This window comes from Bradyrhizobium sp. McL0616, from assembly GCF_049993385.1.
In the GTDB taxonomy this organism is placed as follows: Bacteria; Pseudomonadota; Alphaproteobacteria; order Rhizobiales; family Xanthobacteraceae; genus Bradyrhizobium.
Map to the genome: position 1 here is coordinate 4,388,713 of NZ_CP188255.1, position 221,237 is coordinate 4,609,949.

220 protein-coding genes, 3 tRNA genes and 1 pseudogene (1 of these 224 running past the window's edge) are annotated in these 221,237 nt (G+C 63.1%); 120 read left to right on the forward strand and 104 right to left on the reverse strand.

The window, feature by feature from the left end; translation table 11 throughout:
- Positions 1 to 38 precede the first annotated feature (38 nt).
- A complete protein-coding gene (locus ACPPVR_RS21280; protein ID WP_426608547.1) occupies positions 39 to 863 on the reverse strand; it encodes a lytic murein transglycosylase in 825 nt (274 codons plus the stop codon).
- Positions 864 to 998: 135 nt separating this feature from the next.
- Entirely contained in the window at positions 999 to 1,907 is a 909-nt protein-coding gene (locus ACPPVR_RS21285) for a DUF2189 domain-containing protein (protein WP_426608548.1), read from the reverse strand.
- Positions 1,908 to 2,240: 333 nt separating this feature from the next.
- Here ACPPVR_RS21285 and ACPPVR_RS21290 point away from each other — a divergent pair, with 333 nt between their 5' ends.
- The gene (locus ACPPVR_RS21290; RefSeq protein WP_426608549.1) at positions 2,241 to 2,666 is read left to right on the forward strand and encodes a DUF3597 domain-containing protein; all 426 of its coding nucleotides are present in this window, start codon (positions 2,241 to 2,243) and stop codon (positions 2,664 to 2,666) included.
- A gap of 51 nt (positions 2,667 to 2,717) precedes the next feature.
- Here the strand turns inward: ACPPVR_RS21290 and ACPPVR_RS21295 are convergent, their stop codons facing one another.
- Positions 2,718 to 2,993: a GNAT family N-acetyltransferase gene (locus tag ACPPVR_RS21295; RefSeq protein WP_426608550.1), complete on the reverse strand. Its 276-nt coding sequence runs from the start codon at positions 2,991 to 2,993 to the stop codon at positions 2,718 to 2,720.
- A 104-nt stretch (positions 2,994 to 3,097) separates the two neighbouring features.
- Between ACPPVR_RS21295 and ACPPVR_RS21300 the strand changes: the two genes are divergently transcribed.
- Both ACPPVR_RS21300 and ACPPVR_RS21305 read left to right on the forward strand, forming a co-directional pair.
- The gene (locus tag ACPPVR_RS21300; RefSeq protein WP_426608551.1) at positions 3,098 to 4,033 is read left to right on the forward strand and encodes a tetratricopeptide repeat protein; all 936 of its coding nucleotides are present in this window, start codon (positions 3,098 to 3,100) and stop codon (positions 4,031 to 4,033) included.
- Positions 4,034 to 4,233: 200 nt separating this feature from the next.
- Positions 4,234 to 4,632, forward strand: a complete 399-nt coding sequence (locus ACPPVR_RS21305) for an SPW repeat protein (RefSeq protein ID WP_426608552.1) — start codon at positions 4,234 to 4,236, stop codon at positions 4,630 to 4,632.
- Positions 4,633 to 4,677: 45 nt separating this feature from the next.
- Here ACPPVR_RS21305 and ACPPVR_RS21310 read toward each other — a convergent pair whose 3' ends face one another.
- From ACPPVR_RS21310 to ACPPVR_RS21330, 5 genes are all read right to left on the reverse strand, one after another.
- Positions 4,678 to 4,953, reverse strand: coding sequence for a GNAT family N-acetyltransferase (locus ACPPVR_RS21310; RefSeq protein WP_426608553.1), 276 nt, complete (start codon positions 4,951 to 4,953; stop codon positions 4,678 to 4,680).
- An 11-nt stretch (positions 4,954 to 4,964) separates the two neighbouring features.
- Positions 4,965 to 5,480, reverse strand: a complete 516-nt coding sequence (locus ACPPVR_RS21315) for a DUF3828 domain-containing protein (RefSeq protein ID WP_426608554.1) — start codon at positions 5,478 to 5,480, stop codon at positions 4,965 to 4,967.
- A 170-nt stretch (positions 5,481 to 5,650) separates the two neighbouring features.
- Complete coding sequence (locus tag ACPPVR_RS21320; protein WP_426608555.1) at positions 5,651 to 6,502, reverse strand: outer membrane protein; 852 nt, start codon at positions 6,500 to 6,502, stop codon at positions 5,651 to 5,653.
- Between the two features lie 121 nt (positions 6,503 to 6,623).
- Positions 6,624 to 12,209, reverse strand: a complete 5,586-nt coding sequence (locus ACPPVR_RS21325) for a tail fiber protein (protein WP_426608556.1) — start codon at positions 12,207 to 12,209, stop codon at positions 6,624 to 6,626.
- A 359-nt stretch (positions 12,210 to 12,568) separates the two neighbouring features.
- Positions 12,569 to 13,123, reverse strand: a complete 555-nt coding sequence (locus ACPPVR_RS21330; protein ID WP_426608557.1) for a hypothetical protein — start codon at positions 13,121 to 13,123, stop codon at positions 12,569 to 12,571.
- Positions 13,124 to 13,292: 169 nt separating this feature from the next.
- Between ACPPVR_RS21330 and ACPPVR_RS21335 the strand changes: the two genes are divergently transcribed.
- The 3 genes from ACPPVR_RS21335 to ACPPVR_RS21345 are packed head-to-tail and all read left to right on the forward strand — an operon-like array spanning position 13,293 to position 15,988.
- Positions 13,293 to 13,493 (forward strand): hypothetical protein, encoded by a 201-nt coding sequence (locus tag ACPPVR_RS21335; protein WP_426608558.1) that lies wholly within the window; start codon positions 13,293 to 13,295, stop codon positions 13,491 to 13,493.
- Positions 13,490 to 15,121 carry an acyl-CoA synthetase gene (locus ACPPVR_RS21340; protein ID WP_426608559.1) on the forward strand — a complete coding sequence of 544 codons (1,632 nt, stop codon included), beginning with the start codon at positions 13,490 to 13,492 and terminating at the stop codon, positions 15,119 to 15,121. The genes ACPPVR_RS21335 and ACPPVR_RS21340 overlap by 4 nt, the downstream gene beginning before the upstream one ends.
- Positions 15,122 to 15,127: 6 nt before the next feature.
- The gene (locus tag ACPPVR_RS21345) at positions 15,128 to 15,988 is read left to right on the forward strand and encodes a PCC domain-containing protein (RefSeq protein ID WP_426608560.1); all 861 of its coding nucleotides are present in this window, start codon (positions 15,128 to 15,130) and stop codon (positions 15,986 to 15,988) included.
- Positions 15,989 to 16,003: 15 nt separating this feature from the next.
- Here ACPPVR_RS21345 and ACPPVR_RS21350 read toward each other — a convergent pair whose 3' ends face one another.
- The gene (locus tag ACPPVR_RS21350) at positions 16,004 to 18,070 is read right to left on the reverse strand and encodes a DUF1217 domain-containing protein (protein WP_426608561.1); all 2,067 of its coding nucleotides are present in this window, start codon (positions 18,068 to 18,070) and stop codon (positions 16,004 to 16,006) included.
- Between the two features lie 272 nt (positions 18,071 to 18,342).
- On the opposite strand from ACPPVR_RS21350, the gene ACPPVR_RS21355 reads away from it, so the two are divergent.
- The 3 genes from ACPPVR_RS21355 (at position 18,343) to ACPPVR_RS21365 (ending at position 20,903) form a co-directional block, all read left to right on the forward strand.
- On the forward strand, positions 18,343 to 19,140 hold the full coding sequence (locus tag ACPPVR_RS21355) for an AAA family ATPase (RefSeq protein ID WP_426608562.1): 798 nt from the start codon (positions 18,343 to 18,345) through the stop codon (positions 19,138 to 19,140).
- 255 nt (positions 19,141 to 19,395) lie between these two features.
- Positions 19,396 to 19,962: an SRPBCC family protein gene (locus ACPPVR_RS21360; RefSeq protein WP_426608563.1), complete on the forward strand. Its 567-nt coding sequence runs from the start codon at positions 19,396 to 19,398 to the stop codon at positions 19,960 to 19,962.
- Positions 19,963 to 19,964: 2 nt separating this feature from the next.
- Complete coding sequence (locus ACPPVR_RS21365; protein ID WP_426608564.1) at positions 19,965 to 20,903, forward strand: cytochrome D1 domain-containing protein; 939 nt, start codon at positions 19,965 to 19,967, stop codon at positions 20,901 to 20,903.
- 14 nt (positions 20,904 to 20,917) lie between these two features.
- Here the strand turns inward: ACPPVR_RS21365 and ACPPVR_RS21370 are convergent, their stop codons facing one another.
- A complete protein-coding gene (locus ACPPVR_RS21370) occupies positions 20,918 to 21,838 on the reverse strand; it encodes a nucleoside hydrolase (RefSeq protein WP_426608565.1) in 921 nt (306 codons plus the stop codon).
- 35 nt (positions 21,839 to 21,873) lie between these two features.
- Positions 21,874 to 22,515, reverse strand: coding sequence for an HAD-IA family hydrolase (locus tag ACPPVR_RS21375; protein WP_426616151.1), 642 nt, complete (start codon positions 22,513 to 22,515; stop codon positions 21,874 to 21,876).
- A 65-nt stretch (positions 22,516 to 22,580) separates the two neighbouring features.
- On the opposite strand from ACPPVR_RS21375, the gene ACPPVR_RS21380 reads away from it, so the two are divergent.
- On the forward strand, positions 22,581 to 23,117 hold the full coding sequence (locus ACPPVR_RS21380) for an RNA 2'-phosphotransferase (protein WP_426608566.1): 537 nt from the start codon (positions 22,581 to 22,583) through the stop codon (positions 23,115 to 23,117).
- 62 nt (positions 23,118 to 23,179) lie between these two features.
- On the opposite strand, the gene uvrA is transcribed toward ACPPVR_RS21380, so the two are convergent.
- The 4 genes from uvrA to ACPPVR_RS21400 form a co-directional block, all read right to left on the reverse strand.
- The gene (gene uvrA, locus ACPPVR_RS21385; RefSeq protein ID WP_426608567.1) at positions 23,180 to 26,161 is read right to left on the reverse strand and encodes an excinuclease ABC subunit UvrA; all 2,982 of its coding nucleotides are present in this window, start codon (positions 26,159 to 26,161) and stop codon (positions 23,180 to 23,182) included.
- 254 nt (positions 26,162 to 26,415) lie between these two features.
- Positions 26,416 to 27,177, reverse strand: a complete 762-nt coding sequence (locus ACPPVR_RS21390) for an outer membrane protein (RefSeq protein ID WP_426608568.1) — start codon at positions 27,175 to 27,177, stop codon at positions 26,416 to 26,418.
- Positions 27,178 to 27,393: 216 nt separating this feature from the next.
- Positions 27,394 to 28,059, reverse strand: coding sequence for an outer membrane protein (locus tag ACPPVR_RS21395; protein ID WP_426608569.1), 666 nt, complete (start codon positions 28,057 to 28,059; stop codon positions 27,394 to 27,396).
- 235 nt (positions 28,060 to 28,294) lie between these two features.
- A complete protein-coding gene (locus ACPPVR_RS21400; protein ID WP_426608570.1) occupies positions 28,295 to 29,062 on the reverse strand; it encodes an outer membrane protein in 768 nt (255 codons plus the stop codon).
- A gap of 446 nt (positions 29,063 to 29,508) precedes the next feature.
- Here ACPPVR_RS21400 and ACPPVR_RS21405 point away from each other — a divergent pair, with 446 nt between their 5' ends.
- The 4 genes from ACPPVR_RS21405 to ACPPVR_RS21420 all read left to right on the forward strand — a co-directional run bounded on the left by ACPPVR_RS21405 (position 29,509) and on the right by ACPPVR_RS21420 (position 34,257).
- Positions 29,509 to 30,003 carry a single-stranded DNA-binding protein gene (locus tag ACPPVR_RS21405; protein ID WP_426608571.1) on the forward strand — a complete coding sequence of 165 codons (495 nt, stop codon included), beginning with the start codon at positions 29,509 to 29,511 and terminating at the stop codon, positions 30,001 to 30,003.
- A gap of 123 nt (positions 30,004 to 30,126) precedes the next feature.
- A complete protein-coding gene (locus ACPPVR_RS21410) occupies positions 30,127 to 30,525 on the forward strand; it encodes a DUF2306 domain-containing protein (protein WP_426608572.1) in 399 nt (132 codons plus the stop codon).
- A 168-nt stretch (positions 30,526 to 30,693) separates the two neighbouring features.
- Entirely contained in the window at positions 30,694 to 33,426 is a 2,733-nt protein-coding gene (gyrA, locus tag ACPPVR_RS21415; RefSeq protein ID WP_426608573.1) for a DNA gyrase subunit A, read from the forward strand.
- 42 nt (positions 33,427 to 33,468) lie between these two features.
- Positions 33,469 to 34,257 carry a substrate-binding domain-containing protein gene (locus ACPPVR_RS21420; RefSeq protein WP_426608574.1) on the forward strand — a complete coding sequence of 263 codons (789 nt, stop codon included), beginning with the start codon at positions 33,469 to 33,471 and terminating at the stop codon, positions 34,255 to 34,257.
- Positions 34,258 to 34,372: 115 nt separating this feature from the next.
- Here ACPPVR_RS21420 and ACPPVR_RS21425 read toward each other — a convergent pair whose 3' ends face one another.
- Together ACPPVR_RS21425 and ACPPVR_RS21430 are read right to left on the reverse strand one after the other, a co-directional pair.
- Complete coding sequence (locus ACPPVR_RS21425) at positions 34,373 to 36,226, reverse strand: potassium transporter Kup (protein WP_426616152.1); 1,854 nt, start codon at positions 36,224 to 36,226, stop codon at positions 34,373 to 34,375.
- Positions 36,227 to 36,415: 189 nt separating this feature from the next.
- A complete protein-coding gene (locus tag ACPPVR_RS21430) occupies positions 36,416 to 36,673 on the reverse strand; it encodes a hypothetical protein (RefSeq protein ID WP_426608575.1) in 258 nt (85 codons plus the stop codon).
- Between the two features lie 261 nt (positions 36,674 to 36,934).
- Between ACPPVR_RS21430 and coaD the strand changes: the two genes are divergently transcribed.
- From coaD to queA, 5 genes are read left to right on the forward strand one after another with little or no spacing between them, the layout of a single operon-like run.
- Positions 36,935 to 37,432 (forward strand): pantetheine-phosphate adenylyltransferase, encoded by a 498-nt coding sequence (gene coaD, locus ACPPVR_RS21435; RefSeq protein WP_426608576.1) that lies wholly within the window; start codon positions 36,935 to 36,937, stop codon positions 37,430 to 37,432.
- A 38-nt stretch (positions 37,433 to 37,470) separates the two neighbouring features.
- Complete coding sequence (locus tag ACPPVR_RS21440; protein WP_426608577.1) at positions 37,471 to 38,046, forward strand: peptidylprolyl isomerase; 576 nt, start codon at positions 37,471 to 37,473, stop codon at positions 38,044 to 38,046.
- A 9-nt stretch (positions 38,047 to 38,055) separates the two neighbouring features.
- Positions 38,056 to 38,469 carry a hypothetical protein gene (locus ACPPVR_RS21445; protein WP_426608578.1) on the forward strand — a complete coding sequence of 138 codons (414 nt, stop codon included), beginning with the start codon at positions 38,056 to 38,058 and terminating at the stop codon, positions 38,467 to 38,469.
- Positions 38,466 to 38,930, forward strand: a complete 465-nt coding sequence (locus ACPPVR_RS21450) for a peptidylprolyl isomerase (RefSeq protein ID WP_426608579.1) — start codon at positions 38,466 to 38,468, stop codon at positions 38,928 to 38,930. The genes ACPPVR_RS21445 and ACPPVR_RS21450 overlap by 4 nt, the downstream gene beginning before the upstream one ends.
- Positions 38,931 to 38,978: 48 nt before the next feature.
- The gene (queA, locus tag ACPPVR_RS21455; protein WP_426608580.1) at positions 38,979 to 40,052 is read left to right on the forward strand and encodes a tRNA preQ1(34) S-adenosylmethionine ribosyltransferase-isomerase QueA; all 1,074 of its coding nucleotides are present in this window, start codon (positions 38,979 to 38,981) and stop codon (positions 40,050 to 40,052) included.
- A 99-nt stretch (positions 40,053 to 40,151) separates the two neighbouring features.
- Here queA and ACPPVR_RS21460 read toward each other — a convergent pair whose 3' ends face one another.
- The 4 genes from ACPPVR_RS21460 to ACPPVR_RS21475 form a co-directional block, all read right to left on the reverse strand.
- Positions 40,152 to 41,189 carry an aspartate-semialdehyde dehydrogenase gene (locus ACPPVR_RS21460; RefSeq protein WP_426608581.1) on the reverse strand — a complete coding sequence of 346 codons (1,038 nt, stop codon included), beginning with the start codon at positions 41,187 to 41,189 and terminating at the stop codon, positions 40,152 to 40,154.
- 210 nt (positions 41,190 to 41,399) lie between these two features.
- Entirely contained in the window at positions 41,400 to 41,945 is a 546-nt protein-coding gene (locus tag ACPPVR_RS21465) for a PepSY domain-containing protein (protein WP_426608582.1), read from the reverse strand.
- 325 nt (positions 41,946 to 42,270) lie between these two features.
- Positions 42,271 to 43,017: a TetR/AcrR family transcriptional regulator gene (locus ACPPVR_RS21470; protein WP_426608583.1), complete on the reverse strand. Its 747-nt coding sequence runs from the start codon at positions 43,015 to 43,017 to the stop codon at positions 42,271 to 42,273.
- Between the two features lie 134 nt (positions 43,018 to 43,151).
- Positions 43,152 to 44,330: a patatin-like phospholipase family protein gene (locus ACPPVR_RS21475; protein WP_426608584.1), complete on the reverse strand. Its 1,179-nt coding sequence runs from the start codon at positions 44,328 to 44,330 to the stop codon at positions 43,152 to 43,154.
- 233 nt (positions 44,331 to 44,563) lie between these two features.
- Here ACPPVR_RS21475 and tgt point away from each other — a divergent pair, with 233 nt between their 5' ends.
- On the forward strand, positions 44,564 to 45,712 hold the full coding sequence (gene tgt, locus ACPPVR_RS21480; protein ID WP_426608585.1) for a tRNA guanosine(34) transglycosylase Tgt: 1,149 nt from the start codon (positions 44,564 to 44,566) through the stop codon (positions 45,710 to 45,712).
- Between the two features lie 60 nt (positions 45,713 to 45,772).
- Here the strand turns inward: tgt and ACPPVR_RS21485 are convergent, their stop codons facing one another.
- Positions 45,773 to 45,991, reverse strand: a complete 219-nt coding sequence (locus ACPPVR_RS21485; RefSeq protein WP_426608586.1) for a hypothetical protein — start codon at positions 45,989 to 45,991, stop codon at positions 45,773 to 45,775.
- Positions 45,992 to 46,217: 226 nt separating this feature from the next.
- Positions 46,218 to 47,798, reverse strand: a complete 1,581-nt coding sequence (locus ACPPVR_RS21490; protein WP_426608587.1) for a winged helix-turn-helix domain-containing tetratricopeptide repeat protein — start codon at positions 47,796 to 47,798, stop codon at positions 46,218 to 46,220.
- Positions 47,799 to 48,065: 267 nt separating this feature from the next.
- Here ACPPVR_RS21490 and ACPPVR_RS21495 point away from each other — a divergent pair, with 267 nt between their 5' ends.
- The 5 genes from ACPPVR_RS21495 (at position 48,066) to ACPPVR_RS21515 (ending at position 55,999) form a co-directional block, all read left to right on the forward strand.
- Complete coding sequence (locus tag ACPPVR_RS21495; protein WP_426608588.1) at positions 48,066 to 50,963, forward strand: beta strand repeat-containing protein; 2,898 nt, start codon at positions 48,066 to 48,068, stop codon at positions 50,961 to 50,963.
- A 25-nt stretch (positions 50,964 to 50,988) separates the two neighbouring features.
- Positions 50,989 to 53,127, forward strand: a complete 2,139-nt coding sequence (locus ACPPVR_RS21500) for a type I secretion system permease/ATPase (RefSeq protein WP_426608589.1) — start codon at positions 50,989 to 50,991, stop codon at positions 53,125 to 53,127.
- The gene (locus ACPPVR_RS21505) at positions 53,114 to 54,568 is read left to right on the forward strand and encodes an HlyD family type I secretion periplasmic adaptor subunit (RefSeq protein WP_426608590.1); all 1,455 of its coding nucleotides are present in this window, start codon (positions 53,114 to 53,116) and stop codon (positions 54,566 to 54,568) included. The genes ACPPVR_RS21500 and ACPPVR_RS21505 overlap by 14 nt, the downstream gene beginning before the upstream one ends.
- Positions 54,569 to 54,775: 207 nt before the next feature.
- The gene (cysK, locus tag ACPPVR_RS21510) at positions 54,776 to 55,753 is read left to right on the forward strand and encodes a cysteine synthase A (RefSeq protein WP_426608591.1); all 978 of its coding nucleotides are present in this window, start codon (positions 54,776 to 54,778) and stop codon (positions 55,751 to 55,753) included.
- 3 nt (positions 55,754 to 55,756) lie between these two features.
- The gene (locus tag ACPPVR_RS21515) at positions 55,757 to 55,999 is read left to right on the forward strand and encodes a BrnA antitoxin family protein (protein ID WP_426608592.1); all 243 of its coding nucleotides are present in this window, start codon (positions 55,757 to 55,759) and stop codon (positions 55,997 to 55,999) included.
- Between the two features lie 78 nt (positions 56,000 to 56,077).
- On the opposite strand, the gene ACPPVR_RS21520 is transcribed toward ACPPVR_RS21515, so the two are convergent.
- From ACPPVR_RS21520 to solA, 5 genes are all read right to left on the reverse strand, one after another.
- Positions 56,078 to 56,830: an amino acid ABC transporter ATP-binding protein gene (locus tag ACPPVR_RS21520; protein ID WP_426608593.1), complete on the reverse strand. Its 753-nt coding sequence runs from the start codon at positions 56,828 to 56,830 to the stop codon at positions 56,078 to 56,080.
- 11 nt (positions 56,831 to 56,841) lie between these two features.
- Complete coding sequence (locus ACPPVR_RS21525; RefSeq protein WP_426608594.1) at positions 56,842 to 57,684, reverse strand: amino acid ABC transporter permease; 843 nt, start codon at positions 57,682 to 57,684, stop codon at positions 56,842 to 56,844.
- Entirely contained in the window at positions 57,681 to 58,424 is a 744-nt protein-coding gene (locus ACPPVR_RS21530; protein WP_426608595.1) for an amino acid ABC transporter permease, read from the reverse strand. The genes ACPPVR_RS21525 and ACPPVR_RS21530 overlap by 4 nt, the downstream gene beginning before the upstream one ends.
- A gap of 99 nt (positions 58,425 to 58,523) precedes the next feature.
- Entirely contained in the window at positions 58,524 to 59,336 is an 813-nt protein-coding gene (locus ACPPVR_RS21535) for a transporter substrate-binding domain-containing protein (RefSeq protein WP_426608596.1), read from the reverse strand.
- Between the two features lie 78 nt (positions 59,337 to 59,414).
- On the reverse strand, positions 59,415 to 60,584 hold the full coding sequence (solA, locus tag ACPPVR_RS21540; RefSeq protein WP_426608597.1) for an N-methyl-L-tryptophan oxidase: 1,170 nt from the start codon (positions 60,582 to 60,584) through the stop codon (positions 59,415 to 59,417).
- Positions 60,585 to 60,708: 124 nt separating this feature from the next.
- On the opposite strand from solA, the gene ACPPVR_RS21545 reads away from it, so the two are divergent.
- Positions 60,709 to 61,668 (forward strand): LysR family transcriptional regulator, encoded by a 960-nt coding sequence (locus tag ACPPVR_RS21545; protein WP_426608598.1) that lies wholly within the window; start codon positions 60,709 to 60,711, stop codon positions 61,666 to 61,668.
- Between the two features lie 56 nt (positions 61,669 to 61,724).
- On the opposite strand, the gene ACPPVR_RS21550 is transcribed toward ACPPVR_RS21545, so the two are convergent.
- Together ACPPVR_RS21550 and ACPPVR_RS21555 are read right to left on the reverse strand one after the other, a co-directional pair.
- Entirely contained in the window at positions 61,725 to 63,161 is a 1,437-nt protein-coding gene (locus ACPPVR_RS21550) for a caspase family protein (protein ID WP_426608599.1), read from the reverse strand.
- 201 nt (positions 63,162 to 63,362) lie between these two features.
- Positions 63,363 to 64,238: a DMT family transporter gene (locus ACPPVR_RS21555; RefSeq protein ID WP_426608600.1), complete on the reverse strand. Its 876-nt coding sequence runs from the start codon at positions 64,236 to 64,238 to the stop codon at positions 63,363 to 63,365.
- A 148-nt stretch (positions 64,239 to 64,386) separates the two neighbouring features.
- On the opposite strand from ACPPVR_RS21555, the gene ACPPVR_RS21560 reads away from it, so the two are divergent.
- Positions 64,387 to 64,785 (forward strand): RidA family protein, encoded by a 399-nt coding sequence (locus ACPPVR_RS21560; RefSeq protein ID WP_426608601.1) that lies wholly within the window; start codon positions 64,387 to 64,389, stop codon positions 64,783 to 64,785.
- Positions 64,786 to 64,840: 55 nt separating this feature from the next.
- Here the strand turns inward: ACPPVR_RS21560 and ACPPVR_RS21565 are convergent, their stop codons facing one another.
- From ACPPVR_RS21565 to ACPPVR_RS21575, 3 genes are all read right to left on the reverse strand, one after another.
- Positions 64,841 to 65,386, reverse strand: coding sequence for a hypothetical protein (locus tag ACPPVR_RS21565; protein WP_426608602.1), 546 nt, complete (start codon positions 65,384 to 65,386; stop codon positions 64,841 to 64,843).
- On the reverse strand, positions 65,331 to 65,672 hold the full coding sequence (locus ACPPVR_RS21570) for a hypothetical protein (RefSeq protein ID WP_426608603.1): 342 nt from the start codon (positions 65,670 to 65,672) through the stop codon (positions 65,331 to 65,333). Before ACPPVR_RS21570 ends, ACPPVR_RS21565 begins: the two co-directional genes overlap by 56 nt.
- A gap of 185 nt (positions 65,673 to 65,857) precedes the next feature.
- On the reverse strand, positions 65,858 to 66,445 hold the full coding sequence (locus ACPPVR_RS21575) for a formyltransferase family protein (protein WP_426608604.1): 588 nt from the start codon (positions 66,443 to 66,445) through the stop codon (positions 65,858 to 65,860).
- Between the two features lie 188 nt (positions 66,446 to 66,633).
- Here ACPPVR_RS21575 and ACPPVR_RS21580 point away from each other — a divergent pair, with 188 nt between their 5' ends.
- Positions 66,634 to 66,921: a hypothetical protein gene (locus ACPPVR_RS21580; RefSeq protein ID WP_426608605.1), complete on the forward strand. Its 288-nt coding sequence runs from the start codon at positions 66,634 to 66,636 to the stop codon at positions 66,919 to 66,921.
- A 323-nt stretch (positions 66,922 to 67,244) separates the two neighbouring features.
- A complete protein-coding gene (locus tag ACPPVR_RS21585) occupies positions 67,245 to 67,478 on the forward strand; it encodes a hypothetical protein (RefSeq protein ID WP_426608606.1) in 234 nt (77 codons plus the stop codon).
- A 5-nt stretch (positions 67,479 to 67,483) separates the two neighbouring features.
- Here the strand turns inward: ACPPVR_RS21585 and ACPPVR_RS21590 are convergent, their stop codons facing one another.
- The 3 genes from ACPPVR_RS21590 to ACPPVR_RS21600 all read right to left on the reverse strand — a co-directional run bounded on the left by ACPPVR_RS21590 (position 67,484) and on the right by ACPPVR_RS21600 (position 71,195).
- Positions 67,484 to 67,786: a hypothetical protein gene (locus tag ACPPVR_RS21590; RefSeq protein WP_426608607.1), complete on the reverse strand. Its 303-nt coding sequence runs from the start codon at positions 67,784 to 67,786 to the stop codon at positions 67,484 to 67,486.
- A 423-nt stretch (positions 67,787 to 68,209) separates the two neighbouring features.
- Positions 68,210 to 70,258, reverse strand: coding sequence for an acetoacetate--CoA ligase (locus tag ACPPVR_RS21595; RefSeq protein WP_426608608.1), 2,049 nt, complete (start codon positions 70,256 to 70,258; stop codon positions 68,210 to 68,212).
- A gap of 235 nt (positions 70,259 to 70,493) precedes the next feature.
- On the reverse strand, positions 70,494 to 71,195 hold the full coding sequence (locus ACPPVR_RS21600) for a hypothetical protein (RefSeq protein WP_426608609.1): 702 nt from the start codon (positions 71,193 to 71,195) through the stop codon (positions 70,494 to 70,496).
- A gap of 134 nt (positions 71,196 to 71,329) precedes the next feature.
- Between ACPPVR_RS21600 and ACPPVR_RS21605 the strand changes: the two genes are divergently transcribed.
- On the forward strand, positions 71,330 to 71,536 hold the full coding sequence (locus tag ACPPVR_RS21605) for a hypothetical protein (RefSeq protein ID WP_426608610.1): 207 nt from the start codon (positions 71,330 to 71,332) through the stop codon (positions 71,534 to 71,536).
- Positions 71,537 to 71,648: 112 nt separating this feature from the next.
- Here the strand turns inward: ACPPVR_RS21605 and ACPPVR_RS21610 are convergent, their stop codons facing one another.
- Positions 71,649 to 71,876, reverse strand: a complete 228-nt coding sequence (locus tag ACPPVR_RS21610; protein WP_426608611.1) for a hypothetical protein — start codon at positions 71,874 to 71,876, stop codon at positions 71,649 to 71,651.
- Positions 71,877 to 72,140: 264 nt separating this feature from the next.
- On the opposite strand from ACPPVR_RS21610, the gene ACPPVR_RS21615 reads away from it, so the two are divergent.
- From ACPPVR_RS21615 to ACPPVR_RS21625, 3 genes are all read left to right on the forward strand, one after another.
- Entirely contained in the window at positions 72,141 to 72,863 is a 723-nt protein-coding gene (locus ACPPVR_RS21615) for an outer membrane protein (protein WP_426608612.1), read from the forward strand.
- 159 nt (positions 72,864 to 73,022) lie between these two features.
- Complete coding sequence (locus ACPPVR_RS21620) at positions 73,023 to 74,138, forward strand: AI-2E family transporter (protein ID WP_426608613.1); 1,116 nt, start codon at positions 73,023 to 73,025, stop codon at positions 74,136 to 74,138.
- 154 nt (positions 74,139 to 74,292) lie between these two features.
- On the forward strand, positions 74,293 to 74,688 hold the full coding sequence (locus ACPPVR_RS21625; RefSeq protein ID WP_426608614.1) for an NUDIX hydrolase: 396 nt from the start codon (positions 74,293 to 74,295) through the stop codon (positions 74,686 to 74,688).
- Between the two features lie 191 nt (positions 74,689 to 74,879).
- On the opposite strand, the gene ACPPVR_RS21630 is transcribed toward ACPPVR_RS21625, so the two are convergent.
- The 11 genes from ACPPVR_RS21630 to ACPPVR_RS21680 form a co-directional block, all read right to left on the reverse strand.
- Positions 74,880 to 75,167, reverse strand: coding sequence for a YciI family protein (locus ACPPVR_RS21630; RefSeq protein ID WP_426608615.1), 288 nt, complete (start codon positions 75,165 to 75,167; stop codon positions 74,880 to 74,882).
- Between the two features lie 71 nt (positions 75,168 to 75,238).
- On the reverse strand, positions 75,239 to 76,213 hold the full coding sequence (locus tag ACPPVR_RS21635) for a sugar ABC transporter substrate-binding protein (protein ID WP_426608616.1): 975 nt from the start codon (positions 76,211 to 76,213) through the stop codon (positions 75,239 to 75,241).
- Positions 76,214 to 76,260: 47 nt separating this feature from the next.
- A complete protein-coding gene (locus tag ACPPVR_RS21640) occupies positions 76,261 to 77,235 on the reverse strand; it encodes an ABC transporter permease (RefSeq protein ID WP_426608617.1) in 975 nt (324 codons plus the stop codon).
- A complete protein-coding gene (locus ACPPVR_RS21645) occupies positions 77,232 to 78,182 on the reverse strand; it encodes an ABC transporter permease (RefSeq protein WP_426608618.1) in 951 nt (316 codons plus the stop codon). The genes ACPPVR_RS21640 and ACPPVR_RS21645 overlap by 4 nt, the downstream gene beginning before the upstream one ends.
- Positions 78,175 to 79,713, reverse strand: coding sequence for a sugar ABC transporter ATP-binding protein (locus ACPPVR_RS21650; RefSeq protein WP_426608619.1), 1,539 nt, complete (start codon positions 79,711 to 79,713; stop codon positions 78,175 to 78,177). The genes ACPPVR_RS21645 and ACPPVR_RS21650 overlap by 8 nt, the downstream gene beginning before the upstream one ends.
- On the reverse strand, positions 79,710 to 81,101 hold the full coding sequence (locus ACPPVR_RS21655) for an FAD-linked oxidase C-terminal domain-containing protein (protein WP_426608620.1): 1,392 nt from the start codon (positions 81,099 to 81,101) through the stop codon (positions 79,710 to 79,712). Before ACPPVR_RS21655 ends, ACPPVR_RS21650 begins: the two co-directional genes overlap by 4 nt.
- Before the next feature lie 62 nt (positions 81,102 to 81,163).
- Positions 81,164 to 82,048 carry an intradiol ring-cleavage dioxygenase gene (locus tag ACPPVR_RS21660; protein ID WP_426608621.1) on the reverse strand — a complete coding sequence of 295 codons (885 nt, stop codon included), beginning with the start codon at positions 82,046 to 82,048 and terminating at the stop codon, positions 81,164 to 81,166.
- 15 nt (positions 82,049 to 82,063) lie between these two features.
- Positions 82,064 to 82,966 carry an NAD(P)-dependent oxidoreductase gene (locus tag ACPPVR_RS21665; RefSeq protein ID WP_426608622.1) on the reverse strand — a complete coding sequence of 301 codons (903 nt, stop codon included), beginning with the start codon at positions 82,964 to 82,966 and terminating at the stop codon, positions 82,064 to 82,066.
- Entirely contained in the window at positions 82,959 to 84,368 is a 1,410-nt protein-coding gene (locus tag ACPPVR_RS21670) for an amidohydrolase family protein (protein WP_426608623.1), read from the reverse strand. Before ACPPVR_RS21670 ends, ACPPVR_RS21665 begins: the two co-directional genes overlap by 8 nt.
- Before the next feature lie 5 nt (positions 84,369 to 84,373).
- A complete protein-coding gene (locus tag ACPPVR_RS21675; protein WP_426608624.1) occupies positions 84,374 to 85,453 on the reverse strand; it encodes a maleylacetate reductase in 1,080 nt (359 codons plus the stop codon).
- Entirely contained in the window at positions 85,450 to 85,773 is a 324-nt protein-coding gene (locus tag ACPPVR_RS21680; protein ID WP_426608625.1) for a Dabb family protein, read from the reverse strand. Before ACPPVR_RS21680 ends, ACPPVR_RS21675 begins: the two co-directional genes overlap by 4 nt.
- Before the next feature lie 106 nt (positions 85,774 to 85,879).
- On the opposite strand from ACPPVR_RS21680, the gene ACPPVR_RS21685 reads away from it, so the two are divergent.
- The gene (locus tag ACPPVR_RS21685; protein ID WP_426608626.1) at positions 85,880 to 86,800 is read left to right on the forward strand and encodes a LysR substrate-binding domain-containing protein; all 921 of its coding nucleotides are present in this window, start codon (positions 85,880 to 85,882) and stop codon (positions 86,798 to 86,800) included.
- A 51-nt stretch (positions 86,801 to 86,851) separates the two neighbouring features.
- On the opposite strand, the gene ACPPVR_RS21690 is transcribed toward ACPPVR_RS21685, so the two are convergent.
- From ACPPVR_RS21690 to ACPPVR_RS21700, 3 genes are all read right to left on the reverse strand, one after another.
- A complete protein-coding gene (locus ACPPVR_RS21690) occupies positions 86,852 to 87,091 on the reverse strand; it encodes a hypothetical protein (protein WP_426608627.1) in 240 nt (79 codons plus the stop codon).
- Between the two features lie 170 nt (positions 87,092 to 87,261).
- On the reverse strand, positions 87,262 to 87,504 hold the full coding sequence (locus tag ACPPVR_RS21695; protein ID WP_426608628.1) for a hypothetical protein: 243 nt from the start codon (positions 87,502 to 87,504) through the stop codon (positions 87,262 to 87,264).
- A gap of 475 nt (positions 87,505 to 87,979) precedes the next feature.
- On the reverse strand, positions 87,980 to 88,150 hold the full coding sequence (locus ACPPVR_RS21700) for a hypothetical protein (protein WP_426608629.1): 171 nt from the start codon (positions 88,148 to 88,150) through the stop codon (positions 87,980 to 87,982).
- 324 nt (positions 88,151 to 88,474) lie between these two features.
- On the opposite strand from ACPPVR_RS21700, the gene ACPPVR_RS21705 reads away from it, so the two are divergent.
- Both ACPPVR_RS21705 and ACPPVR_RS21710 read left to right on the forward strand, forming a co-directional pair.
- Positions 88,475 to 89,137, forward strand: a complete 663-nt coding sequence (locus tag ACPPVR_RS21705) for a hypothetical protein (protein ID WP_426608630.1) — start codon at positions 88,475 to 88,477, stop codon at positions 89,135 to 89,137.
- Between the two features lie 333 nt (positions 89,138 to 89,470).
- Positions 89,471 to 90,451: a Bug family tripartite tricarboxylate transporter substrate binding protein gene (locus ACPPVR_RS21710; protein ID WP_426608631.1), complete on the forward strand. Its 981-nt coding sequence runs from the start codon at positions 89,471 to 89,473 to the stop codon at positions 90,449 to 90,451.
- Positions 90,452 to 90,673: 222 nt separating this feature from the next.
- On the opposite strand, the gene ACPPVR_RS21715 is transcribed toward ACPPVR_RS21710, so the two are convergent.
- From ACPPVR_RS21715 to ACPPVR_RS21725, 3 genes are all read right to left on the reverse strand, one after another.
- Positions 90,674 to 90,859: a hypothetical protein gene (locus tag ACPPVR_RS21715; RefSeq protein WP_426608632.1), complete on the reverse strand. Its 186-nt coding sequence runs from the start codon at positions 90,857 to 90,859 to the stop codon at positions 90,674 to 90,676.
- A 1,366-nt stretch (positions 90,860 to 92,225) separates the two neighbouring features.
- A complete protein-coding gene (locus tag ACPPVR_RS21720) occupies positions 92,226 to 92,417 on the reverse strand; it encodes a DUF7662 domain-containing protein (protein ID WP_426608633.1) in 192 nt (63 codons plus the stop codon).
- Positions 92,418 to 94,180: 1,763 nt separating this feature from the next.
- Positions 94,181 to 94,363 carry a hypothetical protein gene (locus ACPPVR_RS21725; protein WP_426608634.1) on the reverse strand — a complete coding sequence of 61 codons (183 nt, stop codon included), beginning with the start codon at positions 94,361 to 94,363 and terminating at the stop codon, positions 94,181 to 94,183.
- Positions 94,364 to 94,773: 410 nt separating this feature from the next.
- Between ACPPVR_RS21725 and ACPPVR_RS21730 the strand changes: the two genes are divergently transcribed.
- The 3 genes from ACPPVR_RS21730 to ACPPVR_RS21740 all read left to right on the forward strand — a co-directional run bounded on the left by ACPPVR_RS21730 (position 94,774) and on the right by ACPPVR_RS21740 (position 96,919).
- Positions 94,774 to 95,013: a hypothetical protein gene (locus ACPPVR_RS21730; RefSeq protein ID WP_426616153.1), complete on the forward strand. Its 240-nt coding sequence runs from the start codon at positions 94,774 to 94,776 to the stop codon at positions 95,011 to 95,013.
- A gap of 173 nt (positions 95,014 to 95,186) precedes the next feature.
- Entirely contained in the window at positions 95,187 to 95,774 is a 588-nt protein-coding gene (locus ACPPVR_RS21735; protein WP_426608635.1) for a hypothetical protein, read from the forward strand.
- Positions 95,775 to 96,502: 728 nt separating this feature from the next.
- Positions 96,503 to 96,919 (forward strand): hypothetical protein, encoded by a 417-nt coding sequence (locus tag ACPPVR_RS21740; RefSeq protein WP_426608636.1) that lies wholly within the window; start codon positions 96,503 to 96,505, stop codon positions 96,917 to 96,919.
- A 292-nt stretch (positions 96,920 to 97,211) separates the two neighbouring features.
- On the opposite strand, the gene ACPPVR_RS21745 is transcribed toward ACPPVR_RS21740, so the two are convergent.
- Positions 97,212 to 97,296 (reverse strand) — tRNA-Lys (locus tag ACPPVR_RS21745).
- 133 nt (positions 97,297 to 97,429) lie between these two features.
- On the opposite strand from ACPPVR_RS21745, the gene ACPPVR_RS21750 reads away from it, so the two are divergent.
- The 16 genes from ACPPVR_RS21750 to ACPPVR_RS21825 all read left to right on the forward strand — a co-directional run bounded on the left by ACPPVR_RS21750 (position 97,430) and on the right by ACPPVR_RS21825 (position 108,698).
- A complete protein-coding gene (locus tag ACPPVR_RS21750) occupies positions 97,430 to 98,809 on the forward strand; it encodes a tyrosine-type recombinase/integrase (protein WP_426608637.1) in 1,380 nt (459 codons plus the stop codon).
- Positions 98,793 to 99,251: a hypothetical protein gene (locus ACPPVR_RS21755; protein ID WP_426608638.1), complete on the forward strand. Its 459-nt coding sequence runs from the start codon at positions 98,793 to 98,795 to the stop codon at positions 99,249 to 99,251. The genes ACPPVR_RS21750 and ACPPVR_RS21755 overlap by 17 nt, the downstream gene beginning before the upstream one ends.
- Before the next feature lie 89 nt (positions 99,252 to 99,340).
- Complete coding sequence (locus ACPPVR_RS21760) at positions 99,341 to 99,568, forward strand: hypothetical protein (protein WP_426608639.1); 228 nt, start codon at positions 99,341 to 99,343, stop codon at positions 99,566 to 99,568.
- A 2-nt stretch (positions 99,569 to 99,570) separates the two neighbouring features.
- The gene (locus tag ACPPVR_RS21765) at positions 99,571 to 99,861 is read left to right on the forward strand and encodes a hypothetical protein (RefSeq protein WP_426608640.1); all 291 of its coding nucleotides are present in this window, start codon (positions 99,571 to 99,573) and stop codon (positions 99,859 to 99,861) included.
- Complete coding sequence (locus ACPPVR_RS21770) at positions 99,858 to 100,022, forward strand: hypothetical protein (protein WP_426608641.1); 165 nt, start codon at positions 99,858 to 99,860, stop codon at positions 100,020 to 100,022. Before ACPPVR_RS21765 ends, ACPPVR_RS21770 begins: the two co-directional genes overlap by 4 nt.
- Complete coding sequence (locus ACPPVR_RS21775; RefSeq protein ID WP_426608642.1) at positions 100,019 to 100,879, forward strand: DUF7146 domain-containing protein; 861 nt, start codon at positions 100,019 to 100,021, stop codon at positions 100,877 to 100,879. Before ACPPVR_RS21770 ends, ACPPVR_RS21775 begins: the two co-directional genes overlap by 4 nt.
- Complete coding sequence (locus ACPPVR_RS21780) at positions 100,876 to 102,183, forward strand: AAA family ATPase (protein ID WP_426608643.1); 1,308 nt, start codon at positions 100,876 to 100,878, stop codon at positions 102,181 to 102,183. The genes ACPPVR_RS21775 and ACPPVR_RS21780 overlap by 4 nt, the downstream gene beginning before the upstream one ends.
- A 732-nt stretch (positions 102,184 to 102,915) precedes the next feature.
- A complete protein-coding gene (locus ACPPVR_RS21785; protein ID WP_426608644.1) occupies positions 102,916 to 103,536 on the forward strand; it encodes a hypothetical protein in 621 nt (206 codons plus the stop codon).
- Positions 103,499 to 103,657 (forward strand): hypothetical protein, encoded by a 159-nt coding sequence (locus ACPPVR_RS21790; RefSeq protein WP_426608645.1) that lies wholly within the window; start codon positions 103,499 to 103,501, stop codon positions 103,655 to 103,657. Before ACPPVR_RS21785 ends, ACPPVR_RS21790 begins: the two co-directional genes overlap by 38 nt.
- 11 nt (positions 103,658 to 103,668) lie before the next feature.
- Complete coding sequence (locus ACPPVR_RS21795; protein WP_426608646.1) at positions 103,669 to 104,442, forward strand: hypothetical protein; 774 nt, start codon at positions 103,669 to 103,671, stop codon at positions 104,440 to 104,442.
- Complete coding sequence (locus ACPPVR_RS21800) at positions 104,439 to 104,654, forward strand: hypothetical protein (RefSeq protein ID WP_426608647.1); 216 nt, start codon at positions 104,439 to 104,441, stop codon at positions 104,652 to 104,654. Before ACPPVR_RS21795 ends, ACPPVR_RS21800 begins: the two co-directional genes overlap by 4 nt.
- Positions 104,651 to 105,127 carry a hypothetical protein gene (locus ACPPVR_RS21805; RefSeq protein ID WP_426608648.1) on the forward strand — a complete coding sequence of 159 codons (477 nt, stop codon included), beginning with the start codon at positions 104,651 to 104,653 and terminating at the stop codon, positions 105,125 to 105,127. Before ACPPVR_RS21800 ends, ACPPVR_RS21805 begins: the two co-directional genes overlap by 4 nt.
- Positions 105,128 to 105,322: a hypothetical protein gene (locus ACPPVR_RS21810; RefSeq protein ID WP_426608649.1), complete on the forward strand. Its 195-nt coding sequence runs from the start codon at positions 105,128 to 105,130 to the stop codon at positions 105,320 to 105,322. It abuts the gene before it with no gap.
- Between the two features lie 12 nt (positions 105,323 to 105,334).
- On the forward strand, positions 105,335 to 105,580 hold the full coding sequence (locus ACPPVR_RS21815; RefSeq protein ID WP_426608650.1) for a hypothetical protein: 246 nt from the start codon (positions 105,335 to 105,337) through the stop codon (positions 105,578 to 105,580).
- Positions 105,581 to 105,673: 93 nt separating this feature from the next.
- Positions 105,674 to 106,465: a hypothetical protein gene (locus ACPPVR_RS21820; RefSeq protein ID WP_426608651.1), complete on the forward strand. Its 792-nt coding sequence runs from the start codon at positions 105,674 to 105,676 to the stop codon at positions 106,463 to 106,465.
- A gap of 175 nt (positions 106,466 to 106,640) precedes the next feature.
- On the forward strand, positions 106,641 to 108,698 hold the full coding sequence (locus ACPPVR_RS21825; RefSeq protein WP_426608652.1) for a hypothetical protein: 2,058 nt from the start codon (positions 106,641 to 106,643) through the stop codon (positions 108,696 to 108,698).
- Here ACPPVR_RS21825 and ACPPVR_RS21830 read toward each other — a convergent pair.
- A complete protein-coding gene (locus tag ACPPVR_RS21830) occupies positions 108,618 to 109,802 on the reverse strand; it encodes an acyltransferase family protein (protein ID WP_426608653.1) in 1,185 nt (394 codons plus the stop codon). The two genes, ACPPVR_RS21825 and ACPPVR_RS21830, sit on opposite strands and share 81 nt — an antisense overlap.
- A 152-nt stretch (positions 109,803 to 109,954) precedes the next feature.
- On the opposite strand from ACPPVR_RS21830, the gene ACPPVR_RS21835 reads away from it, so the two are divergent.
- From ACPPVR_RS21835 to ACPPVR_RS21855, 5 genes are all read left to right on the forward strand, one after another.
- Positions 109,955 to 110,584 (forward strand): GH25 family lysozyme, encoded by a 630-nt coding sequence (locus ACPPVR_RS21835; RefSeq protein ID WP_426608654.1) that lies wholly within the window; start codon positions 109,955 to 109,957, stop codon positions 110,582 to 110,584.
- The gene (locus ACPPVR_RS21840; RefSeq protein WP_426608655.1) at positions 110,581 to 110,736 is read left to right on the forward strand and encodes a hypothetical protein; all 156 of its coding nucleotides are present in this window, start codon (positions 110,581 to 110,583) and stop codon (positions 110,734 to 110,736) included. The genes ACPPVR_RS21835 and ACPPVR_RS21840 overlap by 4 nt, the downstream gene beginning before the upstream one ends.
- A gap of 34 nt (positions 110,737 to 110,770) precedes the next feature.
- The gene (locus ACPPVR_RS21845) at positions 110,771 to 111,652 is read left to right on the forward strand and encodes a hypothetical protein (RefSeq protein ID WP_426608656.1); all 882 of its coding nucleotides are present in this window, start codon (positions 110,771 to 110,773) and stop codon (positions 111,650 to 111,652) included.
- A 181-nt stretch (positions 111,653 to 111,833) separates the two neighbouring features.
- Positions 111,834 to 111,977, forward strand: a complete 144-nt coding sequence (locus tag ACPPVR_RS21850; RefSeq protein WP_426608657.1) for a hypothetical protein — start codon at positions 111,834 to 111,836, stop codon at positions 111,975 to 111,977.
- A 178-nt stretch (positions 111,978 to 112,155) separates the two neighbouring features.
- Positions 112,156 to 112,656, forward strand: coding sequence for a hypothetical protein (locus ACPPVR_RS21855; protein WP_426608658.1), 501 nt, complete (start codon positions 112,156 to 112,158; stop codon positions 112,654 to 112,656).
- A 17-nt stretch (positions 112,657 to 112,673) separates the two neighbouring features.
- Here ACPPVR_RS21855 and ACPPVR_RS21860 read toward each other — a convergent pair whose 3' ends face one another.
- The 6 genes from ACPPVR_RS21860 to ACPPVR_RS21885 all read right to left on the reverse strand — a co-directional run bounded on the left by ACPPVR_RS21860 (position 112,674) and on the right by ACPPVR_RS21885 (position 117,489).
- Positions 112,674 to 112,970 carry a hypothetical protein gene (locus ACPPVR_RS21860; RefSeq protein ID WP_426608659.1) on the reverse strand — a complete coding sequence of 99 codons (297 nt, stop codon included), beginning with the start codon at positions 112,968 to 112,970 and terminating at the stop codon, positions 112,674 to 112,676.
- 124 nt (positions 112,971 to 113,094) lie between these two features.
- Positions 113,095 to 113,289 carry a hypothetical protein gene (locus ACPPVR_RS21865; protein ID WP_426608660.1) on the reverse strand — a complete coding sequence of 65 codons (195 nt, stop codon included), beginning with the start codon at positions 113,287 to 113,289 and terminating at the stop codon, positions 113,095 to 113,097.
- Positions 113,290 to 113,337: 48 nt separating this feature from the next.
- Positions 113,338 to 113,598: a hypothetical protein gene (locus tag ACPPVR_RS21870; RefSeq protein WP_426608661.1), complete on the reverse strand. Its 261-nt coding sequence runs from the start codon at positions 113,596 to 113,598 to the stop codon at positions 113,338 to 113,340.
- Positions 113,599 to 113,630: 32 nt separating this feature from the next.
- Positions 113,631 to 113,706, reverse strand: a tRNA-Lys gene (locus ACPPVR_RS21875).
- 306 nt (positions 113,707 to 114,012) lie between these two features.
- On the reverse strand, positions 114,013 to 116,676 hold the full coding sequence (locus tag ACPPVR_RS21880; RefSeq protein WP_426608662.1) for a glycosyltransferase: 2,664 nt from the start codon (positions 116,674 to 116,676) through the stop codon (positions 114,013 to 114,015).
- A gap of 222 nt (positions 116,677 to 116,898) precedes the next feature.
- Positions 116,899 to 117,489 (reverse strand): beta-1-3, beta-1-6-glucan biosynthesis protein, encoded by a 591-nt coding sequence (locus ACPPVR_RS21885; protein ID WP_426608663.1) that lies wholly within the window; start codon positions 117,487 to 117,489, stop codon positions 116,899 to 116,901.
- Positions 117,490 to 117,819: 330 nt separating this feature from the next.
- On the opposite strand from ACPPVR_RS21885, the gene ACPPVR_RS21890 reads away from it, so the two are divergent.
- On the forward strand, positions 117,820 to 119,379 hold the full coding sequence (locus tag ACPPVR_RS21890) for a beta-(1-6) glucans synthase (protein ID WP_426608664.1): 1,560 nt from the start codon (positions 117,820 to 117,822) through the stop codon (positions 119,377 to 119,379).
- Here the strand turns inward: ACPPVR_RS21890 and ACPPVR_RS21895 are convergent.
- Both ACPPVR_RS21895 and ACPPVR_RS21900 read right to left on the reverse strand, forming a co-directional pair.
- Positions 119,339 to 119,719, reverse strand: a complete 381-nt coding sequence (locus ACPPVR_RS21895) for a hypothetical protein (RefSeq protein WP_426608665.1) — start codon at positions 119,717 to 119,719, stop codon at positions 119,339 to 119,341. The two genes, ACPPVR_RS21890 and ACPPVR_RS21895, sit on opposite strands and share 41 nt — an antisense overlap.
- Before the next feature lie 119 nt (positions 119,720 to 119,838).
- Positions 119,839 to 121,221, reverse strand: a complete 1,383-nt coding sequence (locus ACPPVR_RS21900) for a hypothetical protein (protein ID WP_426608666.1) — start codon at positions 121,219 to 121,221, stop codon at positions 119,839 to 119,841.
- 173 nt (positions 121,222 to 121,394) lie between these two features.
- Here ACPPVR_RS21900 and glmU point away from each other — a divergent pair, with 173 nt between their 5' ends.
- Entirely contained in the window at positions 121,395 to 122,750 is a 1,356-nt protein-coding gene (gene glmU / locus ACPPVR_RS21905; protein ID WP_426608667.1) for a bifunctional UDP-N-acetylglucosamine diphosphorylase/glucosamine-1-phosphate N-acetyltransferase GlmU, read from the forward strand.
- A gap of 38 nt (positions 122,751 to 122,788) precedes the next feature.
- Here the strand turns inward: glmU and ACPPVR_RS21910 are convergent, their stop codons facing one another.
- Positions 122,789 to 124,405, reverse strand: a complete 1,617-nt coding sequence (locus tag ACPPVR_RS21910) for a GMC family oxidoreductase (RefSeq protein WP_426608668.1) — start codon at positions 124,403 to 124,405, stop codon at positions 122,789 to 122,791.
- Between the two features lie 174 nt (positions 124,406 to 124,579).
- Between ACPPVR_RS21910 and ACPPVR_RS21915 the strand changes: the two genes are divergently transcribed.
- Positions 124,580 to 124,984, forward strand: coding sequence for a hypothetical protein (locus ACPPVR_RS21915; RefSeq protein WP_426608669.1), 405 nt, complete (start codon positions 124,580 to 124,582; stop codon positions 124,982 to 124,984).
- A 17-nt stretch (positions 124,985 to 125,001) separates the two neighbouring features.
- Here the strand turns inward: ACPPVR_RS21915 and ACPPVR_RS21920 are convergent, their stop codons facing one another.
- Entirely contained in the window at positions 125,002 to 125,220 is a 219-nt protein-coding gene (locus ACPPVR_RS21920) for a hypothetical protein (RefSeq protein WP_426608670.1), read from the reverse strand.
- 223 nt (positions 125,221 to 125,443) lie between these two features.
- Here ACPPVR_RS21920 and glmS point away from each other — a divergent pair, with 223 nt between their 5' ends.
- The 3 genes from glmS to ACPPVR_RS21935 all read left to right on the forward strand — a co-directional run bounded on the left by glmS (position 125,444) and on the right by ACPPVR_RS21935 (position 129,096).
- A complete protein-coding gene (gene glmS / locus ACPPVR_RS21925) occupies positions 125,444 to 127,270 on the forward strand; it encodes a glutamine--fructose-6-phosphate transaminase (isomerizing) (protein WP_426608671.1) in 1,827 nt (608 codons plus the stop codon).
- Between the two features lie 89 nt (positions 127,271 to 127,359).
- Positions 127,360 to 128,133, forward strand: coding sequence for a DUF502 domain-containing protein (locus ACPPVR_RS21930; RefSeq protein ID WP_426608672.1), 774 nt, complete (start codon positions 127,360 to 127,362; stop codon positions 128,131 to 128,133).
- 105 nt (positions 128,134 to 128,238) lie between these two features.
- On the forward strand, positions 128,239 to 129,096 hold the full coding sequence (locus ACPPVR_RS21935; RefSeq protein WP_426608673.1) for a DUF1932 domain-containing protein: 858 nt from the start codon (positions 128,239 to 128,241) through the stop codon (positions 129,094 to 129,096).
- Here ACPPVR_RS21935 and ACPPVR_RS21940 read toward each other — a convergent pair.
- Together ACPPVR_RS21940 and recG are read right to left on the reverse strand one after the other, a co-directional pair.
- On the reverse strand, positions 129,093 to 129,620 hold the full coding sequence (locus ACPPVR_RS21940) for an AAA family ATPase (protein WP_426608674.1): 528 nt from the start codon (positions 129,618 to 129,620) through the stop codon (positions 129,093 to 129,095). The genes ACPPVR_RS21935 and ACPPVR_RS21940 overlap by 4 nt on opposite strands.
- A gap of 57 nt (positions 129,621 to 129,677) precedes the next feature.
- Positions 129,678 to 131,786, reverse strand: a complete 2,109-nt coding sequence (recG, locus tag ACPPVR_RS21945; RefSeq protein WP_426608675.1) for an ATP-dependent DNA helicase RecG — start codon at positions 131,784 to 131,786, stop codon at positions 129,678 to 129,680.
- A gap of 187 nt (positions 131,787 to 131,973) precedes the next feature.
- Here recG and ACPPVR_RS21950 point away from each other — a divergent pair, with 187 nt between their 5' ends.
- The 4 genes from ACPPVR_RS21950 to ACPPVR_RS21965 all read left to right on the forward strand — a co-directional run bounded on the left by ACPPVR_RS21950 (position 131,974) and on the right by ACPPVR_RS21965 (position 137,408).
- Complete coding sequence (locus tag ACPPVR_RS21950; protein WP_426608676.1) at positions 131,974 to 132,264, forward strand: succinate dehydrogenase assembly factor 2; 291 nt, start codon at positions 131,974 to 131,976, stop codon at positions 132,262 to 132,264.
- On the forward strand, positions 132,261 to 135,779 hold the full coding sequence (gene mfd, locus ACPPVR_RS21955) for a transcription-repair coupling factor (protein ID WP_426608677.1): 3,519 nt from the start codon (positions 132,261 to 132,263) through the stop codon (positions 135,777 to 135,779). Before ACPPVR_RS21950 ends, mfd begins: the two co-directional genes overlap by 4 nt.
- 271 nt (positions 135,780 to 136,050) lie before the next feature.
- Positions 136,051 to 137,175: an acyl-CoA desaturase gene (locus tag ACPPVR_RS21960; RefSeq protein WP_426616154.1), complete on the forward strand. Its 1,125-nt coding sequence runs from the start codon at positions 136,051 to 136,053 to the stop codon at positions 137,173 to 137,175.
- Positions 137,176 to 137,198: 23 nt separating this feature from the next.
- On the forward strand, positions 137,199 to 137,408 hold the full coding sequence (locus ACPPVR_RS21965) for a hypothetical protein (RefSeq protein WP_426608678.1): 210 nt from the start codon (positions 137,199 to 137,201) through the stop codon (positions 137,406 to 137,408).
- A 68-nt stretch (positions 137,409 to 137,476) separates the two neighbouring features.
- Here ACPPVR_RS21965 and ACPPVR_RS21970 read toward each other — a convergent pair whose 3' ends face one another.
- The 3 genes from ACPPVR_RS21970 to ACPPVR_RS21980 all read right to left on the reverse strand — a co-directional run bounded on the left by ACPPVR_RS21970 (position 137,477) and on the right by ACPPVR_RS21980 (position 142,121).
- Entirely contained in the window at positions 137,477 to 138,700 is a 1,224-nt protein-coding gene (locus ACPPVR_RS21970; RefSeq protein WP_426608679.1) for a GGDEF domain-containing protein, read from the reverse strand.
- Between the two features lie 84 nt (positions 138,701 to 138,784).
- Positions 138,785 to 140,287, reverse strand: coding sequence for an AMP-binding protein (locus tag ACPPVR_RS21975; protein ID WP_426608680.1), 1,503 nt, complete (start codon positions 140,285 to 140,287; stop codon positions 138,785 to 138,787).
- Positions 140,288 to 140,291: 4 nt separating this feature from the next.
- Positions 140,292 to 142,121: an extracellular solute-binding protein gene (locus tag ACPPVR_RS21980; RefSeq protein WP_426608681.1), complete on the reverse strand. Its 1,830-nt coding sequence runs from the start codon at positions 142,119 to 142,121 to the stop codon at positions 140,292 to 140,294.
- Positions 142,122 to 142,380: 259 nt separating this feature from the next.
- Here ACPPVR_RS21980 and ACPPVR_RS21985 point away from each other — a divergent pair, with 259 nt between their 5' ends.
- Positions 142,381 to 143,196 (forward strand): invasion associated locus B family protein, encoded by an 816-nt coding sequence (locus tag ACPPVR_RS21985; RefSeq protein WP_426608682.1) that lies wholly within the window; start codon positions 142,381 to 142,383, stop codon positions 143,194 to 143,196.
- A 98-nt stretch (positions 143,197 to 143,294) separates the two neighbouring features.
- Here ACPPVR_RS21985 and hspQ read toward each other — a convergent pair whose 3' ends face one another.
- Positions 143,295 to 143,627, reverse strand: coding sequence for a heat shock protein HspQ (hspQ, locus tag ACPPVR_RS21990; RefSeq protein WP_092028580.1), 333 nt, complete (start codon positions 143,625 to 143,627; stop codon positions 143,295 to 143,297).
- 106 nt (positions 143,628 to 143,733) lie between these two features.
- On the opposite strand from hspQ, the gene ACPPVR_RS21995 reads away from it, so the two are divergent.
- Entirely contained in the window at positions 143,734 to 144,687 is a 954-nt protein-coding gene (locus tag ACPPVR_RS21995; RefSeq protein WP_426608683.1) for an AEC family transporter, read from the forward strand.
- A gap of 18 nt (positions 144,688 to 144,705) precedes the next feature.
- Here ACPPVR_RS21995 and ACPPVR_RS22000 read toward each other — a convergent pair whose 3' ends face one another.
- Positions 144,706 to 145,890, reverse strand: a complete 1,185-nt coding sequence (locus tag ACPPVR_RS22000; RefSeq protein ID WP_426608684.1) for a UbiH/UbiF family hydroxylase — start codon at positions 145,888 to 145,890, stop codon at positions 144,706 to 144,708.
- Between the two features lie 128 nt (positions 145,891 to 146,018).
- On the opposite strand from ACPPVR_RS22000, the gene pcsA reads away from it, so the two are divergent.
- From pcsA to ACPPVR_RS22015, 3 genes are all read left to right on the forward strand, one after another.
- The gene (gene pcsA / locus ACPPVR_RS22005) at positions 146,019 to 146,744 is read left to right on the forward strand and encodes a phosphatidylcholine synthase (protein WP_426608685.1); all 726 of its coding nucleotides are present in this window, start codon (positions 146,019 to 146,021) and stop codon (positions 146,742 to 146,744) included.
- Positions 146,741 to 147,475, forward strand: coding sequence for a TerC family protein (locus tag ACPPVR_RS22010; RefSeq protein WP_426608686.1), 735 nt, complete (start codon positions 146,741 to 146,743; stop codon positions 147,473 to 147,475). The genes pcsA and ACPPVR_RS22010 overlap by 4 nt, the downstream gene beginning before the upstream one ends.
- 76 nt (positions 147,476 to 147,551) lie before the next feature.
- Positions 147,552 to 148,526: a quinone oxidoreductase family protein gene (locus ACPPVR_RS22015; protein ID WP_426608687.1), complete on the forward strand. Its 975-nt coding sequence runs from the start codon at positions 147,552 to 147,554 to the stop codon at positions 148,524 to 148,526.
- 133 nt (positions 148,527 to 148,659) lie between these two features.
- Here the strand turns inward: ACPPVR_RS22015 and ACPPVR_RS22020 are convergent, their stop codons facing one another.
- Both ACPPVR_RS22020 and ACPPVR_RS22025 read right to left on the reverse strand, forming a co-directional pair.
- The gene (locus tag ACPPVR_RS22020) at positions 148,660 to 149,856 is read right to left on the reverse strand and encodes an acetylornithine transaminase (RefSeq protein ID WP_426608688.1); all 1,197 of its coding nucleotides are present in this window, start codon (positions 149,854 to 149,856) and stop codon (positions 148,660 to 148,662) included.
- Positions 149,857 to 150,091: 235 nt separating this feature from the next.
- Positions 150,092 to 151,240 (reverse strand): tetratricopeptide repeat protein, encoded by a 1,149-nt coding sequence (locus ACPPVR_RS22025; protein ID WP_426608689.1) that lies wholly within the window; start codon positions 151,238 to 151,240, stop codon positions 150,092 to 150,094.
- Positions 151,241 to 151,364: 124 nt separating this feature from the next.
- Between ACPPVR_RS22025 and ACPPVR_RS22030 the strand changes: the two genes are divergently transcribed.
- Positions 151,365 to 152,306 (forward strand): hypothetical protein, encoded by a 942-nt coding sequence (locus tag ACPPVR_RS22030; RefSeq protein WP_426608690.1) that lies wholly within the window; start codon positions 151,365 to 151,367, stop codon positions 152,304 to 152,306.
- Between the two features lie 101 nt (positions 152,307 to 152,407).
- Here ACPPVR_RS22030 and ACPPVR_RS22035 read toward each other — a convergent pair.
- Positions 152,408 to 152,658: pseudogene (locus ACPPVR_RS22035) on the reverse strand (30S ribosomal protein S12 methylthiotransferase RimO); the annotation flags it as partial.
- 83 nt (positions 152,659 to 152,741) lie between these two features.
- Here ACPPVR_RS22035 and ACPPVR_RS22040 point away from each other — a divergent pair.
- Both ACPPVR_RS22040 and ACPPVR_RS22045 read left to right on the forward strand, forming a co-directional pair.
- A complete protein-coding gene (locus ACPPVR_RS22040; protein ID WP_426608691.1) occupies positions 152,742 to 153,173 on the forward strand; it encodes a MerR family transcriptional regulator in 432 nt (143 codons plus the stop codon).
- The gene (locus ACPPVR_RS22045) at positions 153,106 to 153,525 is read left to right on the forward strand and encodes a carboxymuconolactone decarboxylase family protein (RefSeq protein WP_426616155.1); all 420 of its coding nucleotides are present in this window, start codon (positions 153,106 to 153,108) and stop codon (positions 153,523 to 153,525) included. The genes ACPPVR_RS22040 and ACPPVR_RS22045 overlap by 68 nt, the downstream gene beginning before the upstream one ends.
- Before the next feature lie 240 nt (positions 153,526 to 153,765).
- Here the strand turns inward: ACPPVR_RS22045 and rimO are convergent, their stop codons facing one another.
- Positions 153,766 to 155,091, reverse strand: a complete 1,326-nt coding sequence (gene rimO, locus ACPPVR_RS22050; protein ID WP_426608692.1) for a 30S ribosomal protein S12 methylthiotransferase RimO — start codon at positions 155,089 to 155,091, stop codon at positions 153,766 to 153,768.
- Positions 155,092 to 155,206: 115 nt separating this feature from the next.
- On the opposite strand from rimO, the gene ACPPVR_RS22055 reads away from it, so the two are divergent.
- The 6 genes from ACPPVR_RS22055 (at position 155,207) to ACPPVR_RS22080 (ending at position 162,027) form a co-directional block, all read left to right on the forward strand.
- On the forward strand, positions 155,207 to 155,797 hold the full coding sequence (locus ACPPVR_RS22055; RefSeq protein ID WP_354138147.1) for an ANTAR domain-containing response regulator: 591 nt from the start codon (positions 155,207 to 155,209) through the stop codon (positions 155,795 to 155,797).
- Positions 155,794 to 156,954: a CmpA/NrtA family ABC transporter substrate-binding protein gene (locus tag ACPPVR_RS22060; protein ID WP_426608693.1), complete on the forward strand. Its 1,161-nt coding sequence runs from the start codon at positions 155,794 to 155,796 to the stop codon at positions 156,952 to 156,954. Before ACPPVR_RS22055 ends, ACPPVR_RS22060 begins: the two co-directional genes overlap by 4 nt.
- Positions 156,955 to 157,301: 347 nt before the next feature.
- Positions 157,302 to 158,132, forward strand: a complete 831-nt coding sequence (locus ACPPVR_RS22065; RefSeq protein ID WP_426608694.1) for a formate/nitrite transporter family protein — start codon at positions 157,302 to 157,304, stop codon at positions 158,130 to 158,132.
- Positions 158,133 to 158,145: 13 nt separating this feature from the next.
- Positions 158,146 to 159,942, forward strand: coding sequence for a NirA family protein (locus ACPPVR_RS22070; RefSeq protein WP_426608695.1), 1,797 nt, complete (start codon positions 158,146 to 158,148; stop codon positions 159,940 to 159,942).
- A complete protein-coding gene (locus ACPPVR_RS22075) occupies positions 159,939 to 161,555 on the forward strand; it encodes a sulfite reductase subunit alpha (RefSeq protein WP_426608696.1) in 1,617 nt (538 codons plus the stop codon). Before ACPPVR_RS22070 ends, ACPPVR_RS22075 begins: the two co-directional genes overlap by 4 nt.
- A 319-nt stretch (positions 161,556 to 161,874) precedes the next feature.
- Positions 161,875 to 162,027: a hypothetical protein gene (locus tag ACPPVR_RS22080; protein WP_426608697.1), complete on the forward strand. Its 153-nt coding sequence runs from the start codon at positions 161,875 to 161,877 to the stop codon at positions 162,025 to 162,027.
- Here the strand turns inward: ACPPVR_RS22080 and ACPPVR_RS22085 are convergent, their stop codons facing one another.
- The 3 genes from ACPPVR_RS22085 to pxpB are packed head-to-tail and all read right to left on the reverse strand — an operon-like array spanning position 162,028 to position 164,595.
- On the reverse strand, positions 162,028 to 162,798 hold the full coding sequence (locus tag ACPPVR_RS22085) for a LamB/YcsF family protein (protein ID WP_426608698.1): 771 nt from the start codon (positions 162,796 to 162,798) through the stop codon (positions 162,028 to 162,030).
- Positions 162,799 to 162,829: 31 nt separating this feature from the next.
- Positions 162,830 to 163,867 (reverse strand): biotin-dependent carboxyltransferase family protein, encoded by a 1,038-nt coding sequence (locus ACPPVR_RS22090; RefSeq protein WP_426608699.1) that lies wholly within the window; start codon positions 163,865 to 163,867, stop codon positions 162,830 to 162,832.
- Complete coding sequence (pxpB, locus tag ACPPVR_RS22095; protein ID WP_426608700.1) at positions 163,864 to 164,595, reverse strand: 5-oxoprolinase subunit PxpB; 732 nt, start codon at positions 164,593 to 164,595, stop codon at positions 163,864 to 163,866. Before pxpB ends, ACPPVR_RS22090 begins: the two co-directional genes overlap by 4 nt.
- 249 nt (positions 164,596 to 164,844) lie before the next feature.
- On the opposite strand from pxpB, the gene ACPPVR_RS22100 reads away from it, so the two are divergent.
- Together ACPPVR_RS22100 and ACPPVR_RS22105 are read left to right on the forward strand one after the other, a co-directional pair.
- Positions 164,845 to 165,543 (forward strand): ribonuclease activity regulator RraA, encoded by a 699-nt coding sequence (locus tag ACPPVR_RS22100; protein ID WP_426608701.1) that lies wholly within the window; start codon positions 164,845 to 164,847, stop codon positions 165,541 to 165,543.
- A 24-nt stretch (positions 165,544 to 165,567) separates the two neighbouring features.
- The gene (locus ACPPVR_RS22105; RefSeq protein WP_426608702.1) at positions 165,568 to 165,972 is read left to right on the forward strand and encodes a (R)-mandelonitrile lyase; all 405 of its coding nucleotides are present in this window, start codon (positions 165,568 to 165,570) and stop codon (positions 165,970 to 165,972) included.
- On the opposite strand, the gene ACPPVR_RS22110 is transcribed toward ACPPVR_RS22105, so the two are convergent.
- The 4 genes from ACPPVR_RS22110 to ACPPVR_RS22125 form a co-directional block, all read right to left on the reverse strand.
- Positions 165,973 to 166,323 carry a hypothetical protein gene (locus ACPPVR_RS22110; RefSeq protein WP_426608703.1) on the reverse strand — a complete coding sequence of 117 codons (351 nt, stop codon included), beginning with the start codon at positions 166,321 to 166,323 and terminating at the stop codon, positions 165,973 to 165,975.
- Between the two features lie 149 nt (positions 166,324 to 166,472).
- Positions 166,473 to 166,769, reverse strand: a complete 297-nt coding sequence (locus ACPPVR_RS22115; protein WP_426608704.1) for a hypothetical protein — start codon at positions 166,767 to 166,769, stop codon at positions 166,473 to 166,475.
- 120 nt (positions 166,770 to 166,889) lie between these two features.
- Positions 166,890 to 167,756 carry a DUF2147 domain-containing protein gene (locus ACPPVR_RS22120; RefSeq protein ID WP_426608705.1) on the reverse strand — a complete coding sequence of 289 codons (867 nt, stop codon included), beginning with the start codon at positions 167,754 to 167,756 and terminating at the stop codon, positions 166,890 to 166,892.
- A gap of 168 nt (positions 167,757 to 167,924) precedes the next feature.
- On the reverse strand, positions 167,925 to 168,707 hold the full coding sequence (locus ACPPVR_RS22125) for a transporter substrate-binding domain-containing protein (RefSeq protein ID WP_426608706.1): 783 nt from the start codon (positions 168,705 to 168,707) through the stop codon (positions 167,925 to 167,927).
- Between the two features lie 113 nt (positions 168,708 to 168,820).
- Between ACPPVR_RS22125 and ACPPVR_RS22130 the strand changes: the two genes are divergently transcribed.
- Positions 168,821 to 169,318 (forward strand): DUF1993 domain-containing protein, encoded by a 498-nt coding sequence (locus ACPPVR_RS22130; RefSeq protein ID WP_426616156.1) that lies wholly within the window; start codon positions 168,821 to 168,823, stop codon positions 169,316 to 169,318.
- Here the strand turns inward: ACPPVR_RS22130 and ACPPVR_RS22135 are convergent, their stop codons facing one another.
- From ACPPVR_RS22135 to ACPPVR_RS22160, 6 genes are all read right to left on the reverse strand, one after another.
- On the reverse strand, positions 169,319 to 169,786 hold the full coding sequence (locus tag ACPPVR_RS22135; RefSeq protein ID WP_426608707.1) for a hypothetical protein: 468 nt from the start codon (positions 169,784 to 169,786) through the stop codon (positions 169,319 to 169,321).
- A 167-nt stretch (positions 169,787 to 169,953) separates the two neighbouring features.
- On the reverse strand, positions 169,954 to 170,943 hold the full coding sequence (locus ACPPVR_RS22140) for a hydroxyacid dehydrogenase (RefSeq protein ID WP_426608708.1): 990 nt from the start codon (positions 170,941 to 170,943) through the stop codon (positions 169,954 to 169,956).
- Positions 170,944 to 170,977: 34 nt separating this feature from the next.
- Positions 170,978 to 172,078 (reverse strand): ABC transporter ATP-binding protein, encoded by a 1,101-nt coding sequence (locus ACPPVR_RS22145; RefSeq protein ID WP_426608709.1) that lies wholly within the window; start codon positions 172,076 to 172,078, stop codon positions 170,978 to 170,980.
- Positions 172,079 to 172,084: 6 nt separating this feature from the next.
- Positions 172,085 to 172,996 (reverse strand): carbohydrate ABC transporter permease, encoded by a 912-nt coding sequence (locus tag ACPPVR_RS22150; protein WP_426608710.1) that lies wholly within the window; start codon positions 172,994 to 172,996, stop codon positions 172,085 to 172,087.
- Positions 172,996 to 173,937 (reverse strand): carbohydrate ABC transporter permease, encoded by a 942-nt coding sequence (locus ACPPVR_RS22155; RefSeq protein WP_426608711.1) that lies wholly within the window; start codon positions 173,935 to 173,937, stop codon positions 172,996 to 172,998. Before ACPPVR_RS22155 ends, ACPPVR_RS22150 begins: the two co-directional genes overlap by 1 nt.
- 145 nt (positions 173,938 to 174,082) lie before the next feature.
- Positions 174,083 to 175,423, reverse strand: a complete 1,341-nt coding sequence (locus tag ACPPVR_RS22160) for an ABC transporter substrate-binding protein (RefSeq protein WP_426608712.1) — start codon at positions 175,421 to 175,423, stop codon at positions 174,083 to 174,085.
- A gap of 464 nt (positions 175,424 to 175,887) precedes the next feature.
- Between ACPPVR_RS22160 and ACPPVR_RS22165 the strand changes: the two genes are divergently transcribed.
- Together ACPPVR_RS22165 and ACPPVR_RS22170 are read left to right on the forward strand one after the other, a co-directional pair.
- Complete coding sequence (locus ACPPVR_RS22165; RefSeq protein ID WP_426608713.1) at positions 175,888 to 176,703, forward strand: Spy/CpxP family protein refolding chaperone; 816 nt, start codon at positions 175,888 to 175,890, stop codon at positions 176,701 to 176,703.
- A gap of 111 nt (positions 176,704 to 176,814) precedes the next feature.
- The gene (locus ACPPVR_RS22170; protein ID WP_426608714.1) at positions 176,815 to 177,192 is read left to right on the forward strand and encodes a response regulator; all 378 of its coding nucleotides are present in this window, start codon (positions 176,815 to 176,817) and stop codon (positions 177,190 to 177,192) included.
- Positions 177,193 to 177,285: 93 nt separating this feature from the next.
- Here the strand turns inward: ACPPVR_RS22170 and ACPPVR_RS22175 are convergent, their stop codons facing one another.
- The 3 genes from ACPPVR_RS22175 to glk form a co-directional block, all read right to left on the reverse strand.
- Positions 177,286 to 177,441 (reverse strand): hypothetical protein, encoded by a 156-nt coding sequence (locus ACPPVR_RS22175; RefSeq protein ID WP_426608715.1) that lies wholly within the window; start codon positions 177,439 to 177,441, stop codon positions 177,286 to 177,288.
- Positions 177,442 to 177,573: 132 nt separating this feature from the next.
- A complete protein-coding gene (locus tag ACPPVR_RS22180; protein WP_426608716.1) occupies positions 177,574 to 177,789 on the reverse strand; it encodes a hypothetical protein in 216 nt (71 codons plus the stop codon).
- A 138-nt stretch (positions 177,790 to 177,927) separates the two neighbouring features.
- Positions 177,928 to 178,896, reverse strand: coding sequence for a glucokinase (gene glk, locus ACPPVR_RS22185; RefSeq protein WP_426608717.1), 969 nt, complete (start codon positions 178,894 to 178,896; stop codon positions 177,928 to 177,930).
- Between the two features lie 259 nt (positions 178,897 to 179,155).
- On the opposite strand from glk, the gene pncA reads away from it, so the two are divergent.
- The 9 genes from pncA to ACPPVR_RS22230 all read left to right on the forward strand — a co-directional run bounded on the left by pncA (position 179,156) and on the right by ACPPVR_RS22230 (position 189,808).
- Positions 179,156 to 179,794, forward strand: a complete 639-nt coding sequence (gene pncA / locus ACPPVR_RS22190; RefSeq protein WP_426608718.1) for a bifunctional nicotinamidase/pyrazinamidase — start codon at positions 179,156 to 179,158, stop codon at positions 179,792 to 179,794.
- 16 nt (positions 179,795 to 179,810) lie between these two features.
- The gene (locus ACPPVR_RS22195; RefSeq protein ID WP_426608719.1) at positions 179,811 to 180,926 is read left to right on the forward strand and encodes an alpha/beta fold hydrolase; all 1,116 of its coding nucleotides are present in this window, start codon (positions 179,811 to 179,813) and stop codon (positions 180,924 to 180,926) included.
- 156 nt (positions 180,927 to 181,082) lie between these two features.
- Positions 181,083 to 183,116 (forward strand): NAD(+) synthase, encoded by a 2,034-nt coding sequence (locus tag ACPPVR_RS22200; RefSeq protein ID WP_426608720.1) that lies wholly within the window; start codon positions 181,083 to 181,085, stop codon positions 183,114 to 183,116.
- Between the two features lie 446 nt (positions 183,117 to 183,562).
- Positions 183,563 to 184,378: a sugar phosphate isomerase/epimerase family protein gene (locus ACPPVR_RS22205; protein ID WP_426608721.1), complete on the forward strand. Its 816-nt coding sequence runs from the start codon at positions 183,563 to 183,565 to the stop codon at positions 184,376 to 184,378.
- A 30-nt stretch (positions 184,379 to 184,408) separates the two neighbouring features.
- Positions 184,409 to 186,046 carry an ABC transporter substrate-binding protein gene (locus ACPPVR_RS22210; protein ID WP_426608722.1) on the forward strand — a complete coding sequence of 546 codons (1,638 nt, stop codon included), beginning with the start codon at positions 184,409 to 184,411 and terminating at the stop codon, positions 186,044 to 186,046.
- Between the two features lie 3 nt (positions 186,047 to 186,049).
- Positions 186,050 to 187,033: an ABC transporter ATP-binding protein gene (locus tag ACPPVR_RS22215; RefSeq protein WP_426608723.1), complete on the forward strand. Its 984-nt coding sequence runs from the start codon at positions 186,050 to 186,052 to the stop codon at positions 187,031 to 187,033.
- Complete coding sequence (locus ACPPVR_RS22220) at positions 187,030 to 188,022, forward strand: ABC transporter ATP-binding protein (protein WP_426608724.1); 993 nt, start codon at positions 187,030 to 187,032, stop codon at positions 188,020 to 188,022. Before ACPPVR_RS22215 ends, ACPPVR_RS22220 begins: the two co-directional genes overlap by 4 nt.
- Complete coding sequence (locus tag ACPPVR_RS22225; protein WP_426608725.1) at positions 188,022 to 188,951, forward strand: ABC transporter permease; 930 nt, start codon at positions 188,022 to 188,024, stop codon at positions 188,949 to 188,951. Before ACPPVR_RS22220 ends, ACPPVR_RS22225 begins: the two co-directional genes overlap by 1 nt.
- Positions 188,948 to 189,808 (forward strand): ABC transporter permease, encoded by an 861-nt coding sequence (locus ACPPVR_RS22230; protein ID WP_426608726.1) that lies wholly within the window; start codon positions 188,948 to 188,950, stop codon positions 189,806 to 189,808. The genes ACPPVR_RS22225 and ACPPVR_RS22230 overlap by 4 nt, the downstream gene beginning before the upstream one ends.
- A 56-nt stretch (positions 189,809 to 189,864) precedes the next feature.
- Here ACPPVR_RS22230 and ACPPVR_RS22235 read toward each other — a convergent pair whose 3' ends face one another.
- Positions 189,865 to 191,241, reverse strand: coding sequence for a SagB/ThcOx family dehydrogenase (locus tag ACPPVR_RS22235; protein WP_426616157.1), 1,377 nt, complete (start codon positions 191,239 to 191,241; stop codon positions 189,865 to 189,867).
- Between the two features lie 95 nt (positions 191,242 to 191,336).
- Positions 191,337 to 193,583, reverse strand: a complete 2,247-nt coding sequence (locus ACPPVR_RS22240) for a TOMM precursor leader peptide-binding protein (RefSeq protein WP_426608727.1) — start codon at positions 193,581 to 193,583, stop codon at positions 191,337 to 191,339.
- Positions 193,584 to 194,309: 726 nt separating this feature from the next.
- Between ACPPVR_RS22240 and ACPPVR_RS22245 the strand changes: the two genes are divergently transcribed.
- From ACPPVR_RS22245 to ACPPVR_RS22315, 15 genes are all read left to right on the forward strand, one after another.
- Positions 194,310 to 195,242 carry a VOC family protein gene (locus tag ACPPVR_RS22245; RefSeq protein WP_426608728.1) on the forward strand — a complete coding sequence of 311 codons (933 nt, stop codon included), beginning with the start codon at positions 194,310 to 194,312 and terminating at the stop codon, positions 195,240 to 195,242.
- Positions 195,243 to 195,440: 198 nt separating this feature from the next.
- A complete protein-coding gene (gene ilvD, locus ACPPVR_RS22250) occupies positions 195,441 to 197,291 on the forward strand; it encodes a dihydroxy-acid dehydratase (RefSeq protein ID WP_426608729.1) in 1,851 nt (616 codons plus the stop codon).
- A gap of 222 nt (positions 197,292 to 197,513) precedes the next feature.
- Positions 197,514 to 197,837, forward strand: coding sequence for a hypothetical protein (locus ACPPVR_RS22255; protein ID WP_426608730.1), 324 nt, complete (start codon positions 197,514 to 197,516; stop codon positions 197,835 to 197,837).
- Between the two features lie 312 nt (positions 197,838 to 198,149).
- Positions 198,150 to 198,239 (forward strand) — tRNA-Ser (locus tag ACPPVR_RS22260).
- Between the two features lie 402 nt (positions 198,240 to 198,641).
- The gene (locus ACPPVR_RS22265; RefSeq protein ID WP_426608731.1) at positions 198,642 to 198,812 is read left to right on the forward strand and encodes an AlpA family phage regulatory protein; all 171 of its coding nucleotides are present in this window, start codon (positions 198,642 to 198,644) and stop codon (positions 198,810 to 198,812) included.
- Positions 198,796 to 199,167 (forward strand): hypothetical protein, encoded by a 372-nt coding sequence (locus ACPPVR_RS22270; RefSeq protein WP_426608732.1) that lies wholly within the window; start codon positions 198,796 to 198,798, stop codon positions 199,165 to 199,167. Before ACPPVR_RS22265 ends, ACPPVR_RS22270 begins: the two co-directional genes overlap by 17 nt.
- 120 nt (positions 199,168 to 199,287) lie before the next feature.
- On the forward strand, positions 199,288 to 199,476 hold the full coding sequence (locus ACPPVR_RS22275) for a hypothetical protein (protein WP_426608733.1): 189 nt from the start codon (positions 199,288 to 199,290) through the stop codon (positions 199,474 to 199,476).
- Positions 199,477 to 199,552: 76 nt separating this feature from the next.
- Positions 199,553 to 200,755, forward strand: a complete 1,203-nt coding sequence (locus tag ACPPVR_RS22280) for an AAA family ATPase (protein ID WP_426608734.1) — start codon at positions 199,553 to 199,555, stop codon at positions 200,753 to 200,755.
- 381 nt (positions 200,756 to 201,136) lie between these two features.
- Entirely contained in the window at positions 201,137 to 202,261 is a 1,125-nt protein-coding gene (locus ACPPVR_RS22285) for a hypothetical protein (RefSeq protein ID WP_426608735.1), read from the forward strand.
- A 190-nt stretch (positions 202,262 to 202,451) separates the two neighbouring features.
- Entirely contained in the window at positions 202,452 to 202,973 is a 522-nt protein-coding gene (locus ACPPVR_RS22290) for a hypothetical protein (RefSeq protein ID WP_426608736.1), read from the forward strand.
- A 50-nt stretch (positions 202,974 to 203,023) separates the two neighbouring features.
- A complete protein-coding gene (locus tag ACPPVR_RS22295) occupies positions 203,024 to 203,176 on the forward strand; it encodes a cold-shock protein (protein ID WP_426608737.1) in 153 nt (50 codons plus the stop codon).
- Between the two features lie 54 nt (positions 203,177 to 203,230).
- On the forward strand, positions 203,231 to 203,941 hold the full coding sequence (locus ACPPVR_RS22300; RefSeq protein ID WP_426608738.1) for a hypothetical protein: 711 nt from the start codon (positions 203,231 to 203,233) through the stop codon (positions 203,939 to 203,941).
- On the forward strand, positions 203,941 to 204,177 hold the full coding sequence (locus ACPPVR_RS22305) for a hypothetical protein (protein ID WP_426608739.1): 237 nt from the start codon (positions 203,941 to 203,943) through the stop codon (positions 204,175 to 204,177). The genes ACPPVR_RS22300 and ACPPVR_RS22305 overlap by 1 nt, the downstream gene beginning before the upstream one ends.
- 164 nt (positions 204,178 to 204,341) lie before the next feature.
- A complete protein-coding gene (locus ACPPVR_RS22310; protein ID WP_426608740.1) occupies positions 204,342 to 204,680 on the forward strand; it encodes a P27 family phage terminase small subunit in 339 nt (112 codons plus the stop codon).
- Positions 204,681 to 204,942: 262 nt separating this feature from the next.
- Entirely contained in the window at positions 204,943 to 205,221 is a 279-nt protein-coding gene (locus ACPPVR_RS22315; protein ID WP_426608741.1) for a hypothetical protein, read from the forward strand.
- A 262-nt stretch (positions 205,222 to 205,483) separates the two neighbouring features.
- Here ACPPVR_RS22315 and ACPPVR_RS22320 read toward each other — a convergent pair whose 3' ends face one another.
- From ACPPVR_RS22320 to ACPPVR_RS22330, 3 genes are all read right to left on the reverse strand, one after another.
- Complete coding sequence (locus ACPPVR_RS22320; RefSeq protein ID WP_426608742.1) at positions 205,484 to 207,157, reverse strand: arylsulfatase; 1,674 nt, start codon at positions 207,155 to 207,157, stop codon at positions 205,484 to 205,486.
- A gap of 464 nt (positions 207,158 to 207,621) precedes the next feature.
- Positions 207,622 to 207,777 (reverse strand): hypothetical protein, encoded by a 156-nt coding sequence (locus ACPPVR_RS22325; protein ID WP_426608743.1) that lies wholly within the window; start codon positions 207,775 to 207,777, stop codon positions 207,622 to 207,624.
- 731 nt (positions 207,778 to 208,508) lie between these two features.
- Positions 208,509 to 208,682, reverse strand: a complete 174-nt coding sequence (locus ACPPVR_RS22330; protein ID WP_426608744.1) for a hypothetical protein — start codon at positions 208,680 to 208,682, stop codon at positions 208,509 to 208,511.
- 135 nt (positions 208,683 to 208,817) lie between these two features.
- Here ACPPVR_RS22330 and ACPPVR_RS22335 point away from each other — a divergent pair, with 135 nt between their 5' ends.
- Positions 208,818 to 209,054, forward strand: coding sequence for a hypothetical protein (locus ACPPVR_RS22335; protein ID WP_426608745.1), 237 nt, complete (start codon positions 208,818 to 208,820; stop codon positions 209,052 to 209,054).
- A gap of 933 nt (positions 209,055 to 209,987) precedes the next feature.
- Here ACPPVR_RS22335 and ACPPVR_RS22340 read toward each other — a convergent pair.
- Entirely contained in the window at positions 209,988 to 210,203 is a 216-nt protein-coding gene (locus ACPPVR_RS22340; RefSeq protein ID WP_426608746.1) for a hypothetical protein, read from the reverse strand.
- Positions 210,204 to 210,255: 52 nt separating this feature from the next.
- Here ACPPVR_RS22340 and ACPPVR_RS22345 point away from each other — a divergent pair, with 52 nt between their 5' ends.
- Positions 210,256 to 210,522, forward strand: coding sequence for a hypothetical protein (locus ACPPVR_RS22345; protein ID WP_426608747.1), 267 nt, complete (start codon positions 210,256 to 210,258; stop codon positions 210,520 to 210,522).
- Between the two features lie 245 nt (positions 210,523 to 210,767).
- Here ACPPVR_RS22345 and ACPPVR_RS22350 read toward each other — a convergent pair whose 3' ends face one another.
- The gene (locus ACPPVR_RS22350) at positions 210,768 to 211,394 is read right to left on the reverse strand and encodes a DNA-binding protein (RefSeq protein ID WP_426608748.1); all 627 of its coding nucleotides are present in this window, start codon (positions 211,392 to 211,394) and stop codon (positions 210,768 to 210,770) included.
- A gap of 104 nt (positions 211,395 to 211,498) precedes the next feature.
- Here ACPPVR_RS22350 and ACPPVR_RS22355 point away from each other — a divergent pair, with 104 nt between their 5' ends.
- Positions 211,499 to 212,287, forward strand: coding sequence for an outer membrane protein (locus ACPPVR_RS22355; RefSeq protein WP_426616158.1), 789 nt, complete (start codon positions 211,499 to 211,501; stop codon positions 212,285 to 212,287).
- 168 nt (positions 212,288 to 212,455) lie between these two features.
- On the forward strand, positions 212,456 to 212,662 hold the full coding sequence (locus tag ACPPVR_RS22360) for a cold-shock protein (RefSeq protein ID WP_426608749.1): 207 nt from the start codon (positions 212,456 to 212,458) through the stop codon (positions 212,660 to 212,662).
- 1,034 nt (positions 212,663 to 213,696) lie between these two features.
- On the opposite strand, the gene ACPPVR_RS22365 is transcribed toward ACPPVR_RS22360, so the two are convergent.
- Positions 213,697 to 214,869, reverse strand: a complete 1,173-nt coding sequence (locus ACPPVR_RS22365) for a tyrosine-type recombinase/integrase (RefSeq protein ID WP_426608750.1) — start codon at positions 214,867 to 214,869, stop codon at positions 213,697 to 213,699.
- Between the two features lie 329 nt (positions 214,870 to 215,198).
- Between ACPPVR_RS22365 and ACPPVR_RS22370 the strand changes: the two genes are divergently transcribed.
- The gene (locus ACPPVR_RS22370; RefSeq protein WP_426608751.1) at positions 215,199 to 216,329 is read left to right on the forward strand and encodes a tyrosine-type recombinase/integrase; all 1,131 of its coding nucleotides are present in this window, start codon (positions 215,199 to 215,201) and stop codon (positions 216,327 to 216,329) included.
- A gap of 1,286 nt (positions 216,330 to 217,615) precedes the next feature.
- Here ACPPVR_RS22370 and ACPPVR_RS22375 read toward each other — a convergent pair.
- The 3 genes from ACPPVR_RS22375 to ACPPVR_RS22385 form a co-directional block, all read right to left on the reverse strand.
- On the reverse strand, positions 217,616 to 217,858 hold the full coding sequence (locus tag ACPPVR_RS22375) for a hypothetical protein (protein WP_426608752.1): 243 nt from the start codon (positions 217,856 to 217,858) through the stop codon (positions 217,616 to 217,618).
- A 317-nt stretch (positions 217,859 to 218,175) separates the two neighbouring features.
- On the reverse strand, positions 218,176 to 219,006 hold the full coding sequence (locus ACPPVR_RS22380; RefSeq protein ID WP_426608753.1) for a tetratricopeptide repeat protein: 831 nt from the start codon (positions 219,004 to 219,006) through the stop codon (positions 218,176 to 218,178).
- Positions 219,000 to 219,644, reverse strand: a complete 645-nt coding sequence (locus ACPPVR_RS22385; RefSeq protein WP_426608754.1) for a FecR family protein — start codon at positions 219,642 to 219,644, stop codon at positions 219,000 to 219,002. Before ACPPVR_RS22385 ends, ACPPVR_RS22380 begins: the two co-directional genes overlap by 7 nt.
- A gap of 215 nt (positions 219,645 to 219,859) precedes the next feature.
- Here ACPPVR_RS22385 and ACPPVR_RS22390 point away from each other — a divergent pair, with 215 nt between their 5' ends.
- Positions 219,860 to 220,567, forward strand: coding sequence for a hypothetical protein (locus tag ACPPVR_RS22390; protein WP_426608755.1), 708 nt, complete (start codon positions 219,860 to 219,862; stop codon positions 220,565 to 220,567).
- A protein-coding gene (locus tag ACPPVR_RS22395) for a VCBS domain-containing protein (protein WP_426608756.1) crosses the window boundary here: on the forward strand, positions 220,564 to 221,237 show its beginning. It continues 787 nt past the right edge of the window; only the first 674 of its 1,461 coding nucleotides appear in the window; its start codon is at positions 220,564 to 220,566; the stop codon falls past the right edge of the window. Before ACPPVR_RS22390 ends, ACPPVR_RS22395 begins: the two co-directional genes overlap by 4 nt.

The window sequence follows — 221,237 nt, forward strand, 5'->3', positions numbered from 1 at the left end:
CGCCGGGCGATCGGCCCTACGCGTTTGTCGAGGCCGCCTTAAGGTGCGTGCGCGAGCTGGTTGGCAAAATAAGCGACCGTCTTTGAATAGACCTCGCTCTTGTTCCACTGTTGCAGCACCGCGAAGTTCGGACTGCCCGGCTGCCAGTCCTTGCCCTTCTGCCAGCCATAGCCGGCGAGATAATTGGCGGTTGAGGCCAGCACGTCGGGTGCGTTGTGCAAGAGGTCGCGCTTGCCGTTGCCGTCGAAATCGACGGCGTATTTCATCCAGGACGACGGCATGAACTGGGTCTGGCCGAGTTCGCCGGCCCAAGCGCCCTTCATGTCGGCGGGCGCGAGATCGCCGCGCTGGACGATACGCAGCGCATCCATCAGCTCGCTGCGAAACTGTTCGGCGCGCCGGCAGTCATAGGCCAGCGTCGCCAGCGAGCGGATCGTCGCGAACTTGCCGGTGTTGACGCCGAAATCGGTCTCGAGACCCCAGATCGCGACCAGCACCTCGCCCGGTACCCCATAGGTCTGCTCGATGCGCGAGAGCACCGAGCCGTATTGTTTCATCATGTTGGAGCCGCGCTGCATCCGCGGCGGCACCATGCGGCCCGAAAACTCCTCAAAGGTCTGGCTGAAGACCTTTTGCGAGTGGTCGCGGTTGAGCACGCTCTGATCGAGCGTCACACCGGCGAGTCCGGAGGCAATGGCCTGCTGCGAGATGCCTTTGGCTGCGGCGTCGGTTTTGAAATCTGCAAGCCAGGCGTCGAAATTACCTGAACCGCAGGCGACCGCGGCGAGTGCGGGCTCGGCGGCGAGGATTGAGGCGGTGAGGGCGAAGGCTGCGAGAGCGAGACGAGAAATCGTCGGGGTCATTCGTCTAAATTGATTCCGTGAAGTGGCATGACCGGCGGGCGGTAATGTCGGTTGTAACCGCGGCCAAAGCAAGGCGTATGACGTTGCCCGATCCTGCCCTCGAAAGGGGCAGGATCGGATGTCACGATATTATCGTCAGGCGTCCGTCCTATTCCGCCACGGAAAGAGATTGGCGGGGAAGTCGGCGGCCGGCTTGCGCGGACGCTGCGGCGGAGGCGGCACCGGCCGAGCGCCGGGATCGGAGACGATCACCTTGCGATAGAGATGCCAGGTGGCGTGGCCGAGCAGGGGGATGACGACGGCGAGCCCGAGGAACGCGGGGATCGTGCCGAGCGCCAGCAGCACCGCCACAATCAGGCCCCAAGCCGCCATCGGCACCGGGTTCTTGGCGACGACGCGGAGCGAGGTGACCATGGCCTCGAATGCACCGGCATGACGGTCGAGCATCAACGGGAACGACACGGCGCTGATGCAGAGCGCGGCGAGCGCGAACAGGAACCCCGTGCCGCAACCGATCGCAATCAGCCACCAGCCTTGCGTTGTCGTCAGCACGCGTGTCACAAAATCCGAGATCCCGGTCACGCCCTCATAGCCGAACGCCGCGACATAGATCGCCTGCGCTGTCGCGACCCAGGTCACGAACAGAGCGAGCAACAGCGTACCGAGGCCGAGCATCGCGCCGAAGGACGGCGAGCGCAGCACCTCCATGGCATCCCAGGCGCTGGCCTCTTCATAGCGTTCACGCCGGCTCGAGAGCTCATAGAGGCCGAGCGCTGCGAACGGGCCGATCAGGGCAAAGCCCGCGGCCAACGGAAACAGCAACGGTATCACTGAATATCCCATTGCGACGCGCGCGATCACGAGGCCGAGCACCGGATAGATCACGCAGAGGATGATGGCGTGGCTCGGAACCGCCTTGAAATCCTCCCAGCCACACTTGAGCGCGTCGTGCAGGTCGGAGAGTTGGATGGTTCGGATCACCGGTCCAGCCGCATCCGCGGGCTGGGCCACCGTGGGGACATTGCCCTGGTAAAACGTGGCCATGGTCGCTAGCTCCCTTGCCATGCAGCCGAATCCGGCGCCGGCAACGGCGCGAGCGGCCGCTCTTCTTGGATGATCGCGATTCCTACCAGACGCGAATTCCGGAAGGCATCGCGAGCTGAACGCAAACGCTACTCCCAATTCCGAGTCCTGTCCCTCACGCTTGGTTGAGATTCGTTGCCGCAGTGCAACCTCGACGATGTCATTCGGTCGTCATTTCGCCGTAGATAAGCTCATGCTGCTGATGGTTCGCGAGAACAGCGCGGGCGCAACGCAAGAACTTCGTCTATAAGTGCCACTCAAGGCCTTCCAACGGATCCTTTTCGGGGAGCAGACATGAGCATTTTCGGGAAAATCATGGGCGCGATCTTCGGCAGCCATCCGGCTTCCGCTGCGCCCGCCGGCGGCGCACCCGCTACTGGCAGTGCGCCGGCGGGGTCCGCGCCTGGCGCGTCGGCTCCATCGTCCGCGCCAGGTGCGGCACCGTCTGCCGCACCTGCGCAGACCGTGGACGTCGCGGCCATCGTCGACAAGCTGGTGGCTGTCCAGAAGGAAAAGCTGGAATGGCGCACCTCAATCGTCGACCTCTTGAAGGCGCTCGATATCGACTCCAGCCTCGCTGCACGCAAGGATCTCGCCAGGGAGCTCGGCTTCAGCGGTGACACCAACGACTCCGCGAGCATGAATGTCTGGCTGCACAAGCAGGTGATGTCCAAGCTCGCCGCCAATGGCGGCAAGTTGCCGCCGGAGATCAAGCACTGACCGATCTCTCGGTCGTTGCCAAGGGCCCGCCATCGCGCGGGCCCTTTTGCTTCAAGCGACGAGATCCGCATCTTCCGGATGCTTGTCGAGATAGTCGACGACAAAGCCGCAGCCTGCGACCACCTTTGTCCCGTCGCGGCGGATCAAGTCCAGTGCGCCCTTGATGAGCTCGGAGGCGATGCCGCGGCCACGCAGGGTACGCGGCGTCTCGGTGTGGGTGATGATCACCGCCGACGGCGTCAGCCGGTAATTGGCGAAGGCCAGTTCGCTGCCGACGTCGAGCTCGAAGCGGCTTCTGTCCTTGTTGTCGCGTACCGATGCCGCCATCCGAGATCCTTCCGAAGCGATGCGTGTTGCCTGATCTAGGCGCCTGAACCCGGCCTTGCCAAGGCACGACCAACGGAGGTTGCCGCAGGGGAGATATCTAAAAAATGCGTGTCCCGCTCAGCCTGATGGCGCTGCTCGCCGCGCTGGTCTCGACCGCGCCGGTCCCGGCCGCAGCCGAGGGCGGTCCGACCTGGGAAGCCTGTGTCGGACTGGCCAGCACGCCGGACGAACGGGTCAAGGCCTGCTCGACGGTGATCGACGCCAAGAGCGAGACCGGCCAGAGACTCGCCGGTGCCTATTGCAACCGCGGTCATGGTCTCACCGAGAAGCGCGAGCTCGATGCGGCGCTATCCGATCTCGATGAAGCGGTCCGGCTCGATCCGACCTACGCCTGTGCCTTCAACAACCGTGGTCGCGTCTACAGTTTCAAGCGCGATTATGATCGCGCCATTACGGACTACGACCAGGCCATCAAGCTCGACCCGTCATTGGCATTGGCCTACAGCAACCGCGGCGAGTCCCGTTTCAACAAGGGTGATCTCGACGGCGCCTTTGCCGATTTCAACGCTACGATCAAGCGCGATCCCAATTATGCCACCGCCTATGCCAATCGCGGCCTGGTGTATTATCGCAAGCACGACATGGCGCATGCGCTTGCCGACTACACCACGCGGATCAAACTTGCGCCCGATCTGCTCGCTTATATCGACCGTGGCAACGTCTATCGCGACAGCAAGCAACTCGAACGCGCCGCGGCCGACTACGGCGAGGCGATCCGTGTCGCGCCGACGGATGCGCGCGGGTGGCGCAATCGCGGCATGATCCGGCTCTACCAGGGCGACAACAAGGGCGGCCTCGCCGACTACGACAAGGCGCTGCAATACGATCCCGCTGACGTGCTCTCCTGGAACAATCGCGGCCAGGCCCGAATGCGACTCGGCGACAAGCAGGGCGCGGTTGCCGATTTCCGGAAGGCGCTGGAGTTGCGGCCTGGACTGCCGAGCGCGCGCGAGGCGCTCCAGAGGCTTGAGACCCCGTAACCGCAGTGCGGCATGAATCTCTGCCCCGTGAACATCGCTTGGCGAGCGCAATAATCATCGACATCACTCTTGCAAGTTCCACGGCGGTTCCCACGTCCTTGAAAGGACATACGCCCGAATGCGGCCGGCAAGGCTCGCTAGACATTCGGAGTGCCATGATCGCCAGCCGCTGACGTATGCCTCTTTTCTAGGAGGGTACGATGTCGGATTTTGGTTTCTTGAATACTCATCGAACATGGGAAGACTGGTGCGGGATGCTGCTCGGCGCGCTGATTGTCGCGTCGCCGTGGTTCCCCATCCAGGATCGCGCGGGGATCGTCGGGCACGAGACAATGGTCGTGAACACGGTCGCAATCGGTCTCGTCGTATTTGGCCTCAGCCAGCTCGAATATGTCGCCTTGCAGCGCTGGCAGGAGGTGGCGACGATCCTGGTCGGGCTGTGGCTTATTGTCTCGCCCTTAGTGCTTGGTTATTCCGGCGAAGGTTTTCTCCGGGTCTACCACACGAGTCTCGGCGCGGTGGCGGTCATCCTCGGCGTGCTCCAGCTTTGGCAGGACTGGGATCTGAGTAACCAGGATATGCTGAAGCACGGGCAATAAGCCGTGGGTTACGGCAGGCCCGCCGCGCGATCGGCGGGCCTGAGCTCATCTCTTCACCAAATCCGCATAGTCTGGATGCTTCTCGATCCACGCCTTCACGAACGGGCATTCCGGGATCAGCTTCAAGCCGGCCGCGCGGACCTGGTCGAGTGCGCCCTGCACCAGTTTTGAGCCAACGCCTTTGCCGCCGAGCTCCTTCGGCACGTCGGTATGCTCGAACGTGATGACGTTGCCGTCGAGCTTGTAATGCTCGGTCGCGAGGTGGCCTTCCACCTCCAATTCGTAGCGGTGATGGGCACTGTTGTTGATGACGTCGCTCATATCGTCTCCGGTCAGCTCTTCAGCGCGTCCGTCAGCATCTTGCGGATCGACCAGGCTTCGCCGTCGGAGGAGCCCCTGATGTCGTCGATCTTCCAGCTATTGGCCTCGCGCACGAAGTCATAACGCAGGATCTGGTCGGCGGGTTTGCGGTCGTTGCGGTGGCCGGTGATAGTCACCGCGAGCGTCGCCTTGTCGGCCTCCGTCTTCTCGGCGTCAACCTCGAACGACTTCACGTCCGGTTCCTGCGAATTGGTGACGGGATCGAAATCGATTGGGCCGACGTCGCCCTTGGGCGTATGCGCATCTGCCTTGGCCCATAGCGCGACCAGCGCCTTGGAGAGATATCTGGATTTCGCCGCCTTGTTCTCGATGATGAAGGCGCCGCCGCCATCGCCCTTGCCCTTGGCGGCGCGGGTGTAGATCGCGGTCAGGATCGCTGCGGGATCGCTGGGGACAGGGGTCTGAGCTTCGGCCGCTTTGGCGGTGGCAAGAAGCGACATGACGATGAGGGAACGACGAGTGAGCATTGGAATGTCCTGAGATGGGCTGCGCCCCTCGCGCCGAACGGCAGGAATCCGGCGCGGCATATCGGTAGAGGTTCGCTACGCCCGACAGGTTCAAACGCGAAGGCCGATCAGAGTGACTCTGATCGGCCTGAGGCAAACTCTGAATTGGCCCGATCCGGGCCGCTCGATGATCAGTACCTGGCGACGACCGGGCCGGCCGAGAAGTGATAGTTGATCCCGACGCGGGCAATCTGCTCGCGGAACGGGGTCGAGGTCGTGAACACGATGGCCGGAATGGTGGATGATGCGACATTCAGCGTCCGCCGGCCGAGATCGACGTAGAGATATTCGGCCTTGAAGCTCCAGTTCGGCGCGAACATCACTTCCGTGCCGGCGCCGGCGGTCCAGCCTGTGCTCGTCCCCGAAGAGGCGCCGTTCGCGCAGATGGTCGCGCCCGCGAAGCACCCATTGGTCACATCGGCGGTGCTGAACGAGGATTTGGTGCGGCCATAGGCGAAGCCGCCGGTGCCGTAGAGCAGCCATTGCGGCGCCACCAGCACGCCGACCCGGCCGCGCACGGTGCCGAACCAGTCGATGCCCTTGGTGACGGTCGTCGAGGTGGCATCGAAGCCGACCGGCGCGAGCGCCTGGGTGGTCGAGCCCTTGACGTCCGAGCCCTGGAAGTCAGTCTCGAGGCCGACCAGCCATTGCGGGGCAACCTGCCAGTTGTAACCGGCCTGGATACCGCCGATCACGCCTTTCGCAGACGGCGACAGCGAGGTCGGAAATGAGCCGGCTGCGACGAACGCCGCCAGTGCCGGGGCCAGTACGGGATCGGTCGACAGAGCCGAAATGCCCGAGGAGCCGGTGCTCCAGTCGTAGCCGACGTTGCCGCCGACGTAGAACCCGTCCCAGGTCTGAACCGGCGCGAACGCTTTCACCGGCGCCTTGTAGGTCGGCGCGAGGTCGGCGGCATGCGCCGGTCCCCAGGCTGCTCCAACCGCCACGATGCCCGCGAGCGCCAGTTTCTTGATGTTTTTCATTGGCCCATTCCCCGATTCCGATGCGGTTTTACGCTACCCAGCAACCGAAGGCTGTGACCAATTGGCAACTCCGAGCCACGATCGAAACCAGTCCAGCCGCGCACCGCGGCCGGGATTTCGCTCAAACCAGATGGAAATTCGCTGATGTCAGGTTCGCCAGCGCGGTGTTGGTGATGGTGACGACGTGACTGGCGTCGAGCGTCAGTACGCTGTCGGCGCCGACCTGATGCAGGTCGGCGAAGACATTGGCGAGGCTGCCGAATTGCGAGGTCTGCAACTGGATCACGTCAAGCGACGGGTGGAAATTGTTGATGGTGTTGTGGCCGAAGGCGCCGGCGAACACGAACGTATCCTGGCCGAAACTGGCGGCGTTCAGCGTGTCGCCGGGGCCGCCGATCAGCGTCTCGTGAGCGTTGAAGGTCGCCGCAGCCGTGAGCGTCGCGCCGCCCGCGCTGCCGTCGAGGACGGTGTTGCCGTAGCCGGTGGTGGCCGATCCGCCCGCGGGAACGAAGACTAAATTCTGGTTGCCGCCGATCACCTCGACGGTCAGCGTCGAGATCGAGGGTGCTGCGTGGCCGTTGCTCGCGGTATAGGTGAAGTTGTCATAGACCGCGCCGGTGGTGCCGCTATTGGCGGTGTAGGAATAGCTGCCATCGGTGAGCACCGTGAGGCTGCCGTAGGCGCCCGCGACCGGTTGGCCGACGTCGCCGGCAAGCCCGTCGACAGCGCTGACCACGATGTGATCGGCGGGGTTGCTGTCGGTGTCGTTGGCGAGCAGCCCGTGGGCTGCATCGAGGGTGACGGTCTGGCCGGCGACGACCTGATTGGCGTCCGCATGAGCCGTGACCACGGAATCGATCACGGCAAGCCCTGTGAAGGTCGTGGCAATGTTGCCGAGATTGGCCGCGTTGCCGGCATGGTCGCCAATCCCCGCGCCGTGCAGATTGATCCCGGTAACCGCCAGCGCGGGCGTGAGCGTGTCGCCAGCTCCGACCGTGTAGTCGAACACGAGCTTGCTGGAATCGTGCAGCGCTGAGGTCGCAGCCGCGTCGTAGGTGGCGATGCCGTTGTCGTTGAGCGATAGCGTCGGCGTGCCACCCGACACGGTAACGGCTTCGCCGAAGTCAACCGTGATCGCGACGGACTGGCCGGCTCCGACCGCGCCGCTTGCGGGAGACGCGCTGACGGCTGCGATGTCCGGCGCGTGCGTATCGATCTGCAAGGTCCCCGTGGGGTTGATCGTTCCGCCCGGCAGCGTCAGATCATTTCCGGCGAGGTCGTGGATCGTTCCCGCATTGAGCAGGATGTGATCCACCGCGAGATCGGCTGTGTTCTCGCCGGCGCCGACGAGATAGCTGAAGGTCAGCGCGTTGGTACCGCTGCCGCCGGCATAGGTCGCGACGCCGCCGTCGCTCAGCAGCATCGTCGGCGTGCCGCCGGTCAGATCGACGTTGACGGCTTCGCTGAGATTCAGCGTCAAGGTCACGGTATGACCGGCATTGAGATCGCCGCTACCTGCGACAATGCCCGTGCCGGAGGTTGCGATCGAGGTCACCGTTGGCGCGATCGAATCCACCCGCACGCCGCTCGTCGCGCCGACATTGTTCAGTGTCAGCACCGCAGCGTTGCCGGCCGCGTCCGCAATCGTGCCGCCGTTGAGCACGATCGCGCTGCCGAGCGCGACGCCGTTGGCGTCGTTTTCGCCGCCAACGATGGTGTAGCGGAAGGTCAGCGCAGACGCGCTGCTTTGGCCGACATATTGCGCCTCGACCACGCCTCCGGTGTCCAGCGTCAGCGCGATTTGCGGTGTGCCCGTGACAGACACCGCCTCGCTGAAATTGACCGTGAAGTCGAGATTCTGGCTGGCCACATAGGTGGCGTTGGCGGGCACGCTCATCGAGGTCACGCTCGGAGCCGTGTGCTGCACGGTGTCGACATCGCCGCCGGTAAACCCGCCAGAGATCGCGTTGCCAGCGCTATCCGAAATGCCGGTGCCGGAGGCTCTCAGGTCTAGGCGAAGCGTGCCGTCGCCGGTCACGCCGTTCACCGTCACGGTGTAGACCTTGCCGTTCCCGGAGACCGAGATGCCGCTATCGGCAACGTTGCCGGTGCTCGTGATTGCAAAGTCAGTCGCATCGACGCCGGTGACGTTTTCCGAGAAGGTCACCGTGAACTGGTCGCTGCCGGCGTTGTTCGGGCTCGCACCATTGGCGGCGATCGACGACACCGCCGGGGCGGTGTGATCGATGCTGTAGACGCCGCCGCCGGTGAAGCCTGCGCTGGTGCCATTGCCCGCCGCATCGGTGACGTTGCTGGAGCCGCTCTTGAAGTCGAGGCGCAGCGTGCCGTCGCCGGTGACGCCACCAACGGTCACCGTGTAGGTCGTGCCGTCGCTGCTCACGATCGAGTTGATGCCGGTGGTAGCAAGGGCGGTGCCGCCCGGCGTGTTGGCCGTGGTCAGGGTGAAATCGGCGGCGGTCAGGCCGCTGACGCTCTCCGAGAAGGTGACTGTGAACTGTTCGGAGTTCGCGTGGTTCGGGCTCGAGCCCGATGCCACGATCGATGTCACGGTGGGAGCGGTGTGATCGATTGCGTAGGTCTGGCCGGTGAACCCGCCGGAAATCGCGTTGCCCGCGAGATCGGCGATGCCGGTTGCGGAGCTGTTGAGCTTGAGGCCGAGCGTGCCATCGCCGCTGACGCCGTTGATGGTCACGGTGTAGACGCTGCTGCTGACCGGCGTCACGACGATGCCGGTGTCGGCGACGGTTCCGCCGGTCAGGGCGGTGAAGTCGGCCGCATCGACCCCGGTCACGCCCTCGGAGAAGGTGACGGTGAAGGTCTCGCTGGTCGCATTGCCGGGATTGCTGCCGGCCGTATTGACCGACGAGGCCACAGGCGCGGTGGTGTCGATCGTCAGATTCAGATCGGTGGCAACGCCGGCGATCACCGCATCGTTGCCGGAGCCGTCCTTGATGGTGCCGCCGTTCAGAAGCAGGCTCTGCACCTGAAGATCGGCGTTGTTGTCGCCGGCCAGCACGGTGTAGCTGAACGTCAGTGCCGTGCCGCCGCTGCCGCTTTGATAGGTCGCAACCTCGTTGTCGTTGAGCTGAAGCTCTGGCGTGCCGGTGATGTTCACGGGGTCAGTGAAAGTCACCGTGATGGTGACGATCTTGCCGGTATTGAGATCCGTCGCGTTGCCGGTGGTCGCTGCCGTGACCGTGCTGATGAGCGGGACGTGGAGCAGATTGACGGTACTGGTCGCGGTGTTGCTGGTGCCGTTGCTGGACGAGCCGTCGGTCACGCTCCATTCAATGGTGCGCGAGCCGGCGCCGGTCGTCCCGGGCGCGCCGAACGTGATGGATTCCAGCGCGGTCTGATAGTGATCGAGCGAGTCGGTGCCGCTCAGCGTGAGCAGGCCGGTCGCGGCGTTGTAGCTGCCGGTGATGCCGTTCTGGTTTGTGAAGTTCAGCGTGTCGCCGGTGACGAAGCCGCTGGCAATCTTGATGGTCGCGCCGGTGAGATTGCCGCCGCTGTCGGGATCAGCGACGGTCAACGTGCTGTCGAGCGGAGCAGCGGAACTGCCCGCTGGATAACTCAGGCTGGCGCCGGCGGTGACGGTCGGTCCAGTGTGCGTGATGCCGAGCACGCTGGCCGTCAGCGGCACCTGGCTTGAGGTGGGGAAGACGGAGGAGGTGCCGTACTCCTCGCCCAGCGAGACCGTGGTCCCCCCTGAGTTTGAGCCCATGCCAGCGACGGAGCGGGCGTCCAGATTCGGAAGGGCGAAAGTGTTTTGGCCGTTTCCGCCATAGGTTGTTCCGAGAATCGAGAACAAAGCCGAGTACTGCGCGATCGACAGCGCCTGGCCGTTGCACTCGGCCCAGCCTCTGCTCAGCATGTCCGTGAGATCGCTGCCATTACCGGCATAGGCAATGACCTCGCCAAGATAGGGAGTGTCGTCCGAGCCCCCGCTGCCCTGGGAGGGAAACAATCCTTGGAGAGCGATCAGATAGTGCAGCGCCACCGCAGGCTGGTAGTTGCTGTAGTCCAACGAGCCACCAATCGGGGATGGCAGATTGAGCGTGATGAGCGCGGTTGAGTCCTGCCCGAAGATCGTTCCGAAATCAGAATTGCCAAACCCGTCGGTCGTCGTACCAACGATCGTTCGACCGGTAAGATCCGGCAGCGCGAACGTCGTGACGCCGTCGCCGCCGAATGTCGTCCCGAGCGCGTGATACAGGGACTGATAGTCCGCAATGTTCAGGATCTGGCCGGCCGCCAGCAGGTACCCGTCCGGGGCAAACGTACCGAGAAAGGGCACCACCTCGCCAGCAACATCGAGCCCCTGCGTGGCCGTGCCCGCGCTCGGGCCGCCGGTGTTGATGATGTAGTTGATGGCGAGCGACGGCTGATCGTTGTTGACGGGAACCCCCGCGCCGAAGCCCGACGGTAGATTCGAGGTCGTCAGCGTGACCGTGTCCGTGCCGTATCTGTCTCCGAGCGATACGGTGTTGCTGTTTTCGGAGCCGACCGCGAGCGTGGCCTGGAGGTTCGGCAGCTGGAAGTTGGTTTGTCCATTGCCGCCATAGCTCGTCCCCAGCAGTGAGAACAGGGCAGCATTCTGCTGGATCGACAGGAGCTGCCCATCGGCGAGCGCGGTGGCACCGGGGGCGAAATTTCCGGCGAACGTCCTGATGGACCCCATGTCGATGTGGCCCGGGTCGATGGTCCCGTCATCGTCGCGTGCGGGATAGAAGCCTTGCAGGACGACAAACTGGGTCAACCCAAGCGTAGGTTGATCGTTGTTGATCGACGACGTGATGTCGATGTTGGTGTTGGTGCCGTCGGAGACCACCCATGAGATGTCGCGGGCCCCGTGCGTGCCGCCGCCGGTCGGGTCGCCGTTGCCGGAAAAGCTGTAGGTGATCGAGCGCAGCGCGTCCTGGTAGTCGGCGACCGTGTCCGATCCGGTCAGTGTGAGGATGCCATGCGAGACGTCGTAGCTGCCGTGAATATTGTTCTGGTCGCTGAAATTCAGCGTGTCGCCGGCGATGAATCCGACGATCTTGACGGTTGCGGCCGTGAGTGTCGAAGACGCGGAATCGCTCACGGTCAGGTTGGGAGCGATGGCCGCGGGCGTGCCGCCGCCGTGGAACGTGGCGGCCGCGCCAGGCGACACGATAATGAGGCCCAGCGCGGAATTGAAATTCTCCAGCGCGTGCTCCGAGAACGGGGCTGTGGCGGCCGCCGCGGCCGGGGCCGTCGAGGCGTCGAGGGTCCAACTCGCAGCATCGGCATTGCCAATTGTATGCGTCGCTGCGTCGACGGTGACGCCGCCCGCATAGGCGGAGAGGTCGGAGATGAACTGGGTGCCGGTCGCGCCTGATGCCGCGTCGCAGCTATAGAGGGCGAGCGTGCTGCCTAGCGAAAGCGCTGCGCCAATCGTGGAAAGGGCGCCGACGTCGCCAGCGAGATCTCCATCGTCGATGACGGATGAGCCGAGCTCGATTTCACCCGGCGCGCCATGGCCGACGATCGAGATCGACGACAGCCCGGTCAGGCCATTGTCCTTCAGGATGGTTGCGATCTGGGCGAGGCCGTCGCTGCTGCCATTCAGGACGAAAGCTTGTTCATCCGGTGCGAGCCCACTCAGCAAGGTCTGGATATCGGCGACGCGGGAATCGATAAAAACGACTTGTCCCATACTCATCACTTTGCCGTCCAACTAAAGTGGACTTATTGGAGAATCGGCCTTCCGGCCGAGGAAATGGCCTCGTTAAACACAGGTTAACTAGCGTGAAGCTTGCGTCCGAACAAGCCTGCTCGCTCTACGCGATCGCGGCTTCGCGACATCTGTGTGAAAATGAGACAGTGGAGCCGGCCATCGCGGCGATCGCTCCCGGACGCACGATAGCCGCGCGCCAGCGTGCCGCGCGGAATTCATTGTGTTGTCGCGGCAGGCAATTTCCTGCGCTGCTGCGCAGAATGAGAAGGCTCAGCGGATTGAGACGTAGCCTGTTGAAACGAGGCTTGTTGAAACGAGGCTTGTTGAGACGAGGCTTGGGCGGCTCAATCCGCTGCTCTGGCCAGCCGAGCGTCTTCCGGCTGAGGCTGTTGGCGGAGACAGCCTTGGCAGATGACCAGCGACCGGTTGACTCTAGCGTCCTGATCGGTGTGGTCCTGCGCGTTGTCCCGCTCCGGCCTGGCAGCGGCACGCGTTGTGCGTGATGGCCCGGCGGCGGAATGCACCCTGTTGGGATCCTCACCGGCGCCATCCCAGGCGTAGCGCGCAGGCGTGAATGCGGGATCCGGGGCCAGTCGCGCCTGCGGAGCCATGGCGCATCCGGCAAGCGCCAGCGACAGCAGGAGGAGGGCGGGCGCTTTGACCATGATGCGGCACTCTGTACGCGACAACTCAGCGAGGGTGCGCCGATCATGTTTAAAATTCCCTGAACGATGCGGCTGCGCCGACGACCAACGCGGATGCGATTGCTGGTCGTCCTGTTCACGATACTCGCAGCGGTGGCGTGGTGACGTCTCCGCCCGGACATGGTGCGCAGGAACGACTCGACCTGCGACGGCCGCGACGACGATGTCGTCGATTTCAGCGACACCAGCGGGCATGGCGCGTCTCCCTGCGTCAGGGAGAAGGGTGTCACGGCGGCACTGTTCGAATTCAAGATGCAGTAATGGAGCCCTGCGGCCGGCGACCTTGCGGGGGCGCGGGCGATGGCGATAAACAAGGCGCCCAGGCGACGCGCGTCCACAAGCGCCGCCATAGGGGAGGAAATCCATGAAACTGGTGCTGACCCTGGTCGGTGTCGTCTTGCTCATCATTGCCGCGGTGTATTTCGTGATGCCGGCGGACCAGTTGCCGGGCTTCTTTCCCGGACATGAAGCAGGCGAGATGCGCGTCCATACCAAGCACGGCATCATCTCCGGCGTCATCGGCCTGGTGCTGATCGGCGCCGGCATCTGGATCGGACGTCGATGAGCGGGACCGGCGCGCCAGACGGCGGACAGTTGCGGATGTCCCGCCGTGTCATGAATCTTGCTCACATGCTGACCCAGAATGCGCGGCGGCATGGATCGCGTCCCGGTTTCGTCTGGGGTGACAAATCCTGGACCTGGCGCGAGATCGACGCGCAGGTCTCGGCGCTTGCGGCCGCGCTTGCCGCGCGCGGCGTCACGAAGGGCGACCGCATTCTCGTCCATTCCAAGAACGGCGACGAGATGTTCTTCTCGATGTTCGCCGCGTTCCGGCTCGGCGCGGTCTGGGTGCCCACCAATTTCCGCCTGATGCCGGACGAGGTGACCTTTCTCGCGCAGGCCTCCGGCGCGAAGGCGTTTCTGTGCCATGTCGATTTTCCCGAGCACGCGGCGGCCGTGAAGGGCGGTGCGCTGGAATTCACATGGAGCATCGACGGCAAGGCATCTTTCGGCGAGACGTCGGTTGCGGACGCCATCGCGTCGCGGGCCGGAGCCGTGGTTGAGAACGTCGCGGTCGAGCATGACGATCCCTGCTGGTTCTTCTTCACGTCCGGCACCACGGGCCGTTCCAAGGCCGCGGTGCTGACCCACGGTCAGATGGGCTTTGTTGTCACCAATCATCTCGCCGATCTGACGCCGGGGGTCGCCGAAGACGATGCCTCGCTGGTGGTGGCGCCGCTGTCGCATGGCGCCGGCGTGCATCAGTTGGTGCAGACCGCGCGCGGCGTGCGCACCGTGCTGCTTCCGACCGAAAAATTCGACATCGATGAGGCGTTCCGCCTGATCGAGGCGCATCGGGTCAGCAATCTCTTCACCGTGCCGACGATCCTCAAGATGATGGTCGAACACCCCGCCGCCGACAAATACGATCATTCCTCGCTGCGTCACGTGATCTATGCGGGCGCGCCGATGTATCGCGAGGACCAGAAGACCGCGCTGAAGAAGCTCGGCAAGGTCATCGTCCAATATTTTGGCCTCGGCGAGGTCACCGGCAACATCACGGTGTTGCCGGCGGCGCTGCACGATGCCGAGGATGGACCGCATGCCAGGATCGGCACCTGCGGCTATGAGCGCACCGGCATGCAGGTCTCGATCCAGGACGACGAGGGCCGCGAGCTCGGCGCCAACCAGAGCGGCGAGATCTGCGTGATCGGCCCTGCTGTGCTCGCCGGCTATTACGACAACCCGGAAGCCAACGCGAAGGCGTTCCGCAATGGCTGGTTCCGGACCGGCGATCTCGGACACATGGACGAGGAGGGATTCGTCTACATCACCGGCCGCGCCTCCGACATGTACATCTCCGGAGGCTCCAACATCTATCCGCGCGAGATCGAGGAGAAGATATTGACCCATCCTTGCGTTTGCGAGGTCGCCGTCCTCGGCGTGCCGGATGCCACCTGGGGCGAGGTCGGCGTCGCCGTCTGCGTCGCGCGCGAAGGCGAGACGCCAGTGAGCGAAGCCGAGATGGCGGCGTTCCTCCTCCCAAAGGTGCCGCGCTACAAGATGCCGAAGCGGTTCTTCTTTTGGGAGGCCCTGCCGAAATCCGGCTACGGCAAAATTCCAAAGCGCATGGTGCGTGACGAGCTCGAGGCGCGCGGGCTGCTCGATCTCGACAAGACGAAAACCGGCTGAGCGGGTATGCGCAGCATCAGACAGCCGGGCGCACCGCTCGCTGAACGCATCCAATGGGTGGAGGCGAGGGGGCACGCCTTCTCGTTTACGCTTCAAGGCGGTCTACCATTGCTGGAGGCCGCACGCCGCGGCTTTGCCGCGGAGGGATTTGCCGGCGGTGTGCTGAACTTTGGCAGTGGTGCGCTGGGGCCGTTCGCCTATGTGATGCCGGCGCTGTCCAAGACTGGCGACAACGCAGCGTTCTACAGCGATACCTATCGGCCCTCGGGCATCTCGCGCACAAAACTCGGCAGCATGACGCTGGGCACGCGTGACGGTGCGCCGTTCTTTCATTGCCACGGGCTGTGGACGGAGGCCGATGGCCGCGCGAGTGGCGGGCACATGCTGCCGGACGAGACTGTTGTCGCCGAGCCGTTTTTAGTCGACGCTTTCGGTGTCGACGGCGCGATGTTCACCGCCGAGCCAGATCCCGAGACGAACTTCAAGCTGTTCGGCCCAGTGCCTGCTGCGAGCAGCGGCGCGCGCACCACGAGCCGCGCCTTCGCGTTGCGGCTGCTTCCCAACCAGGATTTTGCGGGGTGCCTTGAGGCCTTCTGCCGCGCGCACGGCATTGCGCGTGCGAAAGTCCACGGCGGCGTCGGCTCCACCATCGGGGCGCGCTTCACCCATGGTGGTGTGACCGAGCCGTTCGCGACGGAGCTTGCGGTGACGGCCGGGACGATCGTGCCTGGCACGTCCGGCGCACTGGACGCCGCGCTCGACGTTGCGCTGATCGACTACACCGGCGGCATTGCGGCGGGCCGTCTGATCCGTGGCGACAATCCCGTGCTGATGACGATGGAGCTGGTGCTCGAGGTGTTGGGCTGATATCGGCGAATGATCTCAGAAGCGTGAACGTAGCTTGGCGATGGCGAGGTACGTCGAGTCACTGAAGCCCGATGTCCCCGAACTCGATCCTTGAAAGAGGTCGAGCACGGGCGATTGAGTCTGACTTGAATTTTTGATGTCATACATGGCGGAGAAACGGCTCAACAGCTTTTCAAGCTTCGTGGGGTCGGACAGATCTTTGACGTTGAGGATTTTGTCCATGATCTTGGCTTGCTGATCGATCGGCATCGCAGCCATCGTGTCAGGCAGATCGAAGGTGGTCCTGAAGACCTCCGAAAGTGCCTTGTCGGCAAGGATGTCGTATGACGACGTGATGTCCCCCGCCTTTCGGCGGAAATAGAGCGCCAGGCGCACGCCGGGATTCGTATCCCCTTGCTGTTGCTCCAGGCTTTGCTCGAGATAGTTCGCTTGAGTTTCCCGAAATTGATCCCGTTTCTGCGGACCCATCAACGGAAGGCGCGCGACATTACCTTTGCTGTCGAAATTGAACGACGCCGCGATCTCGGCAAAGCGGGGATCGCTCTCCGTATTTGCGAAGTTCTTTGGATCGTTCAGATCGGATGCGAATATCTTCTTGAGATAGGCGGTGGTGACCTTCCCCGGATCGATCCCCTTTGCGGTGAGAATGAAATTGACCATCGTCTTGTTTGCGAGCAGATCGGAAACGCTTCCGATGCCGGCGATGGCTTCCTGATAAGCGGTGGCGTCTTTCGTGGCTTGTGTCCGAACGGCCGCTTGCTGCTGCGGGCTTGCCTGCTTCACTGCCGCAACGACGTAGTCTCTCGCAATCTGGAGGACCTCAGCCGAGTCCTGGGCCACCAAGGGGGTTGTCAGATTGCCCTTTGCGTCGAAGTTGAAGGCGCGTGCAAGCTGTACGTATCGATCGTCCTTGAGGGTATAGACGTAGCTCTTGGGGTCGTTGAGGTCGCTTTCGAGGACTTTCTTGACGGTGTCCTGCGAGACCTGTCCGGGATCGAGGCCGACGGCTCCCAGCGCAAAATCATTGACGCTCGGCGTCGATACGAACGCCTGGAGCGAATTGACCTTGAGGATGGCCGTCCTGAATTGCCTGACCGCCACAGCTTCGTTGATCGGGCTCGCTGCCGAATAGACGGCGGACTTGCTGTTGTCGAACAGCTGCTTCGTGATCGCAACGTTTGCGGCCGTCTGCGCTGACACACCTGGCGGAAGCGATCCGTCGGACGAAAATTCGAACGCGCTGGCCAGATCCATAAACTGGCCAATCTTCGTGATCTGGTCGCCGAGGTCGGATATGCTCTTGGTAGATGACTGCAGGTGATATTTTTCGACCAATATCTGGACCTTCAACCCGGCCACGTCAGCGCCCGGTTGCGTCAATTGAGCCGTGTAGTCGGCAATCTTCGAATTGGCGTCGCTTGCGTCCGATCGGGCTTGTGCAAGTTGGGCGTTGAGGCCGTTCAGCTGAGAGGCGAACGTGGTGTTGACATAGCTGTTGGGATCGGATGGATCGCTGCGCAGGACCTGACTGATCGTGTCACGCGACCATTTGCTTTGATCGATCCCAAGGGCCGAATAGACATAGTTGCGAAGGCGATCGTTGTTGAGGAGCTGGTCTGCACTGGTGACGTTGCCGATCTGAGCGCTGTAGTAGTTGGAGTCGTCGGCAAGCGCATTGACCTGGTTCGTCTTGGTCGACGTGTAGAGACCGATCATCTCGTCGGTCTGGTCCCCTGATTGCGCAACCGGCGTTGCACTGCCATTGAAGGAAAATGCCGCGGCGAACTCCTGGTAACGCTTGTCGACCAGCTTGTTGACGAAGCTCTTGGAGTCGTTGAGATCGCTCTCCAGCACCTTCTTCATGAAGGCCTTGGCGTACGTCATGTCTTCCAGGCCATAGGCCTTCATTGCATAACTATACAGGCGATAGTTACTCATGAAATCGTCGACGGTCTTCACCTTGCCGATGTTGGCTTTGTAATAGGCGGCCTCTCGCGCGACGTCTGTCTGCTGTCCGACCCGCGTCAGCGACTGCTGGAGATTGCGCGTGATGTAGTTGTAACCGAAATACGTTGTTACCATCGCGCACTCCTCGCGGCTTTACGGTCCCGGACGTCCGTCAATCATTGCCGGGTCGCGAGGTGAGGCTGGCCTCATACCAGCAAACTGTTTCGTAGCTTCGTTTTCTTAAGGCGATTCTGGACCGCAATCTTAGGTATCAATTTGCGTCCAAGTGACGCATGGCGGGTTGTGTTGCTGGTTATTGCTAAATGTTTCTCAGGTGCAGCTTTCGCGAGGATTGTGTTCCTGATATGTTCCATGGAAATATCAGACAAAGCGGAGCGGGCGAGGACATGAGCCGGACACGACGCCGTCAGACCACCCTCCGTGCGCCGTACCTCAGGCGCGTCTGGCTCGACCGCGCGCGGGTCGAGGACTGGGAGGCATATCCGTTCTGCCTTCCCGTCTTCAGGGACGAATTCGACCACAGCTTCGACGCCGCCGTGACGATCATTGTCGGGGAGAACGGCACCGGGAAGTCGACCATCCTCGAGGGGATCGCGGGGCTGGCCGGCTTTGCCAGTACCGGCGGACGCAAGGGTTTTCGGGAGATCGACGGCGGTGGCATCGAAGTCACCGGCGAGGAGCTGGCGTTCGCCTTGCGGGCTGCGTGGGTGCCGAAGGTGACCGATGGCTGGTTCTTCCGGGCCGAGACGTTCTTTTCGGTCGCGCGCTATCTGGACCGGTCGGCCGTGGATGCTGCGAAGGCCATGGAAGATGTGTTTGGCGCGAGCGTTCAGGAGGCGCCGGACTATCTCTCGTTCTCCCACGGCGAAGGCTTTCTGGTGTTCTTCGAGGAGCGCTGCCAGAAGCAGGGCATCTACATCTTCGACGAACCGGAATCCGCGCTGTCGCCGGCGCGGCAGATGGACTTCCTCAAGCTTCTGCATCGCATGGATCTCTCCGGCAATTGCCAGGTGATCATGGCGACCCATGCGCCTCTGCTGATGGCCTATCCCAATGCGCAGCTGCTTCGGCTCGGGAAATACGGGCTGGAGCCGACAACGGTGGAGCAGACCGATCATTACCGGGTGATGCGGGAATTTTGCGACGACCCGCGCGGGTTCGTGGAGGCGACGCTGGGGGAGTAGCCGAGGTACGCCACCGACACTCACTCCTCCATCGTCGTTGCGAGCGCAGCGAAGCAATACAGAGATGTATCCGCAGAGGCGGTCTGGATTGCTTCGCTGCGCTCGCAATGACGGAGTTGAGGCGCGTTCGTCGATCCCAAATCGCATCTTCATCGCCACGCCGGCGCCACGAACCGGTCTCCCCACGGTCCAAAAATGCGCTACCATGATCGCAGCGCGCCTCAAGCCGCGCAGATTCAAGGGTGAGGAAACGACATGCGGATGACGATCGGAACGGCGGTCGCCGGGGTGGCGGCGCTGGCGGTGGCTGGGATGGCATTGACGGCAGCTTTTGAGCCGGTTTGGGCCCACGGGCCGACCCGGCAGAAGGTGCGGGAATCCATCGAGATCAACGCAGCCCCCGCCAAGGTCTGGGGGGTGATCGGCAATTTCCAGGACATGAGCTGGCTGCCGCCGGTCACCAAGACCGAGGGCGAGAAGGGCAACGAGATCGGTGCGACGCGGCGGTTGACCCTGACCGGAGGCGCCACCGTCGACGAGGAGCTCTACAAGTTCGACGCGGCCGCGATGACCTATTCCTACCGGATCACCACGGTCGACGTGAAGGTGCTGCCCGTCACCAACTATTCCTCGACGCTGACGGTGACGCCGGGCGCCGACGGCAAGGGCACGACGCTGGAATGGGCCGGCGCGTTTTACCGCGGCTTTCCCAACAACGATCCGCCGCCGGAGTTGAGTGATGAGGCTTCGATCAAGGCGGTGAAGGGGCTCTATCAGACGGGCCTGGAGGCGCTGAAGAAGAAGATCGAGAGCGGAAGCTGACCGTGCGGGCCCTGATCCTGGCGGCGCTTGTCGCCAGCATCGCGCACGCCTCCGCGGAAGAAGCCTTCGTCACCAATCAGCTCAGCGACGATCTGATGGTCGTGGACCTCGCCACCTCGCGCGTGGTCGCGACCGTTGCGATCGGCGGCAAGCCGGCCGGCGTGACCGTCACCGCCGACGGGCGCTTTGCCTATGTGACGAGCCCGGACGCCAAGGCCGTGACGGTGGTGGATGCAGCAAGGCGGCAGGTCGCCGGCCGGATCGAGGTCGGCGGCGGGCCGCTCGGCATTGCGGTCGCGCCCGACGGCCGAACGGTCTATGTCGCCGACTGGTACGCCGCCGCGGTGCGGGTGATCGATGCGGCGACGCGTAACGTCACGGCGAGCATCGCGGTCGGTGCCTCGCCGTCGGGGCTTGCGGTGACGCCTGACGGCCGGCTGCTGCTGTCGGCGGACCGCGACGACGACAGTGTCTCGGTCGTGGATACCGCGACGCGCGAGCGCAGGGCGATCATCAAGGTCGGCACCCGCCCGTTCGGCGTCACCATCGATGCGGACGGCAAGCGCGCCTACACCGCCAATGTCGGCTCCAACGACGTCTCCGTGATCGACATCGCCGAGGCCCGCGAGATCGGCCGGGTGCCGGTCGGGATGCGGCCCTATGCGGTGGCGCTGACGCCAGGGCGCGGCTTCGTCACCGACCAATATGGCGGCACCGTCAGCGTGTTCGATCTGGCGACGCTGAAGCCGGTGAAGCGCATCACGGTGGGCGACTATCCCGAAGGGATCGCCGCGACTGCCGACGGCAAGCGCGTCATTGTTGCCTGCTGGGAGAGCAATACGCTCAGCATCATCGACGCCGCCGAACTGAAGCTGATCGGCGAGGTGAAGGTCGGCGACGGCCCGCGCGCGTTCGGGGCATTCTTGCGGAAGACGGAGTAGGGGCCGCGTCGCACCTATTTCGATCCGGCAAACGCCTTCAGCTTCAAGAAAAAGTCTTTCAGGATCGGGTTGCGATCCACGTAGGTCACGTAGCGGATTGGATGGCGCCGACGATCGATGCTCCACCTGATCTGATCCGTGAGAACCGGGGCCGGTATGATCACGCTCGGTGCCCACACGGGGTTCAGTAGCCAGCCGACCGGCGCCATGTCCCAGATTTCCTTGGCCCAGCCCAGATGATCGGACGAATATTCCTTGAAGCGCATGGCGAGGAACGCGCCGATGCTGCCGTGCGGTTCGACGTAGCGCTCGATCTCCGGCACCGTGCTGTGAAGGTGCGAGGTGACGCCCCTGCAGGGCACGAGCACGAGCGGCACGCCGCTGTCGAACAGCACTTGCGCGCCGCCGACGTCCTGCTTCAGATTGAACTCGATCGTGTGCGGCCATTCCAGCGCATGCCCGCCGAGCCAGACCACCACGACGCGGTCGATGATGTCGGGGGCTTTCAGCAGCGCAGAGGCGACGTTGCTGATGGCGCCGATGGCAATGACGTAGAGCGGATTGTCAGGCGAGCCCGCACGCGCCCGGGTGATGAGGTCGTCGACAGCGGGCGCCGCCTGCGCCGTCTTGCCCGGGCCGACATAGTCGGTGACGCCGCGATGAACCAGGCCATCCGGCGCGACATTCAGGCGCTCCAGCAGGCGAAGGATTTCCTGATAGCTCAGCTCCATGCCGTGGCCGGGGCTGTCGGCGCGCGCGTTGAAGAACGGCGCGGCATAGATCGCCTCGACGTCGAAACGCTCCGGCGACAGCAGCATCTGTACCAGCGCGAACTGATCGTCGATCTCGTTATAGGTGTCGGTGTCGAGCACGACACGCACCTTGCCGACCGGCGGCTCAAGGAGTTTGAGGCGGGCTGCGTCCGTCAATGTCATCACCGTCTCCTCGGGCTGTGCATGTCGATTGCGGATCAGGCCTTGAGTGGCATCCGAAAGACCATATCCGCGATCTCATCCATCTGCGCGAACATGTGATCGGGCGCAAGCGCCTGCAGCGCCGCCGGCGCGGCATAGCCCCAACCGACGGCGCCGCAGGCGATGCCCACCGCGCGCGCGGCCTCGATGTCGCGCACCTCGTCGCCGATTGCGATAACCTCCGCCGGGGCGACGCCGGCGCGCCGGATCACGCGGCGGAATTTGGCCGGCTTGCCGAACACCGAAGCGGCGCAATCGAAATGCGAGAACAGGGCGGCGGCGTCACCCAGCTTCTGTCGCGCATTGGCCTCACTGTCGGAGCTCACGAGCGCCAGCTGCACACCGTTATCGGTGAGCGTCCGCAGCATGGGCACGACACCAGGAAACAGCGCAATCTCCGCCGATGCTTCCGCCTTCAACCGCCGCGCATGCCGCGCGATCGCCGGTAGCTTCCACAGCGGCACCTCGAGCCGGCTGAGGATCTCGCGCGTCGAAGCATGCCGCAGCCCTTCGACATCTTCATCCCGCACGCGACGAAAGCCGAAGCGATCGGCGACGTCGTTGATGGTGCGCAGGAACCAGGGAAAGCTGTCGACGAGCGTGCCGTCGAGATCGAAGATGGCGAGGGAGTAGGGCATGGAATGGCGGTGGGGCTGGTCGAGATTCATAGCCGGATGTACAAGAGTGAAACAGGAATGCACAGATGTCGGTCGACCAGATTCAACTCAGCAAGTTCTTGAGCTTCGTGTTGAGACACAAGCCCGATGAGATCGGTTTGACGCTTGGTGCCGAGGGCTGGGTCAATATCGACGAATTGGTTGGAAAAGCCAATGCGGCGGGGACGAAGTTCGACCGAGCTGACCTGCTCGGCGTCGTCGCGAGCAGTGACAAGAAGAGATTTTCGCTGTCGGCCGATGGGCTCAACATCCGCGCCGCACAGGGACATTCGGTAGCGGTGGAGCTCGGCTTGCCACCCCAACAACCGCCCTCAATGCTTTATCACGGGACGGCGACGCGGTTTGTTGAAGCAATCCTGTCGGAGGGGTTGAGGCCGCAAGCGCGCCAACAGGTGCATCTGTCATCCGATGAGGAGACCGCATTGCGCGTCGGTCAGCGCCACGGCAAGCCTCGCATCTTCAAGATCGATGCGGGCGGCATGCACCTGAAGGGGTTCAAATTCTACCGTGCAGACAACGGAGTGTGGTTGACCGACCATGTACCGCCGGAGTTCCTGGTGTAGACCGGCAGACTAGAGAGGACGATGCTGTGCATCGGCCTCGCTATCGGTTGCAGATCTCTCCTCTACTCCGCCGCCTCGCTCGTCCTCCCGCGCTTCGGCTTCCTTGCCTTCTTCAGCACCGGCGCCAAAAACTTCCCTGTGTAGCTCCGCGGCGCCTTCACGATGTCTTCCGGCGGGCCCCAGGCGACGATTTCGCCGCCGCCGTCGCCGCCTTCGGGGCCGAGGTCGATGACCCAGTCTGCGGTCTTGATGACTTCGAGATTGTGCTCGATGACGACGACCGTGTTGCCCTGCGCGACCAACTCGTGCAGCACCTCCAGCAGCTTCTTGACGTCGTGGAAGTGCAGGCCGGTGGTCGGCTCGTCCAGGATGTAGAGCGTGCGGCCGGTGGCGCGCTTTGACAGCTCTTTTGCCAGTTTGACGCGCTGCGCTTCGCCGCCCGACAGGGTGGTGGCCTGCTGGCCGACATGGATGTAGTCGAGGCCGACCCGGTGCAAGGTCTGGAACGTCTCGCGCACGCGCGGCACCGCCTTGAAGAAATCGGCGGCTTCCTCGACGGTCATGTCGAGCACGTCGGCGATGCTCTTGCCCTTGAACAAAACTTCGAGAGTCTCGCGGTTGTAGCGCTTGCCCTTGCAGACGTCGCAGGTGACGTAAACGTCGGGCAGGAAGTGCATCTCGATCTTGATGACGCCGTCGCCCTGGCAGGCCTCGCAGCGGCCGCCCTTGACGTTGAAGGAGAAACGGCCGGGTTCGTAGCCGCGCGCCTTGGATTCCGGAAGGCCGGCGAACCATTCACGGATCGGCGTGAAGGCGCCGGTATAGGTCGCGGGGTTCGAACGCGGGGTGCGGCCGATCGGCGACTGGTCGATGTCGATGATCTTGTCGATGTGCTCGAGGCCCTCGATGCGATCGTGGGGCGCGGCGCCTTCGCTGGCATTGTTCAGCTTGCGCGCGATGGCCTTGTAGAGCGTGTCGATCAGCAGCGTCGACTTGCCGCCGCCGGAGACGCCGGTGACGGCGGTGAACAGGCCGAGCGGAATCTCGGCCGTGACGTTCTTGAGGTTATTGCCGCGCGCGTTGACGACCTTGATGGTGCGGCGATGGTTCGGCGGACGCCGCTCCGGCACCTCGACCTCGAGCTCGCCGGTGAGATATTTGCCGGTCAGCGAGTTCGGGTTGCGCATGATCTCGGCGGGCGTGCCTTCGGCAATGATGTTGCCGCCATGCATGCCGGCGCCGGGGCCGATGTCGAGGACGTGGTCAGCGAGGAGAATGGCGTCCTCGTCATGCTCGACCACGATCACGGTATTGCCCAAGTCGCGCAAACGCTTGAGCGTGTCGAGCAGGCGCGCGTTGTCGCGCTGGTGCAGGCCGATCGAAGGCTCGTCGAGCACGTAGAGCACGCCGGTCAGTCCCGAGCCGATCTGCGAGGCCAGGCGGATGCGCTGGCTCTCGCCGCCGGACAGCGTGCCGGAGGAGCGGGAGAGGGTGAGATAGTTGAGGCCGACGTCGAGCAGGAAGGTGAGACGCTCGCGGATCTCCTTGAGAATGCGGCCGGCAATCTCGTTCTGCTGCGCGTTCAGCGCCTCCGGCACGGTCTCGAACCATGCACCGGCACCCTTCACGGACATCTCGGAAATCTCGCCGACATGCTTGCCACCGATTTTGACGCAGAGCGCCTCGGGCTTGAGCCGGAAACCGTTGCAGGCGCCGCAGGGCACGTCGTGAAAATACTTCGCCAGCTCCTCGCGCGCCCACTCGCTCTCGGTCTCGCGGTAGCGGCGGTTGATGTTGGTGATGACGCCCTCGAACGGCTTCTTGGTGTCGTAGGACCGCACCCCGTCCTCGTAGGAGAACTTGATCTCGTCTTCGCCGGAGCCATGGAGAATCGCGTCTTTCGTCTTCTTCGGCAGATCCTTCCATTTGGTGGTCAGCGTGAACTTGTAGTGCTTGCCGAGCGCGGTCAGCGTCTGCACGTAATAGGGCGACGACGATTTGGCCCAGGGCGCGATCGCGCCCTTGCCAATCGCGAGCTCCTTATCGGGGATGACGAGGTCTTCGTCGACATGCTGCTCGACGCCGAGGCCGCCGCAGGCCGGGCAGGCGCCGTAGGGATTGTTGAAGGAAAAGAGTCTGGGCTCGATCTCGGGAATGGTGAAGCCGGACACCGGGCAGGCGAATTTTTCCGAGAACAGGATGCGCTCGGGTCCGCTTTTGTCGTGAATCTTTGCGGTCTTCTTCTTCTCTTTTTCTTCGGCGGGCGCAGCTGGCGGCGCGTCGGCGAACTCGACGACGGCGAGGCCTTCGGCGAGCTTCAGCGCGGTCTCAAAGCTTTCGGCGAGGCGCTGGCCGATGTCGGGACGCACCACGATGCGGTCGACGACGACGTCGATGTCGTGCGGGAATTTCTTGTCGAGCGTCGGTGCTTCTGCGAGCTCGTAGAAGGTGCCGTCGATCTTGACGCGCTGAAAGCCCTTCTTGAGCCATTCGGCGAGCTCCTTCCGGTACTCGCCCTTGCGGCCGCGCACGACCGGGGCAAGCAGATAGAGGCGGGTGCTCTCGGGCAGGGCGAGCACGCGATCGACCATCTGCGACACGGTCTGGCTTTCGATCGGCAGGCCGGTGGCCGGCGAATAGGGCACGCCGACGCGCGCCCACAACAGACGCATGTAGTCGTAGATCTCGGTCACCGTGCCGACGGTGGAGCGCGGGTTCTTCGATGTCGTCTTCTGCTCGATCGAGATCGCCGGCGACAGGCCATCGATCTGGTCGACGTCCGGCTTCTGCATCATCTCCAGGAACTGGCGCGCATAGGCCGAGAGCGACTCGACATAGCGACGCTGGCCTTCTGCATAGATGGTATCGAAGGCGAGCGAGGATTTGCCCGAGCCGGACAGGCCGGTGAACACCACGAGCTTGTCGCGGGGAATCTCGACGTCGACGTTCTTGAGGTTGTGCTCGCGCGCGCCGCGGATCGTAATTGCGTGCCGGCTGGAGCCCGCGTTCGGTTGTTGGCGCTTCGCCTTGATCACTTCATCCATCCTGGTGGTCCTCAAGGAATCCCAAAGGCGCGCGATCGCGCCAACGTTGAAGGCGCGCTTCGCCCGGAACCGGGATCGGCGCCGATGGGTATGTCAGCGAACGTAGGAAGAACGAGGACGGATTTCCAGTGCGACTTGCGGATCGTCAACGGTTTGTTGGCGCGCTGGCGGCATCTGGCAGTAGCGGAGTGCGGAAAACACGCAAGAGGGCCGGCACAAGGCCGGCCCGTCCGCGGAACTCATTCGCAGCCGGATCAGTATTTGGCGATGACGGGGCCACCGAACCTGTAGCTGACGCGCGCGGTGGCGATGTCGACGTCCTGGTGGATGCGATCGGTGCGGGAGAATGCCCCAATGTTCGAGGTGAAGCTGTTGTCGTGCGAACCCATGAAGCCGTGCACGTAATCGAGGCCGATGACGATGTTGGGTGTCACGCCGAAGTCGAGACCGGCGCCGACCGCGCCGCCCCAGCGCGTCTCGCTCGCCCTGTCGAACACAAAGCCGGTGGCGGTAGTGAAGCCCTCGTACTTGTCGCTCACGACCATCGCGCCGCCCTTCACGTAGAACAGCACGTTGCTCCAGGCGTAACCGACTTGGCCGGTCACGAGGCCGAAGGCGTTGATCTTCGAGCGGTCGGAGCCGACGCCGCCGGCGGCCAAGCTTGGGCCATTGGAGCCGCTGAGATGAGCCCAGTCGCCCTGGCCCTCCACACCGAACACCCACGCGGCATTCTGCCAGCGATAGCCGACTTGTCCGCCCGCGACGCCGCCGGTCGCGGTGTGGCAGCCTTCCGACGCGGCAGGGACGATCGGCGCGCCCAGGATGTTGGTGACGATATCCCAGCACTTTCGGCTCCATCCGCCGCCGCCATTGGCGCCGATGTAAAAGCCGCTCCAGTCGTAGATCGCGGCAACCGACACGGGAGCCTTGGTGTAGGGACGGGCCGCCAGATCAGCCGCCGAAACGGACGTGGTCATCGCGACGATGCCGGCGGCGGCAAGCAAGAACTTATTCAAGACGGACTCCCCCAAGGCCAAAGTTGATTGCGATCTTCGATACAACCTTTGAGGTGCGACGGTCTGTCACCGGAGAGCCACAGCGCGCCCAAAATGGAACTTATGCGCAAGTGCTCGCGCAGCCTGCGCAAAAACAAAAAGGCCGGCACAAGGCCGGCCTTTCGTAACGCGATGGCGTTGGACGCGAAGCTTAGTACTTCAGATCAGCGCTCTAGATCAGTACTTGGCGACGATCGGGCCGTTGAAGTGATAGTTCACGCCGACCTGCACGGTGTGGAAGTTGAGCGTGCCGGAGGGCACGGCGCCCGCGAAATAGGTCTCGCCGCCGAGGCTGCGATAGAGGTACTCGCCCTTGACCGACCACTGCGGTGCGATGAACGCTTCGACGCCGGCGCCGACGGTCCAGCCGGAGTGCCACTTGCTGTCGGAGGCGGTCAGGCCGAGCGCGCTGACGCTGATCTTGTTGTCAATCCAGGCATAGCCGCCCGTGCCGTAGAACAGGACGTTGTTGACGGCGTAGCCAACGCGGCCGCGCACGGTGCCCAGCGCATCGGTCTTGGAGCTCACGGTGATGCCGAGTGCCGTCGCCGAAGCATTCACGTCAGCCCAGGCGCCATCGGCCTCGACACCGAACACGACGTTGCCGGTCTGCCAGTTGTAGCCGGCGGTGCCGCCGACGAAGCCACCTTGCATCCGGGGGCTGTTCGAATCTTCCCAGGCGCCGCCGCCGACGATACCGAGGTAGAACCCGGTCCAGTTGTAGACCGAGGCGACAGCCACGGGAGCCTTCGTGTACGGGCGGGCTGCCAGATCGGCAGCCGAGGCGGAAGCGAACGCACCGAACGCGAGCAAACTGGCCGAAGCCAACAAAACCTTCTTCATTTTCAACCTAATCCCAGTCCCAGTTTCTGTTTTTGCCTTCCGCGCGTCGGAAGGGCATCGGACGCTCTGGTCCAACTGGTGTCGGCTTACACCACTGAAGCCGCAAGTTGTGTCTCTCAAAAGTCACAACAGACGCAAAATGTAATAGTCACTGACCTATAGTTCCCGTGGGGGAATAAACAAAAAAAGGCCGGCACGCAGCCGGCCTTCATTAACTAATGATATCAGATGGATATCAGTATTTCGCGATGATCGGGCCACCCCAGCGATAGTTCACGCGGACGAGGCCCATGTCGATGTTCTGGCTGATGCGATCGCTCTGGAAGGCGCCGACGCCGGGCGTGTTGAGCGTGAGGGTGCGGTTGCCCAGGAAGATGTGGTCGTACTCGATGCCAACCGTCCAGTTCGGCGCGAAGCCGAACTCGAGGCCGGCGCCGACCGTGCCGCCCCAGCGGTTGTCATTGGTCGAGGCGAGCAGGGTGCCGGCACCGGCGAAGCCGGGCGCGGTGAAGACGTCGTACTTGTCGGCGACGACGGCACCGCCGCCCTTTACGTAGAACAGGACGTTATTCCAGGCGTAGCCGACCTGTCCGGTGAACAGGCCGAAGGCGTCGATCTTCGAGTGGTTGCGCTGTGCCGGGAAGAGGACGCTGACATTGTCGCCGGAGAAGTCGGCCCAGTTGCCCTGACCTTCGAGGCCGAAGACCCAGTTGGCGGATTGCCAGCGATAGCCGACCTGGCCGCCGACCGTGCCGCCGGTGGCATTGTGGCAACCTTCGCCGCCGACGAGGGCGCCGCCGCCGAGGACAACGTTGTCCCAGCATTTGTGGCTCGAGCCGCCACCGCCGTTGATGCCGATGTAGAACCCGCTCCAGTCGTAGATGGTGGCGATCATCGGCGGCGGCGCCTTGGTGTAGGGACGCGCCGCAAGATCCGCAGCGCTCGCAGGAGCCGACAGGCTCAAAGCAACAATGCCGATTGCACTCAACAGAATTTTTTTCATTGCAGTCTCCCTAGTGTTGTCCGCTCTCGTGGTCCCCGAAGCGGTCAATCAGGCGCGACGCCCATATGAACCAATTCCAAGGTCAGCGTAGTCCCATCGGGAGGCAGAGTCCGTCTCTGGAATGCAACAGTCATCAGACAACGAGACGGGGGCCAACTTGATGAATGTTAAGTATTTTTTCAGACCCGCGGGAACCCGGAAAGGTTCCAGTCAACTCCGTGATGAAAGAGGCACAGCGGTACCGCCAAGCGCCCCGTTTTCAGGGTCGATTTTGACAGGAACAAATCTGGAACAAACTCCACGTCGATGCTATATATGGGGATAACCGGGGGCGCGGCGGGTCGATCGGCGCGCGTAAGCGTATAGGGTCGGCCCAGCAGGCGGCGATGGCGCGGGCGCGCGAACCCGCTTTCGAAATTCAGTGGCATTTGGAGTGGAGAGCGGCGATGGCGGGAAGCGTCAACAAGGTCATTCTGGTCGGAAATCTCGGCAAGGATCCGGAAATCCGCCGCACCCAGGACGGGCGGCCGATCGCGAATCTGAGCATCGCCACCTCGGAGACCTGGCGCGACAAGAATAGCGGTGAGCGCAAGGAAAAGACCGAGTGGCACCGTGTCGTGATCTTCAATGAAGGGCTCTGCAAGGTCGCCGAGCAATACCTGAAGAAGGGCGCCAAGGTTTACATCGAGGGCGCGCTCCAGACCCGCAAATGGACTGATCAGGCTGGCGTCGAGAAGTACTCGACCGAGGTCGTGCTTCAGGGCTTCAATTCGACGCTGACCATGCTTGATGGCCGCAGCGGCGGGGCAGGCGGCAGCTTCGGTGACGAGCCGAGCGGCGATTTCGGCTCTTCCGGTCCCGTCTCGAGCGCACCGCGCCGGCCGGTGGCCGCGAGCGGCGGTGGCCGCAACAGCGACATGGACGACGATATCCCGTTCTAAGGCGAGGGCGCGTCGTCCTGGAAGGCGTCGTGCTGACGTAAGGCGGCAGGCTGTCTTGCCAATTGGCGGGTAAAGCTCGGCTTTTGCGCGCTTGCCTGGCCCGTCGATCCGAGGAAGCTCCGCATGAGCCTTGCGCCGCTGCTTGAGGCCGCTCCGGCCATTCCGCTGCATGCCTTTGCGGCTATGGCGGCCTTCCTGCTCGGTCTGGTCCAGTTCGCCGCCCCCAAGGGCACGCTGCCGCATCGGACGATCGGCTGGATCTGGGTGGCGCTGATGGCGGTGGTGGCCGCATCATCGTTCTGGATCCACCAGATCCGCCTGGTGGGGCCGTTCGGTCCGATCCATCTGCTCTCGATCTTCACGCTGGTGATGCTGCCGCTGGCGGTGTGGCGGGCCCATACCCATCGTGTCGCCTCCCATCGGCTCATCATGATCTTCATCTTCACGGGTGCGCTGGTGATTGCGGGTCTCTTCACGCTGCTGCCGGGACGGCTCATGCATCAGGTGGTTTTCGGCTCATAAAGCCGGGTTCCAGAGGGTCCATTCCCGGCCCCGCCCGGCAAGCTCAGCGATGGGCGTAAGTCGTTGGAAAAATAAGCGGAAAAAGCCCTTCCCTCGGCCATGCAAGGGTGGTTATCAGGGCCTCGATGCGCTATATGATTCCCAGACAAAAACTCACCGGATTTCCCCTTGGCTGACGACGACAACAAGCCCGGCGACCAGCCGGCGCAACCCTCGGACATTCGCCCAGTCTCCATCTACGAGGAGATGAAGAAGTCCTACCTCGACTACGCCATGAGCGTGATCGTGGCGCGTGCGCTGCCTGATGCGCGCGATGGTCTGAAGCCGGTGCATCGCCGCATCCTGTACTCGATGCACGAGCAGGGCCACACGCCCGACAAGAAGTACGTCAAGTCCGCACGCGTGGTCGGCGACGTCATCGGTAAGTATCATCCGCACGGCGACCAGTCGATTTACGACGCGATGGTCCGCATGGCGCAGGGCTTCTCGATGCGCGTGCCGCTGATCGACGGTCAGGGCAATTTCGGCTCGGTCGACGGCGATCCGCCTGCCGCTTATCGTTACACCGAAGCGCGACTGACCAAGTCGGCGCTCGCCCTGCTGGCCGATATCGACAAGGACACCGTCGACTTCCAGCCGAACTACGACAACAACGAGACCGAGCCGTCGGTTCTTCCGGCCAAGTTCCCGAACCTTCTGGTCAACGGCGCAGGCGGCATCGCGGTCGGCATGGCCACCAACATTCCGCCGCACAATCTCGGCGAGGTCATCGATGCCTGCGTGGCGCTGATCGACAATCCCGCGCTCACCATCGACGAACTGATCAACATCGTTCCCGGACCGGATTTCCCGACCGGCGGCATCATTCTCGGACGGGCGGGCATCCGCGCTGCCTATCACCTCGGCCGCGGCTCGATCGTGATGCGCGGCAAGGTCGCGATCGAGACCATCCGCAAGGAGCGCGAGGCGCTCATCATCACCGAGATTCCCTACCAGGTGAACAAGGCGACCATGGTCGAGCGCATCGCCGAGCTGGTCAAGGAAAAGAAGATCGAGGGCATCGGCGACCTGCGCGATGAATCAGACCGCGAAGGCTACCGTGTCGTCATCGAATTGAAGCGCGACGCCGTGGCGGATGTGGTGCTGAACCAGCTTTACAGATTCACGCCGCTGCAGACGAGCTTCGGCGTCAACATGGTGGCGCTCGACAGCGGCCGTCCGCGGATCATGCATCTTAAGGACCTGCTGGCCATCTTCGTCGACTTCCGTGAGCGGGTCGTCACGCGGCGCACCAAGTACCTGCTCGCCAAGGCGCGCGATCGCGCTCATATCCTGGTCGGTCTCGCGATCGCGGTCGCCAATATCGATGAGATGATCCGCGTCATCCGGACCTCGCCCGACCCGACCACGGCCCGCGACACCCTGATGTCGCGCGACTGGCCGGCCCGCGACGTCGAGGACATGCTGACCCTGATCGACGATCCGCGTCATCGCATCAGCGAGGACGGCACGATCCGGCTGTCGATGGAACAGGCCAGAGCCATTCTCGACCTGCGCCTGCAACGCCTCACCGCACTCGGCCGTGACGAAATCCGCGAGGAGCTCGACAAGCTCGCCGGCGAGATCGCTGATTATCTCGACATCCTGCGCTCGCGCGAGCGCGTGCTGGGGATCATCAAGACCGAGCTCGCCGAGGTGAAGGCCGAGTTCGCCACGCCGCGCCGCACCGTCATCATCGAGCAGGAGGGCGAGGTCGAGGACGAGGACCTGATCCAGCGCGAGGACATGGTCGTTACCGTCTCCCACGCCGGTTACGTCAAGCGCGTGCCGCTGTCGGCCTATCGGGCGCAACGCCGCGGCGGCAAGGGCCGCGCCGGCATGCAGACCCGCGACGAGGACTTTGTCAGCCGCCTGTTCGTGGCCTCGACGCATACGCCGGTGCTGTTTTTCTCGTCGCGCGGCCAGGTCTACAAGGAGAAGGTCTGGCGGCTGCCGATGGCCGCGCCGAACGCGCGCGGCAAGGCGATGATCAACATCCTGCCGCTGGAGCAGGGCGAGCGCATCACCACCATCATGCCGCTGCCCGAGGATGAATCGACCTGGGGCAACCTCGACGTGATGTTCGCGACCACCGGCGGTAACGTCCGGCGCAACAAGCTGTCCGACTTCGTCGACGTCCGCCGCTCCGGCATCATCGCGATGAAGCTCGACGACAATGAAGCGATCGTCGACGTGCAGATCTGCACCGAGCGCGACGACGTGCTGCTGACGGGCGCCGGCGGCCAGTGCATCCGCTTCCCCGTTACCGACGTGCGCGTGTTCACCGGGCGCACCTCGATGGGCGTGCGCGGCATCGCGCTCGCCGACGCCGACAAGGTGATTTCGCTGGCGATCCTGCGCCACGTCGAGACCTCCTCGGACGAGCGTTCGGCCTATCTGAAGATGCGCCGTGCGGTCGCCGGCGAAGCTGCGGCCGAGGAGACAGCGGTGGATGCCGAGGCCGAGGAGACCTCCGGCAGCTTCCAGCTCTCGCAGGAGCGCTATGTCGCGATGTCGGCGCACGAGCAGGTGGTGCTGACCGTCTCCGTCAACGGCTATGGCAAGCGGACCTCGTCTTACGAGTACCGCACCACGGGCCGCGGCGGCAAAGGCATCGTTGCCATGAGCGTCAACAACCGCAACGGCAATCTGGTGGCCTCCTTCCCGGTCGAAGACGCCGACCAGATCATGCTGGTCACCGACAAGGGCCAGCTGATCCGCTGCCCGGTCGAAGGCATCCGCATCGCCGGCCGTTCGACCCAGGGCGTGATCGTGTTCGACACCGCCGAGGACGAGCACGTCGTCTCGGTCGAGCACATCACGGAAGAGGCCGAGAGCGGGAATGTTGCGAACGGGGAATGACGCGCATTAGGCGTGGCCCGGGCTAGTATTGGGGGACGTACCATGCCGCGATATGTTGCTTGCCTGTTTGCTGTCCTGACAGCCGTCGCTTCGGCGAGCGGCGCCGCGGCCGCTGATGTCAAGGTGATGATCTCAGCAGGTTTCTTTGGCGTGTATGAGGAGCTCGGTCCCGCGTTCGAGAAGTCAACGGGGCACAAGCTCGTCACCACGCGCGGGCCTTCGGTCGGCGATTCACCGGAAGCGATTCCGACGCGTCTGTCCCACGGCGAGGAGGCCGACGTGGTGATCATGGACGGGGTCGGCGTCGATCTTCTGGAGCAGAAGGATTTAACTCGCCCGGGCAGCCGGGTGCCGTTGGCGGAATCGTTCATTGGCATGGTGGTTCGTGCTGGGCAACCCAAGCCCGACATCAGCACGATGGATGCACTACGCAAGACGCTGCTTGCGGCCAAGTCCATCGCCTATTCGGACAGTTCCAGCGGCACCTATCTGTCGACGATCGGATTCAAGAAACTCGGCGTTGCCGATGAAATCTCCGGCAAGACGCGCAAGGTGCGCGGTCCTCCTTCAGGTGAGCCCGTCGCTGCCGTCGTCGCCCGTGGAGAGGCAGAGATCGGTTTCCAGCAAGTCCCGGAACTGATCCATGTGCCGGGGATCGACTTCGTCGGCACGGTGCCGTCCGAGGTTCAGCCGCCGACCCTTTATGTCGGTGCCCTGCCCAAGAACTCGCAACAGCCCGACGCCGCGATTGCCCTGCTGCACTTCCTTTCCTCCGCAGATGTTGCAGCCGTGATCACCAAAGCTGGAATGAGGCCCTTGCCGCCACATTGAAGGCTGGTCCAGGGCTTTGGTTCAAGCAGGGCTTTGGTTCAAGCAAGGCTTGCTTCAGATAGATCGCGAGAGAGATCGCGCGCCTGAATTTGGGCGCGCTTCGTAGGTCCACGCGCTAAATCTCCAGCTCCGTGCCGAACTCCACCACCTGCTTGGTCGGCACGCCGAAGAACGCGGCCGAGCGTTCGGCGTTGCGCTGGAGGAACGCGAACAGGCTTTCGCGCCAGACCCACATGCCGGGAATGTCCTCGCGCGGGATGATGGTCTCGCGGCCGACGTAATAGGTGATGTCGGAGAGGTCGATGCCGGGCAGCTTGCCCTGGCGGCAGGCCAGCGTGAGCCCGTCATAGATCGTCGGGTTCTGCATGAAGCCGTAATGCAGGACCACCCGGGTGATGCCGGTGATGATCTCGATCACCTCGGCGCGGTCCTCATCGGCGATGTGAGGCAGCTCCTCGATCAGCACGGTGACGAGGACGATGCGCTCGTGCAGCACGTGGTTGTGCTTGACGAACTGCGTCAGCGCGAGCGGCACGCCATTCGGCGCGGACGCCAGGAACACGGCCGTCCCGGGCAGCCTTGCGCTGCACTTGTTGACCGCGGTCTCGATCAAATCCTCCTCGGGCTGGCGCAGCTTTGCGCGCGCGGCCTCGACCAGCTTCACGCCGGCGCGCCAGGTCAACATCAGGAAGGCGACGAGGGCCGCGAGCAGCAGCGGAAACCAGCCACCCTCGAACAGCTTGATCGAGTTGGCTGCGAAGAAGATCACGTCGATCACGAAGAAGAAGCCGTTCACAGCCACCACGAGCCACGGCGAGTAGCCCCACTGGATCGCGACCAGGGCTGCAAGCAGCGTGGTGATCGCCATCAGGAGCGACACCGCGATGCCGTAGGCGCCGGCGAGTGCTTCCGAGGTGCCGAAGCTCAGGACCGCGCCGAGGGTCGCGGCGGCGAGCAGCCAGTTTACCAGTGGCACGTAGATCTGGCCGATTGCATCGCTCGTGGTGTGGCGGATCTGCATGCGCGGCAGGAAGCCGAGCTGGATCGATTGCTGCGTCAGAGAGAACACCCCGGAGATGATCGCCTGCGAGGCGATCACGGTCGCGACCGCCGAGAAGGCGACCAGCGGAAAGTGCAGGGCGTCGGGGCAGAGCTGGAAGAACGGGTTCTCGATCATCGTGGGATCGGTGATCAGCAGCGCGGCCTGGCCGAAATAGTTCAGCACCAGCGCTGGCAGGCAGATCGCGAACCAGGCCAGCCGGATCGGCAGGCGGCCGAAATGCCCCATGTCAGCGTACATGGCCTCGCCCCCGGTCACCGCGAGGAAGGCCGCACCGAGGATCGCGAAGGACACGTGGAAGTCCTGGTGGATCAGGAAGTCGAAGGCATAGAGCGGGCTGAGTGCGGCCAGCACCGCCGGTGCCTTGATGATGCCGTGGATGCCGAGCGCCGCCAGCACGGCGAACCAGGCCAGCATCACCGGCCCGAAGATGCGGCCGATGAAGCCGGTGCCCTGCTTCTGGATCATGAACAACCCGACCAGGATGGCGATGGTGATGGGCACCACCACAGGCGCGAGCGAGGGGGCATCAACTTTGAGACCTTCGATGGCTGATAGCACCGAGATCGCCGGCGTGATCGCACCGTCGCCGTAGAGCAACGCGGCACCAACGAGGCCGACCACCAGCAGATGCGCACGCCAGGTGCCGGGTTGCGCGTGGCGGGCATGCAGCAGCGCCAACAGCGCGACGATACCGCCTTCGCCGCGGTTGTCCGCACGCAGGATCAGCAGCGCATATTTCAGCGAGATGATCAGAAGCAGGGCCCAGAGGATCAGCGAGGCGACGCCCAGGATAGCTTCCGGAGTCACGGTCGTGCCATTGGCGGCTGCTTTCGCGGCTTCCCTGAGGGCGTAGAGGGGGCTGGTGCCGATATCGCCATAGACCACCCCGAGGGCGCCCATGGTCATGGCAATCGGCAGCGGATTGGGATGATGGCCGGAAGCAACTGCGGGCGTACTGGACAAAGGCGGCCCCCCAATGGGATCGCGCCCGACGGGCCATTCCGAGGGGCGCGAACGTTAGACACTCTGCGACGAGACGCCGCAAATATCCATGGGGTTTACACCGGTGTTTATGACGCCAAGCTGACGGAGCGACTACGGAGTGCGGTCCGCGGTCACGAGGCGAGCTACGCGGACGTCAGCCTTGGTGCCGGCACGGCGCAGGCAGGACGCCTCGAAATTCGGCCAGGCCTGCTGCGAGCAGTCCCTGCCGATGGTTTTGATGTCGAGCCGGTCGCTCTTGGCGAGGGGCTGCGGCACGCTGGCTTCGACGGTCGGAGCAAAGCCGGGCAGGAGGGTAAGGGCTGCGGCAACGCACGCAGCGATAGTGATCGCTGAAAGAGCCCTGATCATCGACGGTCCCCTGTGATGCGGCCGCTACGCCCAGTGTGCGGCCCGTCATTCGTTGGGTGGTTTAGTAACCATGGCCAGTTTCCGGACGTCTTCGCGGATGCGGGAAATGGTTTCGTTCGCGCCCGGTTTTGTTTCGTGGCTGCCCCGAGGACGAAACAATTCGGCGGATTCCGACATGGCGGAAAAATCTGGATTGCCGGAAAAACCGGCAGGGAACCTGCCCGGCTTGCCGGGCCGGGCCGGGCGCGGTAGGAGGAAGCCATGCCGCGCATTGCCTTCTATCCGGGTTCCTTCGACCCCATCACCAACGGCCATCTGGACGTGGTCCGGCATGCCGTTCCCCTATGCGACAGGCTGGTTGTCGCAATCGGCGTCCACCCCGGCAAGAAACCGCTGTTCTCGACCGAGGAGCGGCTGAAAATGCTCCACGACGTCTGCGGACCGGTGGCAGCCCAGGCCGGCTGCGCGCTGGAGGCCACCACCTTTGACGACCTCTCGGTGGCCGCGGCGCGCAAAGCTGGCGCGACCATCATGATTCGCGGTTTGCGCGACGGCACCGATCTCGACTACGAAATGCAGCTTGCCGGCATGAACGAGGCCATGGCGCCCGAAGTGCACACGGTCTTCCTGCCTGCATCCCCGATGGTCCGCCCGATCACCGCCACACTGGTGCGCCAGATCGCAGCCATGGGCGGCGATGTGTCGACGTTCGTGCCGCCGCTCGTTGCATCCCTGCTCAAGGCCAAATTCGCCGGATAACGGCGCGCTTTTTTCAACTCACCTGATCCGGAGTTCTCATGATCCGTCGTCTCGCAATTCTTGCCACGATGTTTATCGCGCTCAGTGGCGCGGTCCCGGCGGGCGCACAGACCCTGCCAGCCGGTCTCGACAAGGCCAACGCGCTCGTCATCGACACCACCAAGGGCCGCATCGTCATCAAGCTCAGGCCCGACCTTGCGCCCCAGCACGCCGAGCGCCTCAAGCAGCTCGCTCGCGAGGGCTACTACAACAACGTTCCGTTCCATCGCGTCATGGACGGCTTCATGGCTCAGACCGGCGACGGTCAGAATTTCAACGGCACTGGCGGCTCGAAATATCCGAACCTGAAGCAGGAATTCTCCAAGGTTCATTTCGCCCGCGGCATCGTCGGCATGGCCCGGCGCGGCGACAGCGTCGATACCGCCAATTCGCAGTTCTTCATCATGTTCGCGGACGGTGGCAGCCTCGACAACCAGTACACCGTGGTCGGCGAGGTCGTGCAGGGCATGGACGTCGTCGACAAGCTGAAGAAGGCCCCACCGGGTTCGGCCGGCGGCACCGTCACCGATCCCGACAAGATGGTGAAGGTGCAGGTCGCCTCCGACATCAAGTAGGGGAACGCGATGGCGCGCCGCGGCGACAGGTTCCTGCTCGCTGCCGCGGCGCTGCTGCTGCTGGGTATCTCCGGCGCCGCCGCAGAGGACGCGCAGGTCAACACCATCCAGGACATCTTCCAGCATCTGCGCACCTGCTGGAAACCGCCGCCGGCCGCCAGGGCTCGCCCTATCGACATCACTGTCGTCGTGAGCTTTAACCGGGCCGGAAACATTCTGGGCCGTCCGAGGATTACCTATGAATCCGCGGAGGCCTCCGACGATGACCGGTTGCAATACCGGATCGCGGTGATGGAGGCATTGCAACGCTGCACGCCGATGCCATTTACCGATGCGATGGCCGGCGCCGCTGCGGGGCGTCCTTTCGCGATCCAGTTTCGTAACCGGAAGACTTCACCCCCAACTCAAGAGAGACGAGTATGAGCGCCACCGAAAACACATTGATCCTCGAGACCACGCAGGGCCCCGTCACCATCGAGATGCGGCCCGATCTCGCGCCGGGCCATGTCGCGCGCATCAAGGAGCTGGTCCGCGAGGGCTTCTACGACGGTATCGTGTTCCACCGCGTGATCGACGGCTTCATGGCGCAGACCGGCTGCCCGCACGGCACGGGCACCGGCGGCTCCGGCCAGAAGCTGAAGGCCGAGTTCAACAAAGAGCCGCATGTGCGCGGCGTGACCTCGATGGCCCGTGCGGCAAGCCCAGACTCCGGCGACAGCCAGTTCTTCATCGTTTTCGACGATGCCCGCTTCCTCGACAACCAGTACACGGTGTGGGGCAAAGTGACGGACGGCATGGAGAACGTCGACAAGATCAAGCGCGGCGAGCCCGTGCAGAATCCCGACAAGATCGTCAAGGCGCGGATGGCCGCTGACGCGGAGTAACGACTGCCGTCATGCCCCGTCGTCGCGGGGCATGACAAGGTACCAAAATTGCGCACTGACCTCTTCGATTTCGATCTGCCCGCCGAGCGCATCGCGTTGCGCCCGGCGAGCCCGCGCGACTCGGCGAAGATGCTGGTCGTGGACGGTGGCGCGCTGCGCGACCAGATCATCTCCGACCTGCCGCAATGGCTGAAGCCCGGCGATCAGATCGTCGTCAACGACACCAAGGTGATTTCGGCGCAGCTCAAGGGCCGCCGCATCGGCCGCGAGACCGAGCCGAAGATCGAGGCGACGCTGATCAAGCGTCTCGACGGTTCGCGCTGGCAGGCGCTGGTTAAGCCGGCAAAAAAGCTCGTGGCCGGCGACCGCATCCGCTTCGGCAACGAAGGCAAGGTCTGCCTGCTTGGCCATCTTGATGCCGAGGTCGAGGCCAAGGGCGCGGAGGGTGAGGTGACGCTGTCATTCTCGTTCCACGGCCCTGCGCTCGATCAGGCGATCGCCGATCTCGGCAGCCCGCCGCTGCCGCCCTACATCGCCTCCAAGCGCACACCGGATGATCAGGATCTCGCCGACTATCAGACGATGTTTGCCGCCAACGAAGGCGCGGTCGCGGCTCCCACCGCGGGCCTGCACTTTACACCGGCGCTGGAGCAGGCGTTGCGCGACCGCGGTGTGGGCGTCAACCGCCTGACGCTGCATGTCGGGGCAGGGACCTTTCTGCCGGTGAAAGTGGACGACACCGAAGGCCACAAGATGCACGCCGAGTGGGGGACGATCTCGGCCGAGACGGCGGAACGGCTCAACACCGCGCGCAAGAACGGCGGCCGCATCATCGCCGTTGGCACCACGTCATTGCGGCTGCTCGAAAGCGCAGCTAACGAGGACGGCACGATCCAGCCCTTCGCTGCGGAGACGTCGATCTTCATCACGCCCGGCTATCGCTTCCGCGCCGTCGACTTGCTGATGACGAATTTCCACCTGCCGAAGTCGACGCTGTTCATGCTGGTGTCGGCATTCGCCGGGCTCGAGACCATGCAGCAGGCGTATGCGCACGCGATCGCGGAAGGCTACCGGTTTTATTCGTACGGGGATGCGTGCCTGCTGTTTCGGGCAGAGCCGTAGGGTGGGCAAAGCGAAGCGTGCCCACCGTCTTTCTCGAATGGCCGAGAGAAGTGGTGGGCACGGCGCTTGCGCGCCTTTGCCCACCCTACGAGCGCTGCGTTACGCCATCACCCGCTGCGGCAACAGCTCCGCGATCTGCACCGCGTTGAGAGCCGCGCCCTTGAGCAGCTGATCGGCCGCCACGAACATCGAGATCGAATGCCCGCTAGGGTCGCTCAGATCCTTGCGGATGCGCCCGACCAGGACGTCGTCCTGGCCCGAGGCATCGATCGGCATCGGGAAGTAGTTCTTCACGCGATCGTCGACCACCTTCACGCCCGGGGCCTGCGCCATGATGGCGCGGACCTGGTCCTCGCTGATCGGCTTCTCGCATTCGAAGGTGATGGCCTCGCAATGGGCGCGCAGCACCGGCACGCGGACGCAGGTGACGCCGATCGCGATGTTCTCGTCCTCAAAAATCTTGCGGGTCTCCTTGATGACCTTGGTCTCTTCGTCGTTGTAGCCGGTCTCGGGGTCGACGGCCGTGTTGTGGTTGAACAGGTTGAAGGCGTAGGGGTGCGGCATCACCTTGGGCGTATAGACCTGCCCATTGAGATTGGCGCGGGTGGACTCGACGAGCTCGTCCATTGCGGCGGCGCCGGCGCCGGAAGCCGCCTGGTAGGTCGAGATGATGACGCGCTTGATGCGGTTCTTCTGGTGGATCGGCCAGAGCGGCACCAGCGCGGTGATCGCGGCGCAATTCGGGTTGGCAATGATGCCCTTGTGGTCGCGAATGCGGCCCGCGTTGATCTCGGGGATCACCAGCGGCACGTTCGGATCCATCCGGAAGGCGGAGGAGTTGTCGACGACGACCGCGCCGGACTTCACTGCGATCGGCGCGTACTTCTTCGAAATGCTGCCGCCGGCCGAGAACAGGGCGATGTCGACGCCCTCGAAGGCGCGCTCGGTCAGTTCCTCGATGACGACGTCCTTGCTGCGGAACGACACTGTCTTGCCGGCCGAGCGAGCGCTGGCGAGTGCCTTGAGCTTGCCGACGCGAAAGCCGCGCTTGTCCATGGTGGCGATGAATTCGGCGCCCACCGCACCGGTGACGCCGACAATCGCGACGACGGGATCGTTACTCACTTTGTCCTCCATTGAGTTGCAGACAACAAAAAAGCCCCGGACCAGAGGGCGGGGCTTCGGTAGAGCTGATGCGTTTAGTCGACGACTATGCGCGCACGCCTCCCCGGGCCCCGAAGGCCGTGGTGGTTTTAGTCGTGCGTTTGGTGGTCGTGAACATGGCGGCGACTTATGCGGGAGAGTCTTGTGCCCGTCAATGGCTTTTCGGCGGGATTGTGGCCTGCGCTATTTGGTCCGCGCGCCGGGCGGCTCGAGGATGACCTCCTTGAGGTCGTCGCCGCTGATGACGACGATCGCGAAATTGAGCCGGCCGCGTTCGCGGATGAGGCCGCCGCTAATGGCCTTGCCCGAGGCCGCATGCTCGGCGACGCGCACGGCGTCCGCAAGGCGGTGCCTGATCGCGCCGAGCGCTGCGAGATTGCTGCGATCGTCGCCGTCGAGCTCGGCGAGGGGGAGGGCGGCTTCCCCGCCGACGAACTCGCCGGTCGCGGCATTGATGGTGTGGCGCCAGATCCGGTCATTGTGCAGGGTCTTCACCCGGAACACCGGCACGCCCGAGGCTCCGTCAAAACTCACATCCGCCGTGGTGGCGCCGGCGTGCCGCGCTTCGGCAATGGCCATGGCCTGGCCGATCGAGATCGACGAGCTGCGGAAGCGCTCGATCTCGCGGCTGACCGCCTGGCGGTCGGCTGCGGCATCACCATCTGTGTCGCCGTGGAGGGCGGTGGGCGTGCCGTCGGCCGAGACGACCGCCCGCGCCGGTGCGGCCATGAGCAACGCCGCGAGAGCGACCGCAAACAACGTCCAGGGGTGTCGTCGTGCTGCCTTCATGCTCGCAACCTTGGCATGCTCGTAACCTTCGTCGGCGAGTGTGCCGGATGATCGTAAAGAATTCGCGGCCGACCTTGGGCAATGGCCGGCCGCGGAGCGTCATAGCAGGTTGTGCCCGCTGCGGCGTTCGAAACAGCACGAACCTCTTTGGGGCTGGTGAAAAAGTGGCCGCGCCGTTTATAATGAAACCATACCGTATCGTTTTATTTTGGTCAAATGCGCGTTTCAGGGCGCCTTGGGGACAGTTCGCCAATTCACGGGATTGTCAGCGGGACGGGCGGCGGCGCGGCGCGTTTTTGGCGGCATCCTTGATGCGGTCGGCAGGTCCCAGCGCGCCGGCCAGGAACAGCTTGATCGCCGCCCGCATCCGCTTCTCGGCGGGTTTGAGTTCCATCGACGTTCCGAACGTCGCCATGCGGTGGGTGTGGCCGACGACGACGTCAAGGAACACTTCGGCTGCAATGGTGGTGTCGTCGACCCCGAGCGCGCCTTGCGCCACCAGATGATCGAAGAAGCGCGTGGTCGTGGCGACAGCCTTCAGCCAGCCTTCTTCCTTGCCGAGCTTGGCGATGTCGGGAAAGTTGATCGCCTGTGACGTCATCATGCGGCTGAAGGCCATGGCGTCCGGCCCGCAGGTGAAGGTGAGCATCTCGCGCCCGATCTCGACCAGCCGCTGCTCGACCGAGATATCGGACGAGCTGCCGAGTTGAGTCTCGGCCGCGGCGGACAGCGGCGCAAGCCAGCGTGCAATCTCGCGCCTTAGCACTGCCGTGAACAGCCCGCGCTTGTCGCCGTAGCGGGCATAGACGGTGGGTTTGCTCACCCGGGCTGCTTCCGCAACCGCATCGAGCGAGGTTGCGTCAAAACCGCGATCCAGGAACAGGCGGGTGGCGACTTCGATCAGGCGCTGGTCGCGCTCGATCGCTGCGCTTTTCGTCGGCCGGCCGCCGCGCGATTTCGACACCTCGCGCCGTGGCGCTGCCGTTCTTGTCTTGGTCGCAGTCAATCCCATGCCAATGATTCCTGCGCGGTCGTCACAATGATCATTGCTCTATAACGTGCAGCAACCGGGGCGTCATCGCGAATCTGGCCGAATTGGCCGTGTCGTCAACGGTCACGGTACGACGTCGTTCCGCCGCGCGGGTCTTAGGGCAGCGTCGAGGTCCAGGCCTGGCCGGCTGCCGCCTTTTCATACCCGTATTGATACAGCGCCCGCATGTAGGCGGTGTCGAAGCCTTCCGAGGTCGCCGCCGGATAATCGCGCGCGATGTAGGAGAGGTGGAAGCCCAGGCGGTTGCGCTTGGCGAAATCGTAGGTCGAGAAGATGATCGAGCGTGTCTGCGACTGGGTGATCGAGGACAGGCTGCGTGAGGCGACATCGATCGTGCCGTTGGCGACAAGCTCGAAGTTTCGTTCGATCTTCTTGTTGACGAGAATGTAGATGTCCATCTTCGCGTTGCCGGGCAGGCGTCCCTGGTCGAGCAGGGCCTCCGGCAGCGTCAGCACCGGGGCGGTTACGCCGCCGTCGACATGCATCTCCTGAAACTTGCGGCCCTGGCCTTCGGCTTCGATCATGATCGGCGGAAACACCAGGGGAATGCTGGCGGAGGCCGCCATCACGTCGCGAAACAGTTTGAGCGCCTCGGGCGTGCCGACCGTGGCGATCTTGCCCATGTCCCAGATGGCAGTTCGCTGGGTGTCGAGATCGGTCGTGACCACCAGCAGCCGTCGCCCCTTGGCGTTTTCGCGGGCGACCTGCGCCATGATCTCCGGCCCGACATAGCGCGCCACGAGCTCGCGCAATCGCGTGTTGCCGAACAGGCCGGAGCTGAACAGCACACGCATGATGCTGGGATCGCTCAGCAGGCTTTCGGCGATGCCGCTGGTGTAGAGCTCTCTGAGCGTGTCGTCATATTGCGGTCCGAGAAACGCAAAGGGAGCGATCAGGCCGCCGGTGCTCACGCCGGAGACGACCGAGAAGGCGGGCCGGGTGCCGGCCGTGCTCCAGCCATTCAGCACGCCGACGCCGTAGGCGCCGTCGGCGCCGCCGCCCGACAGCGCCAGGTAGCTCCTGTTCGAGCTGCTGTTGTCCTTCTCGAAGCTGAATTTCGTCACGGGCTCGTCCGTGTAGCGCCGCAAGCCCTCGATATCGAGGACGCGGGCGTCAGAGGCATCGGCAGCTGTGTAGGGCGTCCGCGGCAGCGACGTGCAGGCGCCGAGCGCGAGGCTCAATGCCAGGGCGGCCGATCTGAGCAGGCGACGGCCTGTCCTCCCGATCCGGCCGTGGACAGGGATCGATCCAGTCTGAACAACAGGGGAAGGCATTCGCCGTCAATCACCGCATACGCTGCGCACGGCCGCGGCGTTATTGCGCCTCGCCGGCATTCCATCCTGGCCCAGTCGTCTGATAGAACTATACGGTATCGTTTTGTTTAACAAGCGCCGGCGGCGGGGCACTCCCGCGGCCCAATTGTGTCCGGCCTGGGACCGGCAGGATGCCCGGAACCTTGCCAACTCGGCGGTTGATCGGCCTGTCCCGACACGCAATAAGCACCGCCATGGATACTTCCGATAACAGCCTTTCCAATCATTTCGAGCTGCTCGCCACCGACGGGGCGGCGCGCACCGGCCGCCTGACCACACCGCACGGCGTGGTGCGGACGCCGGCCTTCATGCCGGTCGGCACCGCCGGTGCCATGAAGGGCATGCACTGGCGTGAGGTGCGGGACGCCGGTGCCGACATCGTGCTCGGCAACACCTATCATCTGATGCTGCGGCCCGGTGCGGAACGCATTGCTGCGCTTGGCGGCCTGCAGCGCTTCACTGGCTGGAACGGGCCGATGCTGACGGATTCCGGCGGCTTCCAGGTGATGTCGCTGTCGGATCTGCGCAAGGTCACCGAGCACGCCGTCACCTTCCGCTCGCATATCGACGGCGCCAAGGTCGAGCTGTCGCCGGAGCGTTCGATCGAGGTGCAGCGTCTCCTCGGCTCCGACATCGCCATGCAGATGGACGAATGCGTGCGACTGCCGGCCGAGCGCGACGACATCGAGCGCGCGATGCGCTTGTCGCTGCGCTGGGCCGAGCGCTCAAAGCGCGCGTTCGAGAGCGCGCCGGATGGCTATATGCTGTTTGGCATCGTGCAGGGCGGCGACGTGCCGCAGCTTCGCCACGCCAGCGCAGAAGGTCTGGTCGAGATCGGCTTCCACGGCTATGCGATCGGCGGCCTTGCCGTCGGCGAACCGCAGGCGGTGATGCTGGCGATGATCGACGAGACCGCGCCGGCGCTGCCGTCAGACCGGCCGCGCTATCTGATGGGCGTCGGCACGCCGGACGACATCCTCGAAGCGGTGAAGCGCGGCATCGACATGTTCGATTGCGTGATGCCGACGCGCAATGGCCGGCACGGCGTCGCCTTCACCCGCTTCGGCCAGGTGAATTTGCGCAATGCGCGCCACGCCGACGATCCGCGTCCGCTCGACGACGAGAGCTCATGGCCGTCGGCGCGCAACTACGCGCGCGCCTACCTGCACCATCTCGTCAAGGCCGGCGAGACGCTGGGGGCGATGCTGCTGTCCGAGATCAATATTGCCTACTACCAGTCCCTGATGCATGGCATCAGGGATGCGATCGCACACGGAACGTTCGACGAGTTCTACCGGCGTACGCGTGAGGACTGGGCGAGGGGCGACATCGCCCCGCGTTAGAGCATGATCCGGAAAACTGTGGAGCGGTTTTCCGACGAGATCATGCTCGAAAAATAGAAGTCAATTGCAGACGAAACGCTGCTTGACGGCGTGCTTCGTCACGAAACCATAGCCGCAAGTGTCACAGGTCCAGAGATAGCTGATCATGTGGTCGGAGACATAGGCAGAGGCTTCGGCGGCGACCATGGAGTCGGCGCAAACAGGACAGGTCGGCAACTCGCTGCAACGCGGATCGCGCTTAGGCACTACGGTCGACAACACTTCAGCGGCTGCTGACATCGTGGTGACCTCCCTGCTTTGAGACCTAAGTCTAACATAAGCAGAATCAGTTGACGAGGTCGCAACACAAAAGCGTTGGTTTTATAAAATTGCCATCACGGCAATGCGTTCTCCTTATATCGCAGCGCAAACAATTCGCGTGCGTTGCGATAGGACGGCGCGCCCATTCATCGCCGCTGCGTTGGTGCTGTGCAGAGTGATGATGGTCCAGATCCCCGCGTTGCAGCTAGTCCAGTCCGGCGCGGCGAAAGGCTTCCAGATAGTGATCGCGGTCAGCATCGTGTTTGAACGGCATATTGGCCGCGATCCAGGCCAGCGAGAAATTGGGTTGCGCGCGTCGCAGTGCATCCAGCGCGGACGTGGCGATGTCGGCGTGTCCGGCCATGGCGGCGCCGGCGCATAGCATGCGGTAGCCACCGACGTGATCACTGCGCAGGCGAATACTCGCGCGCGCCAGCCGCATTGTCTCCGCATAATTGCGTCCAACGAACTGGGCGTATGCCGCAATGCCGTTGTAAATCGCCGAAAACGGATCGCGCGGGCTCAGGCGCAGTGCCCGGGCGGTGGCAGCGCCGGCGTCCTCCCATCGGCCGCTGAACGCCAGCGCCAGGCCGTACACACTCTGAGCCAGCGCAAAGTTCGGATTGAGGCTAAGGGCCAGTTCGAACGCGGCAAGGGAATCGTCGTAACGCCGTAGCAGTATGTGAACGCACGCCAGCGCGAGGTGCGCCCAGGGGTCCTCGCTGTCGGCACGGATCGCCGCCATCGCCGCGCCTTCGGCGATCCGAACCGCAGTTGCCATATCGGCCCAGCCATTATAGGCGCAGAAGGCGTGGCTGGTCGCGAGAACGCCGAGCGCCTGGCCGTAGTCGGGATCAATCGCGATAGCCTTCTCCAGCAACTCTTGTGCGGCGATATAGTCCTCGCGCGTGAGACGCCAGAAATGCGACAGTGCCCGCATCACCAAGGCCCAGGCGTCCATGCTGTCCGGCGTCCTACGCTTGGAGCGGAAATGTTCGGCGGCATAGAGCTGCGGCTCGATCGAGGCGGTGATCGCCTCGGTGATCTCGTCCTGTACAGCGAAGACGTCGCGGAGACCGCGATCGTAACGTTCCGCCCAGACGTGGCTGCCGGTAGCAACGTCATTGAGCTGGGCCGTGATGCGGACGCGGTCGCCATCCCTGCGGACGCTGCCCTCCATCACGTAGCCGACGCCGAGCTCCTCGCCAATCTTCTGGATGTTAACGGCTGTGCCCTTGTAGACGAAGGACGAGTTGCGCGCGATCACGAAGAACCAGCGCAGCTTGGACAGCGCCGTGATGATGTCCTCGCTGATGCCGTCGGAGAAATATTCCTGATCGGGATCACCGCTCATGTTGACGAAGGCCAAGACGGCGATGGCGGGCCGGTCGGGCAGCGGCAAGGTCGGTCGCAACTCCTCCTTGGGGTCGGCTGACGGCAGTCCGATGGCTGGCGCCACGTGATTGCCGGCCGCCGGCTGCACGCGCACGGCGCCGACAAAGCGGTGACCCTTGCGGGCTATGGTGCGGATCAGCGTCTGGTGCTGGCCGTCGTCACCCAACGCTTTGCGCGCTGCATAGATGCGGCTTGTCAGGTTTGCATCCGACACGGCGCGGCCGCCCCAGACCGAAGCGATCAGGTCATCGTTGCTGACAACGCGATCGCGGTTCTGCACCAGATGAACCAAGACGTCGAGCACTTGCGGTTCGACCGCGATCAATTGGGTGCCGCGCCGCAGCTCGCGGCGCTCAGTGTCCAGCACATGGTCGGCAAAAATAAACTGCACGCGAGTGTCCAAAAAGCGGATCGGCGCGACTGCCGCCATTGAGCTGAAAGAAATGAAACGAGACGCGCTTCCTCGCAGTTGCCGCTCGTTGGCTGCGCCGGAGAGAGGGCAGATGACGGCTTGGTGATCAACATAGCACAGACAGGAAATCTGAAGGATCTCTTCAGAAGAATTCACGCTGGCCTAAAGCCCGGCTTCAAGTCTTCGGCGAGAGTTACCGCTAAGCACTCCGATCGAGGGACTGAGACTTGTAGAAGGATCATGACGATGGCGACCCAAGCTACGTTTTCCAAAGGTGCCGGCGTGCTATCGGTGTTTGACGACAACGTCGGTAACACCATCGTTACCAGCCGAGATGCGGCCGGTAACATTCTTGTCAACGGCGGCGCCGTCGCCATAGCGGGCGACCGGCCGACGGTCGCCAACACTGGAATCATCCAGGTGTTCGGCCAGGGCGGCAACGATACGATTTCACTCGACGAAGCCAATGGCGCGTTGCCGGCTGCGCAACTGTTTGGTGGCGCAGGCAACGACACGCTGATCGGCGGCTCGGGCAACGACCAGCTGTTTGGCGGTGCGGGCAACGACATCCTCGAAGGCAAGGGTGGCAATGACTTGCTGTTCGGTGGCGACGGTAACGACACGCTGATCGGCGGCACCGGCGACGACCAGATGTTCGGTGGCGCCGGTAATGATCGGATGATCTGGAATCCTGGCGAGGGCACCGATCTCATGGAGGGTGGCGACGGCATCGACACCGCCGAGGTCAACGGCGGCAACGGCGCCGAGACATTCACGCTCACGGCCAACGGCAGCCGCGTGCGGTTCGACCGGATCAGCCCTGCGCCGTTCTCGCTGGACATCGGCACCACTGAGAATTTGGTGCTCAACATGAACGGCGGCGACGACACCTTCACGGCCGGAAACGGCCTCGCGGCACTCATCAACCTCACGGTCGACGGTGGCGCTGGCAACGACACCATCACGGGCGGCGACGGCAACGACAGGCTGATTGGCGGAGACGGCAATGACGTCATTACCGGCGGCCGCGGCAATGACACCCTGCTGGGCGGCAATGGCGACGATACGTTCATCTGGAATCCGGGTGACGGCAGCGACACCGTCGAAGGTCAGGACGGCACTGATACGCTGGTCTTCAACGGCGCCAACATCAACGAGAACATCGGTATCACAGCCAACCACGGCCGGGTGAAGTTCACCCGCGACGTCGCCAATATCACGATGGATCTCAACGGCATCGAGCACATCAATTTCAACGCGCTCGGCGGTGCAGACAACATCAATGTCGGCGACCTCACCGGCACCGGCGTCACTCTGGTCGCGCTTGACCTGGCAAGCCAACCTGGCAGCGGCACAGGTGACGGCGCGGCCGATACCGTGACCGTCAACGGTGCCAACGGCAGCGACAATATTCAGATATCCGGAACCGGAGGCTCGGTCACGGTCGCCGGCCTGCCCGCGACCGTTACGCTCGCCGGCTCCGAGGGAGCCAACGACCGGCTCATCGTTGACGGCGGTGCGGGCAACGACGTCATCACCGCTGCCGGCCTAGCGGCCGGCGTCATCGGCCTCACCATCGATGGCGGTGCCGGAAACGACACCATCACCGGAAGCCAGGGCGACGACACGCTGATCGGCGGTGACGGCAATGATACCGTGGTCGGCGGCCGCGGCAACGATGTGGCATTCCTCGGAAACGGCAACGACACCTTCGTCTGGAATCCGGGCGACGGCAGCGACGTGGTCGAGGGTCAGGCCGGTACCGATACGCTGGTATTCAATGGCTCCAACGCGTCGGAGAATATCGACATCTCGGCCAATGGCTCGCGGGCCAGGTTGTTCCGCGACGTCGGCAATGTCACGATGGACCTCAATGGCATCGAGCACATCCAGCTCGCGACGCTTGGCGGCGCTGACACCGTCACGGTTAACGACCTCACAGGAACCGACGTCAAGCAGGTCGCCATCGATTTGTCGGCGACGCCGGGCAGCGGGCAGGGCGACGCGCAACCGGACACCGTGATCGTCAACGGCACCGCCGGCGACGACCACGTCAGTGTCGTCAGCAGCGGCTCGTCGATCCTGGTCAACGGATTGGCAGCGCAGGTGTCGATCAAGGGCGTTGATGCCGGCACGGACTCGCTTGTCGTCAATGGATTGGGCGGGGATGACATCATCGACGCGTCCGGGCTCCACGCCGGCCAGGTCAACCTCACCATCAACGGCGGCGACGGTAACGACACCATCACCGGAAGCGCGGGCAACGACTTCGTTAACGGCGGGCGCGGCAATGACGTGGCCAACCTTGGTGCCGGCGACGACACGTTTGTCTGGAACCCCGGCGACGGCAGCGATACCGTCAATGGCGGTGCCGGCAATGACACGCTGCTGTTCAATGGCTCCAACGTCGGCGAGAACATCGATATCTCGGCGGACGGCTCGCGGGCGAAATTGTTCCGCGACGTCGGCAATGTCACGATGGACTTGAAAAATATCGAGACCATCGATGTCAATGCCCTGGGCGGTGCGGACACTATCACGGTAGACGATTTGTCGAAAACCGACGTGCGGCACGTCGCTATCGATCTGGCGGCGACGCCAGGCAGCGGCGCCAGCGACGGCAGTGCGGACACGATCGTCATCAACGCGACCAACGGCGACGACGTGATCAACATCACCGAGAGCAACGGTGTGGTCACGGTGTCGGGTCTGGCGACGGACGTGACGATCGCTGGATTCGACTCCAACGACCGCATCGTCATCAATGGCCTCGGCGGTGACGATGTCATCAACGCCTCCGGGCTGCCGGCCGGCATCCAGGTGACCGAAAACGGCGGCGACGGCGCGGACGTTCTGCTGGGAGGCGCGGGTAACGACACGCTCAGTGGCGGCGCGGGAGATGACATCCTGATCGGTGGTGGCGGGCAGGACATCCTCGACGGAGGAACCGGCAGCAACACCGTCCTGCAAGCGCCGGTGAGCCGCAACAGCGCCGTTGGCGACGCTTCGCCAGCCGCAGGTGCAGCGCTGCTGGGTCAGTTCATGGCGTCGAGCTTCGTCTCGGCAGGTGAGGGGCTCGGCGCTGTGCCGATCGCCGATCCTTCGGCCAGCCAGCATTCGCAGCTGGCACAGCCGCACGCCTGATGCGACCTGGCCCTGGAGAGCACCCATGAGCACCGAAACTGACTGCAGACCGACCGATCCTGGTCTGGAAGCCCTTGTGACGCTGCTGCATCTCCAGGGCGTTGCCGCCGATGCCGGACAGATCGCGCATCGGCTGGGAACAGACAAGATCGGCGCACCGGAGATGCTCCGGTGCGCCAAGGAATTGGGGCTCAAGGCACGCGCCTATCGAACGGACTGGTCGCGGCTTGCCAGCACGCCCTTGCCGGCCATCGCGCGCTTGCGCGATGGCGGCTTCCTCTTGATCGCCAAGGCCGACGCGGGCAGGGCTTTGGTTCAGTCGCCGCTGGCGCCCCGGCCGGTGTTGATGACGCGGGACGAACTGACGGCGATCTGGGACGGCGGGCTGATCCTGATGACCCGTCGTGCCGGTTTGTCCGACGTTACCCGGCGGTTCGACGTCACCTGGTTTCTGGGAGCGATCCACAAATATCGTCATCTCCTGAGCGAGGTCCTGCTCGGCTCGTTCTTTCTGCAACTGCTCGGCCTGGTCTCGCCGCTGTTCTTCCAGGTCGTCATAGACAAAGTGCTGGTACATCGTTCCCTCAGCACCCTCGACGTACTCGTTCTCGGGCTGGTGACCATCTCGGTTTTCGAGACCGCGCTGGGAATCCTCCGGACCTATCTGTTTTCGCACACCACCAACCGCATCGACGTCGAACTCGGCGCTCGCTTGTTTGGCCACCTGCTGGCATTGCCGATGGCCTACTTCCAGGCGCGGCGCGTCGGAGATTCGGTGGCGCGGGTGCGCGAATTGGAGAACATCCGGAATTTTCTCACCAGCTCGGCGCTGACACTCGTCATCGACCTGTTCTTCACCTTCGTCTTCCTGGCAGTGATGTTCCTCTACTCGCCGCTTTTGACCTGGATCGTGCTTGGCTCGTTCCCGTTCTACATCGCGATATCGGCCGGGGCAACGCCGCTGTTCCGGCGGCGGCTGAACGAGAAATTCCAGCGCGGCGCCGAGAACCAGGCCTTTCTGGTCGAGAGCGTGACCGGTATCGAGACCCTCAAGGCGATGGCGGTCGAGCCACAGATGCAGCGCCGCTGGGAGGAGCAGCTCGCAGGATATGTGGCTGCGAGCTTCCGGGTGCTCAGTCTTGGCAACAGTGCGAGCCAGACGGTGCAGCTCGTCAGCAAGATCGTCACGGCGAGCATTCTTTATTTCGGCGCCAAGCTCGTCATTGACGGCAGCCTTTCGGTCGGCGAACTCGTCGCCTTCAACATCCTGGCTGGCCGCGTGAGCGCGCCGGTGCTGCGGCTTGCGCAGATCTGGCAGGATTTTCACCAGGCGCGGCTGTCGATTGCGCGGCTGGGCGACATCCTCAATACCACTGCCGAGCCGACCTATTCGGCGGGCCGTGCACGGCTGCCGGCGATCCGGGGCGACATCAGGTTCGATCACGTCTCGTTTCGCTATCGCATCGACGGGCAGGAGGTCCTGCACGATGTCAGCTTCGACGTGCCGGCCGGCCAGACCGTCGGCATCGTAGGGCCGTCCGGCTCGGGCAAGAGCACGTTCGCCAAACTGGTGCAGCGTCTTTACGTCCCGGAGCGCGGACGCGTGCTGGTGGACGGGATGGACCTCGCGATGGCCGATCCGGCCTGGCTGCGCCGCCAGATCGGCGTCGTCCTGCAGGAAAACGTGCTGTTCAACCGCTCGGTCCGCGACAATATCGCGCTCGCCGATCCTGCGATGCCGATGGAACGCGTCATCGCGGCGGCCCGACTTGCGGGCGCGCACGAATTCATTCTCGAACTTACCGAGGGATACGACACCGTGGTCGGTGAACGCGGCTCGACGCTTTCGGGCGGGCAGCGCCAGCGTATCGCGATCGCCCGTGCGCTCGTCACCGACCCGCGCATCTTGATCTTCGACGAGGCCACCAGTGCGCTCGACTATGAGAGCGAACGCATCATTCAGCAGAACATGAAGGACATCGCCAAGGGGCGAACCGTGTTGATCATCGCGCACCGGCTCTCGACGGTGCGGGCGATGGACCGGATCGTCACGCTCGATCGTGGCCGTCTGGTCGAGGACGGCAGCCACGACGCACTCATCAAAACCGGCGGCCGTTATGCTTCGTTGCACCGGCTGCAAGGGGGATTCCATGAAGCCGGCTGAATCAGCGACGAGCACCCAGTCGACGGCAGGCGTCATTCCGTTTCGGCATGCGCAACAGCGCCGCCGTGACGAATTGGCATTCCTGCCGGCGGCGCTTGAAATCGTGGAGACGCCGCCTTCGCCAATCAAGCGCGCGATTGGTGCCGTCATCATTGCGCTGTTTTGTGCGGCGCTGGTCTGGGCTTGGTGGGGCACCATCGACATCGTTGCTTCGGCAAGCGGAAAGATCCTGCCTAGCAGTCGTGTCAAGGTGATCCAGCCGTTCGAGACCGGGGTGGTGCGTTCGATCAAGGTGCAGGATGGGCAGCCGGTCAGGGCAGGCGAGGTTCTGATCGAGCTCGATCCGACCGCGAACGAGGCCGAGCGCGATCATTCGCGCAATGACCTGGTCGCCGAGCGGCTCAACATCGCGCGATTGCGGGCGGCACTTGGCGGCGGCGATGATCCCGTGGCTGATTTCGTCGCGCCCGCCGGCGCGGACCCGGAGTTGGTCGCGACCCAGCGCCAGCTCTTGCTCAACCAGATGACCGAGCACCGTGCCAAGATCGCGGCTCTCACGCGCCAACAGGCGCAGAAGGAGGCCGAGCAGGCCACGACGGCAACCACGATCCACAAGCTCGAGACGATCATTCCGGTGATCCAGTCGCGCGTCGACATTCGCAAGACTCTGGTGGAGAAGGAGCTGGGCTCCAAACTCAGTTATTTCGAGGTGCTCCAGCTATTGGTTGAGCAGCAGGAGGAATTCAGCGTTCAGAAGAGCCATTTGCACGAGACCGAAGCGGCCATCGCCGCGATCCGCGAGACGCGCAACCAGGCAACGGCGGAATATCGCCATGCGCTGGCCGACGAATTGGCCAAGGCCGAGCAGAAGGCGAACGGCCTGTCGCAGGATTTGATCAAGGCCGAGCAGAGGACCAGGCTTCAATTGCTGACCGCCCCCGTAGACGGCGTGGTGCAGCAGCTTGCGGTCCACACGGTTGGCGGCGTCGTCACGCCGGCGCAGTCGCTGCTGGTGGTGGTGCCAAGCGACAGCCGGCTGGAGATCGAGGCCATGGTGTCGAACCGAGACATCGGTTTCATCCATGCCGGGCAAGAGGCGGAGATCAAGATCGATACCTTTAATTTCACCCGCTATGGCCTCCTGCACGGCCAGGTCATCACGGTCTCGCAGGATGCCGTCATCCGCGACCGGCAACAGGATCGCTCCAATGATCGGCAGCTGGGGACCCAGAATGAAACCAGCGAGCCGAAGGGGCAGGAACTCAACTACAGCGCGCGCATTTCGCTCGACCGCACCCAGATGCAGATCGATGACAGGATGGTCAATCTGTCGCCAGGGATGGCGGTGACCGTGGAAATCAAGACGGGGTCACGCACAATCCTGAGCTATCTGCTGTCGCCACTGTTGCGATACCGGCAGGAAACGCTGCACGAGCGGTGAGTAGCTCCAATAGCTGCCTTGTTGTTGGTCACGGTGCTGATCCTGGCTTCGCCAACGCGCTGGTTTTCTGATATTTGTCGCTCAAGCGATTTTGCGGCGCAGCAAATTCAAGCTGCGCCGCATTGTTGCTTGCGTGTCGTCACTGGCTGCCTGTAACTGCGCAAAAGCAGCAAACGGCGCGCAATTTGTCGCCACAGGGAGTTCATCATGGACGCATCGTCCAACACGGGTGCAGCGCACCAAGCCGGCCGTGGCCGGATCTATGACTCGATCGTCGAGGCTTTTGGCGACACGCCGATCGTGCGACTGCGCCGGCTGCCGGGCATGCATGGCGTCAACGCGACTATTTTGGCAAAACTTGAATATTTCAATCCGGCAGCGAGCGTGAAGGATCGCATCGGTGCGGCCATGATCATCGCCATGGAGAAGGCCGGCATCATCAAGCCGGACACCGTGCTGATCGAGCCGACCTCCGGCAATACCGGCATCGCGCTCGCCTTCGTCGCCGCCTCGCGCGGCTACCGGCTGAAGCTGGTGATGCCGGAATCGATGTCGATCGAGCGGCGGAAGATGCTGGCTTTCCTCGGCGCCGAACTGGTGCTGACGCCGGCCGCCCAAGGCATGAAGGGCGCGATCGCTACGGCTGAGGAGCTCCTGAAGACCACGCCGAACTCGGTGATGCCGCAGCAGTTCAAGAACCTCGCCAATCCCGAGGTGCATCGTCGCACCACCGCAGAGGAGATCTGGAACGACACCGGCGGCAACATCGACTTCTTCGTCGCCGGCGTCGGGACCGGCGGCACCATCACCGGTGTCGGCCAGGTGCTAAAGCCGCGCAAACCGTCGTTACGGGTGGTGGCGGTCGAGCCGGAGGAGAGCCCGGTGCTTTCCGGCGGCCAGCACACGCCGCACAAGATCCAGGGCATCGGCGCCGGCTTCGTCCCCGATATCCTTGACCGTGCCGTGATCGACGAGATCGTGAAGATCAACTCGACGACCGCGATCGAGACCGGGCGGGCGCTGGCACGGCATGAGGGCATTCCCGGCGGGATCTCCTCGGGTGCCGCGATCGCGGCTGCCCTCCAAATCGGCAAGCGGCCGGAAGCTGCGGGAAAAACCATCCTGGCGGTGGTGCCGTCCTTCTCCGAGCGCTATCTTTCGACGGCTTTGTTTGAGGGAATCTAGCAGATGGCGGATCTACCACCGAGGCGGCCGCGGACATTGGGCGACGCGCGCACCGAAGCCGAGGCGGCGTTCAAGAAGGTGACCGCCAAGGTCGCCGAAGCGCCGCCGAAGCAGAACGTCGCGCCGGGGATCAAGGAGCAGGTCAGCTTGCGGATCGACCAGGACGTGCTGGAGCATTTCCAGGCGGGCGGTCCTGGCTGGCAGGACCGAATCAACGACGCCCTGCGCAAGGCGGCGGGGAAGTAGGCTTTCACTGCCGGACCGGGTGGTCGTTCGAACCGATGCGCTCGGCTGCGAGTTTTAGACGGAATCCTCGCAGCTAGCTCAGAGGACCTGCGACAAGAACTGCTGCGTGCGCTCATCCTTGGCCGCCGTAAACAGTGTTTCCGGCGGCCCGTGCTCGACAATGACACCGCGGTCGGTGAAGTAGACGTGATCGGCGACTTCGCGCGCGAAGTTCATTTCATGGGTGACGAGGAGGCATGTCATTCCGTCCTCGGCGAGCTCCCGGATCGTGACCAGGACCTCCTTGACCGTCTCCGGATCGAGGGCGGCCGTAACTTCGTCGAACAGCATGATGTCAGGCCGCATCGCCAGCGAACGGGCAATGGCCACGCGCTGCTGCTGTCCGCCGGAGAGTTCACCGGGATAGCTGTCCTCCTTTCCTGCGAGCCGCACCTTTGCGAGCAGCGCTCGGGCGCGCACTTCGACCTCGGCGCGTTTCTGGCCGAGAACATGGATCGGCGCCATCATCACGTTCTGGAGCGCGGTCTTGTGCGGGAACAGGTTGTATTGCTGGAATACCATCCCGACCTTGCGGCGCAGCGCCAGCTTGTCGAGCCTGGGATCGGAAACCTCGATGCCTTCGATTTGAATGCTGCCGGATGAGATCGGCTGTAGAGCATTGATGCAGCGGATCAGTGTGGACTTCCCTGATCCCGACGGGCCGATGATACAGATCACCTCGCCCTTCCGGACCGACAGGCTGATGCCTTTCAGAACTTCGAGAGCACCGAATGATTTTCTGACGTCAGCGCATTGAACGATGGGCTGATCCGGGGTCCAGCTCGTGGCCATGCTCTGCTCCCTCAGCGTATGCGGAACCGGCGCTCGAGGCGAGCCGTCCAGAGGTTGATCGGATAGCAGTAGAGAAAGAAACACAGCAGGGCGAAGCCGTAGAGCGGCGCGAACAGTTCTGGCCTGCCGCCTTCGGCGGCATGCACCTGCGCCGTCAGCGTGAGCATTTCCGAGACGCCCACGATCGATGCGAGCACCGTCGCCATGGCGACAAGAGCATAAATGTTCATCCAGGGCGGCAGCATTCGCTTAATGCACTGCGGCAGTATGATCAGCCACATCATCTGGCGCCGCGTGAATGACAGCGATTCAGCCGCCTCCCATTGCGTCGACGGAACGGAGCGCACGGCTCCGCGTACGACCTCGGCGACGTTCGCCATGACAGGCAAGGCGAAGCCCACGGTCGCCTTGATCCAGTCCGGCAACGGGATGGTCGTCTTGAAGATAGTGATCTGGAAGGGCACCAGAAACATGACGAAGAACAACAACACCAGCCATGGCGCGTTGCGAAAAAATTGGGTCACGAGCCAGCTGATACTCGCGAGCAACCGGAACTGCGACAACAGGGCCAGACCCAGACCGAGACCGGCGACCGTGCCCAGCAGCATGGCCAGCAGGGAGATCAGGATATTGAAAGCGAACCCTCGCAGCAGGAGCGGTGACCACTTCACGATGACCTGAAACGGGGACAGCATCGTCGGTCCGGTCTGCCCCCAGGCCGCGGACGCAACCATGACGCCGCAGAAGCAGAGGGCTGCGGCGGACAGCGGGCCGATCCGGACCGGCGTCCGGACAGCTGCGTGACGATACGGCAGAAGGACGGGAAAGCGGTCCGCGGGCTCCACGGTTTTCATCGCCCGTACCCCGGAATGCGCATCGCCCGCTCCCAGCGATGCATCAGCCAGACGAGGACCCCTACAAGGATGCCATAGGTCGCAAGCAATACGACCATCATCTCGAGAACGTTTTGCGATTCCGACCAGATCTGTTTGACCGCGTACAACGTTTCGGGAACTGCGATTGCGTATGCGAGCGTCGTCGTCTTGAGCAGATTCACGAGGTTGTTGTTCAATGCAGGAAGGCATACGCGAACGGCCAGCGGAAGAACAATATGAACGTAGGCCTTGAGACGCGTGTATCCCAGCGCCTCGGCGGCTTCCACGGTTGTCCTCGGCACGGCCTCGATGCCGGAGCGGAAGATCTCCACGTTGAAAGCGGCCGCAAACAGGGACAACGAAATGATCGCCCACTGGACGTTGCTCAGTAGTGGAACGCGCATGCCCGCCGCTTCCACCGCCGGGAGCATGGTGCCAAGGCCAAAATAGAAGAAAAAGATCTGCACCAATGGTGGTGTGTTGCGGAACACCACGACGAAAGCATTGACGGCGAGCCGCAACAATCGCGACGGACTACCCTGCATCAAGGCACCTGCCGCGCCGATGATCAGGCTCAGCACGATGGTCGTGACGCTCAGAAACAGCGTCATCTTGAGTCCGCCGAGATAACGGTCCCAGTCGTACGCATCGTAGAATATTGAAAAGTTCAGCCCCGTCGATTCATAGAGCTGCTGAAACCAGTTGCCGATTGCCTGCATTTTACGCGACACCGAATTGTTGAGGCAATCACCTCGGATCAGTGCATTGGCTTGAGCAGTTCATAGCGCAAGACGGATCCGGCGCTCCGCTTCACGCGTCTATTTGTCCTTGTATTGCTCGTGCATGAGCAACGAATATTCGGTCGGCGTGATGCCCCACTTCTTTTCTGCCGCCACAATGAAGCCGGTCTTCATCCAGTCCTTGGTCGCATCTTCGAGCAGCTTCTGAAGACTGGCGTTATCGAGCGCGACAGCGATCATCCATGGCGAAGGCAGAACACCTTTCAGGGGAAGGGCATAGTCCTCCTTCCACTCATCCTCGAGCAGCTTGCCTTGCAGGAAGGTCTGATCGTAGACATAGCCGATGCAGTTGCCCTGCTTCATGGCAAACAGAGGCTTCTCCGAACCGTCAAACGCAACAATTTCGGGGCCGTAGGATTTGGCAACGTCCTTGTTGTACCAGGCGCCCGATGTTGCACATACGGGTTTTCCCTTGAGATCGGCCCAGTCTTTGATGCCCGCCTTCTTGTTGAGAAGGATGTTCACATAGTCTGAATAATACAGGGGTTCGATGGCCTGAACGACACGGCGGCGTTCCGGCCTGTCCGACATGGTCGCAATCAGCAGATCAATCTTTCCCTGCTGAAGAAACTCGATTCTATTCGAGGCCCCGACTGGAATGAGCTCGAGCTTGACGCCGAGGCGCTTGGCAATATCGGCGGCGAGATCTGGCTCGATACCGACCACATTTCCGGAGGGATCGCGGTATCCAAAAGGTTTGTAATCTGCCTTGACGCCGACGTTCAACGTGCCGCGCTGCTTGATGGCATCGACGCCGTCGGCCGCTTGAGCGCTGCCGAGCATCAGCAGCACCGTTGCACCTGTCATCATGGAACGGAGCACATTTCTCATCGGATGACACCTCCAAGGATTGAAATCACGACGCGCCGGACGCGCACTCTATTCGCAGTACAAGGTTCGTGCCAGACGTCACAAAAAACGGGACACGGAGAATGGAGTAAGGTCGATCGAGCTTCGACCTTCGGCCGTCATCTGGGCCACGACGTTTCCGATGCCCGCTGAGTGCTTGAAGCCGTGACCGGAGCACGCCGAGACGACAAAGACTCTGTCCTGGTCGGGGTGTCGGTCGATGATGAAGCCCCGATCGGGTGTTACCGTGTAGAGGCAGGCGGCGGCCTGCGCGACGCGGGGCGTAGCGCCCGCGAGCCGCCCCTCGACGTGCTCCCGGTACATCTTGGCCGACTCCGCCGGATCGACCGTGCGGTCGATGGTATCGGCCGTCGTGCTGGTTTCGTACTGCTCGGTCGCTACCTTGAGGCGACGATCGCCCGGCAGGGGCGGGAAGCCGTAGAGGTAATCGACATCCGCCGCGCCATGCATCCAGATGAACACCGGGGCGTTTGCACGATATGCGCTTGTGTCCTCGAGCTCGTACCAATGGAGCACCTGACGCTTCACCGAGAGCAAACGGTCAAATGGCGCGCCGAGTAGATGAGCATTCCAGCCGCCTGCCGACACGACCAGCTGGTCCGCTACGAAGCTGCCTGAGGACGTCTCCACACGAACGACAGGGCCCGTCTGCGCGATCGAGAGGACTTCGACCCCCGTGCGGATCACGGCTCCGAGCTGCTCCGCGCGCGTCAATTGCGCCTTGATGCAACGTTCCGGAAAAACGTAACCCCCGCCGGGCTCGTAATAGGCCTTCTCGTTGCCCTCAAGGTTCAAGAATTGCGGGAACCGATAAGCCACCTCTCGTCCGTCGATCACTTCATGTGCGATGCCGAAATCACGAGCCGCACCAATCGAACGTGCCACGAAATCCGGCTTGCCGTGGTGCGATGTCTCGCCAACGCCGGGCGCCATGACGACGAGGCCACATGGATTCAGGAGCTGGTCAGACGTCTCGGCTTCGAGCTCGCGCCAGATCCGGTGCGTATCCAGCACCAGCGGCACGTAATCGCGGCCTTCACCGACGGCCTGACGGGTGATGCGGGTTTCGCCGTGGCTGGATCCCATCATGTGGGGAGGGGCAAAGCGATCCAGGCCGACCGCCTTGACCCCTCGCTTGGCCAGTTGATAGAGGGCCGCGCTGCCCATGGCGCCGAGGCCGATCACCAGAATATCCGCTCGCTCGTGCATGACTTGAAGCTGCTCAATTATTAGGATGATGCAGAGCTTGCCGGCTTAATCGGCTCTTCGACAAGAATAATTCATATAATTAAGAGAATTTGCATACCGACGTGACTTTTGCTTAAGTTGCTGCATGGCGTCACCCATTCCAGACCTGCGAAGCTTGCAGATTGTCGCTGCGGTCGCGGACTCCGGCAGCATGCTCGAAGCGTCCCGCCAATTCGGGATGACGCAATCCGCGGTATCTCAGGCGGTGCGGCGTGCGGAAGCCTCGGTCGGCGTCGCATTTTTTAATCGTACTCGCAGGCCGCTCACGCCGACCCGGGCGGGGCGCATCCTCGCAAGCCGAGTTCTCGATCTGAACCGCGACTTTGATGCGCTTCTCAGCGCGCTCCGGGTCGCGGCGGAACAGTCTGAACGTGTTGATCTGAGGCTCGGTCTCGTCGACTCCTATGCCGCCACGGTCGGCGCGCACCTCGTTAAAGAGCTCATGACGGGCGAGATCGCGCTGAGTCTGTCCGTATGGTCGGGCCTTGCTCACTCGCATGCCGAGGCGCTGATGAATCGCAAGATCGACGCCGCGATCACATGCGATGCGATGGATGACCTGTATGATGTCGAGCGCTTCCCATTCTATCGCGAGCCAAATCTGCTGGTGGTGCCGCGCGGCATGGAGGCCGAATTTGCCGGCCTTGATCTGCGGGAGATCCTCGCGCGACATCGCCTGGTCCGGTACAGCGAGCGTTCCTATGCAGGTGCTCAGGTCGAGCGTCATCTGAGCCGTCTGGGAATTCGCCCGCCGCGGGCCTTTGAGTTTGACACCTCGGACAGTCTTGTCGCGATGGTCGCGACCGGGATGGGCGTCGCGATCACCACGCCTCTGTGTCTGTTGCAGGGGCTCGCTCACGCTGGTCAGGTCAGCGCTCTCCCTCTGCCAGGCCCTGGGTTTTTTCGTGAGCTGCTTCTGGTGACGCGCCGTGGAGATCTCTCATCGCTGGCGCCGCGCATCGCCGAGATGGCTCGGTCGAGCATTACGACCCAGGCGATGCCGCGTATCCGGACGCTCGTGCCCTGGTTCACCCAGGATTACTAGCCAGCAAAAAGCCCGGCTCGAGCCGGGCTTTCGTATGTCGTGACTGGCCTTGCGCCTCAGCGGCGGAACATGCCGCCCATCATCCCGCCGACGACGCCGCCCATGAAGGCCGCACCGGGGTCACCGCCGCTACGATGGCCACCGCCACCGCCGCCGCTGGAAGGTGCGGCGGCACGGCGGGGAGCCCGCTTGTCGGAGCCGTCATCACTGGCGCTCGGCGAGGTCGAGGCGACGATCTCGGAGAGCAGGGCCTTGTGCTGGAGCTTGTTGAGGTAGCCCGTCGACGGATAACCGCGGGCGGCTTGCCAGCGCTTGAGCACGCTCCGGGTCTCGTCGGTGAACGCCCCGGTCACCTTGGTGTCGAAGCCGAGCCCGTTGAGGCGGCGCTGCACGTCGCGGCGCTGAACCTTGTCGAGTCCGATTTGGTCCTCGGAGAGCTGGCTCGCGTCATCGGTAAAGGTCGCGGGATCGACGCCGGCATTGAGGTTGCGGGTCGTGGTCGACGGACCGTTCTGGATCGCGGCAAGACGGGCCAAGGCAAGCGCCTTGAACTGGCCGTTCGGGTAGGAGGAGAGGTAGGCGTTGAGCTCTTCCGGCTTGTTCGTCTCCTTCACGGAGCGCCAATATTCGAGCTCGACACCGTCGGAGCTACTGGCGGCGGCCGCCGCCGGCGCGCTGCTGGACGCCGCCGCCGTTGGGGCTGCGTTGGCGACCTGGGTCGTGGGGGCCTGGTTGAGATAAACCGCGCCGATCAAATTGGTGTGGCCCCAGGGAAGCTGACCCTTGTGGGTCTCCTCGTTGACCTGGGCACGCACCGACGTCATCGCCTGCTGGATCTCGACGCCGGGCTTGGTGATGTTGTCGATCAGCGCGCGGGTGAACGGGCTGTTGTTGCCCTCCTGGCCGTCGAGCGCAGTCTGGCCCGGGCCGGTGGCGAACGCGATCAGCGTGCCTTCGCCTGACTTCATCTCGGCAAGACCGCTCTGCACGTTGACGCTGCGGGTGGCCGAGTTCGACTTGATCTTGGCGGCAAAGGGATTGTCGCGGCAGGCGTCTAGGAAGACGAGCTTGACCTTGGCGTCGCCCATGGTCTGGTCGAGCGTCAGGTCGATGTTGATGGCGGCCCCTAACTTGACGTCCATCTCTGACTTGATGTCGGCATCGACCGGCAGGAGGTAATTGGACCCGCCGACCGCGATGCCGTGACCGGCGTAGTAGAACACCGCGACATCCGAGCCCTGCGCCTTTCGGCCGAAGTCCAGGAGCTTCTCGGTCATCTGGTCACGGGTGAGATTGGATCCTTCGATCACCTCGAAACCGACATTGCGCAGCGTGGATGCCATCGCCTTGGCGTCGATCGGCGGGTTCGGCAATTGCGCGACGTTCTTGTAGGCGCCATTGCCGACGACGAAGGCGACGCGGCGGTCAGCCTTTGCAGCGCTGACCGAGAGCGCCATGCACATCAGCGAAACGAGGATGGTGAGAGCGCGCATCTGAAATCCCCAACAGAATCGAATAATCGGCAGCAACAAATTGGCAGCGAACTTACACGAGAACGCCCGGCTTCGCGCCAGCAAAACGACAGTTCACCCAACCCATTGCCTTGCGGCCGAGTGTGCACGATGGAATGCCCCTCCAACGTGATCCAAATCACGCTCGACCACTTTGATTTGTCGCCCGAGGCGGCGCGCGGTTCACTGCGCGCGGGCGGGCACCGGGGCGGCCGGTTTCAAGTTCAGGAGATTGCCGCACAGGATGAGGGCCGCGCCGAGCACGGTCCAGGCGTCGAGCCGCTCGGAATAGAGCAGCCAGCCGGCGGTGGCGGTCAGGGGAACCCGCAGGAAGTCCATGGGAACGACGATGGTCGCATCCGCATAGCGCATCGCGCTGGCGAGGCAGTAGTGCGAGAAAGTGCCGCAGACGGCAATGACGCCCATCCATGCCCAAACATAGGCAGACGGCCAGGTCCAGACGAACAACGTCGGTACGAAGCCAGTGACCGATTGCACCCCGATCATCCAGAACAGGATCGACAGCGCGCTCTCGGTGCGGGTCAGCGATTTCATCAGCGCCATGGACACGCCAAACCCCATGGCAGCGCCGAGCGCGATGAGCTGACCCTGATTGATCTCGCCGGTGGCGGGCCGGACGATGACGATCACACCGACAAGGCCGAGCACGATGGCGGCGATCTTCCACGGCGTCATGCGCTCGGACAGGAAGCTGGCCGCCAGGATCGCGGTCCAGATCGGCATGGTGAACTCGATCGCCACCACCTGGCCGATCGGGATCAGCGTCAGCGCGAAGAACCAGCCGAGCTGGGCGACGTAGTGCACCAGATTGCGCCCGATGTGCTGCGGCAGGCGCGACGTTCTGAGCACCTTGAACCCGCCGGCGCGGTAGATGATCGGCGAGAGCAGCACGAAGCCGGCCAGCGAACGCACCTCCATGATCTGGAAGACGTTCAGCTCGCGCGTGGTCTCGCGCCCGGCGACCGCCATGATCAACATCAGCGACAGCCAGCCGGCCATCCAGAATGCAGCCATCGTTTTAGACGGTGTCGTGCTCATCGATGCGGGGTGCGGGAGAGTTGAATCCTGAGGGGAGGCCGGTATCGGCGACATCACCGCGGTTTGCAACGGCCAAATCTGCGGATGCAGCGTTGCAGGTTGGCGTGCTAAGGCTTGATCGAACAACGAGAAAAAACGGGAGATCTCCATGCGCATCTTGCAGCCGGCCGAATGGTCGAAGCCGCGCGGTTTTTCACATGGTGTGGTGTTGGATGGACCGGGCCGTTGGGTGGTGCTGGCCGGGCAGACTGGCGGCGACGAGACGGGCAATTACGCGCCCGACATGGCGGCCCAGGTCGCGACTGCGCTGAAGCGGATCATCAAGCTTCTCGCAGAGGCCGGCGCCGGCCCGGAGCACATCGTGCGCCTGACCTGGTACCTGACCAGCCGCAGCGAATATGAGGCCGCAGGCCCGGGCATTGGTGCCGCCTGGAAGGAGACGCTCGGGCGCAATTTCCCGCCCTCGACGCTGCTCTATATCGGCGGCCTCGTGGACGACCGCGCCAAGGTCGAGATCGAGGTCACCGCGTTCGTTCCGAGCGCATAAAAAAATCGATCCGGCGAGGTCGCCGGATCGATTGTCGTGTGACCGTACTGTCGTCTTATTTCGAAAGCGAGATGTTGGCGCCGCGGAACTGGCTGTCCGCGCGGATCGTGACGGACTGCTTGTTGCCGCTGGTCTTCAGGCCGATGTTGGCGTTGAAGCCGGCGGTCGAAGCAACCAATTCGTAGTTTCCGCCAGCGCCGCGGCCCTGCAAGGAGCCGCTGATGTTGCGGCTGGCTTCGGTCCAGTTGCCGGTGACGGCGCTGCCCTCAGCCCTGACGTTGGCACCGAGGTTGAACTTGTAGGCGTCGCTGGCGCAGGTCAGCGACATCTCCATGCTCGGACCGACCGGGGCGTATTTGGCTCGGCAGCGGATCCGCTCGGTCGAGCCGTCGTCCAGGGTGACGGTTCCGCCGCCGCTCCAGCTGCCCGCCAAGGGCGCGAACGGACCGGATTGGGCCTTGCTTTCAGAGTTGGCGACCGCTGCCACAAACAAAACGGCGACCGCCATGAGCAGCCGCCGGTTCAAGGCACTGACGCCGAATTGCTTATTGGCGCGATGCTTCCCACCGCCCGCTGCACGGTATGCCTGCAGATGCTCCATTCCACTTCCCCGATCCGGCGTTGCCGCTGAGTTGACCGTTGGCATATGCACCATTGATCGAAACTTTCACAAGTCCCTCACGACCGATGGTGCCGGAAACGTTAGCGCCGGGAGCGGTGATCTTGCCGTCGGCAACCGTCAGCAAGGAGCTCGCGCTCGGCTCGCAGGTGCCGCTCTTGGTGACGATGGTGACCTGCCAGTTGCCGTCATAGGGGGTCTGGGCGAAGGCGGGGGCAGTGATGAAAACTGAGGCGGCACAGAACGCCGCAATGCGATTCAAACGCATGAATTCCGTCCTTGAATATGTCTGAGATGATGACGCTTTATTCAGGGGAAATGTGACGGAAATTTGTTGCGATGCCAAATCGAAAATTGTTCCTGTAGAAACAATGGTTTATTTGCATTTCCGGCAGGAATTTTCAAAGCAGAATCAATGCGACTTCACGTTAAGGGTTAACGGCGGGGAGAGACTCAGGAGAGGCTCGGAGCCGAGGTCGCAAACTGCTCGTCCTGGGCCTTGGACGGCAGCGCCTTGTGGACCTTGGCATAATCGATCACATCGGCCAGCAATTTGAGGCCGAGCGGAGCCAGCGCACGCTCCCAAAGCTCCCGCGCGGTTTCGCCCTTCTTGACGAAGCACCACTCCTGGGCGGCGATGGAGCCGGCATCCATGCGGTCGGCCAGATGATAGATCGTGCCGCCTGCGATCGGATCGCCTTCCTTGATGGTCCATTCCACGGCGGCCTTGCCGCGATGGCGGGGCAGTAGCGAGGGATGGTAGCCGATCCCGCCGAGCCTGGCGGCGGCGAGCGCGTCCTTGCCAATCCTGGCGTGGCTGTGCGCCGTGATGATCAAGTCGGTGTCGGGGGCGATCTCGGAGGCCACCACCAGCTTCGGATTGGCCTGTACCGCCACCTCGATGCCGGCGGCCTTGGCGGTCGCGGCTAGGCGATCCTCGGCGTCAGCCACCACGACCCGCACGATCGAGACGCCGTGCTCCCGGAGCATGTTCAGGGTGGTCACGCCGAAATGGCGGGAGCCGACGAGGGTAATGCGCATGGGTGTCTGATCCGTCTCGCAAATGCGTCATTCCCCGATAACACGTCCGGCCGTCCTGTCACCACCCGTGCGGCGTTTGCGCCGGTTATCAACAACGCGCGGTGCGCAGGGCGCGAGGAGCTTCGCGATTGCGCAGCCGCCCAATCCAGTGCTTCCATAGGTGAATTCCACCAACTCGGAGCGAGCGAATGCGAAGCCTGTGGCCGATCCTCGTTGCCGGATTGATCGTGACGGCCCCCGCGCATGCTGGCGGGCCGCCGTACCCGGCGGTGCCGTCCGAGATCGGGGTGGCGCCGTTCATCGGCCCGACCTGGGACGCTTATCGTTGCGCCCAAGGGCCAGTCTATAATTTCTACTACGGCGCCTATTACGGCGAGGAGCCGCCGGCGCTTTATCGCGGCTACGCCTACAGGCCGTACTACCGCTACGGCGCCTATCGCAGGCTGCCGCGGACGTATTTTTGCGTGACGGACTAGCGTTGCCGCAGGGCACCACCAACGACAAATCGTCGGCGATGCCGGTTCCTGTGTTTCATTTTTAACAGAGGAAGCCGCGGTTTGCCGCTAGAACGTGCACACACCGGGGCTGGCTAAATTTCATTCCGGATCCATTTTCGAACCCGGCTTTGGCCGCTGGCCTACTCGCCAGCGGCTTTTTCATGCCGCGCGTCGTGAAATCATCTGATGGTAAGACGTTCTCAACCTGGCTGTCGTATCGACGAATCCGTCGCGGATTAGTATTGCGTACCGCGACACCAAAAATGTCCCGCCGGCGCGGGCTTTTTGCCGGGACAGATTTCATGCCGAGTGCGATTGAGCAGATCGTCGACACCTATGTGCGACTGAAGAACCGCCGTGGCCTCGACGAGCTGATGATGCACAGGCAGCGGCTCGCGATCGATCTCAAGAGTAAATCCGGCTTTGATTTCAGTCGGCCGATCGGACAGATCGACGAGGAGATCGCGATTATCGAGGCAGGACTCAGCCGACTGAAGGCGGATGCTGCCGATTTCGGTGCGACGCGGTTCCGCTGAAGCGGTCAGTCGCGCTTGCCGCCGTCGATGACGGTGAACAGCGGCCGCGCTGGGGTCGGTTCGACCAGCAATTCCTCCACCAGCGCCGTTGCCGCATCGACATATTTGCGGGTCGGCTTGTCGAGCGCGCGCTTGGCTTCGTCCTCGAGCGCGATCTTGGCGGCCTTGACCAGCTTGCGCATCCGTGTGGCGTGATCGTCGCCGGCCGTCAGTGTCGCGCGCGCCAGCGAGCGCAGCACGAACAGCTCGCCCTCGAGGCGGAGCAGGCGGTCGTTCAGCCTGGTCAGAACGGCATTGAGGTCGGGCATCTCTGGCGCTTGCTGCGAAGGATCCCTTCCGGTCTAGCCGCGATCGGTGAACGGAGTGCAAATGCCGATGGCGCAATTGGGCCGATCTGCCGCGCTGCGCGGCGGGCCGCGATGCCGCCGATGTGACCGGTCGTGACGCCGCGGTTGCGTGGGCACCGCGTGGTTCCCGCACCACATGACCGGTTGGGTGGACATTTGGAGCCCATGCGATGCGGTCTGTCCTGGTTTTGATCCTTTTGATGTCGGCGTGCGCCCCGGCCCTAGCGGCTCCGGCCCGTCACGCCCACCCCAGGCGGCCCGTCGTGGCCCGACCGGCCGAGGACGCGCCCGTGCCGCCCGGATGGTACAAGTTTCCCGGCTACCCGCCGATCCCGCCGTCGGAGAACAGGAATCTCGACCCGTCCAATTTCGGCGGCGCCTGACCTACGCTGCAGTTCGGGCGAGATAATCGCGCGCGAAGGCGAGATACCAGTCGAGGCAGGCGGGATTGGCCATCGCCTCCTTGTTGATGACTTTCTCCACGGGCTGGCCGAGCAAGAGCTTCTTGATCGGCAGCTCCTGCTTCTTGCCGGACAGCGTGCGCGGGATCTCGGTGACGGCAAAGATCTCGTTCGGCAGGAAACGGCGGGAGAGACCGGCTTCGATCGCCTTGTTGATCTTTGCGCGCATCGCGCCGTCGAAGGCTGCGCCATCGCGCAGCACCACGAACAGCGGCATGTAGCTGTCACGGCCGAGATATTCGAGATCGACGACGAGGGAATCGAGCACCTCCGGCAATGCTTCGATCGCGGAATAGAGCTCGCTCGTGCCCATGCGCAGCCCATGCCGGTTGATGGTGGCATCGCTGCGGCCATAGATCACGCAGGAGCCGTCCGGATTGACCTTGAGCCAGTCGCCGTGACGCCACACCGGCCCGCGGCCGCTGCCGTCGAAATTGTCGGGGTAGGTCTCGAAATAGCTGGAGCGATAGCGCACATCGCCCTTGTCGTTCCAGAAATAGAGCGGCATCGACGGCATCGGCTCGGTGCAGACGAGCTCACCGACCTCGTCGATGACGGCGCGGCCCTGCTCGCTGAAGGCTTCGACGGCGGCGCCGAGCAGGCGGCACTGCATCGCGCCCGGCGTCTGCGGCAATTCGCGGTTGCCGCCGATGAAGGCGCCGGCGAAATCGGTGCCGCCGGAGATATTCGCCCACCAGATGTCGGCCTGCGGCTTGCTGCCGTTGGTTTTCGAGAGCGCCGCGAAGCGGTCGTTGAACCAGGCTTGCGTGTCGGCGCTGAGCGGCGAGCCGGTCGAGCCGAGACATCGCAGCCGCGCAAGATCGCCGGCAGTTGCGAGGTCCACCTCGGCCTTGGCGCAGTTCGCGAAGAATGCGGCGCCCGCGCCGAAGAAGGTTGATCTCGAGCCGGCGACGAAGCGCCACGACGTGGTCCAGTCCGGCTTGTCCTTTGTGCCGCCGGGGCTGCCGTCGAAGATACAGCAGGTGGTGCCGCTGAGCAGGCCGCCGACCTGCGAATTCCACATGATCCAGCCCGTCGAGCTGTACCAGTGATAGCGCTCGCCGAACGAGTTTGGGTGGTAGGAACAGCCGATGTCGTTGTGCAGGCCCAGCAGCGCCAGCACCACGATGACGATGCCGCCATGGCCGTGAACGATCGGCTTCGGCAGACCGGTGGTGCCGCTGGAATAGACGATCCAGAGCGGATGGTCGAACGGCAGCCAGGCCGGCTTGAAGGCGTCGATCGCCGCACCTGTCCTGGCGACGATATCGGCGAGCAAGGCATCGGTGGCAGCGGGTGCGCCAGCGTCGCTGTGCAGGATGACGTGCTCGACCGTCGGCAGTGATCGCCGGAGCTCGGCCACGACGTCGCTGCGGTCATGCCGCCGGCCGGCATAGGTGACGGCATCGCAGGCGATCAGCACTCTTGGCTCGATCTGCTTGAAACGGTCGATCACGGCGGGCGCAGCCATGTCGGGCGCGCAGACACTCCAGACCGCGCCGATGCTGGCAGCCGCCAGAAACGCGATGATGGTCTCGGGGATGTTGGGCAGATAGGCTGCGACGCGGTCGCCGGGCTTGACGCCCTTGTCTTTCAGATGGAGCGCGAGCGCAGCCGCCCTGCGCCGCAGCTCCGGCCAGCTCGTTTCCGTCAGTTTGCCGTCCTCGCCGCCGCTGACGATCGCGGGGAGGCCGGCGGCATCGGCCGCCTCGACATGTCGGAACACCTGGCGGGCGTAGTTGATCTGTGCGCCGGGAAACCACACCGCGCCAGGCATCTTGCGTTCGGTGATCACGGCCGCAAACGGTGTCGGCGATTGCAGATCATAATAGTCCCAGATGCTGCGCCAGAACCCGTCGAGATCGCGCACCGACCATTGCCGCATGTCCTCGTAGTTCGCGAAGGTGAGGCCGCGCTGCTCGGCAAGCCATTTGCGATAGAGGGCGATCTGGGGGACGAAAGCTGCGGTCATGGCGTATCGACTTCAGTTGCGGGAAGGGGAGTTTATCCGGTGTCGCGGGGTAGCAGAAGTGGCAGTTGTCACACACAACGCTTGGCGGGGTAATGAAATCGTCAATGCAATGACGGAGCGTGAGCGACAGCGCACTTGATCGGGCCTCTGCGGCAATCGCAGCAATACAAAAAACCACCCTTCGGGGTGCCGAAGGGTGGCTGTATTGAGTCGGGTGTCTGATGCGTCGTCGAAATCAAATCCGATCGTTGATCAAGACACCCGTAAGCGTAGAGTCGCTCGCATTCGTCGTGTCGTTTGATCCCTTCGGGCTGTAGGTCGAATCGGCGAGCGAATTCTTCAGCGACTGAAGGAATTGTTCGAGCAGGTCCGTCGCCGAGTTGGCGCTTGACGAACTGTCCGTGCCGTTGACTGAAGAAGACGTGCTTGCATTCGTCGTGTCGCTTGATCCCGCCGTGCTGGAGGAGGTCGAGTCTGTGAGCGAGCTTTTCAGCGACTGAACGAATTGTTGAAGCAGGTTCACCAGCGAATTGCCGCTAGACGAACCATCCGTGCCGTCGGCCGAAGAAGGCCCGCCCGATGGCGGCGGTCCCGGCGGCGGTCCACCTGCTCCATTCGGTCCATGGGAGAACGCTGCCTTGAAAATGCCCTGCAGCTCGGTGCCTTGCTGGTCCGTGAGCTTGCCGGACGAAACCTCCTGCTGAATAAGATCATCGATCTTTGACTTGATCGTGTCGGGCGATGATCCGGTGTCGCTGGATGGATCGTTCGCACTGCTTGATTGCAAGGAGGAGTTGATGTCGCCGAGTGCGGATGACAACGCCGACTGATCGGTCGAATTGATCGCGCCGGAACTGACTTCCGCTTGCAGTTCATCTTGTAGTCGTTGCAATGGTGATGAGTGGTGGTGGGAGGAGTGCGCCGAAATCGAGGTCATGGTGGCTTCCCGTGCTTTTGTGTGGGCTCGAGGTGACGTTGCCCCAGGTTTTATCCAGTCCTGAGTTCGTTCTGGCTATTGGATTTGCCCGGTCGAGCGGTGCTAGCGGCGGGGGCTGGCGCGGAGCCTTCGATATGGCGCAGCATCAGTTGCGCGATATTGCCAATGACTTGATGGAAATATTTAGAAACAGAAATCTGGCAGACCGGCTTTATCTCCCTCAAGCTCGCGGGCTGCGGCGGTCCGACCTGTCAATGGTGGTTGCGGGCTTCTCGCGCGACATCGTGGCCTGGAGGCCTGGTCCGACGATGCGTGCCTGTGAGCATCACGGCCAGACTTGACCACCCGACACGATGCGAAAGTGCAACCGTTGCCCTCAGAGGGCCAGGCTCAGTCAGCTCGCGCCTTTCGCACGCCCGATCGTGACGAACTGCGCGCCTAGTGACTTGCCGCCTACCATCCGACCCCGGCCCAGCGCCGGCCGAACACCATCGGCTTGGTCTTCACGGCCTGCCAGCCGAAGAAATGATGCTTGCCGGACCAGCTGTGCACGACGCTGCTGCAGATGCTGCATTTGAAGCTGCCGGCATGCGGCTCGGCGTGCTCCTCCCTTGTCGCGGTGTAGTTCATGCTGCAACCGGGGCAGGTGAATTCTTCGATCGTCCAGATGCTGTTGGCCATTGCACCGCAAATGTTTTGGGACCTTGCGACAAAACGTAAGTGCGAGGCTTTGCATCGGCGTAAACCGGCCATCCGAAATCCGGTTAATTGCCGTTAGCCAAACCCCCGGCTTCGGTCGCGGCTATTGCATGATTTTCCCGATCTTGGCAGCGCCCGTCAGTCCAAATCGCGCCGCCGGTCGGTCCAAGCGCTCTCTTGATCGGACAGCTAGATTTGACCGCATGGCCCCGGTCGGGAGGGGCCCAAGTCATTGGGGGTGAAGTCATGGGGAAGAAACTGGTTTTGAGCGCAGCGTTGCTGGCGCTAACGACGCCGGCGTTTGCTGCCGATATCCTGCAGCCCGCGCCGGTGAAGGCGCCCATCGTGCCTGCGCCGATCTTCACCTGGACCGGTTTCTATATCGGCGCCCATGGCGGCGGCGCCTGGAGCAAGTGGAGCGGCATGGATCCGACCAATCCGGCGGCCGGCTGGAGTTCCGTCAACGCCAGCGGCGGCATCGTTGGTGGCCAGATCGGCGGCAACTATCAGATCAGCAATTTCGTGGTGGGCCTCGAGGGCACCGGCGCCTGGTCCGGCGTCAAGGTCAACGCCGGCGGGCCGTTTGGGGGCGGGGCAGGGTTCACGCTCACGCTGAAGAACGATTACGTCGCGACGGTTGCCGGGCGCTTCGGCGTCGCTTTCGACCGCGTGCTGCTCTACGCGAAGGGCGGCGCTGCCTTCACCCGTGACAAATACGACGCCAATAACGGCCTTGCGGGCGCGCTTGCCGGTTCGGCCAACGGCAGCTTCAATCGCACTGGCTGGCTCGCCGGTGGCGGCGTCGAATGGATGTTCATCCCGAACTGGTCGGTGAAGGCCGAGTACAATTACATGGGCTTTGCCGCCATCAACGAGCAGCCGGTGACGACGGGCAATCTGGTCGCCTCGCCGGCGAACGTGAAGCTGAACATTCAGACCGGCACGGTGGGTGTGAACTATCACTTCTAGGCCGTGCGCGGGCCGGTTTTTCCGTAACTGCTCCGTCCCGACGCGGCCGGCCCCCAAGGCCCGGCCCTGGCCCCGGTCGTCTTGACGCCGGGTCCGTTGCTGGCAATAACGCAGGGCCGCGCAAGTGCCGGAACCCGCGTCGATGCCGCAAGGAAAGCCGTGCCCGTGAAAAGTCTGCGTCAGCTCCTGACGGGCGAAGATGTCATCCAGTTCGTGATCCGGCTCGGCCTGTTGGCGCTGCTGATCATCTGGACATTCCTCATCATTCGGCCGTTCGTACCGATCCTGACCTGGAGCGCCGTGCTTGCGGTTGCGTTCTATCCGGCTTTCAACTGGGTCGCCAAAATCCTCGGTGGCCGGCCCAAGACCGCAGCTGCCATCCTCACTCTGATCACGCTCGGCATCGTCCTCGGCCCGGCGACATGGCTCGGCGTGAGTGCCGTGGACGGGGGAAGGGAGCTGGCGCACCAGCTTAGCACCGGTGACCTCGCGCTTCAGTCGGCGCCAGAGGCGATCAAGTCGTGGCCGTTGATCGGCCCGACGCTGTTTGAACTGTGGGACCAGGCCTACAACAACATCCGCGCGGTGCTGCGCGAGGTCGCGCCCTATCTCCAGCCGCTGGCGGGACCGCTGTTGTCGCTCGCGGGCGATGCCAGCCTCGGAACGCTCCAGTTTCTGGTCTCGGTGTTTGTGGCGGGTTTCCTGTTTCCGCATGGGCCCCGGCTGGTCGCGGCCGGGCGCGGCTTTCTGTTTCGCATCGTGCCCGAGCAGAGCGAGCATTTTCTCGAACTCGGCGGCGCAACGATCCGCGCCGTAGCGCAAGGCGTGATTGGCGTCGCGATCGTGCAGGCGCTGCTTGCCGGCATCGGCTTCAAGCTCGCAGCCGTACCGAGCGCCGGCCTGCTCGCCTTCATCGTGCTGTTGCTGTCGATCGTGCAGATCGGTGCGTTCCTGGTACTGCTGCCGGTGATCATCTGGATCTGGACCGCCAAGGACGTCACCACGGCGCTGCTGCTCACCGTGTTCCTTGTCGTTGTCGGCTTCCTTGACACCATGTTGAAGCCTCTCGTGATGGGACGCGGTCTCAACACGCCGACCATCGTGATCTTTGTCGGCGTGATCGGCGGCACGCTCGCCCATGGCATCGTCGGACTGTTCATCGGGCCGATCATCCTGTCGGTGGCGTGGGAGATGGCGGCGGCGTGGATCCGGACCGAGGACCGGACCGAGGCTGCGAAGCGGAATGCGGTGCCGCCAGCCGATGAGGTTCGTTAGCGCGGCAGGCCCTGAGGGGCTGCGTGACCTTTGCCGCACCTCACACGCATGTGGACAACGGTGGGCGCTGACGGTAACCGGAGCGGCCATCGAACTTGTCTAATGAAATAGACAAGTTACCATGGTCCGATTCTGTTCTCGAATTGCGACAGCAATGGCGAAGTCTTCGAAGCTGGTTGCCGCGAGGCGCGGCAAGGTTCTGTTGGTCAGGCGGCGATCGGATGGCCTGTGGATGTTCCCGGGCGGCCGCAAGCGCGCGCGCGAGTCCGACAAGGACTGCCTGCGCCGCGAGATCAGGGAGGAATTGCCGAAGCTGAAGCTCGGCAGGATCAGCCTCTGGAAGGAAGTGACCGCCAAGAACAAGCGTTCGGGCCGCAAGATGAGCGACGCGATCTTCATCGCCAAGAGCGCCAAGGGCAGGCTCTCGATCGGCGACAAGAAAGAGATCAGCCGCGCCGCCTGGCAGAAGCCGCGCGGCATCCGCCTGACCGCGACCTCGCGCTATATCCGAGATCGCCTGTTCCCGAGGAAGCCGCGACGGCGGAGCTGAGCTCCGTAGTCAGTCGGGGTGTGACAATTAGTCCGATCGCTTCCAGCTGCGTGTGTGAACCGGTTCACATGCCGTCGCCGCGCTGGCTGCTATGAAGGCCTCATTGCCATACCAATTGATTCTGTTGAAACGCCCCAGTGTCTCCGCGCACTGGGGTTTTTCACGACGGGCCTCGCCCAGTGCGGTGCCGGTCAGCCCTGCCGCCGCAGGAAGCCCGTGATCGTGACCTTCTCCCAGATGCCGGCCGCCGCGAACGGATCGGCCTGATTGAAGGCCTCGACCTCGGCGCGACCGGGGGCCTCGATCAGGAACAGGCTGCCGATCATCGTCGCGCCGTCATCGGACACCAGCGGCCCCGACATCACGATCTTGATGCCGAAGCGCGAGGTGTCGCCGAGGAAGGCCTTGTGGGCGTCGTAATTGGCAAGCCGCGTCGGCAATGCACCGGTGCGGTCGATGGCATGGATAGCAAACAGCATGATGTCTCCGTGATTATTTGGGGACGGCTGTCACCTCAGCCATCCCGGTGCTTGATCAAAACCTGCCGCGGCTACTTCACGCCGAGCTTGCTGGCTTCCTCGAAGGTCGGGCAGGTGCGCTGCTCCAGCGGTGTGTCGAAGGGCTGGTAATTGTCCTTGGTGATGACGGTCGGCTTCAGCACGATCTCGTTGATGACGGGCTGTTCGCGCAGGGCTCGGATCGCCATCATGGTGCCGAGGCAGCCTTGCGCAAATCCGTTGTAGTCGCCGCTCGCCAGCAGCTTGCCGGACTTGATCGCGTCGATGGCTTCCTTGGTGCCGTTGATGCCGATCACCTGGGCCTTGCGGTTGGCGCCGTCGAGCGCCTCGATCGCGCCGACCGCCATGGCGTCGTTGGCGGCGAGCACGCCGTCGATCTGCGAATTGGACTGCATCAGATTCTCCATCACCTGGAGCGCCTGGAGCCGCTGATAGTTGCCGGGCTGCGAGGCCAGTAGCTTGGCGCCAGGCGTTTCCTTCAGTGCGTCGTTGAAGCCGCGGACGCGGTCGACATTGGTCAGCGAGCCCTTGACGCCCTCGATGATGACGATGTTGCCCTTGCCGCCCAATGTCTTGAGCAGGAAGCGAGCGGTCTCGAGCCCGAGGCTGTAATCGTCAGCGCCGATGAAGGAGAGGAATTTTCCGCCGGCGGAGCGGTCGGTGATGTTGACGACGGGGATTTTTGCGTCGTTGATTTTTTCGACCCCCGGCACCATCGCCTTGTAGTCGACCGGCGTGAACACGATCGCGCTCGGCTTCTTCACCACGACGTCCTCGATCTGGCTGAGCTGCTCGGGGATCGAGTCCGGCTTGGTCGGGATGTACTGAAGCGTCTTGGCGTTCAGCGTCTTCGCCATGTTGTCAGCGCCGACCCGCACCGTCTGGAAGAACGGGTTGGTCTGGTTCTTGGTGAAGACGGCGATCGTCTCGCCGTCGGCACGGGCCTGTGTGGTGAACGCGGCGGCCATCAGCAGCGGCAGTGCGAAATAGCCCAATTTCTGTTTCATGTGATCTCCATCCCTCATTTTGCTTTGTTGGATTGCTTGAATACTCTTTACGTTCGGCGCCGGGTCTTCATGTCGAGCCAGACTGCGAGAATGACGATGATACCGGTGACGAGCGGCTGCCAGTTGGCGCTGACCGACAACAGATTCATCCCGTTCAGCACCAGCGTCAGGATCAACGCGCCGATGAAGGTGCCGAACACGGTGCCGACGCCGCCGAACAGCGAGGTGCCGCCGATCAGCACGGCCGCGATTGCCGGTAATGTCAGGCTCTCGCCGATATCGGCCTCCGCGGAGTTGAGCCGCGACAGGAAGATGATCGATGCGAGCCCCGCCATGATGCCGGAGACGGCGTAGACCAGCAGCAGTCGCCGGGTGACCGGAATGCCGGAGAGACGGGCCGCAACCGGATTGGCGCCGATCGCATAGATCTCCTGGCCCCAGATCGTGCGCTGGGCAAACAGCGTTCCGATCCCGAGGAACACCAGCAGCAGATAGACCGGGATCGGCAGGCCGAACAGATAGCCGCTGCCGATCTGGCGGAAGCCTGCCGGGAAGCCGTGAAGGGTTTCGCCCGCCATGTACCAGTAGGTCAGGCCGTTCAGGACCCAGAGCATGCCGTAGGTGGCGATGAAGGAGGGGATGCGCAGCGCCGTCACCATCACGCCGTTGAGCAGCCCGACGATGCCGCCGCAGGCGAGACCCGTCAGGATGCCGAGCGTCGGTGAGCCGGTGGTGTGGATCACGGTCCCGGCGACGCAGGCGGATAGCGCGACGTTGGCGCCGACCGAGAGATCGAGTCCGGCGGTGAGCACCACCAGCGTCAGGCCCGAGGCGATGAAGAAGGTGAGGCTCGCCTGCCGCAGCACGTTGAGGATGTTGCCGAGGCTGAGGAAGGAGTCGTTCAGCACCGCCAGCACGGCGCAGATCAGGAACACGGCGAGCAAGCGGTAGAACAGCTGGATCGCGTCCTGGGACAGGAAGGAACGGGGCGGCGAGAGCGCCTCTTTGGTGATGACGGTCATGACCGGCTCCGCAGGCCATCGAGGAACAGCGCCACGATGACGAGGACGCCGACGCTTGCGACCTGCACCGAAGAGGGCAGTGAGACCAGGTTCAGTCCGTTGCGCAGCACGCCGACGGCGATGACACCGAGCAAAGTGCCGAGCAGCCAGCCATTGCCGCGCTCGAACGAGGTGCCGCCGACCGCAACCGCCGCAATCGCGTCGAATTCCAGCCCGAGACCCGCGGTCGGATGCCCCGAATTCATGCGAGCGGTCATCAACAGCCCGGCGATGCCGGCCATGGTGCCGCCGATGGCGTAGACCGCGATCAGGAGCTTGTTGGGCGAGAGGCCGGCATATCGCAGCGCCTCGCGATTTCCGCCGAGCGCGAAGACGTAGCTGCCGAAGCGGGTGTGATAGAGCAGGACATGAAACGCGGCGTAGGTCACGAGCGCAACCACGATCGGCACGGGAATGCCGAGGAGGGTCGCCGAATAGATATCGCGGACGCTGTGGGGAATGCCGACCACGCTCTGGCCGTCACTGACGATCAGCGACAAGCCCTGGGCCATGCCGAGGGTGCCGAGCGTCGCCACGAACGGCGGAATGCCGAGGATCGCAACCAGCCAGCCGTTGACCGTGCCGAAGGCCGCGCCGACGGCAACGCCGGCGCACAGCCCAAGCAGCATCGACTGGGTCGCGAGCGAGACGATGGCGACGCAGAGCGAGGTCAGCGTCAGCACCGCGCCCATCGAGAGATCGAGGCCCTCGGTCATGATGATCAGCGTCATCGGCAGCGCCAGCATGGTCAGGATAGTCGACTGCACCAGCACGTTGGAGAGGTTGGCGGCCGAGAGGAAGCCGGGCGCAATCGCGCCGAACAGCACGATCAGTGCGCCCAGCACGATGGCGACGCCGGGAATGCGCTGCAGCGGATTGGGTTGTGAAACGACCGCGGCCTCACGCATGATGCATCCCCAATCGCACGATGTTCTCCTCGGTCAGTTCGTTGCGCGCGAGGTGCCCGGCGACGCGGCCCTCGCGCATCACATAGGCGCGGTCGCAGACGTGGCAGATCTCGACCTGCTCGGAGGAGATCATCAGGGCTGCGGCGCCTTCGGCCACCAGCCGGTCGATCAGCGCGAAGATCTCGGACTTGGCGCCAACGTCGATGCCGCGGGTCGGTTCGTCGAAGATGAAGAGCTTGGCGCCGGCAGCTAACCACTTGCCGATCACGACCTTCTGCTGATTGCCGCCGGACAACAGTCCGACGGTCTGGCGCGCGCTCGGGGTCGCGATGCGAAGCTGCCGGATCAGTCCGTCGGCGGTGCGCTGGCCGCTGCGGGGATCGAACAGCCCGCTCGGAAACAATTTGCGCAGCGCTGACACCACGAGATTGTCACCGACCGAACGTAGCAAAGCGAGCCCCTCGCTCTTGCGGCTTTCGGGGATCAGCGCGATGCCACGGCGGGCGGCCACATCAGGCTCGCCGGAGATCGGCTTGCCGTCGAAGATGATCTCGCCAGAGGTGGTCGGATCGGCGCCGAAAATGGCGCGCGCAACTTCGCTACGGCCGGAACCGACCAAGCCGCAGAGGCCGACGATCTCGCCGCGGCGCACCTCGATGTTGATGTCAGAAATTCCGCTCAGTGAGGTCAGGCCCTTGACCTGAAGCAGCAGCTCGCCGGGCTTGTCGGCAAAATTGCGCGGATAGGTCATGTCGACGGTGCGGCCGACCATCATGCGGACGAGCTGGTCGGGCGTGACGTCGGCCGGGCGAACGCCGTCGATGCGGCGGCCGTCGCGCAAGACCGTGATGCGGTCGCCGAGCGAAAACACCTCGGCCATGCGGTGCGAGATATAGACGATGGAGACGCCGTCGGCCTTCAGCCGCGCGATCAGTGCGAACAGCAGCTCGGTCTCGCGGTCGGACAGCGCGGCAGTCGGCTCATCCATGACCAGGATGCGCGCGTTCTGGCTGATCGCTTTCGCGATCTCCACCATCTGCTGCTGGGCAACGCCGAGTGTGTTGACGACGACGGATGGGTCGATGTCGAAGCCGATCATGTCCAGCAGGCGTTTTGCGTCGGCCAGGATCTTGCGGCGGTCGATGGTGCCGGGGATGCGCCCCTTCGGCTCGCGGCCGAGAAAGATGTTCTGCGCAATGTCGAGATATGGGACGAGCGAGAACTCCTGGAAGATTACGGCGATGCCGAGCTTCTGCGCGTCCGCGGTGGACGTGATGGTGACCTTCTCGCCCTTGTGGAAGAACTCGCCGGCATCGGCCCGGTAGGCGCCGCACAGCACCTTCATCAGGCTCGACTTGCCCGCACCATTCTCGCCGAGCAGCATGTGCACTTCGCCGGGGTAGAGCGCGAAGGAGACGTCATCCAGCGCCTTGACGCCCGGAAATTCCTTGCTGATGCCGCGCAGCTCGAGCAGCGGCGTTGCGGAGTCCTCGGCGGAGGTGGGAGCAGCCATCTGCAATGCCGTGCTCATGGCCGTGCTCCCGCAAAGATCTTGCCGGGATTCATCAATCCGTCTGGATCGAGCGCGGTCTTGATCGACCGCATCACATCGACGGCTTCGCCGAGCTCATCGGCGAGATAGCCGATTTTGCCTAGCCCGATGCCGTGCTCGCCGGTGCAGGTGCCGTCCATCGCGATGGCGCGGCCGACCATGCGGGCCTGGAGTGCCTTGGCGCCGTCGATCTCCTCCGGCTTTGCCGGATCGACCAGGATCAGCATGTGGAAATTGCCGTCACCGACATGGCCGACGATCGGAGCGGTGAAGCCGTGCTCGTCGGCGTCGCGGCGGGTGTTGGTCAGGCATTCCGCAAGCCGCGAGATCGGCACGCAGACATCGGTGATGACGGCGCGCGCGCCGGGCCGCAAGCCCAGGCCGGCATAGAGCGTGTTGTCGCGGGCATGCCACAGCCGGCTACGGTCTTCCGGCGCCTTGGCCCATTCGAAGCCGCGGCCGCCATGCTCGGCGGCGATCGCCTGCGCGAGCTCAGCCTGCTCGGCAACGGCGGTCTCCGAGCCGTGGAATTCGAAGAACAGCGTCGGCGCCTCGCGATAGCCGAGTTTTGCGTAGGCATTGATGCCACGCATCATGACGTCGTCGAGCAGCTCGACGCGTGCAACGGGAATCGCCGCCTGGATGATGCCGATCGCGGTATCGACCGCGTGGTGCAGGGTATCGAAGCTGCACACTGCCGCCGAGATCGCCTGGGGCAGGGGATGCAGCTTCAGCGTGACCTCGGTGATGACGCCAAGGGTGCCTTCCGCGCCGACGAACAGCCGGGTCAAGTCGTAGCCGGCCGCCGATTTGCGGGCGCGCCTGGCGGTGCGGATCACGCGCCCGTCCGCCAGCACGACCTCCAGCGCCATGACGTTGTCCTTCATGGTGCCGTAGCGCACCGCCATGGTGCCGGATGCGCGCGTGGACGTCATGCCGCCGATCGAGGCGTCCGCGCCGGGATCGATCGGAAAGAAAAGCCCGGTGCCGCGCAGCTCGGCATTGAGCTGCTTGCGGGTGATACCGGGCTGGACCACGACATTCATGTCGCTGTCGTGCACGGTCAGCACCTTGTTCATGCGCGCGAAATCGATGCAGACGCCGCCCGCGACCGCGGACGCGTTGCCCTCGAGCGAGGTGCCGGCGCCGAACGGCACGATCGGCGTGCCCGCGCCGGCGCAGAGCTTGACGATCTCGGCCACCTCCTGCGTCGTCTCCGGATAGACGACGATGTCCGGGGGCAGGGCGCGGTAATAGGACTCGCTCTGGCCATGCTGATCGAGCACGCCGCGCGCGACGCTCGTGCGCGGACCGATCATGCCTGTGAGGCGCTCAGCCAATGCGGCTATGCTGACCCGCGGTCCCATCGTCTCTCCCGTTGTCCGTCCTTGTGCGGCCGCTTGTCAGGCCGTTCAGTTCTGTAACCGGCTTACGCCGCTTGTGCCTTGCTTGCGACCTGCTTCACGCCGAAATCATAGTTGAGATGGAAGTAGGCGCCATCCACCATGCGACCATCCGGCGCACGACCGGCCGGGCAGCGTGCGAAGTCATGGATCAGGCTGTCCTTGACGCCGAACACCACGTCGGAGTCGAGATATTTGTCCCCGGCCACGAACACATGCGTCACGAGCTGCTCGAAGCCCGGCGCCGTGATCATGAAGTGCACATGGGCGGGGCGCCAGGGATGACGTCCCTGCGCCTCCAGCATGTCGCCGACCGGGCCGTCATGCGGGATTGGATAGGCGGCAGGCTTGATCGACCAGAAATGGAAGCGGCCGTTGGCGTCGGTATGGAAGCGGGCGCGCATCGCGAGATCGCCGATCTCGTCGAGCTGCTGCACGTCGTAATAGCCGTCATTGTCCGAATGCCAGACGTCGACCACGGCGCCCGCGAGCGGCCGGCCGTCTACGGTCGAGACTGAGCCCGTGACGATCATGGCATCGCCCTCCATGGCGCCGGAGATGTCGTCGCCGTTCTGCTTCTCGGGCGCGGCCTGGACGAAAAACGGCCCCAGCACGGTCGTCTCGGTGGCGCCTTCGGGCACGGGATGGTTGATCGCGTCGACCAGCATAGAGACCCCGAGCGTGTCCGACAGTAGGATGAACTCCTGGCGCTTGTCGTCGCACATGTGGCCGGTCCGGGTCAGGAAGTCGATGCCGAACTCCCATTCCTTCTGGGTCGGACGGACCTCGCGCACGAAGGCGTGGAGATGACGCACCAGCGCTTCGCTGACGTGCTTGATGCGCGGATCGGTCGCGCCGGCGATGCGCTCCAGCACCGCGTCGGCGATCGTGTTCTCGTTGAAGTTACGCAAATGTGCCTCCGTGGATCAGAGTTTGGGCTCGCCAAGGCCCGACAGTCGTTCGAGATGCTTGACGGTTGCGATGAAGTCGGTCTCGCCGTCGCCTTGCGCGACCAGCGCGCCGTAGGTCTCGCGCACCTGGGCTGCGAGCTGCAACGGCACGCCGACGGCATGGCCGGCGCCGAGGATGAGGTCGAGGTCCTTGGCCATCTGCTTGCAGGAGAAGGACGAGACGAAGTCGCGAGTCCGCAGCGGCGCGGTCTTGTACTTCACCATGGGCGAGGCGACGGCGCTGTCGTCCAGCACCTTCAAGATGTCCTGCCAGCCGATGCCGCCCTTGCGCGCCAGCGCCAGGCTTTCGGCCATCATCGCGGCCGAGACCGCGATCATGAGATTGACCGCGAGCTTTGCGTAGCGGGCTTCCTCGCTTGGGCCGAGATAGGTCTGCGCGCGGGTGAAGCTTGCGAACAGCAGTTTTGCGCTTTCAAAAGCGTCCTTGGGGCCGGATACAAAGCAGCTTAACGCCCCGGTATGGACGATGCTGGCATTGCCCGACACCGGCGCCCGCAGATAGGCGATTCCGCGTGCCTGCGCGGCGGCATCGACCTCAGCCGAGGCCTCGGCACTGACCGTGCTGGTTTCGATCAGGACCGATTTTGGCGCCATCGCGGTGACGAGGCCGGTCGGGCCGAGCATCACGGCGCGCAAGGCGGCATCGTCGGGGAGCGATGTGATGACCATCGGGCGCCCATTGACCGCGTCGGCCGGCGAGCTTGCAACCGCGATACCGTGTTCGCGCGCCTCACTGAGCCGCGCCGCGCTCTGATCGAAGGCGGTGACGGCATAGCCGGCCTTGGCGATGAGCTCTGACATCGGCAGGCCCATCTTGCCGATGCCGATGAAGGCGATGTGTTTGGATGTGTCAGTCATTTTTGTTGTCCGTTGGCCGCAATCTGGCTGCGTGCCCTTGTCGTTCGATGTCCTGCACCAGCCGCTGGCCGGATTGCGCGAGCAGCTCTTTCTTCTGCGCCAGCCCATCGACCAGCAGTTTGCCATCCCGCTTCTTCCAGACGCCGCCGATCATGACCGCCTCGATATTGGCGAGGCTCGTCTGCATCACCACGGTGGAGACGGGATCGTGGACCGGAAAGAGGTTGAGATCATCGGCGTTGATGACCACGAGATCGGCGAGTTTCCCCGGCGTCAGCGAACCGATCTCGTTCTCGCGGCCAAGCATGCGTGCGCCCTCGGTGGTGATCCAGCGGAGCGCCTCGCGCGCAGGGATCGTGGTCGTCGCCGGGATGGTGCCCTGGCTCTTGCGTGACTCGGCATTGTCGAGCGCGCGCTGCATCGACAGCGCGACGCGTGCGGCGGAGAAGAGATCGCCGGCCAGCACGGATTCCAGGTCGATGCCGATGGTGGGCCGGACGCCGCGCTTCAAGAGCCGCCCGGTGATCGGAAAGCCGTGGCCCTGGATCATCTCGTTCTCCGGCGTCACCGAGAACGTGACGCCGAGATCGATCAGCTTTTGCAGCAGATCGTCGGGCAAATCGTTGCCATGGACGATGTTGACGTCGGGGCCGACGAGATCGGCTTCGATCAGCTTCTCCCAGCCGCCTTGTGTCTTCGCCGGACCGCCGCCCTGATGCATCGAGGCGATCAGGCCAAGCTCTCGCGCCAGTCGGAAATCATGCATCGACACCTCAAGTGTCGAATAATGCGGGCCAAGGATGGCAAGCCCGAGCGTGACCAGGCCGTTGCGATCGGCCAGGGGACCTGCCAGCAGGCGTTCGACCTCGCGGCGCGGATGCGGCACTTCCGAGAAGTGCGGCTCGCCCGGTTTTGGCTCAGGCTTCGGCGAGCCATGGAAGAAGGCGGCGCGGATGCCGCTCTCGAGCAGGCCGCGTACGGCGGCGTCGGTATGATCAGGCGTCGGGTTGTTGTGGCACCAGTCGACCAGCGTGGTGGCGCCGCAATTGATCTGGTTCAGCGCGCCGACGAGGGTTGCGATGTAGATATCGTCCGGCCCGAACAGTGTCGCAAGCCCCGCATGCATGCGGCGGAAATATTCGAGCAGCGTCCAGTTCGCAGCATAGCCGCGCAGCGCCGTCTGCCAGGTGTGCATATGCGCGTTGATGAGCCCGGGGATGACGATGCGGCCGCGGCCGTCGACGATCTCGGTCTCGGTCTCGGCGGCGCCGCTGCCGAGGTCGATATTCGGACGCACCTCGGCGATCCGCCCGTTCTCGACCAGCACATCGCTGTCACGGAGTTCGCCGATGCGATCGTCCATGCTGATGATCGTTGCTGACTGGATCAGGGTGCGCAGCATCTCGGTCACGCCACAGCTTTGGTTGCGGCTGGCGGCTCGCCGGCCCAGGCGCGCGCGATCAGGTCGCGGATGGCGCTGCGCTCGAGCGGGCGCGGATTCCAGTAGGCGTTGGTGACGGCAAGGTCGGCCGCCTTGTCGATGCCGCTTTCGGGCATGCCGATGTCGCGCAGCGCCAGCTTGGCGTTGAGCCCGCCGGCAAGATCGTACAGGCACTGCGCCGCATCGGCAGCACCGATCGCGCGCGCGATCCGCGCCATTGCCTCGGGCGCGGCGGGTGCGTTGTAAGCGAGCGCATGCGGCAGCACGATGGTGTGGGTCTCGGCATGCGGTAGGTCGAAGGTGCCGCCGAGCGTGTGGCAGAGCTTGTGATGCAGTGCCATGCCGACGGTGCCGAGGCAGACGCCGCACAGCCAGGCGCCGTAGAGCGCATCGCTGCGGGCGGCGCGATCGTCGGGCTTGGCGGCAATGGCGGGCAGGGCGCGCGCCAGCGCTCGGATGCCTTCTTCCGCCATCAGGGAGGTCACGGGATTGGTGTCGCGTGCGTAGAGCGCCTCCACCGCGTGCGCGATGGCGTTGATGCCGGAAGTGGCGGCAAGGCCCACCGGCAGCGTCAGCGTCAGGTCGACGTCGTAGATCACGGTCTCAGGCAGCACGGCTGTGTCGCGCACCGTGGTCTTCAGGCCGTTTTCGGTCTGGCCGAGGATCGGGGTCATCTCGGAGCCAGCATAGGTGGTGGGGATGCAGAGTTGCTTGACGTCGGTGCGCAGGGCCAACGCCTTGCCGAGGCCCGTGGTCGAGCCGCCGCCGAGCGCGACCACGCAGTCGGCATCGCACGCTTTCATCGCCGCGAGGGCCTGCGCGGTCACCTCGACCGGCGTGTGCATCGTGGCGCCTGCGAAGATGCCGGCATAGAGCGGGCCCAGCGCGGCGCCGAGCTTGGCGCCCTGGGCTTCCTGCTGCGGCGTCGTCAGCACGAGCGCGCGCTTGCCGCCGAGACGCTCGACCTCGGCCTTGGCCGCAGCCAACGTTCCACTGCCGAACACGACACGGCAGGGCAGATTTTCAAAGGTGAACGAACCGATCATGCGCCGGTCTCTTTGATGGGATAATCGACCTGGAAGCGACCGATCCGCAAGTCGCCGAGCTCCTCCCGCACCCGCAGGTGTTCCGGATGGGTGGCGTAGGCCTTCAAGGCAGCACTGTCAGTAAACTCGGAGACCAGCACAACGTCGCAGGCATAATCGACATCGCTGACGTCGACCCCGACCTCGATATGCGTAAGGCCGTCGATCCGGCCCTTGAGGCCCTCGAACAGGGTTTTGACCTTGGTGCGGGCCACCGAGCGCTCCGCTTGGGTCTCCCCGCGCAGCCGCCACATCACGATGTGCTTGATCGGGCCCGACATTTTCCAGATTTCCTCACCTGCATCTTGCTTGTTGGCCCCATTTTGCCTTGCAGAAATCGGAAATAAAGGCCAAAAATCGTAAGTCTCTTTTCCGATATGAGGAAGAATGGACCGTCTCCTCCAGCTCGAGGTTTTCGCCAGGACGGCCGAACTCGGCAGCCTCTCCAAGGCTGCGGACGTCTTGCGGATGTCGAACGCGGCGGCGAGCCGGCACTTGAGCGCGCTGGAGGAGCGGCTCGCGGTCCGGCTGATCGAGCGCAACACGCGCCGGCAATGGCTGACCGAGGCCGGCCAGGAGCTGTTGCAGCGTTGCAGCACGCTTCTGAACGAACTCGCCGAGGCCGAAGATGCCGTCAGCGACCGCGCGCTGTCGCCCAAGGGTATGCTGCGCGTCACGAGTTCGTTGTCCTTTGCGATGATCTACATGGCGCCGATGCTGCCGGCGTTTCGCAAGCTCTATCCCAAGCTCGACGTGCAGATCATCGCCGCCAACCGCTATCCCGATTTCATCGAGGCCGGCATCGATGTTGCGATCCGCACCAGGGAGCAGGAGCCCGACTCCAACATCATCATTCGCCGCATCGGACAGATGCGCCGGGTGCTGGCGGCCGCCCCGTCCTATCTTGCCACGCACGGCCAGCCCGAGCATCCGGCCGATCTCGCGCGCCATGACATGCTGATCTACAACCTTGCCAACGATCCCTATTCGCTGCGGCTTCAGCAAGGCAATGCGGCGCAGACCGTGCGCATCGCGCCGGCGCTGGACAGCAATGACGGCCAGGTCATCCGCGGTGCGGCGCTTGCGGGCCTCGGCATCCTGATCCAGCCGCTTTACATCGTGCAGGGCGACATCGCGGCCGGCAAGCTCGTGCCAGTGCTGATGGATTGGGAGCTGCCGCTGCTCACGATGAACGTGGCCTATCAGAACCGCGTCCGGCTGCCGGCCAAGATCAGGGTGTTCTCCGATTTTCTGGTCGCCCACATCCGCGCGCATTCGGATGCGGGGATCTGGATGGACGCCACGTAACCCACGCGACAAGGCGGCAGGCTCAGTTCGTCAAAACTGCCGTATCAGCCGCTATTGCTTGGCAGCCAGCGCGCCCAGGCAGCGATTGAGATAGTCCGTGCGATCCCTGGGCAGCACCTTTTCGAGATCTGCCTTCAGCGCACATTCGCGCTGACGCATCTGCTCAGCCCGGCGCTTTTCGGCGGCCTCGCGATATTCGGGGGCGACCTTGCCGGGATCGACCAGCGCCTGCGAGCGCGCGGGCGCCATGGCAACAAGCGCGAGGGCAGCGACGATAATGACCTGTTTCAAATGAGCCTCCGTAAAGGCTCATCCTAGCGCCATGTGTCCGAACGCTCAAACCGCAACTGCGGTCGAGAGCTTGCCGGTATCTGCTTCCGCCTCAGGCACTGCATCGCGCTAACCGGGCGCTGCGCGGTACCAAGGCTGTGCGCGATGTGGAGTTCGCCGAGTGGAGCCCGTCACTTCGGGGCGTGGTCGATCTTGTGCCCCAAATGCCCGGTGTCGTGATCGCGACGCAACTGGCTCAGCGACGTCTCGTTCAACTGAGCCAGCACCTCACTGAGCTGGGTCGTATCCGGATAACCGGCCGCAAACCCCTTGCCGTAGATCTTGCGCAATGTACCCACCAGCGTGTTGCCGTGCTTCTTGCTGATCGCGCCATCCTTGTCCCGATGGCGACCATCCAGGCCCGGTTCTTTCATGTGTCTCTCCCTGTGCGGCGTCTGCGCGCCTGGAGTGAGCGTGCTCCCAAACGAGTTGATTGGCAACGGTGGGGCGCGCGGGAGTTGAGGGCTGGCTGGTGGTGCCGCGACAGCGTTGCTTTTGCGTCCCTCTCGTAGCTGTGAAGCCGCTACGGATTGTCTCGGAACAATCGGCGCATCAGATCAGAGGGAGCGGCTGCGCGATTGGAGCTGATGCGATGCGCTCTGTTTTGGTGATGAGTTTCTTGATTGTCCTGTGCACCTCTGCAAACGCAGCGGCGGTTCGTCACTCTCATGCGCGCCAACCGGCGGTGGATCGTCCGAGCGCGGATGTGAATTCTCGCGCGCGCTTCGCGGTCCCCGGGTGGAGTGACGCTGCGACGCAACGCTGGCTGAATAGCGCCTCGTCCAATGTCGGCCGGGGCGGCTAACAACCGAACTTGCTCGCGGGGTGGAGATGAGGGAGGCGGGGTGGCTAGGCGGCCTGTTCCTCAAACGAGGTGTAGACGCGACCATTTGGATCAACGATCTGAACGTCCCGGCACCCGTCCTCGATCAGCTCTTTGGCCTTCTTGAGGGCGGCGGCGAGCGACAGCCGTTTGAGGCTGACGACGCCCGCCGTGTCGAAACCGCTGATTTCAAACATGCCGTTCCTCCCGTTTTGTCGAATCCTACACTTTTGGCGTGAGTTGTCTTCGGCTTTTGTCGCGCTTCGAAGTAGGCTGCCCCATTCGTCAGGTGAGCACAACACTTTGCTTCGGCGAGAGCCGGGAACACGCCGCTCGGGCCATTCGATCGCATAGCCCCGTGTTCGGCCGGGGTGGCCGGGCATGCCGGGCGGCCACGTCGCTAACGTGGAATTAATCCGAAAAGCCCACAATTTTGGACAGTTGTAGATGGGTGCTGCGTAGAGGAGTCGTCGCGAGGACGTTCCGCCGACGGCTTCCTTTTGCTCGCTCATTTGGGGTCAATGCAGGTGACCACGACATCTGAAACACAAGGGCTCACCGAGCTACTGGACCCCGCAGCGCTCGCACTCACAGTCGCGGCTCCAGAAGCTCCAGTACTGATCAAGCGGTCCAGCCGGAAATGGGTCCTGGCACTGTCGGTGTGTGCCTTGGCCATCATAAATGGCTCTTCAGCCCTCTATACGTCGCGGTTTGATTTTCCGTCACCGAATATCAGCAGCCTGGCTGAACTGCTTCCGCGCTGGGACGTGTCCGCACCAAAATCGGATCCGGTTGTCGCTGCATTGAAGGACATTCAGTTGGCCCAGCAGCAACACACCGCTTCGCTGCAGGAGAATAATCACTCGTTGCAGCAAAGTGCGGCTCTGCAGCAGCAAGATTCAACAGTGCTCCTTTCTCTGCGACAGAGCATCACGGACGAACGGGTCGATGTGAGGAAGATATCATCGCAGCTTTCCACGCTCATCGCGAAGATCGACACGCTGCAAAATTCAATGATGTCGGACGTCACGTCCTCCATTCGAAAGGCGCATGCCCGCTATGGACTGTCCGCAGCGATGCGCAAACGGATGGCTCGGCAATCGAAATCTATGGGGCCCATTTCGGTTGGAGGCGCTCCCCTGACTGTGCCAGCGCCAGCTACAATTCCAGCCCCGGAAAGCTGAAGGCACGTTAGAAAAACGCTTGGGACTGTTCGCGTTAGCGTCGCCCGCGGGCTCACGCTGACGGATTTCGCACACCAAAGGGCCGCAGCACCTTTCGACGCTGCGGCCCGCCGGGTTTAAAAAATACGTGAAATATTGGCCAGCCCCGGCATCCGCGATGCTATGCCTCCGTGCTTTCGGCGCAAGTTGCAGAATGGATGTCAGCACTTCTGACATGGTCAGCGTGTGCCCCCTTGCTTCCAGACTTCGTGTGCTTTTCGCGCCGAAATGGATCGGCCGGAGAGAGTGAAAACGGCTGATTGGTGATAGCATTCGGCGGAACGGGAGGATGCCGTGAACCTTCTCCGCCGGCGTTATCTGCAGGTGGCGGTGGGCGCTGCCGCGTTGGCCGCTTCGGGGCGCTTCGCCGTCGCGCAGACCTATCCAGTCCGGGCCGTGCGGATGATCGTCCCGTTCGGCCCCGGTGGCAACGCCGATGTCTTGGGTCGCATCCTCGCAGAAAAGCTTTCGGAGCGAACCGGACAAAAGTTCTACATCGAGAACATCGGCGGCGCCGGTGGCAATATTGGGATGGGCCGTGCGGCGCTGGCTGCCGCTGACGGATATACGATGCTCGTAGCGGTGCCGAGCCTCGTGACGAATCCCCTCCTGTACGACAACGTTCCCTATGATGCCAACAAGTCCTTCGATCCGGTGACGCTCGCGGTCAGCACGACCATCGTGCTTGCGTTATATCCTGGCGTGCCGGCACGGACGATCAATGACCTGATCGCTCTCATCAGAGCCAAAGCCGGCAGTTACAACTATGCGACGGCGGGGGTGGGGTCGCCGGGACACCTGCTCGGAGAGAAATTGCGTCAGTCTCTCGACCTCGACCTGATGCACATACCGTACAACAGTGCAGCGTTAGCGATGGTGTCGACAATCGCTGGCCACACGTCGATGTGCCTCGCTGCGCCGGCGCCGATCGTGCCGGAAGTCAAGGAGGGCAATTTGCGCGCGCTTGCGGTCGCGTACCCGAGGCGGCTGCAGGCGCTCCCGAATGTGCCGACCATGGCGGAGGAAGGCCATCCGGAGATCGAGTTCGACAACTGGTTCGGTATCTTTGTCCCAGCCGGAACGCCCGGTGAAATCATCGCCTATCTCAACGGGGTGATCGCCGAAAGCATGAGGCAGCCGGACGTGAAGGAGCGATTGGTAGAACTCGGCTTCGCTCCGGTCGGCAGCACTCGGGAGGAATTTGCCATGCAAATTGAAACCGAACTTGAGAATTGGGCCAAGGTGATCAGGTCAGCAAAGATCAGGGCCCAATGAGGTCCGGCCGAGCGTCCGCAAAGCGGCGTCCCGCGCAGCTCGCAACTTGTCGATTCCTAATGGCTCGGAACGTCCGCGAGCTTCTGCGCGTCGTGTGTGCGGATTGCCCTCACGAGGTTTCTTCGAGATCTTGGCCACTTGCTGTAAGCAATTGATATGACAGTGCGGCAGATCGAGCACGAGCCTTCCACCTCAACCTGATCGAGGTAGCGCGGGCTGCTATCAGTGGCTTGCACTAGCATGTTCGAGACGACTGACCAGCCAAGCGATTATTTGCTGTGCATCATCAGGTTTCGTAACAGCGGCTCGAATCTCGTCAACCAGCTTGTTACGCTCGGACAATTCGTGGCGGGCAATGTCGCGTTCAGCCTTTAAGATGCTGATTTGTTTTTCCAGATTGTCGTGCATGTCGGCCTCGGTATCACCCGCAGACCGCATCTACCTTAAAAACCTGACACGGACCTGACAGTTAATCCTCGTCTGTCCGATCAAAGCTGGTGAAAACGAACGCGACGGCTCCGACGATCAGGAGGAGAACTACGCACACCGCGGCGATACCGTACAGCAACATAAGAGGATCACCGCTAAGGAGGAACAAAGCCGGCGAGCGGAGAATGATCGCTCGCCGGCTCCGTCTTGGGGTAAACCCGGACCGGGGTATCGGGGGCAATTTGTCCGGTAGAAGCAACCTACTTCAACAACCGACTGGCGCAACCGAACTCCGGAATTAAGCTTGCCAGGTAGCGTTAATGCTTGCGGCTCTGCCGGCGTCGGTCAAAAAAATGCAGGGGCTTAATTCTGAGTTGGAACCATTGATGTGGACTATGCTTGATCAGGTCACCTGCCCGCCGACGACTAGCGAGAGATCCTATGAAGTTGGCTTTTTTCTCGCGGCGGCCCGCGCCGTTATCAGACGCAGAAATTCAGACGGCGATGGATGAACTGCGGAAACTGAGCGTCGAATGTGCGGCAGCTGAAGTGGAGGCTGAACTTCGCCGCTTACGTTCAAACGTGCGAGTGCTACGCCGCAGAGGCAGTGCGGCGCCGGAACCAACAACAGCTGGATCCTCGGTCTCAACGCCGCCTCTCTGAAGCTTGCGAGCATGCTGCACCACTTCCGCGCGCCGATTGCCCCTAATTCGAAGCGTCGTCGTCGGGGAAGAGCCCAACTGCCGCTATGATGAGCACGTCGATCATAAAAGACGCACGGCGCCCTGTGTTCCAGCACCGGAACACGAGCGTTGCGTCGCATTAGTCAAACTTCAGCCCGATGTCGATGCCACAGTCGGAATTCATTTCAAGCGGCGCGCGCAAGAATGCGCCCGATACGCGCGTGATGGAGAAGTGTGAATGGTGGGCGTCTTAAGCGTTGGCGTGAATGAGCGCATTCCGTTCCGGCTGTTACACATGCCGTGCTGCGGGCATCGCCTATGTTGGGTGAGCCCGCGTCTTCCGAACCATTGCCCGGAGTGCGGACGACATGTGCTCCTGGACTTGAAGACGGGGGAGCATACTTGGATCAGTGACGACGACGCTTGGATCAGGTACAAAAGGTGAGCAATTCGTCTGCCTAGAAACGCAGCCGACGCGCCGAGTATAATGGCGCGTCGACCTCGTTTGGGGTTAGGCCCGGACGGGGGCGGGGGCAATTGTCCGGTAGAGGCAGCCTACTTAAACAACAGGGCGGCGCAACCGAGCTCCGGAATTGAGCTTGCCAGGTAGCATTAACGCGCTGGGCGGTCGAAACGGCTCGGTAGCATAATTCTGCCGCGTCTCAATCGCAGCGCGAGCGCGCAAAGCCCGTCACGGCCGTTGAAATTGAAGTGCCCGATGGTTCAGACACCTTCGCCTTGAACCCAGCGTCGAGCCAAGCCAAGGCCTGTTTGTGGCCAGCTTTGCGCGAGCTTTCATTTGCCCACCATGCATTGAACTTGTAGGCGGAGGCAGGCAATGGCCTTTTGAGCACGGCTTCGATTTCTGAGAACGTGAATTGGACAACTTGCTCGCGCGCACGCTCTCCAGTTTCCGTTGCAGTGGGTCGTAAACGGACATAACGCGGTGGATTGACACTGTAGATCTTTTGACCCGCCGCGGCTCAGGAGTCGGCTTTCGCGGCACCCTCTGATCAAGGTCTCGATCCGTATTGATGTAGGACGGTGCCGGTGATGTCTGCGTTTCTGTCCGACGACGCACGCCAAGCGGCTACCCCGAAGCACAACGTCAGGGTCAGGGCGGTGGCAAGCAGGAACATCGACAGAAACTGGCTCACGCCTATTCTCCTGGACGCGGCGCATAGGAGAGCGACCACGGAATGTCGATTCGGAAAATGCAGGCACGCTGACGTGATGCAGATTTTCCCCAGGTTGTAACGTATTGGATTAGCACCTCCGACCCTCGGCTCGCGGCGAAGCTCCGCCTCCTGGCGGAACGCGACCAATGAAGCGCAGGCGACGAGCACACAGAAAGCGCGACCGGCAACGGCTGATGACGCACCGCCGGCGGTTGAGGCGGTGACAGCAAAAGGCCCGCCGGTGGCGATGGCGGGCCTAGCACTCCTGGTCACTCTGATCCGCAATTGGATCGGCAGCCGGGAGCATTGGGGGCTGGAAAACGAGCCGTGTCATGTTCGGCCGTTAATGACAATGCGTGGAACAGCGGATTCCGGTAGTTGTACGGAGTCCTTATTCGGAACGGGGTGTTCTACTGTGAGAACACCGGCGAGATTTGAGTACTGATATATTTCTAGATGCCCGGGAATGCCGCAGTGGGGCTGGAACCGCGCTGCGGCTTTTCCCTTTAAGCCAATCCAACTCCCGCGAGCGTTGACGTTTTTCGTCAGACGACATTTTCGCGCAGAAATTTGAGCCCGTAGGTTATTCTTGGAGCGGCCGTGTCTCATCTCGTGGCATGCGCGTTTTTTGTCCCCATTGCGACTGCAATGATCTGGGTGGGAGTTGTCCTCTACCTGAACATGGCGCTTCCCGAGGAACAGGACTGAAAAAGCACGAGGCCAGGTATCATCGCATATGGGCAGGGTCGGATTTGCTATCATTCTTGCTGGCGTTGCGGCCTATGCCGCGGATCACCGCTGGAATGGTGGCCACTCACTGAGAGCACGGCAGCAGTACTGCGTCATGTGCAACACGCCTTAGGATGGTGAGAAGAGACGGCCCCGGCCAGGCTGGCATAGGGGGACGCCGGGGTCGCTCTGGCCGGCGATCGGCGCTGGCCTGTTTCTGACCGCAGTGGCCTAGTTTGATTTAGGGAGTGGCCTAATTTGTTCTGGCTGTGATCCAGATCAACGAAACCTGCCCCGCTCTGCCTCGTACATTTTCCCAATGTGGAAACGGCGGGACAGATGGATTTTCGTCCTTTGGTACGGCTGGTGCACCGTGCTCGTCTGCATCATGGGTTATATGTTTCTGGTAATGAAATGAGGCCGCCTCAGTGGGCTTTGTGTACACTTGAACAGAACTCAACCGGCTACGCGTGCGTTAATAGAACATCACAGACCGGACCTCGGCTTTTATCTGTGATGAGATCGCCGATACAGCGTGGGTCCGCCGCGCTCGACCACTAGGAGCAGGGCTTCCATCGCTGTTCGCCACTCCGGTGTATCGTGCTCCTTCTTCGGCAGCGCCGCGATGAACTCGCCCGCGTCTAGCAACGTCACCAGCCGGCGCCCGTCTACCTCTATCGGCTCCTCGAGAGGCCGCACCCAGCCATGTGTCAACCCTTGCTCTTCACGCCCTCCGCTAGCGCACGCTCAACCTCGGCGGCGAGCACTCTCAGGTGATCCGCCAACACGGTGAATAGTGCTCGCTTCTTTGGATCCGTCGCCAGATCACCGATCAGAGCACACTCGGCCGCATCCGCGCGGAGCTTCTCCAGCTGAGCCTGCATGTCTTTCATTGCAGCTACTCCGTTCCTACCGATGGAACTCTATAGCTGGCGTTCAAAAGTGAACAGACAGATTGCCGAATTTTCCTAGGCTCGAAATGCTTGGCGATTCCATTACCGTCAGGCCCTCCAACGGTCCCGGCATGTAGAGGTGCTGGGACCGTTTTTATTTTACCGGATGGCCAAAATCGTGGCCTCGCTGCCACCCCTGAGAATGGCCCCGCGCTTGCCGCAGACCTGGCAGATGAACCGCGGCTCCAGATCGGACATCCGGATCTCATCCGGCCCTTGCGAACGCCGAGAGATCGCGGGCGTCAGATTGTTGGCCCCAGGAGGCCGTGCGAGGGCTATAATGTCGTCCTTGGCGCACTCTAGGTCATACTTTTTAGAGGAGTCTGGCAGTGATCAAAATCCAACAAGGGATGCTCGTTGCGGCCTTTGCCTTCATGGTTGTTGGTGAGGCACATGCGGCGGGCGACTGTGGTATGGGTTGTCACCGCACAAGCGGCGGCGCCTGCGTCGTTGATGGCTGGGGTACCGGCGCTAAGGTACGGAACGAGTGCCCGGCAACATCGCGCCCACGTCCTCCCTGCGGCGGTCCGGATTTCGTGTGGGATCGCACCAAGCAGGCATGCTTTCAAAACAACCGCGACTGGTACTGAAGCTCGCGAAGCTCGAAGCAGCCTCTTCGTCACGGTAGCGCCCCGACTCAGGCGCCGCCTCCCACAGCGCAATTCTGCGTTTTGTGGAGGCGAGCATGTCCCGTGTCCAAGCATATCGATCGCATGAGGAGCGTAGTGCGGCCCGACTGAAGTGGCTGGATGTGCCTCCCGGCATGCCGGCTGATCTGGCGGACGAATTTATGCGGAGGTTGAGGGCGGGAGAGACGCTGCGAAGGTTTACATCTGGCGACAAGCGATGTGGCCCAGCATTGGTAACTCCACAGCGCTTCAAGAAGCATCGCCAACTGCATCCTGAGTGGGGTGTTGAAGCGATGCGTTTGGCAAAGATCAATGGCAAGGCCGCCGATCTTCTTAAATCGGTCAACAGTGCGAAGCGAAAGAAGGCTCAAGAACTGTGCCTGAAGGGTCTGCACCCCATGTCAGGCGACAAGCTCATGGCTCACAAGGGGAGACGGGTATGCCTCGCTCGCTGGCGCCATCACGCCGCCACTCCGCCTGTTCACTCAATCTTGCCGGTCTTCGATCAAATCAAGGACAGTCTGCGCCGCGGCGTATCGCTTGGCGACATTTGCCAAGGGCGTCCTACTGGAGGCGGGAAAATAGATCGCAGCCGCGTCCTCGTGCGAGCGAACGTATTTTACCGCTATCGCGAATTGAGCCCCGATTTGGCGGGACACGGGGCGATCACGTCAGCCGCGGCCTCTGGGACTAGACGCGCCGAGGCGCCTCCGTGGGGCTAGACTTTGTCAACCAAATCAGAGGATGCTGGCAGTTGGGTGTGATAGCCCGGCTTGAGCTTGGGCCGCGACCCTTGGCGGGGTCTGCCGGATCGATTGGCGGTTCAAGGCCCGGACGAGCCCGCTCTCTCGTCGATTGGAGTGCTAATGCTTTGAACGAAGCACGCCTTCAGGAGCGCAGAGCGTCGATTGCGTGGGCGATCAAGACCGCCGCGCTGGCAGCAATGAGCACTACAAGCAGCCAAGTAATCACGCTCACCTCCGTCTTGGGAGTTGAACGCGCTCATCCGTGCACAGTCAAAAGCAAGCAGTCGAAACTCTTAATTTCGGCCTTCGGCTGAGGTTTCAATGCAACTGTTGCGCCCGTTGTCGGACCTATCGGCAGAATGCAATGTAGATAAGGATCCCAACAACGCACGCCGCGAGAGACAGTAAGTAAATACCCACGGCCGCGTCCCCCGACTCACTATGTGCAGGGAATATACGAGATTCTAGGCGTCCGAGTGGTTGATCACAATTCCCCAGAGAAGTCAGTCAGGAAACCTGCCCCAGCGAAGTGATTTCGAACACGCCGCCAACTATCTGCGAATTGCCATCGTCGTCGCCGCGCCGCCACCCCACAGTATCGCGCCGCGCTTGCCGCAAACATGGCAGATGAACCGCGGCTCCAGCTCGGATAACCGGGATCTCATCCGGCCATCGATCGACGTAGGCAACCGAGGCTTCACGTTGTGGCTGCACTTATGGTCTTGGCACAACACGAGCAGGTCGCGAACGCCCAGCAATTATTCGACACCCGCGGGCCTTTACCACGCGACGCACACTTCTCGGTCCTCACCGAGATGACCCAGCTTTTGATCGCGCCTGTGGAGCTCATGGGATACACGCTGCTGGAGCACATGTTGCCCGACATCTCGCACGGCAAGATGTTCTGCAAGTGGTTGAGAGAGGCGCACGGCATCGATACCGACGTCGTGCCGACCTTCTGCACATCTACGAGGACGGCCGCCGTGTCTGGCCCAAGGCGTATCCTGAGCGCCTTCTGGCAGACTTTCGCCGGCACTTCCGTGAGGAATGGCTGCCGAACCGCGCGATCGACTATTTCCGGGGTCGGGACAGCGAAGCCCTTCAGCATTTGCCGAAACTGATCGCGACAAACAAGCCGAAGAAGCTACCTTGACGAGAGCGTGGGCGCCGGAGTCTCATCGGCGCCCATGTGGCGATCAGCACGACATCGACGAGCTCGCGCGCATGGAGCGGCTGTGCCTGGATCTGGCGGAGGCGTCGGCGCTACCGCTTGAGCGCGCCGGCCTGCCGTCGATCGCGAGCAACTATCGCAGGGCCATCCTCGCTGCTAGGCCGGCAATCGATTTGCCAACACAGTGCCTATACGTGGGTTTCTTAAGCGATCAAATATTTGGCGTAAGGTATTGATTTTATTGGTGAGCGCGCTGGGGCTCGAACCCAGGACCCCGTGATTAAAAGTCAAAATCAGGACGGTGACCTAACCCATTGATGCAGACTCGTTTCCCGTGTCTGCGGGAGAAGGCCCTGCAATCCACTGGTATTTCGCATCGACCCCATGATTTTCGTTGTAGCTCGCTGTAGCTCACATATGCTCCGACGTGCAGACATACTGCAGACACGGGGGCGCGGCGATGCCGAACATCAGCGAGAAAATCGTGGGCGAACTTGAGCCGAAGCTTGACCAGCACGGCAAGCCGAGGGCGAGCACGCTGTACTATTTCAGCGGCGCGACACTCCAGGGCAAGAAGGCACCGGCGGGCTTCGCTGTCCGTGTGACCGCGGCGGGGACCAAGGCCTTCGTGCTGTTCCACCGGAAGGACGGGAAGGGCTATCTCGAGACGCTCGGCCGGTGGGACGCCAACGCGCAGGGCGGATCGTTGACCGTGCGGGCCGCGATCGTGGAGGCCGAACAGCTGGTCAAGGACTTCACCAAGGGTAACCGCGAGGATCCCCGGCCGGAGCGCACGCGGCGCTTGGAGGACGGCAACAAGCCCGACGGGCTCGACGTGGCCGGCCTGCTCGACATGTTCGTGACCCGCTATGTCGAGAAGGAGGCCAAGCTCCGCAGCACCGATCAAATCAAGCACACGTTCGAGCGCCTGGTAAAGCCGGAGATCGGCGACATTGGCATTTACGAAATCCGGCGATCTCACGTCATCAATATGCTTGACGCCATCGCCGACGGCGAGGGCGGAGAAGATGGCGACGCAGGTGGGCCCGTGATGGCCGACCGGACGCTCGCCTATGTCCGGAAGGCATTCAATTGGTATGCTACGCGTGACGACGAATTTAAGACGCCAATCGTACAAGGCATGGCACGGACAAAGCCGAAAGACCGCCAGCGAAAGCGCGTTCTGGCGGACGATGAAATCCGCGATCTTTGGGCAGCGCTGGAGACCATTGAGGACGTTCCCGCCTGCTATCCGCGTTTCATCAAAGCGCTGCTCCTCACGGCGACCCGACGCAACGAAGCATCTGGCATGCATGGGGCCGAACTAGAGCTTCCCCACGCTGACGATGGCAACGTGTGGAAGATCCCGGGCGATCGCTACAAGACAAAGTTGGATCATGTCATTCCGCTTACTGTCGCCGCGCTCGATGAGATCGGCAAGGTGGAGAAGGGCGCCCGATTTATCTTCTCCAGTGATGGCGGCAAAACCCCGTTCAGCGGATTTTCCAAAGCCAAGCGCGCGCTTGATGCCGAGATTGCGAAGCGGCGCAGGGCAGACGGTCGCGAGCCCATGCCAAATTGGACGCTGCACGATTTGCGCCGCACCGCGCGCACATTGATGAGCCGAGCAAAAGTCGATGCCGATCATGCAGAGCGATGCTTAGGTCACGTCATGGCCGTCGTCCGCGGGACCTACGATTGTTGGGCCTTTCTGGACGAAAAGCGTGCAGTGTTCGAAGCGCTGGCAGCGCTTGTCGACAAGATCCTGCACCCGGCGTCGAACGTCGAGCTGCTGTCAGCACATCGCGCGGGGAGCGCTGACAATGCCGCGCTCCGATAAGGAAAAGATGGCTGACGAGGCCCTTTGCATTCAGCTTCTGGCGGGCTTTGATGTGGATACGGGCAGGTCAATCAGTCTGGCACATAATAGCGCTGCCGAACGCATAGCCCGCGAGGCGCTAGCGCGGATTGTGCGCGAAAAGATGAGCGGTTTCTCTGGTGAACTATTAGCGCTCGCAATCGATCCTCGCACGCCATCGACATGGCCGGTTATGCGGCCGGCGCGAAAAGTCAGATTCGAGAAGCCAGGCCGGCCCTCAACGTTGATGAGGGACAAGCTGATAGTCGACTTCATTCGCCGCATGCGGTTCAATGCGACCAAGAAGCACGATATGAAATTCTTTCTCAACGCCGCAGCGGATAAGTTTGGGATCAAGTACAGCCGCGTGCATGAGATCTGGAGCGTTTACGAAAAGCTTCTAGAAGCAGCTTCCGACAAATAGGCCACTTCTGCCGGAACGCATTTTGCTGCGTTCGGCAATGTCGCCCCGTATCTCTGTCGCCAGCGTCAACGAGACGAAGGCGACAGACAATGACGATCCCGGAAATTACCACCAACTACATTTCCCGCAAAGAGCTTGCGAAGCAGCTCGGCGAGCGCCTCCGCGGCCGGCCGTATAGCGAATTCACACTGATCGCCTGGGAGAAGGATGGCAAGGGCCCGCCGGTGACGCGCATCGGTCGCGACGTCACTTATTTCTGGCCGAGCGTCGAACGCTGGCTGCGCGCCCAAGAGCGCGCGCCCGATAGGGCGGCTTGATCATGAGCACCCGCAAGCCTGAGCTCACCGAGCAGATCCCATTTCGTTTTTTCAAGAACCGAAGAAAGGACGTCATCGCCGTCACGCTTCAACCCTTCACGCCACCGGGGCAGGAAACCATCAACGTCGTCGACGTCCGCCTGTTTGCGATGAACAAGGCTGGCGCAAACGTGCCGACGCCCAAGGGCGTCTCGATGTCGGTGAACCGGCTGCGGGACTTGCACGAAGCAGTCACCAAGGCACTTTGCAAGGCCCAGGAGCTCGGCCTCATTGACGGCGAGGACGCCGAGTGAACGCCCTCCGCACCAACGTTATCGCAGCCAACATTCCCCACATCGTGCCAGACGACCATGGTGGCTGGTTCGTTGTTAGGGGCAGCTATGGCTGGCTTTACGGGAGCAGGCTCGAAGCAGTGCGTGCGGCGCGCGAGATCATCCAGGAGGCGCGGTCATGACGTCCTCCCTTCGCAGCATGGCTGCCGCACTTGGCGGTGACGTTGTTGGTGCGTCCATCCTGATTCCGGGACCTGGACACAGCCCGCGTGATCGATCGCTCAGCGTCGCGCTTGCACCCGCTGCCGCCGACGGCTTCCTCGTCTACAGCCATGCCGGCGACGACTTCCGCGGATGCCGCAAGCACGTCCTCCAACTGCTCGGGCGGCAACCCGCCGAGCGCGAAAAACGGGAGCGAAACGTTTCCGTCACGCCTTCCCGTAACGACAACTCCACGGCTCGCGCCCTATGGCAGGAGGCGGTGCAGCCGCGCGGAACGATTGTCGAGAGCTATCTTGCAAACCGTCAGCTCGAGTTGCCCGAAGACATTGCCGGCCGCGTCGTTCGCTTCCATGCATCCTGCCCATTTGGGCCCGGTGTCCGCCTGCCGTGCATGCTCACCGCCTTTCGTTCGATCGTTGGCGACCAGCTGCAGGCCATCCACCGCACCGCGCTCACGCCCGACGGCAAGAAGATAGACCGCAAGATGCTCGGCCCGGTCTCCGGCGCTGCGATCAAAATCGATGCCGACGAGGACGTCGAGCAGGGCCTGATCATCGGCGAGGGATTCGAAACGTGTTTGGCAGGCCGCCAGTTGGGTTTTCGCCCTGTGTGGGCGCTCGGGTCGGCCGGGGCGATCGGCACTTTCCCCGTGCTGCCCGGCATCGACGGCCTGACCATCCTGGCCGAGACCGACGACAGCGGCGCCAATGCACGCGCTATCAAGGCATGCGGCAATCGTTGGGCCGCTGAAGGGCGTGAAGTGATTATCGCAACGCCGCGCGCAGCCGGCGACATGAACAGCGCGCTTGCATCATGAACATTCCCGCACCAACGCCGCGCGCCGCAGAAGTCGTGACCATGTCGAGATTCGCAGACACGCTAGCCGATCTTGGTCTGGGTCCTGACGTGGATCCCCGTGAAGCGGTTCCGACTGTTCAAAGCGAGGCTGAGTTCGGTGCTGACGAGCCGCCGCCGGTGGACTCGTTCGATGCATTCGGCTCCGAGCCTTCAGAAGACCGTGATGATACTTCGTCCCGCGCCGAGACGTCGCCGGCGAGACCGCCGCCGAAGCCCAGCCACGGCTCACCGCTGAAGTTGACCTATTTCGAAGATTGCGGAGCCTTTGTTGAAAAGCGCTCGATCCTCAAAGGTATAGTTCACCGCGGAGAGACGCTGGCATTGATCGGGCCGCCAGGCTCTGGCAAATCCGCCTTGGTGACCGAGATCAGCGTCCACGCCGCCGGGAAGCGGGATTGGCGGGGCCATAGGGCGAAAGAAGCCTGCGGCGTAGTGGTCTTTGCGCTTGAGCGCGCCGATCTCTTCAAGCGCCGGCTCAGCGCCTACCAGAAGCGCGACGGTCTGCATGACCTCCCGATCGCGGTGGCCGACGCTATTATCGACCTGCTCAGCCCCACCTGCGTCGAAACGATCGTGTCCACCGTCTGGGCGGCCGAGCAGAAGTTCGGCATTCGGGTCGGGATCGTTGTAATCGACACGTACGCCAAGGGCATCGCGGCGAACGGTGGCGACGAGGACAAGGCGCGAGACCAGAACCGCGCAGCCGCAAATCTACGGAATGTGCATCTTCGCCTTGGTGACGACGACCAGGAAGCGCCGGACCGCGGGGGTGTGAATATCCTCCTGGTCGGGCACACCGGTAAGGACGAGACCCGCGGCGCCCGCGGCAGCAATGCACACGTCGGCGACGTCGACGTCATGGTGCAGATCAGCGGCGACACCATCAAGGTCGCCGAGGTCATCAAGGGCAACGACCAGGCGGAACGTCAGATCGCACAGTTCAAGCTCGAGCCGCTCGAGCTCGGCCGGGACGAGGATGGCGATGCGATCACCACCGCGATCGTCTCCACAGACGCCGTAGAGGCCCAGCCAGCCCCACAGGCGCGGGAACCCAAGCTGACGCCCAATCAGCGCACCATGCTCACCCTACTGCACGAGGCAGGCCCCGCGGGCCTTCTGACCGAGGAATGGAACGCCAAGGCCAAGGAGGCCGGCATCGGCGAGCGCCGCCGCGCCGATCTCACGGACGCCAGAGCCGCCCTCAAAGCCAAGAGCCTCGTCCGCGAGTACGCCGACAGGTGGAAGATCAACCGCTCAGGATGATGTTCGGAATGATGTTCGTACGGTCGCCCCTCTTATAGAGGGGGCGAACCGAACAGAACACCGAACATTGGGAATACGAACACGAACCGAACACGAACCGAACAACCCGAACATTCAGCAGCAGGACGTTGAAAAGGCCAGTGCAAATCATCTCCACAGATGCGGCGAAAGGACCTCATTCGGCCCATGTGCGAACTAACGTTGGGCCGGTCGGTGTTCATGCGCGCATTATGCGAGGCCATGGTCGAGCAATTAACGGATTAACTTCGTTAGCATCGTCGCATCAAGGGCCCAATCGACGGGGTAAGACCGCGTTATCGGCAGCGTTGATCGCAGACATATTGCAGACACGGTTAGGCCGACGGCGCGCAAAGCCGGTATTTTCAGCCATTCCCCTTCCGCGACCTTGTGATCAAAAATCAGGGGAAGGGATTTCGCGCGCGGGTGCCAACCCAGTCTTTCACTCTGTTGAAGCAGACCAGGCGCGCGCGAGGCGGTCGACCGCTGGCGAAACGGCTGAACGTGCCGAAATGCCCATGGTTTGCCATCAAAAAGACCGGGGTGGGGGTGGGTGGGGGGAGGAACCAGAGCCGTCCGCTATTATCGACCTCCTCTCTCTTTTTCGCGCGGCTTTCCTGAAATCCTTCAATGAGTTGTCGTTCAGATTTTGGCGGCGCTCTCCAAAAAACTCCGTCCACATCTGCCTCGTGTCGCACCGGTTGGCGGCTCGCGATGAGTGAACAACTCGACATTTTCGAGGATATCGACGAGCAGACCGCGATCACGGTCAACGTGGGTACGAGCGGTCGCAAGCGATGGCGCTCGCGTTGCCTCAGCGTGTCTCCACAGTTCGAGCGCGCGAGGGTGGCGCGGCTGGCGACTGGTACGCCGTCGAAGGACGTAGCGGCACCGCAGGCCGCCCCACAGCCTCCAGAACCGGCCGAGGCGCCTGCGCTGCCGCGGGTCGTCACCACGCAAGAGGAATTGCTGGCGCTGCTGCGATCGCGCCGCGACGAGCTCGAAATCACGCACGAAGTGATCGACCGGATCGCAGGTTGGGCAGACGGGTATGCGAGCAAGGTGTTGTCACCGCAGCCGATCAAGGCGCTCGGTGAGAAGGGCCTCGCCCTGGTGTTGGACGCCCTAGCGCTCGGCATCGCTCGTATCGAATTCGTCGAGGATCCGGAACTGGCGGCCCGGATGCGGCCTCGGTGGACGAAGCGCCGACGTCCCCACATGCGCCCGCGGCGGACACGTGGTGCGTTGCTGGCAGAACGTCAACGGCAGATGCTCGCGTCAACAACGGAGAATAATGATGTCGAAGCCCCATCTGAGTTTCCGGCCAAAAGCTGAGCTTGCCGACGCTATTCGCGCGGCGGCCTCTGAGGAGCGGCGGCCGGTGTCGCAGTTCTTGGCCAACCTGATCGAGGACGCGCTGGCGGAAAAGCGGCTGCAGCGTAGCGAAGCGGCGTGAGGGTTTTGACCATGTTTCGAAAGCAATCCGGCGAAGACGCCGGCACCACGCATTCCGGACCTGAGAAAACGGTGCCGCGTGCGCCTGCCATACGCGCAAAACTCGACTGTGCCCTTGGTGCGCTTGGCGAGCTCGAGGAGCAGATCGCGGAATTCGCGCTTGAGGCTGCGGAGCGGAAACCTGGGGCAGCGGACAAGCTGGCGGGGCACCGCGCCAAGATCGAGGCCGCCAAGACGGCTGCGGACGAACTGGCTGCGGCCTTGCGGCTCGCTGAGCGGATTGATCGCCAGGCGGCAGCCGCCGGCGCCGCGCAAATGCGCGCCGAGCAGTTGACCGAATTCAAGAAGGAATTTGCCGTGCGCGAGAAGGCGATGGCCGCGGTGCTTGATGCTGCCGCGGCGATGGCAAAGGCCTACGGCGAATACAGCGAGGCCACGCTGCGGGCGTTGGCCGCGACACCCAGCGGCACCGTCATTCCGACCATGAACATGGGGCCTGAAAACTCGTATGGCCCCGCATTCGGGCCCGGGGAGCGAATGGTGCTTGCCGAGATCTATCGGCTGGCCCCCGAGCGATCCGACAGTATCGGCAGGTTTGTGCTCCCGTTCGCAAAACCATCGTCCGAGATGACGAGAAACAAACCCGAGGTGATGCCGGCCGGCATCGACGAGCTGCGCGCGGCACACGAGGCAATCATTGGCAACGTGGCGCGGCAGATCGATCGGCTCAATGAGCAGGCCGCGCGCGCTGCCGGAATGACCACAGAACGAAAGGACGCAGCATGAAGAAGTTTCCCGGCTTGACGAAGGAGAACTGTGCGACCGCCTGCAACGAGCAGGGCTGTGTGATCGCTGCCGGTCGCCCTTTCTGTTGGCACCCTTGCAAGGGTGGCTTGCCGAAGGCCTTCAAGGACGATCCCGAGGCTCAGGCGCTCCAGGCTGAGGCGCGCGAAGCGCTGGGCGTCAAGCTGAACGTGCTTCAGGGAGTGCCGGCATGACCGAGCAGCCTCTCGTTCCCGCCACGCCGGCGCTTCCAGCGACACCGGCCGAAGCAGCAACGCGCCTCGGTGAATTGAAGGCAGACCCAAAGTGGACGGCATCCCTACTTTCTGGAGGGCCCGCACAGGTTCGCGAATTCCAGGACCTGCACGAGATCGCCGCGAAGGGCAGCGATGTCGCGGCCGCTATGGCTGGCGGTTCGCCGACGATGGCATCGTCCGATTTGAGAGAGATGATTGGCACCGCGGAGATGTTGAAGGACGTGGGTTTCACGCCCCTGTCGATCCGCGAAACGCTCGAAGGCCGTCCGGCCAGCCAGGCCGAGGTCGACATGGCGACGAAATGGAAGGCCGATCATTTGAGCGATGCCGAATGGGTGAAGCGCCTGATGAGTGGCGACGTCGAAGCAAAGCGGCATCTGCTGGTCGCCAACGTGATCTTGAGCAGCCCCGTGAAACAGGAGCAGGCATAGATGGCCGACTATCTGGTCGAAATCGTCAACCCGCGAACGTCCGACGAGCAGCATGTCACCGTCTCGGTGACAGAGCTGCAATTGGCCCGAGCAAAGCGCAGTTCCGATTGGATGGCGGCAATCCAGGATCTTGCGCGTCCACTAATCCCGACGGGTTACATGCCGATCGGTTGCCGCGTAGTGGCGTTGCAATAGGAGAAACTCGAAATGACCACACCAGCACAAGAGTCCAATCATCGCCTGAACATCGTCGCTGCGGAAAGCGCGCGGCAGACGGCACTCGGCACGGCCAAGGTTGCATACGATGGTTCGCCTGCCGCTTATCCGACCTACGCTGCGGCAATCAAGGCGGCCGACGTGGCGAACCTGCGCGCGATCATCGCGTCTGCCGCTGCCAATGGACTGGATGGTCCGCGGCAGACGCTGAAGGAGTTGACCGGATCTTACGTTTGAGAGCTCCAGGGGCAAGCGTGCGACTCATCCGCGGCGGCGTGGACGCGGGGAGATCCTCGGCCACGAATTCGCAAGGACAATGAGCGATAGAACATGAAGAATTTAATCCGGGGCGTGGGATTTTTCGTAGGGCTGCTGTACGTAGCTCCCGCGAGCGCGCAAATCTATCTCCCGACGAACCTTCCGCCTTATACACTCGTCGGCAATCTCAGGGGCATTGGTGCTCCCGGCTATGCTGTCACGATGTCGGAGCTGGCGACTGCGCTTAACAATCAAGGTGTGACATCTCCTGATGGGACGATTCGATCGAACATCAGCGGTGCGCCAGGTCCGGCAGCCGACAACACGATCAGTGCGGTGCTCGACAAGCTTTTCGGCACGACGCAAGGGACAGTCATCTATCGGGGCACCAACACTGCCGGATGGAGTGCGCTACCGCCGGGACCTGCTGGCCAATTCCTTTCGACCAACGGACCGAACGCCAATCCGTCATGGGCGAACTTGCCCATTTCTGGTTTGAGCAATTCGCTTGGCGCAGATGTCAGTCTCAACAGTATAGGGGCATACTTCGCTGGACCATCGATCACCCAGGGAACATCCGGTACATGGTCTGTGACGGCCACGGCTACGGTCCTGGACACCGCTGGTGCGGCCAGCTTCAATTGCAGAATTACGGACGGCATCAACGTCGTCGCAAGTTCACGAAGCGCAAGCGTCGCGGCCAGCGCGAGTGTGTCCATCAGCCTTTCAGGCTTAATCACGTCTCCCGCCGCCAACTTGCGCCTTGAGTGTGCGGACACATCGAACACCGGCGGCTTCATGAAGGCAAACGCAAGCGGCAGTTTGCATGACACCATGATCACCGCAATTCGACTTGGAAATTAAGCGTCCAACGAACTACGAGGAGTTCGGCCCCCGCAAGGACAAGGCTGATCGGTTCAGTAAGCGCCCCCCATCGTGGACAAGGCAATGAGAAAGGAGGCGGCCCCCCGACGAGGATAAGGCCGAGGACTGACGGCAGCCCAGAAGCGGCCGTCATGATTTTCATCGGTCACCACCAATGCTGTCTAGCTTTGCTCGTACCGTCGCGATCGCGGTCGCATTCGTCGGGCTTTCCCCAACCATCGCTCAACAATTTAACGCGATCCCCAACCAGTCAGTGATTGGCCGCATCGGCATCGGACCGGGAAGCGGTCCAGCACAAGCCATTCCATTTTCATCGCTGCCGTGGACTGTGGGGAATACCCCGATCAACGGCGGTGTTAACGGGCAGATCCTCTACGACAACAACGGCAAGGTAGGAGAATATTCGGCCTCGGCCGCGCGGACCTTCCTCGGCCTCGCCAGCCTGTACTCAGCCGCCTGTTCGTCGCATCAATGGATGGCCGCAATCACGGCTGGCACACCCGGCTGCACGCAGCCGTCGTTCGCCGACCTGAGTAGCAACATCGCCGTCTCTCAGATGAATGGGGGCACCAGCGCATCCTCCTCGACGATGTGGCGCGGCGATGGAACGTGGGTTGACCCGCAGACGATGACGTTCACGCCGACGAACGCCTCGCCGGCCGCAACCAGCATGCAGCAGCAGCTTCAGCGCATGCCGGTGATGTGCGAGACCTATTCCGGCGGCTGCACCACGGCGAACATTCAACAAGCCATTACCGACGCTGTCTCTGCGGGTCGGTGTTATCAGTTTAACGGCGTCTACAACACAACGACGACCGTGAGCATCATTGGCGGCAGTGGCAATATCTGCCTGACCGGGAAGGGCGGATTGAAGCTCACCACGGCCGGGTCATTCAGTGCCGTCCTCGAACTAAAGAACTTCAACGGCAGCCGGATTGATGGGAACATTCAGCTCGACTGCAACAGCAATGTGCAGATCGTCTCCGCGCTGAAAGTCTGGTCGTCGAGTTCCGGAACTTCCGTTCAATATCAGGACATCAGGTTCGCGGAATACTCGAACTGCCGTCAGGCGATTGTCATCGGAGATCGCACACAATCGGCGCTCCCGCTGTCCGAGATCGTTATCTCGCATGGAATGTTCTTCAACGTCGCGCGCGGCGTCACTGCTTATTCCACCAACGCGGTCGTCGGCATCAGCAATATGCAAAATGTTGTCGACCCGCATTCGTCCGGTGCGTGGGCCATCTCTGGGAGCGCCACTTGCTCCGGAACGACAGTTACTGTCACCGTCTCGGCAGGATATCTGGACCTCTACGACATACTGACCGGAACTGGTTTCCCGGCCAATACTTACGTCGTCAGCCAGTCGAGTGGCTCTCTCGGGGCCTCCGGTTCCTACACGGTCAACCAAGCCTGCACCGCGTCGAGTGCTGCGTTCACGTCGGAGACGCGCGGGATCAACGTCCTCTCAACCGGTGGGCTGGTCTACACGAACGGTGGCGAGACTATTAACACCGCCGTCAACAACGGATTCATATGCGTCGACGACATCATGGCGGGCGCCTATGGAGCGTGCACATTCACCGGAGGCGCCATTGAAGCGGGCGGTCTACTCGCGGGTAGCTTCAATCTATTAGGCGCCGGTGGCCCGACTGGCGGTGGCATTCACTTCGTCAATAATCGTGGCTTCATTGGCGGATTAACTACGACCGACCTCATCGTCACCGACAGCACATTCCCCGGACCCGTCGTCGTCTCAAACAACGGCTTCTTTGCTACGTTGTCCCGATCCGGCAAGAATATCACGGCTAACAATTCAGCCACGCCGATCTATTTCGATCTCGTGTCGTTTGGTGCGAGCATGCTGCAAGGCTACGCTGGCATCAGCGGCGGCACGCAGTATATGACGACCAAAGACGTTGCGACAGGCGGCGCGGCGCTGACAGGAACGAGTGCAACGCAGAATCCTGGCGATAGCATCGTCTACTTCAACGGCAGCGGAACGTTCACGTACACGTTGCTCCCAGCCGCCCGCTATCCCAGTCGGACCCTATACTTGGTGAACAACGCAGCACAGGCCGTTAATAGCGCTTCGTCGAACATCATCGGGCTCAATGGCTCGGCTACATCGTCAATACTTGGAACTACCGCAGGGAAGTTCGTAACTCTGGTTGCCAACGGCAGCACTTGGTCGATTGTGGCCGGCAACTAGTCTTTTGATCGCGCGGCGGCTCGGCATCTCCACCAAAAACCAAAGCGCAAACGATGCTGCAATGCAGGCGGAGACGTAGAGAGCTATGTAGGTGATCTGCGAGAATGCCGGGAGCCATCCTTGGTAGACGCTCAGCATGATCAGCAGGGAATAATGGACCAGGTACAGGGCGTAGCTAGCTTCGCCGAGAAGCACCAGCGGCCTCGCGCTCACCAGATTAGAGATGCCGCCTTTCTGAAAGGCAAAGACCAAAATCAAGACCGCAAATGCGGGCGCGCATGCGGCTGTCCGAGCGTACATGCTCCACGAGGTAGAGGAGAGACCAACTCCGAAGATAGCGGCAGGGGCACCGCTCAGCAGGAAGTAGCAAACGGGTAATGCGGCGATTGTCGCGATCTCAAGCAGTGTCCACTTCAGTGCCGTCCCGGATGGTCTTATGTTTTGAAAGGCGGTTGCAGCGATCATGCCGAGCATGAATTCCACGATTCTGGTCGCCGGGAACATATAGCCGAAGGGAACCGCGCCGACTTCGGAAGGATTTGCGGGTCCATATGCGATCGGTAGCATCGTTGTAATCGTTAAAATGCTAGCTGCGATTACGATCACAGCCGCGAATTTCCAGCGCCATGTTGTGTCCCATTTGTGCAGCAGGAACGGGAAGGCGAGGTAGAAAAACATCTCCGTCGAGATGCTCCATGAGACTGCGTTGAACGAGAACACGTAGCTCACTTTAGGCACGAGAGACTGCACGAGAAATATCTGTGCCAGCAGAATATTGAGCCTGCTGCCGGTGGAATTTTGGATGAGCCAGATGCTTGACGGAACAAAGGCCAAAAAGAAGGCCAGCGCCGCCAGATGGAGAGGCCAGATCCTCGCGATACGTGCGACGAAAAATGTCCGCACAGCACCAGGTCTGCTCAGATCGCTATAGACGTATTTCAGGATAAAGCCTGAGAGCACGAAGAAAAAGCTTACTCCGTAGCCCCACGGGAAGACGGCGATGGGTGCTGCTACAGGGAAGTGATCGCTGAGATGGCCGGTCACGATCGCCGCCGCTGCAATAAAGCGCAACGCAGTCAAGGCATCGAGTTTTTTGTTGACCACACCGGTTCCCGCCCACTACTTCGACGGCGGTTCTATTACCACTTACAACCCGGCCGGGTAAAGGACGCGAGAAGCCCGCAATCTATGTTTTCTTGCGGTGCGTTGCTGGGCGGCCACAACTGGGACGAGGTGGGCTGGAAACGGAGCCCGCTATGCAGCCGCGCGTCGCAGATATCAGCCACCACAATGTGGTGGAAGACCTCGGGGCGGCAGCCGCAGCCGGCCTTTGGGGCATCATCCACAAGGCCAGCCAGGGGCGGGCCTATGTTGACCCCGACTATACCGGCCGGCGCAAGCTGGCGGCAGCGGCAGGCCTGCTTTGGGGCGCATACCATTTCAATACCGGCGACCCTGTCCCACTCCAGATCGACAATTTCCTGAAGGCTGCCCAGCCGGATGACGAGACGCTTATGGTCCTCGATTTCGAGGACAATCGTCCTTCGAACATGTCTGCCCAACAGGCGGTCGAGTTCCTGCATTTGCTCGAGCAGAAGCTTGGGCGCAAGGGGGCAATCTATTCCGGCAATCGCCTCAAGGAAACGATGGGCAAGCTTGGTCCCGAGGATCGCGCCTACCTGACATCGCACCGACTTTGGCTCTGCCAGTACGGTCCGGTGGCGCATCTGCCGGCCGGGTTCTCAAACTGTTGGTTGTGGCAGTACACCGGCGATGGTGTCGGGCCGCCGCCGCACAACATTCCCGGCATCGTCGCGGGAAATGGTGGCATCGACCTGAATGCCTACGCTGGCACGCGCGAACAACTCGCGATGGAGTGGGCATGAATATTCCCTGGATCATCGGCATCCTCGCCGCCATCGCGTTCTTCGCGGTGTTCGAGTCTTGGCCTTCCGCCATCCGGATCGGATCAACACGCTCTCGCGCTCCTGTTTGCAGGAATTTTGGCAGCACATCTGTTTTGGCCCTGGGCCGGTAATCCTCTCGGTCACGGCGGCGGATAGGAGACGATCATGGACTCGGACGCATTGAAACCCATCCTCGCCGGCATCGTCCGGCATTTCCTGACGTCAGCCGGCGGCGCGCTGGTCGCGGGCGGCTACATTCAGTCGAGCGACACGTCGGCCTTCATCGGCGGCGGTATGGTGATCGCCGGCGTGGTGTGGTCGTGGTGGCAGAAGGACGGGCAGGCCGAGGTCGCCGCTCTCCTGAAGAAGCTCACCGCATCCAAGACGGTCCCCGCGGCCGTCGAGACCGCCAAGGAGATAACCGCAAAGGCCTCCATCACGCCGACCGTGGTCAAGATGCTGCTGGTCGCCTTCGTCCTGTCGGCGTTTCTGGCAGGCGCTCCGGCGTTCGCGCAGGCACCGAAGCTGACCGGGAACATCGCCAAGGACATTGCCACAGCGACCGGATCGGCGAAACAGGAGGCCCCGGTTTCGACCACCGGCGGATTGGATACCGCGCTCAGCGCCTTCAATTCGAAGGTACAGACCATTACCAAGGAGCTCGTCGACAAGGCCATCGCCGATGTCACCGCGACGCATCCGACGCGCCGCACCAATAGCGAGAGGATGGCCCGCAGACGCGAGTTCAATGAAGCCATGCGGCGGCGCATCAGGGACATTGCGGCTTCCCGCGATCTTTCCGAGGAAGAGATCAAGCCGGCCCTGACGCTCAAGCACGAGGAAATCGGCAGCTTCCTCGAACGGCACGGCGTGAACCCAGAATGGCTGCTCGATGGCCGCGGGCGCATCTTCGAGAGGGACCCGATCGTGCTGAGCCCCAACTCGACCGGGAGCGAGTTCGCCGCCGTGGTCTCGACCATGCCACTGGCTGATCAACAGATGATAAGGACCATGGTTCGGGAGATCCTCGAGGAGCGAGGGGCATGAAGCGCCGCAGCCGCAGGATCAGAAAGCGCGACCGGCAGACGCATCGACGACTAGAGCGATGACACGAGAGGGCGGTAGGCCTCGGTCTAGCGCCCTTTTGCCTCTGTAGATTCAATTTGACCTTGAATTCGCTTTTTAGTTGAGCAACTCTGGTTAGGTTTTTGGGAGGGCCGGTGATGAGGTGCAGGCTCTGTATATCCTTTGGGATGCTTTTTTTGGTTTCGTTGCTCTGCCGGTGTGGCTTATCGGGCGCGAACGCCCAACAGGCGGCATCGATTTCAACGTGCAGGACAATTTGCTCCAGGTCCGCTACGATCGCTCTTGACCAATCGGAACAAGCGCTGCTGCGGCAATGTGTGAGCATTGCTTCCTGTACAACCTTTTCTGAACCGCCGAGGGGAGCGCGGGAGGACACTCCTCCAGTGCTACCGGGCGCTGGTGGCTTCCCCGCCGACATCATCCGTGATCCAACGAAGATTCTCCGAGGTTTCGGTTTTTAGCCCGTGTACGCTTTCAACCCCTTGCTGTTCACGGTGTACTCTCTCGCGTTGCCCGCAGCGTGCTGCTTGGGTCTCGCTGCAGGTTTTGCTGCGTTTCTGCGTTTGTCTTCCGGCGCGCCCAGCTATTGGAAGATCTTAACCTACTATTTTTTCTTCACGCTCCCGGTTTCGCTAATTGCATTTCTGGCCGGCAATCTAACGGGCTTGAGTAGATCATCGGCGATAGGCAGCGTTCTCCCGGCAGTGCTGGCCTTGCTAGCCGGCCTTATGGTTTATGTTTTTGGATCAGATAACCGCTTCAAAATCGTGGTGGGCTATTCCGCGTTCATCTTTGTCGTCACCCTCTTCCTTGGCGTCCAAGTCGGGGCCTATAAGCGGGAGGCAGAGCGGGAGGCATATCTTCGATATTTGTCCGAGCAGGAATTTCGAATCCGGGTGTTTCGGAAAAATCTCGGACTTCCCGACGAGATGCCTGCGTGGATCACGGGCTTAGACTCGAAGTGAAGGCCCCCAGCCATTGGTCATGTCGTGTTTCGATACCCCATGCCGCCCTTGATGGCGCCATTCCAATTGAAGTCCGGCCGAACGTCGGCACCACGCCGGCCACAAGCAGAACACACAAACCGCGGCTCGATATCCGACAGTCGCACTTCGTCGCCCCAGGCATCGGCCGGTAGCGCCACGCTATGGCTGCATCGGTAGTCCGCGCAATAGACCAGGACGCCGCGCACGCCGGCGTCGCGCATGTTGCCGAAGGTGATCTTGACCGGCCTGCCGTCGGCGCGGGTGGGCGTGTGGCGTCGGACTGGGCTCGGCATCCCGCCATCGAAACGCGGCGCAAGCCAGAGTCAAATTCTCAACGGGTGGGGGCTATGAATGCGCGCGAGCTACTGCGCGTCGTGGGTGTGGATAAGCGCGGGATCGGGGTCCCGCGCTCAAGCATCAAAAATGTTGAACCCACTTCTCCATCGCACGGCCGACTTCGTTCGCCATGTCGCTGTTCGGCCGCTTGATCAAAGCTTCGATAATTGAGTGGGCGAGGGCTTTGTCGCGACATTGAATCGCGAACTGCAGACCTCCCACCGCTTTTTGGATCACCATGAGATCTGCATCGATACCGCCGGATTGGATGGCCATAAAAGGTCCTTTTCTCACTTTTTCTAGGCGAAGGGCGCCTAACGCAAATCATGTCAACCTGCAACAGGGTTGTTGACGCGCCCCCGCGAGGAGGAGTCGATCGGCGACATGGGGCAGGATCAGCATGACATCGACGAGCTCGCGCGCATGGGGCGCATCTGCCTGGATCTGGCGGCCGGGGAGGGCACGCTGCCGCTTGAGCGGGCTGGCTTGCTGGTAATCGCGAGCAACTATCGCGCGGCGATCCTGGGCGCTCAGGTCGGCAATCGATTTGCAGACACGGTGCAGACACAGGGCCTTTTTAGTCAATCCATAATTTGGCGTAAGCTGTTGATTTTGTTTGGTGAGCGCGCTGGGGCTCGAACCCAGGACCCCGTGATTAAAAGTCACGTGCTCTACCGGCTGAGCTACGCGCTCCCATGGCCGCTGGATGGCTTTACGATCGATCGCCATCGCCGTCGGACATTCGAGAAGCATGTCTTGCCGCAACGTTGAACTCGCGTCGCGGGGAAAACCGGTAGGGGTGTTTCCGGATCATGCTTTCGGCTCGCGCTGTGTAGGGGGAGTGGCTGCGGAGGTCAATAGCGCGCGCGGCTGCCGAAGTTGGTGGCAGGGGCGGGGATTCCTCCGGCGTTTCCAGCGCTTAGCGCGGGATTTTCAACCCGATTGCCCGCGTCATCCACGTTGAAGAGCGGCCCGGCAAGCCCTCCGATCTACCGGGGATTAGTTCGCCTCTTGCCGCACCTCGCTCGGCACCGGCTGCGAGGAACCGACGGAGGTCGGCAGGGCGACCGGACGCAGGCCAATCAGCTCGGCAGTGCGGATCGCGCTGTCGCGCCAGAACTGGAACGAGTTGATGCGGCTGAGCTCGAGGATGGCGATGGCTACCGCGGCCAGGAACGGCAGGCTTTGCAGCACCAGGACGCCGGCGAAGATGTAGATCTCGGTGATCTGCCGGAAACTGTTGGAGGCGATTAGCACGCCGGCGCCGATCAGGAGCAGGGCGCCGATCACGGCCTCCCAGAACGCCTGGAATTCGATCGACATCCGCGACAGGCCGCCCTTGGAGGTGCGCGCGAACGCAATGTGTTCGGTGATCAATCCCTGCGCGACCGCGCGCGACACCGTCCATTGCACGCTCATCGCGGCGATCATGGCGCCGAGCATCTGGCCGGGTTTGATCGCGACGCGCGCCCGGTACATCGACAGGAAGTGCACGAGCGAGACGATGAAGGCGGCGATGATCGGCAGCGTCAAAATCTTGTCGGGGATGGCGATGTCGGCAAAGGCCACGATCGGCACCCAGACGAGGTTGAGCAGGGCCACAACCACACCGAGGCTTTCGGCCCCCAGCCAGTTCAGCCAGCCAAGGCCATATTCGCGCTTCTGATCAGGCGTCAGCCGGCTCGCGCCGGGCAGGAAGCGGCGCCAGTGCTTCTTCACGATCTGGAGGCCGCCATAGGCCCAGCGGTGACGCTGCTTCTTGAAGGCCTCGTAGGTGTCGGGCAGCAGGCCCCGGCCATAGCGGTGGTTGGTGTAGTGGGTGACCCAGCCGAGCTGCTGGATCGCAAGGCCGAGATCTGAATCCTCGCAGATCGTATCGGACGACCAGCCGCCGGCCATGTCCATCGCAGCGCGGCGGATCAGGCACATCGTGCCGTGCACGATGATGGCGCTGACCTCGTTGCGCTGGACCATGCCGATGTCGAAGAAGCCGGCATATTCGCCGTTCATGATGTAGTGCATGATCGACAGATCGCCGTCGCGATGCTCCTGCGGCGCCTGCACCAGGCCAACGCGCGGATCGGCGAAGGCAGGCACGAGATCCTTCAGCCAGTCGGGCTCGACGACATAGTCGGCGTCGAGGATGCCGATGATCTCGGCATCCACAGCGGTGCGGTCCATGGCGATGCGCAGCGCGCCGGCCTTGAAACCCTGCACCTTCTCGGCGTTGATGAATTTGAAGCGTTCGCCGAGCGCACGGCAGTGATCCTGGATCGGCTGCCAGAAGGCCGGGTCCGGCGTGTTGTTGATGATGACCACGCATTCGTAGTTCGGATAATCGAGCCGCGACAGCGCATCGAGCGTCTGCTTGAGCATCTCGACCGGCTCGAAATACGCCGGGATGTGGATCGAGACCTTCGGATAGTAATTCTCCGGCACGTCAGCGATCGGCTTGCTCTTGCTGAGCAGCCGCTGCGGCGGCCGGCCAAGCGCGACCGCGGCGATCTCGTCGATGCGGGCCATCGCGATCAGCACCAGCGGGACAAGCAGGATCATGCCGAGGGTCAGCGCGAAGGCCGAGCCGAAGACGAAATAGTGCGTATTCCAGAACGCGAACACGGTTGCAGCCCAGGCGCCGACGCCGTTGGCAGTGGCCGACAGCAGGAAGGCCTGCTTGGCGGTCGGCTGCTCCAGCCGCAGGATCGGCAGCGACAGCAGGACGCCGACCAAGAGCGCGATCGTCATCAGCTTCCAATAGTCGGGATTCACGATCGGACCGGTCCAGGCGAATTTCGGCTCCCGGTTGGCATTGAGGATGCCCCAGTACGGACCGACGCCGCCCTCAAAGTACTTCCAGGGCTGATCGATGGCTTCGACGATGTTGTATTCCATGCCGAGGGCTTCGGCGCGGCTGACGAAGTTGCGTAGCGTCAGCGCCTGCTGGAACGGACCGGGGTCGGCGTTGCGTAAGTTATAACCCGCGCTCGGCCAGCCGAACTCGGCGATCACGATGCGCTTGCCGGGGAACAGGTTCCGCAAGAGGTTATAGCGGTCGACGCCCTGATCGACCGCCTGGTCCGACCGGAAGTTCTCCCAATAGGGCAGCACGTGGGCGGCGATGAAGTCGACGTTGGAGGCGAGGTCGGGGTTGTCGCGCCAGATGTTCCATATCTCGCCGGTGGTGACGGGAACGCGCACCGCGCCCTTTACCTGCTTGATCATCTCGATGAGGTCTTCGACCTTCTGCTCGCCGCGGTAGATCACCTCGTTACCGACGACGACGCCGTTCACGTTGCTGTTCTTGCGGGCGAGCGCGATGGCAGCCTTGATCTCTCGCTCGTTGCGCTCCGGATCCTTGCCGATCCAGGCACCGACCGTGACTTTGAGCCCGAACTCGGCAGCGATCGGCGGCACCAATTCGTTGCCTTCGGTCGCGGAGTAAGATCGGATGGCGCGGGTGAGGGTCGAGAGCTTTTTCAGATCGGCTCGTATCTTGTCGGGGTCGACGTTGCTGTCGACAACATGTCCCGGCTCGAACGGCGTATAAGACAGGCTGGGCAACAGGCCCTTGAAGTCGGGCGCGGGTTGCTTGTCGCGCAAGACTCCCCAGATGCCGGCGTGGAGCACGGACACAAGCAACAGAACGGCGGCGACAACGCGCATCGCGGCTAAACCAAAAGGGGCTGAAATGGCAGGGAAGCGGATCCGACCCCTAGATCCGACCGAGTCCGCGGCAAGTGGAGCATACCTCTGCCGCGCGGTTTCTCAACTGTCATGGCCTCATGTCCTTATCAGGGCATGGCCTTGTCCGGTCCGGTCAACGCGCGGCAGTGCCGTCAGTTGCTATCGCTGATCGTTCCTGAACGGAGGCTGAAACGATCGCGGCTATTTCTGGGGGGCGGGCGTCGGGCTTGCCGCAGGCGCGGGGCTCGCGGCCGGCTGGGGGGGCTGCGAATTGCTGTTGGTCGGTGCGGGCGACGGCGAGGCGGCCGCGGCTGTCTGCTGCGGCTGCGCAGCCGGGTTGATCCAGCAGGCCTGGGTTAGATTATTCAGGCTGTTCGGGACCTTGTCGTCGATCTGGGTGAGGAAGCGGGTCAGGCAGCGGAACGCGGCCTGGATGTGACCGCCGGGGCAGCCGAAGCGGTCGTAAAGATCGATGTGGCGGAAGGCGGTATCGAGGTCGTCCCTGTACATCAACTGAACCGCGCGACGGCCGAGCCAGACGCATTCGGGATTGCCGGCCGGGCCATTAATGGTGCGGGCAGCCTCGGCGAACTCGTCAGTCCGCTTCTGGTTGGCATCCTTGGCTGCGTCGGTGGCCTGTGCCGCCGGCTGTTTGCCTTGATCCGGGGTCGGCGTTCCGCTCTGGGCGGTCGCGCCACCGAGGCTGGCCAGGAGGACAAGGGAGGAGACGGCCAAGGTGGCGGCGAACTGCCGCAGGGCCGCATTTCGTAACTCGAACACCCGTCGCCGCATGAATTCCCCAATATCTCAGCTGACCGCCCGCGCGGAGGACCTCGCGGACGCGGTGGTGATGGCGTCCAAATGGGTCTCCAATGCGGCGGAAAAGTCCCGCAAAATTCCATGGCCTTTATTTGGATTTTTGTCCAGCAAAGTCACGATCCTATGGCTTGGTCGAACGGCCGCAGGCCAATTCGCCGGGGAGAGGGCGCCGCTCGCCGGCGTTCCCCCCTTGGCAGATGGCGCGCGAGCAGGTAATCGACGGACCCTTCGCGGAGGACGGAACCGATTTCACTTCGTACGCCAGTGGCGCTCCTGCTCATCTCCCTCTGTGCGATTGCTGCCGTGTGGTGGTGGCTGGCCACGCCGATCACGCTCGCGCGCGCGCCCATCGATCCCAATGACAAGGTCCAATGCGTCTCCTACGCGCCGTTCCGCGGCGATCAGACGCCGCTGAACGAATGGACCCATATCGAGGCCGACCAGCTTGAGCAGGATCTGCGCCAGCTCAAGGAGATCACCGACTGCGTTCGCACCTATTCGATCGAGAACGGGCTCGACCAGGTGCCGGCGGTTGCCGCCAGGATCGGCGGGCTGAAGGTGATCCAGGGCATCTGGCTCGGCAGCAACCGCGCCAAGAATTTTGCGCAGGTGGCGACCGCGGTCCGCCTCACCAAGGACTTCCCCGGTATCATCTCCGCGCTCGTCGTCGGCAACGAGGTGCTGCTGCGCGGGGAGATGACGACGTCGGACCTCACCGCGATCATCCGTTCGGTGAAGGCGCAGGTCAGCGTGCCCGTCACCTATGCCGACGTCTGGGAATATTGGTTGAAGAACCGCGAGGTCTACGACGCCGTCGACTTCGTCACGATCCACATCCTGCCTTACTGGGAAGACGTGCCGGTGCGCGCGAAATTCGCCGCCTCCCATGTCGAGGCGATCCGCGAGCGCATGGCGGTCGCGTTTCCCCGCAAGGAGATTTTGATCGGCGAGACCGGCTGGCCGAGCGAAGGACGCATGCGCGAGGGCGCGCTGCCGTCACGCACCAACCAGGCGCGCGTGGTCTCGGAAATCCTCGGCCTTGCGAAAGCGCAAAAGTTTCGCGTCAATCTGATCGAGGCTTATGACCAGCCCTGGAAGCGCCGGCTCGAAGGCACCGTCGGCGGCTATTGGGGCCTGTTCGATTCCGTGCGGCGGCAGCTCAAATATCCGCCGGGCGAGCCGATCAGCAATTTCCCCTTCTGGAAATGGTACATGGGCGCCGGCATGGGCCTCAGCGTGCTGGTGTTCGCGGTCGCAGGCCTGACGCTGCGGCGCAGGCCCTGGACGCCGCGCTTCTCGGCCTGGCTCGGCGTCGGCATCTCCGCGACATCGGCGGGCATCCTGCTTGGGATCGCCGCCGACAAGATGTTTTATGAGAGCTACGGCTGGGGCGGTTGGCTGCAATGGGGCACGTTGCTCCTGGCCGGCATCCTGTCGCCGATCTTCTGCGCGCAGGCGATCGTCATCGGCCGCAGCCTGCCGACCTTCCTCGATATTCTCGGTCCGCGCGAGGAACGGAAATGGTCGAAGCTCACCGCCGTGCTCGGCCTGACGCTGGCGGTGACGGCCGTAATCGCAACCGAGACCGCGCTCGGCTTCGTGTTTGATCCGCGCTACCGCGACTTCCCCTATGCCTCTCTGACGATGGCGGTGGTGCCGTTCGCGCTACTGATGCTGAACCGGCCGCAGATCGGCGTGCGTCCGATTGCGGAAGCGGTGTTCGCAGGCGTGCTGGCGCTGTCGGCGGCCTATATTTTTCTGAACGAAGGCCGCGAGAACTGGCAGGCGATGTGGACCTGCGCGATCTATTTGCTGTTCGCGCTCACGCTGTGGCGGGCGCGGGCCGCGCAAAGCCGAGGATGAGCAGGCCGATCGCGAGCCCCGCCAGCACGATGTTGTAGAGCACGATGCCGAGGCCGGCTGCGATCACGCCGAGCGTGAGCAGCACGATCGAGGGCCGCATCAGGTTCAGCGTCGCGATCACTAGCGCGACGATGCCGAACACCGAATTCTTGAACAGCGACGTCGACACCGTGCGCGCCTTGCAGATCATGGTCTGCAAGCCGGCATCGCATGCGAGCGCCACTTGCGAGAACTCGACCGCGAGATAGCGCACATAGAGCGCCCAGCCGACGGTGACGAAACCGACGACGATGAGGAACTGCACCTGATAGGGCGTGAGGCGGAACGGCTTTTTTGTCATGGGGGCAATATGGTCGCGAAGCCGCGGGCGAGCAACAGAGAAGGTCGAAGTTTCTCGCTGGTGTGCGCGAGAGAATTCAGCTGATCTGTCGAACGTGCGTGTAGCGCTTTTGGAGTCAGCTACCGCCTGAAGAACGACGACAACGTCGATCCCGCCGACGCCTCCGGCTTGGCCGGTGCGGCCGCCGCCGGTTGCACCGCGGGCGCAGGTGCGGGCTCCTCGCGCTTCGTGCGCTTGGAGGAATAGCTGCGGCGGTGCTTGTCGGGTTTGGCGGTGGCGGCGGTGGCAGGCGTGGTCTCGGCCTGCGGGACGGCGTCCTGGCTCTTCTCGGACGTCTTGTCCGATCCCTTGTCCTGCTTCTCCTGTCCGCGCATCGACAGCCGCTGGCCGTCGAACACGGTGGTCTCGCAGTGGCGGTCGCTCTCGGCGAGGCCGGCGCAGAGTTTTGCGGCGGCCGCGGCGTTGACGAGGGGACCGGCCCCCAAGCGGAGCTGCATGCCGAGGCCGGTGTTGCCTTCCTTGATCATGATAATCGGACGCAGGGCCGCGATGTCCGGGTTGGACTTGCTCAACCCGCGCCAGAGCGCGCGCAAGCCGTCGAGCGAGTTGGCGCCGCCGAGGTCAATCGCAAAGCGCGTCTGCTGGACGGCGATCGCGGGAGACTCGGCTTCAATTGCTTCCGGCGGCTTGGCGGATGTCGCTGCGACTTCCGTGGCCGCGGGCGCCGTTTCGGGTTTCTTATCGGCGGCCTTCTCTGTCGTCTCGGGCTGAATCAGTTTCGATGCGGCGGGATCGGGCGGCGCCATCAACGACTTTGATGGCACCAGCGGAAGGATCGGGATTGCCGACGTCGTCAACGGCACGAGCGAGGCCGCCGCTGCGGTCTGCGGCGGTGGGCTCGGCTGTTCGTTTGCAGCCTCCTTCGCAGTGTCTTTTGGCGGCTCCTTCGCCTGTTCCTTTGCGGCTGCCGCGCGCTGCTTGTCGCGGGATGATGGAGCCGGCGTTGAGGCGACTGGCGCGACGCTGGGCGCTGTGAGCGCGGGCTGCGCGTCAGGTGCCGGCGTGTCCTGCGGTTTCGCTGCGGAGGCCTGCGGCGCTGTAACCGGCGCAGCGGTCTGCTTGGCGACGGCGCCGGTCACGGACTCCAGCCCTTGCTCCAGCACGGTGACGCGCGAATAGAGCCGGTCGCGATCGCTGTTCAGCGTCTCGATCGCGGAGGCAAGGCGGCGGGCCTCGTTCTGGCTGTCCTTGGTCAGGATCTGGAGCCGGTCGGCCTGGCGCGACAGATCGACCGAGGCGACCTGTTCGCGGCGCCAGCCGAGCTGAGCCTGGTTGGCGAACACCGCCAGGACGACGGCGCCGACGGCCCCCACGCCCCATGAGCCAAGCCGCCACATCATGCGGCGGTCGAACGTGCTTTCCTCGGCCAAAAGTCCGGAGAACAGCCCGCCGGTCTCCTTGGCGCCGAAGGCATCCGCCAGTGGGTCGGAATCCTTTGCCATGAACGTTAAGTGCCCAGCCCCTGTCCGGCTTCCCCGAATCAATCAGGGAACATTAACAGGAAAACCCACTCGCACTTGAATTCCGGGCGATTGCGGGGGTAGCAAGGCGATAGCTTGCGACAGCATTGGCCCTGCCGCCGCCAATCGATTCGGCCGTATCTGACAGGATTTCGATGACCGTCCGCTCAAGCCTCACGATCGTGCTCGCCGCCGGCGAAGGCACGCGCATGCGATCGAGCCTGCCGAAAGTGCTTCATCCCGTCGCACACCAGAGCCTGCTCGCCCATGTGCTCGCCGCGGCACCCAAGGGAACCGGCACCTCGCTCGCGGTCGTGATCGGTCCCGATCACCAGGCCGTCGCCGATGAAGCCAGGCGCATCCGCCCCGACGTGCTCACCTTCGTGCAGGCGGAGCGGCTCGGCACCGCGCATGCGGTGCTGGCGGCGCGCGAGGCCATCGCGCGGGGCGTCGATGACCTCCTGATCGCGTTCGGCGATACGCCGCTGATCTCGGCCGAGACCTTTGCGCGGCTGCGCGCGCCGCTCGCCAGGGGTGCCGCGATTGCCGCACTCGGTTTTCGCGCCGCGGATCCCACCGGCTATGGCCGCTTCATCGTCGAGGGTGATCGTCTGGTCGCGATCCGCGAGCAGGCCGACGCCAGCGCCGAGGAGCGCAAGATCGATCTGTGCAATGCCGGCGTGATGGCGATCGACGGGCGCCGCGCGCTCACGATCCTCGAGAAGATCGGCCATGCGAATTCGAAGGGCGAGTATTATCTCACGGACGCAGTCGGCATCGTCCGCGAACAGGGATGGGAGTCCGTGGTGATCGAGACGAGTGAGGACGAAGTGCGCGGCATCAACACCAAGGCGCAGCTCGCCGAGGCAGAAGCCGTGATGCAGGCGCGGCTGCGCAAGGCAGCGATGGAAGCCGGCGTCACGCTGATCGCTCCAGAGACCGTTTATCTCTCCGCCGACACATTGTTCGGCAAGGACATCACTATCGAGCCGTTCGTCGTGATCGGCCCCGGCGTGTCGATCGCCGACGGAACGGTGATCCACTCGTTCTCGCACATCGTGCAGACAACGCTCGGCAAGAACGTCTCGATCGGCCCTTATGCGCGGCTTCGTCCCGGCACCTCGCTCGGCGATGGTGCGCGCATCGGCAATTTCGTGGAGACCAAGGCCGCGACGCTGGAGGCCGGCGTCAAGGTCAACCATCTCTCCTACATTGGGGATGCCACCATCGGCGCCAATTCCAACATCGGCGCCGGCACCATCACCTGCAATTACGATGGCTTCAACAAGCACAAGACGGTGATCGGGCAGGGCGCCTTCGTCGGCACCAACTCCTCGCTGGTCGCGCCAGTGAAAATCGGCAACGGCGCCTATATCGGCTCGGGCTCGGTGATCACGCGCGACGTGCCTGACGACGCCATGGCGCTGGAGCGCAGCCCGCAGACCATCCGCGAAGGCGGCGCCGCGCGCTATCGCGAGATGAAGACGCGCGGCAAGAAGCCAGAAAAGTAGCCGGAGAAGTGAGCGAGCGGACTTGCCCGAATTTCGGTTCAGTTCGCCAAAGCCTTTGCGATAATATCCGCTCCCTTTTCGGCGACCATGATCGTCGCGGGATGGATGTTGGAGGACGGCACGGCTGGCATGACGGATGCGTCCACGACCCGTAAGCCTTCGATGCCGCGCACGCGCAAGGCGCTGTCGACCACAGCGCTGTCGTCCTCGCCCATCCGGCAGGTACCGCAGGGGTGAAACACGGTTGATCCGACCTTCCGGACATAGTCGGTGATTTGCTCGTCGCTTTTCACGTCAGGTCCCGGCCGCAGCGGCTCACTGATGAGCGAACGGAATGGATCGGTCGCCGCGATCTGGCTCGCAATGCGAAACCCCGCCAACATGACCCTGACATCGTCGGGATGGGTCAAGTAATTGGCCAGGATCCGGGGCGGCATTCGCGCATCTCCATCGCGCAGCGTTATCTCGCCCCGGCTCTTCGGCCGGCAGACGTTGAAGACAAAACTGAATCCGGGCCAGCGATGCAGGCCATATATCAAGCCGTTGGATGAGAACTTGTGGACCATGAATTGGATGTCCGGCGTTGGCTCAGACGGGCTCGATTTGGCGAACAGAATTGCTTCGGTCGCACCGATGGACATTTGTCCAGAGCCGTCGATCAGCCATTGCAACGCGAGTTTTGCCGATTTGACCGGAGACATGACGGCTTCGTTAAGTGTGCCGGCTGAGTTGGTTTTGAACGCAAAGTTCGACAGATAATGATCTTGCAAATTCTTGCCGACGCCGGCGAGATCCAGCATGACGTCGATGCCTTGCGCGCCAAGTTCAGTAGCTGGCCCGATCCCGGAGGCGAGTAGCAGCACCGGCGAGTTGATCGAGCCGCCGGACAGGATCAGTTCGCGCCGTGCACCTATGCGCTGGGTCTGGCCGTCTCGTTCGACCTCAACACCGACGGCGCGGCGGCCTTCGAACAGGATCCGGCGCACATGGCTTTTGGTCATCAGTTCGAGATTGCGCCGGTAAAGGTTTGGCTTGAGATAGCCAACGGCGGTCGAGCGGCGCCAGCCATTGTGGACGTTGAGGGGCGCGAAACCGATCCCGTCTATGCGCTCGCCGTTGAAATCCGGGTTACGCTGGTACTGCAGCCGCTCACAGGTGTCGATGAATGCCTTTGTGACCGTGCATGGCCGTTTGGTCTCGGCGATCGTCATCGGGCCGCCACTGCCGCGCCACTCATTGGCGCCCTTGACGCAATGTTCCATCCGCTTGAAGTAGGGAAGCACGTCATTGTAGCCCCAGCCTCGCGCACCGAGCCGCTGCCATTCGTCATAGTCGCTCGGTGCGCCCCGGAGGAACACAAGTCCGTTGATGGAGCCGGAGCCGCCCAACACCTTGCCGCGTGGCCAGCTGATGGTGCGGCCGCCAAGACCGGGCTCCGGCTCGGTCGCGTAGCCCCAGTTCACGTTCGGATTGGCAACGAGCTTGCCGAACCCCATCGGTATGTGGATCCACGGATTGCGATCAGGTCCACCAGCCTCGATGGCGCAAAGCGTAATGCTTGGATTCTCTGTGAGACGCGCCGCCAGCACGCAGCCCGCAGATCCTGCGCCAACCACAACGACATCAAACTCGGCGTGAAATTCAAACTTGCTCATGATCACCGTTCGTCACGATTGCATTCACGAGAAAGAATATTGCCATGGCTGGTTGGCCATCGGTCTTAATGGCAAATCAGCAGCGCGTCTGGATCCTTGGTCTCAAATCCGTCGGACCTTGTCCGTCTTTCCACGTAGGCATAACGTGGTGCGTTCGGAATTCTGGAGGAAACGATGGCGATAGCCCTTGAACTCGAGATGTCGGACTTCCTCAACCGATATAACGAAACTTTTGCCACATATGATGGCGAGCAAATAGCCGGGTTTTACAGCGTCCCTACGATTACCATGCGAGGAGATGGCTCGATACACTGTTTTCAGTCCCGGGAAGAGATTGCGCGATTCTTCCAAGGCGTGGCTGACATCTACAAAGGCGAGGGGACCAAGGGTGCGACGATCCACGATCTCGTGGCCGAGCCTATCGGTGAGCGCAGTGCCCTCGTAACCCTGACTTGGAAAAACCGTCGCGCTGATGGAAGCGTGGCAAGGCAGTGGCGCCAGTCCTACAACGTTGTTCGCTTTGCCGAAGGCTGGCGCATCCTGGCCGCAACATTTCACTTGAGCGCCGCGTTGGGGTAGCGACGTCCGCGGGGGCGCTATTCGTCGTCGGCGACTTCCGACAACATCGCACGCGTCAGGCGCCAGCCGCGCGGCCTGGCACGCTTCGCCGGTTCGCCGGCAGCTTGCGTGATGAGGACGGGCTTGCTTTCCTTGCCGCGGTGAGGCGGCGGCCAATGCGCGAGGCGCGTGCCCGTGGTCTCGCTGGCGAGCAGATATTTCGGTGACAGACCTTTGCGGTCGGGCGTGGCTTTCATGGCCTTGATCTCCCGGACGGGAATCGTTGGCCAAACGTATTGACAACGAGTTAATACGCGCGGTTAAAGGCCGGCCGGCCACATCGACGCACGCCAAGCTGCCGTCATCGTGTGCTGTCGCAATCCGTCATAATTATTGAGTATCTGGTTCCTTAGGAACTTCGCTAAAAACCGAGCGCGTCGTTTAGGCGATTTTTCGACGTTTTGGGGGATATTGATCCGCATGTGCGGGATTGTCGGCATTCTCGGGCGCGAACCGGTTGCAGAGCAATTGGTGGATTCGCTCAAACGTCTTGAATATCGCGGCTATGACTCCGCCGGCGTCGCCACGCTCGAGGGCAGGCTCATCGAGCGTCGCCGCGCCGAGGGCAAGCTGAAGAATCTGGAGAAGCGGCTGGAAGTGGAGCCGCTCAAGGGCACCACCGGCATCGGTCACACCCGCTGGGCCACCCACGGCAAGCCGACCGTCAACAACGCCCATCCACATGCGACCGAGCGCGTGGCTGTCGTCCACAACGGCATCATCGAGAATTTCCGCGAGTTGCGCGAGGAGCTCGAGAAGAAGGGCACGGTGTTCCACACCCAGACCGACACCGAGATCGTGCTGCATCTCGTCGACGATCTCTTGACGCGCGGCAACAAGCCGGTGGAAGCGGTGAAGCTGACGCTGGCACGGCTGCGCGGCGCCTTCGCCCTCGGCTTCATCTTCGCCGGCGAAGACGATCTCATGATTGGTGCCCGCAACGGCCCGCCGCTCGCGATCGGCTATGGCGACGGCGAGATGTATCTGGGCTCCGATGCCATCGCGCTCGGTCCGTTCACCGACACGATCAGCTATCTCGAGGACGGCGACTGGGTCGTGCTGACCCATAAGAGCGCTGCGATCTTCGACAAGGACGGCCACGCCGTCCAGCGCGACAAGATCAAGCACGCCGCCGCGACCTCGCTGGTCGACAAGGCCAATTACCGCCACTTCATGGCCAAGGAGATCCACGAGCAGCCGGAAGTGGTCGGCCATACGCTCGCGCGCTATGTCGACATGGCGACCGAGCGCGTCGCGCTGCCGGTCAAGCTGCCGTTCGACTTCAAGGACATCCAGCGCATCAACATCACGGCCTGCGGCACCGCGAGCTATGCCGGTATCGTCGCAAAATACTGGTTCGAGCGTTTTGCGCGCGTGCCGGTCGAGGTCGATGTCGCCTCCGAATTCCGTTACCGCGAAGCGCCGCTGCGCAAGGGCGATCTCGCCATCTTCATCTCGCAATCCGGTGAGACCGCCGACACGCTGGCCGCGCTGCGCTACGCCAAGGCCGAGGGCGCGCATACCATTGCCGTCGTCAACGTGCCGACCTCGACGATCGCGCGCGAGAGCGAAACGGTGCTGCAAACGCTGGCCGGCCCCGAGATCGGCGTCGCATCGACGAAGGCCTTCACCTGCCAGCTCATGGTGCTAGCGAACCTCGCCATTGCGGCCGGCAGGGCCCGCGGCGAATTGTCCGAGGAGGACGAGACGAAGCTGGTCCACGGCCTCGTCGAGGTCCCGCGTCTGATGGCGGATGCGCTCACCACCGAGCCCCAGATCGAAAAGCTTGCGCACAGGATCGCCAAGTCCCGCGACGTGCTTTATCTCGGCCGCGGCACCAGCTATCCGCTGGCGCTCGAAGGCGCGCTGAAGCTGAAGGAAATCTCCTACATCCACGCCGAGGGCTATGCCGCCGGCGAGCTCAAGCACGGCCCGATCGCGCTGATCGATGAGACCATGCCGGTCGTCGTCATCGCGCCCTACGACCGGGTGTTCGAGAAGACCGTCTCCAACATGCAGGAGGTCGCCGCCCGCGGCGGCAACATCATCCTGATGACCGACGCCAAGGGCGCGGAGGAGGCGACCGTGGAGTCCCTTGTCACCATCATCATGCCGGACATGGCGGCCGCCTTCACGCCGATGGTCTATGCCGTTCCCGTGCAGTTGCTCGCCTATCACACGGCGGTGGTGATGGGCACGGATGTCGATCAGCCGCGCAACCTCGCCAAATCCGTGACCGTGGAATAGGCAGAAGGGATCGGGCCGGGACGCTAGGTGGTCTTCCAAAACCTGCTAGAAGACCCTAGCTTGAACGAAGCGACCGACCTGGAACCCGAATGACCGCCCGCGACGACGCGCCTGCGCCTCTGCCTGATCCCATCCCGGAGCCGCATACCGGCCTGATGGGTCGCTTCCGCAACTATTTCCTCACCGGCCTCATCGTGACGGGGCCGATTGCAATCACCCTTTATCTGGTCTGGTGGTTCGTCACCTGGGTCGACGGCGTGGTGCGGCCATTCATACCGCTGGCGTATCGGCCCGAAACCTATATGCCGTACGTCGTTCCCGGCTGGGGACTGATTGTCGCAGTTTTCGCGCTGACTATGCTCGGTTTCCTGACCGCGAATCTGATCGGCCGCACCCTGGTCGATCTCGGCGAGACTTTTGTCGGCCGGATTCCGGCGGTGCGCGCCATCTACCGTGGCCTGAAGCAGGTGTTCGAGACGCTGTTTTCGGGCAAGGGCTCGAGCTTCCGGAAGGTCGGTCTGGTGGAGTTTCCATCGCCGGGCATGTGGTCGATCGTGCTGATCTCGCAGTCGCCGAACGAGGACGTCGCGCGCAGCCTGCCGGGGCAGGAGGAGCATGTCTCGGTGTTTCTGCCGTGCTCGCCGAACCCGACCACCGGCTTCTTCTTCTACGTGCCCAAGAGCAAGATCATCGAGGTCGACATGAGCACCGAAGATGCCGCGACACTGATCATGTCGGCCGGCGTGGTACAGCCCGGCGCGGCACCCGACCCGAAGAAGGCCGCCGCGCTCGCCGGCATGGCGAACGCCGCGCGCATTGCCAACGCCTCCACGCTTCAGCCCGAGCCTGCGAAGGTGGAGTAGGGCCATTCCTCCGCGGGATGGCCGCGTTCGCGCAGGCGCTTCCGTCGTCTGCTATTGTTCCAGTCGACCCGAGTGTATCGCTCGGAATTCGACCTGGAGTGCCCGATGTCCAAAACCATTGCGATCCTCGCGCCCGGTGCCATGGGCAGCGCGGTGGCCCGCCGCTTGACCGAGAACGGCGCGCGGGTGCTGACGTCCTTGAAGGGACGCAGCGAAGCGACGCTGAAACGGGCGGCGGATGCCGGCATGGTCGGCGCCGAGGACGACGCCATCGCGGACGCCGATATCATCCTTTCGATCGTGCCGCCGGGCGAGGCCGTGGCGCTCGCGGAGCGGCTGGCCGCGCTGATCGTCGGGCGCGACAAGAAGCCGGTCGTGGTCGACTGCAACGCCGTCAATGTCGACACGGTGAAGCGGATCGAGGAGATCATCGGCTCGGCCCAGGCCCCCTTCGTCGATGCCGGCATCATCGGCTTCCCGCCGCAGCCCGGCGGCAAGAGCCCGGCCTTCTACATGTCCGGCAAATACACTGGGGACGTTGCGGTACTCAAAGACCTTGGCCTCGACGTTCGCATCGTCGAAGGTCCCGTTGGCGCTGCCTCGGCGCTCAAGATGTCCTACGCCGGCATCGTCAAGGGCCTCGCCGGCATCAGCTCGGCCATGGTGGTCGCGGCCACGAAAGCCGGCGCTGCGGATGCGCTCCGCGACGAACTCGCGCTGAGCCAGCCCGCGATCCTGGCGCGGCTCGAAGTCTCGCTGCCCGACATGATTCCGAAGGCCTATCGCTGGGTCGCGGAGATGCGGGAGATATCCGGCTTTCTCGGGCCGGATCATCCGGCCAGCCAGATATACGAGGGCTTTGCTCGCTGGTTCGAGCATCTCGCCGCGGATGCCAAGGGTGAGGCGGCGGACGCCGCGTTGCTGAAGGCGTTCGCCGCGAGCATCGCGCAGAAAAAAGCCTAGCTACCCTTTTGGTCCAACGAAACGGAATCCAGAAAATCCTGGACGTCCCGGTCGCTGCTCAGGCGCACGACCGGGACGTCCGCGCCATACTGCATGCGCTCGGCCTCGATGACAGGCGCGCGCTCGCTGTTGTAGCGCCACGCCTCCCGCATCAATTTCCAGTCGAATTGTTCCGGACATCCCTCCGGCAGGTCCGGCCGCGACGTGGAGCGATCGAAGGCCGAACGCAAGAGAATGCGCCACTGGCAGAGCCAGCGCGGGCGGTCGATGACGACCAATGTCTCGGCGCGCGCGAGTGTGAGATCGAAGCCCAGCCCGGAAAAGCTGCCGTCGACGATCCACGCGTCGCCCGCGATCGCGTCAGTGACGCGCGCGCGAAAGCTTGCCGTGTCGGACGCCTTCCAGCCCGGCCGCCAGTAGAGCACGTCGAGATGCACGACCGGCAGCCCAAGCTTTTGCCCGAGTTTTCGGGCGAGGCTCGTCTTTCCGCTTCCCTGGCTGCCAACAACGATGATCCGGCGCATGGCCGGAGGGTTTCATGAAATCAGCCGCAATGAAAGATTGCGCTGCCCGCCCGCAGATCAGCCCGCCCCGATCAGCGGGATCGCCTCGTCGCGCTCGTAGAGATACAGCAGACACCGCAGCGCCTCGCCGCGCTCGCTCTTCAGCTTCGGATCGTCCTTCATGATGCGCAGCGCTTCGTCGCGGGCCTGGGTGATGAGCTGACCGTGGACCTCCGAGCGCGCGATGCGGTAGCCGGGCAGGCCGCTCTGGCGTACGCCGAGCACATCGCCTTCGCCGCGCAGCTTCAGATCCTCCTCGGCGATACGAAACCCGTCAGTGGTCTCGCGGATCACTTTCAGTCGTGCCTTCGACATCTCGCCGAGCGGCTCCGAGTAGAGCAGCAGGCAGGTGGAGGCCTCCGAGCCGCGCCCGATGCGGCCGCGCAGCTGGTGCAACTGCGCAAGGCCGAAGCGCTCGGCGTTCTCGATCACCATAACGGTGGCGGCCGGAACGTCGACGCCGACCTCGACCACGGTGGTCGCGACCAGAAGCCCGATCTCGTGGGCGGCGAACTGGCCCATCACGCGATCCTTCTCGGTGCCTTTCATCTGGCCGTGGACGAGGCCGACACGGTCGCCGAAACGCTTTTGCAGGCCCTCGAAGCGCTTGGTCGCGTTGGTCAGGTGCTCGGTGCCCTCGGCCTCGGACTCCTCGACCAGCGGGCAGATCCAGTAGACCAGCTTGCCCGCCTGCAAAGCGCGGCCGATGCTCTCGGTGACTTCTTCAAGGCGGCTCATCGATATGGTGCGGGTTTCAATCGGCTGGCGGCCGGCCGGCTTCTCGCGCAGCTCAGAGATGTCCATGTCGCCGAAATAGGTCAGCACCAGTGTGCGCGGGATCGGTGTTGCGCTCAGCACCAGCACGTCGACGGCCGCGCCCTTCGACGTCAGCGCCAGGCGCTCGCGCACGCCAAAGCGATGCTGCTCGTCGACGATGGCGAGTGCGAGATCACTAAAGATCACGTCGTCCTGGATCAGCGCATGCGTGCCGACGAGGAGATCGATGTCGCCATCGGCCAGCCGTGCGATGATCTCGCGGCGCTCCTTGCCTTTTTCGCGCCCGGTGAGGATCGCGACCCGCATCCCGGCGCGCTCGGCCAGCGGTGCGATGGTCTTGATGTGCTGGCGCGCCAGGATTTCGGTCGGCGCCATCAGCGCGGCCTGTTTGCCGACTTCGGTCACCGCAGCGGCAGCAAGCAGTGCCACCACAGTCTTGCCGGAACCGACGTCGCCCTGGAGAAGGCGCAGCATGCGCACAGGCTGTTGCAGATCGCTCGCAATCGCCGCGGCCGCGTCGCGCTGGGAGGACGTCAGCGCATAGGGCAGCGCATCGATGATCTTGTTGCGGAGGTGCCCGTCACCGGCGTTGCGCACGCCGGCCGGGCGGCGCAGCTGTGCGCGGATCAAAGCGAGTGCGAGCTGGCCGGCCAGCAGTTCGTCGAAGGCGAGGCGCGACCAGAACTGTTTTTCGGGCAGGATGTCGGTGAGCTCGACCGGCTGATGCACGCGGGTGAGCGCTTCCGCAACCGGCGGGAAATTGCAGCGGCGCAGCACCTCCGGGCTGATCCATTCCGGCAAGGCCGGAAGCTTTTGCAGCGCCTGTGCGACTGCACGGCGGAGCGAGCCGAGCGCCAGTCCCTCCGTCAGCGGATAGACCGGATCGATGCCGGAGAGCTTTGAAATCGCCTCTTCGTCCAGCACCCGGTCGGGATGCACGATCTGCGGGATGCCGTCATACATCTGGAGCGTGCCGGAGACGTAGCGCTTCTCGCCCATCGGCAGCAGCTTCTCGACATAGCCGGGTTTGGCGCGGAAGAACGTCAGGACGACATCGCCGGTCTCGTCGCTGGCGTAGACCAGATACGGCGCGCGGGCGTTGCGCGGCGGCGGCGGGCGGTGGCGGTCGACGGTGACCTCCAGCGTCACCATGGTTCCCTGGACGGCGTCGCGAATCTTCGGCCGCGCCCGGCGATCGATGACCTGGCTCGGCAGATGCAGCAACAGGTCGACCAGCCGCGGCGTCTCGTTGCGGCTGAGCAGGTACTGCAACAACTTGTCCTGCTTCGGACCGACGCCGGGCAGGGTAGTCACGGGAGCAAACAGCGGATTGAGCAGGCTTGGGCGCATCAGGTGAATCTAGGATCGTTTCGGCCCGTCATGCCCGGCTTTATGCCGGGCATCCACGTCTTTTTTGCCGGCAAGCGGGCCATGACAAATCGATATGACAAATCGAGGGCTGACACCGGCGGTCCGAGTGGCTATATCACGCCGGCCCGGCACGTCCGGGCTTTTGGCGTTTGACTGGATTTGAGACATGACGGGAACGACACGATCGAGCGACGGCCTGGATGAGCGCCGCAAGCGGATTCTGTTCCGCTGCTGGCACCGCGGCACGCGCGAGATGGACCTGATTCTCGGCCGCTTCGCGGATGCCGAGATCGGCAATTTGTCCGACGCCGAGCTCGACCAACTCGAGCGCCTGCTCGAAGAGTCCGACCCCGATCTCTATGCCGCGATCATCGGCGACAAGGTGCTGCCAGCTGATGCCGCCGGCGGGCTGTTTGCCCGCATCAAGGCGTTCCCGATTACGGACGGCAATTTATGAAACCGGGTACGAAGTCGCCGGCCGAGCTGCTCACGCCCGGCCGCGCGCTGACACTTGCCAATGTTGCGGAAGGCGCCGAAGGCCTTGTCATCTCCGATCTCGCGCGCGCCATCGCGGCGCGGCCTAAGAAGCCGGCCGTCAGCCTGGCGGTGGTCTGCCGCGACGGGCCGCGGATGCAGCAGCTCGAGCGCGCGCTGCAGTTCTTCGCGCCCGATCTGCCGGTGCTGACTTTCCCGGCCTGGGACTGCCAGCCCTATGACCGCGTCTCTCCCCATGGCGGCGTCCTGGCGCAGCGCCTGACCACGCTGGCGCGACTTGCCCCGCTCACCGGCAGCGACAAGCCGCTGATCGTGCTGACCACGGTGAACGCAATCGTGCAGCGCGTGCCGTCGCGTGATGTCGTCGCCGCGCAGGCGCTGTCGGTCGCGCCCGGCAATGTCGTGCCGATGGATACCATCGTCGCCTGGCTCGAGCACAACGGCTACAACCGCTCCTCGACCGTACGCGAGCCCGGCGAATATGCCGTGCGCGGCGGCATTCTGGACCTGTTTCCGGCCGGCCTTGACCAGCCGGTGCGCTTCGACTTCTTCGGCGACAGCCTGGAATCGATCCGTTCCTTCGACGCCGAGACCCAGCGCACGATGCTCGACATGCGCTCGCTGGATCTCGTCCCGATCTCGGAATTCCAGCTCGTCACCGACACCATCCGCCGTTTCCGCATGGGCTATGTCGCCGAGTTCGGCGCGCCCGAGCGCGACGACGCGCTCTACGAGGCCGTCAGCGAAGGCCGCCGCCATCCCGGCATGGAGCACTGGCTGCCGCTGTTCCAGGACCGGATGGACACGCTGTTCGACTATCTGCAAGGCGCCAGCGTTGCGATCGAGCCGCAGGCCGAGGACGCGGTCCGCGAGCGCTTCAAGCAGATCGTCGATTACTACCAGGCCCGCCGCGACGCGATGGAGCATCCGGGCGGCGGGGCGATTTACAAGCCGCTGCCGCCGGACCGGCTCTATCTGACCGAGGACGAGTGGGCCAAGCGCCTCGCCGACATTCCTCTGGCGCGGCTGACGCAGTTCTCCGTGCCGGCCGATGGCACCAGCGTGGTCGATGCCGGCGCGCGAAAAGGCCGCGACTTCGCGCCGGAGCGCAACGACACCACCGTCAACGTATTTGAATCCGTGGTCAGCCACGTGATGGCCTTGCATGCCCAGCGCAAGAAGGTCGTGGTCACGCTGTGGAGTGAAGGTTCGCGCGATCGCATGACCTCGATGCTGCGCGACCACAAGCTGCCCCACACCACCAGCGTCAACAGCTGGCGGACGGTGCAGGCCACGCCGCGCAACGAGACCATGCTCGCCGTGCTCGGCCTCGAAAGCGGGTTCGAGACCGACGAGATCGCGCTCATCAGCGAGCAGGACATTCTCGGCGATCGCCTGGTGCGGCCGCGCAAGGCGAGCCGCAAGCTCGACAATTTCATCTCGGAGGTGACCAGCCTGGCCGCCGGCGACATCGTCGTCCACGTCGACCACGGCATCGGCCGCTTCATCGGCCTGCAGACGCTGGACGTCGCCGGCGCGCCGCATGACTGTCTCGAGCTGCATTATGCCGCCGAGACAAAGCTGTTTCTTCCCGTCGAGAATATCGAGCTGCTGTCGCGCTACGGCTCCGACCAGACCACAGTCGAGCTCGATCGCCTGGGTGGCTCCGGCTGGCAGACCCGCAAGGCGAAACTCAAGAACCGCATCCGCGAGATCGCGGGCGAACTGATCAAGATCGCCGCCGCGCGCCATCTGCACGAGGCGCCAAAGCTGCCGGTGCAGCCGGGCCTCTATGACGAGTTCTGTGCACGCTTCCCTTATGACGAGACTGAGGACCAGTTAGGCGCCATCGAATCCACGCTGAAGGACCTCGAACTCGGCCGTCCCATGGACCGGCTGATCTGCGGCGACGTGGGCTTCGGCAAGACTGAGGTGGCGCTGCGTGCGGCCTTTGCCGTCGCGCTCGAAGGCAAGCAGGTCGCCGTGGTGGTGCCGACCACGCTGCTGGCCCGCCAGCATCACAGGACCTTCATCGAGCGCTTCAAGGGATTTCCGGTGAACGTGGCGCAGGCCTCGCGCCTGGTCCCGACCAAGCAGCTCAACGAGGTCAAGAAGGGCATCGCCGACGGCTCGGTCGACATCGTCGTCGGCACCCACGCGCTACTCGGCAAGGCCATCAAGTTCCGCGATCTCGGCCTCGTCATCGTCGACGAGGAGCAGCATTTCGGCGTCACCCACAAGGAACGGCTAAAAGCGCTTCGCTCCGAGGTGCATGTGCTGACGCTGTCGGCAACGCCGATCCCGCGCACCTTGCAACTGGCGCTCACCGGCGTCCGCGAGCTCTCGATCATCGCGTCGCCGCCGGTCGATCGCCTTGCGGTGCGCACCTTCGTCGCTCCGCACGATCTCCTGATGATCCGCGAGGCGCTGCTGCGCGAGCGCTATCGCGGCGGCCAGGCGTTCTACGTGGTGCCGCGCATTGACGATCTCGCCGAGGTCAAGGACTTCCTCGACAAGAACGTGCCCGAGATGAAGGTCGCGGTCGCGCACGGCCAGATGCCGCCCGCGGTGATCGAGGACATCATGACGGCGTTCTACGACGGCAAGTTCGACATCCTCTTGTCGACGACCATCGTCGAGTCCGGTCTCGACATTCCCAACGCCAACACGCTGATCGTGCATCGTGCCGACATGTTCGGCCTGGCCCAGCTTTACCAGCTGCGCGGCCGCGTCGGCCGCTCCAAGCTGCGGGCCTACGCGCTGTTTACGCTGCCAGCGCAGCAGAAGATCACCGCGCAGGCCGAGCGCCGGCTCACCGTGCTGCAATCGCTGGAAACCCTGGGCGCGGGCTTCCAGCTCGCCTCCCACGACCTCGACATCCGCGGCGCCGGCAATATTCTGGGCGAGCAGCAGTCCGGCCACATCAAGGAGGTCGGCTTCGAACTCTACCAGTCGATGCTGGAGGAGGCGATCGTCAACCTCAAAGCCGGCGTCTCCGAGCCTGCCGCCGACCGCTGGTCGCCGTCGATCACTATCGGCATGCCCGTGCTCATTCCGGAGGACTACGTCGGCGACCTCTCGGTGCGGCTGTCGCTGTATCGGCGGCTCGCCGATCTCGACAGCGAGGAAGAGATCGAGAACTTTGGTGCGGAAATGCGCGATCGTTTTGGCGTGCTGCCGGACGAGGTGCGCTACCTGTTCAAGGTCGCCGCCATCAAAGCGTTCTGCCGCCAGGCCAATGTCGGGAAGATCGATGCCGGCCCGAAGGGCGCCGTCATCACCTTCCGCGACAATTCCTTTGCGCATCCCGAGCGCCTGGTGACCTTCATCCGCAGCCATGGCCAGGCCGCCAAGGTGCGGCCCGACATGAAGGTGGTGTTTTTCCAGGATTGGGAGACGCCGGAAGAGCGGCTCGCCGGCACCACGGAGATCATGCGCCAGCTGGCTCAGCTCGCGCACAGCAAGAAGGCGGCGTAGGGGCCGTATTATTCCGGGGGCGGCGCAGCGCGAAACGGAGCGCCGCACTTGGGTAAGGCGACATATGGCCACTTGCAGATTGACCGAACAGCAGCCATGTTGGGTTCATCGAGTTCCACCGAACGACATCCAACGACCCGCGACTGGTTTACCGGACGCGGGTATTTTTACACCGGTTGCGGGTTGGCCCGCCCATTGAACAGCTGAGGTTTCGCGCGTGTCTATCAATATCGATTCAGGCCAGGACTCAGAGCAGGAACACGACGACGTCATGTATCCGCAGGTCCTGCCGTTTGTATTGATCCACGCCGGATGTGTCGCGGCGATCTGGACCGGCGTCTCGTGGCAAGCCGTCGTTATTTGCGCCGCTCTGTATTGGTTGCGCATGTTCGGAATCACAGGCGGATATCATCGGTACTTCTCGCATCGGGCTTACGCGACCAGCCGCGTGTTCCAATTCATCCTTGCATTCGTTGCCCAGAGCAGCGCTCAGAAGAGCGTTCTTTGGTGGGCTGCCAAACACCGCCATCATCATCTTCACTCGGACACGGCGCAGGATGTGCACTCCCCCCGGCACAAGGGCTTCGTGTACAGTCATGTCGGCTGGATTTTCTACAGGCAGCACGATGCGACTGATTTGGTGAAAGTGTCGGATTTTGCGTCGTATCCCGAGCTGATGTGGCTGCACAGGCTGGAGCTGTTGCCGCCGATCGTGCTCGCGGGTCTGTGCTTCCTCCTTGCCGGGTGGTCAGGACTCGTGGTCGGATTCCTCTGGAGCACTGTTCTTGTGTATCACGCCACGTTCTGCATCAACTCTCTCGCACATGTTCACGGACGCAAGCGGTATGTGACCGGTGATGACTCCCGCAACAACTGGCTGCTCGCTCTGTTGACGATGGGTGAGGGGTGGCACAACAACCATCATGCCTATCAGGCCAGCGCCCGGCAGGGCTTCCGCTGGTATGAGATTGATCTCACCTATTACACCTTGGTGGCCTTGTCCTGGTTCGGGATTGTCCGGGATCTGAAGATGCCGCCCAAGCAGGTTCTCCGCAATGAGCACCGGCTGGGATCACGCGTGGTCAAGCAGGCAGCTGAGCAGCTCGCCGCTCGCTTTAATCCCGAACACATTGCGCTTGCGATCAGAGCCTCGATCCATGAGACAGAATTGTCGGTCCGGGACGCGCTCAGTCTGTTGCAGCAACGTGCCGATTTGCGCCTGTCCAGCATGCCGACGCGGGATCAGTTGCTGGCTGAAGCGCAGCGCATGTTCGCCAAGACCATATCCCTGGACGACATTGTCGACCGGGCCTACGAGCTCTTGAACGACTCCGTCGGCTTTCTCCTGGCCACTCCCGCTCTATCGACCAACGCGAACGCGAAGGGTGGCGTTTAGCGCGAGCATCCCCATATAGGGGTATGACCAATTGGCAGAAATCGACCACGCGGCAAGCCCCCAAGACAAAAGCCGAACTCCGCGAGATGCTGACCGAGGCGGTCCGCAATACGCAGCCCAGCCTTGAACTGAAGCGCCCAGCGAAAGCCGGGAAGATCCCGGCGGGAACCGCACGCGATGATCTCGCAACGAGAACCGTCGAGGACGGACAGATCAAGCTCGTGATGACGTAAACGGCCGAGGCCGAGGCCGAACGGCGGACGTCAAGAAGCGCATGAGATCCGGAAATGCCGGCGGTTGCCTACGACGCCGCGCGCGAGGCGTCGGCGGACAGACGCCCGAGCAGCGACCTTGCAGTATCCGACGACGACAGTGAATCCACGCTGACGACGGGATCGCTGCGCATCTCGTGCTTGCCGTTCGAGGTGTGCCGCATCACCGCGGAGAGGCGGCGGGCGATCATGTGCGCGGTGCGGAAGTCGGTCTCGGCGAACACGACGACCACCGAGCCGTCCTTCTGGGCTGTACCGAAATCCATCTGCCGCATCAGGCGGCTGAGGATTCGCGCGGCGTCGAGTTGCGCGCGGGGATTGCCGGGATCGAAGGCGAAGCGCGCCACCGACAAGCCGCCGCCGCGCGCGAGCGTCTGCTCGACCGCCTTGGAAAAATCGCGGGCGAAGGCTTCGACCGTGAGCAAGCCGCTGCGCGGATCGAGCCAGCCGCCGGCGTCGATCGAGCGCAGTGTGCGGCTCAGTTGCGCTTCCATCGCATGCTGGCGGATCAAGGGCAGCGCATTGGCGGCGACCTTCGCCGGCTCGCCCGCGATCAGCTCGAGATTGGGCAGATCATAGCTCTGCGTGAGCTGGTGCGCGGTAACGACCACGGGCAGGTTGCGGAAGCGGGTGTCCTCGGCGAGCACCGTGAGGAAGGCGTCGGTGACGCGCGGGGTAAAACCTTCGGCGAGCACGACGCCATCGATGTCGCGGGTGTTGAGATGCTTTGCCGCGGCCTCGATCGAGAGCGCGCCGATGACGCCCATGCGTTCGCCGAGCGCGACGGAGAGCGCGGGGTAAGCCGCGCCGCGGCCGATCAGCAGCACGGTGGCATCGCGCACGGGATCGGCTTCCGGCAGCGTGACTTTGACTTCCGGCAGCCGGCGCAGCACCGTTGCATGCAGGGTGCGCACGCGCATCGCCGCGCGCAGCCGCGCGACCAGGCGATCGGCATTGCCGCCGCGTGAGGAGAAGGGCAGGGCGTTGTGGGGCAGCGTGCCCTGCGCATCCAGGGCGACCAGTGGCAGATAGAGCGGCTGGTCCGCGATCTTCTTCGCAAGCAGCGCAATATGGGGTTCGTGCCCGCCATACACCGCGGCGAGAACGGCGGCCGGCTGCACCTGCTCGATGGCGCGCGAGGCGCTCGCCCAATCGCTGTCGACGACAGGAAAGAGACGGGCTTCATCCAGCGCCGCAATGAAGGCGGGGCGCTCGGCATTGGACACAAACAGGATCGGGCCCGCCTGGGACATCACAAACTCTGATCACGCAATCGATGCTGCGCAATCTAGTTTGGCCGCCTTAACGCTGCGTCAACGAATGGGCCGAAACTGCGCTCAAACCGTGCCGGAGCGGTCGCGAAAGGCCTCGACCATCAAGGGGTTAAGCCCGAGCTCGTTGAGCGCCTCGCGGGCGCGGGCATTGTCCTGGGCCCGGCCGGCCAGCCGGTGACCTGAGAGCCGGTCGGGCAGCGCGGTCAAAAGCGCACCCTGGCCGAGCCGGCGCGCCCATTCCTGCAGGTCGTTGGACAGGAAGCGATAGCCGCCGACCGCCATGATGCCGGAGGGCGGCGCGGTGATGCAGATCGCGCCGCTGGCACGGTCGATTCGCGCGGCATAGCCGGTGTCGACATAATCGCGCGGCGGCTGCGCAATCAGGGTGTCGCCGACCGGCTGCGGCGGCGCGTACGCCGCGATCGGCACCATCGGTCCGCGCAGGCCGAGCGTGCCCTTCGGGGTCAGCAGGATGTCGCCGGCGATCGAGGAGCCCGATTGCTCGCGCGGGGCGCCGTGCGGCCCGGGCGTCACCGCCACCGGCATGCCGTCCTCGCCACGCCTTGCGCCGAACAGCCCGGCCTCGCCGAACAGATAGACGTCGGTGAGCGGCGCATGGGGCGCAGTCCAGGCTTCGCTCGCCGCCACCTGTTCCGGCGCACGCCACAGGCCGATGACATTGCGCAAGGTCGGCATTCGCGCCGCCAGGTCGGACTCGCCGAGCCGCAGCGCGAGCTGGGCCGGAGCGATCAGCACGTCGCATTCTTGCGCGTTGATCTGCTGCTCCAGCACCTCGCTCTCGAAGGGATGATGCAGCGCCAGCGTGCCGCCGCAGAGCAGCCACACCGCGAGCGAGGAGGCGAGGCCCGCGAACGACATCGGCGTGAACGCCGCCATCACGGTAGAGCCCTGCTTGATGTCGGCTTCCAGCGACATCGCAAGGCCCCCGGCAATCAGGCTGAAATGCGGCCGCGGCACCGGGCGAAAGCCCTCCGCCGTGACGTCGAAGGAGATCATCGCCGCCTTGCGGCCGTCCTGGATCACGGCGCGCGTGGTGCCGGGCGGACGCGCCAGCACCTCGTCGAGCGAGGCCATGCCTTCGGGCAGGTCGGGGCCGAAACCGAAGACGTGGCGAATCGAGAACGCTTCCGCTGCGGCGTGCATCGCGAGGTCGGAATAGCTGACCCCGTCGACCTTGCTCATGGTGACGATGGCGCGCGCCGCGGTGCGGTTGAGCGCGGCGGTCAGCTCCGCATGCCGCCACAGCAGCGGCAGCACGGCGACGACGAGACCGGCGCGATGGGCGGCGAGCACCGTCAGCACGAACTCGACCGTAGCAGGCAGCTGGACCGCGATGACGGAATTGGCCGGCAGGCCCGAATTGACGAAGTGCGCCGAGAGCGCTTCGATGGCGGTGTCGGCTTCGGCATAGGTCAGCCGCCGCGGCTGGTGCCCGGTGACGCGGGCCTTGTTGAGGGGATCGAGCAAAGCAGGCGCGTGCGGCTGCCGCGTCAGCGTGCGCTGGAACAGCGTGTCGAGTGTCGGCGATACGGCTGGCAGGTTCACGGCGTCACTTCGCTGGAGGCGGATCCTTCGACCACCAGGTCTCCGGCAGATAGCCGGAGAGCGCGGTAGCCCTTGGTCGTTCTATCCGATTCCACCGCGCGATCCATTGCTCGGATACGTTAAACAGGGGGATTGTGTAGAAGCCTGCGATCAGGGCACGATCGAGCGCCCGCACCGCCGACACGAAGGCCGTATGTTCACGGGCCTCCAGCAGGGCTGCGATCATGGCATCGACGGCGGGATCCTTGGCGCCCATGTAGTTGCGGGTGCCCGGATTGTCCGCGGCCGCGCTGCCCCAATAGAAATATTGCTCATTGCCGGGCGAGAGCGATTGGTCCCAGCGGTTCTGGATCATGTCGAACTCGTAAGCCAGCCGGCGCTGGTCGAATTGCACGGGATCGACCGACCGCACGCTCGGCTCGATGCCGGCGCGCTTGAGATCGCGCTGGAAGGCGAGCGCGATGCGCTCCTGGTCGCGGGTCGTCACCAACATTTCGAAGGTGAAGGGCGTTTTCGTCGCGCGGTTGCGCAACACCGTGCCGTCGAGATCGTAGCCGGCCTCCGACAACAGTTTGAGCGCCGCGCGCAGCGTGGTGCGGTCGCGCCCCGAGCCGTCGGTGACGGGGAGCCGGTAGCTGCCATCCATGATATCGGGCGGGATCTGCGCGGCAAAGGGTTTGAGCAGTTCGCGCTCGCGCGCATCCGCGGGCTGGCCATAGGCCGAGAGATCCGAGCCAGCGAAATAGCCGGCGACGCGCGAATAGAGCGAGAAGAAATAGTTGCGGTTGATCAGCTCGAAATCCAACAGCAGCGTCAGCGCCTGGCGCACGCGGATGTCGGCGAACATCGGACGTCGCGTGTTGAACACCAGGAATTCCGAAGGCTGCGGCACGCCGGGCTTGACGGTGTCGCGGATCACTTCGCCGCTCTTCGCCGCCGGAAAATCGTAGCCGTCGTGCCAGCGCAGAGGCTCGTTCTCGACGCGGAAATCATAGAGGCCGCGCTTGAAGGCTTCGAACTGGCCGTTGGCTTCGCGAAAATAGTCGAGCCTGATCTCGTCGAAATTGTAGAGCCCGCGATTGACCGGGAGGTCGCGGCCCCAATAGTCGGGATTGCGGGTCAGGGTCACGCTGGCACCCGGCCTTACCGCCGTGACGCGGTAGGGACCCGAGGCGATCGGCCCGGTCAATGTCGTCTCCTCGAAGCTCGCGACATCGATCGCGTGCTTCGGCAGGACCGGCATCAGGCCGAGGATCAGCGGCAATTCCCGGTCATTGGCGCCTGCGAGGTCGAAGCGGACGGTGAGGGGATCCGGCGCCTCGGCCTTGGCGACCTTGGCGTAATATTGCCGGAGGTTGGGACGACCATGGTCCCGCAGAAGCTGCCAGGAGAACAGCACGTCCTCCGCGAGCACCGGCTTGCCGTCCGAGAAGCGGGCGCGGGGATCGAGGCGGAATGTGACGTAGCTCCGCTCATCGTCGGTCTCGACAGTTTTGGCCAGCAGCCCGTAAAGCGTGAACGGCTCGTCCTGGCCGCGTGCAAGCAGGCTCTCGACCACGTAGCTGCGGATCGGCTGCACGGCCAATCCCCTGACGATGAATGGATTGAGGCTGTCGAAGGCGCCGAGGATGCCCCAGGTTAGCCGGCCGCCCTTGGGCGCATCGGGATTGGCATAGGGCATGTGGGTGAAATCGGCCGGCAGAGCCGGCTTGCCGTGCATGGCGATGGCGTGGGCTTCCTCGGTCCGGGCTGCGCTTGCCGTCAGCCAGGTCGCCAGAACCAGAATAAAAAGGCGGACGCCGGGGCCCTCGAGCAGGCGTTGGAACATGAACATCTCGACACGTTGATTCGAGGACGGGGCGGGCCTGAATCCTATCACAGGGAATTTCACTGAGAGCCGGCCCGGATGCGGTCAAAGACGCTTGTCGGCATTGATCTTTCCGTCGGCCACGCTAAGAAGACGGGCAATCGCGCACGAGCGCCGAGCCCGTCACGTATCCGCCTCAATTGACGGGGAGAGAGCCGCGCCAGGCGGCTCGGTTCGGCGCTTCGGAGCGGCTCGGGCACTTCCCGTTCAGAAAGGGTTTTCCGCAATGAATTTCCGTTACTTGGCCGCGTCCATCCGGCCGCGCGGGCGACTTCTCGCCCTGTTGACGGCGACGGCGTTGGTCGTTCCGTTTGCCGCTGAAGCGCAGGCCCCCGCGCCGGCTCCGGGCGCGCCCAAGGCCGCTCCCGCCCCGAAGGCCGCGCCGAAGGCTGCTCCCAAGGCTGCTCCCGCGCCGGCCCCGGCGCCCCAGGCACAGCAGGCTCCTGCACCGGCTCCGGCGCAGCAGGGCGGCCAGCCGGCGGATCAGCAGATCCAGCTGATCTACGCGCCCTGGACCAAGTTCTGCCTCAAGGGCCAGGAAGCCAACGCCAAGCAGGTCTGCTTCACCGGCAAGGACGGCCGTATCGAGTCGGGCCAGCCGGTCATCGCGGCCGTCATCATCGAGCCGGAAGGCGAGCCCAAGAAGATCCTGCGCGTGACGCTGCCGCTCGGCATGCAGCTTGTGCACGGCACCCGCATCATCGTGGACAACAATGCGCCGCTGCAGAGCCCGTATGTGATCTGCTTCCAGAACGGCTGCATGTCGGACTACGAAGCCACGCCCGAGTTCATCAACAACATGAAGAAGGGCCAGAATCTCGTTGTCCAGGCGATCAACGCCAACGGCGCGCCGCTGACCCTGCCGCTGCCGCTCGCCGGCGAATTCCAGAAGGCCTATGACGGTCCGCCGACCGATCCGAAGCAGTTCGAGGAAACCCAGAAGAAGCTCCAGGAGGAGCTTCAGAAGAAGGCTGACGAGCAGCGCAAGAAGCTCGAGCAGCAGGGCACGCCTCCCGCCGCACCTGCGGCCGGCCAGAAGTAATCGGGACTTTAAGTCCAGACATGAAAAAGGCGCTCGTTTCGAGCGCCTTTTTTGCTGACCACTTGTTGGCGGAGTAACTCAGTTCAAGAACGACTGGCTCAGTTCAGCGAGGGGTTGCGCGGGCGGTAGCCGCCGGTCTTGTCCTTGATGAAGATCTCGGCGACCTGGGAATGGCGGATCGGCTCACCGGACTCGTCGGGCAACAGATTCTGCTCGGAGACATAGGCGACGTATTCCGACTCCGCGTTCTCTGCGAGCAGGTGATAGAACGGCTGGTCCTTGTGGGGCCGAACCTCTTCAGGAATCGAAAGCCACCATTCCTCGGTGTTGTTGAATTCCGGATCGATGTCGAAAATCACGCCCCGGAACGAGAAGATCCGGTGGCGAACGACCTGTCCGATCTGGAATTTGGCGGTCCGCGCTTTAATCATTCCCCGTCGATAGACCAGGATTGTGGCCGATGCTAGTGGCCTGATTTGGAATTAACCCGCCGTTAAGGGGCAGATAGCCCCCAAGCCTTCAGAAAACACTTCATCAATGGTCGATATCCTCAATCTGGCTCTACCTTATTTCGGCTTGATCTTCGTCGGATTTGCCTGCGGCAAGGCCAAATCCCTGCCGGAATCGGGCCTCGCCTGGATGAACTTCTTCCTGCTCTACGTGTCGTTGCCGGCGCTGCTGTTTGCGATCATGTCGAAGACGCCGTTCTCCGAATTGAACAACCCGCCATTCCTGGTCGCGACCACGTTGTCGACGGTTGCGGCGTTCACCATCGCGCTCGTCGTCGGCAAGGTTCTGGGACGGCTGACGCTGCGCGAGGCGACGCTCGCGGGCCTTTCCGGCGGCTACGGCAATATCGGCTATATGGGGCCGGGACTGGCGCTTGCCGTACTTGGACCGAAGGCGTCGGCGCCGACTGCGCTGATCTTCTGCTGCGACAGCATCTTCCTGTTCTCGATCGTGCCGCTGCTGATCGAGCTCTCCGACCGCGATCATCCCTCGATCGTGCATGCCTTCGGCGTCGTGCTGAAGCAGATCGTGCTCAACCCGCTGATCATGTCTGCCTGTTTTGGCGCGGCAGTCGCGGCGCTCCATATCGAGCTGCCGGTCGCTCTCGATCGCACCATCACCTTCCTCCAGAACGCCGCCGCTCCGACCGCGCTGTTCGTGCTCGGCGTGACGGTGGCGCTCCGCCCGTTCAATCGCGTGCCCTGGGAGGTGCCGGGCGTGATCGCGATCAAGCTCCTGATCCATCCGCTCGCGGCATTTGGCCTGATGCTGGCATTCGGTCCGTTCGCGCAGCCCTGGGCCGCGACCGCCGTGCTGATGGCCTCGCTGCCGCCGGCGCTGAACGTGTTCGTGATCGCCCGTCAGAACGATGCCTGGATCGAATCCGCATCCGTCGCCGTGCTGCTCGGGACGTTTGCGTCGGTGGTCACGCTGACCAGCGTGATGTGGTTGCTCCAGACTGACCGGCTGGCGTTTCCGTAAAACGCTACTTTCGCCGAATTACTTGCGCCAGGTTGGCGTCAGCCCCTCGCGCATCGCAAAACGCCGGAGCGGGCCGATGGCGCCGAGCAAGTGCATGCCGACGGCACGGACCGGCTGGAGCGGCAGGAAGTCGTTGAGCAAAGAGCGGTTGGCGATGTCGATCGCAAAGGTCCGGCTCAGGATGTCCGGACGCCGCGCCCGGTCGTAGCGCTTGAGCATCTCGGGGGCGCCGGGATCGTGGCCGGCCGCAATCGCTTCGCCCGCAAACCTCGCAATATCGGCGGCATCTCTGAGGCCGAGATTGAGGCCCTGGGCGCCGATCGGAGGCACCACATGGGCGGCTTCGCCGACGAGCGCGATGCGGTCGCGGGCAAAGGATTTGGGCCGCTCGATCGCCAGCCGGAACAGGCTGCGGCCGGGCTCGACCGTCATGCGCCCGAGAATGGAATGCGACTGTTTTTCGATCGCGGCAGAGAGCTGTTCGTCGCTCAACGCGCGAAGCCGTTCGGCCTCAGTGGGCGCCGAAACCCAGACGATGCTGGAGCGGTTGCCGGGCAAGGGCACGAACACGCAAGGGCCGTGCGGGGTGTGGAACTCGGTCGAGACGTTGCGATGGGGCCGGGCATGACTGACGTTGAAGGTCAGCGCCGTCTGCGTCAGCTCGCGTCGCGTGACCTCGATGCCGGCTGCCTCCCGGCACAGCGAGTGCCGGCCGTCGGCGCCGACCACGAGCCGCGCTGTCAGAAACTGTCCGGAGGCCGTGCGGATCGCGACATCATCGGCTTCGATGACGACATTTTCGGCCTCGTCGTCAAAACGGACGAGATTGGCGAATTCCGCCGCGCGTGCCTCCAGCGCCAGCATCAGCGAGCGGTTGTCGATGTTGTAGCCAAAGGCGTCGAGCGCGATTTCGTGACAAGAGAACCGGACCTCCGGCGCGCGGAACAACCGGCCGGTGTCGTCGACGAGGCGCATGACCTCGAGCCCTGCCGCCTTGTCCTTGCAGCGCGGCCAGACCTCGAGGCTCTCCAGGAGATCGACGGAGGCGCCTAACAGCGCCGTGGTCCGGTTGTCGGCATAGGGCACGCGCCGCGCCACCAGGGCGGTCCGGGCGCCGGCCTGCGCCAACGCAATTGCAGCCGCAAGTCCTGCCGGTCCGCCGCCGATGATGGCTGCGTCAAAAAGTGCCGTTCCATCTGTCATGGAACGACACATGACATGCTCCGCGGCAAATTCAAGCCCACCTATTTTTCCGGCTTTTAAGGCGAATTGCGCGAAGGAACGCCGCGACGGCGGATGTGCAAATCGGTCCCATTCTGGTAGCAGAGGCCATGGACAGCCAAGAGGATTCCCTCAAGCCGAGGCCCGCGATCCGCGCCGCGGCGTTTTCGGTGCATATCTTCACCGCGTTCGGGGCGGCGATTGCGCTGCTGGCGATGCTGGAGGCCGTGCGCGAGCACTGGGCGGCGATGTTTCAATGGCTGGGTGTCGCCCTGATCATCGACGCGATCGACGGTCCGATCGCGCGCCGGCTGAACGTCAAGGACGTGCAGCCGAACTGGTCGGGCGATGTGCTCGATCTCGTGGTCGACTTCGTCACCTATGTGTTCGTGCCGGCCTATGCGATCGTGGCCAGCGGCCTGTTGCTGCCGGTGGCAGCGCCATTGCTCGGCATCGCCATCATCGTCACCAGTGCGCTCTATTTCGCCGATCTGCGCATGAAAGCCGACGACAATCATTTTCGCGGCTTCCCGGCGCTGTGGAATGCGGCTGCATTCTATTTGTTCCTGCTGCACTGGCCGCCGCTGTCCTCGACGCTGCTGGTCGCAGCGCTGGTCGTGTTGACCTTCGTGCCGTTCCATGTGCTGCATCCGGTGCGCGTGGTGCGGCTGCGCTGGCTGACGATGTCGTTGATCGGGATCTGGGCGCTGCTCGCCCTCTACGTGCTCGAGATGGATTTTCGCGCCGGTGCCGGCGTGACGATTGCGCTGTGCGCGATCGCGATCTGGATCACCTTCAGCGACGCCATGATCCGGCTGGCAAGATCCTTCGCATGATGCATCTGTTAACCAGCCCCGAGGCCTGGGCCGCGCTGCTGACCCTGACCGCGCTCGAGATCGTGCTCGGCATCGACAACGTCATCTTCCTGTCGGTGATCGTCTCCCGCATCCCCGAAAAGCAGGCCCGCCGCGCCCGCCAGATCGGGCTCGCGCTGGCGCTGGTCTTCCGCATCATCCTGCTCAGCCTGCTGGTTTGGCTGATCGGCCTGACCGCGCCGGTGTTCGCTTTCAAGGGCTACGACTTCTCCTGGCGCGACCTGATCCTGATCGGCGGCGGCCTGTTCCTCATCGCAAAAGCGACGCACGAGATCCACGCCGAGGTCGAAGCCGATGGCGGCGGGGGCGAGGGTAAATCTGGCCGTAACGCCTTCTTCTGGGTGATCGCCCAGATCGTCGTCATCGACATCGTATTCTCGCTGGACTCGATCATCACCGCGATCGGCATGGCGCAGGACATCGAGATCATGATCGCGGCCGTCGTGATCGCCTGCCTGATCATGTACATTTCGTCCGGACCGGTGGCGCGATTCGTCGCCGAGCATCCGACCACCAAAATGCTGGCGCTGGCATTTCTGGTGCTGATCGGCGTTGCGCTGGTTGCGGACGGATTCAAATTCCACATTCCGCGCGGCTACATCTACTTCGCAATTGCGTTCTCGGCGGCGGTGGAATTCTTCAACGTGCTCGCCAAGGGCAACCGCAAGAAGGCCGGCAAGCCGTCGGTTTAGGCGTTCCCGCCAGCGTCGAGTTGACAAGGCGGGCGCGATGTCTTTCGCTTGAAAGGCGAGAAGAGGAGGTCAGGTGATGACCAAAGCGGTCCGTGTGCACAATGTCGGAGGCCCCGAAGCCCTGGTCTATGAAAGCGTCGAGGTGCCGGCGCCTGCTACCGGCGAGGTGCGCATCCGCCAGCATGCGATCGGCCTGAACTTCATCGACGTTTATTATCGCACAGGCCTCTACAAGGCGCCGGGGCTGCCCTTCATTGCCGGTAACGAGGCCGCGGGCGAGGTCTTGGCCGTCGGACCGGGCGTGACGAATTTCCATCCCGGCGACCGCGTCGCCTACTATCACAATCTCGGCGCCTATACCGGCGAGCGCAACATCCCCTGGGAGAAGCTGGTCAAGCTTCCCGACCACATCACCTACGAGCAGGGCGCCGTGCTGATGCTCAAGGGCCTGACGGTCTGGTATCTGCTGCACAAGACCTTCAAGGTCGAGCCGCATCATCGTGTGCTGATCCACGCCGCCGCCGGCGGCATCGGCCTGCTCGCCTGCCAATGGGCGAGGTCGCTCGGGGCCCATGTCATCGGCACGGTCGGCTCGCGCGAGAAGGCCGAGCTTGCGGAGGCCAATGGCTGCGACCACGTCATCCTCTACAACGAGGAAGATTTCGTCGCGCGCGTCAAACAAATCAGCCGCAACGAGGGCTGCGACGTCGTCTATGACGGCGTCGGCAAGGCGACCTTTCCAGGCTCGCTGTCCTGCCTGAAGCCGCGCGGCATGTTCGTCTCCTTCGGCAATGCCTCAGGCCCCGTGCCGCCGTTCTCGATCGCCGAGCTCAACAATCACGGCTCGCTGTTTGCGACGCGGCCGAAGCTCAACGATTACGTCGGCAAGCGCTCGGAGCTTTTGGAAGGCGCCGACACGCTGTTTTCCGCCGTCATCAACGGCAAGCTGCACGTGCCGATCAACCACGCCTATGCGCTGAAAGATGCCGCAAAGGCCCATATCGACCTCGAAAGCCGCAAGACCACGGGCGCGTCGATATTGAAGCCGTAGCGCTACCGTCATTGGGAGCCACCGGGTCCGCGCGAAGCGCGGCCCGATGATGGGGGCCGCGAAGCAATCCAGAGCTGTACCAGCAGAGGCAGTCTGGATTGCTTCGTCGCTTCGCTCCTCGCAATGACGAACCCTACGCCACGCGCCTTGCCGCGCCGGCCTTGGTCAGGATCCCGTCGAGGCAATCGATCATCTCGGCGATCTCGGCCCGCGTGACGTTCAGCGCCGGCATGAAGCGCAAAGCGTCGAGCTGAGGCGCGTTGAGCAGCACGCCGGCCTCGAACGCCTGCGCGACGATGCCGGGCGCGATGGGCAGCCTGAGGTCGAGCGCGAGCAGCAGGCCGCGGCCGCGCACCTCGCCGAGGCCGTGCCGGGCCGAGACCTTCTGCAACTCGCTTTCGAGCAGCAGGCCGGTCTCGGTGACCGCCTTCAGGAAGTCGGGCTTGCCGATCTGCTCCAGCACCGCAAGTCCGGCCGCGCACATGATCGGGTTGCCGTTGAACGTGCCGCCCTGGTCGCCGTGCTCGAAGCAGGCCGCGTGTTCGGTCGCAAGCAGAGCCGCGAGCGGCACGCCGCCGCCGATACCCTTGCCGAGCGTCATGATGTCGGGCGCAATGCCCGTGTGCTCATAGTGGAAGAGCTTTCCGGTCCGGCCCATGCCGGTCTGGATCTCGTCGAAAATGAGCAGCAAGCCGTGCGCCTTGGTGAGCGCGCGCAGCTCCTGCAAAAACGTATCGGTCGCAGGCCACACGCCGGATTCGCCCTGGATCGGCTCGAGCATCACCGCGACCGTGTTGGCGTTGATCAGCTTTGCGACCGAGGCGATGTCGTTGAGCTTCGCCTTCTTGAATCCGGCGACCTTCGGCTCGAACAGCGGCTCGAACGCCTTCTTGCCCGACGCCGACATCGTCGCCAGCGTCCGGCCGTGGAAGCCGCCCTCGAAGCTGATGATCTCGAACGCGCCGTTCCTGTGCAGGCTGCCATATTTGCGCGCGAGCTTGATCGCGCCCTCATTGGCCTCCGCGCCGGAATTGGCAAAGAACACCTGGTCGAACGCGCTGCTGTCGACCAGCGCCTGCGCGAGCTTGAGGCTCGGCTCGTTGTAGAACGCCGGGCTCGGCGTCAGCAGTCGTTTTGCCTGCGCCGTCAGTGCATCGGCGATTTCGGGCGGCGAGTGACCGAGGCAGTTGACGGCCCAGCCCTGCACGAAATCGAGATAGCGCTTGCGGCTGTCGTCCCAGAGGTAGGAGCCGGCGCCACGAACGAACACGGCCTTGGGCCGTGCAGTGATGTCCATCAGCGCATCGTACGGATGGGTGGCGGTGGTCATGTCGATCTCCTCTGGGGGCGGGTGAAAAAGGCGCGCGAAAAGCAGAAAGGCCGCACTTTGCGGGTGCGGCCTTCTCGAAAACTCTGCTGATGCTAGTCGTTCAGCGGCGTCGTCGGACATGGCGCAACCCATCATCGTCGCGGGAGCGACGACGCATGGCTTGGCGCAGATGGGTCCGGGAGCTGATCATGGAGGCGGGCCATACAGCCGAATGCCCGCGCTTGTCAAGCGGAAGCTACTGAACACCATAGGTCGCGAACGCGTCGGCAATACCGGCGTTGATGGCCCTGGCGGCCGCGATGTCGCGCTCTGCGCCCTCAATATCGCCCTTCCTGCGCTTCGCAAGTCCGCGGCCGTAGAGCGCGCTGTCGAGCTCCGGCTTCGCGCCCAGCGCCGCGTCGTAATCCGCCATCGCCGCGTCGAGATTGCCGAGCTTGAGGTGGGTGAGGGCGCGGCTGTCGAGCGTGTAGGGATCGTTCGGGCGCATCTTTAGCGACTGCTCGCAATCGGCCAGCGCGTCCTGCAATTGACCGAGGACCGCGTGCATCATGCAGCGCGCGTTGAAGACGCCGGCATAGCTGGCTTTGGCCTTGATCGAACGGTCGTAATCCTCCAGCGCCCGGGCATAATCGTGCGCGTCGAAGTACATGTTGGCGCGTGCATAGGCATCACGGTCGTTGTCCGGATTGAGCTCGAGTGACTTGCCGAAATCGGCCAGAGCGCGCGGTCGGTCGCCTTTGTCGCGAAAGATGCGCGCGCGGTTGCCGTAGGCCGGGCCGTAAGTGGGATCGAGCTTGATCGACATGTCGAGATCGGTGAGCGCCCGTTCGGCCTCGTGATGCTCGCGGTAAGCGCTGCCGCGGTTGAAATAGGCCAGCGCAAATTTCGTATCGAGCTTGATGGCCCGATCGTAGTCGGCCATCGCATGCTCGTAGTCGTTCTTACCGATCAGGGAGTTGCCGCGGTTGTTGTAGTACAGCGCGTCGTCGGGCTGGAGCCGGATCGCACGGCTGTAATCGGCGATGGCGTGGTCGCGATCGCCGAGATCGTCATAGGCGATGCCGCGATTGTACCAGGCGCTGGCATCTTTCGGATCGAGATCGATGGCGCGGTTGAGATCGGCCACGGCGCGCTCGGGGTCTCCCTTGCGCCGATAGCTCTCGCCGCGGTTGGCAAGCGCGACCGCATTTGACGGATTGGCCTTCAGGATAGACGAGCAGCCGTCGAGGCGCTGGTCGTCGCTGACCTTGCCATTGCCGTAGCACCATTGGCGCGCCTGCGCGGGCGATAGGGATTGCGCGGCGGCCGGGAAAGTGAGCAAAGTCAATGCTGCGGCGATCGCGCACAGCCCGGCACGGATATCGATCTTGTGATTGTATGTCATGGATTGCTACGTGGAAACCATCAAGCCTCTAGCGCGTTTGTGATCAGACCGCGCCAATTGGTTCGAACCGGACGCAGAACCGGCGAGACCAAGAGGGGCGGGACCAACCAGACAGTTTTCAGCCTTGTCAGACACGCCATACCCGATCGACCTCGACAGCATTCACGGCGCGTTTCCGCCGGGTATCGAAGCGCCACCTCTGCTGCTGGATTTTGCCGGCTGGCTGAATGGGCGCCCCTGGGGCAGCGTCGGCTGTTTTTCGTTGCAAGGCCAGTTCTCCGATCAGGCTCCGATCTTTGACGGCAGTCCGCTGCGCGACCGATTCGCGCTGTTCATGCGTCTGCCGGACGGCTCGGCCGTCGGCGGCTGGTATGGCGCCGGCCTCGACCGCGACGATCCGCCGATCGTGGGACTGGGGTCGGAGGGCGACTATCAATTGCTGGCGCCGACCCTTGACGGTCTGCTCGCGAAGCTGACGTCGCAGCAATTCGACAAGGCCTGGCACGACCTGTTGCCGGATGACGAGGTCGAGTGTCAGACGGTCGAGTTGGCGCGATGGCTTGCCGGACGGCCGGCCGACGAGAGGGTAGCGCCTGAGGACCCGTCGTCAGACCTTCCCGATTTCCGTGGCTTCGTCGAGAAATGGAGCCGGGACCGCGAAGACTATTGGGCGAATCATCGGATGATGGCCGAGCTCGGCTGGCGGCTGGCAGCGCATCTGCCGAAGGGCAAGAACGCCTGGGACAAGACCCGCTTCGAGGTCGCGATCGTCGGCAAGCAATACCAGGCCCGCATTCTCACGCGCGGGCCGCAGCCGTTCGAGGAAGCCGCCACGATTGAATCCCTGCTGCGCGAGTTGCGCGAGGAGATGCGCCGTGCCCAGCCCGAGCTCGGGTTGTGGTCCGCGATGAGCTTTGGTCTCTATGCCGACGGCCGCGTCATGCCGCGCTTCGACTACGATGCGCGTCCGACCATCGACGGCGAGCCGGCACAGCTGTCAGAAGCCAAGGCGGATCTCGCCCGCGCCCCAAGGCCGGAGCGCTGGGTGCCGAAATGGCTGGCGTGATTGCATCTACACCGTCATTGCGAGGGCAGCGAAGCAATCCAGAGACTATCCACGCGGAGGGATTCTGGATTGCTTCGCTGCGCTCGCAATGACGGAGTGCGTCAGAATCCCGCGACGGTGCCGTGCAGATCGTATTGATCGGCGCGCTCGATTTTCGCGGTGACGATCTCGCCGACGCGCAACGGGCGGCGGCTGGTGAGATAGACCGCGCCGTCGATCTCGGGCGCATCCGCCTTGGAGCGGCCTTTTGCAACGGTCGGGCCGACCTCGTCGATGATGATCTGCTGGCGCGTGCCGACCGCGCTTCAGCCTGCGTGCCGAGATCGTTGTAGCGCTCCTGCTTGATCTCAGCGGGCACGGCACCTTCGATCCCCCTTGACTTAGAGTGCGCTCGAAGGGGTATCTGTACGCGCGTCAGTACGAGAACGGGCACACATGAAGATCGGCGACCTCGCAAAACGAACCGGCTTGTCGGCTCACACGTTGCGTTATTATGAGCGCATCGGGCTGCTGCCATACGCAGACCGGGATCGTTCCGGCCAGCGTGACTTTGACGCATCGATCCTCACATGGATCGCATTCCTCGGTCGGCTCAAGACCACGGGAATGCCGATCCGGGATATGTTGCGTTATGCGGCGCTTCGTGATGAAGGCGAAGCCACCGGGCCAACCCGGCGGCAGATGCTGGAAATCCACCGGGAACAGGTTCGCACGCAGATTGCCGAACTCCAGGAATGCCTGCTCGTCCTTGATACCAAGATCGCCGGCTATGCCGGCGGCGAACAGAGGACGAAGGAAAATGACGCACGCCCAAACACAAGCCGAAAGCCGCTTCGATCGCGGCCAGCGGGCCCTGTCACGCATTGACGGCAGAGCCGGCGAAAAGGTCGTCGCCTCACTCGCCGACATCGCTCCGGATTTCGCACGATACGTGATCGAGTTTCCCTTCGGCGACATTTACAGCCGCCCGGGCCTCGGCCTGCGCGATCGAGAGATCGCGACGATCGCCGCGCTGACGGCGCTCGGAAATGCCGCGCCTCAGCTCAAAGTGCATATCGAGGCGGGTCTGAATGTCGGGCTGTCTCGCGACGAGATCGTGGAGATCATCATGCAGATGGCCGTCTATGCGGGCTTCCCGGCGGCGGTGAACGGGCTGTTCGCAGCCAAGGAGGTGTTTTCCGCGCATGACGGACGGCAGGCGTCGGGAGAAGCGACATGACAAACTTGCTCGTGCACCACGGCCGGAGCGCTGGGTGCCGAAATGGCTGGCGTGACGGAGCTGTAAGCCCCGGCGACGCTATGCTCCCGCGTGCGGGTCTATCCCATATGGACATTCACAGAAGGTCGTCATGCCCCGGTTTGTCCCGGGCATCCACGTTCTTTGCGGCGTGAGAAGGCGTGGATGGCCGGGACAAGCCCGGCCATGACGCTGTGGAAGCGTCAGTACGCTCAAGCCCCGTCAAAATCCCGCGACGGTGCCGTGTAGATCGTACTGATCGGCGCGCTCGATCTTCGCGGTCACGATCTCGCCGACGCGCAACGGGCGGCGGCTGGTGAGATAGACCGCGCCGTCGATCTCGGGCGCATCCGCCTTGGAGCGGCCTTTTGCAACGGTCGGGCCGACCTCGTCGATGATGATCTGCTGGCGCGTGCCGACCTTGCGCTTTAGCCTGCGCGCCGAGATCTTCTGCTGGCGGGCCATCAGCGCGTTGTAGCGCTCCTGCTTGATCTCAGCGGGCACGGCACCTTCGAGCGCATTCGACGTCGCGCCGGCAACCGGCTCGTATTTGAAGCAGCCGAGACGATCGATCTCGGCTTCATCGAGCCAGTCGAGCAAATAGGCGAAATCGGCATCGGTCTCGCCGGGGAAGCCGACGATGAAGGTCGAGCGCAAGGCAAGATCGGGACATTGCTCGCGCCAGCGCTTGATCCGCGCCAGCGTCTTGTCCTGCGCGGCCGGGCGCTTCATCGCCTTCAGCACCTCGGGGCTCGCGTGCTGGAACGGGATGTCGAGATAGGGCAGCACCTTGCCCTCGTTCATCAGCGCGATGACCTCGTCGACATGCGGGTAGGGGTAGACATATTGCAGCCGGACCCAGGCCCCGAGCTCGCCGAGCTCGCGCGCGAGATCGAGGAATTTGGCGCGGACCTGGCGGTCCTTCCACGGGCTCTCGGCGTATTTCAGATCGATGCCGTAGGCCGAGGTGTCCTGCGAGATGACGAGCAGCTCCTTCACCCCAGCATCGACAAGACGCTCGGCCTCGCGCAGCACGTCATTGGCTGGACGTGAGACGAGATCGCCGCGCAGTTTTGGAATGATGCAGAAGGTGCAGCGATTGTTGCAGCCTTCGGAGATCTTCAGATAGGCATAGTGCCGCGGCGTCAGCTTGATGCCCTGCGGCGGCACCAGATCGAGATGCGGGTTGTGGGCGGGTGGCAGCGCGCGATGCACGGCATCCAGCACGCTCTCATATTGCTGCGGGCCGGTGATCGAGAGCACGCCGGGATAGGCCTGTTCGATCTGCTCGGGTTCGGCGCCCATGCAGCCGGTCACGATCACCTTGCCGTTCTCGGCCATGGCCTCGCCGATCGCCGACAGCGACTCCTGCTTGGCGCTGTCGAGGAAGCCACACGTGTTAACGATGACGATGTCGGCCCCGTCATGCTTGCGGGCGAGCTCATAGCCCTCGGCGCGCAGGCGCGTGATGATGCGCTCGGAATCCACCAATGCCTTGGGACACCCGAGCGACACGAAGCTGACCTTGGGCGCAGCCGTCTGTTGCATATCTCTTGAATCTGCCTGATTGATTGGCAGGAGCTAGTCCTAATTGCCGTTAATTACAACCCTTTGCAGGGCGTTCCGGCATGCTATGGATGAATCGCCGGGTCGTGAGTGAGCTATGAGCGCCGAACAGTCGCCTAAAATCGTGATTGTCGACGAGAGCCCGATCCGGGCCGCGATCCTCGAGGAGGGGTTGCGGGAGGCCGGATTCACGCAGATCGTCCATATCCGCGAGATGCAGAGCCTTCTGGCGCGCATCTACGCCGTCGATCCCGACATCATCGTGATCGATCTGGAAAACCCCAGCCGCGACGTGCTGGAGGCGATGTTCCAGGTCAGCCGCGCCGTGCGGCGGCCGATTGCTATGTTCGTCGACCAGAGCGATTCATCCTCGATCCAGGCCTCCGTGGAAGCCGGCGTATCCGCCTACATCGTCGACGGGTTGAAGAAGGAGCGCATCAAGCCGATCCTCGATCTCTGTGTGTCCCGCTTCAATGCCTTCGCCAAACTCCAGGAGGAGCTGGAGCGTACCAAGTCGCAGCTCGAGGACCGCAAGATCATCGAGAAGGCCAAGGGCATCTTGATGAAGGTGAAGGGCCTCACCGAAGACGAGGCGTATGTGCTGCTACGCTCCACCGCCATGCGCGAGAAGAAGAAAATCGGCGAGATCGCGCAGTCGATCATCACCGCGTCGGAGATGCTGAAATGACCGCTCCCCTCCGCATAGGATTCATCCCGCTGGTCGATGCCGCCGCCCTGATCGTCGCCGTCGACAAGGGGTTTGCCGCTGCTGAAGGGCTCGAGGTCGAGCTGGTGCGCGAGGTGTCCTGGTCCAACGTCCGCGACAAGCTCAATATCGGCCTGTTCGACGCCGCGCATCTGCTTGCGCCGGTGGCGATCGCGTCCTCGCTCGGGCTCGGCCACGTCAAGGTGCCGATCGCCGCGCCCTTCAATCTCGGCGTCAACGGCAACGCCATCACGGTGTCGCCGGCACTTCACGCCGCTCTGATGGCGGAGATCGACGGTGACCGTTCCGATCCGCTCGTCACCGCCAAGGCACTGGCACGGGTGGTCGCAAACCGCCGCAAGGCGGGCGCCGATCCCCTGACCTTCGGTATGACCTTCCCGTTCTCGACCCATAATTACCAACTGCGCTTCTGGATGGCGGCGGCCGGCGTCGATCCGGACGAGGACGTGCGTCTTGTCGTGCTGCCGCCGCCCTACATGGTCGACAGCCTCGCCAACGGTCATGTCGATGCGTTCTGTGTCGGCGCGCCCTGGAACTCGGTCGCGGTCGATCTCGGCATCGGCCATATCCTGCATTTCGTTTCCGACATCCTTGTCCACGCGGCTGAGAAGGTGCTGGCGGTGCGCCAGGTCTGGGCTGACAAGCATCCGGATGTGGTCGCAGCCCTGGTGCGTGCGGCCGTGAAGGCCGCCGAGTTTATCGAGGACCCCGCGAACCGGACCGAAGCAGCCAGCATCCTGGCGCAGCCGGAGCGGATCGGCGTCGATGCCGAAGTCATTCAGCGAACCCTGACGGGACGCCTGAAGGTTTCGCCGGACGGCAGCTTCCGCGAAAGCGGCCGCTACCTCCTGGTCGGACGCGAAGGGGCAGGGCGCCCCGATCCGGTCCAGGCCGCCTGGCTCTACGCGCAGATGGTGCGCTGGGGGCAGACGGCACTGAGCCCGGAGGCACTTAAGACCGCCATGGGCGTGTTCCGGCCGGACCTCTACGACGCTGCCGTCGGGCGGCGCGGGGACGGTCAAGCCAGCACCTTCAGCGCCTTTGCCGGACCTCCCTTTGATCCCCAGGATGTCGGCGGATACCTGTCCTCATTTGAGGTCGGACGGCGGGTTTTCTAAAGCCTGCTCAAAACTTAATCGTTCCGATTCGAAGCTTAAACTTTGGGCCATTGCTGCCCGAAGCGGCATGAATATTGATCCACTTCATGCACCGCACACCCGTCTAAACCGCTGTTTTCATGTGGCTTTACGATTCATGCTGCATTGGCACACGTCTTGAATAGGAGGTTTGGAGCCGCCCGGCGTGGGCGCCGGCGGCTCCATCCATGGTGGATTTCCGCAGCAACGAGGCTGATCGGATCGCTCCGGGTTCCGGATAGGCACTTTGCGTGCCTGCAACCGGCTCCCCGCGATCATCATCCGTTCAACCGTTGACGTCGCCTCGCGCGGCAAGCTGGAGCTTCGAAATGGATTACGCAAAACCCTCGGACGTCGTGGCATCGATGGTAGATGCCAGCCTGAAGAAGCTGGCGCTCGCCCCACGCGACCTCCTGATCCGGGGCGCGATTTCCGGCGCGCTCTTGGGCGCCGCCACCACGCTCGCCATTACCGGTGCCGCCACCACTGGCCAGCCCATCGTCGGCGCGCTGATCTTCCCCGTCAGCCTCGTGATGATCGTGCTGCTCGGCCTCGAGCTCGTCACCGGCAGCTTCGCCATCGTTCCGCTCGCGCGCCTCGAAGGCAAGGCGACCTGGAACGCCGTGATCGCCAACTGCTCCTGGGTCTTCGTCGCCAATCTGCTCGGCAGCCTCGCCTTCGGCGCGCTGATCGCGATCTCGCTCACCAACATGGGCAAGGTCGAAGTCGCCGGCGTCGCCGCGCGCATCGTTGCCGTCGCCGAAGCCAAGACCATCGGCAATGCCGCGATCGGCACCGCCGGCATGGTCTCGGTTTTCGTCAAGGCCGTGCTCTGCAACTGGCTGGTCTGCCTCGGCGTCGTGATGGCGATGACCTCGACCTCGACGGTCGGCAAGATCGCTGCGACCTGGTTGCCAATCTTCCTGTTCTTCGCGCTCGGCTTCGAGCACGCCGTCGTCAACATGTTCGTCATCCCGACCGGCATGCTGCTCGGCGCAAAAGTTTCCGTCACCGATTGGTGGATATGGAATCAGATTCCCGTGACGCTCGGCAATATCGTCGGCGGCTTCGTCTTCACCGGCCTTGCGCTCTACGTCACGTACAAACCCGCAAAGCCGGCGGCCGACGTTTCGCAGGTCGCGGTCCAGGCAGCAGAGTAGGCACATTCAGCCCATGAAACTTGAATCAGCACCTACAGCCGACTTCTCCGACGAGCAGAAGCGCTATCTCGAAGGTTTCATGTCCGGCATGCAAGTCGGACGCGTGGGCCGCGCTTTCGCAGCCGGCGGCGCGCCCGCGGCCAATGCCCCCTCTGAGCCGACGGGGCCGGACGCTGCGGCGATCAAGGCGCAGGACAAGCTCACGGCGGCGGGCAAGAAGCTCGCCGACCAGGAGAAGTTCAAGCGCGAACTGCATCCCTTCGACGCCTATGATCGGTTGAAGGACCAGGCGCGCAACAACGCCAATCCGACGCCGGCGGACAATTTCCGCTGGCGCTATTACGGCATCTTCTGGGTGGCGCCGGCGCAGACCTCCTACATGGCGCGCCTGCGCATTCCCAACGGCATTCTGAAGCACTGGCAGATGTCGGGGCTGGCGGATATCGCGGAGAGCTGTGGCGGCGGCTACACCCATGTCACCACCCGCGCCAACTTCCAGATCCGCGAGATCGAACCGAAGAACGCGGTGGCGCTCATCGAGGGCGTCCAGGACATTGGCCTGTGCTCGCGCGGCGCCGGCGCCGACAACATCCGCAACGTCACGGGTACGCCGACGGCGGGCATCGATCCGCAGGAGTTGATCGACACGCGGCCCTATGCGCGCGAGTGGCACTACCACATTCTCAATGACCGTTCGCTGTTCGGCCTGCCGCGCAAGTTCAACGTTGCCTTCGACGGTGCCGGCAAGATCGCCGCCCTGGAGGAGACCAACGACATCGCCTTCACCGCAGTCGAGGTGAAGGATGGCTTTGGCGTCGAGCCGGGCGTCTGGTTCAAGCTCGGCCTCGGCGGCATCACCGGTCACAAGGACTTTGCGAAATATTCCGGCATCGTCGTTCGGCCCGAGGACGCGACCGCCGTTGCCGACGCCATCGTGCGTGTCTTCATCGAGCACGGCGATCGCACCAACCGCAACAAGGCACGGCTGAAATACGTGCTGGACAATATGGGGCACGACGGCTTCCTCAAGCTGGTCGAGGAGTTGCTCAAGAAGCCGCTCGCGCGTGTGCCGGCCGAGGCGCTTGCGCTGCGCCCGGCGTCCGATCGCATGGCCCATATCGGCGTGCACAGGCAGAAGCAGGCCGGGCTCAACTGGGTCGGCGTGGCGCTGCCGGTCGGCAAGCTCACCTGCGAGCAGATGCGCGGTATCGCCAAAATTTCCCAGGATCTCGGCGACGGCGACATCCGCCTGACGGTCTGGCAGAATTTGCTGATCTCGGGCGTGCGCGACGAGAACGTCGCGCTTGTTACGGCGGCGGTCGAAAAGCTCGGTCTTGCCACGCAGGTCTCGAACGTGCGCGCCGGCCTGATCGCCTGCACCGGCAACGCCGGCTGCAAGTTCGCCGCCTCGGACACCAAACGTCACGCGACTGAGATCGGCGACTGGTGCGATGAGCGCATCAATCTCGACACGCCGCTCAACATCCACCTGACTGGCTGCCATCACTCCTGCGCGCAGCACTACATCTCCGACATCGGCCTGATTGCGGCGAAGGTGCCGGGCGCGAGCGAAGAGGACACGGTCGAGGGTTATCACCTCTTCACCGGCGGCGGCTTCGGCCCCGATGCCGATATCGGGCAGGAGGTGTTTCAAAACGTGAAGGCCGAGGATACGCCGAAGATCGTCGAGGGGCTTTTGAAGGCCTATCTCGCCAATCGCGCCTCGCCGGAAGAGACGTTCCTGACCTTCTCGCGTCGCCACGACGGTGAAGCCTTGCGCAAACTGGCCGAAGCGGAAGTCGCAGCATGACCCATATGACCCTGCCTCCCACGATCGAGATCATCCCGCCCAATGCGCCGTTCAGCGAAGGCCAGCGGCTGTGGCTGAACGGATTTTTGGTCGGCATGCTCGGGCTCGACGGCTCGACGGCGTTGTCGCCGATCGAGGGTGGGGTGATGCTGGCACCGCAAGGCGATGGTGATGACGGTGAGGCTCCCTGGCACGATCCCGGGATGGTGATCGCCGATCGCATGAAGCTTGCGGAGGGACGGCCGCTCCGCCGCCGCATGATGGCAGCGATGGCGCAGCAGGATTGCGGCCAGTGCGGCTACAATTGCGCCGATTATTCGGACTCGATTGCCAACAAGAGCGAGGCCCGCCTCAACCTCTGCGCCCCCGGCGGCAAGGAGACGGCGCGGATGCTGAAGCAGCTGTTCGAGGAGGTCGACAAGGCGCCGGCCGCGAAGCCCGTTGCGGGAGCTGAAGCTCAGGCTGCGAGCGCACCGGCTGCGCTGGAGGTGAAGGCCGAACTCGGCCGCGCCCGGGAAAATCCGGCCGATGCGACCTTCCTGTCGCGGCGCCTGCTCAACAAGGGCGCTTCGGAGAAGGAAACCTATCACATCGAGTTCGATCTTTCCGAGAGCAAGCTCGACTACGTCGTTGGCGACAGCTTTGGCGTGTTCGCGCGCAACGATCTCGGTCTGGTCGACCAGATCATCGCGCTGCTCGGCGCCTCCCACACCACCAAAGTCAACGGCAAGACCCTGCGCGAAGCGCTGATCCAGGATGTCTCGCTATCGCCGGCGCCCGACACGCTGTTCGAGCTGATCTCCTTCATCACCGGCGGCGCGCAGCGCGAAAAGGCGCGGGCGCTGGCGCAGGGCGAGGATCCCGATGGCGATGCTGCGACGCTCGACGTGATGGCGGCGCTTCAGAAATTTTCCGGTACGCGTCCGCATCCGGAAGCCTTCGTCGAGGCGCTGGAGCCGCTGCAGCCGCGGCTCTATTCGATCTCCTCGTCGCACAATGCGACGCCCGGAAAACTGTCCCTGACGGTCGATTCCGTGCGCTACGTCATCGGCAAGCGCAAGCGCATCGGCGTTGCCTCGACCTTCCTCGGCGAGCGCATCAACGAGGGCGAGAAGCTAAAGGTCTATGTCCAAAAAGCGCACGGTTTCGGCCTGCCGCAGGATCCGAAGACGCCGGTCATCATGATCGGCCCCGGCACCGGCATTGCGCCGTTCCGAGCCTTCTTGCACGACCGCAAGGCGACCGGCGCGCCCGGCAAGAACTGGCTGTTCTTCGGCCATCAGCGCAGCGATTGCGACTTCTTCTACCAGGAAGAGCTCAGCGCGATGAAGACGTCGGGCCTGCTCACGCGCATGTCGCTGGCCTGGTCGCGCGACGGCGAGAAGAAGTTTTACGTGCAGGACCGCATGCGCGAGGTCGGCCGCGAAGTGTGGACGTGGCTTGCCGAGGGCGCGCATCTCTACATCTGCGGTGATGCCAAGCGCATGGCCAAGGACGTCGAGCGTGCGCTGGTCGACATCGTCGCCCAGTTCGGCGCGCGCTCGACGGATGAAGCCGTGAGTTTTGTCGCAGACCTCAAGAAGACGGGCAGATTCCAGGCTGACGTCTACTAAGGCGCGACGGGATCGCGGGGAATCGCTCTGACGGCGCAATCTCTCCGCGGCGGCCTTCTACTGTGCATGGGGTTGTTTTCGACATTTTTGTCGGACGGCCTCAAAAGCTCTCGGTCCGACTGTCATTCCATCGTCATCGGCGCCGGTTCCAGCTGGCTCGGACTTTAACGAATAAGATTCTCGGAACCCGAGGGCCAGGAGAATTTACGCCTGCGATGGGGCAACCCGAGAGGACCCGCATCGCTATTTGCGCGGCGGCCTTGCCCGCCACCCGGGTCGACCCTCCATAATCCCGGAAATGGGGCGTTGGAGATCGACCATGCGCGAACTATCGGCGGAAGCCAGGCTGCACCTTTACGCGCGCTCGCTCTCGCGTCGAACCGGCGCGAGCGCCCATCACATCGGCCTCTACAGCGCCTTCGCCGTCATCGCGGCCATCGTGTTCGGCACGCTGTCGGTGCACCCGTTCTGATCACGCCCCGCGCTTGAACGGCGCGACTTCGATCCCCGCCTCCTTCAACGCCTGACGCAGGCCGCGCGCGATATCGACGGCGCCGTGCGTGTCGCCATGGATGCACACCGTGTCCGTGCGCATCTTGATGACCTTGCCCGTCACCGACACCACCGCTCCATCCTGCACCATGCGCACAACGCGATCGGCGATTGCCTTGGCATCGTGCAGCACCGCGCCGGGCTTCTTGCGCGAAACGAGATTGCCGTCGTCCTCATAGGCGCGGTCGGCGAACACCTCGTGTACCATCGGCAAATTGGCGTCCTCGCCGGCCTTCACCAGCTTTGAGTTGGCGAGCACGACGAAGATGAGGCTGGGGTCGACCGCCCTAATGCCGGCGGCGATCGCCTTGGCCGTCATGTCGTCCTCGCAGGCGACGTTGGAGAGCGCGCCATGCGCCTTCACATGCGTGACCTTGTGACCCGCCGCGGTCGCGATCGCCTGCAAGGCGCCGATCTGGTAGGCGACGAGGTTCTCGATCTCGGAGGCCTTCAGGCCCGCGATCGGATGCCGGCCAAAGCCGTGCAGGTCGCGGTAGCCGGGATGCGCGCCGACCGAGACGCCGCGCGCTTTGGCAAGCTCCACCGTCCTGCGCATGATGTCGGGATCGCCGGCATGGAAGCCACAGGCGACGTTGACCGAGCTTGCGAGCTCGATCATCGCGGCGTCGTTGCCCATCTCCCACGCGCCAAAACCTTCGCCGAGGTCGCAATTGAGATCGATCGTCTTCATGTTTGCTCTCCGCCTCTGGTCGTCTTGTCGTTTACGGCTCCGCAGCGACCTGCCAGGTCCCGGCGTCCATGGCGCTCACCGCGTAGCCGGCAACGTTGGCATCGCTGAGCGCCTCGATGTTGAGCGTGACGGTGTCAGATGAGCGCAAGCGATCGGGCAGGGTGCGGATCGCTTGCACGAACTTCTTCGCCTCGTCCTGCGCCTCGGCCATGCTGACCGCCTTGAAGCGGAACGCCGTGCCAGCCGAAGTCTGCGCGAGGCGGCCGACATCGGCCGTGATCACGGTTGCGATCTTCGGATAGCCGCCGGAGGTGCCGCGATCCATCATCAGCGCGATCGGCGCGCCGTTGCCGGGCACCTGGATGCTGCCGTTGACGGTGCCGTCGGAAACGATGTTGTGGCCGTGCAGATGCTTGATCGCGGGGCCCTCGAGCCGGTAGCCCATGCGGTCGGAGGTCGCGGAGATCTTCCACTCGCTGCCCAGAAACAGCGCCTTGTTGGCGTCGTCGAATTCGTCATCCTGCGGTCCCAGCACGACACGGATCGGGCCGTTCAGAGGCTTGGGCAATTCGATCCGCAACTCGGGCGCACCGCTCGCGGCATCGACGGTGAATTCGTCGCCGGACTGGAGCGGGCGCGGATAGGGGCTGCCGAGGCCGGCACGGGCGTTGACCGCGAGGCTGCCGAACACCGGTTCGCCCGTGATGCCGCCTTCGATCGCAAGATAGGTGAACGCGCCGCCGCGGGCAAAGCCGAGCGTCAGCGTCTCGCCGTCCTTCAGCGTCACGGACGTGTCCATGGCGATCGCGCGCCCGGCAATGTCCGCATTGCGCGGAGCACCTGCAATCGACACGCGCACAGCACCGTCACGGGCGGTGAAGGCCGCGCCGAACGGGCCGATCTCGACAGCGGCCGCGAATGGCTCGTTGCCGACCAGCGTATTCGCTGCCGCCAGCGCCATTCGGTCCATCGCGCCGCTTGGTGTCAGGCCATAACGCTGCGCGCCAGGGCGGCCACCGTCCTGGACGGAACTCGCAGGCCCGATGCTGGCAACGACGAGCCGGCTCATGCGACCACCTGCTCGGCGATGATCTCGCCGGCCTCGGCAGCGCGATCCTGTTCCTCGAAGGTCTTGTGGTCGATGGCGAAAAACGTCACGCGATCACCGGGTTCGGTAAGAAACGTCGGATTCCGGTGGAGCTGATAGGTCCGCACCGGCGTGCGGCCGAGCAGGTGCCAGCCGCTCGGGCCGGCCAGGCACTGGATGCCGGTTTGTATGCCGCCGATGGCGATCGTGCCGGCGGGGGTCAGCAGCCGCGGATTCTGCCGCCGTGACATCTGGAGCGATTTGTCCAACCCGCTGAGATAGGACCAGCCCGGCGTGAAGCCGATCATGGCGATGCAATAGTCACCGGCGGTATGGCGGGCCACGATGTCGTCGGGCGTGGTGTTCAGCGCCTTCGCGACATCCTCGAGATCGATGCCATGCTCGCCGCCATAGGCGACGGGAACGCGCCAGCGCCGTGTCTTCGTGGCCGGCGGCAGCGGCTGGCTGGCGATCGGGAGCAGCTTTTCGCCGAGCGCATCGAAGCCGATCTTGCCGGGATCGTAATGCACCAGCAACGAACGATAGGTCGGGACAGTTTCGATGATGCCGTCGATGGCGGCCGCAGCAAGCGCCTTGTCGAGCGCCAGCACGCGCTGATTGGCGGCATCGTCGACGGTGCGGCTGAATTCGACCGTGACGGCGCTGTCGCCACTGGGCAAAAGGCGGGGCGGTGGAAGCGTCGCGGCCATGAGCTGTCGAGGAGCTGTCAAAATCGGGCTTCGGGAGAAACGCGGGCTCGTCCTTGAGTTCCGCGTCGCCCTGCTTCGCGTAAATGCGCCCGCAAGTCCAATAAATTAATGCAAGGGCAAGCGATAAAGCCTTGTTATCGCGTCGCATAACAGGCCTGCCGGCCTGCGTTTCTTGGCCCTTGACGCAAGGCTTGCGCCTCGCAAGATGCGCGGCGTCCTTTCCCGCCTATTCGGAGCTCGTTGCCGTCCATGTCGCTATCCCCCGAAGCCCGCAAGACCCTCGCCGGCATCACCACTGCCACCATCACCACGGTCCTGCTGAAGAAGGGCCTGCGCAATGTGTGGATGCGCGGCGCGCGCCCGCTGCGCCCCGGCCTGCCGCGCCTGGTGGGACCCGCCTTTACGCTGCGCTTCGTGCCGGCGCGCGAGGATCTGGCGACGCCGGAATCCTGGTCGTCGCCGATCTCGACCCGCACCGCGATCGAGGCGATGCCGGACGGCTGCATCGCCGTGGTCGACGCCATGGGCGTCACCGATGCCGGCATCTTCGGCGACATCCTCTGCGCACGCATGGTCAAGCGCGGCGTGACCGCGCTCGTCACCGATGGTGTGGTGCGTGACCTCGAGGGCGTGCTCGGCACCAATCTGCCTGTGTGGTGCGACGGCTATGCCGCGCCGCCTTCCGTTGCAGGACTAACCTTCGTCGGCTGGGGCGAGCCGATCGGTTGCGGCGGCGTTGCGGTGTTCCCGAACGACATCGTGGTTGCCGACCAGGACGGCTGCGTGCTGATCCCGCAGGCGATGCTCGATCACGTGCTGGCCGAGGGCGTCGAGCAGGAACGGATGGAAGCCTGGATCGTCAACGAGGTGAACAACGGCGCGGCGCTGCCGGGCCTCTATCCGATGAACGCCGAGACCAAGGCGCGCTACGCCGCCAGCAAGAAGTAACCGGAACAAAAGCGAGGACATCCCATGGAAATCACTGTCGCAGGCACGCGGCCGACCCGCCGCGCGCCCAAGGAAAACTTCACCGGCACCGTGTTGCAGGACCCCGTGATCATGGCGCCCGCGCCGGCGCGGCTGAACTGCTCGCGCGTGTCGTTCGAGCCGGGTGCGCGCACCAACTGGCATCATCATCCGCTCGGGCAGACGCTCTATGTGATTTCGGGCGTCGGCCGGGTCCAGGCCAAGGACGGCCCGATCCGCGAGATCCGCCCCGGCGACACCGTCTGGATTCCACCGGGCGAACTGCACTGGCACGGCGCAACGCCGACCAACGGCATGACCCACATCGCGATGCAGGAATCGCTCGACGGCGTGTTCTCGACCTGGCTCCATCCGGTGACGGACGCGGAGTACGGCGCAGCGCTGGGCTAACTACATCCGCTCAGCGGTCCACGTTCCCGTGCACATGGCGCCACGCCATGTGCCGGAGCCGGAGGTTCCGCTGAGCCGGCCGAAGCCGACCGCGCGCTTGATGCCGGTGCTCAAGGTGACGTTGATGCTGCCCGCATCCGCGACGCGGCCGGACGCGGTCACGGCTGCGCTGCTCGAGGCGATCTGACCATTGTTGATGCCGATCGCGACGCTCGCGCCATTGCCGCAGGTCTCGCTCGACGAAGCGATGCGGACATTCCATGCGCCGTCGTAGGTGCTGGCGCTCGCTTGCGCGACCGGCAGAGCCAAGGCGAACACGGTAACGAGCAGCCCTTTGCGAAAATACTTCATGACACGCCCCTGTGGTTGAACCTGGGGGCATCGTGGCATCGGCGTGGGCCGGGCGATGTGAGGGCAGTCACGCGCCGAAGGGGCTCTGTGAGGTGGCGCACATCGCGGCAAACCGCGGCGGCTCCGGTGCGGGCTGAGACAGGCCCGGGTCAATTCCTCATTCGGTTGACCAGACGGGTGAACAGCCGAACTTTCTGGAGCCCAGGCGCTTCCTCTTTCTCAGACTCTTGCTCGACTTCGTGCTCGATCGCGAAGGCTTCCTCAGCCTCTGCAATCGTCAATTTGCAAAGCGCCAATCCGAGAACGCGCCTGTCATGGCTCAATCCTTCGGCATGGGGCGAAGTCGCGCCTTCAATAACGAAGACAATGTCCAAAACACATCCAAGATGTTCGGGCGCGGGCAGGGGTGCCGCGGCGGGGCCTTTTCGAGCGGGCGGCAGAGTCATGAAGTGTCCCAGCAAACGCGCGTGCGTTTGTGGGCGTGTACGCGAATCCTCCCACGTCAGAAAGCTATTCGTCCAACCGCCATCAGGCAGTGTCGCAAGATGGGTCTGACGTGAGCGAGCCTAGTTCACGCGCGTCCAGGTTTGGCCGCCGCAGAACATGCCGCCGAAGGCGCAGCCCTGCACGCGCAGGCGATCAGTGCCCTTTAGCGCGATCGTTGAATCGTAGGTCGAGCCGGTGTTGGGATCGAGGATTCGGCCGGACCATTTCTGGTCCTTCGCGGGCTTCATGTTGATCAGGACCTGCTCGCCGTTCTGGTTCGATTTGCTGTCGACCGAATAGCCGCAGAGATTGACGCCGCATTGTTCGATGCGGACCTTGCCTTCCTTCTCCTCGGTGAGCCAGACCCCGAGCGGTGAATTGAGATCGCGCGCGGGCGCGGCGACGGGAGCAGGGTTGACGGCGGCCGACTGAACCGGCGCGGGAGCGGGCGGCGGAGGCGGCGCCGGGGGCGCGACTGCCACAGTTGGGGCCGGCGGCGTCACGGCTGGAACCGCCTGCTGCTCGACCGGGGCAGGCGCGGGAGGCGGTGCGGGCGGCGACAGCACGGCCGTATCGGCCGGCGCATTGTTGGCGGTCGTTGTCGGCGGTGGTGGTGCTGGCGGAGCGGGAGGTGGTGCTGCGGCGGCTGGAACTGCCGCGGGAGCTTGCTCGGCTGCGGGCGGCGCTGCGACGGGGGCCGCAGCTGGCGCGGCCGGCGTCTGCGGATCGACCTTGGCCTGTTGCGGTGCCTGCTGGTCCGGCTTGGCCTCGTTCTTTTTGGCCTTCTTCGCCTTGCCCTGGCCTGTGTTGTCGTAGACGCCGGGGATCGAGACCGTGCCGCGATCGGGATCGATGCGGATAGTGCGCCCGCCATAATCGAAGGTGTACTGCGCTTGCGCAGCGGTGCTCGCCAAAAGGAATGCGGCCGTGGCCAACAGCTTCCTCATTTTCGTCTCCTGAGCAGGTGGTCCCCGCACCGAGGCATACGCCCGGGATCAATCGAAAAAAGTGATCTAGATCACTGTTTCTCGGTATGAGTCGTAGTCCCGACGGTCCGGGTTCAATACGCCCGGAGCCAGTCCAAAGTTTGGCCGGCTGGCGGCAGGGGACTTAGGCTAGTCGAACCAGGACGCGTAGATCTTCTTATAGCTGCCGTCCTCCATGGAGATATGCAGCCACTGGTCGACGAAGGCCTTCAGCGCCATGTCGCGCTGGAGCCAGTAAGCCTTCTCCGAGAAGTCGAACGGTTTTTCGGGGTGCACCGCGCAGAGCACGCCGGAATGCTGCTTTTGCTGGTAACGGGTCTCGGACGCATCCGTCATCATCAGATCGGCATTGCCCTTGGCGATCTCGTCGAAGATCGCGGTATTGTCAGGAAAAACGTTGATATCGGCATCCCTGACGTTGGCCCGCGCAAAACGCTCATTGGTGCCGCCGGGATTGACGATCACGCGGGTGCCCTTCTTGTCTATGTCCGGAAGCGTCTGGTATTTGTCGACGTCGGCACAGCGCGCGATTGGCGTCTTGCCCTCGCGCATGATCGGCATCGAGAAGAAGCCCTTCTTCTGCCGATCCAGCGTGACCGAGACGCCGCCCATCGCGATGTCGAAACTGTCGGCTTCGAAATCCTTCATCAGCTTCGGCCAGGCCGTCGGCACATATTCGACCTTGACGCCGAGCGCCTTGCCAAGCGCTTCCGCGATGTCAACGTCGAAGCCGCTGAATTGCTGCGTGGCCTTGTCCAGATAGGTGAATGGTTTGTAGTCGCCGGTCATGCCGACGCGCAAGGTGCCGCGCTTGATGATCTCGTCGAGGCGCGAGGGCACCGGCTGCTGCGCGTGAGCCGAAAGGTTTGCCAGCAACATCACGGCCAAAGCCGCCACGATTCGAACGATCATGTCTTTTCCACCCATGCCCGAGCTGTCATTGTGCAGCTCTTGAGGGTGGATTTAGACCAGATGCCAGTCGCTGGCGAGACGGAATTGAAGGGAATCTTGACGTGACGATCTCAATGTACGAGGCCTCGGTCGGCCTCTTCGTGCCTTATCTGCGCAACCTGTCCGTCCTGCTCGACAAGGGCGTTGCCTATGCGGAGGCCCGCAAGTTCAATCCGACGGTCCTGCTAGGCATGCGCATGGCGCCGAACATGTACGACCTGGCGCAGCAGATCGGCGAGGCCTGTCGCCATGCCACGGTCGCCCCGGCGTTGCTGGCGCAGTGCGAGCCGGTGGCGCTGCCGGCGATGGAGCATGACATGGCCGGGCTTCAGGCCCGCATCGCAACATCAATCGATTTCATTGAAAGCCTGCCGCGCGCCGAGATCGATGCGGCTGCGGAGCTGAAGGTCTTCTTCAGGCTGAAGAACGGGACCGAGCTGCCCTTTACCGGGCGGACGCTGCTGCTCACGAACAGCGTCCCGCAGTTCTTCTTTCACGTCACGACGGCATACGACCTATTGCGGCACGCAGGCGTCGAGCTCGTGAAGAAGGATTTTATGGGCCGTAAGTAATTACGCCTCGCCCTTGCGCTCGTAGTCGGCGAGCGAGCTGCGGCCGGCGATCTCGCTGCGCAGCTCTTCAAAGCGGCGGTGCGCCTCGTCCTCGTGCAGGTCGACGAAATGCACGGCGGCCTCGCTCGTCATCGGGCCGCTGATTACGGGCGCGGATTGCTCGCCGATGGTCTCGTGCACGTAGTAGTGGCCGTCATCGCCGCGATGCACCGTCCATTTGAGGCGGATCGCCACCATCGGCCCGGGGCCAACCTTGCTGTAGCCGTCTGCATCGGCCGGCTCCGGCACCAGCGGCTGCTCCTCGACCACGGGGTGTTCGTGCTCATCGACGACGGGATGTTCAGCGACCAGATGCTCGTCGGCCGTGGTCGTCTCGGCGTCCCCGACAACGAGGGTGGGCTCGTCGGGGTGCTCAAAAATGCTGGCGATGGTCGCGAGCGCTTGGTCGGTCGGGTCGATCTCTGACAAGGGTCCATCCTCCAACTCGACGCGGCCGGCAAGTCTGTCCCACTGCCGCCGCGGCCGGACTTATTACGCGGGTTTGATTAAGGCTGAGTTGGGGCTCGATCTGCACCAAAATGGGACGCATTCTGGCCTTCCGAAGGCGGGCGGACGGGCCGCCCGCCTTGGCTCGCTCAGCCCAGCACGTCCTGGTTGATGATGTTCTGCCGGATCGGATCGCCGTCGAGCACACTCAGGATGTTGCGCGCGGTCTGCTCGCTCATGCGGCTCACCGCCTCGACGGTGACGCCGGCGACATGCGGGGCCATGATGACGTTGGGCAGCGTGAACAGTGCGTTGGTGACCGGCGGCGGCTCCTGCTCGAACACGTCGATGCCGGCGCCGGCAAGCTTTCCGGAGACGAGCGCGTCGTACAGCGCCGCCTCCTTCACGATGCCGCCGCGTGCCGTGTTGATGAGATAGGATTTCGGCTTCATCCGGCCGATCCGCGCCGCGTCGAACAGTCCAACCGTCTCCGGAGTCTTCGGGCAGTGGATCGTGACGAAATCCGCGTGAGGCAACGCGGCGTCGAGATCGGCGACGGGCTCGCAGCCGGCGGCCTTGATGTCTGCGGCAGGCTTGTAGGGATCGTAGACCTGCACGCTCATTTCCATCGCCAGGCAGCGCTTGGCGGTGCGGGTGCCGATGCGGCCGAAGCCGATGATCAGCACCGTCTTGCCATAGAGATCGAACGGCAGCATGCCGAGCCGGTCGGCCCATTTGCCGTCCTTGACGCAGGAATGCATCTCCTGCGCGCGCTTGGCCAGCGTCAGCATCATGAACAGCGCCTGCTCGGCAACCGAGGGCGAGTTCGCGCTGCCGGCGACCATCAGCGGCACCTTGCGGCGGGAGAGGGCGGGCACGTCGACCGCGTCGTAGCCGACGCCGATGCGGGTCACCACCTTCATGTCTCTGGACGCCTCGAGCTCGGCTTCGCCAAAGGCGGTGGCGCCGAGCGCCACGCCATGGACCGGCGCATGGCTCTTGAGCAAGGCCTCGAAGTCCCGGGCGGAGATCAGGTTCGGAAACTCGACGAGCTCGATATCGTCGCGCTTGGTGAGGAGGGCGCGGGCCCCTTGCGACAAAGTTTGCGTAACGAAAATCTTCTTCTTGTTGGTCGCCATTGCTCCCCGCCTGCTTGCGTTTCTTGGACCTGCGTCACAGCACGACGCCGGTCTCTTCGTTTAGCAGGTGCATATTGTTGAGGTCCATCGCCAAACGCATGGGTGCCCCGTCCTTGGCGCCGGCATTGGGGTTGACGCGGCCGCAGACCGGCGTGCCTTCAAGTCCGAAATAGACCAGGGTCTCCATCCCCATCGGTTCGGTGACGTCGAGCACGGTGTCGAAACTCTCGACGCCGGGCTCCAGATGCGCGTTCGATTCCGTAAGATGCTCTGGCCGGATGCCAAGCAGAAGATTATCTGAGCGTGGGAGCACGTTGTAGCGGGCGGCGCGCGCCGGCGGCAGCGGGAAGGCGATGCGGTCGGTCAGGCGGATGCTGAGCTTGCCGCCGGCCTCTTCCAGCCGGCACGGAAGGAAATTCATCGCCGGAGAGCCTATGAAGCCCGCAACGAAACGCGTCGCCGGCTTGTGGTAGAGCTCGTTCGGCGTGCCGATCTGCTCGATGCGGCCCTTGTTCATCACCACGACACGGTCAGCCAAGGTCATCGCCTCGATCTGGTCGTGGGTGACGTAGACCGTCGTGGTGCGGACCTTCTGGTGTACCTTCTTGATCTCGATGCGCATCTGCACGCGCAGCTTGGCATCGAGATTGGAGAGCGGCTCGTCGAACAGGAACACCTTCGGGTTGCGCACGATGGCGCGTCCCATCGCGACGCGCTGGCGCTGGCCGCCGGAGAGCTGTTTCGGCTTGCGGTCGATCAGGTCGGTAATATCGAGGAGGCGGGCGGCCTCTGTGACCCGCGCCTTGATCTCGGCCTTGGGATAGTGCTTCAGCCGCAGGCCGAACGACATGTTTTCGGCGACCGTCATGTGCGGATAGAGCGCGTAGTTCTGGAACACCATCGCAATGTCGCGGTCCTTTGGCGGCACGTCGTTGACGACGTCGCCGCCGATCATGATGTCGCCGTCGCTGATGTCCTCGAGCCCTGCGATCATGCGCAACGTCGTCGACTTGCCGCAGCCGGACGGACCGACCAGCACGATGAACTCATGGTCGGCGATGTCGAGATCGATGCCGCGCACGGCCTCGACATCGTCGTAACGCTTGATCACCTTACGCAGAGTAACGTCAGCCATGAGCAATCAACCCTTTGTCGCGCCGGCGGTCAGGCCGGCAATGTAGTAGTCCATCAGGAAGGCGTAGATGACGAGCGGTGGCGCCGCGCCGAGCAACGCGCCGGTCATGATCTGCCCCCAGTTGAAGACGTCGCCCTTGATCAGGGTGGTGGTGATGCCGACCGGCAGCACGAGCTGGTCGATCGACGTCGTGAACACCAGGGGATAGAGGAACTGCGCCCAGGACACGGTAAAGGCGAAGATGGTGGCAGCGATCAGTCCGGGCAGTGCGACGGGAATGAAGATCCGCGTCAGGGTCTGGAGCCAGGAGGCGCCGTCGATGAGGGCGGCCTCATCGAGCTCCTTCGGGATCGAGGCGAAGTAGCCGATCATGATCCAGGTGCAGAACGGCACGGTCAATGTCGGATAGATGAACACCAGCACGTACCAACGGTTGAGCAGGGTGATTCCGGTGAATTCCTGGATCACCGCAAGCATCTTGAACAACGGAATGAACAGGAGGCTATCCGGGATCAGGTAGGTGAGAAAGACACCGGTCGCGAGCGTCGCCGAGCCCCAGAACTTCATCCGCGCCAGTGCAAACGCGGCAGGGATGCTGATCAGCATGGTCACGATCACGACGATGATCGAGATCATCGACGAATTCCAGAAGAACCGCAGGAACTGGTTCGAGGTCAGGAGTTCGACATAGTTCGACAAGGTAGGGTGAAACACCCACCACGGATTTGTCGCCGCCGAGATCTCCGCGCTGCTCTTGAGCGAGGTGATCAGCATGTAGACCGGCGGCGTCAGGAAGAAGATCGCGAACAGGATCAGGAAGAAGTAGGACCAGCGCAGCGCCCAGGTGCGGTCCCGGCTCATGCTGCCAAGTTTGACCTTGCGGCTCGGTCCAGCCTTGTCGATCGCGAGCGTGCTCATCAGGCTTCGTTCCCACGTTTATTGACATCGCGCAGGATGAAGACCGCCGCGACGGCGAGGATCGGCACCATGAACAGCGAGACGCAGGCGCCGAGCGGAATGTCGCTGCTCTGGATGCCGACCTGGAAGGCCCAGGTCGCGAACAGATGCGTCCGGTCCAGCGGGCCGCCGGAGGTGAGGATTCGCACGATGTCGAAATTGGCGAAGGTCACGATCAGCGAGAACAGCGTCGTGATGGCGATGATGTTGCGCATCATCGGTAGCGTGATGAACCAGATCCGCTGCCACCAGTTGGCGCCGTCGATGGCGGCTGCCTCGTAAAGCTGGTCGGGAACCGACTTCAGCGCGGCGAGATACATGATGAGGAAGAAAGGCGCGCCGTACCAGACATTGACGAGGATGACGGAGAAGCGCGCCCAGAAGGTGTCCCCGAGCCAGGGGATCGGGCCGACGCCGAAGAAGGAGAGCGTGTAGTTGAAGGCGCTGTAGGACGGATCGAACAGCCACAGCCAGGCCAGCGTGCTCATGGCAGGCGGGATCACCCATGGCACCAGCAGCATGCCGCGCCATTTGCGTTGCTTCTTGCCCGGAATGTTGTGCACGAAGTGCGCGACGATGAAGCCGATCAGCGCCTTGAAGACCACGGCGGTAATCGCAAAGATGCAAGATTGCCTCACCACCATCCAGAACGTCTCGCGCTTGAACAGGAAGGTGAAATTGCCGAAGCCGACGAATTTCGTCATCGCCTTGTTCAGCGTCGCCAGGTAGACCGAATAGAAGGCGGGATACAGCACGAGCAGCGCGATCAGAAGGATCAGCGGCAGCGTCAGGAAGAATGCCACTGTCGATTTCCGACCCAGTACATTGCGCAGGCTAGTACCTTTTTTGCGCGGGCGTACGGTGCGAACGAGGCGACCTTGCTCAACGACGACGTCGGCCATGGATCAGACTTTCTAGTCAAACTTTCTGAGGGAAGTTCAACGGTGAAGCCGGCGACCGGTCGGCCTCATGGATATGCGGACGGAATGAGAGCGCGCCCCGGCGGCTCACGCCCGAAAGCATGAACCGCCATGGCACACACCCGGCTCAGGTCCGCATAAAGCCCTCGCACTCGCCCTCGGCCCAGGCGAGCGCCGTGTCCAGCTTCTCGCCCTGCGCGAAACGCAGCGCCATCTTGGTCAGCGTCGCCTGGAAGTAGATCTGCTGCGCGATCTTTGGCGGCGCCGGATACGCTGCCATCGACAGGGTCTGATGATTGTACGGGTTCGGATAGTGATAGAGCGTGCCCTTCGGCGGTCCCACCTCGGCCCAGGTCTTCAGCGTGGTCAGGTTGGCATAGGCGGGCAAATCGTAGCCGCCGCTCGCCTCAACGAACTTCGCGATCGCCGACGGCGAGGACAGGTGAACGAGCAGGCTCTTGGCCGCCTCCTTGTTCTTGCCAAAGCTCCACACGCCCCAGAAGTAGGGCAGGAAGGGCGCAAAACGCCCCTTTGGGCCGGCCGGGAAGCCGTGCGTCCAGCACTGCTCCGCGACCTGCGGTGCGTCGCGCTTGGCGACCGCCCAGGCACTCGGCGGGTTCAGGATCATCGCGCCGCGGCCCGAGATCAGCCATTTGTTGTTGGAGGCGTCGTCCCATGACGGGGCATCCGCGGGCAGCACAGCGATCAGCTTCTTGTAGAATTCGAGCGCCTGCCGCACCTCATCGGTCTTGACGGTGACATCGCCCTTGGCATTGACGAGCTCGGCGCCGAACGACTGGAAGATCGCACCCGCGGTGTCGACACTGTCGGTGGTCTCGCCGAGACCAATGCCGAAGGGGAAGCCGCCCTTCTGGCAGGCTTCGGCCGCCTTCAGGAAGGTTTCCATGGTCCAGTTGTCGGCTTTCGGCGGGCTACCTGCCGGATACATCTCCTGAACGTCGATGCCAGCGTATTTCTTCATGAGGTCGATGCGGGAGCAGGGGCCTTTGATCTGGCTGCCCGGCGTCGCGGGCACCGCGAGCCATTTGCCGCCCGACTGTCCGAGATATTTGACGGTGCCGTTCACCTCGCCATTCTGCTTGATCAGCGGCTCCATGACGTCGTTGAGCGGTTCGAGATTCTCGGAATAAGCGTGCGGCCACCAGCTCGGCATCTGGAGAATGTCGTGACCCGACTTGGCCTGCGCTTCGGCCGCCGCGGTCAATTCGATCTTCTTGTTGTTGCTGGTGATGTAGTCGATCGAGACGTCGACCTTCTCCCTGTCAGCCCATTCCTTGACGAGGGCGGTGGAGGCGTCGTTGGCGCCGGGTACCCAGTGGTCCCAGAAACCGATCGAGAGCTTGCCGGCGGCGTAAGCGCCTCGGACGTAGGGCGCCGTGATTAGCGCCGCGGAGGACATTGCAGTAGCAGCCACAAATTGACGTCGCGTCAGTCTCTTGCGTGACATCTCGTTTCCTCGCTTGGGTGTTTGTTGTTGGAGTTTCCTCTTTCAGTTTTTTGAGTTTTTGTTCGGGAGTTTCTTGTTTGAAGCCGTCGTCCCAGTTGGCCAATCGAGGGCGCGGCAAATTGGTAGCGCGATCAGATCATGATTGATTGCGTCTGTCGAGAAATCCGAATGCCTCGCGCTCTAGAACTAACGTTGCGTACGGAGGGGTAGGAGCGCCAGTCGGCAGTGAACCGCCGCGGCTCTTTTTGCGACGCACACTTTTGAGCAAGCCGGGCCCAAGACGATCCGTGCGCAATTACGCCGCAGTTCCGAATGAGCCTGCATAACCGCTTCGTGCGAAAGACCTTTCGGATGGGGACGGGGGCGGCACGCGCCTAGACCTCGGCGTAGCGAAAACGATAGAGTTGCAACCGGCAGGAGGCCTGCCGTTCTGAGAGGGTAAGCAGATCGACATGGAGACCAGAATGATCACCCCGGCGCCGACAGCGCGGCTTCGCCTGCGACGATGGCTCGCACTCGGGTCCGTATTCACCTTGCTGCTCGGCGCAGCCGCGGTTGCGAATGCCCAAGGTTTGGTCAAGGGCGTCCAGGACGGAGCCGCAGCCGGCAACAAGGCGGCAGGTCCCGTCGGCGGCGTCCTGGGCGGCGCGATCGGTGGCGTGGTTGGCGTCTTCACCGGTGTGCTCGGCGTCAACAACAATAATGGCAATCAGGCACCGGCTGCCAAGGATGCCGGCAAGGATGCAAAGGACGCGAAGCAGCAGGGCGCCGGCAAGGACAAGGATGCCAAGAGCGCCAAGGAGAATGCCAAGGAGACCAAGGAGAACGCAAAGGGTGCTAAAGGCGCCAAGGCGACCAAGGAAGCCAAGAACGCGCCGCAGGACAAGGATGTGACAGTCCTGACCCAGAACGGCGCGCCGCAGCTGACCCCTGACCAGATCGTCGCCAACAGCGATTCCTATATCGAGCGCATCAAGACCGAACTCAACCTCACGCCCGATCAGGAGAAGCACTGGTTCGGTTTCTCCAGCTCCATGCACTACCTCGGGCACAATGGCGCCGAGCGGCTCAACCTGCGCGTCGAACGTGCCAAGCGGGATCCGCCTGACGATATCATCGAGCAGATGCGCAACGAGGCGCAGTTCCTGATCGACCGCGCCGCCGATCAGCGCAACGTCGCCGACGCCGCTGAGCCCTTGTTTTCGAGTCTCGACGACAAACAGAAGCAGGTTTTCATCGAGGAGATGGTGCACCTCAGCCACGAGCGCGGCCTGGATTGATCGGACTTGAGTCGGATTGTCCGCGTTCGGGCAATTTGACGGACCACGAATTCGTGAATCCGTTGCGCAATTGGGGTATGCTTAGCTTCGCGAGTTGGCTGCGAGGTTGATATGGCGGACGGACTCTCCGTTTTCCTGGTCGAAGACGAGGCGTTGATCCGAATGATGGTCGTCGACATGGTGGAGGAGCTTGGCCACCATGTCGTCGCGGAAGCGGACAATGTGCGCGATGCAAGCGCCTTCGCGATGACCGCGCAGTACGATTTCGCCATTCTCGACATCAATCTGATGGGCCTCTATGTCGACCCTGTCGCCGACCTGATCGAGCGTCGCGGCAAACCGTTTCTGTTCGCGACGGGCTACGGGCCGGAATTGCTGCCGTCCTTGCTTCGCCGTCGGCCGATCCTGCGCAAGCCGATTGCCATGGACCAGCTCAAGGCGATGATCGACTCGCTGTTTCCGGAAGAGCCCGGCAGGACGCCACATTGAAGGCGTGCGGTCGTTAGGTCAGAGATTCTGCCATAGCGCAACGAAAACGGCCGCCCTAGGGGGCGGCCGTTTCATTCCAACGCGTGGATCGTCTTACATCAGGCCGGCGCTGAGATCGACGCCCTGCGCCATCAGACTGAACGAGGCAAGCAGGCCTGCGCAGCAGAATATGATGATGGCCTTGAAAGAATAATCGCTCGACTGCGTCTTGACGGCAGCCGGCATTTCGGCGAGCGAAATCATGCTCATGTTCATTCCCCCCTTGTTGACCCCTGAATTGCATCAGGTGAGGGAACTCCTAGAGCAAAAAGTTTGACACCGGATTGCGAGAGATCCTTAACGGAATCGCAATCGATCGCGTGTTTGCGCGAGCAGCAGGAGCTACGGCAAGCCCTGGTTGCGGCCGGCTTTCAGCACCGTGGCGATGGTATTGACCGTCATGGCGGCGCGGTCCGAGGCGCGCTGCGCTGCCAGCCGGTCCCTGGCCTTTTCCTCGATCAAGAGCTCGATCAAGGCCAGCCGCTTGTCCTCGTCGTCCGCCTCCAGCAGCAGGCGGTGATAGCGATGATAGTCGAAGCCCAAATCCTGCTTACGCATGTCACGCCCCCGTACCCTACGCCACACACACACAATCGAACTGTTTCTCATCGGACACAGACGGGCAAGTACGATCCTGCGTCGAACCGCACCTTCGATGCAATCAGCTGTGCATTACTTGCCGCGGCTTGCTGCGGCTCAATCCGGATTGTGGTCGGCGAACATCTTCAGGCCGACGAAGCTCGCATCGGGTTTCGTGACCAGTCGGGTTGGGATGTTGCGGAGATAGTCCTGGAAGCGCCCCTTGGCTTCGAAGCGCGCCCGGAATGCGGAGGCCGCGAGGAACTCCGGAAAGCGCGGCGCAATACCGCCTGCGATAAAGACGCCGCCGCGGGCACCGAAGGTCACCGCGAGATTGCCCGCGACGGAGCCGAGGATGGCGCAAAACATATCGAGCGTCGCGCGGCTGAGCACGCAACTGCCGTCCAGCGCCGCCCTTGTGATGCCCGCGGCATCGCGTTGCGGCACCTGAGCGCCGTCAACCTCGGCCAGCGCTTCGTAGAGGCTCTGCAGGCCGGAGCCGGACAGCGCGCCGCGCTCGATCGAGACATGGCCAAAGCGCCGGCGCAAGGACGCGATGACGCGCTCCTCACGTTCGGTCTCCGCCGGCAGGGTGGCGTGGCCGGCCTCGGTGACGACGGCCAGCCGGGCGCCGTGGCGCTCAACCAGACAGGAGACGCCAAAGCCCGTTCCGGGGCCGACCACCAGCAACGGCTCCCCCGACATGCCGTCCTGCCCGCCGAGCGGGATCAGGTCGGCCGGCTGCAAGGCGGGCAGTGACCAGGCCACCACCTCGAAATCATTGAGCACGTGGACGCTGTCGAAGCCGAGCGCCGGCTGGAGCTCGTTGCCGTCGATGACCCACGGACTGTTGGTCATGACGCAGCGGTTATTGGTGACGGGTCCCGCGACGGCCAAAACGGCTCTGGCCGGTCTCTCGCTGCCGGTCCGGCGGAGCACGTCAGTGATGGCTTCGCGGACTGTCGGGTGGTCTGCGACCTTCACATAGTCGATCGGTCCGATCTGATCGTCGTGGCTCAGCGCGAAGCGCGCATTGGTACCGCCGATATCGGCGAGAAGAATTTTGCCTGTCTTGCCGATACTCATGACCATCTGGCTACCGCGGCCGTTGCCGGCTGCGGGAACCCTCTTCCTCCGCCCTTCGAACCGATCCGCGCATCGCGAATATCAGAGAATCCGCCCTTCGATGCGGCTAGTCAACACGGACGTCGCCAAAGCGTTGCATGCCGGGGACGACGGGCGCGCGATTTGCGCGACATCGTTGCAGGATGTCGGTGGTTGCGGAGCAGGCCGGGAAGATCGACATTGAGAGAGCGGCCGGCGCCGGTTGCGCCGGGCGGATGGAATGGGACCTGCGATGACGATTTCCGACCGCGACGTGCTACTGGTCATCGACGTGCAGAACGACTTTTGTACGGGAGGCGCGCTCGCCGTTCCCGGCGGCGAGAAAGTCGTGCCCGTCATCAACCGTATCGCCCAAAAATTCGCCAATGTGGTGCTGACGCAGGACTGGCATCCGGGCGACCACGTTTCCCTTGCGCCGAACCATGCAGGCAGGCAGCCGTTCCAGACCATCGAGCTCGATTACGGCACCCAGGTGCTTTGGCCGACGCACTGCGTGCAGGGCACGGCAGGCGCCGAATTCCACCGGGAGCTGCACGTCACCCGGGCGAACCTGGTGGTGCGCAAGGGCTTTCGCCGCGGCATCGATTCCTATTCGGCGCTGTTCGAGAACGACCACAGGACGCCAACCGGCCTGCTCGGCTATCTGCGCGAACGCGAGCTGAAGACAGTCTTCGTCGCCGGCCTGGCGCTGGATTTTTGTGTGCGGTTCTCCGCGGAGGACGCTCGCAAGGCGGGGTTCGAGGTTGCCGTCATCGAGGACGCCTGCCGGGGCATCGACCTCGACGGCTCGGTCGCAGCGACCCATCAGAGTTTTCGAGAGCTCGGCATTCCGGTTGTCAGCCTCGAGGCATTGCAGTGAGAAGCGCGAGGTAGTCGTGGCGGAAAAGACCGGCAAGCAGCCTAGCGGACCAGGGCATGTTCCTGATGATCCCTTGCTGTGGCCGTTCGCAGCGGCACGGCTCGCCATGGATGCCTGCTTCTGGTGGCTGGAACGCGGGCCGCCGGAGCAGGGCGACAGCAGTTTGCCCTGGACCACGCCCAATTTCGTTGCGCTGGAGCTTGCCACCATGCGTCTGCGCGATTGTTCGCGGACCCGGTCCGGCCAGCCGGCGCTGGTCTGCGCACCTTATGCGCTGCATCGCGCACTGATTGCCGACTTCGCGCCCGGCCACAGCGTGGTGCAATCGCTGCAGAATGGCGGCATCGACCGGGTCTATCTCACCGACTGGCGCTCGGCCACGCCCCACATGCGCTATCTCTCGATCGACAGCTATCTCGGCGACCTCAACGTCGCCATCGACGAAATCGGCGCGCCGGTCGATCTGGTCGGTCTGTGTCAGGGCGGCTGGCTGTCGCTGCTCTACGCGGCGCGCTTTCCGGCCAAGGTGCGGCGGTTGGTCCTGGTGGGTGCGCCGGTCGACCTCTCGATCGACTCTGCGCTGTCGCAGCTTGCCCGCAACGCGCCCGAGATGGTTTACGACCAACTCGTCGCACGGGGCGGCGGCAATGTCAGCGGCGAGGAGATGCTGCAGGTCTGGTCGAAAGCGCCAGGCCGCGACGACATCGCGGTGGCGTTGCAGAAGAACCTCGCGGACGAGGCGGGCGCGGCGCTCCTCGCGCGCTTCGACCGCTGGAATACCGAAACGCTCAACCTGCCGGGCTCGTACTATCTCCAGATCGTCAACTGGATCTTTCGGGAGAATCGGATCGCCAACGGAAATTTCACGGCACTCGGGCGCGCTATTGATCTGAAGCACGTCAAGGCGCCCGTCTTCCTGCTGGCCGGGCTCGACGACGAGGTCGTCCCCGCCGCGCAGGCGCTCGCCGCCGCCAAGCTCCTTGGCACGTCGCCGGCCTTCGTCGCGGCAGCTTCCGAGCCCTGCACCCATCTGGGCTTGTTCATGGGGGCGCAAACCCACACGCGGGCATGGCCCCGGATTGCCGAGTGGCTGCGCGATGACCTCTCCGGCGTGCTGGCGCGCAGCGCCTGACTTTGGCCAGCCTGACTTGACGAAGTGACGGGGCCGGCAAAGCTGCAAATCCGTTATGCATGATGGCGGATGGCCTGCACGGGGCCATGTCGATGGGTTAAATAGAGGCCAGAGCCGGCGACTGCCGGTCCGACACGATCAAGGGTCCTTTGCTCGATGAGTTTTCACTCGGTCTACGCCCACGGATTTGCGCGCGTGGCGGCCTGCGTCACCACCTCCCATGTGGCCGATCCCTCGGCCAATGCGAAGGCGGTTATGGCGGCGGCGAAAACCTGCCACGAGCAGTCGGTCGCGGTCGCGGTGTTTCCGGAGCTGTGCCTGTCCGGCTACGCGATCGAAGACCTCGTGAAGCAAGATCCGCTGCTCGATGCGGTCGAGCGCGGGGTGGCCGCGATCGTCGAGGCCTCGTCGGCGCTGATGACCGTGCTGATCGTCGGCGCGCCGCTGCGCTTTGGGGCCCGTATCTACAATTGCGCCGTCGTCATTCACCGCGGCGGCATTTTGGGCGTCGTGCCCAAGACCTATTTGCCGACCTATCGCGAGTTCTACGAAGGGCGCCATTTCGCCTCCGGCGCCGGCATGCTCGGTGAGACCATTGTGATCGGCGCACTGCGCGCTCCCTTCGGCGTCGACCTGCTGTTCGCGGCCGAGGATGTCCCCGGCCTCACCATCGGCGTCGAAATCTGCGAGGATATGTGGATCCCGGTGACGCCGGCCTCCGAGCTGGCACTCGCGGGCGCGAGCGTGCTCATCAATCTCTCCGGTAGCCCGATCACGATCGGCCGGGCGCGCTCGCGCGCGCTGCTGTGCCAATCGACGTCGGCGCGCTGTCTCGCAGCGTACGTCTATTCCGCCGCCGGGGCAGGGGAATCGACCACTGATCTCGCCTGGGACGGCCAGACCTCGATCTACGAGAACGGCGTGCTGCTGGCCGAGGGCGAGCGGTTCCGGCAGGACGGCCAGATCACGCTGGCCGACGTCGATCTCGACCTGCTGCGGCAGGAACGCGCGCTGATGGGCACGTTCGACGACAACCGCCGACAGCGCGAGGCGTTTTTCCGCAAGGTGACGTTTGCACTGAAGCCGCCCGCCACCGATATCGGCTTCCTGCGGAAGATCGAGCGCTTCCCGTTCGTGCCGAGCGACGAGAGCCTGCTCGAGCAGGATTGCTACGAGGCCTACAACATCCAGGTCGCTGGCCTGGTGCAGCGCATGCGCGCCACCGGCACCAAGCGTGTCGTCATCGGCGTGTCGGGCGGGCTCGATTCCACCCACGCGCTGATCGTCGCCGCCAAGGCGGTTGATCTGCTCGGGCTGCCGCGCGAAAACATCCTCGCCTACACCATGCCGGGCTTTGCCACCGGCAGCGAGAGCAAGGCCAATGCGTTTGCGCTGATGAAGTCGTTGCAGACGAATTGGCAGGAACTCGACATCCGCACCACGGCGACGCAAATGCTGAAGGATATCGGGCATCCCTTTGGCAAGGGCGAGAAGGTCTACGACATCACCTTCGAGAACGTGCAGGCGGGTCTGCGCACGGACTATCTGTTCCGGCTCGCCAATCACCATGGCGGCATCGTGATCGGCACCGGCGATCTTTCTGAGCTGGCGCTCGGCTGGTGCACCTATGGCGTCGGCGATCAAATGGCGCATTACAATGTCAATGCCGGCGTGCCGAAGACGCTGATCCAGCATCTGATCCGCTGGGTGATCGCTTCAAAGCAGTTCAGCGGCGACGTCAACAGGACGCTTGCCTCGATCCTGTCGGCCGAAATCTCGCCGGAGCTGGTTCCGGTCAAGCCCGGCGAGAAGCCGCAGAGCACGGAAGCGTCCGTCGGGCCTTACGAGCTCCAGGACTTCAACCTGTTCTACACGCTGCGCTTCGGCATGCGGCCGTCCAAGATCGCCTTTATGGCGCTGCAGGCGTGGAAGGACGTCGCCAAGGGCGAATGGCCACCGGCGTTCCCGAGCGATAAACGCAAGGCTTACGATCTTCCCGAGATACGACGCTGGCTCGAGGTGTTCCTGCGCCGCTTCTTCGCCTTCAGCCAGTTCAAGCGCTCGGCGATGCCGAACGGGCCCAAGGTCTCGGCTGGTGGCTCATTGTCGCCGCGCGGAGACTGGCGCGCGCCATCGGATTCGAGCGCTGCGGCCTGGCTTGAGGATCTCGAGCGGAACGTGCCGAACTGATCGAAGAGGACAGGCCAAACGACTTCGCGCCGCGCGGCCCATGTAGCCGGCGGCGCGAAATCACGCTCAATCCTGGAAAGCACGAGGTCCGGAGTGCCTAGGAGTCCGGACCTCGTAACCTTGCCCCAGCCTTTGATCCCACCGCCCCAAGTGGTCCCCCAACCCCGTGGTGCGCGATCAGAAGGTGATGCCCTTGAAAGGCCGCCGATCGATGTCCGCGATGTACGCGACATCTGAATAGGATTCCATTCCGGATCACTACGGACTCGAACGCGCTTGATTCTGCGCGCTGATGCATGTGCCTGCACCCGCTGCGCTCGCGGCTGCCCGAAATCGATGCAAGTGATCGACAGGATGTCCACATCTGCGGAACCTGCATTTCACGGGCCTGTCATTGAACTGGTCTAGCGCTGCCTCTGTCATCGTTGACGGCCAAGGAGCAAGCCATGTCGAAGCCGGTGTTGGGCGCCGCACTGTCCATCAAATCGATCCCCGCCCACCGCGACTGGCTGCTCGAACGGCAGCGCGATCTCGAAATCCAGGATTTTTTTCGCGCGGATCTGCTCGACGGCGACTGGCGAAGCGCGGCCGGCGACATCAAGCAGATGCTTTCAGGCCATACCGGACGCCTTGGCATCCACGGCCCGTTCTGGGGTTTCAAGATCGACAGCCAGGATCCGATGATCCGCCAGGTGGTGACGAAACGCCTGCTTCAGGGCCTTGATGCCGCTGAATTCCTTGGCGCGACGCAGATGGTGATCCATTCTCCGTTCACGACCTGGGACCACAACAATCTCGATCTCTATCCGGACAGCCGCGGCAATCTCGTCGAACGCGTGAAGGCGACGCTCGCCGAGGTGATCGCGCGCGCCGAAAACATCGGCTGCGAGATCGTCATCGAAAATATCGAGGACAGGGATCCGCGCGACCGCGTGCGCCTCGCCAAGGCGCTCGAAAGCGCCAAGGTCCGCGTCTCCCTTGACACCGGGCACGCCAATTACGCGCACGGTTCGACGGGCGCACCGCCGGTCGATTACTACGTCGAGACCGCCGGTGACATGTTGACGCATGTGCACATCCAGGACACCGACGGTTTCGCCGACCGGCACTGGGCGCCGGGCGAAGGCAACATCCCCTGGGCCGCCGTATTCCGTGCCCTCGGCCGGCTGAATTCGAACCCGCGGCTGATCCTCGAGCTCCGCAATCACGACGACGTCCGCAAGGGCGCTGCGCATCTCGCTGCGCTCGGTCTCGCCGAATAGCCGACATCACCAGAGGGCAGGGGCACCGCCATGAGCAAATTCACCCGTCGCACCATCCTGAAATCCGGCGGCGCGGCCGCGGGCACGCTTCTGCTGCCGCGCTTTGCGATCGGGCAGGCCGACAACCGTCCGTCGGTGACCATCGCCGTGCAGAAGGTCACCAACTCGAACGTGCTCGACGTGCTGCGTGAGCAGTCCAATGTCGGCGAGCGCGTGTTCTTCTCCTCGATCTGGGAAGGCCTGATCTCGAAGAACTGGCGCGGCAGCCTGGAAGCCGTGCCGGGCCTTGCCACCGAGTGGCGCCGCATCGATGACCAGACCGTCGAGGTGAAGCTGCGCCAGGGCGTGAAGTTCCACAACGGCGACGAGCTGACGGCAGAGGACGTCGTCTTCACCTTCAGCCGTGAGCGCATGTTCGGCGAGACCGAGGCCAAGAGCCGCAGCACCATCCAGGCCTTCGAGAAGATTCCGTTGCCGCGGCCGGGCAAGGAATTGCCGCCGGACGTCCCTGCCGTTGCCCGCCGCATCTGGCCGGACCTCGTCCGCGTCGACGCCGTCGACAAGTACACGGTGCGTTTCTACAATGCGACGCCGGACGTCACGATCGAAGGCCGGCTGTCGCGCTACGGCTCGGATATCGCCAACCGCCGCGCCTGGGCCGAATCCGCGAGCTATCTCGACTGGGCGCGCAAGCCAATCACGACCGGACCATACAAGGTCGTCGAGCTCAAGCCCGACGTGTCGTTGACGCTGGAAGCGCATGACGAATATTGGGGCGGCCGTCCGCCGCTCAAGCGCATCCGCTTCCTCGAAGTGCCGGAGGTCGCGAGCCGCATCAACGGGCTGCTCTCGGGCGAGTACCAGTTCGCATGTGACATCCCGCCGGACCAGATCGCCGGTATCGAGAAGAATTCGGCGTTCGAAGTGCAGGGCGGCACCATCCTCAATCACCGCCTGACCGTGTTCGACAAGAACCACGCCCAGCTCGCCAATCCGCTGGTGCGGCGCGCCTTCACCCATGCGATCGACCGCCAGGCGATCGTCGACAGCCTGTGGGCCGGCCGCACCCGCGTGCCGAAGGGCCTGCAATGGGAGTTCTATGGCGACACGTTCAACGCCGACTGGAGCGTGCCGGCTTACGATCCGAAACTTGCGCAGGACCTGTTGAAGCAGGCCAACTACAAGGGCGATCCGATTCCGTACCGCCTGCTCAACAATTACTACACCAACCAGGTCGCGACCGCGCAGGTCCTGGTCGAGATGTGGAAATCGGTCGGCCTCAACGTGGAGATCGAGACCAAGGAGAACTGGTCGCAGATCATGGAGCGTGCGCCGACCCGCGCCGTGCGCGACTGGTCGAACTCGGCCGCCTTCAACGATCCCGTCTCGTCGCTGGTTGCCCAGCATGGACCGAACGGCCAGCAGCAGCAGATCGGCGAGTGGACCAATGCCGAGCTGAACACGCTGTCGGAGTTTCTGGAGACCTCGATCGATCGCGCGGCGCGCAAGAAGGCGTTCCACCGCATGCTGGAGATCGCCGAGCGCGAGGACCCCGCCTACACGGTGCTGCACCAGAACGCGACCTTCACGGCCAAGCCGAAATCGATCAAATGGAAGGCGTCGCCGGCCTTCGCGATGGATTTCCGCGCTGGCAATTTCGAGGTCTGATCCGTGGCGCCGCTGGTCAGCATCGCAGGCCTGAGCGTCGCCTTCAACGGCGTGCCAGTGCTGCGCGGCGTCGATCTCGCCTTGCAGAAGGGCGAGGCCCTCGGCCTCGTCGGCGAGTCCGGATCGGGCAAGTCAGTCACTTGGCTTGCCGCGCTGGGGCTCTTGCCGCGGCACGCGCAGATCGCTGGCTCCGTTCGTCTCGACGGGCGCGAGATTCTTGGCGCGCCTGCCGCCGAGCTTGACCGGGTGCGGGGCGGGCGGGTTGCCATGATTTTCCAGGACCCGGCGAGCGCGCTCAACCCTGTGCTGACCATCCGCAGGCAGCTCTGTGAAGCGCTGGCGCTGCATCGCGATCTCTCGGGCCAGGCGATGAAGGCGGAAGCCCGGCGGCTGCTCGATCTCGTCGGCATTCCCGATGCGGCGCGGCGGCTCTCCGCCTATCCGCACGAATTCTCCGGCGGCCAGGTCCAGCGCATCATGATCGCGATGGCGCTTGCCGGAAATCCCGATCTGCTGATCGCGGACGAGCCGACCACGGCGCTCGATGCCACCATCCAGGCGCAGATTTTGGAGCTGCTGTCGTCGATCCGCCGCGAGATTGGCATGGCCATGGTGCTGATCAGCCATGATCTCGGCGTGGTCGCGGAAAACTGTGACCGCGTCGCCGTCATGTATGCCGGCCGCATCGTCGAAGAGGCGCCGGCCAACCAGATCTTCGCCGATCCCGTGCACCCCTATGCGCAAGGCCTGATCGACGCACTGCCGCCGCTCGATGGACCGCGTCGCCGCCTCACCGCGATTCCCGGGACCGTGCCCGATCCCGCGAGCATGCCGGGCGGATGTGCCTTTGCGCCACGCTGCGCGCTCGCGGCCGAGCCATGCGGCCTTGCGACGCCGAGTCTGGCACCGATTGCGGAAGACCGCTCGGTTGCCTGCATTCGCGCCGAGGCGTCGCGCCGCGCATTGCTCGGGATCGCCGCCGAATGAGCGCTCCGCTCGTCGAGGTGTCCTCGATCTCGCGCTGCTACAGCACGCGCTCTGGAATGTTCGGCCGAAGCACGGCCGTCCACGCGGTCGATGGCGTTTCTCTCACGATTCCCAAAGGCGAAACGCTGGGCCTCGTCGGCGAGTCAGGTTCAGGCAAATCGACCACGGGCCGCATCGTGCTCGGCCTCGAGCCGCCGGATCGCGGCGTGGTGCGGTTCGACGGCAAGCTGATGGCCGCGCCTGGGACGCTTCCGTGGCGCGCGCAGCGGGCGCGCATGCAGATGATCTTTCAGGACCCGCTGGGCGCGCTGGATCGGCGTTTGCCGGTCGCGACCCAAATCCGCGAGCCCCTCGACATTCACGGTCTCGGCACGCCTGTTGAGCGCGAGGAGCGCGTCCGCGAATTGCTGCGCGCTGTCGAGCTGACCCCGTCCCACGGTGCGCGCTATCCGGGCGCGCTGTCCGGTGGTCAGCGCCAACGCGTCGTGCTGGCGCGGGCGCTGGCGACAAAGCCCGATTTCCTGGTCTGCGACGAGCCGGTCAGCGCCCTCGACGTCTCGATCCAGGCGCAGGTGGTCAACCTGCTCGCGGATCTCCAGTCGCAGCTGTCGCTGACGCTGCTGTTCATCAGCCACGATCTGCGCGTTATCAGGCAGATCAGCAATATCGTCGCGGTGATGTATCTCGGCCGCATCGTCGAGATCGGCAGCGCCGACGATCTCTTTGCGCGGCCGGAACACCCGTACACCCAGGCGCTGGTTTCGGCCTCACCCGCGCCGGGCCGCCGCAGCGCCGGCCGCATAGTGCTGTCGGGCGATCCGCCGAACCCGGCGGCGCGGCCCCAAGGCTGTGCTTTCCATCCGCGCTGCCCGCGCGCGATTGCGCGCTGTGCGAGCGAGGTGCCGACGCTGTCCGCTGTCGGCGGCGACCGGCAGGTTGCCTGCCATCTCGTGACGGGGCCGCAGGCCGAGACGCGGGACGCGGCGTGATGGGGCGCTATTTCGCCATTCGCATTGGACGCGCAGCTCTGACGATCGTGCTCGTCGTCACCTTCGCCTTCATCGTGCTGCGCCTGTCAGGCGATCCCGCGCTGATGATCCTGGGACCGGAGGCGCCGCCCGAGGTCATCGCCGCATTCCGCAAGGCCTGGGGCCTCGATGATCCCATCTGGTTCCAGTATCTCGATTACTTCGGCGCGATCGCCAAGGGCGAGCTCGGCCGTTCCATGCGTGATGGGCGACCCGCGATTGAGCTCGTGCTGGAGCGGATCCCGGCGACACTGGCGCTGACGCTGCCGGCGTTTGCATTCAAGGTCGCGCTCGGCATTCCCGCCGGCATCTACGCTGCCCTTCATCGCGGCTCCGCGATCGACCGGGCCGTGATGCTGACGGCGGTGGCCGGATTCACGGTGCCGAGCTTTGTGCTCGCGCTGCTGCTGGTTCTCGTCTTCGCCGTGCAACTCGGCTGGCTGCCCTCGGGCGGACAGGACAGCTGGCGCCACGCCATCCTGCCGATCGCGACGCTGAGCCTTGGTGGTGCGGCCGTGCTGGCGCGCTTCACGCGCAGCGCGATGCTTGAAGTGCTGGGCCAGCCCTATATCCGCACGGCGTCGGCGAAGGGTGTGCCCTGGCACAGAGTCGTGATTTCGCACGCGTTGCCAAACGGGGCGATCCCGACCGTCACCATTCTGGGCTTCATGGTGGGCACGTTGATCGCGGGTGCGGTCGTGGTCGAAAGCGTGTTTTCGTGGCCCGGAGTAGGGCGCCTGCTCGTCGTTGCCGTCGCCAACCGCGACCTTGCCGTCGTGCAATGCATCCTGCTGCTGGTCGCGCTGACCATGGTGACGTCCAACCTGATCGTCGACTTCCTCTACGGATTCCTCGATCCGCGGCTGCGCGCCAAAGGAGCGCACGCATGACCGACGCGACGTTGAAGGATACGGCCGTCCGCCGCCGCATCAACCTTCCCACGATCCCGGTGTCGGTCGCCATCGCGGTCGCCTGGATCATCGCGATGCTGGTGATCGCCACCTTCGCCGAGAAGATCGCGCCCTATGGCTACACCCAGCTCGATCTGCGCAACCGCCTCTCGGCGCCCGGCAATGTCGCGCATTGGCTCGGCACCGACGAGCTTGGCCGCGACGTGCTGTCGCGGCTGCTCGTCTCGATCCGCATCTCGCTGCTGATCGCGTTCGGCGCAACCGCGATTTCGGCAATCGTCGGCACCACGCTCGGCTTCCTCGCCGCGCATTTTCGCGGGGTCGTTGAGCAGTTCGTGTTGATGCTGTCCGATTTCCAGGCCAGCATGCCGTTCCTGATCATGGCGCTGGCGGTGCTGGCCTTCTTCGGCAGTTCGCTGCCGCTGCTGATCGGCCTGATGGGGCTGTTCGGCTGGGAGCGCTATGCCCGCATCGCGCGCGGCCTTGCCATCTCCGCCAATGCCCAAGGCTACGCGGCCGCAGTCCGCCAGCTCGGCGCGACGCCGGCCCGGATCTATCTCCGGCACATCCTGCCCAACATCGCCTCGACCCTGATCGTCTCGACCACGCTGGTCTTCCCCGAGGTGATCCTGATGGAGTCAGGCCTGTCCTTCCTCGGCCTCGGCGTGCAGCCGCCGATGACCAGCCTCGGCAACATGGTCGGCTACGGCCGCGAATACCTGACCCGGGCGCCCTGGATCATGCTGGCCCCGGCCACCGCCATCGTGGTCACCACGCTGGCAGTCTCCGTGATCGGCGACTGGCTGCGCGACCGGCTCGATCCGACCCTTCAATAAGGCGACCGGCCTGACGCGCACTGATTTGCAGTCGGGGAGCGGCTACGAGCCTTTGACTAGCCTCGGATCTCCGGCTTCCTGCCGCGCCCGAGCGCAAATTGACCGACCGGGCCCTCCACATGGAATTCCAGCTCCGTCATCTTCGCGAAAAGATCGATGTTGGTGCTGCCAATAGCGCAGCCGCCGAGGCCCATATCGGTCGCAGCCAGGTAGAATGTCTGGATCAGGCTGCCGACATCCTTCAGGATCAACGAATATGCGATTGCGCTATATTTCCAGGAGATCCGGCCAAAGCGCGCGGCGATCGTGATCAGGATTTGCGGCTGACCAGCCGCATCCATGGCAAACTGGGCTGCCGACGCGTGCGCCTGGAGTTGTTGAGTGGAGGCGTTGATCGCGACCAGCGTGTGGCTCCCTGCATCGTAGTGGTAGAGACCGCGCGCAAGCCCTTCGCAGCACGAGACCGTCAGGTACAATTCCAGCTCGTAGGCGCTGCCCGCCGCCGGATAAGGCCGCGTGCTGTAGTTGACCTCGGAACCGCCGTCAAAATACGGGCCGCTCTTCCATTCGGACATGACGCGCGCGGTGGTGTCGAGAAACAGCGCGAGTTCGCCGAGCGTGACCGGATTCTTGTCGTCGAAATCCCGCGTCGAATGGCGTTCGCGCAACAATTTCGGGAAGGGGGAGTTCGGTTCGGAGGACGGGAATTTACGCAGGTCGATCTTGCTGCCAGGCCAGGGCGGACGCACCGCGGGCGGCGGCGGAACGACGCTCGCATAGGTGAAGGCGGCGCCGACCGGATTGGCCTGCCGGCCCTCCGTACTCCGCGTGTGAAACACCAGATCATGGAAATCCCAGAGAACGAGATTGCCGTCGCCTTCATTCACCCGGAGGCCGTCTCCGTCTTTCGTATTGAGCTTGAGCAGGATCTGGCTGTCCAGCAACAGTTCGAGCAGATAGAGCGTAGAGGACGCAGCCCGCAGCTTGAGATTGTTGACCTTCCGAGGCTGAGACAGCACAGCAAGGGTCGCGGCGATGGCGGGATCGCCAATCCGGAACAGCGCGCCCGCGCGTGGCGATTCCAGCACCATCTCATTGCCGCGACGGCGCAGATAGGCAAAACGAGACAACACAACGGTATCACGGGTGCCGAGCTTCGCACGTCGCGGCCAGTATTCAGCAACTTGGGGTTCGATGACGACGAGGTCCTGCTCGTCACGCGAGGAGGAGAGGCGGTATTCCAGAAGCCCATGCCGGGCCAACCGATGCGCCAGGGCGTCGACTTCCCTGGCGAGGATGCTCCTGCCTGCGAAGGATCCAAGCGGAAGGCCCGTGCTCAGATGCCGCGCGCGTTCCATCGCGGCCGCGCTGAATTGTCCGAGGTTGATGGAATAGTCGCCCAGAGAGGCGGCGATGTTTCCGTCCATCTGCATCTGAAGGGAGAAACGATGGCTCAATCGGGCGGCAATGTCTGGCACGATCTTCCTGGTCGGCTTTTTCCGGGGAGCGCGCACGAAAGAGCAGCCCTTCAGGTGTGCGGAAGGAACGAGGTTAGTTCGCTTTCCAGCCGCGCCCGGTCCAGCAATCCAAGCTTCACCGGCACGTCGTAAAGGCGGCCGGGCGCGAAGCGGCGATAGAAATGACGCAAGCCCGGAACGAGCACCCTGACGACGGGAACCTCGACGTCGGGCCGGGTCTGGTCAAGCACGAGGAAATCGTAGCCTGCACGGGCGGCGATCTCGACGCAGGCAATGACCTGGTCACGCGTATTATCGTGAAGCTCGAGGCTCGGCGCCGGGGGGACGATCGGACGGTCGCTCGGTATCAGGAACGGGTAATTTTCCAGGCGCAGCGGCGTGACACCGTCAAGGCTCGGCTTCTCGCCGCTTGCGCCGCCCATCATGCTGACGGACATGAACTGGGTCAGTTCGGTGAGGGAGCGCAGCAGGGCTATGCGGCGGTCGAAATGCGCGCCGGAACCGAACTCGATATTCTCGTGTCCATTCTGCATCCAGTGCATGATCGCCACATAAGTCGGAATGCCGAGATCGGTGGTGACGTCGAGCACCCACAGCTTGCGCCCGGCTACCGCAAATTGAGTCTGGAGGTCCCGGACATAGAAATCATCGAATTGCCCGAGGTCGACCTCGGCGCGCTGCAGCCGGTTGTACCACCAGATCGCGTAAGCATCGCGCTCGATCAGTTCGAGGAAGCCCTGAACGATGGCTTCATCGCGGGTGTTGCCGGCCGCGCAGCCGTTGGAATCCGTATGGAAGCCACCATAGAAGAAATACAGGAGGCCGGTGGGCAGATAATTGAAACGCTTGTCGCGCAGCGATGTGACCGGCGACCACTCGGTCTTCGCCGAGGCATCGAACGGCTCCGGAACCGGATGGGAGTCGTCCGGCTGCTGGAGAAACCTGTGCTTGAACTGCGTTTCGCTGAAGAGCTGGATATCGTTAGGAAGAAGCGCTTCACCAGGCGCGAAATCGCCAAAGCGGCGCGTCGTCCTGATTTCATCGCCCTGGAAAATGCCCGAATAGCGCTCGATCGACTCCATCAGCGCGCTGGCCTCGCCCTGCTCAGCGGTCGAGCCCTTGCCAAAACTGCCACCGCTCAATCCGGACCTGAGCTGGTCGATGCTGTGGGCCGGCGCGGAGAAGTTGTGCTGGGCGAAGTAATTGGTGTTCATCGGCAGATCGGCGTCGATCCGCTCGAGCCTGCTCACCACGCCTGTCAGCGGGCTCACATGCTTGCGGAAGCGCGATACCGTCGCCCGCGACGTCACGGTGCGATATCCACCGCTGGTCATGACGAGCTTCTTGCCTTCGGCGATCTCGACCGAGGTCGGAGATCGGCGCGGGTTGTTCAGCTTCTTGCTGCCGCACGTCGGACATTGCGGGCGTCGTGCGACATAGTGCTTGGCGATGACAGCGCCGGCCAGGTCGAAGCTTGCGACGTGATCGTGCAGATCAGTGCGAAAGCCCGAGGCGATTGCCTTGGCGATCTCGACGGCTGCGAAATGGATTGCGGTCTGTCCGACGCTTTCGCTGACGAGTGGCGATACGGCGACCGCACGCGCCGCTCCCCGGTCAAGAAACCCCTTGATCTCCCGGTTGCGGATCATGCGATCGAACAGGCAGGTCCAGCAGGCGCTCTCGCCCGGTTTGAACACGGGCCCAACCAGCGGAAATGCGCCGGACGGCTGTACCAGCAGCCATGGCGTCTTGCCGGCCACGCGCTCCTGGTTCAGTTCGCCGAGCCGCCAATCAAGATAATCGTTCACCAGCGTGATCGTGAGCTTCGGCGAGCGCTTGGCGATTTGAACGCCGAGCTTACTCAGGGCTGCGGTCAGCTCCCTGGCACCTTTGACGTCGATCGACTCGATCTGCACGGAGCAGGTGCGAAGATTTTGTTCGGCGACCTCGGGAGACAGGCCGAGGCCCGCCCAGAAACCGCCGACGGCCTCGTCGAATGCTTGCGACGTTCGTGCGACGACATAGCGGCGATCAAGCAGGCGCTTGACGGCTTCCTCGATCTTGTCGGCCGGGAAGCGCTTCGAAAGCTGGCGAACGATCTCCGGCCTGGCTTTGCCATGTTGCCCGATCGCGGAGGCGAGGGCGCAGTAAAGTTCGCCGTGCAGGAAGAACTTGCGATCCTCGGAATAGAGGCAAACCGCATCGGGAGGCAGGACGTAGGCGGTGAAGTTCGGAGCAAATCGGAGAATGTCTTTGCGGGTTGGCCGCGCAACGCGGGTCTTGCGATTGGCAGTCATTGAGTTAGCACGCTGATCCGGTTGCCGTGCGAAACAAAGCAATTGGCCGGACCCTTTTCTCGGAGCCGGCCAATGATATATCGGTTTGTGGACAAACCATTCGGAACGCGCCGCGGCTTAGCACCAGCGGCAACGGCCCCACGATGCGCAGCAACCCGCGCATGATACGGCGCATCCCACGACACCAACGGCACAGCCGACGGCGCAACCTGCACATCGGCAACCGACGCCACATCGGCAGCCCCGGCATCCGCGACAGCCTCCGCATCCGCGACAACCGCCGCATCCGCGCCAGGCGACCTGCACGCGGCCAGCCACATCTTCCTTGTCGAAGAGATGGAACGTGGCGAGACTGACGTCGGCCATTTCCTCTTCACCGAAGGTGATGGCCTGACCCAGTCCAAAGTTCGGCAATTTTTGTACGTCGGGGGTCGGCACGGCGGATGCCAATGCGCTTCCCGCGAGCGAAAACGTCAACCCTGCGGCTCCGAGCGCCGGCACGGCAGCTTTGGTAACTCGCTTCTTCTTCGCTTTAGAAGTCTGCTTCGCCTGCCGCATGGTCGAACCTCCGAGCATTGCAAGACGCATCCCAGCCGCGGTAAGTCTACGCCCAGGAAATTATGCAGGCAACAATTACGCGTACAAAAGCGTGGTGCCTCACGTTCAAAGTGTATTCATCTTCATGAATGACATCGGCGCGACGCGACGCATCGATGATCTACTTATTTGGCGCAGGCGCAGCTTGGTGCAGTGCCGCATGCGCATCGACGTTTGAACGGAGAGATCAGCGTGGCAGATCAACCGGGGCGCTTCGCTTGGTATGAACTCCTGACCATGGATGTCGCGGCGGCAGGCGAATTTTATCGCAAGACAGTCGGCTGGGGCGTGAAGGATGAATCGACTCCGGAACTGCCTTACACCGTGCTTCGTAGCGGCAGCGTTCCGCTGGGCGGACTCATGGAGATCCCGGAAGAGGGGCGGAGATTGGGGGCGACGCCGAGATGGATGGGTTACATCGCCGTCGACGATTTGAACGGGACCGCCGCGCAGGTCGGGCGGCTCGGGGGTGCAATCCTGGTGCCGCCGACCGTGACCAATATTGGCCGAATAGCCGTTGTCGCCGACCCGCACAAAGCGACGTTCGGGTTGATCGAGGAACCCGCATATGGCGGCGGAAAACCGGGCCGGCTCGACGCGCCGGGGCGCGTCGGCTGGCATGAGCTATTGGCGGTCGACCGGACTGTGGTCTTCGATTTCTACAGCGAGCTGTTTGGTTGGCAGAAGGCCGATGCTCAAACAGATCCGGCGGATTGGTATCAATTGTTTTCGGCGGGTGGGCAGACCGTGGGCGGCATGCTCACCAAACTTCCGAGCGTAGAGCAGCCGAGCTGGCTGCATTACTTCAATGTCGAGGACATCGGTGCTGCTACGAAGCAGGTGAATGCTGGCGGAGGCCGGGTCCTCCAGGGGCCGATCGAATTGCCTGACGGCTGCTGGATCGCGCGATGCGTCGATCCCCAGGGCGCCCTGTTTGCACTGCAGGGTGCGCGAGGTCCCACAGGCATAGAGCCATCTTCGGCCTCGGAAATCGGGTGGTCCGCCAAGTGGGGTGGGACTGCTTCCCAGGGCAGAATGGTGCTGCCCAAGCTAAAGCGCTAGCTGTGGCGTCTGTCTCGCGCCCAAGCCGCCATAAAAGAGCCCGCGCCGGGAGCAGGGGAGGCCTGCGATAGGCCGATATGGCCCGGGCCGGGCCAAGTTCCCGTTGCGCCCGCCCAGCCCGTGCGCTATCCGGCCGGAAAGGCCTGAGGCGGCTTCTATTTTCCGCCCGGCCAGCCAAACCCGAGGACGGAAACCGCCATGCCAGCCTATCGCTCCCGCACCACCACCCACGGCCGCAACATGGCGGGCGCCCGCGGCCTCTGGCGCGCGACGGGCATGAAGGATGGCGATTTCGGCAAACCGATCATTGCGGTCGTCAACTCCTTCACCCAATTCGTGCCCGGCCATGTCCATCTGAAGGACCTCGGCCAGCTTGTGGCGCGCGAGATCGAGCAGGCGGGCGGCGTCGCCAAGGAGTTCAACACCATCGCGGTCGATGACGGCATCGCCATGGGCCATGACGGCATGCTCTACAGCCTGCCGTCGCGCGAGCTGATCGCCGACAGCGTCGAGTACATGGTCAACGCGCATTGCGCCGACGGCATGGTCTGCATCTCCAATTGCGACAAGATCACGCCCGGTATGCTGATGGCCGCGCTGCGGCTCAACATCCCCGCCGTGTTCGTCTCGGGCGGCCCGATGGAGGCCGGCAAGGTCACGATACAGGGCAAGACCAAGGCGGTTGACCTGATCGATGCCATGGTCGCAGCCGCCGACTCCAAGGTCAGCGACGAGGACGTCAAGGTGATCGAGCGTTCGGCGTGCCCGACCTGTGGCTCGTGCTCGGGCATGTTCACGGCCAATTCGATGAACTGCCTCACTGAAGCACTTGGTCTTGCGCTGCCCGGCAACGGCACGGTCGTGGCGACGCATGCCGATCGCAAGCGGCTGTTCGTCGAAGCCGGCCACACTATCGTCGATATCGTGCGCCGCTATTACGAGCAGGACGATGCCTCCGTGCTGCCGCGCAACGTCGCGAACTTCAAGGCGTTCGAGAACGCGATGACGCTCGACATCGCGATGGGCGGCTCGACCAACACGGTGCTGCATCTGCTCGCCGCCGCCCACGAGGGAGAGGTCGCGTTCACCATGCAGGATATCGACCGCCTGTCGCGCCGCGTGCCCGTGCTGTGCAAGGTCGCACCCTCAGTTGCCGACGTCCATGTCGAGGACGTGCACCGTGCCGGCGGCATCATGGGCATTCTGGGCGAGCTCGACCGCGCTGGCCTGATCGACACCTCGGTCTCGACCGTGCACGCGCCGACCATGAGCGACGCGCTGGAGCGCTGGGACGTCAAGCGCTCCAAGAGCGAAGCGGTTCGCACCTTTTTCCGTGCCTCGCCCGGCGGCATTCCGACCCAGGTCGCGTTCAGCCAGGAGCGCCGCTACGACGAGCTCGATACCGATCGCGAGAAGGGTGTGGTCCGCAACCTCGAGCACGCCTTCAGCAAGGACGGCGGCCTCGCAGTGCTCTACGGCAACCTCGCGCAGGACGGCTGCATCGTGAAGACCGCCGGCGTCGATGCCTCGATCCTGAAGTTCGCCGGCCCCGCGCGCGTGTTCGAAAGCCAGGACGCAGCGGTCGAGGGCATCCTGGGCGGCAAGGTCGTCGCCGGCGAGATCGTCGTCATCATCTACGAAGGCCCGCGCGGTGGTCCGGGCATGCAGGAGATGCTCTATCCGACGAGCTATCTGAAATCGATGGGCCTCGGCAAAGCCTGTGCGCTCGTGACTGATGGACGTTTCTCAGGCGGCTCGTCGGGCTTGTCGATCGGCCATCTGTCGCCGGAAGCGGCCGAAGGCGGCAACATCGGTCTCGTGCGCACCGGCGACCGGATCGCGATCGACATCCCGAACCGCAGCATCAGCCTGGAGGTCTCCGACGAGGAGCTCGCCAAGCGCCGCGCGGCGGAGGAGGCGAAGGGCGATGCCGCATGGCAGGCGACGGGCCGCAAGCGCAACGTCTCGACCGCGCTGCAGGCTTACGCCGCACTCACCACCAGCGCCGCGCGCGGCGCGGTGCGCGAAGTGAAGCGTCGCTCCAAGTAAGAGCGCCTTGCGTCCGCGCGTCGCGCGGATGGTCAACAAGTTCTTAGCGGCCGGCGAAAGCCGGCCGTTCGCATTAAGGATGCCCCGACGAACTTCGGCAGCCCTGGATTTCGCGGCGTATACTACGGCGACCTTCGCAAATCCATTTCGGGCAACTGGGGCACCACCGCAATGTCTCGTATTCTCGCTGTCGTTTTCTCAACAGTCGTCGCCGCGATTTCGATGACGAGCGCTGCCTCCGCCGGCTGCTACAATTGCTACACGCCGCCGCCGTGCACCACCTGCTATCAGCAGCAATATGTGCAGCCGCAATACCGCACCGTCGATGAGACCGTGATGGTTTCGCCCGGTGCAACGCTGGCGCACCGCACGCCCGCGCAGTACCGCACCGTGATGGTCCCGCAGACCGTGTTGGTGGCGCCGCCGAGCGTCCAGTACGAGCGCATCCCGCCGCAATACGCCACGCGCCAGCGTGTCGAGATGGTCTCGCCCGGCTATTCCTATTACGCCCCGGTCGCCCCGAGCTGCGCAAACTGCGGCTACTAAAAGCAGCGCAACACAGAAAACTTCGCGCGGTGCTCCTCTCGGGACGCCGCGTTTTCTTTTGCGGTAAAGCAAACGAGGCTCGGAAATGGAGGCAAATCCAACCGGGCCTCGCAACCAGCGATGCCCTGGGAGGCGTCGCCAGTGTCCAGGATTGCTGAAGGGGCGGCCGTTGGCCGGTGGCCGACGCATTGCCCAAGCTAGAGGATCAGCCTGACGCTCGCCTGACAGGCCGGAGTTCAGTGAAGCGCGAGGGCCCAACTTCGCGTTGCCTTAGGCAGTCGACTACGTTAAGCGACAGCAATTCCGAGATTGGGAAGGGTGGCCGAGTGGTTTAAGGCACCGGTCTTGAAAACCGGCGTGCCCGAAAGGGTACCGTGGGTTCGAATCCCACCCCTTCCGCCAGTATCTGCGCACATCAAATTGAAATGACTTAGAAAAACAGGTCCACTGGAAACTCATTCCTAATCTGATTCCTAATCAAAGCATGCGACCGACCTTCGCGCTCAGCGGCAAGTCGCCTGCTAAAAAAAACTGACGGCAGATGCAGTTTCGTACGGTCTTTCGGTTGCTGTATGGTCAATATGTGGTATGGTTGTTCTTAGCCTGAGTCGCACAGCGGCACCCCGGACTGGCCCTTTGCCGGCGGGTATCGGTTTCCTCGACGCAGCCAAAGACCCTCAGGGGCTGGTATCGGCGTCCGACTGAAATCACTCAATCCCAATGACTACCACGAATCCGTCCTCGGACGAGCTGTCGCTCGTATCGATGAAGACCGCATGTGCGCTCACATCTTTGAGCCGCACGATGTTGAATCGTTACCGCGCGCAGGGGCGATTCCCGTCTGCCGTTCCGCTCGGCGATAAGAGAATAGCTTTCGTCAAATCTGAAGTTTCGAATGGATCACTGCGCGCATCGCCGCACGCAGTGCGAACGATAACACCGAGAAGGAAGCTGCGTAATGAATATGTCCTTTAAGCAGGCCGAGATGCGCCGCGCGATTGCCCGCAAGAGTGTTTTGCGCAACTGGGAAGCAGCTCTTGCACAAGACACGAAGAAACTTGAAGCCGCTTGTCGCCGCTACCTGAAGGCCGATGGCTACACTCTGAAGAAAATCCCTGCGGCGCATCGCAACCGCGAACTCTTCGGAATCGGCTACATGGTGATCAACGGCCGCAACATGGTCGAGCTTGGCGCGACGATCCATGAGTACGACGCCTCGCTGGAGGAGGTTGCGATGTTCGCTGGCCTGGATGGGGAATGGGTCAACATCAACGAACTTCAAACCCGGATAGCGGCTGCCAATGCGAATTGCGGCTCCCAAGCCGCCTGAGCACGATCGGCCCCTAGCCGAGTGCGTCCGAAACCCCCACAGGGGAATCCACCTTTGAAAATCCTCTCAATCCGTCCGGCACCACCGGGCTCCCTGACGCTCGCGCGTTTTGATCTCGAATTGAACGAGCATCTCAAGCTGTTCAACCTGGCTCTGCGCCAACGCCCGGGTGACCGCTCGTGGACCGTCGCGCCTAACGCTTTCGGAGAGCGCACAGCCGCGCTCGGTGAGCAATTCAACCGTGCAATTTCCGATCTGGCCCTCGCGGCCTTCATGGAGCTTCCCGCCGATGCCAGCACCAGCGTCTGAGTCCCCACGGTACGGCAAATCATTCACGGCGACTCCATTCGTTTACAAAAATCCTGCGACGTTGCCACCCATAGGCATGACCGCAGATGCGCCTGCCATAGAAGAGATCGATCCGAAAATCATGGGATGGGTGATGCAGGCCGTTGCCGCGCGAGAGATCGTTGAGTCAAAGACCGCCCCGGCCAACGATAATGAGCAAACAGACGACATTAGGATCATCGATCCATCAGAGTGGGAGGGGCAACCAATCCCGGAGCGGCAGTGGTATCTTGAGGGCTTGGTGCCCAACAGGCAGGTAACGCTGCTTTCTGGAGACGGCGGCACCGGGAAGAGTTTGTTGGCCTATCAACTCGGGTTGGCCGGCGTGCTCGGTGTAGAAACCTTGGAGTTTAAGCCAACGGAGGGCCGCGTCGTCTACTTTGCGGCAGAGGATGACGAGGGCGAGCTAAAGCGGCGCGGCCATGACATCCTGCGTTCCCTGAGCCGCACTTGGGCCGACCTGAGTGGGGACATGCGCGTCATTCCTATGGCGGGTAAGGACGCCGAACTGGTATCCGAAAAACGACGGAGCCGTGAACTCGAACTTACGGCGCTTGCTCAACGGATAACGGACCTCTTGGCGGAGTTTCGGCCGAGGCTTCTGATCCTCGACACGGCAGCGGACGTATTCGGTGGCGATGAGATCAACCGCAAGCAAGTTCGATTCTTCGTATCGATGCTGCGCCGCCTGGCGATGGACTTCGATCTAGCCGTGCTGCTGTTATCTCACCCGTCTGTGCAGGGCATGCAGTCCGGCACCGGCCTATCAGGATCAACGGCGTGGAACAATTCGGTCAGGTCTCGCCTGTATTTCACCGCAGACAAGACCGATGAGGATCTGCGTCTCCTGAAGAATATGAAGGCGAACTACGGCAGGAAAGGCGCCGAGACCAAACTGCGCTGGCACGAAGGTGCTTTCAATCTTGACGACGGAAAGCCGTCTGCACATGCGGCGTTAGTGGCCAACCATGCCGACAAGGTCTTCCTGAGAATGCTTTCTGCAATCAATGGAAGTGGCAGGCGGGTGTCATCGTCCAGGAGCACAGCATATGCGCCGACCGTAATGTCAGCCATGCCGGAACGCGAGGGAGCGAGCAAGAAGACGCTGGAGGAGGCAATGGCGAGATTGTTTGCCGAAAAGAAGATCGCGGTCGTCAAGGAAGGCCCGCCGTCGAAACAACGCGAGCGCCTAGTGGTGGTCGAGGACGAAATCCGCCAGAAGCGGATGGCTCCCGGCTAGACCTTCCAACGGTCTTCCAACGCCCTACCAACGGCTGCCAACGGGGTGTGCCTTCCAACCCCCTTATACCCCTACCGTTGGGATGGAATACCAACCCGGTTGGGACCGGTTGGAATTCCACCCCGCTAACGCGAGACGTCACACCACCGCTACTTCGGTGGCCGCAATCCGGAAGATTTCAGCCAGTCGTTAATGCGGGAGCCGGTTTCGGCTTCCCGCGCTCTACGAAGGGCGGCCTCACGTACAGGTCCATGTGGGAGCAATTCGGCTTCTTCGCGGAGGCGCCTCGCTTCTTCGGCCAAGCGTTCCTCAATGGAAAGGGTCTGCTTCACTCTGCGGCGATGCACTGTCATCCGCACACCTCCCTCGCGCTGATTGTTCGTGTCAAACGCAGAAATTAAAGCCGAGTTCCAAGTAACGAATTCCACCCAGCTTTCAAAAGCGTGCAGCCGATCTTCTGGCCACGCCAAGACCGCTCAAGCGGCAAAGAACGAAACCCTTCAAGGGTGCACTCACGTGAATAAACCAGCCAATGACAACCGTAAAACTACCACAGCCATTCCGCTCGCTATCCGCCTCTACCGCCAGATGCGGCCCGACGACCTCGCACGACTCGTTCGCTACGGCACTGTGACGGTGGTGCCGTCCTGGCTGAGTGCGGAGGGCGGCATGCCTGAGGCCGGCAAGCCGCGTCCTGATAGGATTGTTGAGACTCGACCATCGCCCACCGAGCAGTTGGCGGTAATCGCGCGCGAAGCTGCTAATGCGAGGACGCAAGTTGGCCCGTTCACGCGCGCCGAATTCGACGCTGCGGCCGCGCGATGTGTGCGCTACGATATGCGCGGTCTCGTATCAGAATGGCTATGCAGTGACGGCAAGTGGCGCCCGGCCACGGAATTAGTTCGCCAACCGAGAGGCAGGCGGCGCAGATCCGAGCAAGAGCGCCAGGATGACAACGCGAGGCACCTCGCCATTCGTGGGAGCGCGGGCTTCCCGGAGCGCTCCCGCTATGTGGAGCGTAATAGCGCGGGCGCAGATTACTGGAGGTTCAGGCATGCCTTCATGGTTCAGGCGCTGACCGCCTGCAACGACAACCGCCGCTGCGAGATAGACCGCCTCGGGATAGGCTCTCGCACCCATTTCGACGAGGCCCGCACCAATGCCAGTCTGCCGCCCGCTGAACGGTGCCCGATTGGCATAGCGCGCGGTGCCGAGTTCATGGGCCACCGTCAGCATTCTAACCCCCGCGCGATGCAGGGCGGCGTTGAGGGCGGGCACGATCTGGTCGAGCGGCAGATTGTGGAGACGATCGATACGCCACGCATTGACGCCGCCCTGGGCGAGCATGGCCGGGTGTTAGACCTGAGCGTTGCCGGCATGACGGCGCGAGAGATAGCAGGCGAGATGGGGTGGGGCGGTACGAAGCAGGCTGAGCGCAAGGCGGTGGCGGCGCAATATGCGGCGCTGGCAGCTCTGGCTGGCCTGGAAGAAAAATTGGCCGCATAGCGTCCCTCGGTCGGGGTACTGGACCGTATTATCTTGAGGGCCGAAGAAGTTCGGCTTCCGACGTGACGTGCAAAACTCGACGCCGCCATGTGCGCGGCGTCGCTTTCTCCGGCCCGAGTGCCGTGAGCCGCTGCATGCGGTCCTGGTTTTCTTACCAATCTCAAAAAATCTACAATACAGGAATCCAAATATGCGCAAGGCCCTCGTCGTGGCCCTTATTGCGCGCCGATTGGGCGTGCGAAGGACGCGACTAACTTCATTGGTGCAGCGATTGAGCGAGGACGGCATGCTCCCGGTCTCGTCCGGGCCACCGTATCCCGATCTAAACCACGTCGAGGCCGCACACGTGCTGCTGGCCGCCGCTGTCGACGAAGGCATCGCTGCCGCGCCTGACGTTGTCGAGAAATACGGTAGTTTGCTCGGTCCTACTTCAAACCTTGAGGCCGCCATTGCGCACACGCTCGCGCGGCCGGATTCGTTGCCGCCCAGGTTTACATCGCTGGAGCTTCACTGCGACGCCGCGCCGCACGCATTGCTCACAATGATGACGAGTGACGGCATGCGCACTTCGGTGTTTGGCGACATGCCAGAAACCGAAACCGTTGACCGCATGGTCACCTTGTCCGGCAGCGCGCTGTTTGGAATCGCCAGCGAGCTTGCGGGCATGTCCGCTCTGTATGTTGACGCGCTTCTCGACAGGAACGCAAAATGACAACTGGCCGAATTTCCAGAGTCGATCACAACGCAGGATTCGCCTTCGTCATGCGCAACGACGGCGGCGACGATGTGTTCATCCACTACAACGACCTCGATAGCGCCGGTGTGGTGTATCCGCGCGTGGGACTTTCGCTGTCGTTCTCCGTCCTCGACAAGGACGGCAAGCCCCGCGCGTTCAATGTGCGGGCCATTCATTAACAGCCTACCACCCAACAACCACAGCGCCAACGCGGCGCAAGGGAGCACCTACCATTGGCTAGAATCAAAGAACCAAAAACACAGATTGAACGCATCAGAGAAATTTCTCCGCGATACGCGGACTTGCTAGCGAAGAACGCCGAGTTTCACGCAAGGTATGAGGAAGTCATCGCCGAAAGCAGGCCTCTTGCCGAAGAGGCGCGCCGCTCGCAGGTAAGCTGGACCGCACAGCTGCCAAAGCCGAAACCTTTGCCGATCACGCGGCATGCTGGCGCCGCAGCTTTGTTGGGTGACCTGCTTCCTGAGCAACCCCCAGAGGAGCTAACGCCACCGCCGCCACCGCCGAGCTGGCCCGGCGAGAAGCGCCTGAGGGAGTTGAGCGCAGATGCGGAATCCATCGCAGAAGCAATCAAGCTGCTTGTTCTGGAATTGAAGAAGGCGCGCCGCGAGTATTCGCTGCAGGTAGCCTCGCTGCGCGGTGGCGAGTATGCCGACTTGTCCGCCGCTGTCGTGGACGCCATCAAGGCGCTTGGTGACGCCATTCTTCAGCACCACTATTTTATCGACGAACAGCGTCGCGACAGTGTTGGCTATCAAGCATTCAAGCCGCTGAACCTCGAACGGTTCGGAAATTTGGACGAACCGGGTTCCCCGTTGATGCAAACAATTTTGAATGCCGTCGAGCGCGGTCACGTCGGCGCGGGCAAGATTCCAGAGTGGAAAATGCCGGCGGATATTTCATTATTTCAAGGAGGAAATTTATAATGACGAAGAAGAGTAACGCTGCGCTGCTTGAGGAGGCCGCAGTAGCGCTTGAGAAACAGAGCGCCGAACTCAAGAAGATCCGGCCACTGGCACGCGGTGAGCGACTCCAAAAAGCCGAAAACAGCTTAAAGCCAGCGACCCGCAATGGGCGTTTGCGGGAGGCTGAGCATAGTGTCGCAGCGTCGCAGCCGCGTAATAGCCGGCTCGTTTGGGCCGACATGAGGCCGGCGAAGTAGCGCAACAACTCTATTTCGGCCAACGGCGGTGGCGGGCACTGCTTCTGCGGTGCCCCCCTACGGGTACCCAAAAAGTGTGGGTCTACGCGCCCCGGCTACCGCTGCTGAACCTCAGCGCGCGCGGTGGTTGCCCCGGTTCAAACAAAAATTTGGAAGACCTATGAATGACCACGCCTAGACCCCCGACACACCTCAAGCGCACCACGCGTGACTGGTTCAAGGCCGTCATAGCCGACTACGAACTTGATGATCACCACGTCAAGCTCCTCACGCTAGCCTGCGAGGCCTGGGACCGCGGCGTCCAGGCGCGTGAAATCATTGACGTCGATGGCCTGACGTTCATCGACCGCTTTGGCAGTCCCAAACCACGGCCGGAAGTCGCCATCGAGCGGGATAGTCGCATCGGTTTCGCTCGCTTAATCCGCGAACTCGGGCTTGACGGTGCCAGTGCTCCGGAGGCGCCGCGCATGCCGCGCACGCCCGATTACGGGCATCGCAGATAGTGCCCGTTCGCAAGCGGAGCAACAAGCGACGAAACACGGGCATTCTCGATGATTGGGAATGGGCGCTAGAAATGGGATGGCCGTGCACGGGTGATCTAATCGGAATATGTGAACTCGACGAGCACGGTCATCCTGATCGGGAGGCGGCGCGCATCGCTTGGCAGCTTTACGGGGCGCAAATCATGGCCAAGTGGCGCGCAGAGCACCCGAGCGGTTCGCAGTACGTCTGCTGGGGACTCGAACAGTTTGGCGAGCCTCGCTGATGCCAGCGCGTCCGAAACGTAATAAGCGCCGCCATTCTGCGCAGATTACACCCGAGGCTGTTGCGCTTTTCCGGCGTGGTCTCGACACCAGCGATCCGTACGAGCTGCGAGATATCAAGATCAGACTTGCCGCCGCGCTCGGCCGGTCGAAGTTTCGCGCCTGCCCACTCGATCTGCAGCCGCGCTCGCTTATCGGCGGCGACACTGAGCCGGTGGAGGCGGTACTCGAACTTAGGGCGCGGCTGATGGCTGAGATGGGGGAGGGGCGTCTCTACTAGCGTTGATGACCTAAGCCGATTCCCAACGATAACGCCTTCTGCCTGAGGGCACCCACCGTGTGCTGTTATCGGACGGCTTCCCAGAGTCCGCTGTGCACCAATAGCGACCAAATTCCGCTGCGCAGCTAAATGACGCGATGGGCCAGGAGCCGACATCGAAACGCAGTCACCAACGGCGCGGCGGCGAGCCGCTCCACAAGAGCCGACTCGCCGCTACCTGATATAGCCCCGCCAATCCTTGGCTTAGCAGGACGCAGCAATACTACCCGCCGCTGCCCTTGATATTCGGCAGGTGTTTCATGTCGAGCAACGGCACCGGATTGTCTGGACGTTGGAGATCGGGTCTCCAATCGTTCGAGGCTCCGCCCGGAATTCGCTTGATACTTGGAAAGTCAACGATCGACTTGTTGAACTCCATCACGACCGGGACGATCAGGGCTAGGACCCAGCCGTTGTCCTGTCCGGCATACTTGCCCGGCGACTGTGTTGGCATGCGTGCCGACATCGCGCCGTTGAACACCATGTCGTATTTCTCGAACGGGTCCATGGTCAGATTGTAGGCCGAGCCGATGGAGCCCAGATTTTGTTCGGGGCCGAGCCAGGTGTCCTTGGCCGTCCATAGGTACTTCCACGCGATGCTGAGATCGGGGTTAGTTGGATCACCGGCGACATCCGCGCGTGCTCCCATGAAGTTTTCGCCGTCGATGTAAACCCACGACCTTCGTGCCGAGTGGTTCGCGCGTCCGAGAATGTACTCGCTGTTGTCGATGCTATCAAAGTAGATGGGTTTGCCATTGTTGTCGGTCCATGCGCCGTGCGGCGGTGGAGTCAGGCCGACCATCTTGGAAAGTGTCGCCCAGCAGTCGATGTGCGACATCATTTCATCGTACTTCGCACCAGCCGGGATGTGGTCCGGCCACCACATCAGTCCGGGGACGCGCCAACCGGCTTCAAATGCTGTACCCTTCTCGCCCCGAAACGGCGTGGTGCCAGCATCGGGGTACGCATCCTGCCAAGCGCCGTTGTCCGCCGTCACAATAACGATTGTGTTCGGTGCTTCTGCGCGGATTGCGTCCATGACGCGCCCGATGTCGTCGTCGAGTTCGAGCAAAGAGTCCGAGTAATCGCCGAGCCGAGACTTTCCGGCGAACTTTGCTGCGGCATTGGTAGGGTTGTGCATCTTCATGAAGTTGACGTCCATGAAGAATGGCTTGGCGTCCTTGGAGTGCTTCTTGATGTAGTCAATTGCGTAGTCGGCCTGCCGCACGTCGAACTCGGCGAGGCGGTCGTAAGTGATGTACTCGTTTCTCTTCGCCGGTTGCCCTGCAACTCCCTCCCACTCGTACATATTCACGACTTCAAAATACGCTTTCGCGATTTCTGGATTGTACGAAGGGAACCACGGATGGAACCATTTAGAGGTGTCGGCATAGGTGTAGACGCCCGGATAATATGCCGCGAACGACTTCATCTCATCGAAACCATGCTCGATTGGATAGGACTCGGGCTTGTCGCCGAGATGCCATTTGCCAGAAAAGTACGTCGAGTAGCCGCTCTTCTGGAAATACTCGGCGATTGTCGGCGTCTCCTTCTTTAGAGCGTTTTCGTCACCCGGAGCGACCACGATTGATAGCGCTGAACGGACAGGAACACGCCCAGTGATGAACGAGGCGCGGCCCGCTGTGCAGCTTGCCTGGCCATACCAGTTCGTAAATGTCGCGCCCTCCTTGGCGATCCGGTCGATGTTTGGTGTTGGATGGCCAAGCGCCCTGCCGCCCCCGCTATAGGCTCCGAAATCGTTCCAGCCGGTGTCGTCAGTCATCAGCATGACGACGTTGGGTCGCTTTTGTTCTTGTGCGGATGCCGGCATGTTCATAACCGTCACAACGGCTACGCCCGCCAGCAGGCTACGCCGTATTGTTTGCCCGATTTTCATGGGTTCGTTCCCTTGCCTATCCTTGAGAGGATGAGAAGCCGTCCATTTCCAGGACCTTCAGCATCAAGGCCGAAAACGTCATCTTCTTTGACACAGGTCAAACGTAAGCACGGTTGACGCTTGTGGTTGCTTCAAAAGAGCCATGTCGTCTTCGGGTCATTCTCGACCGGGTCGAGCCAGCAGCGGGTCCAGTCATGTCCGTTGTACCGCCGAAAGCAGAAGTAAATTCAGAGCAATAGCGACACAGCGACGGGCCATTGCGGGTTGATGGCGCTGAGCGGGAACGTAGCGAAGTAGCAAGACCATAGGCATGGCCCGTCGGTTCAGGCTGGCGGGCCGCTTCATTGGTCGAACGGAAATAAGCGATCGTCTTCAGGCAAAACCGCGAACGCAAAATAAACCGACGCCAAGGAGCCAAAAACCAGAAAAAGAAGTATCGCGGTGAGCCAGTACAACAAGACCGATCAACCGCTTTTCTGCAACGCATTCTTAGGCGCAGCATCTTTCTGCACCAGGTCTTCGAGGAGCATCACGACTGCGCGCCGTGTGCCCCGGCTCTTGATTTCCTTGAACGCGTTGATCAAGCGGAGAATGTCGCGATCGGTCTCGTGAATAAACATTGCTGCTCCGGAAAACACGGAGGCCGAAGCAGGGGGCTGCTGCGGCCTGCGCGGGGTCAAAAAAATCCGGGTGAAAAAGATCTAACCGAAATATGAGCCAGCCCCGGTAAGCACTTTTTAACCGAGCTTCATTCGCCAGGCCAATCATTTTCGCAAGTTCCGAAGGAGGAACTTCCAACTTTCTTAATTCGCGAAGGAATGAGTGAGGGAAGGCCCGCCGGGGCTGGCTGCTTGGCGGGCCTTGCCTCTGAGCAAGGCCGCGTATGTCCCCTCGGCCCCGTCCCACCGACACCGTGCACTCAATTGCTTACAGAAGTCTGATGTGTCGCCATACCATGCGGGTTACGTCGAACGGGATGCGAGCCCTGTCGAGAACTGAGGACTGCGGTCAAGCGGACCTCTAGCGCAATATGCGCTTCCACGCTCATCAAGGATGAGCCAGTATGCCGTCCCGGGCGGGCGCTGAAGGAACTTCAAAGCTCTGCGGGCGGCCGCGTCAGCCTCTCCCACCGAGCGGCCTTCCAACGTTATTGCTGGTATGTTGACGTCAAGATCTGGCCCTAAGGGCTCGACCAAAACGATTTGAGCGCGATACATTTCGGAGCTCCTTCCAAATTTGAAGTTGTCCTAATTCCCATATTGGGTGTCCCGACTAAGACAACGGAAGAGCCCACACCCTGACGTACAGATAGAAGCCGGACTGGAAAACGCACAATCCACTCACTCAGGGTTTAATTTATGCACCACGCTACCGTTCCCATGAGAACGCGAAGCAAAAAGTACAGCCAGGCTGCCATAGTTACGACAACCGCTGCGCCGAAAGCCAAGCCAATGGCTTTATCTGCTGACTTGTTTTCAGGTGGCGCGTTCGGTTTCCCAACACCCGTTTGTTCTGAAACAATCATGCATGCATCTCCCGCCACACGATCGGGAAAGTGTGGCAATCTCATGAATTCATTGGTTCCTAGTGTTCCAGCGCGACGACCTTCTCAACCGCTCCTGGCTGGCATTCAGGCGTTCGCCGTTGCATATTTTTCCTCATGGAGACGCGCGAAGACTACTTGCTCCGGCTGGCAAGCGTTTTGGATGATATCGGGACGGACCAGCAATTGATAATTCGGGACCGGTACATCGAACTCGCGTTCGGCGGCCCGCGTGCCATCGCAATTGCAGAGGCGGAAGTCTTCGCCCGTGCGCACGGCTGCACGTTTCGATACAACCGCGTCAAGCGCCAAGGCGAATTCACCCGTTCCTATCCGGCAGGCGGCCGGGCGTGAGAGCTTCGCAACGGTCGCGCAGTCCGGCGGCGACGGACGACGCCTGATCCAAAAGGAAAAAGGCCCCAGATCAGTTGGGGTCAGAAGCGAGCTGGGGCTAATTTAGCGAGCGCCCTTGGGTAAGGGCTTCGGGAAAATGTGGCAATGCAGCCAACGTTCCTTTGCTGCCGCGCGCGTGCCTTAATGCATTCGGGGTTGAGGAATCCGGGTCCGCCTTTGGTAAGCAATAGCTCGCCGCGCGGCGATCGTGCGAATTTGGCATAGGCAAAAGAGGTTAGAACGCAAATAGGAACGTCTCGTTGATGGCCGGCTTGTGGCTTGCGGTGACTGTCTCGGTCCCACGAGACAAAGCCTGTCCGGAGGCCCCAGCATCATCATGCCCCCCGGCCCGATGCTGGGGCCGAGGGGCGTCCAGCAGCAGACATTCGTTGCAGGGACTCGGTAGCTTTCCGATAATCCTCGGCCACCTTGAGAAAACCCTCGCGCTCAAGCCCGCATGAGGCGGTGGCCGCCTGCGCAAATAGGAACGCCCCCACCGAGAAAGAGTTGCAAGACAATTTGGCCGGGCTTGTGGTGAGGCTAAGATGAAGAGTGATGTGTCGCGTTATACCGAAATGCCGTCTTCAGCGCGGCAGTTTTACAAGGAGGCAGCTGCATGCCGTGAGGAGGCGGCCCGCAGCCTCGACCCCGTCGATCGTGAGGGGTGGATCAAACTCGCGGGGGACTGGGCGGATCTTGCCCTTGCCGCCGAGCGCGGACTAATTTTTCGTCGAGGATAGATATGGAAGGAGCTGTCCGTGTGTGGATTAAAGTTCGCGCCCAGGCCGCTTTGCGCCTCGCGTTGGGCGATAAGCCCGCTACCCCGGAAAATCTCAGCTCACTTACGCACCGCGGGAGCTTCGCCCTTAAGGTGTTGGGCGGCCAGTATCGCTCCTAGTCGTTGATCAAGGAGCCGATGAGTCTTAGGAATTCTTGATGCTCCGGGCCATTTGCGCCATCACGAAGAAACTTGCCGGCTTCAATATAGGAAACGCGTCCTCCCGAGCCGGCATTGGGCTCGTGCTTGACCACCGGCGTGTTGGAAGCCGGGTGATGCGCTAAAAACCAGCTGTCACCGTTGCTGCTCTCGTAAATCAGGCGGTAGCTCATAAGGAGCCAATTGCGAGATGCATCTTCCGTTCCTCAGCTGCAAATAGGAACAGTGGCGACTACCCTGCGTTTTCTCAACATGTTTATGGGTAGCGTAATCGAGGACTCATTCAACATCGCTTGGGGCTTCCTTGAGAGGTCAGGGCAGCTTCGCAACGCGGAAATGTCCACGGACTTTCTCCTTGGATTCATCGAAGGCCAAATTCGATCCGGCGAGCGCCGACCCATGAAGATCGCCAATCGCGCGATCGATGCCTATCAGGCGAAGGCCCCGCAGCCGGTTTCGGTTCAGAGTGGGCAAGTCGTATGGATTGCCTGATCCCGCTGCCGTGCGTGAATGTAGTCGGCGGCCGAAGGCGCGCGCTATTCTCGCGCTTTTTGGAGCGAGGCCCGCGCACCTACCGTTTGTGGGCAGCAGGGTGTGAGTGACAACGAGCGAAAATTTCGGTTGGCGCTGGCGGGCCTGTTTCTCCAGGATGCGAAAGGAGGCCAGGTTCGGTGTGGCAAGGCCGCCTAAGCGGACCTTCTCAGCAAAATCCGCCGCCGCGCAGGATGGCGATCGCGTCAATCGCCGGAGGACTTCGGCGGGCGACCGAGTTTGGGCCGCGGACGCGCACGTTTACGTGGAAGCACGATGACCGTGAAACGCAGGTTTAGGGCGGCGAAGAGCTTTAAAACGCGGCCCAGTTGTGGATCCACGGTCCCGCCGAATGTCTTGTAGACCGTTGTTCGCATGGTGCCTACCGCCCGCGCGAGTGCAGAGACATTCTGGGACAAAGCAACTTCGCGCAAGGCAAGGATGACTTCGTTGGAATTGTTGCCGGCGAGGGCCTGATTTAGACGCCTGGCCAGCGCATCAAGATCCGGGGAATTGAGAGGACTGGAGACGGGCTGCAGGTCAGCGGGTGCCGAAGGCACCACCCAGGCCCGCACATTCAGCGCTTCAAAGAGCTTCAGGGTTCGGCTGAGCTGAGGATCGATTCGGCCGCCGAACGTTCTGTAAAGCGTGTCTCGCCTCAGACCTGCGTCCCGCGCGACCATCTGCACGTTTTGAGCCTGCACAACGAGGCTGAGGCCCATCCGGGCGGCATCGATGTTATTTTCTTTAAATTTTTCAGTTAGATAGGCGGAAATTTCCGCTGGATTGTCGCGAAATAATTCGGCCAATATTGCCTTATTACTAGCCTGCATCGCTCATCGATTGTCCGTCACTGTGGCCATCGAGTTACAGCATTTTCGACCGTCTAGGCTAGATTGCCTGAGACATTTACGAACACTGCTTGGGGATTTTTATGATGAAGAAGGTTATCGCAGCGCTCGCGCTTCTTGGGGCTTTCACGACTTCGGCGTCCGCCGCTGATATGGCTGCTCGGCCGTACGTCAAGGCTCCGATGCCGGCGCCGGTTGCCAGCTGGACCGGCTTCTACATCTTCGGCGGTGGCGGCGGTGGCCTCTCCGCTGCTGACCAACACATTAACGACACTGCAACGGGCACTCCGCTGACCATTGATCAGCGTCAGGGTGGTTCGGGCTGGTTCGGCACCGTCGGTCTCGGCTACGACTGGCAGTTCAACGGCACCTGGGTTGCCGGCGTGTTCGCCGACGGTCAGTTCGGCAGCATCCGTGCCACCATTCAGGACCCGATCTTCAACATCACCGGCAGCCAGAAGCTGGAAGACTCCTGGGCCGCTGGTATCCGTCTCGGCTGGCTGGCCGCGCCGAACGTTCTCACCTACGTCAACGGCGGTTACTCGGGTGCCCACTTCGGCCGCACGAACTTTATGGACTTGGCTGGTGTTAACGCTGGTGTCCATCTCAACGGCTACAACCGCAACGGTTGGTTTATCGGCGGCGGCGTCGAGAACAGCCTGAACTTCTTCGGTATCAGCTCGCCCGGCTGGTTCATGAAGACCGAATACCGTTCGGCCTTCTACGACAGTAAGAGCCAGACCCAGCTCGATAATGTCACCAATCTTCCGTTCGTGGGCGGGCACGACATCCGAGCCAACAGCTGGAACCAGACGATCTCGACCTCGCTGGTCTACCGCTTCAACTGGACCGGTCCGGTCGTCGCAAAGTACTGATCCCGCTAGGCAGCCACAACACAGAAAGCCCCAGCACCTTGCTGGGGCTTTTTGCTGCTCGCGGGTGCAGGGAGCTTCGCGATCAAATGCGGCCTACTGGGCGACGACTTGCGGAACAACCCGCATTCGCCATACACTGTCGACACATGGTTCAAGTGGGAGGCAGTCGTGGCGACGGGCGCTGTGAAGTGGTTTAACGCGACTAAGGGCTTCGGCTTCATCCAGCCTGATGATGGCGGCCAAGACGTCTTCGTGCATATAAGCGCGGTAGAGCGGGCAGGCTTGTCGGGCTTAGCGGAGGGGCAAAAGGTCTCCTATGACGTCCAAGTGGACAAAAAGCGCGGTAAGAGCAGCGCAGAGAACCTGCGCGTTTGACCCAGCGATTGCAACCGGGTCCGACCATTGAACTAAGGCAAACTAGACCACCGATACATCTGGTTTACTTAGACCCCAGCTCCCATCTCAACCCGGAGCTGGGGTCTTTGCGTTTGTGCCTCCAAAAGCAAAAACGCCATCAGATCGGCGCCTGCAGCGCGACCAGGCCAGCCGGCGTAGTTCAACCTCGGACTTGGGGCCGCCGCCGCGCCGGTCAATCCATCCATGGTCGGCGATCCGATTAAGCGTGCCTTGGCCGACGGCGATCGGCTGCTTGGATACCAATACCCAATTTCCCCCTCGCAGATGCATGAGCTGACGCTGAATTGCATTCACGCTTGAACATGACGCTTTGCCTGTCACGTCCTCTTTGCCTTCAGCCCGATCTCAACCAGCCTGCGAAACGACGTCTAAGATCATTGCTTCTCCGCAGGGGCGGGGGCTGCAGGCTGGGGAGTTTCCGCCGCAGGCGCCGCAGCAATGCAGTCACCCGCCCAGATCTTAGTGCCCCTGACCGCGCCGACAAGTTTGCAGCCCATGGGCGCTTGCGGCGTGACATGAGTGAGCGGCTTCTTAGCCCCCTTCGGTGGAGGAGCTTGAGCAAACGCGCTGGTCGCAAAGAGCAGCGCGATAAGTCCGATTAGCGGCTTCATGGTCCATCCCCTTTGATTGCAAACTCACGTTTATTTCGCCTTCGCCTACAGGCCTAGCTCCACAAACCGCCGAAATCTGGCAACGGTTTCGCCATCCTTCGCGGGATGCTCTATGACCTGCGCGACATGGAGGGGGCCATCTCGACCGAGACGGTCAACCGGTTGGAGGGCGACCGACCACGTTAGGGCAGAACTGGACGAGGCTCACGAGCACGCCGAGGCGCTGGCCGATGACGAGCGCGCGGAGGTGGCCGGTAGGCGGGCAGGCCTTGCGCAGGCGGCAGATTAAATCAGTTTGGCGGCCATAGCTCAATCGGAAACCATCTATCCGGCGCCGCTGAAGGCACACCGTCAAGTTACTGGCGGGGTGTTTCATTTCTCTCAGGTGGCTAGCCCCGCACAGTATATCGCCCAGTCGCTCATGAGCGCCCGGCGCCGCTTAAGGGCATCGCCCCGCCGATAGGCGCGCTCGGTCTCGTCGCCGACAAGGTGCGCCAGTGCCGCCTCAGCCAGCTCACGGGGAAAGTCAGTAGCGTCGCCCGCCCAATCGCGGAAGCTGGACCGGAATCCGTGAACGGTCGCATCGACCTTCAAGCGCCGCAGGACTGCCGACAGCGACATATCGGAAAGCGGCCGGTCGTCGCGGAAGCCCGGGAAGATGATGTCTGACGTCCGCAGCCGCTTCATGGCCTTCAGGATCTCCAGCGATCGAGGCACCAAGGGCACGCGATGCTCCCTCCCGCCCTTCATACGATCGGCAGGCACGATCCACACGTCGCCCTCGATTTCAGACCAAACCGCCTCGCGAGTCTCGCCTGACCTGGCTGCTGTCAATACGGTAAACTCAACGGCCAGGGCGGCAATCCCATTCGCAGCCCGTAGCAGTTTCATGAAGGCGGGCACGTCTTGGTAGGGCAGCGCCCTGTGATGGCCGCGCTGCAACTTCTCGGGCTTGGACAGAAGCTCCGATAGGTGGCCGCGCCATCGGGCGGGGTTTTCGCCAGAGCGCTCACCGGCCGCCTTAGCCGCGTCCAGAGCCCGTTCAATCCGGCCACGGATGCGGCGGGCTGTCTCGGCCTTGGTGCGCCAAATGGGCTTCAGTACCTTCAGCACATCATCCGTGGTGACTTCACCGATCGGGCGCTTCCGAAGCGTGGCGCAGTAAGCCGTTCCTAATGTCGATTTCCACTGCGCGCGATGCTTCTCGTTGCGCCAGCCTTCCTCCATGCCGATGATCCACTCGTCCACAAAAGCACCGAACGTCCGGCTGGTCGCCCTGCGAGAGGAAAGCTCTGTGAAGGGGTCGCCACCGCGCCCGAGGATGTCGCGAACTTCGTCCGCCTTCTCGCGCACCGCCGCCAGCGAAACCTGCCCGGTACCAGCGCCAAATGGGCCTAAGCCCATCTCACGACGTCGACCGCTGCGGATGAATACGAAGACGAACGACTTGTTTCCGTTAGGGCTGGTCTGGAGATACAGGCCATCGCCATCAGCGAGTTTTCCAGCCTTCCGGCGCGCATTGCATTGCGTTGTGGTGAGTCGATTTCTCGCCATCGACGTTCCTAATCTCTTTCCTAATCTAGGTGGTTGCCAAGTACGGATAACCATATTGGCAACCTATTCGGAAAGTCTAGTAAAACAAGAGTTTCTGCGATTATCGGTTGCCGCTATGGATAGCATAAACACGGCTTTGGCGGACACCCCTTCCGCCACCTGCTAATCCATCAGTGTCTATACACGTCCATCTCTGACACCCAAGCCTTTGAAGCTTAACGCGAATTTTTACTTTCGCGTCCTTCAATGTGTTCGCGTGTCTACCGGCATCTACGTCGCCGACGTGGGTACGGGCGTGGGTTTAGGCGGACACTTTTGAGGGATTAGCAATGGGAAATCTGACTGCACTTAAAGTGAAAAACGCCAAGGCTGGCGACAAGCTCGCCGATGGCGACGGGCTAAGGCTGGATGTCGACAAGAACGGTAACGCTAGCTGGGTCTTTCGATTCAAATCGCCCGTGACTGGCAAAGAGAGGTTCATGGGGCTCGGTCCCATGCGGGATGTGGGGTTAGCCGCGGCTCGCGAGGCCGCCAGCGCGGCGCGCGCTCTGGTGCGCAGTAATGTCGATCCGATCGAACACTGCACCAGCGAGCGCGCCAAGGCCAAGGCAGCAGCGACGGGAACGCTCACTTTTGAGGCCTACACAAAGCAGTACATCGCCGGCAAAGAGGTCGGTTGGAAAAACGAGAAGCACCGGCAGCAATGGTCAAATAGCCTGCGCGATTACGCCCATCCGATCATCGGGCAAATTGCGGTTCCGGACGTCGACACCGAGGCGGTGTTGAAAGTTCTGCGCCCCATCTGGAACGTCAAGAAGGAAACCGCCCGGCGCGTTCGGGGACGAATCGAGGCCATTCTAAACGCCGCGAAAGCAGAAGGCCTGCGAACCGGTGAAAATCCGGCGCTCTGGCGCGGTCATCTTGACCAGGTGCTTGCCCGGCGCCGCAAGTCAGACGTGAAGCACCACCCGGCGTTGCCCTATGAAGAGATGCCGCAGTTCTGGCGATCCTTGGCCGCCGATACGAGCGAAGCAGCCCGAATGCTTCGCTGGATCGTCCTGACTGCCTGCCGCTTCAACGAAGCTGCCGACCTGGACCGGGCCGCCGAAGTGAAAGGCGAGGTTTGGACGATCCCGGCGATTCGCATGAAGGCGGAGCGTGAGCACAAGGTCCCGCTGTCGAGTCTGGCGTTGGCGCAACTTCCGTTCCGGCCAGTGTCCGACGTGACGCTTTCAAACTGCATCGCGCGCCATACCAACACGACCTCGACCACCCACGGCATGCGGTCGACCTTCCGCGATTGGGCCGGCGACTGCACAAGCTTTCCGCGCGAGATCGCCGAAATGGCTCTTGCGCATGCGGTCGACGACGAAACCGAGGCCGCCTATCGGCGATCGACAGCCCTGGTGAAGCGACGTGAGCTGATGGAAGCGTGGGCTGCCCATTGCAGCGCCGTCTGAAATCAGAATCTCCGTTTTATAATTGGTGAGTTTTAGAGTGCCATTGTTAGCTATATGGACACACGGCGACCCTTGGGACGACTGCTTGGGGTCAAAAGCCGGCCAATACCAGCAGCGGAATTGCCTACTGTCCAAAGAGATGACGCGGCCAGCCACCGGTGGCCTAAGTCGCATCTGCGAATGGCCCATTCTAGACAATGCCGGATTGGGTATTGGCCTGTTCCGACCTCCGTCAAGCCGCGTCGACTCGTTTATCCGCCCCATCTGGTCTGGTTTCGGACTCAAATCCGCCTGCGACTCAATCGAGATTAATCTCGTGGGCTGGGCACGTCCTAAATCGGGGACTATGCCATGAGTACTGGAAATCCATTATGTGACGAGCATGAGCCCCTTGCAGGCCCCGAAAACGTTGTGACAGACAACTCTTTCGATAGGAAGATGCATATGGCCCACGCGACTTTTCCTGACGATGAATCGCCATCTGACGACGTCTTCTGGCTTCTTGAGGAAAACGCACGCCTTCGGGCGCTTGCAATCAGATTGTCAAATTTGCTCGGCGATCTCCCTGAAGGAGAATGTAGCGACTCGGCGGCCACCTCACGCAGGGACGGAGCGGCAGAGCGAGCAGCTATCGAAACCATTGACTTCTCAACCATCAATCAGCTGCCGGACCGAGCGTAAGTCATCGGATCAGGCGCGGATGGCAGCGCGGCTGTCCATTTCAGGGCGGCACTGGGGAGCTAGCCAAACAGGCTGCTCTTCGGCAATGCCTTTTGTCCTTTGCTCGGCCGCAAAGGTGCATCCGCGCGGTTCGCGAGCTTCTCGCGTAGGCTCGCGGGCCTATAGAAGGAAAGCAGACCCTGACCGCGGTCTTCGCCGAGGCGGCATAATGGTGTTGGTATGCCAGCGGGAGAGCACTCAGCAGGAACGCGAAGCCGCGGCTGCTAGTTGATGTCCAAAGCGCGACGGGCCGGCGTCCAGCCACGGCGTTGCGCGTTGCAACGTGGCCGTCAGGTGTAATGCGCGCAGGCATTTGGCCAGTTTGATTATGGCAGGATAGTCGGCTTGAACCTGGCTGCCGCGCGGGCGCATAGGGGAGACGGAAGCGGTTAAGGGTTTTCTTACCAAGAGTGACGCGGTTAAGTGGATTGCTGAGCACTCCAAGGCGTTGCACGGAAATACGAATAGCACGTCACCCCAAACGCTCTAGGTTGAGCGGTCCCTTTCGATCACTCAGAAGCGTGACCCCGGTCGCCGCTTGCCTCAGAAGCTGCTTCGTGTACGGCTCAAGCCCCGATGGAGGAGTCTTCCTTTTCGCCGTCGCGCGGCTTCTTCAGGCTCTCACAGGCGCTTTGGCGAATTGCCCACGCCATCTTGCGATCGGCCCAGCTCTTGATTTCGGCAACCGTCAGTGCCTTGAGGAATGGATTGGCGCTGATCAGCTTTTCGCGTGTGGTCCGACCCGTCGCGTCAGCGGCGGCCATAAGAGAGGCAGCATCGGCATCTTCTGCAGCGGACAATAGCGCCACGGCGCCCGCCGGTCTCGCGAAATGGATAAGGTAGAGAGAACCGGGCGTGATCGGCAGGCCGCGCTTGTTGAGGATCGCGCTTATTCCTCGACCAGTCACGTCGTGATCTCTCGCGCAAGCTCGGGATTTCTCCGCAGGTCCAACACTTCCTTGTTGTTGCGCCCTTGGATCAGATCGCGTCGGTGCCTTCGGACGGCTTCGAGCCACGTGTCATCGAGAAACACCGGTCGCGCGCGACCGCCGGCTCTTTGTATTCGGCACCATTGGGCTCGGCGACGATAATGCGCTCTACCAATGCCTTGCCGGCCGTCTTGAATCTAGCGCACGCCGTAGCGTGCGAACTCCTCGACGACGTCCGGCCTTGCGGCTTTCGCGGCCGCGATGTCGGCGTAGCCGAACGCGGTCTCGCCGCGCTTGATCTTCGCGAGCCCCCGGCCGTACAGCGCGAGGGTGAGCTTCGGATCGATGCGCAGGGCCGCGTCGTAGTCGGCGATCGCGGCCTCCATGCGTCCCGCCCTCAGGTGGGCCAGCGCGCGCGAATCGTAGGTCGCGGCCGTGTGCGCGCCGCCTGCGACGGCCCTGTCGCAGGCGGCCACAGCGGCTTGCGGATCTCCCGTGCTCGCCCGGATCCAGCAGAGTCCGCTCCAGGCTTCCTCCAGGTCGGCGTTTAGGCGCACCGCCGCGCCGTAATCGCGCTCCGCGCGCCCCGGATCGCCCTTCTTCAGCCAGGCCTCGGCGCGGTTGGCGAGGGCCCTGGCGTAGTCCGGCCGCAGGCCGACGGCCCGGTCGAGGTCGTCGATCGCGGCGTCGTAGTCGCCCCTTCTGAGTCTAACTGCGCCGCGGTTGTTGAGGGACCTGGCGGAGCGCGGGTCGATCGCGACGGCGCTCTCGAAGTCGGCGGCGGCGCGGTCGTAGTCGGCCTTCTCGGCATAGGCGATGCCGCGGTTGTCGTAGGCCGTGGCCAGCGACGACGGTCCGCCGCGGCCGGCCTCGATGAAGGCCGAGCAGGCCTCGATCCTCGTCTCCGGCGCGGCGGCGCTGTTGCACAGCTCGACGTTCCGGAACTGCGGCTCGTTCGGCTTCTGCGCGGCGGCCGGCGTCAGCGCCAGGATCAGGAAGAACGCGGCCGCGAGGCGCGGGCTCAGCATCTCCGGCAGACGCCGGTGCCGCGGTCGGCCCTGCGCTCCCGGCCCGGGGCCGGCGGGACCGCCGCACGCCGCTTCGGAACGCCGCTCTTGTCGAGCACGCGGTCCTTGCCCTCCTCGATCAGCGTGGAGAACCTGACGCGGCCGTCGTCGGAGACCTCGATATGCGGCGTGGTGCCCCGGATTCCCATGGTCGCCACGGGGGTATCGACCTTCATGTCGCCGTTCTTGGCCACGGCGCCGGCGACGAAGGTGATGGTCCCCTTGGTCAGGTTGAAGAGACTCGTGTTCGATTTCGCGTCAGGGTCGTAGACGAATTCGTTCAGCTCCATGCTGGCGTTGCTGGACAGGTTGAACGAGCTGCCGTCGGCGAAATTGATGCCGAGCTTGCCGTCGGCCCCGGTCTTGACCACGTCGCCCCGGTAGACGGGGTCGCCGACCTTTGCGCCGGCCTTGTCGTCGGAGAGGGCGGCCTGCGCGACCGTCGCGGAGGCATGTTCGACCGCCACCTTGCCCGCGGCGGTCACGATCTTGCCGATGGGCTTGAGGTCGGTGGATCCGCTCTGCGCCAGCACGGATTGAGACCCCGCCAGGGCAAGCCACAGGCCCGCGAGGCCCGCCATCGTCCGTCGTCCGTTCATGCATCCGCTCCCCTTGCGCGAGAAGAGCCCAATCGAATGATGGCAGAGCGCCGGACGGCGGACCAGCGCGGTCCCTCGGACTACCCCTTAATAGTCAGGATCGGCTTGCTTTCGGCGCGCGCGACGTCGCCGAAATGGCGTATTCCCGGGCGCGGTAACGGGGGCGGATGCGGCGGCGTCGACGCGACCGAGACGACAACATGCGAGGCCTCGGGATGTCGCCCGCACGGATCTTCGACGACCTCCGGCGCCGGCCGGACCGACGCACGGCGCCGCCCGGCAGCCGATCTGGCGTCGCCGTCCTGACCGGCGGGATTTCCTTCGTCGCGCTGATCCTGTCGGCGCTGAAGGAGGCCTGGGGCGCCGATCCGGACCTCGCGCTGTTCGACCGCGGCGACATCAGCTACAAGGACTTCGCGCACGGCTCCTTCGAGCTCGTCACCAAGGAGGCCGTGCCACGGCACTTCATCGTCGACGACCCCGGGCAGACAGTCGTGCTCGAAAGACACGGGTCGTCGGTCGGCCTCACCCAGGTCGCCAACAACGCCTCGCGGATGGAGGATCTGCAGAGCCAACAGCAGGACGTGCTCGCGAACTATTCGAAGGAGCACGGGCCGCCCGGATCCAGCACGCCGCCCGGCGAGACGGCCGATCCGTCGCGGCAACCGATCAACCTGATCGAGCCGGACGGCCCGACGTTGCAGCACGCGCTGCCATCGCTCGTGATCCCGGCGAGCTTCGTTCCGGACGCGCCGCTCGTCCATTCGCCGCCGACGCTGACGCTCGGCGCGGGGGTGGTCGAGGTCGACACCGTCAAATTCGACGAGTTCTCCGCGAGCAGCGGCAGCTTCTCGGCCACGAGCTTCGCCTCGGGCGCCGCGCCGACCTTCGGCATCGCCGGCGGGATCGGCGGCCCTTCATGATCGCCGGCGCGAGCTTCGACGTCGAGAAGCCCAGCTCCTTCGGCGTCCTCTACGTGAACAGCCATACCGGCGCCTACACGTACGTTCCGAACAACGATGCCATCAACGCGCTGAAGGCGCCGAGCACCGACAACTTCACTATCACGGCCTCCGACGGCTTCGCATCCGCGAGCCAGACCTTCAGCATCAACATCAACGGCACGGACGACGCGTCCGTGATCTCCGGCGCCACAGCCGGATCGGTCGCAGCGGTCGCGACGACTTTCGCCTCGGCCATCGCCGCCAGTCACGACGCCCATGCCGCGCCGACCGCGAGCGGCACGCTGACCGACACCGACGTCGACGATCCCGCCAACACGTTCACGGCGGTGAGCACGCCGCACGCCGGCGACCATGGCTACGGCACGTTCACCATGACGACCGACGGACACTGGACCTACGCGCTGGACGATGCCAATCCGGCGGTGCTGGCGCTGAAGGCCTGCGACACGGCGACCGATACCTTCACCGTGACCACGATCGGCGGCACGCCGCAGACGATCACGGTGACGATCCAGGGCGCCGACGACCCGTCCGTCGTATCCGGAGACACGCATGGCCGCGTAGTCGAGGCCGGCGGAGTCCACAATTCGGATCACGGCGTCCCGGTCGCGGTCGGCGTGCTGACGGC

What these genes read in the sequence shown, in the direction of transcription:
- ACPPVR_RS22235 (WP_426616157.1), bottom strand. Translation starts at nt 191,241, where the DNA reads ATGCAGATGGACGGAAACATCGCCGCCTCTCTGGGCGACTATTCCATC.
- ACPPVR_RS22255 (WP_426608730.1), top strand. Translation starts at nt 197,514, where the DNA reads ATGACGAGCGCTGCCTCCGCCGGCTGCTACAATTGCTACACGCCGCCG.
- ACPPVR_RS21910 (WP_426608668.1), bottom strand. Translation starts at nt 124,405, where the DNA reads ATGAGCAAGTTTGAATTTCACGCCGAGTTTGATGTCGTTGTGGTTGGC.
- ACPPVR_RS22070 (WP_426608695.1), top strand. Translation starts at nt 158,146, where the DNA reads ATGAAACTTGAATCAGCACCTACAGCCGACTTCTCCGACGAGCAGAAG.
- ACPPVR_RS21325 (WP_426608556.1), bottom strand. Translation starts at nt 12,209, where the DNA reads ATGAGTATGGGACAAGTCGTTTTTATCGATTCCCGCGTCGCCGATATC.
- tgt (WP_426608585.1), top strand. Translation starts at nt 44,564, where the DNA reads ATGGATACTTCCGATAACAGCCTTTCCAATCATTTCGAGCTGCTCGCC.
- ACPPVR_RS22120 (WP_426608705.1), bottom strand. Translation starts at nt 167,756, where the DNA reads ATGAGGAAGCTGTTGGCCACGGCCGCATTCCTTTTGGCGAGCACCGCT.
- ACPPVR_RS21635 (WP_426608616.1), bottom strand. Translation starts at nt 76,213, where the DNA reads ATGAAACAGAAATTGGGCTATTTCGCACTGCCGCTGCTGATGGCCGCC.
- ACPPVR_RS22350 (WP_426608748.1), bottom strand. Translation starts at nt 211,394, where the DNA reads ATGCAGGCTAGTAATAAGGCAATATTGGCCGAATTATTTCGCGACAAT.
- ACPPVR_RS22055 (WP_354138147.1), top strand. Translation starts at nt 155,207, where the DNA reads ATGAGCGCCGAACAGTCGCCTAAAATCGTGATTGTCGACGAGAGCCCG.
- ilvD (WP_426608729.1), top strand. Translation starts at nt 195,441, where the DNA reads ATGCCAGCCTATCGCTCCCGCACCACCACCCACGGCCGCAACATGGCG.
- ACPPVR_RS21655 (WP_426608620.1), bottom strand. Translation starts at nt 81,101, where the DNA reads ATGGGACCGCGGGTCAGCATAGCCGCATTGGCTGAGCGCCTCACAGGC.
- ACPPVR_RS21420 (WP_426608574.1), top strand. Translation starts at nt 33,469, where the DNA reads ATGCCGCGATATGTTGCTTGCCTGTTTGCTGTCCTGACAGCCGTCGCT.
- ACPPVR_RS21575 (WP_426608604.1), bottom strand. Translation starts at nt 66,445, where the DNA reads ATGCGCATTACCCTCGTCGGCTCCCGCCATTTCGGCGTGACCACCCTG.
- ACPPVR_RS21450 (WP_426608579.1), top strand. Translation starts at nt 38,466, where the DNA reads ATGAGCGCCACCGAAAACACATTGATCCTCGAGACCACGCAGGGCCCC.
- ACPPVR_RS21790 (WP_426608645.1), top strand. Translation starts at nt 103,499, where the DNA reads ATGTCGAAGCCCCATCTGAGTTTCCGGCCAAAAGCTGAGCTTGCCGAC.
- ACPPVR_RS21340 (WP_426608559.1), top strand. Translation starts at nt 13,490, where the DNA reads ATGAGCGGGACCGGCGCGCCAGACGGCGGACAGTTGCGGATGTCCCGC.
- ACPPVR_RS22145 (WP_426608709.1), bottom strand. Translation starts at nt 172,078, where the DNA reads ATGGCTGACGTTACTCTGCGTAAGGTGATCAAGCGTTACGACGATGTC.
- ACPPVR_RS21805 (WP_426608648.1), top strand. Translation starts at nt 104,651, where the DNA reads ATGACCGAGCAGCCTCTCGTTCCCGCCACGCCGGCGCTTCCAGCGACA.
- ACPPVR_RS22370 (WP_426608751.1), top strand. Translation starts at nt 215,199, where the DNA reads ATGGGAAATCTGACTGCACTTAAAGTGAAAAACGCCAAGGCTGGCGAC.
- ACPPVR_RS22000 (WP_426608684.1), bottom strand. Translation starts at nt 145,890, where the DNA reads ATGACAGATGGAACGGCACTTTTTGACGCAGCCATCATCGGCGGCGGA.
- ACPPVR_RS21765 (WP_426608640.1), top strand. Translation starts at nt 99,571, where the DNA reads ATGAGCACCCGCAAGCCTGAGCTCACCGAGCAGATCCCATTTCGTTTT.
- ACPPVR_RS22175 (WP_426608715.1), bottom strand. Translation starts at nt 177,441, where the DNA reads ATGAGCATGATTTCGCTCGCCGAAATGCCGGCTGCCGTCAAGACGCAG.
- ACPPVR_RS21470 (WP_426608583.1), bottom strand. Translation starts at nt 43,017, where the DNA reads ATGGGATTGACTGCGACCAAGACAAGAACGGCAGCGCCACGGCGCGAG.
- ACPPVR_RS22155 (WP_426608711.1), bottom strand. Translation starts at nt 173,937, where the DNA reads ATGGCCGACGTCGTCGTTGAGCAAGGTCGCCTCGTTCGCACCGTACGC.
- ACPPVR_RS21335 (WP_426608558.1), top strand. Translation starts at nt 13,293, where the DNA reads ATGAAACTGGTGCTGACCCTGGTCGGTGTCGTCTTGCTCATCATTGCC.
- ACPPVR_RS21605 (WP_426608610.1), top strand. Translation starts at nt 71,330, where the DNA reads ATGGCGCAGCATCAGTTGCGCGATATTGCCAATGACTTGATGGAAATA.
- ACPPVR_RS21520 (WP_426608593.1), bottom strand. Translation starts at nt 56,830, where the DNA reads ATGGCCACGAGCTGGACCCCGGATCAGCCCATCGTTCAATGCGCTGAC.
- ACPPVR_RS22045 (WP_426616155.1), top strand. Translation starts at nt 153,106, where the DNA reads ATGACGCACGCCCAAACACAAGCCGAAAGCCGCTTCGATCGCGGCCAG.
- ACPPVR_RS21535 (WP_426608596.1), bottom strand. Translation starts at nt 59,336, where the DNA reads ATGAGAAATGTGCTCCGTTCCATGATGACAGGTGCAACGGTGCTGCTG.
- ACPPVR_RS22240 (WP_426608727.1), bottom strand. Translation starts at nt 193,583, where the DNA reads ATGACTGCCAATCGCAAGACCCGCGTTGCGCGGCCAACCCGCAAAGAC.
- ACPPVR_RS22210 (WP_426608722.1), top strand. Translation starts at nt 184,409, where the DNA reads ATGAGCAAATTCACCCGTCGCACCATCCTGAAATCCGGCGGCGCGGCC.
- ACPPVR_RS22170 (WP_426608714.1), top strand. Translation starts at nt 176,815, where the DNA reads ATGGCGGACGGACTCTCCGTTTTCCTGGTCGAAGACGAGGCGTTGATC.
- ACPPVR_RS22330 (WP_426608744.1), bottom strand. Translation starts at nt 208,682, where the DNA reads ATGATTGTTTCAGAACAAACGGGTGTTGGGAAACCGAACGCGCCACCT.
- recG (WP_426608675.1), bottom strand. Translation starts at nt 131,786, where the DNA reads ATGCGCCCAAGCCTGCTCAATCCGCTGTTTGCTCCCGTGACTACCCTG.
- ACPPVR_RS22200 (WP_426608720.1), top strand. Translation starts at nt 181,083, where the DNA reads ATGAGTTTTCACTCGGTCTACGCCCACGGATTTGCGCGCGTGGCGGCC.
- ACPPVR_RS21725 (WP_426608634.1), bottom strand. Translation starts at nt 94,363, where the DNA reads ATGAAAGACATGCAGGCTCAGCTGGAGAAGCTCCGCGCGGATGCGGCC.
- ACPPVR_RS21980 (WP_426608681.1), bottom strand. Translation starts at nt 142,121, where the DNA reads ATGTTCATGTTCCAACGCCTGCTCGAGGGCCCCGGCGTCCGCCTTTTT.
- ACPPVR_RS21960 (WP_426616154.1), top strand. Translation starts at nt 136,051, where the DNA reads ATGTATCCGCAGGTCCTGCCGTTTGTATTGATCCACGCCGGATGTGTC.
- ACPPVR_RS21515 (WP_426608592.1), top strand. Translation starts at nt 55,757, where the DNA reads ATGGCGGATCTACCACCGAGGCGGCCGCGGACATTGGGCGACGCGCGC.
- ACPPVR_RS21495 (WP_426608588.1), top strand. Translation starts at nt 48,066, where the DNA reads ATGGCGACCCAAGCTACGTTTTCCAAAGGTGCCGGCGTGCTATCGGTG.
- ACPPVR_RS21795 (WP_426608646.1), top strand. Translation starts at nt 103,669, where the DNA reads ATGTTTCGAAAGCAATCCGGCGAAGACGCCGGCACCACGCATTCCGGA.
- ACPPVR_RS21295 (WP_426608550.1), bottom strand. Translation starts at nt 2,993, where the DNA reads ATGGCGGCATCGGTACGCGACAACAAGGACAGAAGCCGCTTCGAGCTC.
- ACPPVR_RS21330 (WP_426608557.1), bottom strand. Translation starts at nt 13,123, where the DNA reads ATGCCCGCTGGTGTCGCTGAAATCGACGACATCGTCGTCGCGGCCGTC.
- ACPPVR_RS21935 (WP_426608673.1), top strand. Translation starts at nt 128,239, where the DNA reads ATGTCCAAAACCATTGCGATCCTCGCGCCCGGTGCCATGGGCAGCGCG.
- ACPPVR_RS22065 (WP_426608694.1), top strand. Translation starts at nt 157,302, where the DNA reads ATGGATTACGCAAAACCCTCGGACGTCGTGGCATCGATGGTAGATGCC.
- ACPPVR_RS21285 (WP_426608548.1), bottom strand. Translation starts at nt 1,907, where the DNA reads ATGGCCACGTTTTACCAGGGCAATGTCCCCACGGTGGCCCAGCCCGCG.
- glmU (WP_426608667.1), top strand. Translation starts at nt 121,395, where the DNA reads ATGACCGTCCGCTCAAGCCTCACGATCGTGCTCGCCGCCGGCGAAGGC.
- ACPPVR_RS22025 (WP_426608689.1), bottom strand. Translation starts at nt 151,240, where the DNA reads ATGACATACAATCACAAGATCGATATCCGTGCCGGGCTGTGCGCGATC.
- ACPPVR_RS22015 (WP_426608687.1), top strand. Translation starts at nt 147,552, where the DNA reads ATGACCAAAGCGGTCCGTGTGCACAATGTCGGAGGCCCCGAAGCCCTG.
- ACPPVR_RS21370 (WP_426608565.1), bottom strand. Translation starts at nt 21,838, where the DNA reads ATGACATTGACGGACGCAGCCCGCCTCAAACTCCTTGAGCCGCCGGTC.
- ACPPVR_RS22125 (WP_426608706.1), bottom strand. Translation starts at nt 168,707, where the DNA reads ATGATCGTTCGAATCGTGGCGGCTTTGGCCGTGATGTTGCTGGCAAAC.
- ACPPVR_RS21570 (WP_426608603.1), bottom strand. Translation starts at nt 65,672, where the DNA reads ATGCGTTTGAATCGCATTGCGGCGTTCTGTGCCGCCTCAGTTTTCATC.
- ACPPVR_RS21545 (WP_426608598.1), top strand. Translation starts at nt 60,709, where the DNA reads ATGGCGTCACCCATTCCAGACCTGCGAAGCTTGCAGATTGTCGCTGCG.
- ACPPVR_RS21915 (WP_426608669.1), top strand. Translation starts at nt 124,580, where the DNA reads ATGGCGATAGCCCTTGAACTCGAGATGTCGGACTTCCTCAACCGATAT.
- ACPPVR_RS21885 (WP_426608663.1), bottom strand. Translation starts at nt 117,489, where the DNA reads ATGCGGCGACGGGTGTTCGAGTTACGAAATGCGGCCCTGCGGCAGTTC.
- ACPPVR_RS21410 (WP_426608572.1), top strand. Translation starts at nt 30,127, where the DNA reads ATGAGCCTTGCGCCGCTGCTTGAGGCCGCTCCGGCCATTCCGCTGCAT.
- ACPPVR_RS21995 (WP_426608683.1), top strand. Translation starts at nt 143,734, where the DNA reads ATGGTCGATATCCTCAATCTGGCTCTACCTTATTTCGGCTTGATCTTC.
- ACPPVR_RS21700 (WP_426608629.1), bottom strand. Translation starts at nt 88,150, where the DNA reads ATGTTTGAAATCAGCGGTTTCGACACGGCGGGCGTCGTCAGCCTCAAA.
- ACPPVR_RS22325 (WP_426608743.1), bottom strand. Translation starts at nt 207,777, where the DNA reads ATGTTTATTCACGAGACCGATCGCGACATTCTCCGCTTGATCAACGCG.
- ACPPVR_RS21300 (WP_426608551.1), top strand. Translation starts at nt 3,098, where the DNA reads ATGCGTGTCCCGCTCAGCCTGATGGCGCTGCTCGCCGCGCTGGTCTCG.
- ACPPVR_RS21290 (WP_426608549.1), top strand. Translation starts at nt 2,241, where the DNA reads ATGAGCATTTTCGGGAAAATCATGGGCGCGATCTTCGGCAGCCATCCG.
- ACPPVR_RS22310 (WP_426608740.1), top strand. Translation starts at nt 204,342, where the DNA reads ATGACCACGCCTAGACCCCCGACACACCTCAAGCGCACCACGCGTGAC.
- ACPPVR_RS21625 (WP_426608614.1), top strand. Translation starts at nt 74,293, where the DNA reads ATGGCGAAGTCTTCGAAGCTGGTTGCCGCGAGGCGCGGCAAGGTTCTG.
- ACPPVR_RS22115 (WP_426608704.1), bottom strand. Translation starts at nt 166,769, where the DNA reads ATGACTCTGCCGCCCGCTCGAAAAGGCCCCGCCGCGGCACCCCTGCCC.
- ACPPVR_RS21845 (WP_426608656.1), top strand. Translation starts at nt 110,771, where the DNA reads ATGGACTCGGACGCATTGAAACCCATCCTCGCCGGCATCGTCCGGCAT.
- pxpB (WP_426608700.1), bottom strand. Translation starts at nt 164,595, where the DNA reads ATGGCCGCGACGCTTCCACCGCCCCGCCTTTTGCCCAGTGGCGACAGC.
- ACPPVR_RS21675 (WP_426608624.1), bottom strand. Translation starts at nt 85,453, where the DNA reads ATGATCGGTTCGTTCACCTTTGAAAATCTGCCCTGCCGTGTCGTGTTC.
- ACPPVR_RS22225 (WP_426608725.1), top strand. Translation starts at nt 188,022, where the DNA reads ATGGGGCGCTATTTCGCCATTCGCATTGGACGCGCAGCTCTGACGATC.
- ACPPVR_RS22315 (WP_426608741.1), top strand. Translation starts at nt 204,943, where the DNA reads ATGCCAGCGCGTCCGAAACGTAATAAGCGCCGCCATTCTGCGCAGATT.
- ACPPVR_RS21950 (WP_426608676.1), top strand. Translation starts at nt 131,974, where the DNA reads ATGACGGGAACGACACGATCGAGCGACGGCCTGGATGAGCGCCGCAAG.
- ACPPVR_RS22160 (WP_426608712.1), bottom strand. Translation starts at nt 175,423, where the DNA reads ATGTCACGCAAGAGACTGACGCGACGTCAATTTGTGGCTGCTACTGCA.
- ACPPVR_RS21970 (WP_426608679.1), bottom strand. Translation starts at nt 138,700, where the DNA reads ATGTCCCAGGCGGGCCCGATCCTGTTTGTGTCCAATGCCGAGCGCCCC.
- ACPPVR_RS22385 (WP_426608754.1), bottom strand. Translation starts at nt 219,644, where the DNA reads ATGAACGGACGACGGACGATGGCGGGCCTCGCGGGCCTGTGGCTTGCC.
- ACPPVR_RS21985 (WP_426608682.1), top strand. Translation starts at nt 142,381, where the DNA reads ATGAATTTCCGTTACTTGGCCGCGTCCATCCGGCCGCGCGGGCGACTT.
- ACPPVR_RS21825 (WP_426608652.1), top strand. Translation starts at nt 106,641, where the DNA reads ATGCTGTCTAGCTTTGCTCGTACCGTCGCGATCGCGGTCGCATTCGTC.
- pcsA (WP_426608685.1), top strand. Translation starts at nt 146,019, where the DNA reads ATGGACAGCCAAGAGGATTCCCTCAAGCCGAGGCCCGCGATCCGCGCC.
- ACPPVR_RS21815 (WP_426608650.1), top strand. Translation starts at nt 105,335, where the DNA reads ATGACCACACCAGCACAAGAGTCCAATCATCGCCTGAACATCGTCGCT.
- ACPPVR_RS21930 (WP_426608672.1), top strand. Translation starts at nt 127,360, where the DNA reads ATGACCGCCCGCGACGACGCGCCTGCGCCTCTGCCTGATCCCATCCCG.
- ACPPVR_RS21460 (WP_426608581.1), bottom strand. Translation starts at nt 41,189, where the DNA reads ATGGAGGACAAAGTGAGTAACGATCCCGTCGTCGCGATTGTCGGCGTC.
- ACPPVR_RS22390 (WP_426608755.1), top strand. Translation starts at nt 219,860, where the DNA reads ATGTCGCCCGCACGGATCTTCGACGACCTCCGGCGCCGGCCGGACCGA.
- ACPPVR_RS21840 (WP_426608655.1), top strand. Translation starts at nt 110,581, where the DNA reads ATGAATATTCCCTGGATCATCGGCATCCTCGCCGCCATCGCGTTCTTC.
- ACPPVR_RS21580 (WP_426608605.1), top strand. Translation starts at nt 66,634, where the DNA reads ATGCGAAGCCTGTGGCCGATCCTCGTTGCCGGATTGATCGTGACGGCC.
- ACPPVR_RS21630 (WP_426608615.1), bottom strand. Translation starts at nt 75,167, where the DNA reads ATGCTGTTTGCTATCCATGCCATCGACCGCACCGGTGCATTGCCGACG.
- ACPPVR_RS22340 (WP_426608746.1), bottom strand. Translation starts at nt 210,203, where the DNA reads ATGAGCTACCGCCTGATTTACGAGAGCAGCAACGGTGACAGCTGGTTT.
- ACPPVR_RS22280 (WP_426608734.1), top strand. Translation starts at nt 199,553, where the DNA reads ATGACCGCAGATGCGCCTGCCATAGAAGAGATCGATCCGAAAATCATG.
- ACPPVR_RS21750 (WP_426608637.1), top strand. Translation starts at nt 97,430, where the DNA reads ATGCCGAACATCAGCGAGAAAATCGTGGGCGAACTTGAGCCGAAGCTT.
- ACPPVR_RS22110 (WP_426608703.1), bottom strand. Translation starts at nt 166,323, where the DNA reads ATGAAGTATTTTCGCAAAGGGCTGCTCGTTACCGTGTTCGCCTTGGCT.
- ACPPVR_RS21775 (WP_426608642.1), top strand. Translation starts at nt 100,019, where the DNA reads ATGACGTCCTCCCTTCGCAGCATGGCTGCCGCACTTGGCGGTGACGTT.
- ACPPVR_RS21920 (WP_426608670.1), bottom strand. Translation starts at nt 125,220, where the DNA reads ATGAAAGCCACGCCCGACCGCAAAGGTCTGTCACCGAAATATCTGCTC.
- ACPPVR_RS22140 (WP_426608708.1), bottom strand. Translation starts at nt 170,943, where the DNA reads ATGGCGACCAACAAGAAGAAGATTTTCGTTACGCAAACTTTGTCGCAA.
- ACPPVR_RS22080 (WP_426608697.1), top strand. Translation starts at nt 161,875, where the DNA reads ATGCGCGAACTATCGGCGGAAGCCAGGCTGCACCTTTACGCGCGCTCG.
- ACPPVR_RS21615 (WP_426608612.1), top strand. Translation starts at nt 72,141, where the DNA reads ATGGGGAAGAAACTGGTTTTGAGCGCAGCGTTGCTGGCGCTAACGACG.
- ACPPVR_RS21965 (WP_426608678.1), top strand. Translation starts at nt 137,199, where the DNA reads ATGACCAATTGGCAGAAATCGACCACGCGGCAAGCCCCCAAGACAAAA.
- ACPPVR_RS22150 (WP_426608710.1), bottom strand. Translation starts at nt 172,996, where the DNA reads ATGAGCACGCTCGCGATCGACAAGGCTGGACCGAGCCGCAAGGTCAAA.
- ACPPVR_RS22335 (WP_426608745.1), top strand. Translation starts at nt 208,818, where the DNA reads ATGGAGACGCGCGAAGACTACTTGCTCCGGCTGGCAAGCGTTTTGGAT.
- ACPPVR_RS21400 (WP_426608570.1), bottom strand. Translation starts at nt 29,062, where the DNA reads ATGAAAAAAATTCTGTTGAGTGCAATCGGCATTGTTGCTTTGAGCCTG.
- ACPPVR_RS21685 (WP_426608626.1), top strand. Translation starts at nt 85,880, where the DNA reads ATGGACCGTCTCCTCCAGCTCGAGGTTTTCGCCAGGACGGCCGAACTC.
- rimO (WP_426608692.1), bottom strand. Translation starts at nt 155,091, where the DNA reads ATGCAACAGACGGCTGCGCCCAAGGTCAGCTTCGTGTCGCTCGGGTGT.
- ACPPVR_RS22365 (WP_426608750.1), bottom strand. Translation starts at nt 214,869, where the DNA reads ATGGCGAGAAATCGACTCACCACAACGCAATGCAATGCGCGCCGGAAG.
- ACPPVR_RS21280 (WP_426608547.1), bottom strand. Translation starts at nt 863, where the DNA reads ATGACCCCGACGATTTCTCGTCTCGCTCTCGCAGCCTTCGCCCTCACC.
- ACPPVR_RS22205 (WP_426608721.1), top strand. Translation starts at nt 183,563, where the DNA reads ATGTCGAAGCCGGTGTTGGGCGCCGCACTGTCCATCAAATCGATCCCC.
- uvrA (WP_426608567.1), bottom strand. Translation starts at nt 26,161, where the DNA reads ATGGATGAAGTGATCAAGGCGAAGCGCCAACAACCGAACGCGGGCTCC.
- ACPPVR_RS22010 (WP_426608686.1), top strand. Translation starts at nt 146,741, where the DNA reads ATGATGCATCTGTTAACCAGCCCCGAGGCCTGGGCCGCGCTGCTGACC.
- ACPPVR_RS22220 (WP_426608724.1), top strand. Translation starts at nt 187,030, where the DNA reads ATGAGCGCTCCGCTCGTCGAGGTGTCCTCGATCTCGCGCTGCTACAGC.
- ACPPVR_RS21530 (WP_426608595.1), bottom strand. Translation starts at nt 58,424, where the DNA reads ATGCAGGCAATCGGCAACTGGTTTCAGCAGCTCTATGAATCGACGGGG.
- ACPPVR_RS21440 (WP_426608577.1), top strand. Translation starts at nt 37,471, where the DNA reads ATGATCCGTCGTCTCGCAATTCTTGCCACGATGTTTATCGCGCTCAGT.
- glk (WP_426608717.1), bottom strand. Translation starts at nt 178,896, where the DNA reads ATGAGTATCGGCAAGACAGGCAAAATTCTTCTCGCCGATATCGGCGGT.
- ACPPVR_RS21585 (WP_426608606.1), top strand. Translation starts at nt 67,245, where the DNA reads ATGCCGAGTGCGATTGAGCAGATCGTCGACACCTATGTGCGACTGAAG.
- ACPPVR_RS21820 (WP_426608651.1), top strand. Translation starts at nt 105,674, where the DNA reads ATGAAGAATTTAATCCGGGGCGTGGGATTTTTCGTAGGGCTGCTGTAC.
- ACPPVR_RS21430 (WP_426608575.1), bottom strand. Translation starts at nt 36,673, where the DNA reads ATGATCAGGGCTCTTTCAGCGATCACTATCGCTGCGTGCGTTGCCGCA.
- ACPPVR_RS21310 (WP_426608553.1), bottom strand. Translation starts at nt 4,953, where the DNA reads ATGAGCGACGTCATCAACAACAGTGCCCATCACCGCTACGAATTGGAG.
- ACPPVR_RS21475 (WP_426608584.1), bottom strand. Translation starts at nt 44,330, where the DNA reads ATGCCTTCCCCTGTTGTTCAGACTGGATCGATCCCTGTCCACGGCCGG.
- ACPPVR_RS22320 (WP_426608742.1), bottom strand. Translation starts at nt 207,157, where the DNA reads ATGAAAATCGGGCAAACAATACGGCGTAGCCTGCTGGCGGGCGTAGCC.
- ACPPVR_RS21525 (WP_426608594.1), bottom strand. Translation starts at nt 57,684, where the DNA reads ATGAAAACCGTGGAGCCCGCGGACCGCTTTCCCGTCCTTCTGCCGTAT.
- ACPPVR_RS21835 (WP_426608654.1), top strand. Translation starts at nt 109,955, where the DNA reads ATGCAGCCGCGCGTCGCAGATATCAGCCACCACAATGTGGTGGAAGAC.
- ACPPVR_RS22380 (WP_426608753.1), bottom strand. Translation starts at nt 219,006, where the DNA reads ATGCTGAGCCCGCGCCTCGCGGCCGCGTTCTTCCTGATCCTGGCGCTG.
- ACPPVR_RS21550 (WP_426608599.1), bottom strand. Translation starts at nt 63,161, where the DNA reads ATGCGCGCTCTCACCATCCTCGTTTCGCTGATGTGCATGGCGCTCTCG.
- ACPPVR_RS21320 (WP_426608555.1), bottom strand. Translation starts at nt 6,502, where the DNA reads ATGAAAAACATCAAGAAACTGGCGCTCGCGGGCATCGTGGCGGTTGGA.
- ACPPVR_RS22085 (WP_426608698.1), bottom strand. Translation starts at nt 162,798, where the DNA reads ATGAAGACGATCGATCTCAATTGCGACCTCGGCGAAGGTTTTGGCGCG.
- ACPPVR_RS22090 (WP_426608699.1), bottom strand. Translation starts at nt 163,867, where the DNA reads ATGAGCCGGCTCGTCGTTGCCAGCATCGGGCCTGCGAGTTCCGTCCAG.
- pncA (WP_426608718.1), top strand. Translation starts at nt 179,156, where the DNA reads ATGGGACCTGCGATGACGATTTCCGACCGCGACGTGCTACTGGTCATC.
- glmS (WP_426608671.1), top strand. Translation starts at nt 125,444, where the DNA reads ATGTGCGGGATTGTCGGCATTCTCGGGCGCGAACCGGTTGCAGAGCAA.
- ACPPVR_RS21800 (WP_426608647.1), top strand. Translation starts at nt 104,439, where the DNA reads ATGAAGAAGTTTCCCGGCTTGACGAAGGAGAACTGTGCGACCGCCTGC.
- ACPPVR_RS22270 (WP_426608732.1), top strand. Translation starts at nt 198,796, where the DNA reads ATGAATATGTCCTTTAAGCAGGCCGAGATGCGCCGCGCGATTGCCCGC.
- ACPPVR_RS21500 (WP_426608589.1), top strand. Translation starts at nt 50,989, where the DNA reads ATGAGCACCGAAACTGACTGCAGACCGACCGATCCTGGTCTGGAAGCC.
- ACPPVR_RS21405 (WP_426608571.1), top strand. Translation starts at nt 29,509, where the DNA reads ATGGCGGGAAGCGTCAACAAGGTCATTCTGGTCGGAAATCTCGGCAAG.
- ACPPVR_RS22100 (WP_426608701.1), top strand. Translation starts at nt 164,845, where the DNA reads ATGTCGCTATCCCCCGAAGCCCGCAAGACCCTCGCCGGCATCACCACT.
- mfd (WP_426608677.1), top strand. Translation starts at nt 132,261, where the DNA reads ATGAAACCGGGTACGAAGTCGCCGGCCGAGCTGCTCACGCCCGGCCGC.
- ACPPVR_RS22020 (WP_426608688.1), bottom strand. Translation starts at nt 149,856, where the DNA reads ATGACCACCGCCACCCATCCGTACGATGCGCTGATGGACATCACTGCA.
- ACPPVR_RS21485 (WP_426608586.1), bottom strand. Translation starts at nt 45,991, where the DNA reads ATGTCAGCAGCCGCTGAAGTGTTGTCGACCGTAGTGCCTAAGCGCGAT.
- ACPPVR_RS21395 (WP_426608569.1), bottom strand. Translation starts at nt 28,059, where the DNA reads ATGAAGAAGGTTTTGTTGGCTTCGGCCAGTTTGCTCGCGTTCGGTGCG.
- ACPPVR_RS21670 (WP_426608623.1), bottom strand. Translation starts at nt 84,368, where the DNA reads ATGCTGCGCACCCTGATCCAGTCAGCAACGATCATCAGCATGGACGAT.
- ACPPVR_RS21695 (WP_426608628.1), bottom strand. Translation starts at nt 87,504, where the DNA reads ATGAAAGAACCGGGCCTGGATGGTCGCCATCGGGACAAGGATGGCGCG.
- ACPPVR_RS21780 (WP_426608643.1), top strand. Translation starts at nt 100,876, where the DNA reads ATGAACATTCCCGCACCAACGCCGCGCGCCGCAGAAGTCGTGACCATG.
- ACPPVR_RS21345 (WP_426608560.1), top strand. Translation starts at nt 15,128, where the DNA reads ATGCGCAGCATCAGACAGCCGGGCGCACCGCTCGCTGAACGCATCCAA.
- ACPPVR_RS21425 (WP_426616152.1), bottom strand. Translation starts at nt 36,226, where the DNA reads ATGACCATGGGCGCCCTCGGGGTGGTCTATGGCGATATCGGCACCAGC.
- ACPPVR_RS22075 (WP_426608696.1), top strand. Translation starts at nt 159,939, where the DNA reads ATGACCCATATGACCCTGCCTCCCACGATCGAGATCATCCCGCCCAAT.
- solA (WP_426608597.1), bottom strand. Translation starts at nt 60,584, where the DNA reads ATGCACGAGCGAGCGGATATTCTGGTGATCGGCCTCGGCGCCATGGGC.
- coaD (WP_426608576.1), top strand. Translation starts at nt 36,935, where the DNA reads ATGCCGCGCATTGCCTTCTATCCGGGTTCCTTCGACCCCATCACCAAC.
- ACPPVR_RS22230 (WP_426608726.1), top strand. Translation starts at nt 188,948, where the DNA reads ATGACCGACGCGACGTTGAAGGATACGGCCGTCCGCCGCCGCATCAAC.
- ACPPVR_RS21645 (WP_426608618.1), bottom strand. Translation starts at nt 78,182, where the DNA reads ATGCGTGAGGCCGCGGTCGTTTCACAACCCAATCCGCTGCAGCGCATT.
- ACPPVR_RS21650 (WP_426608619.1), bottom strand. Translation starts at nt 79,713, where the DNA reads ATGAGCACGGCATTGCAGATGGCTGCTCCCACCTCCGCCGAGGACTCC.
- hspQ (WP_092028580.1), bottom strand. Translation starts at nt 143,627, where the DNA reads ATGATTAAAGCGCGGACCGCCAAATTCCAGATCGGACAGGTCGTTCGC.
- ACPPVR_RS21810 (WP_426608649.1), top strand. Translation starts at nt 105,128, where the DNA reads ATGGCCGACTATCTGGTCGAAATCGTCAACCCGCGAACGTCCGACGAG.
- ACPPVR_RS21560 (WP_426608601.1), top strand. Translation starts at nt 64,387, where the DNA reads ATGCGCATCTTGCAGCCGGCCGAATGGTCGAAGCCGCGCGGTTTTTCA.
- ACPPVR_RS21735 (WP_426608635.1), top strand. Translation starts at nt 95,187, where the DNA reads ATGCCGGCTGATCTGGCGGACGAATTTATGCGGAGGTTGAGGGCGGGA.
- ACPPVR_RS22060 (WP_426608693.1), top strand. Translation starts at nt 155,794, where the DNA reads ATGACCGCTCCCCTCCGCATAGGATTCATCCCGCTGGTCGATGCCGCC.
- ACPPVR_RS21610 (WP_426608611.1), bottom strand. Translation starts at nt 71,876, where the DNA reads ATGGCCAACAGCATCTGGACGATCGAAGAATTCACCTGCCCCGGTTGC.
- ACPPVR_RS21730 (WP_426616153.1), top strand. Translation starts at nt 94,774, where the DNA reads ATGCTCGTTGCGGCCTTTGCCTTCATGGTTGTTGGTGAGGCACATGCG.
- ACPPVR_RS22355 (WP_426616158.1), top strand. Translation starts at nt 211,499, where the DNA reads ATGAAGAAGGTTATCGCAGCGCTCGCGCTTCTTGGGGCTTTCACGACT.
- ACPPVR_RS21640 (WP_426608617.1), bottom strand. Translation starts at nt 77,235, where the DNA reads ATGACCGTCATCACCAAAGAGGCGCTCTCGCCGCCCCGTTCCTTCCTG.
- ACPPVR_RS21465 (WP_426608582.1), bottom strand. Translation starts at nt 41,945, where the DNA reads ATGGCCGCACCGGCGCGGGCGGTCGTCTCGGCCGACGGCACGCCCACC.
- ACPPVR_RS22295 (WP_426608737.1), top strand. Translation starts at nt 203,024, where the DNA reads ATGCGCAACGACGGCGGCGACGATGTGTTCATCCACTACAACGACCTC.
- ACPPVR_RS21600 (WP_426608609.1), bottom strand. Translation starts at nt 71,195, where the DNA reads ATGACCTCGATTTCGGCGCACTCCTCCCACCACCACTCATCACCATTG.
- ACPPVR_RS22290 (WP_426608736.1), top strand. Translation starts at nt 202,452, where the DNA reads ATGCGCAAGGCCCTCGTCGTGGCCCTTATTGCGCGCCGATTGGGCGTG.
- ACPPVR_RS21715 (WP_426608632.1), bottom strand. Translation starts at nt 90,859, where the DNA reads ATGCACGACAATCTGGAAAAACAAATCAGCATCTTAAAGGCTGAACGC.
- ACPPVR_RS21305 (WP_426608552.1), top strand. Translation starts at nt 4,234, where the DNA reads ATGTCGGATTTTGGTTTCTTGAATACTCATCGAACATGGGAAGACTGG.
- ACPPVR_RS21565 (WP_426608602.1), bottom strand. Translation starts at nt 65,386, where the DNA reads ATGGAGCATCTGCAGGCATACCGTGCAGCGGGCGGTGGGAAGCATCGC.
- ACPPVR_RS21755 (WP_426608638.1), top strand. Translation starts at nt 98,793, where the DNA reads ATGCCGCGCTCCGATAAGGAAAAGATGGCTGACGAGGCCCTTTGCATT.
- ACPPVR_RS21595 (WP_426608608.1), bottom strand. Translation starts at nt 70,258, where the DNA reads ATGACCGCAGCTTTCGTCCCCCAGATCGCCCTCTATCGCAAATGGCTT.
- ACPPVR_RS21680 (WP_426608625.1), bottom strand. Translation starts at nt 85,773, where the DNA reads ATGTCGGGCCCGATCAAGCACATCGTGATGTGGCGGCTGCGCGGGGAG.
- ACPPVR_RS21380 (WP_426608566.1), top strand. Translation starts at nt 22,581, where the DNA reads ATGTCGGTCGACCAGATTCAACTCAGCAAGTTCTTGAGCTTCGTGTTG.
- ACPPVR_RS22040 (WP_426608691.1), top strand. Translation starts at nt 152,742, where the DNA reads ATGAAGATCGGCGACCTCGCAAAACGAACCGGCTTGTCGGCTCACACG.
- ACPPVR_RS22105 (WP_426608702.1), top strand. Translation starts at nt 165,568, where the DNA reads ATGGAAATCACTGTCGCAGGCACGCGGCCGACCCGCCGCGCGCCCAAG.
- ACPPVR_RS21865 (WP_426608660.1), bottom strand. Translation starts at nt 113,289, where the DNA reads ATGGCCATCCAATCCGGCGGTATCGATGCAGATCTCATGGTGATCCAA.
- ACPPVR_RS21860 (WP_426608659.1), bottom strand. Translation starts at nt 112,970, where the DNA reads ATGCCGAGCCCAGTCCGACGCCACACGCCCACCCGCGCCGACGGCAGG.
- ACPPVR_RS21785 (WP_426608644.1), top strand. Translation starts at nt 102,916, where the DNA reads ATGAGTGAACAACTCGACATTTTCGAGGATATCGACGAGCAGACCGCG.
- ACPPVR_RS21360 (WP_426608563.1), top strand. Translation starts at nt 19,396, where the DNA reads ATGCGGATGACGATCGGAACGGCGGTCGCCGGGGTGGCGGCGCTGGCG.
- ACPPVR_RS22305 (WP_426608739.1), top strand. Translation starts at nt 203,941, where the DNA reads ATGACGAAGAAGAGTAACGCTGCGCTGCTTGAGGAGGCCGCAGTAGCG.
- ACPPVR_RS21880 (WP_426608662.1), bottom strand. Translation starts at nt 116,676, where the DNA reads ATGCGCGTTGTCGCCGCCGTTCTGTTGCTTGTGTCCGTGCTCCACGCC.
- ACPPVR_RS21895 (WP_426608665.1), bottom strand. Translation starts at nt 119,719, where the DNA reads ATGACAAAAAAGCCGTTCCGCCTCACGCCCTATCAGGTGCAGTTCCTC.
- ACPPVR_RS22130 (WP_426616156.1), top strand. Translation starts at nt 168,821, where the DNA reads ATGTACGAGGCCTCGGTCGGCCTCTTCGTGCCTTATCTGCGCAACCTG.
- ACPPVR_RS21760 (WP_426608639.1), top strand. Translation starts at nt 99,341, where the DNA reads ATGACGATCCCGGAAATTACCACCAACTACATTTCCCGCAAAGAGCTT.
- ACPPVR_RS21445 (WP_426608578.1), top strand. Translation starts at nt 38,056, where the DNA reads ATGGCGCGCCGCGGCGACAGGTTCCTGCTCGCTGCCGCGGCGCTGCTG.
- ACPPVR_RS21555 (WP_426608600.1), bottom strand. Translation starts at nt 64,238, where the DNA reads ATGAGCACGACACCGTCTAAAACGATGGCTGCATTCTGGATGGCCGGC.
- ACPPVR_RS21590 (WP_426608607.1), bottom strand. Translation starts at nt 67,786, where the DNA reads ATGCCCGACCTCAATGCCGTTCTGACCAGGCTGAACGACCGCCTGCTC.
- ACPPVR_RS22180 (WP_426608716.1), bottom strand. Translation starts at nt 177,789, where the DNA reads ATGCGTAAGCAGGATTTGGGCTTCGACTATCATCGCTATCACCGCCTG.
- ACPPVR_RS22265 (WP_426608731.1), top strand. Translation starts at nt 198,642, where the DNA reads ATGTTGAATCGTTACCGCGCGCAGGGGCGATTCCCGTCTGCCGTTCCG.
- ACPPVR_RS21940 (WP_426608674.1), bottom strand. Translation starts at nt 129,620, where the DNA reads ATGCGCCGGATCATCGTTGTTGGCAGCCAGGGAAGCGGAAAGACGAGC.
- ACPPVR_RS21705 (WP_426608630.1), top strand. Translation starts at nt 88,475, where the DNA reads ATGCAGGTGACCACGACATCTGAAACACAAGGGCTCACCGAGCTACTG.
- ACPPVR_RS21355 (WP_426608562.1), top strand. Translation starts at nt 18,343, where the DNA reads ATGAGCCGGACACGACGCCGTCAGACCACCCTCCGTGCGCCGTACCTC.
- cysK (WP_426608591.1), top strand. Translation starts at nt 54,776, where the DNA reads ATGGACGCATCGTCCAACACGGGTGCAGCGCACCAAGCCGGCCGTGGC.
- ACPPVR_RS21665 (WP_426608622.1), bottom strand. Translation starts at nt 82,966, where the DNA reads ATGACTGACACATCCAAACACATCGCCTTCATCGGCATCGGCAAGATG.
- ACPPVR_RS21505 (WP_426608590.1), top strand. Translation starts at nt 53,114, where the DNA reads ATGAAGCCGGCTGAATCAGCGACGAGCACCCAGTCGACGGCAGGCGTC.
- ACPPVR_RS21315 (WP_426608554.1), bottom strand. Translation starts at nt 5,480, where the DNA reads ATGCTCACTCGTCGTTCCCTCATCGTCATGTCGCTTCTTGCCACCGCC.
- ACPPVR_RS21350 (WP_426608561.1), bottom strand. Translation starts at nt 18,070, where the DNA reads ATGGTAACAACGTATTTCGGTTACAACTACATCACGCGCAATCTCCAG.
- ACPPVR_RS21900 (WP_426608666.1), bottom strand. Translation starts at nt 121,221, where the DNA reads ATGGCAAAGGATTCCGACCCACTGGCGGATGCCTTCGGCGCCAAGGAG.
- ACPPVR_RS22165 (WP_426608713.1), top strand. Translation starts at nt 175,888, where the DNA reads ATGATCACCCCGGCGCCGACAGCGCGGCTTCGCCTGCGACGATGGCTC.
- ACPPVR_RS21375 (WP_426616151.1), bottom strand. Translation starts at nt 22,515, where the DNA reads ATGCCCTACTCCCTCGCCATCTTCGATCTCGACGGCACGCTCGTCGAC.